The organism is Enterobacter cloacae complex sp. BZL2005, from assembly GCF_049238885.1.
In the GTDB taxonomy this organism is placed as follows: Bacteria; Pseudomonadota; Gammaproteobacteria; order Enterobacterales; family Enterobacteriaceae; genus Enterobacter; species Enterobacter roggenkampii.
The window spans coordinates 1-230686 of record NZ_JBMKGI010000006.1 but is presented as its reverse complement, the minus strand read 5'-3'; the positions used below and the strand labels follow the sequence as shown (position 1 = coordinate 230686).

The following is a 230686-nucleotide window of genomic DNA, read 5'->3' as shown; positions in this document are numbered from 1 at the left end:
GCATCCCCATGTAAAGAACAAACCGACAAAAGAGAAAGCCGCATGTCCGTACAGAATATCGTCAATATCACAGAAGCTAACCTGCAACAGACCCTTGAACAGTCGATGACCAAACCGGTCCTGTTCTACTTCTGGTCTGAACGTAGCCAACACTGTCTGCAGCTGACGCCGGTGCTGGAAAGCCTTGCCGCCCAGTACAACGGTCAGTTCATTCTCGCGAAGCTGGACTGTGACGCCGAGCCGATGGTCGCGTCTCAGTTTGGTCTGCGCGCCATTCCTACCGTCTATCTGTTCCAGAACGGCCAGCCTGTTGATGGCTTCCAGGGGCCGCAGCCGGAAGAGGCTATCCGCGCCCTGCTGGATAAGGTGCTGCCGCGCGAAGAAGAGCTGAAAGCGCAGGAAGGCATGGCGCTGATGCAGGAAGGCAAATACGACGAGGCGCTGCCGCTGCTGAAAGAGGCGTGGCAGCTGTCAAAACAGAACAGCCAGATTGGCCTGCTGCTGGCGGAGACGCAGATCGCCCTGCATCGCTCAGAGGACGCGGAGGCCGTACTTAAGACGGTTCCGCTGCAGGATCAGGACACCCGCTATCAGGGGCTGGTTGCACAGATTGAGCTGCTGAAGCAGGCGGCGGATACCCCGGAAATTCAACAGCTGCAGCAGCAGGTTGCCGACAATCCGGCGGATGCCGCGCTGGCAAGCCAGCTTGCGCTGCAGCTGCATCAGGTGGGGCGTAACGAAGAGGCGCTTGAGCTGCTCTTCAGCCATCTGCAAAAAGATTTAGCCGCCGCAGACGGTCAGGCGCGCAAGATGTTCCAGGAGATCCTGGCCGCGCTGGGCACCGGCGACGCGCTGGCGTCGAAGTATCGTCGTCAGCTTTACGCGCTGTTGTATTGATAAAAAAGCCCGGTGACGGCTTCGCCTTACCGGGCCTACAAAGACGATGTTACCCCGTCTTTTTCAACTGCGTCACCACCAGCTGGTGGCGCGCGTTGTAGAACTTCCGATAGGTCAGGTAGCAGGCAATGATGGTCGACAGGCTTGCCGTGGAAAGCAGCATAAACGTCACCATGATCTGATACTTAATCGCTTTTACCGGATCGATACCGGCAAAAATCAGCCCCGACATCATGCCCGGCAGGCTCACCAGCCCCACCGTTTTGGCGGAATCTACCGTTGGAATCAGCGATGAACGAATGCTCTCGCGAATCAGCCGCGCCGAGGCCACTTTTGGCGTTGCCCCCAGGCTTAGTTTCTCCTGCAGCTGCTGCTGTTCGCTGCTGAAACGCTGGCCGAGGTTGTTATAACAGAGCCCAACGGCCACCATCGCGTTCCCCGCAATCATCCCGGAAATAGGGATGACCTGCATCGGCGTAAACTCAATCGAGCCGGAGAGCACCAGCACCGCCAGCGTGAGCGCCGTTCCGGTGGTAATCGCGATAAACGATGAGACAAACGCCTTATCAATGTATTTACTGCGCTTTTGTGCATTCCACGCCGCGTTAAAGCAGATAAAGAGCACCATCAGCAGCGTCAGCACCGCGTGGTTAACGTTGAAGATATACTTCAGCACATAGCCGACGATGATGAGCTGAATCACCGCGCGGCAGATACTCCACACGATATCTTTTTCCAGCCCCAGCTTTTCCCGGTAGCTGACCACAATCGCAATCAGCACCAGCACCATCGAAAAGGCCAGCGATTCGTTCGTAATGTTATGCTCACCCACGGTTTGCCTCCTGCATTTTCCCGCCGTGCGGCTGGAGCGTGATTACGTCATCCGCATGGGTTATTTCGTTAGCGTCGTGCGTCACCCACAGCACGGCAATGTTCTGCTCCCGGGCGTAACGATGAATAATCTCGTTAACGTTGCGCTTGTTGACGTCATCGAGCGCGCTGGTGATTTCGTCCAGCAACAACACCTTCGGTAAAAACTGCAGATTGCGGATCAGCGAGACCCGCTGCTTTTCTCCGCCCGACAGCGCGTTGATGGATTTGCTCAGCGTCTCCTGCGCCAGGCCAAAGCGGGCCAGATCGTGGATAAACTTTTCCGGCTCCGGCGTTTTATTGCGGATTTGCCACGGAAAAATCAGGTTGTCATAGACCGTATCGCCAAAAAGCACGGGCGTTTGCACGCAGTACGAGACCTGCTGGCGATAGCTTTCCGGAGAAAGCGAGGCGATATCTTCGCCTTCAAACAGAATGGCTCCTTCCGTCGGGCTGAGGAGTGACGCCACAATCTTCAGCAGCGTGCTTTTCCCACAGCCTGAGGGGCCCGTGATTAATTTAAACTCGCCCGGCGACAGGCGAAACCCGACGTGCTGCAGGATCGTGTTTTCCCCGACTCGAAATCCGACATCCCTGAGCAGTAATACGTTTTTTTTATCGTTCATTGCGCTTCCGTTGACCGCTTTTTGTCATAACCGTCTGTAGCATAATCCTTTCGCCCGCGCAGCGCGAATAGCCTCACGCTGAAGCAAGTGTTAAGCTTTTTGTTTGTAAATTGTCACCACCATCACTACAGGAAGTATGCAGCATGGCACATATTTTTTATGAGTTTCCCTCCCTGAAGCCTGGTGTTCCTGATGTCGAAACATTAATGGACGTCATCAAATCGTCGGAACGCACGCGTTTTGTGATGGGTGAAGAGGTGGTCGATTTTGTTAAGAAGGCGCTCATCGTGAACACCACGATCGGCAGCTTCAAAAATTGCTATTTTGCCTTCGACAACGGGACACACTTCCTTGAATTTGACGGTAAAGGCAAATCAAAACGCTTCAATGAGGTGCCGGACTGGTTCGTCTCTCCGGCGGAATTTTCGCGCACCCAGTGGCTTATCAACCACAATCTTGCGGATGTGAAAGCCACACAGTTCATTGACGTCCTGATGTCCTACCCGCTGAAAGCGCGCCGCGCGCACTGCAATTTGCTGTTCGGACTGGAGCTGGAAAAGGTGAACGCGGTTCCGGCCACGGCGTCAGCGGCAGGTAAAATCGGCAATAAAAACGGTAAAACCACCAAGCCCCGCGTCACCGATCTGGGCTCGTTCGAGCTGTTCAGCCAGTTCTTTGCGCGCATGAAAACCGCCGTGCAGGCCGATGAGTTCCCTACTCTGCAGATCCTGACGGGCATGGATAACCTGGCAAAAGCGCCGCATAATTTAAAGCAGGGCATCAGAACCTGGTTTAAAGCCATCGCGGGCGACCTTCCGCCGAATAACAAACGCGTTGAGGCGGGAAATGCCGTTCTGTTCTGCGCCCCCCTTCGCGAACAGATCCAGCGTATCGAAGCGCGGGGGCTGGAGCATTACTACCAGGGATTATCCAAAGCCATTGCCGAAGCGGGTAATGGCTTCATCTCTGACTTTACCTATACTTACGAGCAATAAATACACACTTTCACTCATCACGGCATGCAAAACAGGAGGTTTTTATGCTTATCGTTGTTCCCGTCCTTATTTTCGTTGCGCTGGTTATCGTGGGCGCTGGCGTCAAAATTGTCCCTCAGGGTTATCAGTGGACCGTCGAGCGTTTCGGCCGTTACACCAACACGCTCCAGCCCGGCTTAAGCCTGATTGTCCCGTTCATGGACAGGATAGGCCGCAAGATCAACATGATGGAGCAGGTTCTGGACATTCCGTCCCAGGAAGTGATCTCCAAGGATAACGCCAACGTCACCATCGACGCCGTCTGTTTTATTCAGGTGATTGATGCGCCGAAGGCGGCCTATGAGGTCAGCAACCTGGAGCTGGCGATCGTCAACCTGACGATGACCAACATCCGTACCGTACTCGGCTCGATGGAGCTGGACGAAATGCTTTCCCAGCGTGACAGCATTAACACCCGCCTGCTGCACATTGTCGATGAGGCCACCAACCCGTGGGGGATCAAAGTCACCCGCATCGAGATCCGCGACGTGCGCCCGCCGGCGGAGCTGATTGCCTCCATGAACGCCCAGATGAAAGCCGAGCGAACCAAGCGCGCCTACATTCTGGAAGCCGAAGGGGTACGCCAGGCGGAGATCCTCAAAGCGGAAGGGGAAAAACAGTCGCAGATCCTGAAAGCGGAAGGCGACCGTCAGTCCGCGTTCTTACAGGCGGAAGCGCGTGAACGTTCCGCCGAAGCGGAAGCCCGCGCGACCCAGATGGTGTCCGAGGCGATTGCCGCCGGTGATATTCAGGCCGTGAACTACTTCGTTGCGCAAAAATATACCGATGCGCTGAAAGAGATCGGCTCGGCGAACAACAGCAAAGTGGTGATGATGCCGCTGGATGCCAGCAGCCTGATGGGCTCTATCGCGGGGATCGCCGAACTGATCAAGGACAGCGGAAACGAGCGTAAAAAATGATTGAGCTCATCGTTGCACATCCTCATGCCTTCTGGCTAAGTCTCGGTGGCTTATTGCTGGCAGCGGAGATGCTGGGCGGCAACGGCTACCTGCTCTGGAGCGGTGTTGCCGCCGTCATTACCGGTCTTCTGGTCTGGATCCTTCCCCTGGACTGGGCGTGGCAGGGGGCGCTGTTTGCCGCGCTGACGCTGGTGGCCGCCTGGCTGTGGTGGCGCTGGCTTAACCGGCGGGTTAACGAGCAGAAACCGGTGGACGCCCACCTTAACCAGCGCGGACAGCAGATTGTCGGCAAGCGTTTTACCCTCGACACCGCACTGGTGAACGGACGCGGGCACATGCGCGTAGGCGACAGCTCGTGGCCGGTGGTGGCCGACGATGACCTCAGCGCCGGCACGCGGGTTGAAGTCATTGCGGTGGAAGGCATTACCCTGCGGGTAAAAGCCTGTTAAGCGTGGGTTTTGCGGTGGCAGCAGCCGGCAAGATTATCAATAATCGGGCAGTCGGCGCTGTCATCCCCCGGACAGGAGTCCGCGAGCTGCAGCAGCTGTTCGCGCATCGCCTGCAGTTCGACGATGTGGCGTTCAATTTCGGCCACCTTTTCCAGGGTGCGTTTTTTCACGTCCGCGCTGTGACGCTTAGGATCGTTGAACAGGTTAACCAGCTCGCCGCACTCTTCCAGATTAAACCCGACCTGTCTTGCCTGGCGCAGCAGCGTCAGCTCATCGAGATGCAGCTGCGTGTAGCTGCGGTAGCCGTTTTCACTGCGCAGCGGCGGCGTTACCAGCCCCTTCTCTTCATAAAAGCGGATCGCTTTGCTGGTTAAGCCGGTTTTTTTTGCCACGTCACTGATATTCACATTTCCCCCTTGACCTTCCCCTTGATGGAAGGTTTAACCTTCATAACAGTTAGCGAAAAGCGTTACTCCGGTCAACAACTGACCAATATATTATACGGGAGTTTTGTTATGTCTCACACTATCGACCTGACGCTGGACGGCCTCTCCTGCGGCCACTGCGTCAAACGCGTTAAAGAAAGCCTGGAACAGCGTCCTGACGTTGAAAGCGCTGAAGTGACTATCGACCATGCCGCCGTGACCGGCAGCGCCAGCGCGGACGCGCTGATTGATACCATTAAACAGGCCGGTTACGGGGCGGAGTTAAGCCACCCAAAGGCTAAACCGCTGGCAGAGTCATCATCCCCGTCGGAAGCACTGACAGCGGCCACTCCTGAGCTTCCGGCAGCGGATGATATTGATGACAGCCAACAGCTGCTGATCAACGGCATGAGCTGCGCCAGCTGCGTCTCCCGGGTACAAAACGCCCTGCAGGCGGTCCCGGGCGTCGCGCAGGCACGGGTCAATCTCGCGGAGCGCACTGCGCTGGTAATGGGCAGCGCCTCCGCCGCAGAGCTAGTGCAGGCCGTTGAGAAAGCGGGCTACGGCGCGGAGGCCATCGAAGATGATGCCGAACGCCGCGAGCGCCAGCAGGAAACGGCTATCGCCACCATGAAGCGCTTCCGCTGGCAGGCCATCGTTGCCCTGCTGGTGGGTATTCCGGTGATGGTGTGGGGCATGCTCGGCGACAACATGATGGTCACCGACGACAACCGCACCCTGTGGCTGGTGATTGGTCTGATTACCCTTGCGGTGATGGTGTTTGCAGGCGGGCATTTCTATACCAGCGCCTGGAAGAGCCTGAAAAACCGCACCGCGACGATGGATACCCTGGTCGCCCTCGGGACCGGCGCGGCATGGCTCTATTCCATGAGCGTGAACGTCTGGCCACAGTGGTTCCCGATGGAAGCGCGGCATCTCTATTATGAAGCGAGTGCGATGATTATCGGCCTGATTAACTTAGGCCATATGCTGGAAGCTCGCGCCCGTCAGCGTTCCTCGAAAGCGCTGGAACGATTGCTCGATTTAACCCCGCCGACGGCCCGCGTGGTCACGGACGAGGGGGAAAAGAGCGTCCCGCTGGCCGAGGTTCAGCCCGGCATGACGCTGCGTCTGACCACCGGCGACCGCGTTCCCGTTGACGGCAAGATAACCCAGGGCGAAGCCTGGCTGGATGAAGCGATGCTGACCGGGGAACCGATCCCCCAGCAGAAATCCGACGGCGACGCCGTGCATGCCGGTACGGTCGTGCAGGACGGCAGCGTGCTGTTCACCGCCAGCGCCGTCGGCAGCCACACCACGCTGTCGCGTATTATCCGCATGGTGCGCCAGGCCCAGAGCAGCAAGCCGGAGATTGGCCAGCTTGCTGACAAAATCTCGGCCATTTTTGTGCCGGTGGTGGTCGGCATTGCCCTGCTAAGCGCGGCGATCTGGTACTTCTTCGGCCCCGCGCCGCAGATTGTGTATACCCTGGTGATCGCCACCACGGTGCTGATCATCGCCTGTCCTTGCGCCCTTGGCCTGGCGACGCCGATGTCGATTATCTCCGGCGTAGGGCGCGCGGCCGAATTTGGCGTGCTGGTGCGGGACGCGGACGCGCTGCAGCGGGCCAGCACGCTCGACACGCTGGTGTTTGATAAAACCGGCACGCTGACGGAAGGTAAACCGCAGGTGGTCGCCGTCACGACCGCAGGCATTGCCGAAGAGGAGGCGCTGCGTCTCGCCGCCGCGCTGGAGCAAGGCTCAAGCCATCCGCTGGCGCGCGCTATTCTCGATAAAGCCAATGCGTCTGCCCTGCCGCAGGTGAGCAATTTCCGCACCCTGCGCGGGCTCGGCGTGAGCGGTGAGGCAGAAGGCCATGCGCTGCTGCTGGGCAACCAGGCGTTGCTCAATGAAAACGGTATTGATACCGCCGCGCTGGAAAACGAGCTGAAGGCGCGGGCGTCTCAGGGCGCTACCCCGGTTCTGCTGGCGGTGGACGGCAAAGCTGCCGCGCTGCTGGCCGTGCGCGATCCGCTTCGCCAGGACAGCGTGGATGCCTTACAGCGCCTGCACCGTGCGGGCTACCGTCTGGTGATGCTGACCGGCGATAACCCGACCACCGCCAACGCCATCGCGAAAGAAGCCGGTATTGATGAGGTGATTGCGGGCGTACTGCCGGACGGCAAAGCCGACGCCATTAAAAACCTGCAACGCCAGGGCCGTCAGGTGGCAATGGTCGGCGACGGCATCAACGATGCCCCGGCGCTGGCCCAGGCGGATGTGGGGATCGCGATGGGCGGCGGCAGCGACGTGGCCATCGAAACCGCGGCCATCACGCTGATGCGCCACAGCCTGATGGGCGTGGCCGATGCGCTGGCCATTTCGAAAGCCACGCTGCGCAACATGAAGCAGAACCTGCTGGGGGCGTTCGTCTATAACACCCTCGGGATCCCAATCGCGGCCGGTATTTTGTGGCCGCTGACCGGTACGCTGCTGAACCCGGTGGTCGCGGGCGCGGCGATGGCGCTCTCCTCCATCACCGTGGTCAGCAACGCCAACCGGCTGTTGCGGTTTAAACCGAAGGATTGAACCTTGTACCCGTACGCGCTAGCATGAACCTTTCCGTTTATGGAGCGCGTATGGGTCTGTTTCATCGTATAAAAACATCGTTTCGCGCCCTTTTCCCTCGCCGTTACGCCTGGCCCGGTCTGGATATCTCGCTTCCCGGCGGGCAACACCTGCACCTGGTCGGCAGTATCCATATGGGCACGCAGGGTATGTCACCTCTGCCGCCCGGTCTGATAAAGCGCCTGAAGCGCGCCGACGCGCTGGTCGTCGAGGCGGACATCTCGGGCCATGAGTCACCGTTTGCCGGGCTTGAAAGCGATCTCCCGCTGGCGGAACGTCTGAATGAGGCCCAGCTCGCGGAACTGACGCGCGTCGCCGAGGAAACCGGCGTATCGCTCTCCATGATTGACACCCTGCCGCTGTGGCAAATCGCAATGGTATTACAGGCCACGCAGGCCCAGCGTCTGGGGCTGCGGGGTGATTACGGCATTGATTACCAGCTGCTGAACGTGGCGCGTGCCCGCCGTATGCCGATCATCGAACTGGAAGGTACGGACAGCCAGATTGCGCTTCTGCGACAGCTTCCCGACGACGGTCTGATGCTGCTGGATGATACCCTCACCCACTGGCACACCAACGCACGCCTGCTGCAGACTATGATTGGCTGGTGGCTGGATGCACCGCCCGCGGACGGCAGGCTGGCGCTACCGTCGACGTTCAGTGAATCGCTGTATGATGTGCTGATGAATGCGCGTAACAAAGCCTGGCGAGAGACGCTGCATGCTCTGCCAGCGGGGGAATACGTGGTGGCGGTTGGGGCGTTACATTTATACGGCGAAGGGAATTTGCCGTCGTTGCTGAAATAAAAAAATGGCCAATATCTCTATTGGCCCGTCAAAGAGGAATTTCATCGTTTTTATTATACCGAAGTGACCTTCGGCTGAGCCGATTGTCGCTCAAAGTGACCATCACTGCCAACACTATTGCGCAAGATGGTGCTATTTTTTAGACAAACGTCAGGCGTATGCTGGCTGCATGAATTGTCTGTCGTAAGAAGGATAGCTATGACTCCCGCCGTTAAATTACTCGAAAAAAACAACATTTCTTTCCGGATCCACACCTACGATCACGATCCGAATGAAACCAACTTTGGTGATGAAGTGGTGCGTAAGCTGGGGCTAAACGCGGACCAGGTTTATAAAACGCTGCTGGTGGCGGTGAATGGCGATATGAAGCATCTCGCCGTGGCGGTGACTCCCGTGGCGGGACAGCTGGATCTTAAGAAAGTCGCCAAAGCGCTGGGGGCGAAGAAGGTGGATATGGCGGATCCGATGGTGGCGCAGCGCACCACGGGCTACCTGGTGGGCGGCATCAGCCCGCTCGGGCAGAAAAAACGCCTGCCGACGCTGATCGATGCCCCTTCACAGGAATTTGAGACCATCTATATTTCCGGCGGCAAGCGCGGGCTGGATATTGAGCTGGCCGCGGGCGACCTGGCGAAAATGCTGGACGCGAAGTTTGCGGATATTGCGCGACGGGAGTAAAAAAGCCGGGTGGCGGCTACGCCTTACCCGGCCTACATTTTGCACCCGTAGGCCCGGTAAGCGCAGCGCCACCGGGCAACACAACCGCACTACTGCCAGCTCACCTCGCCTTTCGGCTCATACGCATTCACGTCAATCGGCGAATTCTGCTCGATATACTGCTTCAGCACTTCTGCATCGATAAAGCCGGTGTTCACGTAGCCCGGTTTATTATCAATATGCGGATAGCCGTCGCCGCCGGTGGCGTTAAAGCTTAACGTCGCCAGACGGTACGTTTTCGCCGGGTCAACCGGTTCGCCTTTGATCTTCAGGTCGTTAAGCTTGCCGTCTTTCGCTACGAAGCTCACGTTGGCAAACTGCGGATAGGCCCCGGAATCCGGCTTCATCTGCGCCACGGCGGTCAGGTAGTCAATGACCTCTTTCCCGCTCATGTCGGCATAAACCACCACGTTACCGAACGGCTGCACCTTCAGGACGTCTTTATAGGTGATGTTTCCACCTTCGATGGAATCACGAATGCCGCCGCCGCTCATCACGCCAAAATCAGCCCCGGTGCGCGCCATTTGCGCCGCCAGCACCAGGTGGCCCATGTTGGTCTGCACGAAGCGAACTTTGCTGCGGTCCCCCTCCAGACGACCGTTCAGCGTACCGATTTTCACGTCCAGCTGCGCCTTGCCTTTGTTCTGGAACGGCGTCAGCAGGGAGAGCATCTGCTGGTTTTCTGGAATCTCTGGGGTGTAAAGTACGCGCTCGCTTTTCCCGTCCGGGTAGGTGACCTTCTTCTTCAGGTTGACCGGAATGAGCTGATAGTGCACCAGCTTCATCTCGCCGTTACGGAACTCGAAGTCCGCCCGGCCTACGTATTTGCCCCACTCGTGCGCCTGCACAATCCAGATACCGTTCTGACGGTCTGGCGCACACGGCGTGCCCGGCACGTAGTCCACCTGCTTTTTATTCTCCGACGCCATGCACACCGGATCCTGTGAGTGACCACCCACAATCATCGCCAGCGAGCCCGCCGGCAGGCTGCGCGCCATTTCCACGTCACCGGGCGCGTTAGAGCCGTGCTCACCGTTGTCGTAGTGCCCCATGTGCGTGGTGGCGATAATCACGTCCGGCTTTTCGTTTTGCTGCAGCTCCTGAATCACCAGCTTCGCTTCGTCTGCCGGTTTGCGGAATTCGATATCGGTGAAGAACTCAGGGTTGCCAATTTTCGCCGTATCGTCGGTGGTTAAGCCGATGACCGCGATCTTCAGATCCTGACGCTTAAACAGCGCCCACGGCTTAAACAGGCGTTCGCCGGTGCTTTTCTGGTAAATGTTGGCGGAGAGGAACGGGAATTTGGCCCACTTCTCCTGCTGACGCAGGACGCTCAGCGGATTATCAAACTCATGGTTACCGACGGCCATCGCGTCGTAGCCAATCAGGTTCATGCCGCGAAAGTCGGGCTCGGCGTCCTGTAAATCGGATTCCGGCACGCCGGTATTGATATCGCCTCCCGACAGCAGCAGCACGCTGCCGCCCTGGGCTGCCACCTCTTTACGAATGCCGTCCACCAGCGTTTTTTGCGCCGACAGGCCATATTCGCCGTATTCACTGCGCCAGAAATGACCGTGGTGATCGTTGGTATGCAGAATGGTGATTTTATAGGTTTTGTCTTTTTCATACGCCTGCACGGGCAGGCTTACCAGCCCCCACGCCGCGATGAGCGCCAGCGCGACGCCCCGCTTCATTAACTTCATCTTCTCTCTCCCTGACCAATAGACAAAGGCAGAAATTACAGTGACTAATAAGAATAGACAAATAAGTTTTCAGAATTGCGACTTTCTTCAAATGTCCCGGGCGGGTATGTTAGTCGGATAATAATTACACCCTGCATCGCTAATAACTCAAGACGTGGTAATTCTCTCTATGGCAATCAGTGACTCAACCCAGCCCGTTCCGGGTGCGCCGACGTCGCGCACCTCCTTTAAAGTATTAGGCGCAATCAGTCTCTCGCACCTGCTCAACGACATGATCCAGTCGTTGATTCTGGCTATTTATCCGCTGCTGCAGTCCGAGTTTTCACTCACCTTCGTGCAGATTGGGATGATCACCCTGACCTTCCAGCTGGCTTCCTCGCTGCTGCAGCCGGTGGTGGGCTACTGGACGGACAAATACCCGATGCCGTGGTCGCTGCCCATCGGCATGTGCTTTACCCTAAGCGGGCTGGTGCTGCTGGCCATGGCCGGAAGTTTTGAAGCCGTGCTGATTGCCGCCGCGCTGGTAGGCACCGGCTCGTCCGTTTTCCATCCGGAGTCTTCCCGCGTGGCGCGTATGGCGTCCGGCGGTCGTCATGGCCTGGCGCAGTCCCTGTTCCAGGTGGGCGGTAACTTTGGTAGCTCTCTCGGCCCGCTGCTGGCCGCGGTTATTATTGCCCCTTACGGTAAAGGCAACGTGGCGTGGTTTGTGCTGGCCGCGCTGCTGGCGATTATCGTGCTGGCGCAGATTAGCCGCTGGTACGCCGCACAGCATCGGGTGAATAAAGGAAAACCTAAAGCGAAGGTTATCAATCCCCTGCCGCGCAATAAGGTTATCCTGGCGGTTGCCGTCCTGCTGGTGCTGATTTTCTCGAAATACTTCTATATGGCGAGCATCAGCAGCTATTACACCTTTTATCTGATGCAAAAATTCGGATTATCGGTACAAAACGCGCAGATCCACCTGTTTGCCTTCCTGTTCGCGGTGGCCGCAGGGACGGTAATTGGCGGGCCGGTGGGCGATAAGATTGGCCGTAAATATGTCATTTGGGGCTCTATCCTCGGCGTAGCGCCTTTTACCCTCATTTTGCCGTACGCCAGCCTTGAATGGACGGGGATTTTGACCGTGATTATTGGTTTTATTCTCGCCTCCGCGTTTTCCGCCATTCTGGTCTATGCCCAGGAGCTGCTGCCCGGACGTATCGGTATGGTTTCCGGACTGTTTTTCGGTTTCGCCTTCGGCATGGGCGGGCTGGGTGCAGCGGTGTTAGGGATGGTTGCGGATCACACCAGCATCTTCCTGGTTTATAAAATCTGCGCTTTCCTGCCACTTCTTGGCATGTTGACCATATTCCTGCCTGATAACCGTCATAAAGCGTGAATTACGGGTAGCTAAACTTATGCTTTAGCTACCTGATACCCTTATACCATAAGGGTTTCCTCTTCATCCCCGCGCTGAATTTATCAAAATGCGCTTTTTTACATGCATATTGCTGTTTTATTCAAACTTCAACAATTATTCATAAACATAAGGGTAAAAATTGTCATAAACTATTACCTGGTTTTTTGGTATTCACGCCAAAAATGGAACACTCACCACGAAAGGAGACGGAATGCACCACGCCACACCGCTTATCACCACCATTGTTGGTGGACTTGTGCTCGCTTTTATTCTCGGCATGATTGCCAATAAGCTGCGTATTTCTCCTCTTGTCGGCTATCTGCTGGCAGGTGTGCTGGCGGGACCGTTTACGCCAGGTTTTGTTGCGGATACCAAACTGGCCCCTGAGCTGGCGGAATTGGGCGTGATTCTGCTGATGTTCGGCGTCGGCCTGCACTTCTCCCTGAAGGATTTGATGGCGGTAAAGTCGATTGCCATACCGGGAGCGATCGCCCAGATAGGGGTGGCGACGCTGCTTGGGATGGCGCTTTCGGCCGTGCTGGGCTGGTCGCTGATGACCGGTATCGTATTTGGGCTGTGTCTTTCAACCGCCAGTACCGTGGTGCTGCTGCGCGCGCTTGAGGAGAGACAGCTGATAGACAGCCAGCGCGGGCAGATCGCGATAGGCTGGCTGATTGTGGAAGATCTGGTGATGGTCCTGACGCTGGTGCTGCTGCCCGCCGTCGCCGGCATGATGGAAAAAGACAATATCGGCTTCGCCTCGCTGGCGCTGGATATGAGCATCACCATCGGGAAGGTGGTGGCGTTTATCGCCATCATGATGCTGGTGGGTCGCCGTCTGGTGCCGTGGATCATGTCCCGAAGTGCGGCGACCGGATCCCGCGAGCTGTTTACCCTCTCCGTGCTGGCGCTGGCGCTCGGTATCGCCTTTGGCGCCGTTGAGCTGTTTGATGTCTCCTTCGCGCTGGGCGCGTTCTTCGCCGGGATGGTGCTGAACGAATCCGAGCTCAGCCACCGCGCCGCACACGACACCCTGCCGCTGCGCGACGCCTTTGCCGTGCTGTTCTTCGTCTCCGTCGGGATGCTGTTTGACCCGCTTATTCTGATTCAGCAGCCGCTGGCCGTGCTGGGCACGCTGGCGATCATCATCTTTGGTAAGTCGCTCGCCGCCTTCTTCCTGGTGCGAATGTTCGGCCACTCTCCGCGGACGGCGCTGACCATTGCCTCCAGCCTGGCGCAAATTGGCGAGTTCGCCTTTATTCTGGCAGGTCTGGGTATGGCCCTGAATCTGCTGCCGCAGGCCGGACAAAACTTGGTGCTGGCGGGGGCGATCCTGTCAATTATGCTGAACCCGGTCCTGTTTGCCCTGCTGGAAAAATACCTCGATAAAACCGAAACGCTGGAAGAGCAGACGCTGGAAGAGGCCATCGAAGAAGAGAAGCAGATCCCGGTCGATATTTGCAATCACGCCCTGCTGGTCGGCTTTGGCCGCGTCGGCAGCCTGCTTGGCGAGAAGCTGATGGCGCAGGGCATTCCGCTGGTGGTAATTGAAACGTCACGCACCCGCGTTGACGAGCTGCGCGAGCGCGGTATTCGTGCGGTGCTGGGCAATGCGGCGAACGAAGAGATCATGGAGCTGGCGCATCTGGACTGCGCCCGCTGGCTGCTGCTGACCATTCCCAACGGCTATGAGGCGGGTGAGATTGTCGCCTCCGCGCGCGCGAAGTGTCCAAACATTGAGATTATCGCCCGGGCGCACTACGACGACGAGGTAGATTACATTACCGAGCGCGGTGCGGATAAGGTGGTGATGGGCGAGCGCGAGATTGCGAATACGATGCTGACGCTGCTGGAAAAACCGCCGGTTGAAGAGGCGGTGACGGGGTAAGTTTTGAGCGGCCTGATGCCCTCACCCTGGCCCTCTCCCACAGGGAGAGGGAACAAACACTAAAAACGGCAACCACAGGTTGCCGTTTTGCTTTTACCTGTCCCAGTACGCCTCTTCGAGGCTGTCTTCCCGTTCCGGCAGGCCACGCGTTAAGCGCGGTGAGTGCTGGTTCAGCACCTGATAGCTTACGCGGTTGGCGTACTTGCATACCTGCGCCAGCGACGAATAGGTCAGCCAGCTGAACTTGTGCTTGCTGGAATTTGGCACGTTGGTTTTGTGGTAGGCGTTAGCGGTGATGTCGTGCAGCAGCGCGGCCAGCGCGCCGTCGCCCGCGCCGTTGGTGTTCATGATCTTCTCCGGCCCGCCCATGTAAGGGGCGATGTGCGAGTAGATACGCAGCGGATTAACACAGTCTTTAAAACGCATGCCGCGGCTGAACTCGTACTGGTTGAACTCGGCAATCGCGCCGGGCAGCAGCGGGTGCTGGGTTTTGCGCTTGCTCTCTTCTTCGGTGAAGCCAGCCATGTACAGCCCAACCGGACCCGCGGTGCAGAGTACCAGATCCACCCAGTCCAGCGCTTTGTCAGACGCCAGCAGCGGATCGCTTTCACCGGTCAGCGCTTCGGCCTCCTCTTCGTTCATCGCCAGAATCGAGACGTGCTCTTTCAGGAACGCCTGCCACCATTCCGGGTTATCGGCAATCACGAATTTGGTGCCCAGCGTCAGAACGACCGGCACGTCGTACTTCTTCGCATACTCAATCGCCTTCATGGTCGCTTCCGGCATCGGCTCGCCCGGCTTGCAGCGCACCAGGTAGGAGGTCAGCACCAGCGCCGAGGCGCCCGCGATCACCTCTTCGGGAATGCTGTCCGCGCGCAGCTTGTTCATGTGGCCCGGGCTGATGGCAAAGGTCCGCTCGCCGGATTCACCGATCAGCGTAAAGCAGCGGCCAATCGGGCCGTCGACGCCCTGGAGATAGTTCAGATCGGTACGGCTGGAGGTGTTGCACAGGTAGCGATAGGCGTAGCCACCGATTTCAATGTTGCTGCACATCACGCCGAGCAGGACAGAGCGATCGTCCGCCAGCACGGAGTAGTTGTGCATGGTGTTGCCGATGGTGCCGCCGGCGAACTGATGGGTAATCAGGTTTTCGCGCACCAGCTCCTGGTACAGCGCTTCGGCAACGTCATCTTCAATCACCAGCGAGTGACCGGCGCTCAGACCGTAACGGGCGACAAACGCATCATCCACTTTCGCTTCAATGTCCACCAGCGTCTGGTCGATACCGACGACCCACGCCGCGCTGGTTTCATTTTCTGGCTGGATTTGCTGCAGGAGCGGATCGCGGGCATCCACGGGGAAGTAGTGTTTGGATTTGCGTTTACCGGGAAATTTCATGGTCTGAACTGTACGAAGAATATGGGCCGGGAATGGTAGCACAAACCCGGCCCGGAGTGCGATCAGCGACCGTTCGTTACCAGCGAGACCATCATGTCGATATGCTCAGGGGAGTCGTTAAGCGCCGGAATGTACTCGTACTTTTCGCCGCCAGCCTCCAGGAAAAATTCCCGGTTTTGCACCGCGATCTCCTCCAGCGTCTCCAGACAGTCTGCCGAGAAGCCCGGCGACATCACCTGAATGTGCTTCACGCCCTTCTCACCCAGCATTTTGAGGGTTTCATCGGTGTATGGCGTCAGCCACGGCTCGCGGCCGAAGCGCGACTGGAAGGTCATCATCACCTTCTCCGGCGGCAGGCCGAGGGCGGAAACCAGCTCGCGGGTGGTATCGCGGCAGCGCTGCGGGTAATCATCCCCTTCATTGGCGAAACGCTGCGGGATGCCGTGATAGGAGAGCAGCAGCAGATCCGGCTCGCCGTGTTTTTCAAACGACGCGCGCGCGCTGTTGGCGAGCGCCTTGATGTACAGCTCGTTATCCGCGTAGTCGCGAATAAAGGTCACGCCCGGAATGCGGCGGCGGGTCGCCAGAATGCGCGCCAGCTCGTCCCAGACGGCGGCCACCGTCGAGCAGGAGTACTGCGGGTAGAGCGCCAGCACCACGATATGGTCCACGCCCTGCGCCAGCAGCGAGTCCACCGCGCTTTCCAGTGACGGTTTGCCGTAGCTCATGCCGAGCGCGACGGGCATCTCCGGCAGGCGGGCGGCCAGCGCCTTCTCCTGACGACGGCTGTAGACCATCAGCGGCGAGCCCTCTTCCATCCACACGGACTGATAGAGTTTGGCGACGCGCGGAGAACGGATCGGCAGAATGACGCCACGCAGCAGCGGCCACCACAGCAGTCGCGGAAAATCCACGACGCGCGTGTCGCTTAAAAATTGTCGCAGGTAGCGTTTTACCGCGTCTGATGTAGGTGCTTCTGGAGTGCCCAGATTGGCAAGCAGGATGCCGGTTTTCGCCTGACTCATTCACGCCTCTTAACCATTTGAATGGTTATCAATTGTAGCGGAAATGCGTTTAAACGAAACCCATTGCTGTAATAGGTAAGATGAGAATTTTTCTCACCCGGTGGCCCGGGTGAGAGAGATGCGATTAGCCGAGGATTTTTTCCAGCTCAGCACGCACGTCAGCCACGGCTTTGGTGCCGTCAACTTTGGCGTATTTGGTGTTACCCGCCTGCGCTTCTTTGGTGTAGTAGCCGATCAGCGGCGCAGTCATCTGATGGTATTCCACCAGGCGCTTACGCACGGTCTCTTCCTGATCGTCTTTACGGGTGGTCAGCTCTTCGCCGGTCACGTCGTCTTTGCCTTCAACCTTAGGCGGGTTGAATTTGATGTGGTAAACGCGGCCAGAGGCAGCGTGTACGCGACGGCCAACGATGCGGTCAACGATCAGCTCGTCCGGTACGTCGAACTCCAGAACGTAGTCCACGTTGATGCCCGCTTCCTTCATGGCGTCAGCCTGAGGAATGGTGCGTGGGAAACCGTCCAGCAGGAAACCGTTACGGCAGTCTTCCTGAGCAATGCGCTCTTTGACCAGAGCAATCACCAGCTCGTCGGTCACCAGCTTGCCTGCGTCCATGATGTCTTTCGCCTGTTTACCCAGCTCGGAGCCAGATTTAACAGCGGCGCGCAGCATATCACCGGTGGAGATTTGCGGAATACCGTATTTCTCCATGATGAACTGAGCCTGAGTTCCTTTACCCGCGCCCGGAGCGCCAAGCAGAATAATACGCATTGCGAAAATCCCCTCAAAAGTCGTTTCAATTTTTCAAAAGCGCTAAACAATACCACCAGAACGGGCATCGCTCAAGGAAGGCAGGAAGGCTGAAACGGTTAATGGGGGGAGATAATTTGGGATAGTGCGGTCTGGTGCCCTCACCCTGGCCCTCTCCCTCGGGGAGAGGGAGAAGACCAGGAGAGGCGTGGTCAGTTACGCCAGCAGCAGCGCATTCACACGTTTAATGAAGAGGTTAGGATCTTCCAGCGTGCCGCGTTCGGCCAGCAGGGACTGATCCAGCAGGAGTTCAACCCACTCGGCAAAGCGGGCGTCGTCCTGGGTATCCGCCGCGCGTTTCACCAGCGGGTGATCCGGATTAAGCTCAAAGATATATTTCACTTCCGGTACCGCCTGGCCCGCCGCGGCGAACAGCTTCGCCATCTGGGTGCTCATTTCGTCGGCATCGGTGGTGACAATGGCCGGAGTGTCGGTCAGACGATGCGTGAAGCGCACCTCTTTCACGCGGTCGCCCAGCAGGGTTTTCACGCGCTCAATGAACGGCTCCAGCGCCTTCTCGGCTTCTTTCGCATTTTCATCCACTTCATCTGCCAGCTTGTCGATGGACTCATCGGCTTTGGCAACGGACTGGAACGCCTTACCGTCGAACTCGGTCAGGTAGTTCATCATCCACTCGTCGATGCGGTCGGAAAGCAGCAGCACTTCGATGCCTTTCTTACGCAGCAGCTCCAGGTGCGGGCTGCTCTTCGCCGCGGCGTAGCTGTCGGCGGTGATGTAGTAGATCTTCTCCTGCCCTTCTTTCATGCGGGAGATGTACTCTTCCAGCGACACGGTCTGCGCGGAGGAGTCGGTGTGCGTAGAAGCAAAGCGCAGCAGTTTGGCGATGGTTTCAACGTTCGCCATGTCTTCAGCCGGGCCTTCTTTCAGCACCAGACCGAACTGTTTCCAGAAGGTCTGGTATTTTTCCGCATCGTCTTTCGCCAGTTTTTCCAGCATCTGCAGCGCACGTTTGGTCAGGGCGTTGCGCAGGTTACGGGTGACGGTGCTGTCCTGCAGAATTTCGCGGGAGACGTTCAGCGGCAGATCGTTGGAATCGATCAGGCCGCGCACAAAGCGCAGGTAGTTCGGCATGAACTGCTCGGCGTCGTCCATGATGAACACGCGCTGCACGTACAGCTTCAGGCCATGCTTGTGATCGCGGTTCCACATGTCCCACGGCGCCTGTGCCGGGATGTACAGCAGGCTGGTGTACTCCTGCTTACCTTCCACACGGTTGTGGCTCCAGGTCAGCGGGTCGGTAAAGTCGTGGGCGATGTGCTTGTAGAATTCGTTGTACTCGTCGTCTTTAATCTCAGACTTGTTGCGCGTCCACAGCGCCTGCGCCTTGTTGATTTTCTCCCAGGAAACCACGGTTTCACCGTCTTTCTCTTCCTGTTTTTCAATCTCTACCGGCAGCGCGATGTGATCGGAGTACTTGCTGATGATGGAGCGCACGCGCCAGTCGTTCAGGAAATCATCTTCCCCTTCACGCAGGTGCAGGATGATTTCGGTGCCGCGGTCCGCTTTGGTGATGTCATCAACGGTGTATTCGCCTTCCCCTTTGGATTCCCACAGCACGCCGTTCTCGGCGCTGTCGCCCGCCGCACGGGTGCGCACGGTGACTTTGTCCGCCACGATGAACGCCGAGTAGAAACCGACGCCGAACTGGCCGATCAGCTGGCTGTCTTTCGCCTGGTCAGAGCCCATGGACTCCAGGAACGCCTTGGTGCCGGATTTCGCGATGGTCCCGAGGTGGTCGATCACCTCGTCGCGGTTCATCCCGATGCCGTTATCGGCGATGGTCAGGGTGCGGTTCTCTTTATTAAACGAGACGCGCACGCGCAGCTCGCCGTCGCCTTCGTACAGATCCGGGTTAGACAGCGCGCGGAAGCGCAGCTTGTCCGCCGCATCCGAGGCGTTGGAAATCAGCTCACGCAGGAAAATTTCTTTGTTGGAATACAGGGAATGGATCATCAGGTGCAGAAGCTGTTTTACTTCTGACTGGAAACCACGGGTTTCTTGTCCTTTCATCTATGTCGACCTCAACAATGCCATTTAATGGGGTTTTAAAACGTTGAGGGAGAGATGGGGATACGGGGGGAAATTTTCAAGCGGAGGCGGCGCGCGCAGCCTCCGTTTGGTCAGAAAATAATCTTGTGACGTCCGGCCAGAGAGTGCGACAGCGTGGTGCCGTCGACCATCTCCAGCTCGCCGCCGACCGGCACGCCGTGGGCGATGCGGCTGGCGTCAACGCCATACTGCGAGCACAGTTCGGCGATGTAGTTGGCGGTTGCCTCCCCTTCCACCGTGGGGTTGGTGGCGAGGATCACCTCTTTGATGGTTTCGGACTCGAGACGCTGTTCAAGGCGGTCAAGACCGATATCGTCCGGGCCGATGCCGTCCAGCGGGGACAGATGCCCCATCAGCACGAAGTAGCGCCCGGAAAACTGCCCGGTTTGTTCGATGGCGTAGATGTCCGCCGGACTCTCCACCACGCAAATCTGACCGTTTTCCTGACGACGCGGGTTCGTACAGATGTTACACACGTCCTGCTCGGTAAAGGTGCGGCAATCCGCACAGTGACCAATTTCTGACATGGCGCGGGTCAGAGCCTGCGCCAGGCGCATCCCGCCGCTGCGGTCGCGCTGCAATAGCGTAAACGCCATGCGCTGCGCCGACTTCGGGCCAACGCCCGGCAGGCAGCGCAGTGCTTCCATTAACTGCGTGAGCAGCGGACTGGTTTGCATCAGAACGGCATCTTGAAGCCAGGCGGCAGCTGCATGCCGCTGGAAACGGAGGCCATTTTCTCTTTCTGGGTTTCGTCGATACGGCGAGCGGCATCGTTAAAGGCGGCTGCAACCAGATCTTCCAGCATCTCTTTGTCGTCTTCGAGCAAGCTCGGGTCGATTTCCACGCGACGGCAGTTGTGCGCACCGTTGATGGTCACCTTGACCAGACCGGCACCGGACTCACCCGTGACTTCCAGCTGAGCGATCTCTTCCTGCATCTTCTGCATTTTTTCCTGCATCTGCTGAGCCTGCTTCATCAGGCCACCCAGACCGCCTTTTCCACCAAACATAGGCTTCTCTCTTCTTTCACGTTTAAGGATTACAACCGTAAGTCAGACTCACGATCAAATGGGGCGAATACTCTCTTCATCCAGATCGGCGTCGAAGAACCGGCGCAGGGTCTGAATGTTGTTATCCGCAATTATCGCCTCGCGCGCCTGCGCGAGCTTCTCTTCATAAATGGCCTGGCGCCACTCCAGCGGTGTTTTCACTGCCGGATTATCATCTTCAATGATAGTCAATTCAACCGGCGCCCCCTGTAATGTGGCGAGCGCCTCGGCCAGCGCCTTTTGCGCGCCAGGGGAATTCAGGTGCCGCTGGCCCGGACGCAGGTGCAGACGCACCTGATTGCCGTCCTGCTCTTTCCAGGCGTTCAGCGCGACCTGCTCCACCAGCTTCGGCAGCTGGAGTTTGCTGACCTCTGCGGCCCAGGCGTCGCGCGCAATCGACTCTTCGGCAAGCTTCGCAGCCAGCTCCGGCGTTTTTTCATGCTCCAGCGCCTTTTTCAGCGCTTTCGGCGTTGCAACCTCTTCCTTCACCGTTTCGGTGATAGTGGTTGCCTTCCAGCGGTAAGCCTCTTCTTTCACCGGGGCTTTTTGCTCGAGCGCGGACGGTGCCGGACGCGACTGTACGCGCTCCGTTACCGAGGCCAGTCGTTCAAGCGCGGCGTTGTTCACCGGCCGCGCTCTTCCTGGCGCTGCCGGTTCACTCTTTTTTGGTTTGGTTACTCCCTGCGCACGCTGAAGCTGGCTGCGCGCGGCAAGCACCGAACTGGTGGCATCCGACAGCGGTACGTTCTGCTGCGGTGGCGGCGTCGGCTGCGGCGGCACCTGCTGCGGTGACATCACCGCCGTCGGCGCAACCGGGGCGAAAGACTGTCGGGGCACGTCCGGCTCCGGCAGCGGCATGCGCGGGTGGAACGCCAGCGCACGCAGCAGCGTCATTTCAACGCCCATCCGCGGATCCGGCGCAAACGGTAGCTCTTTGCGACCAATCAGCAGCGTCTGGTAATAAAGCTGCACGTCGGCAGGCGGCACGGTGCGGGCAAGCTCACGCATCCGCTGTTCAATGGCGGCCATATCCGCACCAATGGCGGAGGGAGAAAGCTGCAGCATTGCCACCCGGTGCAGCAGGCTGAGCATCTCAACCAGCAGCCCTTCCCACTCAATACCGCGGGCAGCGGCCGCGTTCACCAGCGACATCACGCGTTCGCCGTTAGCGGCAATCATCGCTTCGATAAGCGACAGCGCCTGATCGTCATCCAGCGTGCCGAGCATGGTGCTGACCGCGTCAGTCGAGAGCTTGCCGTCACCGCTGGCAATCGCCTGGTCGGTGAGGCTTAACGCATCACGCAGGCTGCCGTCCGCGGCGCGGGCCAGCAGCTGCAGGGCGCGCGGTTCGTGGACAATCTTCTCTTCATCGAGAATGTGCTCAAGCTGCGCGCGGATCTGCTCGACGTCCAGCGCCTTCAGGTGGAACTGCAGACAGCGCGATAAAATCGTGACCGGCAGCTTTTGCGAATCGGTGGTCGCCAGCAGGAACTTCACGTGCGCGGGCGGCTCTTCCAGCGTCTTCAGCAGGGCGTTGAAGCTGTGGCGCGAGAGCATGTGCACTTCATCGATCAGGTAGACCTTGAAGCGGCCGCGCGCCGGGGCGTACTGGACGTTGTCCAGCAGGTCGCGGGTATCTTCCACTTTGGTGCGCGAAGCGGCGTCGATCTCGATCAGATCGACAAAACGCCCCTGCTCGATCTCCCGGCAGTTATCACACACGCCGCACGGCGTGGCGGTGATCCCGGTTTCGCAGTTGAGACCTTTTGCCAGCAAACGGGCAATAGAGGTCTTACCGACGCCGCGGGTGCCGGAAAAAAGATAGGCGTGATGGATGCGACCTAGCGACAAGCCGTTCGCCAGGGCCGTCAGCACATGTTCCTGACCGACAACGTCAGCAAAGGTTTGTGGTCGCCATTTACGGGCTAACACCTGATAACTCATGGGCAGGCTCTGCAACGCTGGAAGGTGAATTTATGGAGGGGAATGCTATCACAACCTCACCCATTGAGCGAGGTTGTGAAAACCGGGATTAGTGACCCGGGAAAGGCACCAGGCTGTAGCTGGTAATGCCCTGTTTTTCCAGGCGCTGTTCACCGCCGAGATCGAACAGGTTGATGATGAAGGCCGCGTCGGTCACTTCCCCACCCAGACGGCGGATCAGCTTCACGGTCGCTTCAATGGTGCCGCCGGTTGCCAGCAGATCGTCAACCACCAGCACTTTGTCGCCAGGCTTGATCGCGTCAACGTGGATCTCCAGCTGATCGGTGCCGTACTCCAGCTCGTAGCTTTCTGCGATGGTTTCACGCGGCAGTTTGCGCGGCTTACGCACCGGCACAAAACCCACGCCCATTGCCAGCGCAACCGGTGCGCCAAACAGGAAGCCACGGGCTTCGGTACCTACTACTTTGGTGATCCCGGCGTTTTTGTAACGCTCGACCAGCAGTTCAATGCTGAGTGCGTACGCTTTCGGGTCTTCCAGCAAGCTGGTGACATCACGGAAAAGAATGCCAGGCTTTGGGTAATCCTGGATGCTTTTGATGCTGTTTTTCAGATATTCAAGCTGCTGTGCAGTTGCGGTCATCGGTTTGTGCCTAAATGAAACAGTGTTACTCACAGCGCGCAACGAGTCGGCCAAGGCAACAATTGTTTAACCTTTGACCAGGCGCACCTGTGCTCGAAAACGGTCGAATTTACTGGCTGCGCGTGATAATTGCAACAGCCATGATGAGGCTTCAGTGCTTTTGTTGCTTTTCATCAACCACGGGGATCCGCCACATAAAGATAAGCAGGCAGGAGAGAATGATCAGCAGCAGGATCCGCACCCACATCATTTTCACCAGCCATAATGAAATGGCGAAGGTGATGAGGATCACCGCGATCGCGCGCGGCTTGGCGCCGGGCGGCATGGCACGGTGTTTTTGCCAGTGCCGCAGGTAGCCGCCAAACCATGAGCGGTAGAGCAGCCAGTGGTGAAAACGCGGCGACGAGCGGGCGAAGCACCAGGCCGCCAGCAGGATAAACGGCGTGGTCGGCAGCAGGGGTAATACTACACCCAGCGTGCCCAGCACTACCGCAAGCCAGCCAATGATGATTAAAATAGTACGCTGCATAATGCGAATCGTTATCAAACTGAACGGCTACTTTACCACTGGAGAGCGCCTTGAAAACAGCACTGCTTCTTGAGAGGCTGCAAAATCAGCTGATCGCTCTGCGGGCGCAGGCCACGCCGCTGATGGGGCACGCCACGCTGAAGCCGCGCTTTGACCGGCAGCTTTTTCGTACCCGCAGCACCGTCATTCAGGATTACCTGGCTGAAGCGCAGACGAACCTCGACGAGCTTCGCCATGCGGTTGAGAATGAACAACAGGAACAGGTGGCGTGGCTTGCAGAGCATCTCACCGAGCAGATCACCGCACTGCATCGCGAAATCGCCGCCTGGCCGCTGCGCGCCTGGGACAGCGCCTCGCCGGGGCTCGGCAAATGGCAGCGCAAGCGGCTCGAGAACCAGGAGTTTGAGCGCCGGCTGTTTGAGATGAAGCGTGAACGCGAGGTGCGTCTGAACAACAGCGAAATGCTGGAAGAGCAGCAGCTATTGATGCGCGAGATTAGCGCGCTGGAAGGACGCATCGTCCGCTGCCGTCAGGCGCTGGATGACATTGAACGCGTCATAGAACGTTTGACCCGTTAACAGGAGCCACACCCATGTCACTGGAAAATGCACCCGATGAGGTCAAGCTGGCCGTCGATTTGATTATGCTGCTGGAGAATCATGAGATCCCCGCCGAGACGGTGCTTAAGGCGCTGGAGATTGTGCGGCAGGATTTTGAGGGGAAACTTCCCCCTCACCCTGCCCTCTCCCCAGAGGGGAGAGGGAAAATAGATTAAGCCGGAGTTGGGTCGTCGCCCTTAATGTCGCGCTTCACTTCCGTATGCTCATCACCTTTCTCGTTACGCAGGTGAACCTCAAGCTGGTTAAAGGCGATATTAATATCGTTTTCACGGCACAGACGATCGATAGAGCGGTTAAGCTCATCCACCGTGTAGCTGCGGTCACGCAGTTCACGCACGTATAAACGCAGCTCGTGATCCAGCGTACTCGGCCCAAAGGTGGTGAAGAAGACCGCCGGGGCCGGATCGTGCATCACTTTCGGATGCTCAGACGCCGCCTTCAGCAGCACCTCTTTCACCTTATCCAGATCCGATCCATAGGCCACGCCCAGGCGGATCACCACGCGCGTCACCGTATCGGAAAGCGACCAGTTGATCAGACGCTCGGTCACGAACGCTTTGTTCGGGATGATCACCTCTTTGCGATCGAAGTCGGTGATGGTGGTGGCACGAATGCGGATCTTGCTGACCGTTCCCGAGAACGTGCCGATGGTGACGGTATCGCCGATACGTACCGGACGTTCGAACAGGATGATCAGGCCGGAGACAAAGTTACCGAAGATCTCCTGCAGGCCAAAACCAAGACCGACCGAGAGGGCCGCCGCCAGCCACTGCAGTTTATCCCACGAGACGCCAAGCGAGCCAAAGACCGTCATCGCTCCGACAATGATGATGACGTAGTTGAGGATCGTGGTAATGGCGTAGGACGCCCCCTGGCGAAGATTCAAACGTGACAGGAGCAGCACCTCGAGCAGGCCTGGCAGGTTGCGGATCAGCGCCCAGGCCACCACCGACGACACCAGCGCAAACAGCAGGCTGCCCATGGTCACGCTTTTCATGACCGCCGCGCCGGCTTCGGTTCCGTTGTATTGCCAGAGGGTAATACTGTCGAGATAGGCGAAAACGGTAATAAGATCGGACCAGATCGCCCAGAACATCACCGCAAACAGGGCGATCATCACCAGCATGGTGATGCGCAGCGTCTGCTGGTTAACCTGCTCCAGCGCGATGGTCGGCTCTTCCTGCGGCTCAGCGCCTTCGGCCCCCTCTTTCACCTGATGCTGACGACGCGCGATGGCGCGGCGATAGGCAATGCGGCGCGCCGCCACGCTCAGGCCGCGCAGTACGGTCTGATAGAGCAGGTTCCAGACGATCACCAGATAGACCGTTTCAATCCAGCGCCCGGACAGGCGCAGCGTGGTATAGAAGTAGCCCGTCGCCGTCAGCACCATCAGCGCCAGCGGAATGATCGCCAACACCGTCACGGTGGCCAGACGAATATTGTGGGACTCTTTATCACGCCAGCTGTCGCGACACATCGGCCACATCAGGATCGCAATCAGCAGCAGGTTCAGCAGGATGACCAACTGGCCCAGCACGTCATCCATCAGATGCAGCGGGGAAAGCTCAGAGACAACCGACCAGAAGTGCAGCGGCAGCAGCGCCAGGCTGATGCGCACGATCTGACGACGCCAGTGGCTGGTCAGCTGCGCTGGCATGTTGAAATGACGCACCGCCACGCCGTCTTTTTCCAGTACCTTCCAGCACAGGCCAAACACCAGCCAGAACAGCGCCAGTTTTTTACTGAACGCCCACAGCAGATCGCTGACGTTGAGCTGCATAGTGAGCAGAATCAGACCCACGGCCAGAATAATCAGGCACACCGGCAGGGCGCGAATAAGGTCAATCAGAATCGCTTTTGGCGTATGGAGCTGGCTATCGTTGCGCAGTTGCCCTACTTCGGAGGCCAGCTTCGCCTGGTATTTTTTCAGCCAGCCCAGACGCCAGCGGATAAGACCGGCAATCAGCAGCAGCGGCAAACCGGCCAGGAAAGCAATCATTACCGCAGGCCAGGCTTTCTCCCAGTTTACGGTGATCTTCATGCTCTTAATCTGCGTTTTCAGCGTCTCAGGGAAGGATTTAACCCAGTCCCAGTCCATCGGCTTGTTGCTGTTTACCCAGAAAATCTGCTGGGTCAGGATCTCCTGCAGACTTTTCGAGACGCTCACCAGCTGCTGCTGGTTGATTTGCAGGTTAATGGCCATCATCAGCTGGTTACCCAGCTGTTTATTGAGCTGGTCCAACAGCTCGCGACGCATATCCACGACCTGGAGCAGCGCGTCGTGCACTTCCGGGTTCACGTCTCTGGAATGCCCCTCTTCAATTTTGGCGACAAAGGTATCGCTCTGAAAAAGGGCATCGCGCTGCTGGTTGACGTCAAACTGTTCCAGACGTAAATCCGCAATGCGGTTGGTCATGTCCTCCAGCTCGTCGGCGGACGGAAGCGTCTGCTGCTGCTGGTAGAGAATACGCGACAGCAGGAGGCTGCCCTTCAGGACCGCGATCTGCTCTTTGATGTTGCGTTCCGCCTGCAGGGCGCGATCCAGCCAGTTTTTCACCTTGATATTTTGCTGAACCAGCGAGTTGCCGTTTTCCGTCGCCAGTATCAGGCGCTGACTGAGCAGATGGTTAGCCTCAAGCTCCTGTTTTACCAGCGGGTTGGCCTGAATACGGGCGGTTTCGTCAGGGGATACGGCCTCCTGGGCGGTTTTTTCCGTCAAGGTCAGGCGTTTGCTGTTAACCGCCTCCTGCAATAGCTGAAGCTGATGCTCCAGACGATTAATGTTCGCGGTGACGTAATCACGCTGTTTCTGCAGAGTGTCCTGCAGCACCGTATTCCCTTCCAGGCTTTTACGCTGCTGTTCGATCTGCGCATTGAGCAACGACTGCTGAACCAGCAGCAGGGTTTGCTGCGTCGGGCGCAGCGTGCCTTCGCCCACCGTCGTGCCGTTCAGGCGGTTGCGGATCTGCTGCAGCTGCTGAGATGCGGTATACATCGCATTTTGCACGCGCTCGGGCTGGGTTTGCAGGGAGACAAGCTGGCTGTTGTAGGTCGCGAGATCGGACTGCGCGGTTTGCAGATCGTCGAGCAACTGGGCAACGCGCGATTCCAGCTGGCGTAAGGAGAGCGTGGCGAGCGTTTTGCGCGTTTCGTTGTCGTTATCAACGTCACTCAGGGCATTCAGCGACTCCGTCGCTTTGCGCATGTTTTCAGGGGCCTGTGCCACCTTCTGACGAAGCTGGGCGGTTTCAGCCTTAACGCGTTCAATTTTATCCAGCGTTTCCAGCGTTTCCGTCAGATCCTGCTGCGTCAGTTTTTCCTGAGGAGAGAGTTCTTTTTGTTTGTTCAGCGTGTCGAGCTGCGACTGAACGTCAGCACGCGTGGGAATATCGTTGCTGTTATCGGCGCGGGCCCAGGTCAGCGGCGCCGTGGCGAAGAAAAACAGCATCGCAAAGAGCAATGCAAAAACAGGATGTTGCGAGCGATTGATGGGCAGCATAGTTGTGAATGATGTCAGAAGATGACCGAAAATAGTCCGGCGTGAAGAATATCACGCTCGTCAGATGCAGAATAGCGCGAACGTAAGCCTCTGAGATAAATCCTGGAAAGGGGTCAGGCCGTTAGCGAAGGCGCGTCGCTGCGCAGCGTCGGGCTAAGCTGTAGCATTTCCAGTAAAATCGCCACGTAGCTGCGAGCTTCCGCTTTAAGATCAAACGATTGCGGTGCAAAAAGCCAGTTTTCCATCAGACCAGAAATGTAGCTGCGCATCAGAATCGCCGCCCGACGGGTCAACAGATTGGTCGGTAGCAGTTTTGCCTCCATACAGAGGTTCAGGTTGTGCTCAATACGGTCATAGCTTTCCAGACTGAGGCTTCGTTGCGCCTGCTGCACGACCGCCATCTCGCCCACGAACTCGCATTTATGAAAAATAATCTCCATCATTAATCTGCGACGTTCTTCAACTACCGTTGCTTCAAGGATATATACTAATATTTCTCTCAATACTGAGAGTGGATCGTCTGGGAATTTTGCCCGATACTCACTCTCGAGATCGCTAATGCTGGACTCTGAAAGCTCCCAGATTTCACTGAACAGATCTGACTTGTTTTTAAAATGCCAGTAAATCGCTCCTCGCGTCACACCGGCGGCCTGAGCAATTTGCGCCAGCGAGGTTGCTGAAACACCTTGCTGCGAGAACAAACGTATCGCCACATCCAGAATATGTTGTCGGGTTTCCAGCGCTTGTTGTTTAGTTTTTCGTGCCATAGGTGAGTGAATTTACAGGAGTCAGATTTACATACATTTGTGAATGTATGTACCATAGCATGACGATAATATAAACGCAGCAATGGGTTTTAGACTCAGGACCCTTGATCAATTTGAAATCGGACACTCGAGGTTTACATATGAACAAAAACAGAGGGTTAACGCCTCTGGCGGTCGTTCTGATGCTTTCAGGCAGCTTAGCGCTAACAGGATGTGACGACAAACCGGCTCAACAAGGAGCTCAGCAGGCGCCAGAAGTAGGCGTTGTGACGCTCAAATCTGAACCTCTACAAATCACCACCGAATTACCCGGCCGTACAAATGCTTACCGCATTGCGGAAGTGCGTCCTCAGGTTAGCGGCATTATCCTGAAACGCAACTTCACCGAAGGCGGTGATGTGCAGGCCGGTGAGTCTCTGTATCAGATTGATCCCGCAACCTATCAGGCGTCTTATGAAAGCGCGAAAGGCGATCTGGCTAAAGCACAGGCCGCGGCTAAAATTGCCCAGCTGACGCTGAACCGCTATCAAAAACTGCTCGGTACCAAGTACATCAGTCAGCAGGATTACGATACCGCCCTGGCGGATGCCCAGCAGGCTAACGCCGCCGTGGTGGCAGCCAAAGCGGCCGTCGAAACCGCGCGCATTAACCTGGCCTATACCAAAGTGACCTCCCCTATCAGCGGTCGTATTGGTAAATCTTCCGTCACGGAAGGGGCTCTGGTGCAGAACGGTCAGACCACTGCGCTGGCGACCGTGCAGCAGCTCGATCCGATCTATGTTGACGTCACGCAGTCCAGCAATGATTTCCTGCGCCTGAAACAGGAGCTGGCTAACGGCACCCTGAAACAGGAAAACGGCAAAGCCAAAGTGGAGCTGATTACCAACGACGGTATCAAGTTCCCGCAGGAAGGGACGCTGGAATTCTCTGACGTGACGGTCGACCAGACCACCGGTTCCATCACCTTACGTGCGATTTTCCCGAACCCTGACAAAAATCTGCTGCCAGGTATGTTCGTTCGCGCACGTCTGGAAGAAGGAACGAATCCAACCGCCCTTCTGGTTCCACAGCAGGGTGTGACCCGTACGCCACGCGGCGATGCGAGCGCACTGGTTGTTGGGGCTGATAACAAAGTCGAAATGCGCAATATAACCGCCACCCAGGCGATTGGCGATAAATGGCTGGTGACGGAAGGTCTGAAAGATGGCGATCGCGTGATTGTTACTGGTTTGCAAAAAGTTCGTCCTGGCGCGCAGGTTAAAGCACAGGAAGTGAAATCTGACGATAAACAACAAGCTTCGGCCGCTGGCCAGTCAGAACAAACCAAGTCTTAACTTAAACAGGAGCCGTTAAGACATGCCTAATTTCTTTATCGATCGCCCCATATTTGCGTGGGTGATCGCCATTATCATCATGCTGGCCGGGGGACTTGCGATCCTGAAGCTGCCTGTCGCGCAATATCCAACGATTGCGCCACCGGCGGTGACGATTTCCGCAACCTACCCAGGGGCTGATGCAAAAACGGTGCAGGACACCGTCACTCAGGTTATCGAACAGAACATGAACGGTATCGATAACCTGATGTACATGTCCTCAAACAGTGACTCTACCGGTACAGTTCAGATCACCCTGACCTTCGAGTCAGGTACGGATGCTGACATTGCGCAGGTTCAGGTGCAGAACAAACTGCAGCTGGCGATGCCGCTGCTGCCGCAGGAAGTACAACAGCAGGGCGTGAGCGTCGAGAAATCGTCCAGTAGCTTCCTGATGGTTGTCGGCGTTATCAACACCAACGGCACCATGACGCAGGAGGATATTTCCGACTACGTGGGCGCCAACATGAAGGACGCCATCAGCCGTACGTCCGGTGTGGGTGACGTGCAGCTGTTCGGTTCTCAGTACGCAATGCGTATCTGGATGGATCCGAACAAGCTGAACAACTTCCAGCTGACGCCGGTTGACGTGATTAACGCCATTAAAGCGCAGAACGCCCAGGTGGCAGCCGGTCAGTTAGGCGGTACGCCGCCGGTGAAGGGCCAGCAGCTTAACGCCTCGATCATCGCGCAAACCCGTCTGACCTCCGCGGATGAGTTCAGCAAAATTCTGCTGAAAGTGAATCAGGACGGCTCGCAGGTTCGCCTGCGCGACGTGGCGAAAGTCGAGCTGGGCGGTGAGAACTACGACATCATCGCGAAGTTCAACGGTAAACCGGCTTCCGGTCTGGGTATCAAACTGGCGACAGGCGCGAACGCCCTGGATACCGCCACGGCGATCCGTGCAGAACTGAAGAAAATGGAACCGTACTTCCCGTCAGGCCTGAAGATCGTTTATCCGTACGACACCACGCCATTCGTTAAAATTTCGATTCACGAAGTGGTTAAAACGCTGGCAGAAGCGATCATCCTGGTGTTCCTGGTCATGTATCTGTTCCTGCAAAACTTCCGCGCGACGCTGATCCCAACCATCGCCGTTCCGGTCGTTCTGCTGGGGACCTTTGCTATCCTCGCGGCCTTTGGCTTCTCGATAAACACCCTGACGATGTTCGGGATGGTGCTTGCCATCGGCCTGCTGGTGGATGACGCCATCGTCGTGGTAGAGAACGTCGAGCGCGTGATGGCGGAAGAAGGTCTACCGCCGAAGGAAGCTACCCGTAAATCAATGGGCCAGATCCAGGGCGCGCTGGTTGGTATCGCGATGGTACTGTCTGCGGTATTTATCCCGATGGCCTTCTTCGGCGGCTCTACCGGTGCGATCTACCGTCAGTTCTCGATCACCATCGTTTCCGCGATGGCGCTGTCGGTACTGGTCGCATTGATCCTGACGCCTGCGCTGTGTGCCACCATGCTGAAGCCGATTCAGAAAGGCGGTCATGGCGAGCATAAAGGGTTCTTCGGCTGGTTTAACCGCATGTTTGATAAGAGCACGCACCACTACACCGACAGCGTGGGCAACATCCTGCGCAGCACCGGTCGTTACCTGCTGCTCTATATCATCATCGTGGCGGGGATGGCGATCCTGTTCGTTCGTCTGCCCAGCTCGTTCCTGCCGGATGAAGACCAGGGCGTGTTCCTGACGATGGCACAGCTTCCTGCGGGTGCGTCGCAAGAGCGTACCCAGAAAGTGCTGGACGAAGTGACGGACTACTACCTCACCAAAGAGAAAGACAACGTTGAATCCGTGTTTGCGGTTAACGGCTTTGGCTTTGCGGGTCGTGGTCAGAACACCGGTATCGCCTTCGTTTCTCTGAAAGACTGGTCTGAACGTCCGGGCAAAGAGAACAAGGTTGAAGCCATTACCGGCCGTGCGATGGGCACCTTCTCGCAGATTAAAGATGCGATGGTGTTCGCCTTCAACCTGCCGGCGATTGTTGAACTGGGTACCGCGACCGGCTTCGACTTCCAGCTGATTGACCAGGGCGGTCTGGGTCACGAAAAACTGACGCAGGCGCGTAACCAGCTGTTTGGCGAAGTGGCTAAGCACCCTGACCTGCTGGTCGGCGTGCGTCCAAACGGCCTGGAAGATACGCCGCAGTACAAAATCGACATCGACCAGGAGAAAGCTCAGGCGCTGGGCGTGTCCATCAGTGACATCAATACCACGCTGGGCGCCGCCTGGGGCGGTAGCTACGTTAACGACTTCATCGACCGCGGTCGCGTGAAGAAAGTGTACGTGATGTCCGAGGCGCAGTACCGTATGTTGCCAAACGATATCAACAGCTGGTTCGTGCGCGGCAGCAATGGTCAGATGGTACCGTTCTCGGCATTCTCAACGTCACGCTGGGAATACGGTTCGCCGCGTCTGGAACGCTATAACGGTCTGCCATCAATGGAGATCCTGGGTCAGGCTGCGCCGGGCCGAAGCACCGGTGAAGCCATGAACCTGATGGAAGAGCTGGCGAGCAAACTGCCTTCGGGTGTTGGCTACGACTGGACCGGGATGTCCTATCAGGAACGTCTGTCCGGTAACCAGGCCCCTGCCCTGTACGCGATTTCACTGATCGTCGTCTTCCTGTGTCTGGCAGCGCTGTACGAGAGCTGGTCAATTCCGTTCTCTGTTATGCTGGTGGTACCGCTCGGGGTTATCGGTGCGCTGCTTGCGGCAACGTTCCGTGGACTGACCAACGACGTGTACTTCCAGGTAGGCCTGCTGACAACCATTGGCTTGTCGGCGAAGAACGCGATACTTATCGTTGAATTCGCCAAAGATCTGATGGAGAAAGAAGGCAAAGGTCTTATTGAGGCGACGCTTGAGGCTGTTCGTATGCGTCTGCGCCCAATCCTGATGACGTCACTGGCGTTTATCCTCGGCGTACTGCCGCTGGTTATCAGCTCCGGTGCGGGCTCCGGTGCGCAGAACGCGGTCGGTACGGGCGTTATGGGGGGTATGATCACCGCAACCGTACTCGCTATCTTCTTCGTACCGGTGTTCTTCGTGGTGGTTCGCCGCCGCTTCAGCCGTAAGAATGAAGATGTTGAACACGCGCATTCGGTAGAACCTCACTGATACCGGTTTCACATGATAAAAAGGCCGCATTAGCGGCCTTTTTCATTTTCAGAAAAAATCATAAATTACGCTTATTGTGATCCAATTTATTTTCTGCCATCTTAATTAGACATATCATAATTAACTGATAACTTAATCGGTGAATTCAGGATTTTTTTAATTTCATTTCCCCGCTTAAGCTATTAGGAATATTCCTAATAAGAAGTTCTGACAACGTGAAGTACGAATCTGAACTTTTCTCGCCATTTTTGCTAAGCCAATGAAACGTAAGGAAGCGATAAAACAGCGCGTTAATTTGGATAAAAAAGGGGTGTCCAGGGTGGAACATTGCGTACATGCTCGCAGTCTCCGGTTTTATTTGTAATTTTTCGTAATAGCGCGATGAAATCCAGGAAGGAGTGGCTTATAGTTAGGTTATCAGGAACACAGCACTCATGTAGCTAAGTCAGTTGTATCCATCCCGACAATGATGTTCGGTGAGTAAGAAATCACTCAGAAGGGGATGCGCTATGGACGAGTACTCGCCAAAAAGGCATGATATCGCGCAGTTGAAATTTCTCTGCGAATCCTTGTACCATGACTGCCTTGCCAACCTTGATGAAAGCAACCATGGCTGGGTAAACGACCCAACGTCTGCCATCAATTTACAGTTGAATGAGCTGATAGAGCATATCGCAACCTTCGCACTTAATTATAAAATTAAGTACAATGAAGATAATAAGCTCATTGAGCAAATTGATGAATACCTGGACGACACCTTTATGTTGTTCAGTAGTTACGGCATTAACGCCCAGGATTTGCAAAAATGGCGTAAATCGGGAAACCGGCTATTCCGCTGTTTCGTCAACGTGAGCAGAGCTAACCCGGTTAGCCTTTCCTGTTAAAATTATTACAATTACTAAGGTGAATTTATGTCTGATAAACCACTCACAAAAATCGATTATTTGATGCGCTTACGACGTTGTCAGTCAATTGACACCCTCGAACGCGTGATTGAAAAGAATAAATACGAGCTTTCTGATAATGAACTGGCCGTATTTTATTCAGCCGCTGACCATCGTCTTGCTGAGCTGACCATGAATAAGTTGTATGACAAAATCCCTACTTCTGTATGGAAATTTGTCCGTTAATCTTTGAAGGGTGTCTGTAGAGTTCTACGCCACGTTCTGAGTTTTTTACCTATCCCGTTATGTTCCCTGTGCCCAGGCCAGGTCTCCGTGTAAAACGTGTTCATCAGCAACAATGTTGTGACGACAGTCACATCGGCTTTTCGGGAACGTTCCCCTCTCGACCTGTTCCGATTACCCTGCGGTAATCATTTCCAGAGAGGTTTCCTATGAGCGTAGAAAAACAGAAGATGATTGCCGGTGAACATTATCGCCCCGGCGATGAGACGTTACGGGCCGACCGACTGCGGGCCCGCCATCTGGTTTACCGCTATAACCACACCGCGCCCGATGAAAAGACAGAACGCCAGAACATCCTGGCGGAACTTCTGGGGCAAAGCGAAGGCGCTTATATAGAACCAAGCTTCCGCTGCGACTACGGATACAATATTTATCTGGGCAAAAACTTTTACGCGAACTTCGACTGCGTGATGCTGGATGTCTGCCCTGTTCGCATCGGCGATAACTGCATGCTCGCGCCGGGTGTGCACATTTATACGGCCACCCACCCGCTGGATGCAGAGGAACGGAACAGCGGCGTGGAGTTTGGGAAACCGGTCAACATTGGGAATAATGTCTGGATTGGTGGCCGGGCGGTCATTAACCCTGGCGTCACGATCGGTGATAATGTGGTGGTGGCCTCCGGCGCCGTGGTGACAAAAGACGTCCCGGCTAACGTCGTCGTGGGCGGCAATCCGGCAAAAATCATCAAAACTTTATAAGGGCGCGGGGAGCCAACTGTTATGGTCTTTTAGCGCCTGACTGTTACTTTTTTCAGCCCGATGGCTCCCCTAAAATTGGCAGACACCCTGTATTGTCAACTCTTATGAAGGCAAAAAATGACCGAGATACAGCGCCTGCTTACCGCCACCATCGACGATCTTAACCTCCGCGAAAAGCGCGACAATCGCCCGCGCTTTAGCATTAGCTTTATTCGCAAACATCCTGGACTGTTTGTCGCCATGTATGCCGCCTGGCTGGCGACGCTGATTGTGATGCTGAAGTCCGAAACGCTGGTGGACTCCGTCTGGCTGCTGGTTGTGCTGTTTGTGGTCTTTAACGCCTTTTTCTTTTTCGACGTGAATCCGCGCTACCGTTACGAAGATATCGACGTTCTCGATTTCCGGGTCTGCTACAACGGTGAATGGTATAACACACGTTTCGTGCCCACGGAGCTGATCGACAGCATCATGCACTCTCCGGCCGTTGAAACAGCGCAAAAAGAGAAGCTGCAGAAAATGGTCTCCACCAAAGGCCAGCTCTCTTTCTATGATGTCTTTACCCTTTCGCGCCCTGCTGCTGCGTAATTAACGCCTGCAGACGCCGGATCCCCGGCGCAAACTGCGAAGCAGAGGTGTTGCCGTAACCTAAAACCAGACCGGTTTGCCCCTGCTTCGCCTCCAGGTAATACCCGCTCAGTGCAGCGGGTGCCAGCTGAAACGCCCTCGCCTGCGCCACCAGCGTCTGGTCGTCAATATCGTCTATCGCCAGCGTCAGATGCATCCCGCCTTCACCGGCCAGTATACGGTGCGGCGTGTGAAGCTCTGCCCCCAGCACCTCCCGCAGCTGGCGGTATCGCTTACGATAGAGCCGACGCATGGCGGCAAGATGACGGGCATAGTGGCCTTCTTCAATGAACAGCGCCAGCGTACGCTGTTCGGCACGATGCCCACCCCGCAACAGCGAGCCGATGGCCGGGCGAGCCGCTTTCGCCAGCGCTGGCGGCAAGACCATGAAGCCCATTCTGAGCGACGGAAACAGCGTTTTACTGAACGTTCCCAGATAAACCACGGGCGCGTTGTTGACCATCCCCAGCATCGCCGGAACAGGCTCACCGGCATAACGGAATTCGCTGTCGTAATCGTCTTCTATGATCCACGCGTTCTGCTGCCGGGCCAGTTCCAGCAGCGCCAGACGTCGCCGGGCGCTGAGCACGCTTCCGTAAGGGAACTGGTGTGAAGGTGAGGTAAAAATCAGCGAGGGAGCAGGCGCATCCCGTCCTTCCCAGCACATTCCCTCGTCATCAACAGGGATTCCCGTCATGGTCAGGCCTGTTTTAACAAACGCGCTCTTTGCCCCGCTATAGCCGGGGTTTTCCACCCACGCGACATCGCCAGGCTCACTCAACAGCATGGTGCACAGGTTAACCCCCTCAAGCGCCCCTTCCGTTATCACTATCTGGCTGGCGTCGCAGTCGATACCGCGGGACAGGGCGAGGTGTCGGGCAATCGCTGCCCGCAGCGACGGTTCACCGGCCGGGTCGCCATACCCTAGCAGGGCACTTCCCTCCTCGCGCATCACGCGATCGTACAATCGCCGCCACAGCGGTAGCGGAAAATAGTTGATAGCCGGGGTTCCCGGGGTAAACGCCAGCACCGGCGTGTCCCGGGGCACGGGCGCTGGCAGCAGGCCGACCCGCCGGGCGAGCCTGATGGCAGGGTCCGGCAATGTCCGGGCGACAGAGCGGTGAGCGAGCTGTGCCACCCGCGTTCCCTGGCGGTTACGCTGCAAATACCCTTCCAGCGTGAGCTGGTCCAGCGCCGCATTGACGGTATTGCGGGAAAGGGAGAGCTGCTGAGCCAGCGTTCGCGAACCGGGAAGCTGGCTGCCGGACAGTAGCCTTCCGCACAGTATGGCCTCCCGTAAAGCAAGATAAAGCGCGCGCTGGCGCGTCTCTTCCCCACGTTTTTGCAGGGCAGCATTGAGCAAGGTATAAAATTCATCACCCGGTATATTCATCTCACCTCCTCGTGGCACCATCAAAACATAGCGCAGTGGTTATTTTTAAGGAACCAGCAATTCACTAGTCTGGAACTCTTTTCAACGTCACGGAAATTAAGATGAAGACATTCAATCAGTTCGGACAGCCCGTAGGCGAAGCGCTTAGCGACTGGCAGCCTCGTCAGCACCCGTCCCGGGTCGTGCTTCAGGGACGCTATTGTCGGCTTGAACCGCTGCGCGTGGAGCATGCCAACGCGCTGTTTTCCGCCTATTCCCTGGCTGAAGATACGCGCAGCTGGACGTGGCTACTGCGTGAACCCGATGCCACAGCAGAGGATTTTGCCGAATGGGTGGCGAGCGTAAGCGAGTTATCCGACCCCATACACTTTACCGTTATCGATAACCAGACCCGGTCTCCGGTCGGGACGCTGTCCCTGATGCGGATCGATCCTAAAAATGGGGTCGTGGAGGTGGGGCACGTTCACTTCTCTCCCCTGTTAAGCCGCACGCCCATGTCGACAGAGGCGCAATATCTGCTGATGCGGTATGTGTTCGATACCCTGGGCTACCGGCGTTATGAGTGGAAGTGCAATAGCCTGAACGAACCTTCCCGCAAAGCCGCCCTGCGCCTGGGTTTTCAGTTTGAGGGGCGTTTTCGTCAGGCGCTGGTCATAAAAGGTCATAACCGGGATACCGACTGGTTTTCGATTCTCGACAAAGAGTGGCCGGCGCTGGCAAATGCCTTTGAAAGCTGGCTTGCCACCGACAATTTTACTGCCGATGGCAAACAGAAAAGATCCCTGGAAAGCTGGCGAGAAACGCGCGTTTAGCGTCTTTTTTTACGGCCCTGCACCGCCTTAAAGCGCGGATTGGATTTGCAAATCACGTACAGGCGTCCCTTGCGTTTGACTATCTGGCAATCCGGGTGACGCTGTTTTGCACTGCGCAATGAGTTAAGTACCTGCATGGTTAGCCCCGCTTCGCATTGAGAAAACCGCCAAAACGCTTGCGGAAGCGCGCTGCGCTGCCGTCCGTGGAGAACGTTTTCTGCTTACCGGTATAAAACGGGTGCGATTTTGAAGAAACCTCGATGGTGATGTACGGATACGTTTCACCGTCGAGTTCATTTTCGCGGTCGGTCTTAATGGTTGAGCCGACTTTGAAGTATTCATTCGCGCTGGTGTCGTGGAATACCACGGTGCGATACGCTGGATGGATGTTTGGTTTCATCGTAAATCCTTTGTGTTTTGTTATAACATAACAAAATAATATCCAGGCCAGGTTAAAAAAACAACCCCTTCCTTCTGACGATATTTTCTGGTTTACCTGAGATAAAATGAAAACCACGCCACCCACGTGCTATAACTATATCATTTCGCGGTAAAATCTTTCTCTTCAGGCAGGGAACCAGTGCTCAGGAACGGGTATACGAGGAAGGAAACGACAGCATGAAAACCCGACATCTGGTCAGTCTGGTGACTGGCATACTTATCTTTTCCGTGCTGGTCCCCATTTGCCTGAGCATCTGGCTGGCTCATCGTCAGGCGGAAGATAAATTTGTCGATGCGCTGGATAACTATGCCTCACGCGTGCTGATACGTACCGACAAGGTCGTGGGGCAGGCGAAGGAAGCGCTCAATCATCTGCAGGCCTTTGAGGGTGTGCCGTGCAGCCCCCTGCAGTTAAGGGAGATGCGACGGATCGCTTTCTCGTGGCGATATGTGCAGGAAGTGATTTATATCGACAACCTCAGGCCACTCTGCTCCTCTCTTGAACAAACCAGCCATGCCGCCCCTTTCCCCCCGCCGATGCGCGTTACCGAAGATGGTTACAGCGCATGGCTGACCACGCAAAACGATCTGGGGTTTCATCGCTACATGGCCGTACTGGGGCAAGGTCATTACCTGGTTCTGGTCGATCCGGCCTCGCTTGTGGATGTGATCCCCTTCGGCGAGATAGCGATTGATGCTGCCCTGGTAGGAAATACCACACGCCGCATCTTTGCCAGCAGCAATACGCTCGATCCGCATATCCGTGACACGATCATGGGTCAGGAGATGACCAGCATACAGTACGACGGTTCAATGTACGTTATGAAGCCCGTCCCTGAACTGGGGTTTACCGTCGTTGCATGGGCTACGCTCAAACCGCTGGCTGAAACCTGGCACCGGCAGCTGCTTTTGTGGCTGCCCTTCGGCATCCTGATAAGCCTGCTTGCCGCGCTCTTTGTCCTGCGAATACTGCGTCGCATCCAGTCGCCGCGCAACCGCCTGCTCGACGCCATTAACAGCCGCGATTTTGTGGTTCACTATCAGCCCATCGTGGCGCTCTGTAGCGGAAAAATTGTCGGCGCAGAGGCGCTGACGCGCTGGCCGCAGCCGGACGGAAGCAGCCTCTCACCTGATATTTTTATCCCTCTTGCTGAACAAACCGGGCTTATCTCCCAGCTGACGCAGCTCGTTATCGAAAAGGTGTTCGAGGATATGGGCAGCTGGCTGCATCTTCACCCCGATCAGCATATCTCCATCAACCTCGCGCCCGCCGATTTGACCTCCGGCACGCTGCCGCCGCTGCTGAGTCACTTGCTGAACAAATGGAAGGTCCACCCTGGCCAAATCGCCCTTGAGGTCACCGAGCGCGGCTTTGCCGATCCCAAAATCAGCGCGCCGGCTATCGCCGCATTCCGCCGTTCGGGGCACCCTGTCTATATTGATGATTTTGGTACGGGCTATTCCAGCCTGAGCTATCTGCAGGATCTGGATGTCGACACGCTAAAAATTGATAAATCGTTCGTGGATGCGCTGGAGTATAAAAACGTGACGCCGCACATTATTGAAATGGCGAAGTCGCTGAAGCTGGCGATGGTGGCGGAAGGCGTCGAGACCGCCGGGCAGCTGGCCTGGCTGCACCAGCACGGCGTGCAGTACGGACAGGGCTGGTACTACAGCAAAGCGCTACCAAAGACGGAATTTATTCTTTGGGCAGAAAATAACCTCGGCACGCACGCTACTTAAGGTAGGATTTCATCACCTGCAGCACCACGCCAAGATCGGCTTCACGCTGCGCCTCTTCGGGCTCTTTCACCACGTGATCGGTAAGGTGCCCTTCAATCACCTGCATCATCATGCCGTTGACCGCTCCACGGATCGCCGCCAGCTGCTGTAACACCTCGGCGCATTCGTGTTCGCTGTTGAGCATTTTTTCGAGCGCGGTGCTCTGCCCCTGAATTTTCTTCAGGCGAGTCAGTAACATCTTCTTGTCGCGAACGGTATGTGACATCTCTGTCTCCCTCAGTTTTGGCTTTTAGAGCATATCACGCTCTACTCCCCCTGAGTATTTTTCTACTGGGGGGTAGTATTAAGCTACTGGGGGGGAGTACTATTTGCGCACGCTTCCATTTCGGAAATTTCAATGAACGATTTCGCCTCACTTCTGCAGCAGGGTAATGCCTGGCTGTTTGTTCCCAGCGCTATCCTGCTCGGTGCACTACATGGCCTGGAGCCGGGTCACTCAAAAACCATGATGGCCGCCTTTATCGTGGCTATCCGCGGCACGCTGAAACAGGCGGTCCTGCTCGGCCTGGCAGCCACGCTTTCGCATACGGCAGTAGTCTGGATTATCGCCATGGCGGGTTTATGGTTTGGGCGGGGATGGGATGCGCATACGTCTGAACCCTGGTTCCAGCTGATCTCAGGGGTATTGATCGTTGCGATCGCCCTGTGGATGGCGTGGCGAACCTGGAAAGAGAGCCAGCCACACGATCATCATCACGACCATGATCATCACCACCACCATGACCATCATCATGAACATCACCACCACGAACACCCGCTGGTTGAAGAAGAGTGGCAGGACGCCCACCAGCGCGCGCATGCGCAGGATATTAACCGGCGCTTCAGCGGCCAAAACGTCACCACCGGACAGATCGTGATGTTTGGCCTCACCGGCGGGCTTATCCCCTGCCCGGCGTCCATTACCGTTCTGCTGATCTGCCTGCAGCTGAAGCATTTCGCCCTCGGCGCGACGCTGGTGTTCAGCTTTAGCATTGGTCTGGCGTTAACGCTTGTCGCTTCCGGCGCGATTGCCGCCTTGAGCCTCAAGCACGCGACCAAACGCTGGCCCGGGTTTAGCGAATTCTCCCGTAAAGCACCGTGGATCTCCGCTGCGCTGATTACCGTGGTAGGGATTTATATGAGCCTGCATGGCCTGAGCGGCATTCTGGCGTAAGCCTGCGGCCACACTCTGTGGCCGCATCTCCAGGGTCAGTTAAGGGTTCTGCTGCCAGCTGAAGGTATAGCGAAGCTGGCGTGTCTGCAGGAGGAATTCCGGCGAGACGCTGGGGCTCCAGGAGTCGTCGCCGCCCACGCCCATATGGAACGCATCGAGATTGAGCCAGCATCCCGGCTCTTTGCGCAGCAGATGGTGATGGGTTGTCTCCCGCAGCTGCTGCTGGCCGTAGTGGCTCACCGAGAAATGGAACCGGCCGTTCAGCTGATGCGTTCCCAGCGCCAGCTCCCGCGTATCACAGCGCAAACCATTTTCCGTCGGGAAGATATACGGCGTGTGCATCTCCGCCAGGGGTAATGTCCAGCGCCCCTGCTGTGCCGCCAGCTTTCTGTCCGGATAGTTTTCATGCGGCCCCAGCCCCAGCCAGGACACGTTTTCCGGCGTTTCGGCGAGATGAACGCTTAGGCCAACGCGCGCGGGTTCCGGGATATCAGACGCAATATCCACCTGAATATCGCCGTGGAGTACTCCCCGATCGTCCACCCGCCAGGTTTTACGACTCAGAAACAGCGCGTTGCCGCTATACTCAAGGACGTGCTGGGTTGTGACCACCACCTCGTCTGCGTGCTGCGCTGCCTCACAGTACAGAACGCGCGAGGTGAGATCGTACATGCCCGCCGCTTTCCAGCGCTCAACCCATGCATGCGGATCGATCTTCGTCGCTTCACTCACCCCAATATCATTGTCCAGCGGCGCACGGCTGACGTTATCCGTCAGAGGCGATATCAGCGTTTCCACGCCATTTCGCCACCATTGGGTCAGGTTTCCGGTTGCGCGATCGAATTGCCAGCGCTGTTGGCCATGGGCGATCGCCAGGATGCGGTCGTTTTGCGTCAAAACCGGCGGCTCGCCCGCAGAGGCTGGCGGTGCGACAAACAGCGGAGACGGAAGCAGCCACTGTTCCCACGCGCAGCGATGGTCAGCCGGTGACCACGGTGTTGCCCGCGGCTGGCGCACTTCAACATTCAGCCAGACTTCTCCCGGCTCGGCTTTCAATTCCGGCAGAGCGATCTCCAGACGCTGAACACCTTCAGGGGCTATCGCCAGCGTCACCTCGCCCGAAGCCAGTACCTTCCCATCCCGGGCAACCGTCCAGCTCAGCACTTCGTTATCGGTATGGCGGAACAGGTACCCGCTTTGCACCTCAATCACCAGCGGAGAGGTGCTGACCCGCGTAAAGGTGAAGAACTGCTGCGCGCGCTGCGCCTCGAACAGCGCCGGGTGCGGCGTGCGATCGGGGAAGACCAGGCCGTTGAGGCAGAACTGTCGGTCGTTTGGCTTATCGCCAAAGTCCCCGCCGTATGCCCAGAACGTATTGCCCTCTTCGTCCTGTTTCGTCAGGGCCTGATCGACCCAGTCCCAGACAAATCCCCCCTGCAGGCGAGGATGGCTGCGAAACGCCTGCCAGTATTTCGCGAACCCGCCGAAGCTGTTTCCCATCGCGTGGGCGTATTCGCAGAGGATCAGCGGACGCGTTTCATCCGGCATGCCGATCCATTTCTTGATTGACCACTTAGGCACCGCCGGGAAGGGTTGATCCTGATCGACCCGGGCATACATCGGACAGACAATATCGGTCGCCGCCGTGTTCGCGCCGCCGCCTTCATACTGCACCGGACGCGTCGGATCCGTGGATTTCACCCAGCGGTACAGTGCGTCGTGGTTTGCACCGTGCCCGGACTCATTGCCCAGCGACCAGATGATGATTGAGGGATGATGACGATCGCGCTGCACCATGCGGGTCACGCGCTCGCTCATGGCGGGCAGCCAGCGCGGATCGTCAGCAAGGCGGCTCATCGGCACCATGCCGTGGGTTTCGATATTGGCCTCGTCAACGACGTACAGTCCGTAGCGATCGCAAAGCCGGTACCACAGCGGATGGTTCGGGTAGTGCGAGCAGCGAACGGCGTTGAAGTTGTGCTGCTTCATGATCTCGATATCGCGGCGCATCGTCGCTTCGTCCATCACCTGGCCGTTTTCCGGATGATGCTCGTGCCGGTTAACCCCGCGGATCAGCAGCGGTTTACCGTTGAGCTTCAGCAGGCCGTTGCTGATTTCAATCCGGCGGAAGCCGACATCGCAGGCCTCCGTCTCCAGCACGTTGCCCTGCGCATCCAAAAGCGCGATCGTCAGACGATAGAGTTCCGGGGTTTCTGCGCTCCATAACGCGGGGGCTGTAACCGGGATCGCCGCCGTTAACCGCTCGGCCCAGTTGCCGCGCTCGTCCACAATGGCAGATCCGGGCCGTTGGGTAGTACTGCCACACCGCTCACCGTTGCGCCACAGCGTGATCGCCACCTCGCATTCCGTGTAGTCTGCACCTGCCAGCGCGACGTCGACTTTCAGCACCGCGCGGTCCAGCTCCGCATTCAGATCGGTGACCACGTGATAATCCGCAATGTGCGTCTCCGGCTTATGCAGCAGGGAGACATCGCGGAAAATGCCGCTCATGCGCCACATGTCCTGATCTTCCAGATAGCTGCCGTCGCACCAGCGCAAGACCATGACCGCCAGGCGGTTCTGCCCGGGGCGTAATGCCGCCGAGAGGTCAAACTCGGCGGGCAATCGACTGTCCTGGGAATAGCCTATCCACTGCCCGTTGCACCACAGATGGAACGCCGAGTTCACGCCGTCAAAAATAATTCGGGTTTGCCCGCGCTGAAGCCAGGCGTCATCCACGTAAAATGTGAGCGAGTAACAACCTGTCGGGTTTTCCTGCGGCACAAAAGGCGGGTTAACGGGAATGGGATAGGTGACATTGGTATAGATGGGCGTGTCGAACCCCTGCATCTGCCAGTTCGACGGCACGGGCATCGCGACGGCATCCGCGCAATCTTCGCTGACCCATGCCTGAGGAACCTGCTCGGGTGCAGAAAAGTAGCTAAATCGCCACATCCCGTTAAGAGAGCGCCTGCTGATAGATCCAGCGTCATCTCTGGCGGAAGATTCATTACGCCAGCTGTGCAACGGCGCGTGTGCGGGCAGGCGGTTCCACTGGGTAACGCCGGGGTTTTCCCAGTCCCGACGGGCCAGGATGTCGCTGAGGTTCAGCGAGGATGTGTTGGACATAGTAACCTCTTTGCGAAGCGCTCACAATTTTGGTTAACATGCCCTGGCATTCTGCGACGGTAAAGCATTCAATCGCAGGGTAGCGAGTCCGATCACAAAAGTCTTATTTGCGGACAAGCTGCTCGGCCAGGAGAGCCAGGCTTCTGAGCTGCTTCGCCAGATCCTCGCGTTCGGCCTGCTGCGGCGCACGACGCGCGCTGGAATGGCGGGTAACCAGCGTCACCGGCAGCTGAACCTGCCAGCACGTCTCGCCTTCGGTGGGGGCCAGCAGCCACTCCACGCTGCGCTCGCCCGCCTCGCGAAATGCCTGGCGAATGGTCGTCAGCGGCGGGGAAAACCAGGCGCTGTCAGCCGTATCGTCGAACCCGACCACCGACATCTGACCTGGAATCGCGATCCCCTTTTCCGCGCAGGCGCGCATTACCCCCAGCGCCATTTGATCGTTCGCCACCAGAATGGCATCCGGCAATGCGGTACCCGACAGCAGCACATGTCCTTTCTCATAACCGCTGGCCGCGCTCCAGTCTCCGTAGGCCACCGCAGCGGCGTCATGCCCCGCGCGGGCCAGAGCGGCTTTCCATCCCGCCAGACGCGCCCGAGCAGAGACCGAGCTTTCCGGCCCGCTCAGCAGAGCAATATGCTGATGCCCCAGCGACAGCAGATGCTCAACGCCCAGATGCGCGCCCTGCCCGGCGTTAAATACGAGGCTGTTTACCTGTGCTGAAGGCGAGACATCAAGAAAAAGCACCGGAACGGGCGACGCCAGCGCCCTCAGCTGTTCGGCGTGTTCATCATCAAGCGGAACATTCACCAGCAGCGCGTCCACCCGCTGTGCCAGCAGCGCCTGAAGCGCGGCCTGACACTGCTGCGGTTGCTCCACCATGGAGATAAGGACGCTCGCCCCCTGTTCCGCCGCGCGGGATTTTACCGCCGACACAATTTGCGAGGGCGCATGCAGGGCCAGATCGGTGGTGATGAGTCCCAGCGTGCGGGTGCGTTTACCCGCCAGCTGCTGTGCCCGCAGGTTAGGCACGTAGTGCAGCTCCGCCATCGCCTGCTGCACCTTTTCCCGGGTACGGACAGAGACATGCTCCGCGTCGTTAATGACGCGAGAGACGGTCTGATAAGAAACCCCCGCAAGGAGGGCGACATCATAGAGAGTGATAGCTTTCATGCATTGTGGCATCGCGTGAGTCGGGGCCCATTATTGTGGCACAGCGACGCCGTTAAAACATGTGAGCGCTTCGCAAAATTAAACAACCCGCTCCGGCTGCGCGATTTCAGCAACGCTCGGCTTCTGGCGGAACCAGGGCAGACAGAGCTGGATAAGTGGGCCAATGGTCAGGGCGTACACTACCGTCCCCACCCCAAACGTGCCGCCAAGCACGCACCCAATCAGCAGGACGGACACCTCAATGGAGGTACGCACGCTGCGAATGGACCATCCCAGCCGGGCATGAATGCCGGTCATCAGGCCGTCGCGCGGGCCTGGCCCAAAACCGGCGCCGATGTACATGCTGGTCGCAATCGCGTTCATCACGATGCCCGACACCAGGAAAGCGATGCGCACAGGTAACGAGTCCAGTTCCGGGATCAGCGCCATGCTGGCATCCGCCGCCAGACCGATACAAATCACGTTGCTGATGGTGCCCAGGCCCGGCATCTGGCGCAGGGGGATCCACAGCAGCAGCACCGCAGCACCGGTTAAAATGATCACCGTTCCGATAGTCATCCCCAGCTGTATCCCCACCCCAAGGTGAAAAACATCCCAGGGATCGACACCCAAATCGGAACGAATAAACATCGCGGTGGACAGGCCATACAGTCCTAAACCGACATAGAGTTGTAGCAGACGACGTACCATTTTTATCTTCTCCAGTGAACCAGGCTTTCATCCTGGCCTAAAATGGCACTATGATTAATGTCCAGTTTTCAAATAGTGGACTGCATATGTCGTCACGTCGCTTCGGAAGCCAGTCGCTGGTACGCCTTTTAGGCCACTGGCAGCAAACCTCATCCCGCACGCCGCTCTGGCGGCAGCTGGCCGATGCGCTGCGCCCGTTAATCCTTGACGGACGTCTGGCATTGAATACACGGCTACCGGGGGAGCGCGAGCTGGCCACGGCGCTGGACGTGAGCCGGACCACCATCAGCAGCGCCCTCGCCCATCTGCGCGAGGAGGGATATCTTGAAAGCCGCCACGGCAGCGGGTCACGCGTGATCCTCCCGGATACGCGCGCCGTTCCCACGCTTTCCGCGGCGAGTGCCGCACTGGATCTCTCCACTGCCGCCCTCAATGCCGGGCCGGAAATCCACCAGGCGTATACCCACGCGCTCACGGCCATTACGCAGCACCTCGCGCTGACGGGTTACGATCAGCTAGGGCTCCCGACGCTGCGGGAGGCCATCGCTGCGCGCTACACCGCGCGGGGCCTTCCCACCCGCGCGGACGAAGTGATGGTGGTCAATGGCGCCGTCAGCGGCTTCGCGCTGGTCCTGCGGATGATGACCGGGCCGGGAGATCGCGTCGTGGTCGATCACCCCACCTATCCGCTGGCGATTGCCGCCATTCAGGGCGCGCAGTGTCGGCCCGTGGGGGTGTCGCTGCCGGAAACGGGCTGGGATACGGACGGTTTCGCCGCCACGCTTGCCCAGACCGCGCCGCGCCTGGCGTACCTGATGCCTGATTTTCATAACCCCACCGGGCGCTGCATGGATGTCGCGACCCGTCAGGCCATTACCGATATAGCTGCGCAAACCCGTACGACGCTGGTGGTGGATGAAACGATGGTGGATCTCTGGTTTGACGCCCCTCCTCCGCCCCCGCTGGCCTCCTTTAACCCGCAGGCCACCGTCATCACCTTAGGTTCTGCCGGAAAAAGCTTCTGGGGCGGGCTGCGTCTCGGCTGGATCCGCGCGTCCTCGCGCACGATCGCCACGCTTGCCCAGACGCGCGATACGCTGGATTTAGGCTCGCCGCTGCTGGAACAGCTGGCGGCGCTGTGGCTCATCAACAACAGCGAGACTTTTCTACCCGCACGCCGCAAAATGCTGGCGGAACGACGCGATCGATGCGGTGAACTGCTGCGTGAACATTTCCCGGAGTGGACATTCCATGAAGCAGAGGGCGGGCTCTCATACTGGATTGAGCTCCCCGGTATGCTGGCGACGCAGCTTGCCGCGCGGGCTGAGATTCTGGGGATTAATCTGGGGACCGGTACGCGGTTTGGTTTATCGGGTGCGTTTGACCGCTATTTGCGGATGCCCTTTTCGCTCGAGCCGACAGAGCTTGAACAGGCGCTGCTGAGGATTAAACCGTTATGGCTCGCCCTGAATAAAAACGTGCCAGCCGTTAAACGCAGCGTGATTTAATAGCAAAAAGTTTGAAGCCGATCATAAAAAATAAAAACTGCTGACTGTCATGGATACAGTCAGCAGTTTTCACCAGTCCGGAATTAATGCTGAGCAGGAATAGGAAACCCTTTCAGTGAAATAACGAAGTTTTCACCGTCTTTCTTTATTTTTGCGCCAGTATCACACCAGTCAGACGCAATACGAAAGAACTCATCACTTCCGACATTCCAGCCAAGACGTACATGCTTCACGTAGCCTGAACGCAACAAATCGCAGGCCTCTTTGTAGTCACTGGCAGTAGACAGTTGTTGTTTCATTTTCTCTTCTTCAGAAGTTTACGTAGAGCCTTGATTTCTTTAGGAGTAAATGGAGAAACATTCTCTTCTTCCGTATGCTGATTATCAATATCCTCTTCCGATACTCCCGCCTCTTCTACTGCCTCGAACGCCAGCAGCAGCAGTTTCTCTGTCGTCACGCTTAAATTCTCGTTATTCACTTCCGCATAGTGGCGAAGCCTTTCTTTTAGCGCGTCATCAATCTTAACGTTTAATACCGCTGTAGCCATGTTTATCACTTCCCTTCGGAATAAGTACTTTATTTAATACACGAAGTTAACAATGTTATCCAGATATATATTTTTTTGAGTTATGCCAGAAAATAGACGGCCAACGATAAAATGCCCGACTATTATTACAAGTTTATGACAATAATATTTCAACGCGATGAAATATATATTACATGCTATAGGCATAATCTTATTAGGGAATAACGTCCAGGGAAGAGGAAAAAATCAGGGAAGAACGCAGAGGCTCAGAAATGGGTGGGGGCCCTGCCAGCTACATCCCGGCACACACGTCGTCTGCCCTGGCTGCTTCCTTCCGGACCTGACCTGGTGAACAGAGTAGCGTTGCGGGAGAACCAATAGAGCCCCCATTGAGAGCGTTGATAACCAACGCGCTGGCGCATTATCCCTGTGCGAAGGCCCAATTGCAAGCCGCCAGGAACCGGATGCTGGTTTCTTGCGCAAACAGGCGCAGCTTTCATGGCGATCTTCGTTTACCATGGCTCTCCAGAAACTCCCCGCAGGTGAAGGTATGGACGAGCAGGACTCTTTTCCACAGCGCGTATGGCAAATCGTGGCTTCAATCCCGGAAGGCTATGTCACCACCTATGGTGATGTCGCGCGCCTGGCCGGTTCCCCGCGCGCGGCGCGACAGGTTGGAGGCGTCCTGAAACGGCTGCCGGAAGGCAGTACGTTGCCCTGGCATCGAGTGGTGAACCGTCATGGCGCCATCTCACTCACCGGGCCGGATCTCCAGCGGCAGCGTCAGGCGTTACTTTCAGAAGGGGTGCAGGTGTCAGGGTCGGGTCAGATCGATTTACAGAAGTACCGGTGGGTGTACTGACCCCTCTCCCGAAGGAGAGGGGAATAACCCTATTACATCTGCGTCGGTGGGGTTGGCAGAGACGGCTGATTGGTTTGCGGTGCGACCGGCACTTCGGTCTGCTGTACTGGCACCAGGTTCAGGTCGATTTTGGTTCCACCGTTGTTAATCGCTTCCTGGACCGTATCGGTGATAAACACCAGCTTACCGTTGATGGTGACCGCTGCGCTCAGCAGAATACGGGCATTAGGCTGCACGTCCGACGGGTTATACGGCAACACGAAGCTAAACGGCGCCTGCTTGCCTTCAGTACGGACGGCACGCTGGGCCACGACTTTCGACGGCGCGTCGGCCAGGGAAGCATCAGACAGCGTCACCGTTAATACCGCATCCGGCGGCAACGCAACTTTCTGTTTAATCCAGATGGTACCGGAAACGTTAGGCTGCTGAATGGACTGCTGCGAAAGGGTATTAATCCCGTTCGGGTCAGCTGCTGGCACTGGCACCTGGGCGCTCTTACCGGCACAGGCGGACAACGCCACCGCAATCGCTACACCACTTAGCATAGGCACGAGTTTCATTGAAGTCTCCTTATCATCAATGCACCAGCGGGATCGATCCCATCCGATGTCGTTTCAATCACATAACGTTTTTAAGTGTGGCACAACTCACTGATTAATGCCTGAAATCATCCCGATATTCAGATTATTCTACCCATCGGACCACTTTCATTTCTGCGTTATACTCTGCCTATCTTTCGCTACGGCGTTTATTGAGGACAACTATGAGTCAGGCACTGAACAATCTGCTGACATTACTGAATCTGGAAAAAATTGAGGAAGGACTCTTTCGCGGACAGAGCGAAGATTTAGGCTTACGCCAGGTCTTCGGTGGGCAAGTCGTTGGACAAGCGCTGTACGCTGCAAAGGAGACTGTCCCGGCAGACCGTCTGGTGCATTCATTCCACAGCTACTTTTTACGCCCTGGCGATAGCGCGAAACCCATCGTGTATGACGTTGAAGTTCTGCGAGACGGCAACAGCTTCAGCGCGCGCCGCGTCGCGGCCATCCAGAACGGTAAGCCGATCTTTTACATGACCGCCTCTTTCCAGGCGCCGGAGCCGGGTTATGAGCATCAGAAAGTCATGCCCCCTGCCCCCTCGCCGGACGATCTCAAATCGGAAACGGATATCGCTCGCGCATTGGCGCATCTGCTGCCGCCGCAGGTTAAAGAGAAGTTTCTCTGCGATAAGCCGCTTGAGATCCGCCCCGTCGAGTTCCACAACCCGATGAAGGGCCACACCGCCGAGCCAAAGCGTCAGGTGTGGATCCGCGCCAACGGCAGCGTGCCGGAAGATTTCCGCGTCCATCAGTATCTGCTAGGCTATGCGTCTGACTTCAACTTCCTGCCGGTGGCGCTGCAGCCGCACGGCGTCGGCTTCCTCGAAAAAGGGATGCAGGTCGCGACGATCGATCACTCGATGTGGTTCCACCGTCCCTTCAACATGAACGAGTGGCTGCTCTACAGCGTGGAGAGTACGTCGGCATCCAGCGCCCGCGGGTTTGTACGTGGGGAGTTTTATACTCAGGACGGCGTGCTGGTCGCTTCAACGGTGCAGGAAGGGGTGATGCGTAACAGAGGTTGATGTAAAAAGCCCGGTGGCGCGACGCTTACCGGGCCTACGTTTTGTGCTGTTGTAGGCCGGGTAAGGCGAAGCCGCCACCCGGCAAGACACTCAGATCATGCGTTATACGCATTCTCGCCGTGGCTGTTCACATCCAGACCTTCGCGCTCCTGCTCTTCCGGTACGCGCAGGCCGACCGTCATGTCCGCCAGCTTGTAGCCGATGAAAGCGACGACCGCAGACCACACCACGGTGATAGCGATGCTTTCCAGCTGCACCAGCACCTGATGAACCATAGTGACGCCTTCTGCGTAGCCCACGCCACCGAGCGATTTCGCCGCGAAGATACCGGTCATGATACAGCCGACAATCCCGCACACGCCGTGCACGCCGAACACATCGCAAGGGTCATCCACGCGCAGAACTCGTTTCAGTGCGGTGACGCCCCACAGACCCGCCAGACCCGACACCAGGCCGACCAGCAGCGCACCACCGACACCGACATAACCACACGCAGGGGTGATACCAACCAGACCGGCAATCGCACCTGAACAGGCCCCCAGCAGGGAAGGTTTACCGCGCACCGCCCACTCGCCAAACACCCAGGAGAGGATTGCACCCGCCGTGGCCACAACGGTGTTCACGAAGGCCAGCGCGGCGATTTCGTTGGCCGCACTTGCTGAGCCGGCGTTGAAGCCAAACCAGCCAAAGTAGAGGATCGCAGTACCGGTAAAGACCATCGGCAGGTTGTGCGGTTTGAACGCCTCTTTACCGAAGCCCACGCGTTTGCCAATCAGATAAGCGCCCACCAGACCCGCGACCGCGGCGTTAATGTGGACAACGGTACCGCCCGCGAAGTCCAGCGCGCCGTGCGTGGCCAGCAGACCACCGCCCCAGACCATGTGCGCAATCGGCACATAGGAGAGCGTCAGCCAGACCACCACGAAGATCAGGACCGCAGAGAAACGAATGCGCTCGGCGAGCGCGCCCACAATCAGCCCGACGGTAATGCAGGCGAACGAGCCCTGGAACGCCACGTGAATATACTGATAGAAGCTGCCCATCAGCGCGGTCAGTTCAATGTTTTTCAGCATCACCCAGTCGAAGTTACCAAAGAACGCGTTACCCGTGCCGAACGCCAGAGAGTAACCGTAAACCACCCAAAGCACGCAGACCAGTGCAAACGTCACGGCAACCTGCGTCAGCATGGAGAGAACGTTTTTGCCACGGATCAGACCGCCGTAGAACAGCGCAATGCCCGGAATGGACATAAACAGCACCAGCGCGGTGCTGATCATCATAAAGGCGTTATCGGCTTTGTCGGCCACCGCAGGGGCAGCAGCCAGCGCCAGGCCCGGCAGCAGCGCCAGCGAACCCAGACCCGTTTTAAGTGTTGCTATCTTCATTTTCTCGATCCCTATCACTGTGTGCCAGGCGTTAATTACAGTGCCGCTTCGTCAGATTCGCCGGTACGGATGCGAATGACGCGCTGCAGTTCGGCAACGAAAATTTTGCCGTCGCCAATTTTGCCGGTGTAGGCCGCTTTGCTAATGACATCAATGACTTCATCAAGCTGATCGTCAGCAATCGCGACATCAATTTTTACTTTTGGCAGAAAGTTAACGCTGTATTCCGCCCCGCGATAAAGCTCGGCATGACCCTTCTGACGACCAAAGCCTTTCACTTCGGTGACAGTCAGTCCCTGAATACCCATTGAAGACAATGCTTCACGCACGTCTTCGAGTTTGAATGGTTTGATTACAACCGTAACCAGCTTCATAGATCCCCTCCAGTCAGAATTCGGTAATGGCCGCAGCTTACGCGGAAGGTATTGCAAGGGATGTGCCAGAAATGAAAACGTGAGGGAATCGCGGTGCGATGTGCGTTACACGGTTCTGATAAATGAACCGGTGAAAAAAAACGCACCATGCCGGTGCAGGGTGCGTTTCAGTTTTGCACCAACAGGAATGACTGTTAGCGCGGCGCCTCATTTTAGTGCATCAGGCGCTAAGGGACTCTTCATCACGCACGCTGGCGGCCAGCTCTTCGCCCGCCAGCTGCAGCTGGTACATCTGCCAGTAGCGCCCTTGTGCTTCCAGCAGCTCGCGGTGCGTACCGCGCTCCACGGCCTGTCCGCGATGCAGCACCAGAATCGTGTCCGCGTCGACGATGGTGGAGAGCCGGTGAGCAATCACCACCAGCGTCGTATGGTCGCGTACGGCGGCCAGCGCCTGCTGAATCGCCTGCTCGGTTCCAGAATCTATGCTGGCCGTGGCTTCGTCCAGAATCAGCACCTGCGGCGTTTCAATCAGGACGCGCGCCAGCGCCAGGAGCTGTTTTTGCCCCACGGAGAGGTTGTTGCCCTGCTCGCCCAGCTTGGTGTTGATCCCGTCGCTAAACCCGCGCGCCAGCTCTGCCAGCTGCACCGTTTCCAGTACCGCCCAAACCTGCGCTTCTGAATAGTCCCGTCCCAGGGTTACGTTGGCGTAGAAGGTATCGGCCAGCACGACCGGATCCTGCTGCACCATCGCAACGCCTTTGCGTAACACCGTGTGGCTGAGCGACGCGAGCGGGCGTCCGTCGAGGCGGATTTCGCCTTGCGTGACCGGATAGTAGCCCATCAGCAGGCTGGCGAGCGTGCTTTTACCGCTGCCGGTATGGCCCACCAGCGCGACGAAACCGCGTGACGGCACATCGAGCGTAATGTCCTGCAGCACCAGACGGTCTTCGCGATAGGCAAACGAGACGTTATCAAAGGTGATAGCCCCGCTTTGCAGAGGTCGCTCGTCATTGCCGTAGGCCTGGCGCGGCCTGTCCATCAGCTCAAAGACGCGCTCACCGGCGACAACCGCCTGTTGCAGCATCGATTGCTGCGTAGTGAGTTCGATCAGCGGCTCGTTAAGGCGTCCCAGATAGCTAATGAAAGCGTACAGCACGCCCACTTCAATCGTACCGTTTGCGCTCAGGCCAAAGAGCATCAGCAGCCCGCAAAGCACCAGCGCCGAGAACAGGCTCAGCAGCGGTCTCAGCAGGAAACCGTCCAGGCGCAGCGTCTGCATACGCGCCATATAGTGCGAACGGCTGGCTTCGCCCATGCGCTCGCCAAAGCGCGCCTGCTGGCGGAACTGCTGGATGACGCTCATGCCGTTGATCACTTCGTTGAAGCCATCGTTGATATCGGCCAGATAGGCGCGCACCCGGCGCACAATTGGCGTGCTGTAACGCTGGTAAATCACCATGACGATCAGCACCGCCGGGAAGATGGTGATCGCCACCAGCGCCATGCGCCAGTCGAGGCTGAACATCGCCACCAGCATCGCGCCAATCAGCGCCGCGCTGCGCAGCACGGTTGCCACCACGGTGACATACAGATCGCGGATCACCTCGGTATCGTTGGTCACGCGCGAAATCACCTGCCCGACCGGCTGGGTATCAAATTCGCTGAGCGGCTGGCGAAGCGCCGCGTCCATCACATCGGTACGCAACTGCTGAACCACGCCTACGGCTGCACGGTTAAACAGCAGCGACTGCGCATAGTGCAATCCTGCCGCCGTCAGCTGTAAGCCAACGTAGGCCACGCCTAATCCCGCCACCAGCCCGAGCGGCAGGTAGCTTTTGGCGACCATATTGTCGATGAAGTAGCTGATGAGCAGCGGCCCGCTCACTTCGGCAATCGCCGCAATCCAGAGTAAAAGCACAGCAACGGAGAGCGGTTTACGCCACGGCGAGCCGTAGGCCAGCAGACGTTTGAGCGTCGGCCACATCGTTCCGAGCTTACGCATTGGCGGCCTCCTCATCCTGCTCCGGCGCATCATCCAGCGCCGCCTCAAGCTGCTGATAACGGTACATATCGCGATACCAGCCCGGCTGCTCTGCCAGCGCGTCATGCTGCCCGCGCTGGGCAATATGGCCGTGCTGCAAAACCAGAATTTCGCTGGCTTCGGTGAGCGCTGACAAACGGTGGGCACTGATAATTATCGTGCGTCCGTCGCCCCACTGGCGCAGGTTATGCAGGATCTGATGCTCGGTACGGCCGTCCACGGCGGAGAGCGCATCGTCCAGAATCAGGATCTCGGCATTGAGCAGCAGCGCGCGGGCAATGGAGATACGCTGTTTTTGCCCGCCGGACAGCATGACGCCGCGTTCCCCGACTTCGGTGTCGTAGCCCTGCGGCAGGCGCAAAATATCATCATGTACGCTGGCTAAACGCGCCACATGCTCGATCTCTTCCTGCGTTGCTGCCGGGCAACCAAGCGCGATGTTGTTCGCCACGGTGTCAGAAAAAAGAAACGGCGTCTGGCTGACAACCGCCAGGCGACCACGCCACTCATCCAGCAGCAGGCTGGTGAGCGGAATATCATGGAAGCGAATATCGCCCTCGGTGACGTCAAAGTGGCGCTGGAGCAGCGACAGCACGGTGCTTTTACCGGATCCCGTCGGGCCGCAGATGCCGAGCATCTGGCCCGGCTGAAGGGTAAAACTGACGTTCTCCAGCACCGGATGTTCCGTTTGCGGATAGATAAACTTGCGGACGTCGACTTTCATGACGCCGCGTCCTTCCGGCAACGCTTCGCTGCCGTCATTGACCACCGGCGCTTCGGCCAGCATGGCGCGAATACGGCTGTAGGCGGCGCTGCCGCGCTCCACGATGTTAAACATCCAGGCCAGCGCCAGCATCGGCCAGATCATCAGCCCCAGATACATGGCAAAGCTGGTCAACTGGCCCAGGGTGAGCGTGCCCTGCACCACCATCCAGCTACCGCCGCCAATCGCCAGCATATTTGCCATGCCAATTGCGATATAAATCGTTGGATCAAATCGCGCGTCAATACGCGCGACGCGCATGTTTTTCGCCCCCGTGTCGGCCGCATCGGCGGCAAACAGCGCGGACTGCCGGTCTTCCAGACCAAACGCTTTAATCATGCGGATGCTGGTCATGCTCTCCTGGGTGCGATCGTTCAGCGACGAAAACGCCGCCTGCGCCAGCTTGAAGCGCTCGTGCAGCTGTTCGCCGTAGCGATTGATCGCCAGCGCCATGAGCGGCATCGGCAGCAGCGCCAGCAGGGTCAGCTGCCAGCTGATCTGCGTTGACATGACGATCAGCACCGCGCAGCCCATTACCAGCGAGTCCACCAGCGTCAGCACCCCTTCCCCGGCGGCAAAGACCACGCGATCGACGTCGTTAGTCGCGCGCGCGATAAGATCCCCGGTGCGATGGCGCAGATAAAATTCGGGATGCTGTCGACTCAGCTGGCGATAAAAATCTTCACGCAGCTCAACGGCCAGCTGATAGGACGCACCAAACAGCAGCACGCGCCAGACGTAGCGCAGCAGATAAACAATGACCGCCGTCAGCACCAGCGTGCCAACCCACATCAACACCCGTGCGGTGGTGTAATGCTGTTCGGTGACGCCATCCACGACGTAGCCCACCACTTTCGGCGGGATCAGCTGCAGGATAGCAATGATAATAAGCAGGGCGACTGCACCGAGGTAGCGTTGCCACTCCCGACGAAAGTACCAGCTTAATTGGGCAAATAATCGCACGCGGTTTGTTCCTGAAGGTATTTTACGAAGTTATTCAATGGGTAATGCTGTGGTGTATTTAATCTGTTCCATAGCGAAGCTTGAGGTGACGTCCGATAACCCCGGCACGCTGTTCACCAGCCGCTTGTAGAAGTCATCATAACGCTTCATGTCGGCCACCTGGACGCGCATCAGGTAATCGTACTCGCCGGCCATACGCCAGAAACCGAGCACTTCGGGCATCTCAGACACCTGGGTAACGAAGCGGCAATACCACTCGCTGCTGTGATGCTGGGTTTTTATCAGCACAAATGCCGTCAACCCAAGCCCCAGTTTTTCAGGATCTAACAGCGCGACGCGCCCCAGAAGAATACCGTCATCTTCCAGCTTCTTAAGCCGCTTCCAGCACGGGGTGGTGGTCAGATTAACGGCATCTGCCAGCGCCTGCAAAGAGAGGGTACAGTCACTTTGCAGCAATGAAAGGAGCTTGCGGTCAATTTTATCTAGCATACCCACCTCACAGAGAAAATTTTTCTCCCTTAATTCTATTTTAAAGGCCAGATAGCAACAATTTTTTCTGTGCTTTTCGCTATGCTAGGCACAAAATGACAAACGGATAACGACGATGAATAGCACCTGGGTTAAACATGCGATCAGCGAAATCAATGCCGACTATCAGCGCTCGGCGGATACGCACCTGATTCGCCTTTCCCTGCCGGGATTTGACGGCATTCAGCTCTATCTGAAAGATGAAAGCACTCATCCTACCGGCAGCCTGAAGCATCGCCTGGCGCGCTCGCTGTTTTTATACGGTTTATGTAACGGCTGGATTAAAGAAGGCACCACCATCATTGAATCCTCTTCCGGTTCAACGGCGGTGTCCGAAGCCTATTTCGCCCGCCTGCTGGGCCTGCCGTTTATTGCGGTGATGCCCTCCTGCACCGCAAAACGCAAAATCGAACAGATCGAATTTTACGGCGGTCGCTGCCACTTTGTGGAAAGCGCCTGCGAAATCTACGCCGCCTCTGAAATGCTGGCCCGTGAGCTGAACGGCCACTATATGGACCAGTTCACCTTCGCCGAGCGCGCGACGGACTGGCGCGGGAATAACAACATTGCCGACAGTATCTTCCGCCAGATGACCCACGAACCGCATCCGGTTCCGTCCTACATTGTGATGAGCGCCGGTACCGGCGGCACGTCAGCCACGATCGGACGCTACATCCGCTGTCAGGGTTACGATACCCAGCTGATGGTAGTTGACCCGCAGAACTCCGTGTTCCTCGACTACTGGCAAAACCGCGATGCCGGTCTGCGCAGCCCGGTGGGGAGTAAGATTGAAGGGATTGGCCGTCCGCGCGTTGAGCCCTCTTTCATCCCCGACGTTGTGGACGAGATGATGCGCGTGCCGGATGCCGCCAGCGTGGCAACGGCGCACTGGCTGGAAACGCAGCTGGGCCGCAAAGTGGGCGCCTCGACGGGCACCAATATGTGGGGCGCGCTGCAGCTTGCCGCACGTATGCGCGAAGCGGGACGCACCGGTTCCATCGTCACGCTGCTGTGCGACAGCGGCGAGCGTTATCTCGAGACCTACTACAATGCGGAGTGGGTGCAGGCCAACATCGGTGATATCGCCCCCTGGAAGGCGCAGATTGCTCAACTGCTGAAATAAAAAAAGCCAGACCGAAGCCTGGCTTGCTGGAAGGGTCTCACTATTCGGGGGAATATGTGAGGTTGTTGTTGTCCAGCCAATGCGTCAAAAAATGGGACACTGCTTCATTACGGCAGTGACCGATAACCGGCAGATGGGGAAGTTCTGCTTTCAGCTGCGCCATCGCATTCCCCATGATCAGACCGCGACCTACGCTACCCAGCATTTCGCGGTCGTTCATGGCGTCACCGAACGCCATGCACTCCTGCAGCGTTAATCCCAGGTGGTCGCTCAGCACCGCCAGAGCGGAACCTTTGTTACAGCCCACCGGCAGCACTTCCAGGCAATCCACCGCCGAGAAGGTCAGGTGCGCCCGGTCGCCCAGCGCCTCATTCAGTTGGATCCGTAAGCGACAGAGATCGTCGTGATCGCCGCAGAAGCAGATCTTGGTCACCGCATGGGCGGGGATCCGACGCAGATCGATAAGCTGGTATTTAAAACCGCTATACACATGTGCGTGCAATAATTCCGGGATGTCGCTTCCGGTAAACCAGCCCCGATCGTTAAAGACGTGGATGCTGGCCTGCGTGTCCCAGGTACTGTGCAGCACGATATCCGCCACTTCCGGGTTGAGATCCTGTCGGTACAGCACATCGCCTTCTACAGAGTGAATTCGCGTCCCGTTGCCGGTGATCAGAAAGGCATCGAGGGCAAACGCGCCCAGCAAATGGCGCATTTCCAGAACATGACGCCCGGTGGCAAACGTCAGGGTGACATTACGCTCGTGCAGGCGCTTCAGCGTGTTCAGGGTTTTCTCCCCTAAACGGTGATCCGGCATTAACAGCGTACCGTCCATATCAAATGCAGCGAGCCGAGCCATGATTACTCCCGAAATGTGATGCGGTTAACTTGTGCATCAGTATCGTGTGAGATATACGGAAGTAATAGTGAATAGATGAGAATTATTGTTCCGGGTTTCTTATGCGCCAGCTTAACCGTCTTAACCAGTATCAACGCCTGTGGCAACCTTCCGCTGGCGCGCCGCAGCAGGTAACCGTAAATGAACTTGCCAGCCGCTGCTTTTGTAGCGAGCGACATGTCCGTACTCTGCTGCGTCAGGCCCAGGAGGCGGGCTGGCTGACCTGGCGCGCGCAATCCGGGCGTGGAAGGCGCGGTGCGCTGACGTTTCACGTCACTCCGGAATCACTGCGCAATACGATGATGGAAGAAGCGCTAAAAAGCGGGCAGCAGCATAACGCCCTCGAGCTGGCGCAGCTTGCTCCCGAAGATTTGCGTGCGCTGCTGCACCCGTTTTTGGGTGGGCAGTGGCAAAACGACACGCCGACGCTGCGCATCCCCTACTACCGCTCACTGGAGCCGCTTCAGCCGGGCTTTTTACCGGGTCGGGCAGAGCAGCATCTGGCAGGGCAAGTCTTCTCAGGTTTGACGCGATTTCACGGCAACAGCAGTGAGCCGACGGGCGATCTGGCGCATCACTGGGATGTGTCGGATGATGGACTGCGCTGGCATTTCTACATTCGCTCCACGCTGCACTGGCATAACGGCGATAAAATTGAAACGGCGCATCTCCAGCGGAGCCTGACCGCGCTGTTGACGCTTCCCGCCCTGCGCACCCTGTTCCAGAGCGTCCTCTGTATCGAAACAACGCATCCGCAGTGCCTGACGTTTACGCTACATCATCCGGATTACTGGCTGCCGCACAGGCTGGCGACCTACTGTAGCCGTCTGGCGCATCCCGACCATTCGACGATTGGCAGCGGCCCCTTTCGGCTGGTCGCCTTTGAACCCGACCTGGTTCGTCTGGAAAGCCATGAGCAGTACCACCTGAGCCATCCGCTGCTCAAAGCCATCGAATACTGGATCACACCCCAGCTTTTTGATCACAGATTGGGTACCAGCTGCCGTCACCCGGTGCAAATCGCGATTGGTGAGGCCGACGAGCTGGAAAGTCTGCGGCTGGTAAGCAGCAGCACCAGCCAGGGGTTCTGTTACCTCACGCTAAAACAGAGCGCACGCCTGAGTGAGAACCAGGCAAAGCGGCTGATTAATATCATTCATCACTCCAGGCTTCTCCACACGCTTCCGCTAAACGAAGGGCTCATCACCCCCACCGGGGAACTGCTTCCCGGCTGGACAATCCCCGAATGGACTGATTTAACCGATGTTGCCCTGCCTGAAGCACTGACGCTGGTTTACCATCTTCCCGTTGAGCTTCACACCATGGCCAGCCAGTTGAAGACGTACCTGGCGCTACAGGGTTGTGAGCTGACCGTCATCTTTCATGACGCCAAGACGTGGGACGGATGCCAGCAGCTTGCCGAAGCAGACATCATGATGGGCGACAGGCTGATTGGCGAAGCGCCAGCGTATACGCTTGAGCAGTGGCTGCGCTGCGATACGCTTTGGCCACACGTGTTAAGCGCACCGGCGTACGCCCATTTGCAAGCCACGCTGGATGCGGTACAGACTCAGGCCGAAGCTCGGGATCGGCACGCGGGCCTGAAGGCCATTTTTAGCCGATTAATGGAAAATGCGGTGCTGACGCCGCTCTTTAATTATCAGTATCAGATCAGCGCGCCGCCGGGCGTGAATGGGATTCGCCTCAACACCCGCGGCTGGTTTGATTTTACCGAAGCCTGGCTGCCCGCCCCCAAATCGTGAAGAAGCTGGTCGCCGCCACAGGCAGACGGTAACATAACGTTTTTACCGTAACAGTCGAGATGATTTATGAAACGTGCCGTCGTCGTGTTCAGCGGAGGACAAGACTCTACTACCTGCCTGGTCCAGGCTCTTCATCAGTACGATGAGGTTCACTGTGTCACTTTCGATTATGGTCAGCGACATCGCGCTGAGATCGACGTTGCCCGTGAACTGGCCCTGAAACTGGGGGCACGCGCGCATAAGGTGCTGGACGTTACGCTGTTAAATGAACTGGCCGTGAGTAGCCTCACCCGGGACAGTATTCCCGTCCCGGACTACGAACCCGATGCCAGCGGCATTCCGAATACCTTCGTGCCGGGCCGCAATATTCTGTTCCTCACCCTGACGGCAATTTATGCCTACCAGGTAAAAGCCGAAGCGGTGATCACGGGCGTGTGTGAAACAGACTTCTCCGGCTACCCGGACTGTCGTGATGAGTTCGTGAAGGCGTTAAATCACGCCGTCAATCTGGGGATGGCGAAAGAGACGCGCTTTGAAACCCCGCTGATGTGGCTGGATAAAGCCGAAACCTGGGCGCTGGCCGACTACTGGGGCAAGCTGGACCTGGTTCGCAGCGAAACCCTCACCTGCTACAACGGCATTAAAGGCGACGGTTGCGGCCAGTGCGCCGCCTGTAATCTGCGCGCTAACGGGCTGAACCACTATCTTGCCGATAAAGCCGGCGTGATGGCCGCAATGCAGAAAAAAACCGGGCTTAAATAGAGCGACCTGACCGTGCTGTCGCATAACAGGTGTCGACAGCACGGGTAAGCCTGAACCTGTGTTACACGATCATCAGTTCCAGCTTTTCGCGCAATTCCCCTTCCAGCGGCAGCGCTTTCTGCGTTTTCAGATCGATACAGACAAAGGTGATCAACGCATCAGCCACCACCTGCCCTTCCGGATCGAGCGTAACCACCTGGCTTAACACGCCGCTTTTGCCATTGATCTGCTGCACCTGGCTGGTCACCGTGAGCACATCGCCCAACACGGCAGGGCGACGGTAGTTGATATTAATATTGACGACCACGAACGCGATGTTGTGCGCGGTCATCCACTGAAAGCTTTCGCTGTTTTCCAGCCCGTCCCAGCGCGCTTCCTCAAGAAACTCCAGGTAGCGGGCATTGTTCACATGCTGGTAAACGTCGAGGTGAAAACCGCGTACTTTTATTTTTGTCTGCATAGCGCAATAGCCTTTACTGTTATTGTAGGATGAGAGGTCATAACTGGTATGACCTCTTTATCCTGGCAAAATTTTGCCGCTGTGCAAGTAATTGTGAGATTACAACGTCAGGTGTGCGAGGTTGCGCTCAACCAGCGCGCTCCCCATGCCCGGAACCTGCTTGAGATCGTCGACCGTTTTGAAAGGACCATACTCTTCACGATAGCTTACGATGGCCTGCGCTTTTTTCAGCCCGACGCCATTCATCACGCGGGCCAGCTCTTCCGCAGAGGCCGAATTGATGCTGACTCGCGTACCGTCATCATCCACGTTTTTACCAACGTCAGCCGCTTTGGTTTGCCCCTGCCCCGGCGCTGCGGCGTCGGTCTTACTCTGTACCGCCTGTGGTTTAGCGGCAGGTGTCGCCGCCAGTGCGCCCGCGCTCAGCCCGGTGGTGGCAATAGCCAGCGTAATAAACAGTGCTTTGATTCCACATTTCATGCTGTTATCTCCTTGTTTGTAGACAGCCACGTCACGATAGCCGCCCGATAAAAGAGGCACAAACAGCAGAGTGCAGAAATGGAAAAGGCCGCGAAAGCGGCCTTTAATTATTGCAGAGCGTTGCGAAAATCTGCGAGCAGATACGTAATTATTGCTGCTGAGTAATGATATCGCCCAGCTTAATTTTGGCCTCTTTACGCAAGTTGCTCATCATGGCTTCGAAGGCAATCTGGGCATTGTTCTGGGTAATCCCCTGGACCATCGCCTTCTTCTGCGCGTCTGGCAGAGTGCCGGCTTTCACTTCATCCAGCGCCAGCAGAACGACGTTACCCTGCATATCGGTAGTGGTGCCGAAGCTTGGCTTGTCTTTCGCCGGCAGAGTCAGGCCAAACGCGGCCTGGCTGATAGGGTCCTGACCGGTACGGCTCAGCGTTTTCGCTTCACCGAAGCTCAGGCCAGCCGCTTTCAGCGCGTCCTGTTTACCCGCTTTCAGATCGGCCAGAATCTTCTCAGCATCCAGTTTCGCCTGCTGTTCCGCTTTGTTGTGCTTAACCTGAGCGACGACCTGATCCTTCACTTCCGCCAGCGGTTTGACCGCTTCTGGCTTGTGCTCGCTGACGCGCAACACAAACGCACGATCGCCATCGACGGTAATGATGTCTGAGTTACTGCCCGGCGTGCCGTTCTCACCAACCAGACCACCGTTGAAGATGGCATCAGAAACCGGTTTGAAGTTCAGCTCTTCCGGCAGGTTGTCACGACCAAACCAGCCCGTCTCAACCGCTTTCACCCCAGCCGCCTGCTCGGCACCCGCCAGAGATTCGTTGTCGTTGCTGGCAGCATCACTCACTTTCTGCTGCAGCGCATAGTAGGCATCCAGCGCTTTTTCCTGCTTCACTTTTGCCGCGATATCGTCACGAACCTCAGCCAGCGGCTTGGTTTTCGCCGCGGTGATGTCGTCCAGACGCACGACCAGGAAACCTACGGATGATTTAATGACGCCAGACAGTTGGCCTTTCTCTTTCAGACCGGCATTTTTCAGCTCGTCCGGCGTGGTCGCGTCTTCCAGCCAGCCCATATCGCCGCCGTTTTTCGCAGAGATAATGTCGGTGGATTTCGCTTTCGCGACGGTCGCAAAATCAGCGCCTTTGTTCAGCTCATCCAGTACCGCTTTGGCATCCGCCTCGGTTTTGGTCTGAATCACGCTGTAGCGGTTACGCTGCGGCTGTGTGAACTGATCCTGATGCTGGTCGTAGTAAGACTGGATTTCCGCGTCAGACGCGCTTTCCTGTAGCGCAGCCGCATCCAGCTTGATGTAGCTCACGCGGAACTGTTCTGGAGAAACAAAGGTATTCTTGTTCTGCTCGTACCAGGCGTTAATATCAGCGTCGCTCACCTGCTGTTTCGCCGCCAGGGCGTTAACATCAATGGTCGCTTCACGTACAACGCGCTGCTGCGCCACCAGCGCAGCCAGTTCATCCGTTTCGCCTTTGAGCATGAAATCGGTGCCAACAACGGCATTGATGAGCTGCTGGGTGGTCAGTTGGTTACGCAGCGCCTGCGCGTACTGATCGGCCGTCATCCCCATCTGGTTGACGATGCTGTTGTAACGCGCGTTGTCGAATTTACCGTTAGACTGGAAGGCTTGCGTGGAGAAGATGGCTTTTTTCACCTGCTCATCGCTAATGCCAAGGCCGAGTTTTTTGGCATACTGATCCAGCAGCGCTTCGTCGATAAGACGGTTCAGCGTCTGCTGACGCAGGGTCTTCATATACCCTTCGTTTGCTGCCAGTTCAGAGAATTGGTCGCCCAGCTGTTGCTGCATACGGTTACGTTCACCGGCAAAAGCATTCTCGAACTGGCCGCGGCTGATCTCCTGGCCATTCACTTTTGCGGCATAGTTCGCGCCACCGCCAATAAGGTAACTGCTCACGCCGGTCAATATGAACGACACGATAATGATACCGAAAATAATCTTGAGCACGAGACTGTTAGCAGCCGTGCGTAAGCTGTCCATCATGGTGTAACAACACTCCGCTGTAGGTGACTGGTTACCTGACGCTGACGGAAAATCCTGCCCGTCGCGCGTAAAGTCGTATTGTGACAAGAAAACGGGGCGATTGTCAGCCCACAACTCGCATAAACTCGCACAAATCAGGTCTGGACAAACAAAAAAGGCACATCAAAAGATGCGCCCTTGTACTATCCGGCTTCCCTGAAACGGGAAAGCAATCAGTTTACTGCGTCTTTCAGCGCTTTACCTGCACGGAAACCCGGCACTTTAGCGGCAGCAATGGTGATCTCTTTACCGGTCTGAGGGTTGCGGCCAGTACGGGCAGCACGCTCTTTAACAGCAAAAGTACCGAAGCCTACCAGTGCAACGTCGTCCCCAGCCTGCAGAGATTCAGTAACAGAAGCAATTAATGCATCTAACGCACGTCCAGCTGCAGCTTTAGAAATATCAGCACCAGCAGCAATTTTGTCAATCAGTTGAGATTTATTCACTGTTCTCTTCCTCTCTTTATAATTTATATCGCGCCTGAATCCTTCACAACGCGACCGCGCAGCAGTTATATCAGGCCTGCCATGACCTTACAACACCCGTTGTTGATGGCTGACCTAATCAGCAATCTAAATTAGCTATACAAAAAAAGGCTGGCAAGTGCGAAATGACTTACCAGCCTTGTTTTTATTGACGCTCTTTGCGCGAGGTCACTATTTTGCGGTTACAACCTGCATTCCGGACGGTTCATTCTGCAATGCGAGACTAAGTACTTCCTCAATCCGCTTAACAGGATGGATCTGCAGGTCGGCAATCACGTTGTCCGGAATCTCTTCCAGATCGCGTTTGTTTTCGTAAGGGATCAATACGGTTTTGATCCCACCACGATGCGCCGCCAGCAGTTTTTCTTTTAAGCCACCGATTGGCAGAACCTGACCGCGCAGGGTGATTTCACCGGTCATTGCCACATCAGCACGCACCGGGTTACCTGTCAGGCAAGAAACCAGAGCGGTACACATGGCAATACCCGCGCTTGGACCATCTTTCGGCGTCGCCCCTTCAGGTACGTGTACGTGGATGTCGCGTTTTTCGTAGAAATCCGGGTTGATACCCAGTTTCTCCGCGCGCGCGCGCACCACGGTCAGCGCCGCCTGAATGGACTCCTGCATCACTTCACCCAGCGAGCCGGTATAGGTCAGCTTGCCTTTACCCGGTACACAAGCGGTTTCGATGGTCAGCAAATCGCCGCCCACTTCCGTCCATGCCAGACCGGTCACCTGGCCAACGCGGTTTTCGTTATCCGCGCGACCATAGTCGAAGCGCTGAACGCCGAGATAGGCATGCAGGTTATCACCATTAATCGTGATGTGTTTCAGGCTCTTATCCAGCAGCAGCTGTTTCACCGCCTTACGGCACAGTTTAGAGATTTCACGCTCAAGGCTACGCACGCCCGCTTCACGGGTATAGTAGCGGATGATGCCAATAATCGCGCTGTCCTCGACGGTCAGCTCGTTGGCTTTCAGCGCGTTACGCTCAATCTGTTTCGGCAGCAGGTGCTGTTTCGCGATGTTCAGCTTCTCGTCTTCGGTATAGCCGGAGAGACGGATCACTTCCATACGGTCCAGCAGCGGCGCTGGAATATTCATGGAGTTCGACGTCGCCACGAACATCACGTCGCTCAGGTCGTAGTCCACTTCCAGGTAGTGATCGCTGAACGCCACGTTCTGTTCTGGATCAAGTACTTCCAGCAGCGCAGACGCAGGGTCACCACGCATGTCCGACGACATTTTGTCGATCTCATCGAGCAGGAACAGCGGGTTTTTAACGCCCACTTTCGCCATCTTCTGGATCAGTTTACCCGGCATAGAACCGATGTAGGTACGGCGGTGACCGCGGATTTCCGCTTCATCGCGTACGCCGCCCAGCGCCATACGGATATACTTGCGTCCGGTCGCTTTGGCGATGGACTGACCCAGAGAGGTTTTACCCACCCCCGGCGGTCCTACCAGGCACAGAATCGGGCCTTTAATTTTATTCACACGGCTCTGTACCGCAAGGTACTCAAGAATGCGGTCTTTCACACGTTCCAGGCCGTAGTGGTCGGTATCCAGGATCTCCTGCGCCTGACGCAGGTCTTTTTTGACCTTGCTGCGGGCGTTCCAAGGAACCTGTACCATCCACTCAATGTAGCCGCGAACCACGGTCGCTTCAGCCGACATCGGAGACATCATTTTCAGCTTCTGCAGTTCTGCTTCCGCTTTCTCTTTCGCCTCTTTCGGCATCTTCGCCGCATCGATCTTGCGCTTCAGCGCTTCGTTTTCGTCCGGCGCATCGTCCATCTCGCCCAGCTCTTTCTGAATGGCCTTCATTTGCTCATTCAGATAGTACTCACGCTGAGATTTCTCCATCTGCTTTTTGACGCGGTTGCGAATGCGCTTCTCAACCTGCAGCAGATCGATTTCAGACTCCATCATCGCCATCAGGTATTCCAGACGTTCGTTAACGTCGGACATTTCCAGCACGGACTGTTTGTCAGCCAGCTTCAGCGGCATATGGGCAGCGATGGTGTCCGCCAGACGTGCAGGATCGTCGATACTGTTCAGCGACGTCAGCACTTCTGGTGGGATTTTCTTGTTCAGCTTGATATAGCCTTCAAACTGGCTAATCGCGGTGCGCACCAGCACTTCCTGTTCGCGCTCATCAAGTTCAGGCGAATCAAGGTACTCTGCCTTCGCAGAGAAGTGTTCGCCGTCGTCTGACAGAGTGGTAATACGCGCACGCTGCAGGCCTTCTACCAGCACCTTCACGGTGCCGTCAGGCAGCTTCAGCATCTGCAAAATAGAGGCCACGGTCCCGACGGTGAAAAGATCGTTTACACCCGGCTCATCCGTTGATGCTTCTTTCTGCGCCACCAGCATGATTTTTTTATCATGATCCATAGCGGCTTCGAGGCAACGGATAGATTTTTCCCGCCCTACAAATAAGGGTATGACCATGTGCGGATAAACCACCACATCGCGCAACGGCAATACGGGGATTTCAATGCGTTCAGAACGCTCAGGATTCATAGAGCTCTCTCTTAGTTAGTGTCCGCCAGGTAAGCTGGTCATGTCACTGTGCTTCACATAACCATTAACATGTATCCAGTATATGGGGATGTTTCCCACACATTCAACGCTATGAATACGGAAAAAGTAAAGGGGAGATAAAATCCCCCCTTTTTGATTAACTGCTTGTATGATTTGGTGAATTATTCGCCAGATGCCTGCTGGGCTTCCGGTTTGCCGTAAATCAGCAGCGGTTTGGTTTGACCGCTGATGACCGACTCGTCAATCACCACTTTCTCAACGTCTTCCATCGACGGCAGATCGTACATGGTGTCGAGCAGTGCCGCTTCAACGATAGAACGCAGGCCACGCGCGCCGGTTTTGCGGCTCATTGCTTTTTTGGCAATCGCATCCAGCGCTTCGTCGCGGAATTCCAGATCAACCCCTTCCAGATTGAACAGCGCCTGATACTGCTTGGTCAGCGCATTTTTCGGCTCTTTCAGGATCTGGATCAGCGCCTCTTCACTCAGCTCATTCAGCGTAGCCACAACCGGCAGACGACCGATGAATTCAGGAATCAGACCGAATTTGATCAGATCTTCTGGTTCAACCTGTGCCAGGAGCTCGCCTTCGTTCGGTTTTTCGGATGTGGATTTCACCGTTGCGCCAAAACCAATGCCGGAGCCGGTTTCAACACGGTGGGAGATGACTTTATCCAGACCAGCAAAGGCACCGCCACAGATGAACAGGATCTTGGAGGTATCAACCTGCAGGAACTCCTGCTGCGGATGTTTACGACCACCCTGTGGCGGAACGGCGGCAACCGTACCTTCGATCAGCTTCAGCAGTGCCTGCTGTACGCCTTCACCCGATACGTCACGAGTGATGGACGGGTTGTCGGATTTACGGGAGATCTTGTCGATCTCATCGATGTAAACAATCCCGCGCTGGGCTTTCTGTACGTCGTAATCGCACTTCTGCAGCAGTTTCTGGATGATGTTTTCGACGTCCTCACCCACGTAACCGGCTTCGGTCAGGGTGGTGGCATCCGCCATGGTGAACGGAACATCAAGCAGACGCGCCAGGGTTTCAGCCAGCAGCGTTTTACCGGAACCGGTTGGGCCGATCAGCAGAATGTTACTTTTACCCAGTTCCACGCCATTGCTGGTATCGCCGTTACGCAGGCGTTTGTAGTGGTTATAGACCGCTACCGCCAGCACTTTCTTGGCCTGCTCCTGGCCGATGACGTAGTCGTCAAGGTGATGACGAATTTCATGCGGCGTTGGCAGCGCGCTGCGCTCACGGTGCGGTGCGACTTCTTTAATCTCTTCGCGAATGATGTCGTTACATAAATCGACGCATTCGTCGCAGATATACACGGACGGCCCGGCAATCAGTTTACGCACTTCATGCTGGCTTTTGCCGCAAAAAGAGCAGTACAGCAGTTTGCCCGAACCATCTTTGCGTTTATCTGTCATGAGTCCAAACCTCTTTTTAAGTTCTTTGTGCCGCACATGACGACGCAAATGCCATTCTAAGACGCAAGCTGCATCAAGCAGCGTGCCGCCCTACCTTAGTATAGCGGCACACTCGCGTCGCGGGCATCAATTACGATGGGTCAACACGGAGTCGACTAAGCCGTACTCAACTGCCTCTGAAGCAGAGAGGAAGCGATCGCGCTCGGTATCGCGCTCGATCTGCTCGAGAGGTTGACCCGTATGCTGCGCCATAAGTTCATTCATGCGCGCTTTTACTTTCAGGATTTCGCGGGCGTGGATTTCAATATCCGTCGCCTGGCCCTGGTAACCGCCCAGCGGCTGGTGAATCATCACGCGGGAATTCGGCAAGCAGAAACGCTTACCCTTCGCCCCTGCGGTTAACAGGAACGCGCCCATAGATGCGGCCTGACCCATACAGATCGTGCTGACATCCGGTTTGATGAATTGCATGGTGTCATAAATGGACATCCCTGCGGTAATCACGCCACCCGGGGAGTTAATGTACAGGTAAATGTCTTTTTCCGGGTTTTCCGCTTCCAGAAACAGCATCTGCGCCACGATCAGGTTAGCCATGTGGTCTTCCACCTGGCCGGTCAGAAAGATAACGCGTTCCTTGAGCAGACGGGAATAGATATCAAAAGAACGCTCACCACGTGAGGTCTGTTCAATAACCATTGGCACCAGAGCCATATGGGGTGCAAAGTTATCTCGTTCGCCACTGTATGACATTTCCGTCTCCTGGATCAAAATTGAAAACACCTGCTGTACTGATTGTAACCTTACGGACGGATTATCAGCCAGTCTCATTCATCATGATTACGTACTTATGGGGTTCACAGTGCCCTATTTCAAGCATAACAACCTTTTGTTGTTACGCTAACACCGAAAGGGCGTTTTAGCACTCTTCCTGGGCTCTGGCTGCGATAAAAAAAACCCGCTGCCGCAAGGCAACGGGTTTTCTGTTCAAACTTTAAACCGTTGGGGCGAAATTACGCCTGCTGGTTCATCAGTTCGTTGAAAGAGGTCGCTTTTTCGGTCACTTTCGCTTTCGCCAGTACCGCTTCAACCGCCTGCTCTTCCAGGGCAACGTTGCGCATGTTGTCCATCAGCTCTTTGTTCTTACCGTAGAACTCGATCACTTCTGATGGATCTTCGTATGCAGAAGCCATCTCTTCGATCAGGCCTTTCACACGCTCTTCGTCAGCTTTCAGCTCGTGGGTACGAATCACTTCGCCCAGCAGCAGGCCAACCACAACGCGGCGTTTTGCCTGCTCTTCGAACAGCTCGCGTGGCAGTTCCATCGCTTGCTGCTGGTTGCCACCGAAACGCTGTGCAGCCTGACGGCGCAGAACGTCGATTTCGCTGTCGATCAGTGCAGCAGGAACGTCGATTTCGTTGGCTTTCACCAGGCCTTCGATCGCCTGAGACTTCACGCGGTTACGCACAGCACCGTTCAGCTCGCGCTCCATGTTTTTACGCACTTCGGTACGCAGGCCAGCAACAGAACCGTCTTCCACGCCGAAACGTTTGATGAACTCTTCAGTCAGTTCTGGCAGTTCGCGCTCTTCCACTTTCTTCAGGTTGATGACGAACTTCGCTGCTTTACCTTTCAGGTTTTCAGCGTGGTACTCTTCCGGGAAGGTCACGTCGATGGTGAACTCTTCGCCAGCCTTGTGGCCTTTGATACCGTCTTCGAAGCCTGGGATCATACGACCCTGGCCCATTGCCAGTACGAAGTCAGACGCTTTGCCGCCTTCGAACTCTTCGCCGTCTACAGAACCGGTGAAGTCGATGGTTACGCGGTCTTCCGCGTCAACAGCGCCTTCTTTCTCTTTCCAGTTCGCCTGCTGCTTACGCAGGGTGTCCAGCATGCCGTCAACGTCTTCGTCAGTCACGGAGACAATCGGTTTTTCAACTTCGATAGATTCCAGACCTTTCAGCTCAACTTCCGGATACACTTCAAACTCTACGGTGTATGTGAAGTCTTCGCCCAGTTTGTATTCGCCTGGAACGTAGTTTGGCGCACCGGCCGGATTGATTTTTTCTTTGATGATCGCATCGATAAAGTTGCGGCTCATCAGTTCACCCAGCACATCCTGACGCACGGAAGCGCCATAACGCTGAGCAACAACATTCATTGGTACTTTGCCCTTACGGAAGCCGTCAATACGTACTTTTTTTGCTACGTTGACCAGCTCGCTTTTCACAGCAGTTTCGATGCTGTCAGCAGCGATAGTAATCGTTACACGGCGGCCAAGGCCTTGAGTGGTTTCAACTGAAACTTGCATCTTGTTACCTCAAAAAAATCACAGTGCTCGGTCAACTCTGAATCTGTCTGTTATACCGGGATGCTCTCTTAGTGCAGATTCACATTCCCTGTCGCCAGAATCATCCCGAAGACATTCAATAAGACGCGGCATTATAGCGGCATCACTTAGGTGAGTCGAGAACGGTTGGGGCATGTTGCTGCGGCTTTTTTCACACTTTAAGGCTATTTTTAGCCTTAAAATCGCACCATCCGCTCAAAACTCAGACAAAACAAAACGGCCCGAAGGCCGTTTTGAGGAAATCTGTAAGCAACATACTGGAAAAGCTCCAGCCGTTGCAAATCCGATTTATCAGGCGATAGTGCCTGCACCGCGACAGGGCGGCGATGCGAAAACCGTATCCTGCAAGCCTTCCCATTCCTTAATGGTGTAGGTATGCAGTGCCAGCGCATGCACGGTCGTGGAGAGCTCTTCCGTCAAGGTGCTGTAGATCAAGCGATGTCGGTTCAGGAAACGTTCTCCCGTGAAGCGATCGCTAACCAGAACCACTTTAAAGTGGCTTTCAGAACCTGCCGGTACGTTATGACGATAGCTTTCGTCGACGACTTCGAGGAACACAGGGTTGAACGCTGCCCTTAATTTATCTTCTATATGCTCACGTATCATCATGAAATTACTCCTCCGACAACGCCAGGATGTCACCCATCCCTTTAAATATTAGCCGCTTTTACCGTTTCCATTACACATTGACAACAAATATTTAGCTTTCGTCCGATTTTCTCATTCAAACGAATGAAGTTAACTGTGAGGCTCATACCTTTTATCATCCGTGAAAGGAGAAAATGAGTGAGCTGGTCAGTTTTCAGACAAGACGATGAATTTACATGCGTTGACCACTTCCCCTGACCGTTGGCGATGTTATGATGGCGGCAATTTTTCTCTCTATTATGCTTACGATTCGTGAGAACTTAAAAATGTTAAAAAAACTCTTCTTTCCATTGGTAGCCCTTTTTATGCTGGCAGGCTGTGCTACCCCGCCTACCACCATTGATGTCTCACCAAAAATCACCCTGCCTCAGCAGGACCCAAGCCTGATGGGCGTCACCGTGAGCATTAACGGTGCCGATCAGCGTCAGGATCAGGCGCTGGCAAAAGTGACCCGCGATAACCAGCAGGTGACGCTCACCGCGTCCCGTGACCTGCGCTTCCTGCTGCAGGAAGTGCTGGAGAAACAAATGACCGCTCGCGGCTATATGATCGGCCCAAGCGGTGCGGTTGATCTGCAGATCATCGTTAACAACCTGTACGCTGACGTGTCACAGGGCAACGTGCGCTACAATATCGCCACCAAAGCGGATATCGCCATCATTGCCACCGCGAAGAATGGCAACAAGATGACCAAAAACTACCGCGCGAGCTACTCTGTTGAAGGTGCGTTCCAGGCATCCAACCAGAACATTGCTAACGCCGTTAACAGCGTGCTGACCGATACCATCGCCGATATGGCGCAGGACACCAGCATCCACGACTTTATCAAGCAGAACGCACGTTAATCCTGCTCACTGACCCGGTGTAATACCGGGTCAGTCTTAAAAGAACATGTCCAGCCATTACTTACGCATTTTCCAGCAACCGAAATCAGCGATTCTGCTGATCCTCGGCTTTGCCTCGGGTTTACCCCTCGCGCTCACCTCCGGCACGCTTCAGGCGTGGATGACGGTCGAGAACATCGATCTCAAAACCATTGGTTTCTTCTCGCTTGTCGGTCAGGCCTATGTCTTCAAGTTCCTGTGGTCGCCGGTGATGGATCGCTATACGCCGCCGTTCCTCGGGCGTCGCCGCGGCTGGCTGGTGATGACGCAGGTCCTGCTGCTGCTGGCCATCGCGGCGATGGGGTTTCTTGAGCCCACCACGCAGCTGCGCTGGATGGCCGCGCTTGCGGTGGTGATTGCCTTCTGTTCCGCCTCTCAGGATATCGTGTTCGACGCCTGGAAGACGGACGTGTTACCTGCGGAAGAACGCGGTGCCGGAGCGGCCATCAGCGTGCTGGGCTATCGCCTCGGGATGCTGGTCTCCGGCGGGCTGGCGCTGTGGCTGGCCGACCGTTACCTCGGCTGGCAGGGCATGTACTGGCTGATGGCCGCCCTGCTTATCCCCTGCATTATCGCCACGCTCTTTGCCCCCGAACCGAGCGACGTTATTCCGGTTCCCCGCTCGCTGGAGCAGGCCGTGGCCGAACCGCTGCGCGACTTCTTTGGCCGCAACAACGCCTGGCTGATCCTGCTGCTGATCGTCCTTTATAAGCTTGGCGACGCCTTTGCCATGAGCCTGACCACCACCTTCCTGATCCGCGGTGTCGGTTTTGATGCCGGTGAAGTGGGGGTAGTGAATAAAACGCTGGGGCTGTTTGCGACCATTGTCGGGGCACTTTACGGTGGCGTGCTGATGCAGCGCCTGACGCTGTTCCGCGCACTGCTGATCTTCGGCATTCTTCAGGGCGCCTCTAACGCGGGCTACTGGCTGCTGTCGATTACCGACAAACATATGATCAGCATGGCCGCTGCGGTGTTCTTCGAAAATCTCTGCGGCGGTATGGGGACAGCAGCCTTTGTCGCCCTGCTGATGACCCTGTGCAACAAGTCATTTTCCGCCACGCAGTTCGCGCTGCTCTCGGCGCTCTCTGCCGTTGGCCGCGTTTACGTAGGTCCGATCGCCGGCTGGTTTGTGGAAGCCCACGGTTGGCCAACGTTTTATCTTTTCTCCGTCGTGGCTGCCGTGCCGGGGATTTTATTGTTGCTGGTCTGTCGCCAGACGCTGGAATATACCCAGCGGACCGAACACTTTATGCCACGAACGGAATATCGCCGCGCCTACCGTTTTGCGTTACGTCTGTTAATGATGGGCTGCGTTGCGCTGGCACTCTGGCTTATCGTGCTCATTATTAATGCCAGCACACCACTGGCGCTCCCCTTTGAGGCCCTTCTGCTGGACGCCGGAGCCCTGCTGGCCATCGTTGGGATCCTGACGGGCGGTCTGCTCGATTTCATAGCGTTGCGTAAAACGCAGCTGACCTGAAGAAAAATGCGAAAGGTTATTTCCCGTTGTAATCACCAACCGAAATTATAACGGTGAAATAGCCACCATCGACTAAAAAAAATATTTGTTGTTTTGTGCGGGATAGGATTTGGAAATTATTGGCTCTGGTTCCAAAACGCTATTTTTCATTAAACGATTCAGCATGCGATAGTTTGATTTTTCGTTTTTTAGATGTCTTTTTATTGATAATTAATTGTTAATTTTTTGTTTATTTTTAACAATGGTTATACCAATTGTCCCTTTTAGGGTATGCTTGGGGGTCCTTTCGTTATAAAGCCCATCTCATGCGGCTTCGGTCATAAAAACCGACATAATTTGCAACACTTGTGACACGTGCGGCAGAACCCGGTAACACCTTCCTGACACAGGCCTAATGATGTTTACAGTAATGTAACCTTCCCGTAAAATGCCCGCACACTTTAAACGCCACCAGACTCCCGTGGAATTGAGGTCGTTAAATGAGACTCAGGAAATACAATAAAAGTTTGGGATGGTTGTCATTATTCGCAGGCACTGTATTACTCAGTGGCTGTGATTCTGCACTACTAGACCCCAAAGGACAGATTGGACTGGAACAACGTTCACTGATATTGACGGCTTTTGGCCTGATGTTGATTGTGGTTATTCCAGCCATTTTGATGGCTGTTGGTTTCGCCTGGAAGTATCGTGCGAGCAATAAAGATGCGAAGTATAGCCCGAACTGGTCACACTCCAACAAAGTGGAAGCTGTGGTCTGGACGGTACCTATCCTGATCATCCTGTTCCTTGCCGTACTGACCTGGAAAACCACTCACGCACTTGAGCCAAGCAAGCCGCTGGTTCACGATGAAAAACCGATTACCATTGAAGTGGTCTCCATGGACTGGAAATGGTTCTTCATCTATCCAGAGCAGGGCATTGCTACCGTGAATGAAATCGCCTTCCCGGCGAACACTCCGGTTCAGTTCAAAGTGACCTCCAACTCCGTAATGAACTCCTTCTTCATCCCGCGTCTGGGTAGCCAGATTTACGCGATGGCCGGTATGCAGACTAACCTGCATCTGATCGCGAATGAAGCAGGCACCTACGATGGTATCTCCGCCAGCTATAGCGGCCCGGGCTTCTCAGGTATGAAGTTCAAAGCTATTGCAACGCCAGACCGTGCCGCTTTCGACCAGTGGGTTGAAAAAGCGAAACAGTCTCCAAACACCATGTCTGACATGGCGGCGTTCGAAAAAGTGGCTGCACCTAGCGAATACAACAAGGTGGAGTACTTCTCTAACGTGAAGCCTGATTTGTTCAAAGACGTTATTGGCAAATTTATGGATCACGGCAAGAGCATGGACATGACCCAGCCAAAAGGCGAGCACAGCGCGCACGAAGGTATGGAAGGCATGGACATGAGCCACGCGGAAACCGCTCACTAAGGGGCCGAGGAAGAAAATGTTCGGAAAATTGACACTGGATGCAGTGCCCTACCATGAACCGATTATCATGGTTACGGTGGCTGCAATTATCATCGGTGGCGCGGCCTTAGTTGGCCTGATCACTTACTTCGGTAAGTGGAGCTACCTGTGGAATGAGTGGCTGACTTCGGTTGACCACAAAAAACTCGGTATCATGTACTGCATCGTCGGTATCGTCATGTTAATTCGTGGCTTTGCGGATGCGATCATGATGCGTAGCCAGCAGGCGCTCGCGTCTGCGGGTGAAGCCGGCTTCCTGCCACCGCACCACTACGATCAGATCTTTACCGCCCACGGCGTTATCATGATCTTCTTCGTGGCGATGCCGCTGGTTATCGGTCTGATGAACGTGGTCGTTCCGCTGCAAATCGGCGCGCGCGACGTTGCGTTCCCGTTCCTGAACAACCTGAGCTTCTGGTTCACCGTTGTCGGCGTTATTCTGGTTAACCTGTCACTGGGCGTGGGCGAATTCGCGCAGACCGGCTGGCTGGCTTACCCACCGCTGTCAGGAATTGAGTACAGCCCGGGCGTTGGCGTCGACTACTGGATTTGGGCGCTTCAGCTCTCCGGTGTCGGTACGACCCTGACCGGTATCAACTTCTTCGTGACCATTATCAAGATGCGTGCCCCTGGCATGACCATGTTCAAGATGCCGGTATTTACCTGGGCATCTCTGTGCGCCAACATCCTGATTATTGCGTCCTTCCCAATTCTGACTGTTACCATCGCGCTGCTGACCCTGGACCGCTACCTGGGCACCCATTTCTTCACGAACGATATGGGTGGCAACATGATGATGTACATCAACCTGATTTGGGCATGGGGTCACCCGGAAGTTTACATCCTGGTTCTGCCTGTCTTCGGTGTGTTCTCCGAAATCGCGGCAACCTTCTCGCGTAAACGTCTGTTTGGTTACACCTCTCTGGTGTGGGCAACCGTGTGTATTACCGTTCTGTCGTTCATCGTTTGGCTGCACCACTTCTTCACCATGGGTGCGGGCGCGAACGTAAACGCCTTCTTCGGTATTACCACCATGATTATCGCCATCCCGACCGGGGTGAAGATCTTCAACTGGCTGTTCACCATGTATCAGGGCCGTATCGTGTTCCACTCAGCAATGCTGTGGACCATCGGCTTCATCGTGACCTTCTCCGTAGGTGGGATGACCGGCGTACTGCTGGCGGTACCGGGTGCTGACTTCGTTCTGCACAACAGTCTGTTCCTGATTGCGCACTTCCATAACGTTATCATCGGTGGCGTGGTCTTCGGCTGCTTCGCTGGCGTAACCTACTGGTGGCCAAAAGCGTTCGGCTTCACGCTGAACGAAAAATGGGGTAAACGCGCGTTCTGGTTCTGGATCATCGGCTTCTTCGTAGCATTTATGCCGCTGTACGTGCTGGGCTTCATGGGTATGACCCGTCGTCTGAGCCAGCAGATTGATCCGCAGTTCCACCCAATGCTGATGGTTGCAGCGGGCGGTGCCGTGCTGATTGCCTGTGGTATCGCGTCTCAGCTGATTCAGTTCTACGTGTCTATTCGCGACCGCGACCAGAACCGTGACCTGACCGGTGACCCATGGGGTGGCCGTACGCTGGAGTGGGCGACCTCTTCTCCACCGCCTTTCTATAACTTTGCCATCGTGCCTCAGGTTCATGAACGTGACGCATTCTGGGAAATGAAAGAAAAAGGTGAAGCGTACAAGCAACCTGCTCATTACGAAGAGATCCATATGCCGAAAAACAGCGGTGCGGGCATCGTGATTGCCGCCTTCGCAACGGTATTTGGTTTCGCAATGATCTGGCACATCTGGTGGATGGCGATTGTTGGCTTTGCTGGCATCGTAATCAGCTGGATTGTGAAGAGCTTTGACGAGGACGTGGACTACTACGTACCAGTCCGTGAAGTTGAAAAGCTGGAAAATCAGCATTTCGACGAGATTTCTAAAGCGGGGCTGAAAAATGGCAACTGATACTCTGGCGCACTCAACTGCCCACGCGCATGAACATGCGCACCACGATACAGGACCGACCAAAGTCTTCGGTTTCTGGATCTACCTGATGAGCGACTGCATTCTGTTCTGCTGTCTGTTCGCGACCTATGCCGTTCTGGTGAACGGCACAGCGGGCGGCCCGACCGGCAAGGACATCTTTGAACTGCCGTTCGTTCTGGTTGAAACCGCACTGCTGTTATTCAGCTCCATCACCTACGGCATGGCGGCTATCGCCATGTACAAAAACAACAAGAGCCAGGTTGTCTCCTGGCTGGCGTTGACCTGGCTGTTTGGTGCTGGATTTATCGGGATGGAAATCTATGAATTCCATCACCTGATCATGGAAAGCTTCGGCCCGGATCGCAGTGGCTTCCTGTCCGCGTTCTTCGCGCTGGTCGGCACCCACGGTCTGCACGTGACCTCCGGTCTGATCTGGATGGCAGTCCTGATGTTCCAGATCTCCCGTCGCGGCCTGACCAGTACTAACCGTACCCGTATCCTGTGCCTGAGCCTGTTCTGGCACTTCCTGGACGTGGTGTGGATCTGTGTGTTCTCTGTTGTCTATCTGATGGGGGCGATGTAATGAGTCATTCTAACGATCATGGCGCTTCCCACGGCAGCGTAAAAACCTACATGACAGGTTTCATCCTGTCGATCATCCTGACGGTGATCCCGTTCTGGATGGTGATGAGCGGTTCTGCGTCTAAGCCGGTTATCCTGGGTGCAATCCTGGTGACCGCGGTGATTCAGATTCTGGTGCATCTGGTTTGCTTCCTGCACATGAACACCAAGTCCGATGAAGGCTGGAACATGACCGCCTTTATCTTTACCGTGATTATCATCGCTATCCTGGTAGTCGGTTCCATCTGGATTATGTGGAACCTCAACTACAACATGATGGTTCACTAAGAGCGGCGAGTATGTTTAAGCAATACCTGCAAGTAACGAAACCAGGCATCATCTTTGGCAACCTGATCTCCGTGATCGGAGGGTTCCTGCTGGCCTCTAAGGGCAGCATTGATTACGCCCTCTTTATCTACACGCTGGTCGGTGTGTCACTGGTTGTTGCGTCCGGTTGTGTATTTAACAACTACATCGACATGGATATCGACAAGAAGATGGAAAGGACCAAAAATCGGGTGCTGGTGAAAGGCCTGATCGCCCCTTCCGTCTCGCTGGTGTACGCCACCTTGCTGGGTATTGCTGGCTTTATGCTGCTGTGGTTTGGTGCTAACCCGCTGGCCTGCTGGCTGGGGGTGATGGGGTTCGTGGTGTATGTGGGCATCTATAGCCTGTATATGAAACGTCACTCCGTCTACGGCACGCTGATTGGTTCTCTCTCCGGCGCTGCGCCGCCGGTGATTGGCTACTGCGCGGTTACGAACGAGTTCGATAGCGGTGCGCTGATCCTGCTGGCTATCTTTAGCCTGTGGCAGATGCCGCACTCCTATGCCATCGCGATTTTCCGCTTTAAGGATTATCAGGCAGCGAACATCCCGGTTCTGCCGGTCGTGAAGGGCATCTCCGTTGCCAAGAACCACATCACGCTGTACATCATCGCCTTTGCCGTGGCAACGCTGATGCTCTCTCTGGGTGGTTACGCCGGATACAAATATCTGGCGGTAGCGGCTGCGGTGAGCGTCTGGTGGCTCGGCATGGCGCTGCGCGGTTACAAAGTGGAAGATGACAAAGTCTGGGCGCGCAAGCTGTTTGTGTTCTCGATTGTGGCCATCACCTCGCTGTCCGTGATGATGTCCGTGGATTTCATGGTGCCAGATTCACATAACCTGCTGACTTACGTCTGGTAAGCCACAACAGGTAAATAAAGGGGTGCTTCGGCACCCTTTTTTATTCATAAAATCCATTAATAACGCATGTAATATTTGTTAAATAACCCTTTATTTACCCCGCCCCTTCCCCGCACTACACTATGGCCTGCTTTTGAACTGAGGTGGTAATGAACGATTATAAAATGACGCCAGGCGAGCTACGCGCGACCTGGGGCTTAGGGACTGTCTTCTCGCTACGGATGCTTGGCATGTTTATGGTCCTGCCTGTTCTGACCACATACGGTATGGCGCTGCAGGGGGCCAGCGAGGCGCTGATTGGCCTCGCCATTGGCATTTATGGTCTGGCGCAGGCGGTGTTCCAGATCCCGTTTGGCCTGCTCTCTGACCGGGTGGGCCGCAAACCGCTGATTGTCGGCGGGCTGCTGGTCTTTGTGCTCGGAAGCGTCATTGCCGCCCTCTCCCACTCCATCTGGGGGATTATTCTTGGCCGCGCCCTGCAGGGCTCCGGCGCGATTGCCGCCGCGGTGATGGCGCTGCTGTCAGACTTAACCCGCGAGCAGAACCGCACCAAAGCCATGGCCTTTATCGGCGTCAGCTTTGGCGTGACGTTTGCGATTGCGATGGTGCTGGGCCCGATAATCACCCATGCGCTCGGCCTGCACGCCCTGTTCTGGATGATTGCCGTGCTGGCGACCCTCGGCATTGCCTTAACCCTGTGGGTGGTACCGGACAGCAAAAACCACGTTCTGAACCGTGAATCCGGCATGGTAAAAGGCTGCTTCAGCAAGGTGATTGTCGAGCCGCGCCTGCTTAAGCTGAATTTCGGCATTATGTGCCTGCACATTCTGCTGATGTCGACCTTTGTCGCCCTTCCCGGCCAGCTTGCCGCAGCGGGTTTCCCGGCGGCTGAGCACTGGAAAATCTATCTGGTCACGATGTTGATTTCGTTTGTCTCCGTCGTGCCGTTCATCATCTACGCCGAAGTGAAGCGCAAAATGAAACGCGTCTTCGTGGGCTGCGTGGCGCTCCTGCTGATTGCCGAGATCGTGCTCTGGGGCGCCGGCCCGCACTTCTGGGAACTGATCGCCGGGGTACAGCTGTTCTTCCTGGCGTTTAACCTGATGGAGGCCCTGCTGCCGTCGCTGATCAGCAAAGAGTCCCCCGCCGGTTACAAAGGCACGGCGATGGGTATTTACTCCACCAGCCAGTTCCTCGGCGTGGCAATCGGCGGCTCGCTTGGTGGCTGGGTGGACGGCCTGTTTGATTCGCAAACCGTGTTTCTCGCGGGCGCGCTGCTGGCGACAGTCTGGCTGCTGGTCGCCGGCACCATGAAAGAGCCGCGCTACGTGAGCAGCCTGCGCGTAGAAATCCCGGATGATGTGGAGATTAGCGACGCGCTGAAACAGCGTCTGGAAGCAAAAGAAGGGGTCACGGAAGTGCTGATTGTTCCCGAGGAGCGCAGCGCTTATGTCAAAATTGACAGCAAGGTGACCAACCGCTTTGAGGTCGAGCAGGCGCTGAAAGCGTGAAAAAAGCCCGGGTAAACCGGGCTTTTTATATTAGTCGCGGAAGTTTTTAAACTGGAACGGTTGCCCCAGGTCGCCGCCGCGCACCAGCGCCATCACGGACTGCAGGTCGTCGCGGGACTTACCGGTCACGCGAATTTCTTCGCCCTGGATCTGCGCCTGCACCTTCAGCTTGCTGTCTTTGATGAGCTTAACGATCTTCTTCTGCACCGCGCTCTCGATGCCCTGCTTCAGCTTCGCTTCAACGAACCACGTTTTACCGCTGTGGACGAACTCTTCCGGCACGTCCAGTGAGGTCCCTTCGATGCCGCGTTTAAGCAGCTTGGCGCGCAGAATGTCGAGCAGCTGATTCACCTGGAAATCAGACTCACTCAGCACCTTAATGGTCTTATTTGCGTCGTTCAGCTCAAACGACGCCTCAACGCCACGAAAATCGAAACGTGACTCAACTTCGCGGGTTGCGTTCTCAACGCCGTTGCGAACTTCCTGGATATCAACTTCGGAAACAATATCGAAAGATGGCATCTTTTCTTCTCCCTTCACTTTTGTTGCGTTGCATAATACCCGCTACGAGGCATAACTCAACAGAAGCTTAGCTGTATAATTAAGCTGTAACACCTGGCGCAGTTGCAGGTGAGGAGGAACAATGAAAATTACGGTGCTCGGATGCGGAGCGCTTGGTCAGCTGTGGCTGACCGCACTGTGCAAGCACGGACATGAGGTTCAGGGCTGGCTGCGCGTGCCCCAGCCTTATTGCAGTGTAAACCTGATTGGTGAAGACGGAAGCATCTTTAACGAATCCCTCACCGCGAACGATCCTGATTTCCTGGCGCAAAGCGACCTTTTACTGGTAACGCTTAAAGCGTGGCAGGTCTCAGACGCGGTAAAGACACTGGCCGCCCAGCTTCCCCCCACTTCGCCCATACTGCTGCTGCATAACGGCATGGGGACCCTTGATGAGCTGAAAAGCGTTCCGCAGCCCCTGCTGATGGCAACGACCACCCACGCTGCGCGCCGCGACGGCAACATCATCGTGCATGTCGCCAGCGGCGTGACGCACATCGGGCCTGCCAGAACGCAGGATGGGGACTACAGCTATCTTGCCGATGTGCTGCAGAAGGTGCTCCCGGACGTGGCCTGGCATAACCACATTCGCCCTCAGCTCTGGCGCAAGCTGGCCGTTAACTGTGTGATCAACCCGCTGACGGCGCTGTGGAACTGCCCGAACGGTGAACTGAAAAACCATCCGCAAGAGGTGGCATCCCTGTGTGCAGAAGTCGCGGCGGTCGTTGAGCGGGAAGGGCTGCATACCTCGGCAGACGATTTGCGCTGTTATGTCGAGCAGGTTATTGAGAGTACAGCTGAGAACATCTCCTCGATGCTGCAGGATGTTCGGGCATTACGCCACACGGAGATCGACTACATCACCGGCTATCTGCTAAAACGCGCCCGCGCGCACGGCATCGCGGTGCCGGAAAACGCCCGTCTGTATGACCTGGTTAAACGTAAGGAGAGTGAATATGAGCGCGTCGGCACTAATCTGCCTCGCCCCTGGTAGCGAAGAGATGGAGGCGGTCACCACCATTGATCTGATGGTGCGCGGCGGCATTAAGGTCACCACCGCCAGCGTCGCCAGCGACGGCAGCCTGGCGATTACCTGCTCGCGCGGCGTGAAGCTGCTCGCTGATGCCCCGCTCGTGCAGGTGGCCGACGGGGATTATGACATCATCGTCCTGCCCGGCGGCCTGAAGGGCGCGGAGTATTTTCGCGACAGCCCGCTGCTGGTTGAGACCGTGCGTCAGTTCCATTTATCCGGCCGCATCGTCGCCGCCATTTGTGCCGCCGCCGGCACGGTGCTGGTTCCCCATGACATCTTCCCCATCGGCAATATGACCGGCTTCCCGGGGCTGAAAGACACCATTCCGGAAGATCAATGGGTGGACAAACGCGTCGTCTGGGATCCGCGCGTCAACCTGCTGACCAGCCAGGGCCCCGGCACCGCGATTGATTTTGGCTTAAAGATTATCGACCTGCTGGTCGGGCGCGAGAAGGCGTACGAAGTGGCGTCATCGCTGGTGATGCCAGCGGGGATTTATAATTACTATGAAGAGTAGTGCATAAAAAAGCCGGGTGGCGGCTACGCCTTACCCGGCCTACAAATGCACGGTACCGTAGGCCCGGTAAGCGAAGCGCCGCCGGGCGAGAAACTACGGACGATACACCTTCACATTGGCAAAGCCCTGCTCGCGCAGATACAGCGCCTGCAGGCGACTCATCACCCCGCGCTCACACCACAGCAGGTACGTTTTGCTCTGGTCGAGGTCGCCAAACTTCGTGCTCAGCTTGTAGAACGGCAGAGAAACCACTTCGACGCCGTCAACCTGCAGCGGCTTGTCATCCTGCTCGTCAATGGAGCGGATATCCAGAATCGCGTCGTTGGCGCCGAAACCGCTCACGGTCTCCACTTCTACCACTTCCTGCTCGGTCTGCTGGGCGATTTCGCGGATATCAATGTTGGACGCTTCTTCCACCACTTTATCCAGAATGCTGAAATCGAAGTTCTCTTCTTCCGCTTCGATCTTCGCCTTCACCGCTTTGACGGTCGGGCTTTTTGAGATCACGCCACAGTATTCCGGCATGGTGCGGGCAAAATCTTCGGTGCCGATTTCGCGCGCCAGGTCGATGATGTGCTCTTTGTCGTGGGAGATCAGCGGACGCAGGATCAGGGTATCAGACACGTTGTCGATCAGGCGCAGGTTGGTCAGCGTCTGGCTGGAGACCTGCCCCAGCGCTTCACCGGTGACCAGCGCCTGCACGCCGTAGCGTTCAGCCACTTTGGATGCCGCACGCACCATCATGCGCTTCAGGATGACGCCCATCTGGCCGTCGTCCACTTTCTCCAGAATCTCGCCGACCACCGGTTCGAAATTGATTGCCACGAAACGCACGCGGTGGGAGCTGCCGAAGCGGTTCCACAGGTAATGCGCCACCTGACGAACGCCGATTTCGTGCGCCGCGCCGCCCAGGTTGAAGAAGCAGTAGTGTACGCGGCAGCCGCGGCGCATCAGCATATAGCTGGAGACGCCGGAGTCGAAGCCGCCGGAGATCAGGGACAGAACATCCTCCTGAGTCCCGATCGGGAAGCCACCGATACCTTCATAGCGGCCTTTCACCAACAGCAGGCGATCGTTTTCGATCTCCAGATTAACGGTCACGTCCGGGTTGGTCAGACGCACGCGCGCCGTCTCAACGTGCTGGTTCAAACCGCCGCCAACGTAACGTTCCACTTCAATGGAGCTGAATTCGTGCTTACCGCGACGCTTCACGCGCACGCAAAAGGTTTTGCCTTCGATCTGATCGCGGTACTGAACCAGCGCTTTTTCGAATATGTCGTGCATATCGCTGAACGGGACATCTTCCACTTCCAGAATATGGTGGATCCCTGGAATACGGGTCAGCGCGTCGCGAATATCCTGACGTTTGTTTTCGTCTTTCGCACGGACCTCAACGTGGTCCCAGTGGCGCACCACGGCGAGGGTTTCGTCGTAGTGCTTTAAAACGTTACGAATGTTCCCGGTGAGAATTTTAATAAAGCGCAAACGCACAGATTGGCTTTTGATGGTGATTTCAGGGAACAATTTAATGATAAACTTCATGGCGGCAATGTTTCTTAGGCAAGCGTATTAAGGCTTGTAATGGAAAAGAGTACAGCAGCCCACACCCGTGGCTGCATCCAGGCGCGCAAGTATACCACCATCGCGCCGCTCCTGTGCACATTGCGCGTTATTTGATAATTGCCCTGAGTCCGTTACCATGTCGGGGCTGAGAATATAAGAGTCAATTCACTATGCCGAAGAAGAACGACGCACCGGCCAGTTTCGAAACTGCGCTGAGTGAACTGGAGCAAATCGTTACCCGTCTTGAGAGCGGCGATCTCCCGCTGGAAGAGGCGCTCAACGAATTCGAGCGCGGCGTGCAGCTGGCGCGCCAGGGGCAGGTCAAACTGCAGCAGGCCGAGCAGCGCGTGCAGATCCTGCTTTCCGACAGCGAAGACGCGAAAACTACGCCTTTCACACCGGACGCCGAGTAAATGGATTTTGCCAAAGAGCTTCAGGCGCGTGTCGTGCGTGCCAACGACGCCCTGCGCCGATTTATTGCGCCACAGCCTTTTCAGAACACTCCTCTGGTTGAAGCCATGCACTATGGCGCACTCTTGGGTGGAAAGCGCCTGCGCCCGTTCCTGGTGTACGCCACCGGCAACATGTTTGGCATCAGCGATAACACGCTGGACGCCCCGGCAGCCGCCGTTGAGTGCATCCATGCCTACTCGCTGATCCACGACGATCTCCCGGCGATGGACGACGACGATTTGCGTCGGGGTCAACCCACCTGCCACATCAAGTTTGGCGAGGCGAATGCCATTCTGGCGGGTGATGCCCTGCAGACGCTGGCGTTCTCGATTCTGAGCGACGCGCCAATGGCCGAAGTGGCTGACCGTGACCGTCTGGCAATGATTTCCGAACTGGCCATGGCCAGCGGCGTGGCCGGAATGTGCGGCGGTCAGGCGTTGGATCTTGAAGCGGAAGGACGTCAGGTTAATCTGGAACAGCTGGAGCGTATTCATCGCCATAAAACCGGGGCATTGATTCGTTCCGCCGTTCGCCTGGGCGCGCTGAGCGCGGGTGAGCAAGGGCGCAAAGCCCTGCCGATTCTGGACAGATACGCAGAAAGTATCGGTCTGGCATTCCAGGTTCAGGATGACATTCTGGATGTGGTGGGCGATACTGCAACATTGGGTAAACGTCAGGGTGCGGACCAGCAGCTTGGCAAAAGTACCTACCCCGCCCTGCTGGGTCTTGAGCAAGCCCAACGTAAAGCCCGGGATCTGATTGACGATGCCCGCCAGTCGCTGAATGAACTGGCTGCGCAATCGCTGGATACCTCGGCACTGGAAGCGCTAGCGGACTATATAATCCAGCGTGATAAATAAACTATATATCTCGATGAGCCTTTGATGAGTTTTGATATTGCCAAATACCCGACACTGGCGTTAGTTGACTCCACCCAGGAGTTACGTCTGTTGCCGAAAGAGAGCCTGCCGAAGCTGTGCGACGAGCTGCGTCGCTACCTGCTCGACAGCGTAAGCCGCTCCAGCGGCCATTTCGCCTCCGGGCTTGGCACGGTAGAGCTGACCGTGGCGCTGCACTACGTCTATAACACGCCGTTCGATCAGCTCATCTGGGACGTGGGCCACCAGGCCTATCCGCACAAAATTCTGACCGGACGTCGCGATAAAATTGGCACTATTCGTCAGAAAGGTGGCCTGCATCCGTTCCCGTGGCGCGGTGAGAGCGAGTATGACGTGCTGAGCGTCGGCCATTCCTCCACCTCCATTTCTGCGGGCATCGGTATTGCCGTCGCCGCCGAGAAAGAGAACAAGCAGCGCCGCACCGTCTGCGTGATTGGCGACGGTGCCATCACCGCGGGTATGGCCTTCGAAGCCATGAACCATGCGGGCGACATCAAGCCGGACATGCTGGTTATCCTCAACGATAACGAAATGTCGATCTCCGAGAACGTTGGCGCGCTGAACAACCATCTGGCACAGCTGCTCTCCGGCAAGCTTTACTCCTCGCTGCGTGAAGGCGGTAAAAAAGTCTTCTCCGGCGTACCGCCGATCAAAGAGCTGCTTAAGCGTACCGAAGAGCACATCAAAGGCATGGTCGTGCCGGGTACCCTGTTTGAGGAGCTGGGCTTTAACTATATTGGCCCGGTTGACGGCCACGACGTACTGGGGCTGGTCACCACGCTCAAGAACATGCGCGACCTGAAAGGCCCGCAGTTCCTGCACATCATGACTAAAAAAGGGCGTGGCTACGAGCCGGCGGAAAAAGATCCGATTACCTTCCACGCGGTACCGAAATTTGACCCGTCCAGCGGCTGCCTGCCGAAAAGCAGCGGCGGCATGCCGAGCTATTCAAAAATTTTCGGCGACTGGCTGTGCGAAACGGCCGCAAAAGACAACAAGCTGATGGCGATCACCCCGGCCATGCGCGAAGGCTCCGGCATGGTAGAGTTCTCTAAAAAATACCCTGACCAGTATTTCGACGTGGCCATTGCCGAGCAGCACGCGGTGACATTTGCAGCGGGCCTGGCGATCGGCGGCTACAAACCGGTTGTCGCTATCTATTCCACCTTCCTGCAGCGCGCCTACGATCAGGTGATCCACGACGTGGCGATCCAGAAGCTGCCGGTGCTGTTTGCTATCGATCGTGCGGGCATCGTCGGTGCCGACGGCCAGACGCACCAGGGCGCGTTTGACCTGTCGTTCCTGCGCTGCATTCCGGATATGGTGATCATGACGCCAAGCGACGAGAACGAATGTCGTCAGATGCTGTTTACCGGCTACCACTATCAGGATGGCCCAAGTGCCGTTCGCTATCCGCGCGGCAATGCGGTGGGCGTTGAGCTGCAGCCGCTGGAGAAGCTGGCGATCGGTAAAGGTCTGGTTAAACGTCGCGGTGAGAAAGTGGCGATCCTGAACTTCGGCACGCTGATGCCAGAGGCGGCGAAAGTAGCTGAAACGCTGAATGCTACCCTCGTGGATATGCGCTTTGTGAAGCCGCTCGACGAATCCCTGATCCTGAGTATGGCTGAGGCGCACGACGTGCTGGTCACGCTGGAAGAGAACGCGATTATGGGCGGTGCGGGCAGCGGCGTGAACGAGGTGCTGATGGCAAACCGTAAAGCCGTTCCGGTACTGAACCTCGGCCTGCCGGACTACTTCATCCCGCAAGGTACCCAGGACGAAGCCCGCGCGGCGATTGGCCTGGACGCTGCCGGTATCGAAGCTAAAATCCGCGCCTGGCTGGACTGATCCCTCCCCCCTTTTCTGCTCCTGCTATGCTTAAACGTATTGTTTAAACAGCAGGAGCGGAACCGTGCAATACACAACATTAGGAAAAACGGACCTTAAGGTTTCCCGACTTTGTCTGGGATGTATGACCTTTGGCGAGCCCGATCGGGGGAACCACGCCTGGACGCTGCCGGAAGAGAGCAGCCGTCCGATCATCAAACGCGCCATCGAGGGCGGCATTAACTTCTTTGACACCGCCAACAGCTACTCCGACGGCAGCAGCGAGGAGATTGTCGGCCGCGCCCTGCGCGATTTTGCCCGTCGGGATGACATCGTCGTTGCCACCAAGGTCTACTACCCGGTGGGGGACCTGCCGCAGGGCCTTTCTCGCGCGCAGATCCTGCGTTCCATTGACGACAGCCTCAGGCGCCTGAACATGGATTACGTCGACCTGCTGCAAATTCACCGCTGGGATTACAACACACCGATCGAGGAGACGCTTGAGGCGCTCAACGACGTCGTCAAAGCCGGTAAAGCACGCTACATCGGCGCATCGTCGATGCACGCGTCGCAGTTTGCTCAGGCGCTGGATCTGCAGGCGCAGCACGGCTGGGCGCGCTTTGTCACCATGCAGGATCACTACAATCTGATCTATCGTGAAGAAGAGCGTGAGATGTTGCCGCTGTGCCAGCAGGAGGGCGTGGCGGTCATCCCGTGGAGCCCGCTCGCGCGCGGTCGCCTGACCCGTCCGTGGGGCGAAACTACGGCCCGTCTGGTCTCGGATGAAGTGGGAAAAAATCTCTATGAAGGAACAGAGGCCAGCGATGCACTGATTGCCGAACGCCTGGCCGGGATTGCCGACGATACCGGCGCAACCCGCGCCCAGGTAGCGCTGGCATGGCTGCTGGGTAAACGCGGCGTCGCGGCTCCCATTATCGGCACGTCCCGGGAAGAGCAGTTGGACGAACTGTTAAACGCGGTGGATATCACGCTGACGCCCGAACAGGTTGCCGAGCTGGAGACGCCGTATCAGCAGCATCCGGTGGTGGGGTTTAAATAAGCCCCATCTTTTGTAGGCCGGGTAAGGCGGAGCCGCCACCCGGCATTACAGAGCGTACAAACTCACGCGAAGTGATCGTACCCTTTCCAGTCCAGCGTAACCGGCGCACCGTCTTTCACAAACTTCAGCCCTTCACTCTCCGGCATGATCTGCCCGATACAGGTGAATTTCGCGCCAAGATGCGCTAACGCCACGTCGAGCGTTCCACGGTTCAGCTCCGGAACGGTAAAGCACAGTTCATAATCTTCACCACCGGACAGCGCCCAGCGCAGTGCCTGTTCAGGTTCAACATGACGAAGCAGTTCCTCTGACAGCGGGAACAGATCCAGGTCTACGCGCGCGCCGACACCGCTCGCCTTCAGAATATGGCCAAGATCTGAGATCAGCCCGTCAGAGAGATCGATAGCCGAGCTTGCCCGCTCGCGCAGCGCCTGACCGTGCAGAATACGCGGCGTCGGGCGCAGATGGCGTTTCACCAGATACGCCGCATCGTCAGCGTTCTTCACGGTTAAGCGATCCTGAAGAATCGCCAGGCCCGCGGCGCTGTCGCCCGGTGTACCGGTCACGTAGATCCAGTCACCGGGTTTTGCACCCGAACGCTTCAGCGCGCGACCAAGCGGTACATAACCGTGGATCGCCAGCGTCATCGACAGCGGCCCGGCAGTGGTATCACCGCCAATCAGCTGCATATCGTAGTAGTTAAGCTGCTCAAACAGCGCATCGCTGAATGCTTCAAGCCAGGCTTCGTCTACCTCAGGCAGCGTCAGCGCCAGGGTTAACCACGCGGGATCGGCCCCCATCGCCGCCAGATCGCTGACGTTAACCGCCAGCGCCTTATACGCCAGATCGGCAGGATCGATATCCGGTAAAAAATGACGTCCGCACACTAAGGTGTCGGTGCTGATTGCCAGCGTCTGTTTTTCGGGAATATTGAGAAGTGCACAGTCATCGCCGATGCCGGTTTCAACATCAAGACGAGAGGTTCTGACACGGTCGAAATAACGGGCAATCAGGGAAAATTCGCCGCATGCCATACGTTATGCCTCAGCAAATAAAAGAAAAAACCGGAGCCGCACTGCCCGTCAGGCAATGCAGAACTCCGGTTTGCGGATCACTTTTTGTGGGGACGGATCGCAGGTGCTGCTTTATCAAGTACGCCGTTTACAAACTTGTGGCTGTCTTCAGCGCCGAAGGTTTTCGCCAGTTCGATCGCTTCGTTGATGGCCACTTTGTACGGCACATCATCACGTTTAGACAGCTCAAACAGCGCAATGCGCAACACTGCTTTTTCTACCTGACCCAGCTCTTCGAGCAGACGGGACAGGTAAGGTTTCATCAGACCATCGAGATACGCGCTATTAGTCGCCACTCCCGACAGCAGTTCACGGAAGTACAGAACGTCAACGTCTTTCACGTCCTGTTCTGACAGGAACTGGTATTCAACATCAGCGATGTCGTTCTGGGACAACTGCCAGGAGTAAAGTGCCTGGACGGCACATTCACGGGCGCGGCGACGAGCAGCAGGTTTCACGGAATTCCCCTTACAAAAAAATCAGGCCTTGATGGCTTTCAATACATTGATCATTTCAAGCGCGGTCAGTGCAGCTTCTGCACCTTTGTTACCGGCTTTGGTGCCAGCACGTTCGATGGCTTGTTCAATACTTTCGGTGGTCAGCACGCCGAACGCGACAGGAATTTCAGCATCCTGCGCAACGTGTGCCAGACCGTTGCTTGCACCGCCCGCAACGTATTCGAAGTGCGCAGTGCCGCCACGAATAACGGTACCCAGCGCAATCACCGCGTCATATTTACCGGTTTTCGCCAGCGCGCCCGCCGCCAGTGGCAGTTCGTAAGCGCCTGGAACCCAAACAACGGTAATGTTGTCATCTTTAACCTGGCCGATACGTTTCAGGGCGTCAACCGCACCTTCCAGCAGGCTATCGTTGATGAAGTTGTTGAAACGCGCAATGGTGATGGCGACGCGAGCGTCCGGGGTAGCTACAGCAGCTTCAATAATGTTCATACTCTTCCTTTACGGGTTCATTTGGCCCCGCAGGGGGGCGGATTTTATCATAATACTTTGCGCACTGCTTCCCTATTTCGGGAGCAATTACGCTGTCGTTAAGTGGAGGCAGACATCCGGACCTACCGGACGAATCTCGCTAAATTTGAGTTGTGGTGCATCGGCCAGTTTTTCAAGGCCGGGCAGCACAAACAGGCCGCGCGCGTCACTGCCCAACAGTTTAGGCGCAACGTAGACGAGAAGCTCATCCACCAGCCCCGCCTGAAGCAGCGCGCCGGCAAGCGTCGGGCCCGCTTCGACCCAGATGCTGTTCACCTGCTGCTTGCCGAGTAGCATCATCAGCACCACCAGATCCAGATGCCCGTTATGCTCCGGCACTATGATGCTGCGCACGCCTTCTGGCCATTCACGCGTATCTTCCTTCGTGCGGGCAATCCAGGTTTCCCCTGGCTGCTGGACGATGCGGTGCTCCGGCGTCACGCGGTTCTGGCTATCAATGACAATACGCAGCGGCTGACGCAGATTCTCCTGCGGATACAGAGCCTGGGTATCGGCATTCAGCTCGTCCCAGCGCACGGTCATGGCCGGATCGTCAGCCAGAACGGTTTCACTGCTGGTGAGAATAGCATGGCTTTGCGCGCGCAGACGTTGCACATCGCGCCTTGCCTGCTGCGAGGTGATCCACTGGCTCTCGCCGTTTGCCATCGCCGTACGACCGTCCAGCGAGGCACCCAGCTTAAGCTGGATATACGGGAACCCGGTACGCATGCGCTTCAGGAAACCTTTGTTGAGCGCTTCCGCGTCCTGCATCATCAGGCCATGGCTGACGTCAATGCCTTCCTGCTGCAGACGATACAGACCACGTCCGGCCACCTGCGGATTCGGGTCCTGCATCGATGCAACCACGCGCGACACCCCCGCGGCAATCAGCGCGTCGCAGCACGGTGGCGTACGCCCGTGATGGCTGCAGGGCTCCAGCGTAACGTAGGCCGTCGCACCGCGCGCCTTCTCGCCGGCCATGCGCAGCGCATGAACCTCAGCATGCGGTTCGCCTGCGCGATAGTGAAAGCCCTCCCCCACGATCTCGCCATCTTTAACGATAACGCACCCGACGTTCGGGTTGGGATGGGTCGTAAAACGACCGCGCTGCGCCAGCTTCATGGCTCGCGCCATGTACATCTCATCGTGCATGAGCTTAATCCTGTAAGCGGGCGATCTCTTCGCCAAACTCTTTGATGTCTTCGAAACTGCGGTAGACCGAGGCAAAGCGGATATAGGCGACCTTATCGAGCTTTTTCAGCTGCTCCATTACCAGGTTGCCGATCATCTTGCTGGGCACTTCACGCTCACCCAAACCACGAAGGTAAGATTTTATGTGGTTTAGCGCCATCTCCACGTCGTCCGCGCTGACGGGACGTTTTTCAAGGGCCTTCAGCATTCCGCTGCGCAGTTTCTCTTCGTTAAACGGCTCACGCACGTCGTTACTTTTAACCACGCGCGGCATGACCAGCTCTGCCACCTCAAAGGTCGTGAAACGCTCGTTACACACCAGACACTGCCGACGACGGCGCACTGAAGACCCTTCGCCCACAAGGCGAGAGTCGATGACTTTGGTATCCACAGCGGAGCAGAATGGGCAATGCATACGGTATCCCTGTTATCTGGTTAACTGATTTTCATTTTACCCTGAACTGGCCTGACAACAAAGGAAGAGCTTTTTGAGAAAAAGGATCTATGTCTGACACAATGATGCTGGCTACCATTAGGACGATCCGTTATTTCAAGGAAATAAACGCAATGACAAGACGTTACCTGAAAATATTGCTGGTGGGGAGCCTCTTCACCCTTAGCGCCTGTGCACAGCAAACCGAAGTCCGTCAGATGAAACAGAGCGTCAATTCGCTCAATACGGCGATGGACAAGCTAAACAAAGAAACGGTGAAGATCACCCAGCAAAACGCGCTGAACGCGAAATCTACCAGCGGGGTGTACCTGCTCCCGGGGGCGAATACGCCTGCCCTGCTGAACAGCCAGATTGGCACGCTAAAAATGTCTCTGGTGAATGTGGCGGCGAATGCCGATGGTACTCGCGCAACATTACGCATCAAGGGAGAGTCCAACGATCCGCTTCCGGCCTTCAGCGGCACCGTCGAGTGGGGCCAGATCCAGGGCACCACGGAGAACTACCAGGAGGTGAACGTGAAGAATCAGCTCTTCACCGCCCCGGCCAGTGTTTTAGCACCCAGTGATGTGGATATTCCGCTTCAGTTAAGCGGCCTTACGCCGGAACAGTTAGGCTTTATCCGCATTCACGACATTCAACCCGCCGCGCAGTAATCCTCTCTTTTTTAGCGGAGTGAAATGTCACTCCGCTAACATTTACATTTCGTATGGATTGGCAACATAAATGATTGCCGCTACAATCCCAGCCGTTTAAAGTACGCAAACGTGAACGCAATCGATTACGCGTATGAGAGATATGTGAAACAACACATATTTTTGTGAGCAGGGATTCCTATAATAGGCACCGCAGAAACACGAAATATTTAGAAACGCAATTCGCGCATTTTTCACTCCCGGAAGGGAATTTCAATCAGTGGCATGATTATGAAAAAAACATTACTCGCAGCTGGCGCCGTGCTGGCACTATCCTCTTCTTTCACTGTTAACGCAGCGGAAAACGACAAACCACAATACCTCTCCGACTGGTGGCACCAGAGCGTTAACGTGGTCGGCAGCTACCACACGCGTTTCGGACCTCAGATTCGTAACGATACCTACCTGGAATATGAAGCGTTCGCCAAGAAAGACTGGTTTGATTTCTACGGCTACATGGATGCACCGGTCTTCTTCGGTGGTAACTCTCAGGCTAAAGGTATCTGGAACCACGGCTCCCCTCTGTTCATGGAAATCGAACCACGCTTCTCCATCGACAAGCTGACCGGCACCGATCTGAGCTTCGGCCCGTTCAAAGAGTGGTACTTCGCGAACAACTATATTTACGACATGGGCCGCAACGAGTCCGGTCGTCAGAGCACCTGGTATATGGGTCTGGGTACGGACATCGACACCGGCCTGCCAATGAGCCTGTCTCTGAACGTCTATGCCAAATATCAGTGGCAGAACTATGGCGCTGAAAACCAGAACGAATGGGATGGCTATCGTTTCAAAGTGAAATACTTTGTGCCAATCACCCAGCTGTGGGGCGGTAATCTGAGCTATATCGGCTTCACCAACTTCGACTGGGGTTCAGATCTGGGCGATAAGAGCGGTTACGCAGAGAACGGTATTAAGCAGCGTACCAATGACTCCATCGCCTCCAGCCACATCCTGGCGCTGAACTACGATCACTGGCATTACTCTGTTGTGGCACGTTACTGGCACAACGGCGGCCAGTGGAACGACGACGCTAAACTGGTATGGATGAACGAACACGTCCGTTCTACCGGTTGGGGTGGTTACCTGGTTGTAGGTTACAACTTCTAATCAGTGCGGGTTTCGCCCGGTGGCGCTACGCTTACCGGGCCTACGACCCAAATGTAGGCCGGGTAAGGCGTAGCCGCCACCCGGCTTTTTACTGCTTCACCTTACGCAAAAAATCCGCCAAAGACCTGTCCGCACTTTCGCTAAACCGCCTTTCCGTAGCCACAATATTGAGGCATCTGTCGAGCCGAAAACAGCGATAGTCATCGCGCCGTTCACACCACGCCGCCAGCAGCCAGCGCTCTCCCCAGAAGAACAGCCCCAGCGGCTGAACCTCACGTTTAGACAGCTGTCCTGCTTCATCACGGTAATGCAGCGCCAGCACCTGCTGGGCGGAAATTGCCTGATGGATCCTGTCAAAATCGCTGCGGGAGTGGCTTTGCATGCAAAAATCCGGGGCGTAGATCCGCGTCTGCTCCGCCTTTCGACGGCTCTCCTCGGGCAGAATCGCCAGCACCTTTTCCTGAGCCGACTCCAGCTCGCGCGACAGCGATTCCCCTCCCCAGGTTTTGAGCAGGCGAATGGCGACAATCAGCGCCTCGGACTCCTTATTTGTCAGCATCAGCGGCGGCAGGTCAAAGCCCGACATCAGCCGATATCCGCTCCCCGCCTCGCCTTCCACAGGCACGCCGGAAAGCGACAGGTCGCGGATATCGCGGTAGACCGTGCGCTCGGATACGCCAAGCCGGTCCGCCAGATGCGCTGCCGTTGTCAGACGCCTGCCCCGCAGGATCTGCACAATCTGAAACAAACGGTCAGCGCGTCGGGTCATTTCTTAGTTCGCTCTCAGGCAGGTTGATGGAGGCCGACGCGGTTACCCTCGCTGTCGGTAAACAAGGCGATAGTGCCAATGCCATGCGGCAGTTCCAGCGGGCCAAACACGCACTCGCCGCCCGCAGAGGCGATGCGATCGAGCGTTGCCGCCAGATTGTCAGTATGCAGGTAAATAATAGCGCCCTGCAAAGACGGTGTAACGCCGTCAAATTTTGCCAGTGCGCCTCCGGTGGCGGGATCCTCATGCGGGAAAACCGCCAGCTCCGCACAGTCCATTTTCTCGCGACGCAGCGCAAGCTGCATCACCGGCTCATAAAATTTGATGGCGCGATCCATATCCGAGACCGGAATTTCAAACCAGTTAATGACGCTTTTCATACATCCTCCTGCCTGTTGTTTGGGTTCAGAAGGAGTCTACGACAGGGCTCCTGACAGCATACTGTCAGGAGTGTTTGTCAGGAGCAGATAAAAAAAATCCCGGTCAACAGACCGGGATTTTGATAACGCGCTAAACGTCGTCTTACGGCAGAATGGACGGCTGATCCGCCCCTTCTTTTTCGACTTTCTGCTGGAGCAGGTGCTCGCGCTTCATGCCGAGTTTCAGTGCCAGGGCGGACGCAACGTAGATAGACGACGCCGTACCGATGGTGACACCAATCAACATGGTCAAGGAGAAGCCTTCCAGAACCGGACCACCGAACAGGAACAGCATCAGGATCACCATCAGGGTGGTACCGGAGGTGATCAAGGTACGGTGCAGCGTCTGGGTCAACGACACGTTAAAGATTTCGTACGGCGTACCGCGACGGATCTTACGGAAGTTTTCACGGATACGGTCAGATACCACGATACTGTCGTTCAGTGAGTAACCGATGACGGACATCAGGGATGCCACAATCGTCAGGTCAATCTCAATGTGGAACAGCGACAGTATGCCCATGGTGATCACCACGTCGTGCGCCAGAGCGATAACCACACCGGCCGCCAGTCGCCACTCAAAGCGGAAACCGACGTACACCAGGATGGAGATCAGCGCCACCAGCAGCGCCATCGCACCGGTCTGCGCCAGGTCAGCACCCACGCTTGGGCCGACGAACTCAATACGCTTAACCGCCGCGTTCTGGCTGGTTGTTTCGTTAATCACGCTAACAACCTTACTGCCCAGCTCCTGGCTGCCGTTGGCATCGTGCACCGGCGGCATACGCACCATGATGTCGCGGCTGCTGCCGAAGTTCTGCAGCAGCGGCTCTTCAAAGCCCGCTTTCTGCAGCGATTCGCGCATCTGGTCCATATCGACCGGTTTTTCCAGGGAGATTTCAATTACCGTACCACCGGTAAAATCGAGACCCCAGTTAAAGCCTTTCACGCCCATAATGACGATGGACAGAATCAGCAGGAAACCTGAAATGCCGAAGGCCCAGTAATCCCAGCGCATAAAGTCCCAGACTTTACGGCCGTGGTTCAATTGTTCAACAGTATATTCCTGTGCCACAACGCACTCCTCAGATAGACAGCTTTTTGACGCGCTTGCCGCCGTACAGCAGGTTCACGATGGCACGGGTGCCGACAATAGCGGTAAACATTGACGTTGCGACACCGATACCGGTTGTAATCGCAAAGCCTTTGATCGCGCCAGTACCCACTGCATACAGGATAAGAACCTTAATCAGTGTTGTTACGTTCGCATCGAAGATAGAGCTGAACGCGCCTTTATAACCTTCATCAATCGCCTGCTGAACAGAGCGACCGTTGCTCAACTCTTCTTTGATACGTTCGTTAATCAGTACGTTGGCGTCGACCGCCACCGCAAGGGTCAGAACGATACCCGCAATCCCCGGCATGGTCAGCGTCGCTCCCGGCAGCAGGGACATGATGCCGATAATCAGCACCAGGTTCGCGATCAGCGCGGAGGTCGCAATCAGACCAAACTTCTTATAGAAGAAGATCATGAACAGGATAGAGACCACCAGACCGGCCAGACACGCTTCCAGGCCCTGCTGGATGTTTTGCATACCCAGAGTTGGACCAATGGTACGTTCTTCAACAATCTGAATTGGCGCTATCAGCGCACCGGCACGCAGCAGCAGGGAGAGCTGACGCGCTTCGTTCGGGTTGTTAATACCGGTAATACGGAAGCTGTTACCCAGACGAGACTGGATATTGGCGATGTTAATCACCTCTTCCTCTTTCACCAGCACAGCACGGCCGTTTGCATCTTTCTTACCGCTGTCTTTGTACTCCACGAACAGGGTCGCCATCGGTTTACCGATGTTGTCCTTGGTGAAGTTAGACATGATGTTACCACCCGCGCTATCCAGCGAGATGTTAACCTGCGGCTGGTTGTATTCATCCTGGCTCGACGTGGAGTCGGTGATGTGGTCACCGGTCAGAATCACACGTTTGTACAGCACAACCGGCTGACCTTCGCGGGTCTGTTTCACTTCGGAGTCACCCGGAATACGGCCAGAAGCGGCAGCAGACTGGTCAACGTTGGTATTCACCAGACGGAATTCCAGCGTTGCGGTCGCACCGAGAATCTCTTTCGCACGCGCGGTGTCCTGGATACCTGGCAGTTCAACCACGATACGGTCAGCACCCTGACGCTGTACCAGCGGCTCGGCCACGCCCAGTTGGTTTACACGGTTACGCAGAATGTTGATGTTCTGCTGAACGGCATATTCACGCGCTTCTTTCAGGCGCGCATCGGTCATCACCGCGCGCAGCTGGTTGCTGCCCTGCGAGGAGATCACCAGGTCACGGTGACGTTGGGTCAGGTAATCTACAGCCTGATCGCGCGCCGCGCTGTCGCGGAACGTGATGCTCATGCCGTAGTTATCTTCTTTACGCACGGTGGTGTAAGCGATGCCTTTATCACGCAGATCGCTGCGCAGGCTGTCGATATTCTGTTCCTGCAGCTTGCCGAGCGCGGTATCCATATCCACTTCCATCAGGAAGTGAACGCCACCACGCAGGTCAAGACCGAGTTTCATTGGCTCTGCATTCATCGCAGCCAGCCAACGCGGGGTTGCAGGGGCAAGGTTAAGCGCCACGACGTATTTATCACCCAGCACGCCCATCAGCGCTTCACGTGCGCGGAGCTGCGTGTCGGTGGTGTCGAAGCGAGCAAGAATTGCGCCCTCTTCCAGTGCCACAGACTTAGCGGTAATTTTTTCTTCTTGTAACGTTTTCTGGACCTGGATCAGCGTTTGCTCACTGGCGGCGACACCGCGCGCGCCAGTGATTTGAACAGCCGGATCCTCACCATACAGGTTGGGAAGCGCGTACAGCAGGCCGACGAGAATCACGACGACCAGCATGATGTACTTCCACAAAGGATAACGGTTTAACACGGCAGTTCCCTTTGGGAAAAGTTGGGATTACAGCGCCTTCATGGTGCCTTTCGGCAGAACGGCAGCTACGAAGTCACGTTTGATGACCACTTCAGTGGTGTCGTTCAGGGCGATTGCAATGTAGCCACTTTCAGCCACTTTGGTTACGCGACCGACCAGACCACCGTTGGTCAGCACTTCATCGCCTTTCGCGATGGAGTCCATCAGCTTTTTGTGCTCTTTGGTGCGCTTCTGCTGTGGGCGCAGGATCATGAAATAGAAGATCAGACCGAACACAACCAGCATCAGAATCAGAGACATTGGGCTGCCCTGCGCTGGAGCGCCTGTTGCTGCTACCGCATCAGAAATAAAAAAGCTCATTCAAATTCCCTCATTATTAAAATTAATCAACGTTCAACGGTGGAACATCCCGCCCCTGACGTTGGTAGAAATCGGTCACGAAGCTCTCTAATTTACCCTCTTCGATAGCCTTACGTAAACCAGCCATTAAGCGCTGATAATAACGAAGATTATGAATGGTATTGAGACGCGCGCCCAAAATCTCGTTGCAACGATCGAGATGATGCAGGTACGCACGAGAATAATTGCGACAGGTATAGCAATCGCACTCGGAATCGAGCGGGCTGGTGTCACTCTTATGCTTCGCGTTACGGATTTTCACCACGCCATCGGTAACGAACAGATGGCCGTTACGCGCGTTGCGGGTTGGCATGACGCAGTCGAACATATCAATGCCGCGGCGTACGCCTTCAACCAGATCTTCCGGTTTGCCCACGCCCATCAGGTATCGTGGTTTATCCGCCGGGATTTGCGGGCAGACGTGCTCCAGAATGCGGTGCATGTCTTCCTTCGGCTCACCCACAGCCAAACCGCCGACAGCGTAGCCATCAAAACCTATCTCTACCAGACCTTTAACAGAGATATCGCGTAAATCTTCGTAAACGCTGCCCTGGATAATGCCGAACAGCGCATTTTTGTTCTGCAGGGAGTCAAAACGGTCACGGCTACGCTTCGCCCAGCGCAGAGACATCTCCATGGAACGCTTGGCGTAGTCCCAGTCGGCCGGATACGGCGTGCATTCGTCGAAGATCATCACGATGTCAGAGCCGAGATCGTACTGAATCTCCATTGATTTTTCGGGATCGAGGAAAATCGGATCGCCGTTGATCGGGTTACGGAAGTGAACGCCCTGCTCGGTGATCTTGCGGATATCGCCCAGGCTGAAGACCTGGAAACCGCCGGAGTCGGTCAGGATAGGGCCTTTCCACTGCATGAAGTCGTGCAGGTCGCCGTGGAGCTTCATGATCTCCTGACCCGGACGCAGCCACAGGTGGAAGGTATTGCCGAGGATAATCTGCGCGCCCGTGGCTTCAACTTCTTCCGGCGTCATCCCTTTTACGGTGCCGTACGTGCCCACAGGCATAAACGCGGGGGTTTCCACCACGCCGCGATCAAACACCAGGCGACCGCGGCGCGCGCGACCGTCGGTGGTATCGAGTTTAAATTTCATTTTTTCTCCGACGTCAGAAAAACAGTCCAACGTTGTAAAACGGTGCCGCGGACTTATTCCCCGACACGCTCATTCAAAGCCTGCGGATTGTACGTGATAAACATCGCGTCCCCGTAGCTAAAAAAGCGATATTTTTGTTCTACCGCAGACTTGTAGGCATTCATCGTATGCTGATACCCCGCGAACGCAGAGACCAGCATAATCAGCGTCGATTCAGGCAGATGGAAGTTGGTCACCAGCGCGTCAATCACTTTGTACTGGTAACCCGGGTAGATAAAGATCTGCGTATCGCCAAAGAACGGCTCAATCAACTCGCTTTTCGCGGCCTGCGCGGCGCTCTCCAGCGAGCGCACCGACGTCGTACCGACCGCCACGACGCGGCTACCGCGCGCTTTCGCCGCCAGCACCGCGTCCACGACATCCTGCGGCACTTCAGCATACTCAGAGTGCATGATGTGGTCTTCAATGCTGTCCACGCGCACCGGCTGGAAGGTTCCCGCCCCGACGTGCAGCGTTACAAACGCCATCTCAATGCCTTTCGCGCGCAGTTTTTCCAGCAGCGGTTCATCAAAGTGCAGGCCTGCCGTCGGGGCCGCGACCGCGCCAGGCTTCTGGCTGTAGACGGTCTGGTACAGCTCGCGGTCAGCCTCTTCGTCCGGACGCTCAATGTACGGCGGCAGCGGCATGTGGCCGATGGCGTTCAGGATATCAAGCACCGTGCGCTCGTCGTTGAACTCCACCTCGAACAGCGCGTCGTGGCGCGCGGTCATGGTCGCCTTGATGCTCTCGTCATCGCCCAGCAGCAGCTCCGCGCCCGGCTTTGGCGCTTTGGATGCGCGAATATGTGCCAGAATACGTTTATCATCGAGCATACGTTCGACCAGCACTTCAATCTTGCCGCCGCTGGCCTTACGGCCGAACAGGCGCGCCGGGATCACGCGGGTATTGTTAAAGACCAGCAGATCGCCAGGGTTGAGCTTGTCGAGCAAATCGGTGAAAGTACCGTGCGTCAGCTCGCCCGTTGGCCCATCCAGTGACAGTAAACGACAGCTGCTGCGCTCAGGCATGGGATAGTGAGCAATCAGGGATTCAGGTAGTTCAAAGGAGAAATCGGCGACGCGCATGACGTATACTCGTGACTTAAAAACAGGCGGCATAGTCTAGTGCTCACACCCTTTTGCTGCAACAACTAGCCGCCCCCGGACAAATAAAACGCATGAATTTTCTCGCTCACCTGCATCTCGCTCACCTCGCTGACAGCTCCCTGTCCGGCAATTTGCTGGCCGATTTCGTACGCGGCAACCCCGCGGAAGCGTACGCCCCTGAGGTTGTCGACGGGATTTTTATGCACCGCCGCATCGACGTGCTGACGGATAAGCTGCCGGAAGTGACGGAAGCCAAAGCGTGGTTTCGGCCGGAAACGCGACGCGTCGCGCCGATCACGCTTGATGTGATGTGGGACCATTTCCTGTCGCGCCACTGGGCACAGCTCTCGCCAGAGCTTCCCCTGCCGGAATTTGTGCGTTATGCCCATCAGCAGGTGTCGATCATTCTGCCCGACTCGCCGCCGCGCTTTGTGAATCTGAATAACTACCTGTGGTCAGAGCGCTGGCTGGAGCGCTATCGCGAGATGGATTTCATTCAGAGCGTGCTGAATGGGATGGCGAGCCGTCGCCCGCGCCTGGATGCGCTGCGGGATTCCTGGTATGACCTGGATAAACATTACGATGCGCTGGAGACCCGCTTCTGGCAGTTTTACCCGCGCATGATGGCGCAGGCGAAAAACAAACAGCTCTGACAGAATTCGTATTGATAGGTAAAAGCTGGCGGAACGATTGTCACCACCTCTTTGTCTTATCCATGAACACTCTCTATACTGGCTCGCGTTGCGTTCCAAATAACCTTAGTATCTACAGGAGAATCATATGGTTCTGGTAACTCGTCCGGCTCCGGATTTTACAGCTGCAGCAGTTCTTGGCAACGGTGAAATCGTTGAAAACTTCAACTTCAAACAGCACACCAACGGTAAAGCGACCGTTCTGTTCTTCTGGCCAATGGACTTCACTTTCGTTTGCCCGTCTGAGCTGATCGCGTTCGACAAACGTTATGAAGAATTCCAGAAGCGTGGCGTGGAAGTGGTTGGCGTCTCCTTCGACTCTGAGTTTGTACACAACGCATGGCGTAACACCCCTGTCGACAAAGGCGGCATCGGTGCGGTGAAATACGCAATGGTTGCGGACATCAAACGCGAAATCCAGCAGGCTTACGGTATCGAACATCCGGACGCTGGCGTTGCGCTGCGCGGTTCCTTCCTGATCGACGCAAACGGCATCGTTCGTCACCAGGTCGTGAACGATCTGCCGCTGGGTCGTAACATCGACGAAATGCTGCGCATGGTTGACGCGCTGCAGTTCCACGAAGAGCACGGCGAAGTGTGCCCGGCTCAGTGGGAAAAAGGTAAAGAAGGTATGGCTGCTTCCCCAGACGGCGTAGCTAAATACCTGTCTGAGAACGTATCCAGCCTGTAATCGGCACGGTTTACGAGAAAGGCCCGCTTATGCGGGCCTTTTTTTATGCCTTGCGCTGCGTTTCCCGCCAGATGCGCCAGGCCATGCCCGCCAGCAGGATTACGCCCGCGATCAGCACGCCCCACACCAGCAGGGCGTTCATCCAGCTCGCCCGCTCGCCTGCAGAGGTGGCGTTTAGCCGCCCCTCACCGCCCAACGCGACATTATCCAGAATATCGGCCTGCGGCAGGTTCGCCATATCATAGGTCTTGCGCAGATCGGCTGGGATCAGCATGTCAGGTTCCACCTGTGCAGGCTTTGCGGCGCCGTTGCCCCAGGCGAGCACGTACGGCGCTTTACCCTGCGCGTTGAACACCAGGTCATAGCGGTCGCGATGCCCCGTGACGCTCGGCAGGTATTCTGGCAGACGCGCATTCAGCGTCGTGATTTTCACTGCCTGCACCAGGTCCCCGTTTAGCGAAACCGGTCCGGATGTTTTCCCCTCCAGGCGGTAAATCACCTCTTTTTTCAGGGGATGCCATGTGTCTTTTTCCGTACGCCGCCACGCGATCTCCACGGGAAGGACGCCATCGCCGTTCAGCGAGATGCTAACAGCGCTCAGCGGCTGCGGACGCGTCCAGCGCCACTGCGCTTCGGTTGTCGATAGCTGCTCCCCTTCCCCCTCAAGATTGATCTCTTCCGGGGCCGCCTGCGCAGGTGCGCTGATTGCGTTTACGCCGGTCAACGTTACCCCCTGGCTCTGCGTATTCAGCACCACCATGAGATAGCGATTCGCCTCGGGAGATAAAACCGTGTCGGTATCGATCCGATCGAGCTTAAGGCGATCCTGGCCGCTGGCGACGTCCAGCAGCGGCATATCTTCGCGAAGGGTATACCAGCGCTTAAGATCCTCGCTGTAATAGACCGACGCCGTTCCCTGCCACGGCGTCTGCGGGGTATTCCAGAGCAGCTGCAGCTGGGATATGGCCAGCTCACCCGTCGTCTGCTCCGGCAAGCTCAGCAGGTAATGTTGCCCGGCTGCGGCGGCTTTTTGCCCCTCCAGCACAATCTCAACGCCGTTTCGGGAACGGAGCCGGATCTTATCGCTGTCACCGGCGTCTGAGGCAGCCGCGAGCGGCGAGGCATCCAGCGGAAAGAGGCGCAGCGCCGTGGACTGCACTGTGGCCTGCGGGCGCGTCGCGGCGATCAGGCTAAAGGGAACCGGCTCACCCGACTGGTTAAAGACGCGAACATCATGCAGATCCGCGGATATGCTCTGCTCATAGACGGCAAGCGGCAGCATCACTCGATACCACCGGGAAGGAACGGACGTGTCGAGTGAACGACCAAAGGCGTAGTCCCGTGGCGATTCCGCCGGTACCTCGTCGCAGAACGCCGGGCCGGAAAGCGCCAGCAGCGCGGTACACGCTACCGCTTTCATCCATTTCATTTTTCATCTCCTGTTTTTGGCGGTAGCGGCGAGAAATAGCCCACGATCAGCACCAGTATCGCCACGCCGATAAACGCCACCGCGCGCGCCAGACCGCCTCCGCCCGCGCTGTCCACCAGCATCAGTTTAACCATCACCACACCCAGCAGCGCGGCCCCGCAGAGCCACTCCTGCCGGGAAGCCCGACGGGTGGCATGGATCATGACCACCAGCGCACTCAGCATCCAGAACAGGGCAAAGCTGGTCTGGATAAGCCGCGAATCCCACAGCGATGCCATATTCCAGGCCACGTCGCCGTACCAGGCCAGGGCGCGCATCAGCGCACCGTTCAGCCACCAGAAGCCAAACGCCATGAGCGCGACGGCAGGCCACGGACGCGCTTGCGCAAGCAATGCAGGGTAGTAGCGGTCCACCGCCCGATAAAAGACCACCAGCCCCAGCAACGCGAACGCTGCGCCTTCCTCAAGCGGGTTTACCAGCGGGAGCCAGGTTTGACGATAGACCACGCCGTCCTGGAAATTGGTCACCACCAGCAATACCAGCAGCGCCACGACGGCAGGGATCGGTGCCAGACACGCATAGAGCGCAGGCCATTCCCGGAACGGCCACGCGCGACGCCGTACCGCAGCAGAGAGCGCCATAATCACCCCGCCGCCTGCGGCCATCGCTAATCCGCTACCCCAGGCCGCCATGCCCCACGGCAGAGACCGGGCAAACCAGTAAAGCTCGGCGGCCAGCGCCAGTAAAATCATCCAGCACAGCGACAGGTGTAGCCCCATCGCGATACTCGGCAGAACCCTTTCACCATCGCGCCGCAGCAGCATCAGCGCGGCAGGAAGTGCAACGCACCAGGCCAGGTTTGACCAGCCGGCGGCAACGATCTGCTGATGCCAGATCTGATACCCCACCATCAGCAGCATAACCGGCCACAGCAGCCATTTGCTGGCGTCCAGCTCTCGCCACGCCAGACGAGCGGCCACCTGCCGCCAGCCCCAGACCGACGCCGCCGTCAGCGCCAGCACGCCCGCCAGAATCGGTAATTCTTTCGTAAGTACAAGCTGCGACGCACCCAGCTGCGCTACCAGCCAGAACAGCAGCCCGCCTGCCAGCAGCGCCCAGCTGACCGGCAGAAAAAGAGTCCGCCACAGCCAGGCCGCTGCCAGCCAGCAAAGGCTGAGGATGGCGAAGATAAGGAGCAGGCTCAGCGACGTAACGCCGTCCGTTTGCGCCCACAGCGCGCTGCCGAGGGCCAGCACCAGCAGCGCCGTCCCGCTATAGCTCATGCGCCGCTGGTGCTGCTGCACGCCCAGCCAGAGAATACCCAGCCCCTCCAGCGCCCAGGCCATTGCCGTCCAGCGCGCCGACAGCGCCAGCGGAATGGCGAGCGTGGCAAACCCGCCGCCGATCGCCAGCGCCGCCATGACCAGCGGCCGTCCGAGGGAGGGATAGCGCCGCAGCGCGAGGTACGCGAGGGTGAGATAAAATGCGCCGTATCCCAGCGCGCTCAGCGCCGGGCCATATTCCCAGTGTCGGGTCATGCCGTACTGCATCCCGAAGCCGATCAGCGGCGGGGCAAACAGCAGCACGCCGTCAACGATCTGCTTCCCTTTCTCCTGCGCCCGCAGCGACAGCGCCACGCTCAGCACGCCGAAGATCAGCGTATTGGCAATCAGGAACAGCTGGCAGATCCAATAGTCTTCAGGCTGGTAATCACTCAGCCCCCACAGGCCGCCCACGCCGAACGTGAACAGCAGCCCGAGCAGGTTCAGCTCGCGCCAGTGCTGCCAGATGCTGATGGCAAGAATGCCGATAGACAGCAGGAGATAGAAAGAGAACAGCGCGACAAAGCTGCCGCCCCCGGTAGACAACAGCAGCGGCGCAAGGTAGCCGCCGAGGCTCGCCAGCATGGCCAGGCTCAGCGCCTTCTGCAGCACCGCCAGCCCGACGCTCGCCGCGCAGATCACCACCAGCAGCGCAAAAGCCAGCATCATCGGCAGCATTTGCCAGAGCCGGAAGGCGCCAAACACCGTCAGGTAAAGCACCCCGGTCGCCCCGCCCTGGAGGATCAGCGCATAGACCCGCTGCCTGTGCCGCAGCCGCCACCCAATCGCCAGCAGAACAACGGCAAACAGCGCCGCTGCCACGAGGCGCAGCTCAAGCGGGAACAGGGAATGTTCGACGGTATAGCGCAGCAGGAAAGAGAGGCCAAGGAAGAGCAGCAGAATGCCCAGCTTCGCCAGTGGATTGCCCTGCATGAACCAGCGCGCCAGCGACGTCAGGATGCCGCCAAAGGCTGAAGGCTGTTTTGCCGCAGGGGTCGGGGCCTGGGAAGAAGCGGGTTCTGCCACCGCTGCGGGAATATCGGGTCGCCAGGGGTCGACAGGCGCGGGAGCGTCCTCCACCACTGGCGCGTTCATAGCCTCCGGCGCGGCGGTCTGCACCGGCTCCGGCGCGTTCTCAGGCACGCCGCGCTGCTCAAGCGCCTCTATGCGCTGGCGTAGCCGGGCGATCTCCTGCTGCGCCGCCGTACTGCGATTAAACCCGATAACCGCAAGCACGGGCGCAACCAGCAGCGCAAAAACCAGGAATAAACAGCCAAGGATGTAAAGCTCGTCCATGTTTCCACCTTCACCGTAAACGATCCGTTAAGATTGACACAAATCGTTGCATTTGCGCCATCTTAAAAGGTGGAAACATTAGCGCATTAGCTGCCGAACCAGATCGTCGCGGATACCGCAGGCAGCGCCAGCACGCCGTCCTGTATCGTCGCCTTGCCCTCTTTGCTCTTCCACGCAGCCACCTTCAGCAGCGGTGAATCATCCAGCACCACTTCGCAGGCCTCGCCCCGGTTGATCGCCACCAGCACGCGCTGCTGGTTATAGACGCGAGCAAACACCACCACGTTATCGTGGGCGTACACCACCTGACAGCCGCCGTAGCGCAGGGCGAGACTCTGCTTACGCAGCTTCGCCAGGCGCTGATACAGGCTGAACAGCACCTTGTCCTGTTTCTCCGGCGCCCACGGGAAGGTTTTGCGGCAGAACGGATCGTTGTTGCCGTCCAGCCCCACCTCGTCTCCGTAGTAGATGCACGGCACGCCCGGCCAGGTGAAGAGCCAGGTCACCGCCAGCGGCAGACGCGCGACATCCTTGCCCAGCAGGGATTTAAAACGCGCGGTATCGTGGCTATCGAGCTGGTTAAACATCCGCAGCTGCTGCTGATGCGACAGCCCGGCGCGGTAGTTCTCCATCCACGCCATGCAGGTTTCCGCGTCGATATGATTCGGATCGTAGGAGATATCGGTGTTGGCGAGGAATCCCCACAGCGGGAAGGTAAAGCCGCGATAGTTCATCGCCGCATCTTCCGCATCGTTCTGCAGCCACTGGCGCGCGTCACCAAAGTGCTCGCCAAAAACGAACGCTTCCGGCTGTGCGGCTTTTGCCGAGCGCGTTATGCCGGCGACGTGCTGAAGATTGTTCCGCGCCCCGCCCGCTTCGCCGAGCATATGCACCACGTCCAGACGCCAGCCGTCCATATTCCACGGCGCCTTCAGCCAGTGTCGGACGATGCTGTCTTCGCCGCCGTAGATTTCATTAACGAGCGTTGGCGACTGGAAATCCAGCTTCGGCAGGCTCGGGTAGCCCAGCCAGTCCAGCGCGCGGCCCTCCTCGTTAAAGCTGTACCAGTCGCGCTGCGGCGAATCCGGGTTATGACATGCCCCGCCCATCGACTGGTTATGCCGATCAAACCACGCATGCGAATCGCCGCTGTGGTTGAACACGCCGTCCAGGATCAGGCGCATCCCCTCTTTTTGCGTATTCTTACGCAAGCGCAGCAGCGCCTCGTCGCCGCCAAACTGCTCATCAACGTGGCGATAATCTTCGGTATCGTATTTGTGTACGCTCGGGGCTTTAAACACCGGGTTGAGGTACAGCGCCGTCACGCCCAGTTTTTTCAGGTACGGCAGCTTTTCGCTGATACCGTCGAGATCGCCGCCGTAGAAGGTCGAGCCGCCCGCCTGCGCGGTTAACGGCTCATCCCACGCTTTCAGGATAATGTCGTGGCCCGCGGCATGGTGGTAATAGATCTTATCCTGGTCGGCAGTGCGCTTTTCGCTGCGCGCAAAACGGTCCGGGAAAATCTGGTAAAAGACCTGATCGTTAACCCACTGCGGGCCGTTATCCGGATAATCGACCGCAAACTGCTCCAGCCGTGCAGGCGGGAAACGGCTAAACCCCTGCGGGGTAAACCACAGCTGGCGGTTGTTCCACAAAAGCTTAAAGCTGTAGCGGCGGCGCGGCTGTCCGCTGTTCAGATCGATATTCGCCCGCCAGGCGGTGATCCCCGGCTGCGGCTGGCTGCGCAGCTTGTGCATTTTCAACCCGGTCTCTTCGTTATCGATTTCGGCGCGGAGCGTCACGTGATCGGGCTGGTTTTCCCCCGCCAGCCAGAGCGTAATCACAAGGTTGTCTTTGTTTTGCTTAACAAATGGGGCAACCGGAAGGTGCCAGGCGTTTAACATCACGAATCCCCTCTGATGAAATTGACGTCACCTTGCCACAGGGTGGTTAAGGATAGCTCACCATGATGGGATTTATTGGGGGAGGAGGACGGGGGAGGAGTTTTTTTGGGGGGTAAAAGGGAGTGTAGGCCGGGTAAGCGCAGCGCCACCCGGCATTTTTACCTTACTGCGCTTCCGCCAGCTGACGGTCGCGGCGGCATTTGAACACCCAGCCCACCAGCAGCAGCACGATCCACGCGCAGCCCACGTAGAGCGAAATGCGGGTGTCCGGATGGTAGCCAATCAGGCCAATGATAAACACCAGGAAGATCAGCCCGACGACGGTCGTCGCCACCCCGCCCGGTACTTTGAACTTCAGCGCTTTCGCCTCATCCGGCGACAGGCGACGGCGGAAGGCAATCTGCGACAGCAGGATCATGATCCACACCCACACCGTCGCGAAGGTCGCCAGGGATGCAATCACCAGGAAGACGTTCTCCGGCATGATGTAGTTCAGATAAACCGAGAACAGCAGCGCCACGGTCATCACCACAACGGTCACCCACGGCGTGCCGCGGCGCGAGGTTTTGGCGAACACCTTCGGCGCGCTGCCCTGCTCTGCCATGCCGTGCAGCATACGCCCCACGCCAAAGACGTCACTGTTGATCGCCGAAAGCGACGCGGTCAGCACCACAAAGTTCAGAATGCTAGCCGCAAAGGCAATGCCCATATGCTGGAAGGTCAGGACAAACGGGCTACCGTTGGTACCCACCTGATTCCACGGGTAGATGGACATGATCACAAACAGCGTACCCACATAAAACACCAGAATACGCATCGGCACCGAGTTGATCGCACGCGGAATGGATTTCTCCGGGTCTTTCGCTTCACCGGCAGTGATACCGATAATCTCGATACCGCCGTAGGCGAACATCACCATCTGCAGCGACATCACCATGCCGAGCCAGCCGTTGCTGAAGAAGCCACCGTTGCTCCAGAGGTTATGGATCCCGGTCGGCTGCCCGCCGTTGCCAATCCCCCAGATGATGATCCCGAAACCGGCCACAATCATGATGATAATGGTGGCGACCTTGAAGAAGGAGAACCAGAACTCCAGCTCGCCGAACACCTTCACGCTCATCAGGTTGACGGCGCAAATGATCAGCACCACGCTCAGCACCCAAATCCAGTGCGGCACCGCCGGGAACCAGACGCCCATATAGATGCCAAACGCCGTCACGTCGGCTATTGCCACGATCAGGATTTCGAAGCAGTAGGTCCAGCCGGTGATAAACCCGGCCAGCGGGCCGAGGTTTTCCTGCGCGTAGCGCGAGAAGGAGCTGGCGGAGGGGTTATGAACCGACATTTCGCCGAGGGCGCGCATGATGATATACGCCGCCACGCCGCCGATGATGTACGCCAGCAGCACGCTTGGACCGGCCATTTTGATGGCATCTGCCGAGCCATAAAAAAGACCGGTGCCAATAGCAGAGCCCAGCGCCATAAAGCGGATGTGGCGCGTGCTCAATCCACGTTTAAGTTTGTTAGTGCTTTCCATTTAAATCTTGCCATTCAACACGAAAAAAACAAAAAACCACGGGGCCTTAAGCCCCGTGGTTAAACAGTTTGTTGCCGTTGATTAATGGGCGTTCGATGCGACCTGACGCCCTGCAGCACGATCCCAGATAACCGCCAGAACCAGTGCAACAACGGTAGGCATCAGCCAGGCCAGACCCTGCTCGGACAGCGGCAGACGCTGTGTCCAGGCTGGCAGAATTTCAGCGAACGCTGATGCTTTAATCCCGTCAAGGATACCAAAAATCAGGCTGATAAACATGGCTGGCGCAATAATTCGTGAGGAGTTGTTCCACCACGGGCGGGTGAAGCTCAGCACCACCAGCACGATGCACGGCGGATAGATCGCCGTCAGTACCGGAATAGAGACCTGAATCAGGTGGCTCAGACCGAGGTTGGATACCGCCATGGAGAAGATACCGAGGATAAACACCAAGGTGCGGTAAGAGAGCGGCAGATACTGCGCAAAGAACTCAGCACAGGCACAGGTCAGGCCAACCGCGGTAACCAGGCAGGCCAGGAAGATGAGCGCCGCCAGCAGCATACTGCCCGCACCACCGAAGGTGTGCTGGACGTAGGCGTGCAGGATAGCCGCACCATTCGCATTCTGATCGACCAGCATCGCGCTATCGGAGCCCAGGCGGAACAGCGCCAGATACAGCAGCGTCAGGCCTACACCGGCCATCAGGCCAGCCCAGATGGTGTAGCGGGTCAGCAGACGCGCTTCGGTCACCCCGCGGGAACGCGCGGCGTTAACGATAACGATACCAAACACCATCGCGCCCAGCGTATCCATCGTCAGGTAGCCGTTCACAAAGCCGTTAGAGAACGCGGCGTTTTTATAGGCATCCATCGCGTCGCTAATCGGGCCTGCAGGCCAGACGATAGCCGCCACCGCCAGAACAATCAGCGCCACAATTTTCAGCGGAGCCAGGAAGTTACCCACGGTATCCAGCAGCTTGCCCGGATAGAGGGAAACCAGAATCACGATAGCGAAGTAGATCAGGCTGTAGATGAACAGCGGCATCGCGCCGTCACCGGTCAGCGGAGCAATACCCACTTCGAAGGAAACGGTCGCGGTACGCGGGGTGGCAAACAGCGGACCCACGGCCAGGTAGCAGACGGTAGCCAGCAGAACGCCCGCCACTTTGCCAATCGGGGTGCTGAGGCTATCTACACCGCCGCCGACTTTCGCCAGCGCGATGACGGTCAGCACCGGCAGACCCACGGCAGTAATCAGGAAACCAAACGCGGCGGTCCAGACGTGTTCACCCGCCTGTAAGCCAACCATTGGAGGGAAAATGATGTTGCCTGCGCCAACGAACAGCGCAAATGTCATAAAGCCCAGCGCGATGATGTCACGCGATTTTAAGTGATGGGTCATAAAACCTTACTGCCTGTGGATGTGGTGTTGAAAACATTGAGATTTTCGCTGCCCCTGACGGGACGATACAGCCGAAAATTTGCTCAATTTTAGCGGGATATGCTCCCGTCCTGGCGTGGAGAAGAATAGTTTTTCGATTTACCACGCAAATACAGTCGGTCTGACAGTATCTGGGGGGCAATTTAAACGCTTATAACGTTTAAAGGCAAGGTGGGATCGTAAAACCAGAACAATATGCCAGCATGAAAATACACTCCAGCACAATACGCTAATTATAAGAAAAACCCATGGCTAATCATGCGAACAAAAAACAGCCAGCCGTATAAAATTCACACGCGTTTCGCTTGACTGCAAAGCAAACGGGCCAGCGATGGCTGACCCGTGGAAAGGTAAAATGACACACCTGCCGTCAGGCGATCTTTTTGGCAATTAATCGTTCCGGGATCACGAAGCTGAAGCGGGTTCCTTTACCCAGGGTACTCTGAATATCGAGACGGCTTTCATGGTGATTCACCGCGTGTTTCACAATCGCCAGCCCCAGGCCGCTTCCGCCCGTCTGCCGCGATCGCGCTTTATCCACGCGATAGAAGCGCTCGGTCAGACGCGGAATATGCTCCGGCGCGATCCCCGGCCCGTTGTCCTCCACGCTAAACTCGGCCCCCGTTGGGATATGCTGCCAGCGCACCACGATCTCCGTTCCTTCCGGCGTATGGTTTACCGCGTTATACACCAGGTTTGAGATAGCGCTACGCAGTTCATCTTCGCTGCCCAGCACCTTAAGCGTGTTGTCGACCTCAAAGGTCAGGTGATGCTTTTTGTGGCTTAACGTCTGCGCTTCACGCTCCACGACTCGCAGCATCATCGGCACATCGATGGTGTCATTCAGCGCGAGCGTGGGTGCCGCTTCAATCTTCGAGAGCGTCAGCAGCTGCTTCACCAGGCCTTCCATCCGGTGCGTTTGCTCGCGCATGGTGTGCAGCGCTTTTTCACGCGGCGCACCTTCCAGCGTTTGCTCCTGCATCATCTCCAGGTAGCCTTGAAGCACGGTCAGCGGGGTACGCAATTCGTGACTGACGTTGGCGAAGAAGTTGCGGCGCGCCCCTTCCAACTGGTGCATCTGGGTGACATCGCGCGCCACCATCAGCCACTGCTTATCGCTGTAGGGCATCACGCGGATCTCCAGATGGCGACCGTTATTGAGCTTGAGATTGTGCGGACGGGTAAAATCACGCTTTTTCAGGTACAGCGTAAACTCGGGATAACGCAGAAGGTTGAGGATATTCTGGCCATTATCGTCCGGCCAGCGCAGGCCCAGCAGCTGCTGCGCCAGGCCGTTACACCAGAAGATCGTCCCTTCTTCGGTGGTCAGAATGACCGCATCCGGTAGCGACTCCGCACCGCTGCGAAAACGCTTAATCAGGCTTCCCAGCTCGCGGCGGCGCTTTTTATTTCGCATCTGCATCTGGTGCAGACCGTACAGCAGCGGCTCCCAGCTGCCGCTTCCGGGCGGCGGCGTCATGCTTCGGTCAACCCACAGCCACCAGGAGAGGCGCAGCAGGTTCCAGAAATGCCAGATCAGCAGCCCGGTGACCGACGCCAGCAGAAACCACGGCAGATGTCCAAGAAAGGCCCCCAGAATGAAGGCCGGAATACAGCATAAGATCAGTTCAAAGACGAGCCTTTTCCATGACAGACGTTCCAGCACGCGTCACACTCCTGTCATTGTTCAGAAACGGGTAGAAAAACGATAACCCGTGCCGCGGACCGTCTGCACCATGCGATCGTGGCCGCTCAGTTCCAGCGCTTTTCGCAGGCGGCGGATATGTACGTCAACCGTCCGGTCTTCGACATACACGTTAGTTCCCCAGACGTTATTCAGCAACTGCTCGCGGCTGTACACGCGTTCCGGGTGGGTCATAAAGAAGTGCAGAAGTTTAAATTCGGTAGGCCCCATGTCGAGGGGATTTTCACCGGTCATCACGCGGTGAGAAGTCGGATCAAGGCTCAGCCCCTGCATCTCAATCACCTCTTCCACCGCCATCGGCGAAATACGGCGCATCACGGCTTTAATGCGGGCCACCAGCTCTTTGGGGGAGAACGGTTTGGTAATGTAATCGTCCGCGCCGGTCTCCAGACCGCGCACACGATCCTCTTCTTCTCCGCGCGCCGTAAGCATCACAACCGGGATGTCGCGGGTCAGCGCTTCACGCTTCAGGTGTTTGATAAACTGCAGTCCGGAGCCGCCGGGCAGCATCCAGTCCAGCAGAATCAGATCGGGCCAGGGTTCATTCAGCTGGTTCACTGCGCTGTCATAATCTTCCGCTTCAACCGGCTGGAAGCCGTTTTGCTCGAGCACGAAGCACACCATTTCACGAATTGGAGCTTCATCTTCTACGACCAGAATACGTCTCGCCATACTTTGCCCTGTCTTATCTTATTTACGTTACAAGTTTGTAATTCGGCGCCATTATGCGTCAGATTTATGACAGATTTATGAAAAACAGTACCACTATAAATGGCAAACTGTTGTTTTATTACAGCGGTTATTTTCCCTTCTCTGAACGTTTATAATCCTGCTTTCTCTTTTTTGCCACGGATCAGCTATGCGCATACTTCACACCTCGGACTGGCATCTGGGTCAAAATTTTTACAGCAAAAGCCGTGCGGCTGAACATGAAGCGTTCCTGAACTGGCTGCTGGAAACGGCCCGGACGCATGAGGTGGACGCGATTATCGTGGCGGGAGATATTTTTGATACCGGCTCGCCGCCGAGCTATGCGCGTGAGCTGTACAACCGCTTCGTGGTGAATCTGCAGCAAACCGGCTGTCATCTGGTGATTGTCGCCGGCAACCATGATTCCGTCGCGACGCTTAACGAATCCCGCGACATCCTGGCGTTTCTCAATACCACCGTCGTCGCCAGCGCCGGGCACGCCCCGCAGATCCTGAAAAAGCGCGACGGGTCGCCCGGGGCGGTACTGTGTCCGATTCCCTTTTTGCGTCCGCGCGACATCGTGCAAAGCCAGGCGGGGCTGTCGGGTGCGGAAAAGCAGCAGCATTTGTTACAGGCGATCGCCGATTATTACCGCCAGCAGCACGCCGAAGCCTGTGCCCTGCGCGGTGACCAGCCGATTCCGGTGATTGCGACCGGGCACCTCACCACCGTCGGGGCCAGTAAAAGTGACGCCGTGCGTGACATCTATATCGGCACGCTGGATGCCTTTCCGGCGCAGCACTTCCCGCCAGCCGACTACATTGCGCTCGGACACATCCACCGGGCGCAGATCGTCGGCGGCTGCGAGCACATCCGCTACTGCGGCTCGCCCCTTTCGCTCAGCTTTGACGAAACGGGCAAAGCCAAATCCGTACATCTGGTGACCTTCTCCGACGGAAAACTCAGCGCCGTCGACACGCTGGAGGTGCCCGTAACTCAACCGCTGGCGGTGCTGAAAGGCGATCTCGATGCCATCACCGCCCAGCTGGAGCAGTGGCGCGGCGTCGAGCAAGATCCCCCCATCTGGCTGGACATCGAAATCACCACCGACGACTACCTGCACGATATTCAGCGGAAAATCCAGGCGCTGACCGAAGACCTGCCGGTAGAGGTCTTGCTGGTGCGCCGCAGCCGCGAGCAGCGCGAGAAAATTCTGCTAAGCGCTCAACGCGAAACGCTCAGTGAACTGGGGGTCGAAGAGGTATTTGAACGCAGGCTCTCACAGGAGGAGATTGACGATGCGAAGCGCGCAAGGCTCAGCGAACTGTTCAGCCATACCCTACGTGCGCTCAATGATGAGGAAGAAAACGCGTGAAAATTTTGAGCCTGCGCCTGAAAAATCTCAACTCCCTCAAGGGCGAGTGGAAAATTGACTTTACCGCTGAGCCGTTTGCCAGCAACGGGCTGTTTGCCATCACCGGCGCAACCGGGGCAGGTAAAACCACCCTGCTCGACGCCATCTGTCTGGCGCTTTATCACGAAACGCCGCGCCTGAATAAAGTCTCCCAGGCGCAAAATGACCTGATGACCCGCGACACCGCCGAGTGTCTGGCGGAAGTGGAGTTCGAGGTAAAAGGCACCGCCTATCGCGCCTTCTGGAGCCAGAACCGGGCGCGCAACCAGCCGGACGGTAACCTGCAGGCGCCGCGCGTGGAGCTGGCGCGCTGCGAAGATGGCAAAATCCTGGCCGACAAAGTGACGGATAAACTGGAGCAAACCGCCGCGCTCACCGGGCTGGACTACGGGCGCTTTACCCGCTCGATGCTGCTCTCTCAGGGGCAGTTTGCCGCCTTCCTTAATGCCAAGCCGAGCGATCGCGCCGAGCTGCTGGAAGAGCTGACCGGCACCGAAATCTACGGTCAGATTTCCGCCATGGTGTTTGAGAAACACAAAGCGGCCCGCAGCGTGCTTGAAAAGTGCGAGGCGCAGGCGGCGGGCGTCGTGCTGTTGAGCGAAGAACAACAGCAGCAGTTACAGCAAAGTTTGCAGGCACTTACTGACGCAGAGAAAACCCTGCTGGAACAGCAGCAAAACCAACAGAAACATTTTCAGTGGCTTACGCGCCATGATGAGCTTGCGCGCGAGCAACAGCGCGTCGCCGCAATGCAGCAGCAGGCGCAACAGGCGCTGACGGACGCTGCGCCTGAGCTGGCAAAGCTCCAGCTCGCTCTGCCCGCCGCCCAGCTTCGCCCGCTCTGGGAACATCAGCAGGAGCAAACCGCGCGTCTGGCGCAAACGCAGCAGCGAATTATCGAAGTAAATACTCGCTTACAAGCCAGAACCGCGCTGCGTTCACGTATTCGCAATACCGCCCTGCGTAACCACGAGCTGCTTCAGACCGAACTGACGGCGCTGGCGCAGTGGCTGACGGAGCACGAGCGCTATCGTCTGTTAGGCCAGGAGATTGCAGGCTGGCGCGCCCAGTTCTCTCAGCTTAACCGTGATAAAACGCAGTTAGCCTCGCTTGCTGCGCGGATAGGTGAATTACGCAACAGGCTGGCTGCGATGCCGGAAAGCGCGTTGACGCTGACGGCGGATGAGGTCAGCGCGGCCATGGAGCAGCAGTCCAGGTCCCGCACGCTGCGCCAGCAGCTGACGTCGCTGCATGCCCGCTATCAGCCGCTGCAAAAGCGCCTGCGCCAGAGCGGTGAAAGCGTGCAGAAGGCCCAGGCCGAACAAAATAAACTCAATGAAACGCTGACGCTGCGCCGCCAGCAGTACAAAGAGAAAAACCAGCACTATCTCGATCTAAAAGCCCTGTGCGAAACCGAAGCAACAATTAAGAAGCTGGAGCATTACCGCTCCCGGCTTGAGGCGGGCAAACCCTGTCCGCTGTGCGGTTCCTGCGAACATCCGGCCGTTGAGCAATATCAGTCGCTTGAGCTGACGGATAACCAGCGCCGCCGTGATGCCCTGGAAAAAGAGGTCGCCGCCCTTAAAGAGGAAGGCCTGCTGGTGCTGGGACAGGTCAATGCCCTGACTCAGCAGATCCAGCGCGAGACAGACGACGCGCAGACGCTTTCTCAGGAAGAGCAAGCGCTCACTAAAGAGTGGGTGGCGGCCTGCATGTCCCTGAACATTACCTTGAATATTCAGGACGATATCGCGCCATGGCTGAACGAACAGGAACATTACGAGCGCCAGCTTTATCAGCTCAGTCAGCGTCTCACCCTGCAGAACCAGCTGAGCGAACAGGAAGCGCAGGAGCGGCAGTATCAGCAGCAGCTGGCGGCCACGCGGCAGGCGCTGGAACATGCCCTGCTCGCGCTCTCGCTTAACGCACCTGAAGAGGGTCAGGAAGCCGCCTGGCTTCAGGCCCGCGAAGCGGAATTCACGCAGTGGCAGGAGAAGCAAACGCAGCACGGCGTGCTTCAGGAACGCATAAACGCCCTGAAGCCGCTGCTCGACGCGCTTCCGGCAGCGAACAGCGAAGACGCCGAACCGGTTATTCCTGATAACTGGCGCGCCATCCACGACGAGTGCGTGTCGCTGCAAAGCCAGCTGACCGCGCAACAGCAGCAGGAAGGGCTGGAGCGAGAGCGCCTGCAGCAGTCGCAGACGCAGTTCACCGCGGCGCGCTCGGCGAGCTGCTTTGCCGACCAGGACGCGTTTCTTGCCGCCCTGCTGGATGACGACGCTATTCGCCATCTCGAACAGCTAAAACAATCTCTGGAAAACCAGATCCAGCAGGCCGCGGCGCTGTCCGGGCAAGCGAACCAGCAGCTGCAGTCTCATCTGGCGCTGCGCCCGGAAGGGCTCGACGCCGATGCCGCCACGCTGCAAATCCAGCTGCAGCAGCTGGCGCAACAGCTGCGCGAGAACACCACGCATCAGGGCGAGATCCGCCAGCAGCTTAAGCAGGACAGCGATAACCGGCAGCACCAGCTGGCGTTGATGCTGCAAATTGAAGAGGCCGCGCGCCAGGCAGATGACTGGGGTTACCTGAACGCACTGATCGGCTCCAGCACCGGCGACAAGTTCCGTAAGTTCGCCCAGGGGCTGACGCTGGACAATCTCGTCTGGCTCGCAAACCAGCAGCTTAACCGCCTGCACGGGCGTTATTTATTGCAGCGTAAGGCCAGCGACGCGCTGGAGCTGGAAGTGGTGGATACGTGGCAGGCGGATGCGGTCCGCGATACCCGCACCCTCTCCGGCGGCGAGAGCTTCCTGGTCAGCCTGGCGCTGGCGCTGGCGCTTTCCGATCTGGTGAGTCATAAAACGCGGATCGATTCCCTGTTCCTGGATGAAGGGTTCGGCACGCTCGACAGTGAGACGCTGGATACCGCGCTGGATGCGCTCGACGCGCTGAACGCCACCGGGAAAACCATTGGCGTGATCAGCCACGTCGAGGCGATGAAGGAGCGTATTCCGGTGCAGATCAAAGTGAAGAAGATTAACGGGCTGGGGTACAGCAAGCTGGATAAAGAATTTGCCGTGCAGTAAAGGTCCACTCCACATGTAGGCCGGGTAAGGCGTAGCCGCCACCCGGCTTTTTTATTGTGGCTGCCTGAATTCGCCCGCTGGCGCTTCGCTTACCGGGCTTACAGAGCCGTTTATTCTGGCCACAGCCACGCCGCGCCGCGCACGCCGCTGGAGTCCCCGTGGACGGCTTTGCGGATCGGCGTTTCACACTCGCCGCCGAAGACCCACTGCTTCACCAGGTTCGGCACCGTGGCGTACAGCCGGTCGACGTTGCTCATGCCGCCGCCCAGCACAATTACGTCTGGGTCGAGAATATTCACCACGTGCGCCAGGGATTTCGCCAGCCGCATTTCATAGCGGCTCAGGGCCAGCTCCGCCACCGGATCCTGCGCTTCGACCAGACGCATGATCTCATTTCCCTTGAGCGGCTGGCCGCTCAGGCGGTGGTAATCGGTCGCAAAACCGGTACCGGAGATAAAGGTCTCAATACAGCCCTGTTTTCCGCAGTAGCACGGCACTTCGGTGCGGTATTTGAGTTCGTCTTCATCCATCCACGGCAGCGGGTTGTGCCCCCACTCGCCCGCGGTGCCGTTACCGCCGATATGGGCGCGCCCGCCGAACGCTACGCCCGCACCGCAGCCGGTGCCGACGATCACGGCAAACACGGTCTGGGCACCGGCCGCCGCGCCGTCGATGGCCTCAGAGACCGCCAGGCAGTTGGCGTCGTTGGCCAGACGCACTTCCCGCTTCAGGCGCGCGCTTAAATCTTTATCAAACGGCTGACCGTTGAGCCAGGTGGAGTTGGCATTTTTAACCACGCCGGTATATGGCGAGATCGACCCCGGTATCCCCATCCCGACGCTGCCGGTTTGCCCTGTCGCCTGCTCGGCCATCTCGACCAGCCTGGCAATCGTCTCGATAGTCTGGTGATAATCATCGCGCGGCGTTGGCAGACGATGGCGGAACAGCTGCTCCCCCTGCTCGCTCAGTGCGATGACTTCTGTTTTGGTGCCGCCCAAATCGATCCCAATACGCACAAGACTCTCCTCATTATTTTGATTATCAACAGAGTAGAAGCACGCTTCCCGATTAGCAATGCAAGCGATGCGACAATTCGTTATCATGCCCGCTGATTTAACGACAAGGCCGTGGAAATTATCATGCTGTGGTTCAAAAATTTGATGGTTTACCGTCTCAGCCGCGACGTTTCGCTGCGTGCAGAAGAGATGGAAAAACAGTTAGCCGCTTATACCTTTTCCCCTTGCGGTAGCCAGGATATGGCGAAAACCGGTTGGGTTCCGCCAATGGGTTCACAAAGCGATGCACTGACCCACGCCAGCAGCACGGGTCAAATCATCGTCTGCGCCCGTAAAGAAGAGAAAATACTGCCGACGCCGGTGGTTAAGCAGGCACTCGAAGCGAAAATTCTCAAGCTGGAAGCCGAACAGGGCCGCAAGCTGAAAAAGACCGAAAAAGATTCGCTGAAAGATGAAGTACTGCACTCCCTGCTGCCGCGCGCCTTCAGCCGCTTCAGCCAGACCATGATGTGGATCGACACCGTTAACGGGCTGATCATGGTGGACTGCGCCAGCGCCAAGAAAGCAGAAGATACGCTGGCCCTGCTGCGTAAAAGCATCGGCTCGTTACCGGTCGTTCCGCTGGCGCTGGAAACGCCGATCGAGCTGACGCTGACCGAATGGGTACGCAGCGGTGCTGCGGCTCAGGGTTTCCAGATCCTTGATGAAGCCGAGCTGAAAGCCCTGCTGGAAGATGGCGGCGTGATCCGCGCGAAGAAGCAGGATCTGGTGAGCGACGAAATCGCCGTCCACATCGAAGCGGGTAAAGTGGTCACCAAGCTGGCGCTCGACTGGCAGCAGCGTATTCAGTTTGTGATGTGCGACGACGGCTCCGTGAAGCGTCTGAAGTTCTGCGACGAGCTGCGCGATCAGAACGAAGATATCGACAGGGAAGATTACGCCCAGCGTTTCGACGCGGACTTCATCCTGATGACCGGCGAGCTGGCCGCGTTGATTCAGAATCTGGTGGAAGGTCTCGGCGGCGAAGCGCAGAGATAACGGGCAAACCGTAGGCCGGGTAAGCGTTAGCGCCACCCGGCTAATTTTTTATTTCAGGTAGCGGCACAGATAAGAGGTAGGTTCAGCCACCTGCAGATGGAACTCACTGTGGCCAGGGACGTTGAAAACCTGTCCGGCTGCGTAAACTTTCCATTCCGTTTCACCCGGCAGTAAGACGTTCAGCGCCCCGCTGACGACCGTCATCTCTTCCGCTTCCGCCGTGCCAAAGGTGTATTCCCCTTCCGCCATGACGCCAACGCTGGCGCGGCCAGTGCTGCTGCTGGTAAAACCAATGGATTTCACTTTACCGGAAAAGTATTCGTTACTCTGAAGCATGAACTGGCCCTTATATTTTTAGATAAAAATTCACTATAGGGGCCATGCTCATCACCTGTCACGCAAAATCATTACATGAGCAGTTCCGAGGCCAGGCGAGCCATCAGAACGTTGGATAACAGCACCGGCACATCCAGCGCTTTTTGCAGTAAATCACGATGATGCTGGTGGAACCCCAGGCAGTCCAGAATCAGGACATCGGCCCCTCTTTCCAGCAGTTCCTTCCCGGCCGCAATGAGTTTGGCCTCGCTGTCCCAGAACGGATTGGCCAGCGCGTACAAGGGCACTTTTTCCAGCACGTGCCATTTTGCCTCCTGGTTATCCATGAGCTCCTCGATGGGGACAATCACCCCCACCTGATGACCATCCACGATGGAGGCCACCAGCGGCGGAATGATGCGCATCGGTTCCAGCAAAATCGCATTGCGCGCCGTAAGTCCCTTTATGGGGGCGGTGCTCATCAGCAAAATAACGTCATATCCCTGATTATCGAGCACTTCTATTACGCCCTGCAGCGAGCGCTCGATCTTCTGGCGGGAAACATGCGCCAGTTTACCGTCACTTAATAACGTCGCCAGGGGATCCTCCCCCGCCTCGACAGCGTAGTCTTCCATGACCTCTTCCCGACTCATCTTGCCCAGCAGGCTAAGATGCGTAATCTGTTGTTCAGATACATGCTCGGTTAAGAGCGGTAACACTTCGCTTACAGGGACCACACCAATGGTGAGGATCGCCAACGTTGCCTTCATCTTTATCGCCTTCCATTACTCCAACATCGTGCACACAGGTACAGGCTCACTACGCTGCACAGTTCGTTTTTTCAACAAAACAGCACCAAGCGTAGCAGGTGATCCCGACACCGAAATGTAAAGATCGCCTGCCGATACCAGAGTTACTTGTATTAACTAAATATTAACTCCTGCTTAACTTTTACGATGAGTAAAAAGTGTGATTCAGGCACGATCCTGGAGCGTTTAGGAAACCGCTCAGGTTATGTCGGGATCTTCATAGCGCCGCTTCGCATCCAGCGCTTCCTGTTCCGTCTCGTGTTCACTGATCAGCGAGTCGGGTTTGGGGTGATCGGCACGCAGTTGATACCAGGTCACAGTGTGACCTGTCTGGCCTTTTTCAACGGTCACAATGCGCGCTTCACGCGGATAGGGAGGTCTTGTTGGCATAGCTCATCCTTTTTTTATGTCTGAGCTATAAGTATAGACGCCGCTTAGCTGGCACACGCCAAACGCAGGGCGGTAATAATCTGAATCACAACGTCTTCGGGAGAGGCGGACGCATCCACCACGTGGTGAGCCGCCTCGCGGTATAACGCATCGCGTTCGGCCAGCACTTCACTCACCTCTTCGTTCAGCGGCCTGGAGGTCAGCGCAGGGCGTTGCCCCTCTTCCGGAAAGGCTTCCAGACGCCCAACCAGGGCCGACACCGGCGCGCTGAGGTAAATCACAATCCCCTTTTCGCGCATAAAGTGACGATTACACTCCGCCAGAACAATGCCACCGCCGGTGGCGATCACCGCGGACGGGGTCGTGACCGCTTTCAGCGCGGCCGTTTCGCGTGCGCGAAAGCTCTCCCAGCCTTCCTGCTCAACAATGTCGGCGATGGTTTTTCCGGCCTCGGTTTGCAGCCAGTGGTCGGTATCCACAAACTGGCGATGACACACGCGTGCCAGCTCCAGGCCAACGGTGGTTTTCCCACAGCCGCGGGGGCCAACTAAAAAGATGGGTTGGGTCATAGCTAGGTGTTCCCCTTGATGCCGGAAGGCTGAAGAGTGTAAAGAAATAATTGCAGAAGATGTTGCGATTACTTTACTGCAAAGCGGTACGGGATGACAACCCTGTGGAGGCCACACTGTACCACACATTGACAATAATTATCATTTCGCTGTACGGCGCTTCACTTCCAGCAGCCATTTATCCAGCTCGGCAGCAAACTGCTGGCGATCGCGCTGTGAGAGGCTGTCCGGCCCACCGGTCTGCACGCCGCTGGCCCGCATGGTATCCATAAAATCGCGCATCGTAAGCTTCTCGCGGATGGTCGACGGCGAGTATCGCTCACCGCGCGGATTGAGCGCTGCCGCCCCTTTCTCCAGCACGTCGGCCGCCAGCGGAATATCCGCCGTGATCACCAGATCTTCCGCGCTGCACAGGCGGACAATTTCGTTGTCTGCCACGTCGAATCCGGCAGGCACGCGCAAAGAACGAATGAAGCGCGAAGGCGGCACGCGAATGTTCTGGTTCGCCACCAGCGTCAGCGGCATCTGAACGCGCTCGGCGGCGCGAAATAAAATCTCTTTAATTACGTTCGGACACGCGTCCGCATCAACCCAAATCGCCATATTGTCTCCCCATAATGACTCTGCCGACTATTGTCGCCTGCATTTCGTTGTTAAGCTATCAATCAGAGAAAACAACGCATAATGACGGAGGATCGTGATGGACAAGAAAATCGGGTTTATCGGCTGCGGTAACATGGGCAAAGCCATTCTGGGCGGCCTGATCGCCAGCGGGCAGGTGCTGCCGGGTCAGATTTGGGTCTATACCCCGTCACCGGACAAGGTCGCCGCGCTGCGCGATCAATACGGGATTAACGCCGCCGAAAGCGCGCAGGAAGTGGCCCAGGTCGCCGATATCGTCTTTGGCGCCGTCAAGCCGAACATCATGATCAAAGTGCTGAACGACATCACCTCCAGCCTGAATAAAGAGACGCTGGTGGTGTCGATTGCCGCGGGCGTGACGCTTGACCAGCTGGCGCGCGCGCTGGGCCATGACCGCAAAATTGTTCGCGCAATGCCCAATACCCCCTCGCTGGTTAACGCCGGCATGACCTCCGTCACGCCTAACGCGCTGGTGACCCCGGAAGACGTAGCCGATGTGCTGAACATTTTCCGCTGCTTCGGCGAAGCGGAAGTGATTGCCGAATCGATGATCCATCCGGTGGTGGGCGTGAGTGGTTCTGCGCCTGCGTATGTCTTCATGTTCCTGGAAGCGATGGCCGATGCCGCCGTGCTTGGCGGAATGCCGCGCGCCCAGGCGTATAAGTTCGCCGCGCAGGCCGTCATGGGCTCCGCCAAAATGGTGCTGGAAACCGGCAAACACCCGGGTGAACTGAAAGATATGGTTTGCTCCCCGGGCGGTACCACCATCGAAGCGGTGCGGGTGCTGGAGGAGCGCGGATTCCGCTCGGCCGTCATTGAAGCAATGGCAAAATGCATGGAAAAATCAGAGAAGCTGAGTAAATCCTGATCGTTTCAGTCGGGCGTCAGGCGGCCACTTCGGTGCGGCTGCGCCCGGCATTTTTCGCCCTGTACAGCGCCACGTCAGCCGCCTTTAGCCATTCCCGATAATGTGCAAACTGCGGCCCCCAGGGGGCAACGCCCACGCTGATGCGCAGCGCCTCTTTTGGCGCGCACGGTAGCGACAGCTTTTCCAGCCGCTCATGCACCCGGGACATGACGGCGATGGCGCTTTCCGCTGCGGTCTGCGACATAATCACCGCAAACTCATCCCCGCCAAACCGGCCGATGGCATCACCTGACCGCACCGACATCTGAAGCTGGCGCGTGATGGCAATGATCGCCTCATCCCCCACGGCGTGCCCCCAGGTATCATTGATATTTTTAAAGTGGTCGATATCAATCAGTAAAATCGTGGCGGTGCAGCGATCGCGGCGGCAATGCTCAAATTCATTTCGCAGCAGCATTTCCCAGTGTCGGCGATTATAGACCCCGGTCATGCCGTCGCGGGTGCTCATCATTTCCAGCCGCCGCTTGTGCTCAGCAAGCCTGACGGCGGTGCGGTGGCTGAGCCAGGCAAACAGCATGGGATAAAGCACCAGTACGGGAAGCGTTAAGCTCCACTCCACGAGGTCGGGGTTGAAGACGGCCACGCGCCCAACAATCGGCAGCGTCACCAGCGCGGAGAGAAGAGTCAGCAGGATCCCCGGGATAAACAGACGACAGCCCCCGGAGCCCATCATATTCATCCCGACCATCATCACCAGCGCTGCCGAGGGTAACGCGCTCATCCCCATCACGCCGATCCAGAGCCCGGCAATAATGGCATCGATCTTAAGATTGAACTCTTCCTGCTGATGAGGTGACGCGGCCCGGCAGGATAACTGCCAGGCGAAATGGGGCCAGACGAACGCCCACCCCACCAGTAAAAGCCACCAGCCTCCGGGTAAAAAATGGGTGACCAGCATCCCCGCAACCGGGAAAAACATCGCTGCCAGCCCCACGGCGCGCGCCAGCCGAACGCGCCGGGCAAACTGAATGCCGGCGCGGTGAGGGTCATCCTGAGAAAGGGTTAAATTCCACTCTTCCCGAATGCGCTTTGTGTTGTAATACGTTTCATCATTCATCATTTTTGGGAATATTCTGAAACATTTTCCCAAATTATAGAGAGGGGGTCTGCGGGGAAAGTATGAAATTTCGGGTGAGCCGCCGGAGCCGCTCACCCGTTCGAACTACACTTTTTTCTTCAGGCAGGCACTCATGAACTTGCTGCGGTCATCCCCTTTCAGGGACTGCTCGGTTGCCTTGGCACTACACTCGCGCATCTTTTGCTGCTGAGGCGTCAGGCTTTTTTCAGCTGGCTTTGAAGCGCCGTTTTTGAGGCAGTCGCTCATGTAGGTCTTGCGGGCATCGCCCTTCAGACTCTGAGACGTCGCCTGTTGATTACAGGTGGTCATACGCTGCTGCTGCGGCGTTAATGTTTTCTCTTCCGCGTTCGCCGATGCGACCAGGAACAGGCCGGAGAGCAGAGTAACCAGTAATGTTGTTTTCATTGCACCATCCTTTTGTGAACATTCCCTGTAAGTCTGGTTCGTGACAGGAAAAAAACCACCCGGCAGATGTGATTTCCGCCGGGAATTTATCATTTCAGACCCAGCGCCGCCTTCATGGTGTAGAACAGATCCGTTTGATCGGTCAGGCCTACCACGTTGGCCGCGTGCGGGCCGTAGGCGGCAATGCGCAGCTGGGTGCCGGTGTGCTCCATGGACTCTTCTTCAGAGTTGCCGTAGCTCATCACCATGACGGCGCCATCTTTGGTGTTGAGCGCCTGCGTCAGGCCAGGGGCTTTGGTATCTGGCGGAACGATCTGGCTGGCGTGCGCGTGATCCGCGGTGACGATCACCAGGGTGTTACCGTCTTTTTTCGCGAACGCGAGCGCCTTCTGCACCGCTTCGTCCAGATCGACGGTTTCGCCAATCTGACCGCACGGATTTGCCGCATGATCCTGCTTATCGATCGACGCCCCCTCAACCTGCAGGAAGAACCCTTTTTCGCTCTTGCTCAGCAGATCGATCGCTTTATCGGTCATCGCCGCCAGCGTCGGTACGCTGTCCGTGCGTTTAGGGTTAGGCGTACAGGTCACTGCTGGCTTATCGATATTGCCGTGATATGAGGCTTTTGGACCTTCCCAGCGCACGGGCATGTTGCCGTCAGAGAACAGCCCCAGCAGCGGCTTGTCCTGGTTCGCCTCGGTTATCGCCGCCAGCGAATTTGCGTCACTCACCAGCTGATAGCCGCGCGCCTGCGCCTGCTCGCGCAGCGTTTTGCCCTGCCACTCGCCCGCCGTCGCGGTTTCCGCGAAGGTTTTCGCGCCGCCGCCCAGCGTCACGTCAGGACGCGCATTCAGCAGCTGTTCCGTAATCGAGCCTTTGCCACCTTTTTCCAGCGCGTTCGTTGGGCATTTTTCGCTGGTCACTGACGGGCCGTAGCATTTACGCGAGGTCACGTGTGCCACCAGCGCCGCAGGCGTCGCATCCTGAAGTTCAGCGGTGGAGACGTTACCGGTCGCCAGGCCCGCCGCTTTTGCCATCTCCAGAAGGGTTTGACGATCTTTTTCGTGAATATCCACGCCCAGCGCGCCATTATAGGTTTTCACGCCGGTGGACCACGCCGTGGCCGAGGCCGCAGAGTCCGTTACGTAATCCGGTTTACCGGTTTTTTTATCCAGCGCGTAGTGGGTATATTGTCCGGTCAGCGGTAATGCGTCGATACCTTTAAAAAAGCCGCCCGCCCCCTCGGCATAATTTCGCGCCGCCGTGATTTCGGAATCACCCATTCCATCGCCAATCAGCAGAATAATATTTTTCGCCGTTTTTTCATTAAGCGAAGCGCGAATGGCGGCGGTTTGATCTTCCGACAATCGGCGCGCGCCGCCGGGCTGGGTGATATCCCCTTTTGCCGCACGATTATCCAGGACGCTGGTTTGCGTCGTGTCAGCATAAATGGCAGGGGTAATTAACAGAGGAAGTAATGCGATGAAAAGTGCGCTCTGTTTCAATTTATTTTCTCCATGTAAAAATACATAAAAATAAAAACAGAGCGACTATAGGCATCCTGCATGACAATTCTATGACACGTCGTTACGTCCTGTGACGGTTTAGCTGCGCGGATGCCTTAACAGCTTCTTTACGTACTGGTGGAGCATCTCAGCATCTTCAACCGGTACCTGCGATTCAGGCCTGACGCTCTCCAGCGCGCCTTCCACGCTCTCAATCAACGCCTGCTGATCGGTTTTCGCCATTTGTCGCAGCAGCGCGGTGACCACAATTTCAAGCGCTTCGACCTGGGCCACCAGCTCTTTTGACTCTTCTTCCTTTTGTGCCAGCTTGACCAGCAATTCAGCAATGAGGTTTTTCATCGTGCCAGTTCCTTTTCAGTTTTATCTGACGTTATCACTCTGAATCCATAATGCAAAGAGAAGAAATTAATTATGGTATGCAAAAGTGATACAGAAACGGAAATAAAGAGACCTCGCCGTGAGCGAAACGTTTTTCTATAAAAAACGCCGCATTTTGTTATATAAAAATGCGGCTACCATAAGAATATATAATACATCTGCTAAAGCGTTATCTCGCCGATTTCGCCTCCGCCATTTGTCTGCGGCGTCGCAGCGCAATAGCCAGCTGGATAATATTGATTAAAACGACAATCGCCGTCGCCGCAAAAACCCAACGAAAACCGGCCATCGCGGAAACGGAGGCGCCAATAAGCGGACCGGCAACATTGCCCAGATACATAAATGACTGGTTATATCCAAAAATACGCCCCGTCACCTGGTCGCTGGAATATTTGACCAGCAGGGTCTGTACCGCAGGCAACATGGCGCCATCGGCAAACCCGAGCAGAAATCGCAGTACGCCAAGCTGAAGCGGAGAGGTGACGAACGACATCGCAAAGAAGAGCACCACCGCAAAGATCAGCGTCGCCATCAGGATGCGCGCCGTACCGATCCTGTCACCCAGTTTTCCGAGACGCGGCGCGGAAATCAGGGCGGATACGCCCGGCACGGCGGCAATCATGCCGCTTAAAAAAGCGATGTTCGTGCTCTCCGGCTCCATTGACTTGATAAACAGCGCCAGTATCGGCCCCACCGAACCGTTACAGAGCTGGATCACCATGGTGGTGACAAACAGGCTGATCATCAGCCCCGGATAAGGCAGCGAGGCGAAAACGGCCTTGCCGCTCAGGCGTTCAGATTTACTGATAACCGGGCGGCCTCCCTCTTTAATCAGAAAGAGCGTGACCAGAAAACTGACCACCAGCAGAACCGCAGTGATGATAAATACCGCGCGCAGTCCGACGTGGTCCGCCAGAAAGCCCCCCAGCAGCGGGCCACCGATGACGCCGCTGATCTGCGCCGTGGAGAGCGTGCTCAGCGCCCAGCCGCTCCGCTCGCGCGGCACCTGAGAGGCGACCAGCGCCATGGCGTTTGGAATATACCCGGACGTCAGCCCCATCACCGCCCGCAGGAAGAACAGCTGCCAGACGTTGGTGGCGAAGGCCTGCAGAAGAATGGCTATCGCCATCCCGAGCGAGGCGCGCAGCAGCATCAGTTTACGGCCTTTTCGATCGGCCAGGCTGCCCCACATGGGTGACACAATCGCGGAAACCAGAAAGGTGACGCTGAACGTCAGGCCGGACCACATGGAGAGCGCTTCGTGCGAGGTGACCCCCAGCTGCGAGACGTACAGCGGCAGGAACGGCAAAATCTGGCTGATGGCCAGCCCGGTGAAGAAGCAACCGAACCAGACCGAGATGAGATTAACTTTCCAGGATTCCATACAGAATAGTCTTCATTTTTAGGCGAATTCGCCGTCAGATTAGCAAGTTACGCGTGTTAACGTCGCACCAGAGATGCGGCCTGACCGACTTTGGTGTTTTATCTTCCCAGTCATCATATTTGTGAAATAAGTCACAATTCATCCATTTTCTGGCGGAATATTATGCTTCACCGGCACAGGCCAAAACCGCGCATTCCGAGATGAAAATGGTTGGCATGCGCCGCGTTGTACTCTGGCCCCAGACCGTTCCCGTAGTACCCGCAGCTTGCCGCCAGCATCGCCTTCAGCCAGGGCTGCGTCGTGGCCGCCTTCCAGCCGTTCAGCACCGTGACGCGTTCGCCGTTCGCCAGACGAAAAGCGGCAATATCCAGCGCCTCCGCCGTGGCATGCTCGCTGCGGCGCGCGTCAGGGCGGTGGTAAATATTGCGGCAGGCAAAGCTGCCGAGGTGATCGATACGCGCGAGGTCGCTGCCCGTATAGCGTTTTGTCAGCGGCCGGGCCTGCTGGCTGATAAAGAGGGCTGAACTGAGCGCCAGCGGACAGCTGGCAAGAAAACTGCTGTTGAGGCCGACCGGGCCGAAGCTGCGCACGCGCACGACGTTGCTCAGCGGGCATTCCCCGGCGCTGTCAGCGACCGGCTGGGTGCGGATGAGATCGCGTTGATTAGCCTGCGCAAGCAGGCTTGCGCAGGCCTCGGGCGTTAAGCGCCGAAGCTTATACTGGGTGATTCCGCCTGGCGGATCGTCAAGCTCCAGCGGTATGAAAGGGTTGTAGTAAGGCGGCAACCAGCGGTAACCCACCGTTGCGACGGCGATAAGAATCAAAACGGTCAGCAGCGTTTTTCCTTTCACTCGCCCCCCCTGAACATTCCCCCAAACATTATGGCAGAAGGTCGCGAAACCCGCCGGGCATCGTGGTATGTTATTGGCTTTTCGTCAGACTGGAAGAGAGTGAGATGGCTAAGCAGCGCGTAGGTATTGTCTTTGGGGGAAAATCAGCGGAACACGAAGTGTCATTGCAATCGGCTAAAAATATCGTTGATGCGATCGATAAAAGCCGTTTCGACGTGGTGCTGCTGGGCATTGATAAACAGGGCCAGTGGCACGTTAACGATGCCAGCCAGTATCTGCTGAATGCTCACGATCCGGCCCATATCGCCCTGAATCCTTCAGAAATTAGCGTCGCCACCGTACCCGGCGTCGCGAAGGGGCAGCTTATCGATGCAGGCAATGCACAGGCTCTCGCCCAGATCGACGTGGTCTTCCCTATCGTGCACGGCACGCTGGGGGAAGATGGTTCCCTGCAGGGGATGCTGCGCATGGCCAACCTGCCGTTCGTCGGCTCGGACGTACTCGGCTCCGCCGCGTGCATGGACAAAGACGTCACCAAACGCCTGCTGCGCGACGCCGGGCTGAATATCGCGCCGTTCGTCACGCTCACCCGCGCCAACCGCGACAAGCACAGCTTCGCGCAGATTAGCGCTGAGCTGGGTCTGCCGCTGTTTGTGAAGCCGGCGAACCAGGGCTCCTCCGTGGGCGTCAGCAAAGTGACAAGCGAAGCAGAGTTCACCCAGGCCGTCCGCCTGGCGTTTGAGTTCGACCATAAAGTGGTGGTTGAGCAGGGCATCAAAGGCCGTGAAATTGAGTGCGCCGTGCTGGGCAACGATTTTCCACAGGCGAGCACCTGCGGCGAAGTGGTCTTAAACAGCGACTTCTACTCGTACGACACCAAATACATTGATGATAAAGGCGCGCAGGTTGTCGTGCCTGCGGATCTCGATCCGGCGGTTAATGATAAGATCCGGGCGATCGCCATTCGCGCTTATCAGACGCTCGGCTGCTGCGGCATGGCGCGCGTGGATGTGTTCCTGACGGCGGAAAACGAGGTGGTGATCAATGAAATCAACACGCTGCCGGGGTTCACTAACATCAGCATGTATCCGAAGCTGTGGCAGGCGAGCGGCCTCAGCTACCCGGAACTGATCACCCGCCTGATCGAACTGGCGCTGGAGCGTCACGCTGCCGACAGCGCGCTTAAAAGTTCCGTAAACGGTTAATCGGCGCGCTTCGCCGACGCTGCCTCATCCGCTGTCGTCTCTTCAGGACGGCGGCGGATAATCAACCCCGCCAGCCAGAAACTGATAACCCAGGTCACCAGCCCAACGGCATAGGTTTGCCAGCCTTTTGCCTCAAACCCCAGCAGGCCCACGACACCGTTAAGAATAAAGATCAGCCCGATAGCGAAGGCGTAGTAGTGCCAGTCACGGCGTAGTTTGGACGTGAGCTTCATAACAACTCCGGCAGGAAAAAAAGACATCCTCTCACAGTTTTACGGCCAGGTCTGTGGCAGATACGGAAATTCTGAAACGCGACGCAATTTCACTTAAGTTAATAAATTGTGACGTGCTGCAGAAATCAACAATCCAGGAGGATTCCGGCGCGTAAATTACCACGATTCTGATATTGACAAATGCGATGACCTGTCAAACTCACCCTGTACGAAGCGTATTAACAGAGCGATTTATCCGGAGGTCATCATGGCTGACTTTACATTGTCGAAACCGATTTTTGGCGGAAAACCAAAAACCTCCACGGCGGGTAATATCGCGTATGCCCTGTTTGTTCTGTTCTGCTTCTGGGCTGGCTCGCAGCTGCTCAATATGCTGGTCCATGCGCCTGGCGTTTATGAACATCTCATGCAGGTACAGGATAACGGACGCCCGCGAGTTGAGATTGGCTTTGGCGTCAGCACCCTGTTCGGCCTGATTCCCTTCCTCGCGGGATGTATGATTCTGGGCGTTGTGGCATTAGTGCTGCGCTTTCGCCGCCGCCGTTAAAGCCCCATACAGCGAGCCCGGCGATCGTCCACGCGTTTCGCGAACCACGCGGTGGTCAGGTTACGCGTGATCTTCGGGCTTTCCAGCTGGATCCCCGGCAGGATAGCCCTCGGTAACGTTTTCCCGCTTTTCTTATCGGCAAGCGCAAACACTTTCTTGTAGAGATCCGTTTTCTCAAAGGCCAGGCTGTCGCCTTTCTCAAGCTGACGGCGAATGTCGCTGTTGCTCATATCAAGCGTTGTCGATAATTTCCGGATCGCCCGCTCGGTACTTCCCGCCTCGCTGCTGCCGTAGGCGATAAGATCGCCGTCCAGCGCCAGCTTAACGCCGCTTGCGCGGCTGACCGCACTTTGGAATGCCGCATTACGGCTGGCATACCAGCCGGCGTTAAAGTCGGCAAAGCGGTACAGCGGCTCATCGTAGTTTGCCGGGTAGTTCAGCAGATGATACGTGCCGAACCACAGTCCGCCGCGCAGGGAGAAGACCTCCTGGCGCACCGTACCGTCGATTTTCCACGGATAGCCGTCGGTGTGTTTCTCCGCGAACGCGATGCTTACCTGCATTGGGCCACCGGTGTGGACCGGGTTCAGTGAGCCAAACAGCTTCTGCCCCATCGGCACCATGTTGATGAAATCATCGAAAATAGCGATAAGCTGTTTTTCGGTTTTCACCGTATCCAGCCGTTCGCTGTAGCTTTTGCCGTTCGGCGAGGTGATTTTAAGCGCGGTATGCACGAGGAACACCGGGATATGCATGGACTCCGCGCGGCGGTCGATCTCTTTCCAGGCGATTTTATTCAGCCCCGGCACAGCCGGGTCTGACTGGTACATCGACTCCTGCTGTGCCACCGCCAGCACCGAACAGATGTTCTCCTCGGTCGGCGCAATCTTTTGGCTCTCAAAGGTTTTTGCCAGCGCGTCTGCCCACGCATTGCGATCTTTCACGCTGGCGGGCATTTTCTGCCGCACAACGCTCGCCACATCAACGGGCTTCTCGCCCTTTTTGAGCGGAGCGGCCCCCTTTTCGGCACAGCCTGCCAGCACAAAAGCGGCCAGTATGGTCAATGGTAACGCGCGCGGTACGGCAAAAGGCATAGCAACGTCCTGTATTAGCTCAATGTGTTGGTGACTTCCTGCAGGTCACGATCGTCCAGCTCGCGTTCAAAGCTGCGCAGACGTTTGTAGATGGACATCAGTTCCACCAGCGTGGTCCAGGAGCTGATCAGGTACTGGAACGACCCACGAACCTGACCGAAAACGTTGGTGATCTGCGTCATCAGACCGAGCGTAATCGTACCCGCAACAATGGACGGAAACAGCAGGAACAAACCGAAAACGTTATCCACCTGCAGATACAAAATACGCGCAATGTTGAAATACATATAGTGGAAGTAGAGACGGAAATAGTTACGACGCACGGCGCCAAACAGCTCGCGGACGGTCGGCGGCGAGGCGCGGTTGGCATCGTCTTCACCGTACACCAGCTCTTTACGGTATGCGGCTTCGACGCGTTGATTTTTAAACTCCAGACCCGGCAGTTTAATCCCAACTACCGCCAGCAGGCCCGTGCCCATCAGCGACCAGACAATCGCGGCAATCACCAGACCATACGGAATGTGGCCGACAATCGGCAGATCCGGCACGTGCGCCGAGAGCGTCACCAGCACCGGCAGGAAGGCAATCAGCGTCATGATGGCGTTGATAAAGCTGACGCCCATGTCTTCAAGCGTGGAGGCAAAACGCATGGTGTCTTCCTGCACACGCTGTGCGGCACCTTCGATATGACGCAGGTGCTGCCAGTGCGCCATATAATGTTCGTTCATCGCGGTACGCCAGCGGAAAACGTAGTGGCTAACGAAGAAGTTGTTCATCACGCCGATGATCACCGCAATCAGGGCGATGCCGAGGAAGACGCCGACCTCATGGTAGAACTGATTGATGGTCACCTTGTGTGGCGAGCTCAGCGCGGTCTGGATCAGATCGTAGAACGGCGCATACCAGGCGTTAACCGCTACGCCCACTTCCACCAGGAACCAGGTCACAAAGATAATCAGCGATGTGCCAAGGATCGACCAGTACTGCCAGCGGTGGGGTGAATAGACAAACCAGAACAGGGCAAACAGCCCTACGCACACCATGTAGTAGGCGTAAAACAGCAGGTAGCTCAGCGACCAGAAGCGCGCCGCGCTAATCGGCACCTCGCCTGTCGCCCCCGTGATGCGCGTCAGCCATGCGCCGCCGCCCGCCTGCCAGAAAATGACAGCGATCAGTGCCCAAATAAATGCCGACAGGAAAAAAGGCCCCGGCTTTGGGAAAAAAGACTTAAACATAATGCTTCCTTCTTGTTGTTATGGCTGTTGCTGTGTACAACACGTCACCACACGATAAACCTGCCCGCACCAGACTCCCGGCCCGGGCAAAAAGGTCAGACCCACGGGTTGATTATTAGTTCGCTTTCCAGTTTTCGAGAATTGTTTCGGTGCGTTTCACCGCGAGAGGATTCGCTGGCGCAATGAAGTTACGCCAGACGTCGTTGTGATGGTTAATCAGGATCTGTGCGTCAGCCGCCGGACGGTTGGCGGTGGTATGGGCATCTTCGGCAACGGTGATGTGATAACCCCGGCTAACGCCGTTCTTGATCGTCGCATCGACGCAGTAATCGGTGGCGCAGCCGCAGATGACAAACTCGCGAATGCCCTGCTCCCGCAGCAGCGCCTCAAGCCCGGTGTTGTAGAAGGCATCGCAGGCCGTTTTGGTCACGTAAAGCGCACCAGCAGGCTGATGGAGTTCAGGCAGTAGCGCAACCCCTTCGCTTCCCTCTTCCAGCCCCCCGGCCTCGGTATGCTGTATAAAAATCACCGTATCGGCTGCCTGCGTAAGCTGGTTGATCAGAGACACACACTTTTCGCGCTGATGACGAGGGGTTTCAAACACCCCGTTTTGCATATCGACAACCATAACCACACGCTTCTCAGACATACCGTTCTCCGTAAGATTGAGTGACACTGGTGCCTATCATAAGCCCGATGTCACAAAATGGGAGATGGCTCGCAAGTAAATTGTTCATATTTACCCATGGTTACGTTTTTCTCGCTATCGTTATGCAATTCGGGGCATTGCACGGTACCGATTAGTAGTATAAATACCCATTACTTTCCTCATTCACTTCATGGATGCTTTTCGTTGAAACGTTGTCTGCTCTCTTTTGCCGCGCTGTGTGCGGTGAGCTTTTCTACCGCCCAGGCAGCCCAACCGCTGACGGCTCCCGTTTTAGCTTCAGATATTGCCGATCGCTACGCGAACCTTATCTATTACGGCAGCGGCGCGACCGGTATGGCGATGGTCGTTATCGACGGAAACCAGCGTGTATTTCGCAGCTTTGGCGAAACGCGCCCGGGCAATAACGTTCACCCGCAGCTGGATTCCGTTATCCGCATCGCATCCTTAACCAAGCTGATGACCAGCGAAATGCTGGTGAAACTGCTCGACCAGGGCGTGGTGAAGCTCGACGATCCGCTCAGCAAATACGCGCCGCCAGGCGCCCGGGTCCCCACGTATCAGGGGACGCCGATCCGGCTCGTGAACCTTGCTACCCACACCAGCGCCCTGCCGCGTGAACAGCCAGGCGGCGCGGCGCATCGTGACGTATTCGTCTGGCCAACGCGCGACCAGCGCTGGAGCTACCTGAGTACCGCCACGCTGAAGGCGGCGCCGGGCTCTCAGGCCTCATATTCAAACCTGGCGTTTGACCTGCTGGCGGATGCCCTCTCAACGGCGGCTGGCAAACCCTACACCCAGCTGTTTGAAGAGCAGATCACCCGTCCGCTGGGCATGAAAGACACCACGTTTACCCCGTCCCCAGACCAGTGCCGTCGCCTGATGGTGGCGGAGAAAGGCGCCAGCCCCTGTAATAACACGCTGGCGGCCGTGGGCAGCGGCGGGGTTTACTCCACGCCTGGCGACATGATGCGCTGGATGCAGCAGTTTCTTTCTTCGGATTTCTACTCTCGCAGCAGCCAGGCCGACCGTATGCAGACCCTGATTTATCAGCGTACTCAGCTGCATCGGGTCATCGGGATGGACGTGCCGGGTAAAGCCGATGCGCTCGGCATGGGCTGGGTCTATATGGCACCGAAAAATGGCCGGCCGGGGATTATTCAGAAAACCGGCGGCGGCGGCGGATTCATCACCTATATGGCTATGATTCCGCAGTCGAACGTGGGCGCGTTTGTGGTGGTCACTCGCTCCCCGCATACGCGTTTCGTCAATATGAGTGACGGTGTTAATAACCTGGTGGCGGAATTGAGTGCCAATAAAGCCCAGGTGCTTACCGCATCCAACTGAGATTAATATTCCGTGGGCAAGCGGTTGATGCTGACCAGCTTGCCCCGGCTCATATTGATATAATTTCCCTGTCGCAGAGCGGCCAGAACCTCGGCAACAACAGAACGTGAAATGCGTGTGCTTTGCTGAATATGATTCATCACACCGATTTTTGAACGCAGCGTTTCATCCCACTCGGCCATATTAAGCAGCATCGCGCGGATCTGGTGATAGGAGTTATTGCCAACCAGCTGCTTATCGCGCTTCTCAAGAATGTAATTTATCCAGGATAACCAGCTGAAGGCCTCTTTCCACAGTGAAAATTGCTGGATTTGTTGTCGGGTAGTTTCTGTGGATAAATAAAAACCGGTACAGGCCGTTTTGGCAATCACTCTGTATTCCTGTGAATGATTAATCATCACCGTAGCCAGACCAAAAATAAAGGGGGCGGTCGCAATCCCCACCAGAAGTTCATCAGAAGGGCGATAGATCTCAATAACGCCGGTTTGTAATACGATCGTGCGAGGCTCATTCGATTCGCCCGACGTAATTAATTGTTGGGGTGCACATGTAAAAGGGGTACTGGCTGCTATTAACCCCTGTTCGAGCCGGCGTAATTCAGAAAGTGGTTTCGCATTAACGTTCATGCAGACCTCAAGTCATCCGTATTTGTCGGTTCAATATTATTTTTATTGCTTCGCTAAAAAGCGGAGGAGATAACCCCTCCCCCGCTTTATTCATTACCAGGTATATTTCACACCCAGGTTTGCGCCCCAGTTCTGGTCAACGTCGCCGCCGCCAAGATATGTGGCATCCGTGTAAGCGCTGAAGTTCTTCGTGAAGCTGAACTGGGTGCCCAGCCCAACACGAACAGCCGAACCTTTCACGCCGTTATCAATGCTGTCACCGTTAATATCGGCATTGTTATCGGCGTCGTCATAAACCCAGGCCAGTTTGAAGTAAGGGGTCAGAGCCTGATCGCCGCCATAGTTGAAGGTGTAACCCGTATCAACACCGAGTTCATAACGCAGGCTATCGTATGATTGTCCATCCATGCGCATGTCATTGCTGAGGCGATAATCATCGCCTGACTGGAACAGACCCGATACGGCTGCGTATGGCGTTACGTAGCCAGAGAGGTTTGGTTTCCAGTCATAACCCAGCTTCAGACCAAAGCCAACAGCGTCACTGGTGGTATTGCCGTCAACATACTGACCGTTGCTCATGTTAGCGGAGAGATCGTTGTTGAAGCGGGTGTAGCTCAGGGAGCTGTCGAGGAAAAGATCGTTCATGAACTTCGCTGACGCGTAGATCATCGCCGTCTGGCTATCCTGATCGACCTGACCGGTACGATCGCTGATATCGCCCTTCGCGAAACCTGCCGCACCACCGACGATCCACTTCGCGTTATTACCGTCAATCTGGGTATCCAGACCCACCATAATACCGCTCACGTCCTGATCGTAGCTGATAACGCCGTTGTCACCGTCGAAGTTGCCGCCGAAGTAGCTCACCCACGCCCCGCCGTTATCCGCCAGGCCGTGACGGCTGTTGGTCAGACGCGCACCTAGGGTATCCTGCTGCAGATTCCAGATATTGGTATTAGCAGAAGGGATGCTCAGCGCCATATTGGCATAGTCGGTCAGTTCTTTCTGCTGCAGAACGACGGTGTCACCCTGCTGCTGCGCCTGGTAGGTATAAGCACCTAAATCGGCTTTGTTTGCGGCAGTAAAGCTGGCCGCCGTATCCGCGTTATTGTCATAGACACGGACAATCTCTTTATTTTTGTAATCAGCGACGGAACCTGCTCCGGTCGCGTCGTCGATACGGACTTTATAGTTGCCTGCGACGTCACCGTTCACCGCCAGATGGCCGTCAGAGTGAATGGCCACTACGCCGTAGTCATAATCGGCGCTGCGCTTGTCGTTAGTGATATAGCGTGCGTTGTTCAGATCGCTGTTCAGCACGTAATCGCGGCTGGCAACATTCAGCACGCCGCCATCGGTCAGAACCATAGTGTGCGTATCAACCTGGCCCAGACCCAGCGCCAGCTCTGCACCGTTATCCACGGTGATGGTGTTGGCATACAGCTCGGCCGTTTCTTCCGTCAGTGCCGCACGGCTATCGCTGTCCAGATACAGATGGTCGGTGGCCACGCCGCCGTTGTCGCCGATGTTCAATGAGGAAGTATTGGTCAGAGTGATGGTATCCGCCAGCAGGCCTGAGTTTTCAACATTGACCTGAGACTGGTTGTTTACCGTCAGCGTGTCAATGTTTGACATCTTGCGGGTATCCCACTCGGAGCCGTTATCCAGCGCAATGTTAAACAGACCGCTCTGATACACCGCTTCACCCGCAACATGTGCGTTGCTGTCATAGGTGGAATCCGGCCAAATGCTGTTCGGGGACAGCGTGCGCCAGTCTACGTTGCTGTAGCCCTGGCCATACATCTGCGTCGTGCCGATAGCCTCAACGCTGGACTGCGCAGCACCGACCCATTTGCTGCCGTTGGTAAGCGTCACATCCAGCTTATCGGTGCCGTCCCAGCCGTTGGTGGTAGGGTTATAGACGCCGTCTTCGGTGGTATCGGTTGCCGGATCGCCGTTCGGGTAGAAGTTGTTGTCGAAGGTGCTGGAGAACAGGATGTCGCCCGTAACGGTGGAGTGATCGAACGTGGCAGCGGTCTGCATCGCGTTATCAGACGCGCTGGCGGTAACAATCAGCGCGGCATCATCTGCCCCTGTCGCGTCGGTTTCACTATAGTCGCTCGGCTTCGCGGTCTGACCGTAGAATCCGCTGGTACCTAAATCGCGGTACGCACCGGAAGTCAGTACCGAATCTTTTACCAGTAGCGTGTCGGTAAAGACCTTGCTGCTGTTGGCTACGCCTTCAACGCCGTCGTACGGGGTATTATCCCGTTCCTGATACCCCTGCGTCAGGGTAATCCCCGCGACGTGAGAATTATTCTGGATAACAATATCTGATTCCACATCCAGGGTAATCGCATTACCCATATCATAGGTATCCAGATAGTGTCTTTCCGTATTTTCCCCATTCACAACATCATACGCATAATGTTCATACGTATCGTTAATGGTGGAATTATCAACGGTCAGGCTAAAACGGTCGTATTGAGCATGTTGGGTGCCGTCGGCATCCAGACCATCAGCACAGGTGGCGGTCATACACTGAGAGGTAATCATGCCATTAATGGTGCTGTTGGAAATACTCAACGCATTCGCCCGACCATTGATGCCATCATCGAGATAGTACGTTGAAATAACACCATTCACGGTGGTTTTATTAATCACCGGGTAAATATCACCATCGTGGATGGCATCTGAGAAATCCCAGTCGGCATAGCCATAATACCAGGGAGTGGTCGCTGTATTATCGTATCCGAAGGTATTGTATGTCGTACCGGAAATATCCTTCGCATTGGCCTGAGAAGCGATAGCCAGGGTGCAGGCTAATGCAAGTTGAGATACAACGAGTTTCTTTTTCCATGTTTGCATTGGGTCATCCCTCCTCAGGGACGTAAGCAAGTTTGTCCATCAATGAATTTGCAATATTTAATTGCGGAGGGAATTATGCAGTTTCATTTCGAAAAGGTTCAATGAATGTTTCCATTAAGTCCGCATTCAGACAAAAAACAGATTCAGACCACAACGCACAGGGCGTCATAAAATAAATATTATAAAAACAAAATGTTAATGCACGGGGCAAAGCAATCAGGGAAATATCATAAAAAATAATAAATCATTTTTAATGATACATTCATTTCCATATAGAAATAACACAAATATTTCATTCTTCTCTCAGCGTTATACTGTCCTGCATTATATATTATTGGTAACAAGCAAACTCATCTGCCGCATTTCGCAAAAGCAAAATGCCCACTTTAGTAAAACACCCGTCGCCACTTTGAGGTACACTAGCCCTCTTTGTTCCACAAACATCAGGCATACCATGACCGATTTAATTGCACGTCCCCGCCGTCTGCGTAAGTCACCTGCACTGCGCGCTATGTTTGAAGAGACAACCCTGACCTTAAACGATCTGGTGTTGCCGATTTTTGTTGAAGAAGAGATCGATGACTACAAAGCCATCGAGGCCATGCCGGGCGTCATGCGCATTCCGGAGAAATATCTGGCGCGTGAGATCGAACGTATCGCCAACGCGGGGATCCGCTCGGTGATGACCTTCGGCATCTCCCATCATACCGACGCCACCGGCAGCGACGCGTGGAAGGAAGATGGCCTCGTCGCCCGCATGTCCCGCATCTGCAAAGAGACGGTGCCGGAAATGGTGGTGATGTCCGACACCTGTTTCTGTGAATATACCTCTCACGGCCACTGCGGCGTGCTGTGCGATCACGGCGTGGATAACGATGCCACCCTGCTGAACCTCGGCAAGCAGGCGGTCGTCGCGGCCGCTGCGGGTGCGGACTTCATCGCACCGTCTGCGGCGATGGACGGACAGGTTCAGGCGATTCGTCAGGCGCTGGACGCGGCCGGTTTCACCGACACCGCCATCATGTCCTACTCCACCAAATTTGCCTCCTCCTTCTACGGCCCGTTCCGTGAAGCAGCCGGCACGGCGCTGAAGGGCGATCGTAAAACCTATCAGATGAACCCGCTGAACCGCCGCGAAGCGATTCGTGAATCCCTGCTCGATGAAGCCCAGGGCGCAGACTGCCTGATGGTAAAACCGGCTGGCGCATACCTTGATATCCTGCGCGACATCCGCGAACGCACCGAGCTGCCGCTGGGCGCTTACCAGGTGAGCGGCGAGTACGCAATGATCAAGTTCGCCGCGCTGGCAGGGGCGATCGACGAAGAGAAAGTGATCCTTGAAAGCCTGGGCGCGATCAAACGCGCCGGCGCGGATCTGATCTTCAGCTACTTCGCCCTGGATCTGGCCGAGAAGAAAATTCTGCGTTAATCCGCTTTAGCGCCGGGTGGTGGCTTCGCCTTACCCGGCCTGCTCTCTGCTCAAATCTTCACCCAACTGCAATACAACCGACATCTGCGCCTTCTACTGTCTTCGCAAGACGGCAGGAGGAGTGACCATGTTTAGCCTCGATAGCGTTCTCGACGATCTTTGGCCTCAGGCGAGGCCCGCACCCTGGCAAAAAAGTCTGTTAAAAAGACTGTTCTACGAAGACGAGTTTCAGCAGTTTGCCGCCGCCCACCGCCACCTGAAAGGACTGGATATGGTGGAGCAGGTTCTGGAACACCTGGATATTCTCTGCACCGTTTCCGCCCGCGATCTCGAACAAATCCCCGAACATGGCCCGCTGGTCATCATTGCCAACCACCCGACGGGTACACTGGACGGTCTGGCGTTGCTGTACGCCGTCTCCCGCGTGCGGCGCGACGTTAAAGTCGTGACCAACCGGATGCTGACCCACCTTGAGCCCCTCAGCTCGCTGTTTATTCCGGTGGACAATATGGGCGGCAGGACGGCGAAGTCGTCGCTGGTGCAGATGGAACAGCACCTGCAAAACGCGGGCGTACTGATCTTCTTCCCGGCAGGCGAAGTTTCCCGCCCCACGCGCAAAGGCATTCGCGATAAGAAATGGCACTCTGGCTTTATCAAACTCGCCGGCAAGCTGCGCGTCCCGCTGCTGCCGGTGCATATTCAGGCGCACAACAGCCTGCTCTTTTACGCCAGCACGCTGGTCTCCCCGACGCTGTCGATGCTGCTGCTGATGCAGCAGATGTTCCGCCGCCGCCACAGCCAGCTGCCGATTAAAATCGGCCAGCAGATTGCGTGGCATCACTGGCACAGCGCCACCCTTTCGTCGCGTGAGATGGCCGAGCAGTGCCGTCAGCACGTGATGCGTCTTGGCAAGGGAGTGCCCGGCGTCTTTAAAACCCAGTGCGCGATTGCCCGTCCGGAAGACCGGGCCACTTTGAAGCGCGCGCTGGCGCAGGCCGAATCTCTGGGCAAAACCAGCGACGGGAAAACCATCTATCTTTGGCAGCGCAACGGTCAGGAAGACGCCCCGCTGCTGCGGGAGCTGGGCCGCCTGCGCGAGATTGCCTTTCGCGCGGTGGAGGAAGGGAGCGGCAAACGCCGGGACACCGACAGCTACGACGATGATTATCTGCACCTGATCCTGTGGGATGAGGAGGATCTGGAGATCGTCGGCGCGTATCGCTTTATGCCGACGGCCATGCAGATCGAAAAGCGCGGCGTTGAGGGGTTGTACAGCTATAGCCTGTTCCACTACGACGACAAAATGCAGGACGTGCTGGCACACGGCATTGAGCTGGGGCGCAGCTTTATTCAGCCGCGCTACTGGGGGCGCCGCGGCCTGGACTATTTATGGTCCGGCATTGGGGCGTATCTGGCGCGTTATCCGCACTACCGCTACCTGTTTGGCCCGGTCTCGATTTCCGGCGGCTTACCGCCTGCCGCGCGGGATCTGCTGGTGGCATTTTACCGCCTGTGGTTCCCGGCGACGCATCCGCTCGCCGCCTCGCGCCAGCCGTATCCCGCGTCCCTGCCGGACGTGCTGGCGCAGTTTGGCGGCGTGGATTACGTGGACGATCTGACGAAGCTGAAATCCCTGCTCGGCAATCTTGGCTGCGGCATTCCGCCGCTCTACAAGCAATATTCCGAGCTGTGCGAGCCCGGCGGCGTGCAGTTTATTGATTTTGGCAGCGACCCGGCGTTCAACAACTGCGTTGACGGCCTGGTGCTGGTGGATTTGTGTTACCTGAAGGCGAACCGCTATCAGCGGTATATTGAGGCGCACCTTTAAATGTGCGGTATTTTGTAGGCCGGGTAAGGCGTAGCCGCCACCCGGCAATTGTGCACCGTTTTCGCCGGGTGGCGCTGCGCTTACCCGGCCTACAGGTACTACAGGATCAGGGGCGGTAAAACGGCTTATCGCCCAAAATCGTCGCCCGCTGCATAATCCGGCGCTGCGGCAGATAGTCCGCATTGGCATAATGCTGCGTCACGCGGTTATCCCAGATCGCCAGATCGTTCTCCTGCCAGCGCCAGCGCACCTGGAACTCCGGTTTGGTGATATGCGCGAACAGGAAACCTAACAACGCCTCACTCTCTTTTTCCGTCACGTCCACAATGCGCGTCGTGAAACCTTCGTTCACAAACAGCGCCTGCTTGCCCGTGACCGGATGGGTGCGCACGACCGGGTGCAGCAGCGGAGGATGTTTCGCCACCGCCTCCTGCCAGCGCTGATGCTCCTCTTCCGTTTTACGGTACTTGTACTCCTGGAATGATTTTTTGAAGTCGTGCTCCGCCCGCAGCCCGCTCAGCAGCGTCCGGAACGGCGCGGAGAGCGCCTCATACGCCGCAATGCCGCTGGTCCACAGGGTATCGCCGCCGGTTTCTGGCAGCAGCTTCGCCGCCAGAATCGCCCCGGCGGGCGGCGTCTCGATAAAGGTCACATCGGTGTGCCAGTTATCGTTATCCGGCGGGTTATCGTTGTGGGTGTCGAGGACGATAATCTCCTCCACCCCTTCCGCATGCGGATAGACCGGGTGGATATGCAGATCGCCAAACCGCAGGGCCAGCGCGCGCTGCTGCTGCGGGGTGATCGCCTGTTCGCGCAGGAACACCACCTGATGACGCAGCACCGCGTGGTACAGCTGCTCGAACTGGTTATCGCTCAGCGGACGGGTCACATCCAGGCCCGACACCTGTGCGCCAATGTACGGCCCCAGCGGGGTAATGCTCAGACGTTCACTCATTGTATTTCTCCATGCCAGGGCGTCAGGCGGCGCTGTAACGCGCGCAGCCCCAGTTCTAATCCGAAGGCGATCGCGGCAATGACCGCAATCCCTGCCAGCACCACGTCAGTCGCCAGGAACTCACCCGCCGACTGCACCATAAACCCTAACCCTCGCGTGGCGGCAATCAGCTCAGCCGCCACCAGCGTGGACCAGCCCACGCCGAGGCCGATGCGCAGCCCGGTTAAAATCTCCGGCAGTGCGCCCGGTAAAATCACGAACAGCAGCACCTGCGTACGGCTGGCCCCCAGCGACTGCGCCGCGCGGATCCGCACCTGCTGGGCGCTCTTCACGCCCGCCAGCGCCGACATGGCCACCGGGGCGAAAATCGCCAGATAGATCAGCAGGATTTTTGACGTTTCACCGATGCCGAACCAGATCACCATCAGCGGCAGATAGGCCAGCGGCGGGACCGGGCGGTAAAGCTCAATCAGCGGGTCGAGGATGCCGCGCACCGTCGGGCTCAGCCCCATCGCAATCCCCACGGGAATGCCGATAATCACCGCCGCCAGCAGCGCCACCAGAATACGCGCCAGGCTGGCACCTAAGTGCTGCCAGAGCGTGGCATCCATAAAGCCCTGCGGGCCGGCGATGGTAATGAGTTTGGTCAGCACCTGTCCCGGCGGCGGCAGAAACAGCGGGCTGACCCACTGCAGGGCAGCAACTGCCCACCACACCGCCAGCAGCACCAGTAGCGTGCCGACGCTCAACGTGATTTGACGTGAGAAAGGCCAGCGCAGCGCCAGACGCGTGCGGCGCGTTTTTTCACTGAATACGATGCTCATGAGAAAGCCTCCCGTTGTTCAAACACGCGGCTTAAGACGTATTCACGCTGTTCGATAAACAGCGGGTCGGATTTGATGCTGCGCACGGGTTCTCCCGCGACGTAGCGGCGGGCAAAATCCAGCGGCAAACGCTCCAGCACGCGGCCCGGCCCGGGCGAGAGCAGCACCAGCTCGGTCGCCATAAACACCGCCTCTTCGATATCGTGGGTAATCAGCAGCACCTGCTTGCCCGTCTCATGCCAGAGGCGCAGCAGCAGGGTTTGCATCTGCTCGCGTGTGAAGGCATCCAGCGCCCCGAACGGCTCGTCCAGCAGCAACAGCTGCGGATTCGCGGCCAGCGCGCGGGCAATCCCGACACGCTGCCGTTGGCCGCCGGAAAGCTGCCAGATATAGCGTTTTTCCGCGCCTTCCAGCCCCACTTTTTTCAGCATCGCCCGCGCGGTTTCCAGCCGCTGTTCACGATGGATGCCCGCAAGCTGCAGCCCAAACGCCACGTTTTCCTGCACGTTGCGCCACGGGAGCAGGCCTTCATTCTGGAAGACCACGCCGCGCTCGGCGCCGGGGCCCTCCACCTTTTTGCCTTCCAGTTGAATGGTGCCATGCTGATAAGGGACAAACCCGGCGATGAGATTCAGCAGCGTGGTTTTTCCGCACCCGGACGGGCCCAGCACCACCAGCAGCTCACCGCTGTCCAGCGTCAGGTTGATGTCCTGTAAGGCGGGTTTACCACCGTAATCGGCAGACAGATTTGTAATATTCAGCATGGCGAACTCCTTATTTCACAAAACGATCGGTCACGTACTGGCTGTAATCCGCCGCTACTGCGGGCACTTTGCCCTGCTCCTTCAGGAAGGTGGCGGTATCCACAATCGCTTTGTTAACCGGCCCGGTCAGCTGCTGCACCTGCTGCGCGGGGGTCAGATAGGTATTGCCCTTCACCAGCCCCGGCACGTCCGCTTCCGGCACGCCGCTCAGGCGGGAGAGTTTTTCCAGGTTGGCGGGCTGCTTCAGCCATTCATCCGGGTTACTGATGTACGGCTGCTGGGCGTCAATCGCGCTTTTCGCGAAGGCTTTCACCACCTCAGGATGTTTCTCGGCGAAGTCTTTGCGCACGACCCACACGTCGAGGGTCGGCGCGCCCCACTGGCCCACTTTTTCGGAGTCGGTCAGCACGGTGCCGTCTTTTTCCAGCTCGTTCACCGCAGGCGCCCACACATAGGCCCCGTCAATGTCGCCGCGCTGCCAGGCCGCGATAATCGCCGGCGGCTGGAGGTTGATGATTTGAACCTGGCCCGGCTTGATGCCCCAGTGTTTGAGCGCCGCCAGCAGGCTGTAGTGGGTGGTGGAGATAAACGGCACGGCGATGCGTTTGCCGATCAGGTCTTCCGGTTTGGTGATGTTTTTCTTCACCACCAGCGCTTCAGAGTTACCGAGCTGCGAGGCGAGCAGGAACACCTCAATCGGCACCTGCTGGCTGGCCGCAACCGCCAGCGGGCTGGAACCGATATTGCCGATCTGCACGTCGCCGGAGGCTAACGCACGCACCACGGACGCGCCGCTGTCGAACTTGCGCCAGTCGACCTTCGCGCCGCTCTCTTTGGCAAAGGTGTTATCCGCCTGCGCGACTTTCGCCGGTTCCGCAGAAGTTTGATACGCGACGGTGACGTCCACCGCCTGCGCCTGAAATGCCCACAGCGCCAGCGCGCCGAGTAGTGTGATTCGCGATGAAATTGCCATAGTGCCTGCTCCCCTTGTTGTTATGAGGGCAGTATTTCCAACGCGGGAATTTTGATAAAGGAATAAAAATGAATCGCTCATAACGATTCGTTTTTAGATAAAAAATGGGAAAGGATAGTTGGTTTTGTGCGGTTGTTTTATGCCGGGTGGCGCTGCGCTTACCCGGCCTACACATTGTGCGATCCGTAGGCCGGGTAAGGCGCAGCCGCCACCCGGCAAAAAACTCAGCGCTTCGCGTTAAGCTCAGCAATATCCTTCGGCGTGGTGCGACAGCAGCCACCAATCAGCTTCGCTCCGGCGTCCAGCCACTGGGGCAGATACCCCGCCAGCGTCTCACACGCTTCGCCGTGGTGGTGCCAGGTTTTGGTCACCGCATCATAATGCTCGCCTGAGTTCGGGTAGACCACCAGCGGCAGCGACGTCAGGCTCTGCAGGTGCTTCAGCGCCGCCGTGGTATTTTCCAGCGCGATGCAGTTAATGCCCAGCGCGACGACATGCGGAGAGTCGGCCAGCACGCTGACCACGTCACGCAGCGGCGTGCCGTCGCTCAGGTGCTCGCTGTCCCGCAGGGTAAAGGAGAACCACGCCCGGGCGCGGGGATACCCGGCCAGAAGGGCCGCCAGCGCCTTAATCTCGGCAAAAGACGGCAGCGTTTCGCAGGCCAGCAGGTCAGCGCCCGCATCCAGCAGCGCTTCCACGCGCGGGCGGTGGAAGGCAGTAAACTCCTCAGCGCTGCGCACGTAGTCACCGCGATACTCTGAGCCATCCGCCAGATAGGCACCATACGGCCCAACGGAGCCCGCCACCAGCAGCGTGCCCGCATGCGGGTTTTCGGCCAGATACGCTTCACGCGCCTTTCGCGCCAGCTCCACGCTTCTGCCAATTAGCGTTCGGGACTGCGCCTCGTCCAGGCCGCGCGCCGCAAAGCCCGCAGGCGTGGCCTGGTAACTGGCGGTGATCGCCACCTGCGCGCCCGCGCGGTAGTAATCAAGGTGCACTTCACGGATAAGCTCCGGGTTTTCCATCAGCACTTTGGCAGACCAGAGGCTGTCTGCCAGGTTACAGCCGCGCGCTTCCAGCTCCGTCGCCATCGCGCCATCCAGCACCACAAACGGCTGCTTTTCAAGGAGGGCGGTAAGCGGATTATTCTGCGACATGTTCAGGCTCCTGCGATGTCATATTTCGGGTCAGGTAGTAGGCACCATAACACAGGGCGACAAACGGAATCCCGCAATAAAGGGCAATGCGCTGGCTTGGGTCAAACCACAGGCCGACGCAGGCCACTACGCAGAGGATAAAACCGAGCACCGGCACCAGCGGATACCACGGCGCACGGTACTGCAGCGCAGAGAGCGGCTGGCCGGACTGCAGATGGCGACGACGGAAGACGAAGTGCGACGCACAGATGCTGATCCAGACGGCTACCACCGCAAAGCCAGAAATCGCCGAGAGCGCGACAAATACCGTGTCCGGTGCCACGACGCTTGAGAAGAGCGCCAGCACGCCGCCGAGCATAGAAACCGAGAGCGCCGTCAGCGGCACGCCGTTTTTGTTCACGCGGGCAAAGCAGCGCGGGAGCGTTTTCTCGTTAGAGAGCGACCACAGCATGCGCCCGGAGGCGTACAGCCCGGAGTTCGCCGCCGAAAGGATCGCCGTCAGGATCACGAAGTTAAAAATATCCGCCGCGTAAGGAATACCGACCTTTTCAAACACCAGCACGAACGGGCTCTTTTCCACGCCCGCCTGCTGCATCGGGATCAGCGCCGCCAGCACAAACACGGTGCCGATAAAGAAGATGATCAGGCGCGCAATGGTGGTGCGGATCGCCACCGGGATGACCTTGTGAGGGTTTTCCGTTTCCCCTGCGGCGATACCGATGAGTTCGGTCCCGGAGAAGGCAAAGTTCACCGCCACCATGGTCATCAGGATCGGCAGGCCGCCGTGCGGGAACCAGCCCTCGGCGGTGATGTTGCTTAAGCCCGGCGCGGGGGAACCGTCCTGCATCGGGATAAAGCCAAAGACCGCCGCGCCGCCAAGAATAATAAAGGCGATGATGGTGATGACCTTCACCAGGGAGAACCAGAACTCACCTTCCGCAAAGAAGCGCGTGGAAATGACGTTCAGGCCAAAAATCACCACGCAGAAGACCACGCACCACGCCCAGACGGGCACCTGCGGGAACCAGTACTGCATGCAGAAGCCCGCGGCGGTAAAGCTCGAACCGAGCGCCACCGTCCAGGTGAGCCAGTAGAGCCACGCCACGGTGTAGCCCGTCGCCGGGCCAAGATAACGCGCGGCATAGACGTGGAACGCGCCGGTTTCCGGCATCGCCACGGAGAGTTCGCCCAGACACTGCATCACCAGCCAGACCACCAGCGCACCTATGAGGTACGCCAGCAGCGTGCCCGCCGCCCCGGTCGTGGAAATGATGTAGCCGGTATTGAAGAATAACCCTGTCCCAATCACGCCACCCAGCGAGAGCATGATCAGGTGGCGTGTTTTCATGGTGCGCTTAAGCTGCCCATTTTCTTGTTGTGTTTGCATATTACCTTCTATACGTATGGACATCTAAACATCCAAAGAAGGTGTGTTATACCGCGATTGTTAATAAAAAGCTAGATGACCAGACGCAAACGGGCGCGCCGCGCGCTGAGTCTGGGGTGGGTTGTGAGGATGACATAGAGAATCGGACGCCAGGCCATAAGCACCTCCGCAAGCAGATACTTACAGCATGGTGCGGGAAAAGGCGATCTTCGGTCAGTCGAAAGTGGTATCCGTAAAGCGCGAAGTCATACCGTAACACTGCCCGCAGGACGGGTAAGGCGCAGCCGCCACCCGGTGCAAGGTTGGTAATTCTCACAATCGGTTCTATAGTCGTCACAGTTTCTTAGTAACCAGGACTGACTGATGCGCTTTAACGGACTGACTAAAGGTTTCTTTATTTTCATTCTCGCCCTTGTGACCTGGGCCTTCTTCGACGTGCTGTCGCCCTACTTCTCCGCGATACTGTGGGCCGCCATTCTGACCGTTATCTTCAATCCGGTAAAAAACAAGCTTCGCGCCGCGCTGGGGGATCGCAACGGGCTGGCCTCGCTGTTGACCATCGGTATTATCTGCCTGATCGTCTTTATTCCGCTGATGGTGATCCTCTCCTCGCTCGCCATTGAGCTGAACGTGGTTTACACCAAACTGCAGGAGAACAATACCCAGTTCCCGGAAGTGGTGGCGAGCATCTTCAACCACCTGCCTGACTGGGCCAGCGGCTTCCTGGCGGATCACAACCTGACCAACGCGGCGCAGATCCAGAAAAAACTCTCCGACGTCGCGCTGCAGGGCGGACAGTATCTGGCGGGTAGCGCGTTCCTGATCGGCAAAGGCACCTTTGGCTTTGCGATTAGCTTCGGCATCATGCTGTATCTGCTGTTCTTCCTGCTGAAAGACGGCCCGTATCTGGTACGCCAGATCCTCGACTCCCTGCCCCTGTCCGATTTTGCCAAGCAGCATCTGTTCGCCAAATTCGTCGGCGTGTCACGCGCCACGGTAAAAGGGACGGCGGCGGTGGCCGTGGTTCAGGGCATCCTCGGCGGGATTGCCTTTGCCATTGCCGGTATCGACGGCAGCGTGCTCTGGGGCGCATTGATGGCCTTCCTCTCGCTGGTGCCCGCCATCGGCTCGGCGATTGTCTGGGTGCCCGCCGCTATCTTCCTGTTCGCCACGCACCAGATCTGGCAGGGGCTGTTTATTGTCGGCTTCTTCGTGATCGTCGTCGGGCTGGTGGATAACATCCTGCGCCCGCTGCTGGTGGGGAAAGACACCAAAATGCCGGACTATCTGATTCTGATCTCCACCCTCGGCGGCATGGAGCTGTACGGCATTAACGGCTTTGTGATTGGGCCGCTCATCGCCGCGCTGTTTATCGCCTGCTGGAACCTCTTCTCCGGACGCGATCACGAAGGTAACGCCGAAGAGCTGGACGCGGATTTCATCGAAGAAGGAAAAAATCCTCCAGATTTGTAAGGACGTGACGATAAAGACCACACCAGGCGGCGCCGTGCCGCCTTTTTTTTCGCCTTAAATCAGACGTTTTCTATAATTTGAAGAACGCCATCCTACTCATGTCGTAAAAGGATCATCTGGTGCGAATCGCGACGATAACAAACTGGGCCTATGGGGCCACGGTCTGCCTGACCATCGCCTCCGGCATCATCATGCTGATGGCGTCCAGTGCGGATACCCTCGAGCGTCAGGCCGTTGAACAACGGCAGAAATTTGATCAGCTGACGGAAGATATCGAAACCGATATCTGGGCGCAGTCTGATTTAGCGCGGCTGTACGCCATTAAAAAAGATCCTCAGGTGCTCAAGGAATATAACCAGGCAGAAAACAGCCTGAAGCGCATCGAGCTTCGGCTGGAAAAGCTGCAGGATAACGGCGCATCGGATGAAGAACTGGCCCTGCTGCATGAAGGAATAAAGATCGTCGATGAGCTGCAGGACGAGCAGCAAACCGCCCTCGAAAGCCTGGAACGCGGTGAAGACGCCCAGGCCGTAGCCTTGCTCTATGGTCAGCCCTATGAGCAGGAGCTTGAGCGCGCGCAGAATCAGCTCGATCACTTCCGCCAGATACTCGACAAGCGCGTCATCGCCGCCGTTCAGGAGGCGACAAAAAAATCGAAAGCGCTGCGTACCGCCTCTGAGCTGACGGTCGGCATGACCGCCCTGCTGTTCCTGTTTGTGCTCGGCTTTATATTAAAACGCCGCGTGCTGCGCCCCGTGGTCCGCCTGAGCGACGTGGTGCACCGCCTGGCATCCCAGGATTACGCGGTTGAAACGCCCAATTTCAACCAGATTGATGAGATAGGCGATATGGCTCAGGCCATCAGCATCTTCCGTGAAAACGGCCTGGCGCGGCAGCGTCTGGAAAAAGAGCGTGATGCCGACTGGGCCATCCGCGAGCTGCTGGCGCGCATGACCCAGCGGCTGCAGGGGTGTGAGAACTTTAACGATGTGATTAACGTGGCGGAGCTGTTTGCCCCCAATATCGCGCCGGGGATCGCGGGCCGCCTCTACGTCCTTGACCGCGAGCCGTGGCAGATGCGCTGCGTCGCGCAATGGCTTTCGCCGGTGGGTGAAGAGACGACGTTCCACCCGGACGAGTGCTGGGCCGTGCGTCGCGGGCAGAGTCACCCGCCGGTGAACGGCGAGCCGGATATTGCCTGCTACCATCTTCCGGCATCCCAGGCGGAAAGCGCGCTTTGCGTGCCGCTTATCGCTCAGGGCGAGGCCATTGGCCTGCTCTCCTTCCAGAATATTACAGCGGACAATGCCCCTTCCCGCGCGTATCTGGAGCTGATGGCCGAGGCGCTCGGGCTGGCGTTGGCCAACCAGCGTCTGCGCGACGCGTTGCTGGAAAAAGCGTTGTTTGACCTGCTCACCGGCCTGCGTAACCGTCATCATCTGGAAGATACCCTGCAAACCCAAACGGCACAGGCGATACGCACTGGCGTACCGTTAAGCTGCATGATGATTGATATCGACCACTTCAAGAGCATTAACGATCGCTTCGGCCATGAAGCGGGCGATCTGGTGATCAAAAGCGTGGCGTCAATTGTTCAGCGCGCCGCACATGACAGCGGGCTGGCATTCCGCTACGGGGGCGAGGAGTTTCTGGTGCTGCTTTCCGGTGCCGATGAAGCAGAAGCGTACGCCTGCGCGCAGAAGATTTACACCGGCGTGCATGAGCTGTCGCTTCGCTACGGGCTGACCGAGATTGGGCCGGTGGACGTGTCGATTGGCATTGCCAGCTACCCACAACATGCCCAGACCGACAATCTGCTGCGCGCCGCGGATGTGGCGCTATACCGGGCAAAAGAGCTGGGACGGGCGCGGATTGTGAGTTTTGGGATGCTGGAGGCGGGCTGAGGCTGATTCTCGCGCCCTGACTTTCCCCCGGTTCAGGCGCGCGTGATAGCCCAGAGCACGACAATCCCCAGGGCATTGCTACGCTTTTCCACATACAGGGTGGTATCGGAATAAACGTTACCCTGCGGGTTACAGATGCGGATCTCCTTCTTTAATTCCGGCTCGTAGACTTCCGCACCCGAGCAGCTGTGGCGGGTACTGGACTCATACCGGTAAGGTTTGCTCCAGGCCGAATAGTCCCCCTCCAGCAGCCAGGCCGTTGTAAAGACCGCGAACATGGCAACCGGCAGGCTGCAAATAAAGAAGCCGAGGTAGATTTTTACCGCGTCAGCAAGGCGCTTACCTTTCAGTCTCCCCTTTCTGATGAAATAGACCATCGGCACCAGCGCCAGCAGCAACGCCCCACAGGCAAGGTACTGCTCCCCGCGGATCGAAAGGTATGTCACGCGGTAAATGTTGACTGACCAGACCACAAAAGCCGATATCAGTGCTATCCCGCCCGCGATGAGAGGGATCCAAAAGGAAAAACGCGCTTTTTTCATGGTGGACTCGTCCTTGTCATTCTTGTCGGGTCAGAAGGCCAATCATTGCCCGGGTGGCTGCTGACTGGCGTCGGTGCGGGGCAAACAGCACGGAGAAAGGTCGCGATCGTCCCCGAAGGTGCGGCAGCACCTCAACTAACTGACCGCGCTCTATTCTGTCGCGAACGATAAATTCATAGCTCTGGCAGATCCCCATCCCCTGCTCCGCCAGCGAAACCACGCCGAGTACATCGTCTGATATTTCGATAGTTGAACCCGGCATCCAGTCAATATCGCGCCCTTCGTCATGAAATACCCAGGGGGCGATACGCCCGGTGCGCGGCATGATGAACGGCAGGCACTGATGGCGCTGCAGCTCTTCCAGCGTCTGAGGCTTTCCTCTCCGATGCAGGTAGTCCGGAGAGGCGACCAGAAGCAATGCCGCGTCTTCCAGCTTACGCGCCACAAGTCCACTGTCAGGCAACTGTCCCAGACGGATCGCCAGATCAAACCCCTCTGCGATCAGGTCAACATTGCGATTAGTAATGTTCAGCTCCACCTGTACGCGTGGGTAGCGTTGATTATAGTGCGCCAGCAGCGGCGGCAGGCGGTAGTGGGCATAGGTGGTCGGGACACTCATTCTCACGCGACCGGTCAGATCGCCCTCCTGACCCCGGCCAACGCGTTCGGCGTCATCAAGCAGAGAGAACGCAGAACGCGCCTGCTCAAGATAGACGCGTCCGGCTTCAGTCAGCCCCACCCGGCGGGTCGTGCGCTGTAACAGTTGCCGTCCAAGACGCGCTTCCAGACGGGTGACCGCGCGGCTCAGTACCGAAGGGGTGGTTGAAAGGGCAACCGCTGCGCCCGTAAATGAGCCGTGCTCAACCACAGCAATGAAGACTTCAACGTCGCCGAGGTAATCGAATTTCCGGCTCATTTTGCTCTCTCAGGAACAAATGTTTTTCAATTTGGCTAATTTATCTCCCGTTGAGCGATGAGTAAAGTGGCCAGCATTCATCACCTGAACGTTCCACTGCAGCCTGTCAATGTTCAACCGTCCCCATATTCTGCCCGCCATCGCAATGGCGGCGTTGTTCGCTTTCCCAAGTCTTGTCAACGCGGCGAACCACCCGCCTCTGGAGCGCTGGCGAAGCTACGCCGGTGTGAGCTGGGATACCGCTCAAGACGGAAAGATTCCTGCGACATTTTCCGGTTCGGTCAATGCCCCTATTGCGGGCATCCACTTTGATGCAATGGACCGGGCCTTTGTCAGCACGCCCCGGCTGATTTCCGCCACAGCACCCGCCACGTTAAGCATTCTGGATACGACGGCGCAGTCTGGCCCTGCCCGCCTGACGGCGTTTCCCTCCCGCGAGGGGAATGCGGTGAACACCGATCCCGCTCAGAGCCTGCGCAACGTGCTCGGTTTTTATATTGACCGTAAAAACGGCTGGCTATGGGCGCTGGACATGGGGTTTGTTGCAGGCGAAACAGAGTCCCCCGCGGGGGCGCAGAAACTGGTCGTACTGGATCTCCACTCTGGCCGCACCATCAAACGTATCGCCCTGGACGGCGTAGCGGACCGCAAGGCCAGCTTTCTTAATGATGTGGTGGTCGATGAGAACCGCCGTGTCGCCTATATCTCCGACAGCGGCTCGCGGAGTGCGCCTGAAAACCAGGTGGGACTAATTATCGTCGATTTCGCTACCGGTACGGCCCGGCGCGTGCTCGATCGTCACCCTGCGCTGCAGATTGAGCCAGGCGTTAACGTCGTCTCGCACGGGACTGAAGTCTGGCCTGGTAAACCATTACTGATTGGTATCAATGGCATTGCGCTTTCACCCGATGCGGGCACGCTGTACTGGACAGTGACAACCGGCACGCACGCCTATGCGGTACCGACCGCGATACTGAGGCAGCCTGCGTCAACCAATGCGCAAATTGCCGGGCAGATCCGCGATCTGGGTCGCGTGGGGGGCAACACCGACGGAATGGTGACAGATGTAAAAGGTAACCTCTACATTACCGATGTCACACGCAATGGTATCGTCAGATACGATCCTGAAACCCATTCCATGTCGCTGATTGCGACAAGCGAAGAGGCGCGCTGGCCAGACACGCCGGCAATCCGCCCGAACGGAGACCTGGTATTTACCTCGAGTCGCCTCAATGACCACTTCGCGGGAACCGTTAAACCGGGAGAAGAACGCTATGATTTGTGGCGCTTGCGTCTCGATGCTTTACAAAAATAAGGGCAAGTAAACCAGGAGACCTGCATATATGGGCTCATAATTTCACACGTTCTTATTTCCTTAAAGGCTGAACGTGATGTCTTCCCCCTGCTCAGAAAGAAGTGGTTAACATTGCGCTCCTGGAAATTCCGTGAGGCGCGTTTTACTTCGCGCTTCACCGAAGTAACGCACGTTTGCACAACGTAGACTGGGTCTCCTTTAATCAGAGGATGATAAAATGAAAACCCAGCAGGTCGATTTTGCTTCTTTATATTTTGGTACACCGGTCGCCATTATCTCCAGCCAAAATCCTGACGGTTCAACCAACCTGAGCCCGGTTTCATCATGGTGGATCCTTGACCGGAATATCGTGTTCGGGCTTGGCACCTCCGGAAAATGTTATGAAAATATCACGGGTAACCCCGATATTGTTCTGAACATACCGGACAGCAGGCTCTGGCAGAATATTGAAGCTATCGCAAATAAAACGGGAAAAGCATCGCCACCGGAATGGAAGAAAAAGAGGGGATATGTTTTTGAACAGGACAAATTTAGCTGCGGGAATTTCCATAAGGAAAAAGCGGTGACGATTAACTCGTGGAGAATTAAAGAGTGTCCTGTACAAATAGAGGCTCAGGTTTGCGGGATATCGCCCCTGACCGGTTCGCAGGGGAACCTGGTGTCCGTTGATGCCACGATAACCTGCGTCCACATATCTGAGGCTTTATTAATTCGTACTCAGCGAGGGGTGAAATTTAACGTGGAGAAATGGAACCCCCTCTATTATCTATTTCGCCACTATTTCTCGCTGGGTCACCGACTCGGTCACAACTTCCGACACGATGAGTAACCCGGACTTTTTGACAGCGGAAAGGTTTAAACTTTTCGTGATATTCTTTCTTTACGCCCCTTAGTTCCTATACTCGAGCCATATTCGCCACTGTATTAACGCCTGCCACGCGCAATACGTTGCGCATGACAGGTGAAGATATTTTGTTCTGGAAAAACGTCTATGTCGAAACTGGATTTGAGGTCCAAAAAAACCTGGGGCGCGCTGGCAGCGATCGCCGTTGTCGCCGGTACGCTGGCATCTGCTTTTGCATGGACGGCGGGCTGGCTTGGGTCACGCACGGTCAGCCAGGCACTGGTGGGTGAAACACCGAAACCCTTCCCGCCGGGTTTTCGTCACGCGCATGGAAAAGGCATCTGCTTTGCCGGCACCTTTACGCCAAACGGCTCGGCGGATTCCCTTTCAACCTCCCGCCTCTTCTCGCAGCAGGAAGTGCCCGTGGTGGGCCGATTCTCTATTGGTACTGGCGATCCGCATGCCCCGGATAGTACGACCAAAACCCTGAGCATGGCGCTACTGCTAAAGACAGATGACAGGCAACAATGGCGAATGGCGATGAACAACGAGCCTTTCTTCGCCACGCACAGCCCGGAAGGTTTTCTGGCCTTGCGAAAAGCCACTGCTGTTGATGCAGACACCGGAAAACCGGATCCGCAGCGTCTCAAAGACTTTTTAAAAGCGTACCCGGAGGCGGAGAAATACCTTAAATGGGCGGCACAAAAACCCGCTCCCGGCAGCTTCGCGAGCGCGACGTTTTACAGCATTAACGCCTTTTACCTTGTGAACGCGCAGGGGGAACGTCAAGCCGTTCGCTGGATGATGCGTCCGCACGAGCCTTTCCTGTCGATAAGCGATGAGCAACGGCAGAAAGCCGATGACAACTTCCTGTTCGAAAACCTGCGTCAGCGCCTGGCGCAGAAGCCACTCTACTGGGATTACGTTTTGCAGCTCGCACAGCCGGGCGATCCGGTGGATGACCCTTCCCAGCCATGGCCGGACGATCGCAAAAAGAGGGTGGCCGGTACGCTGGAAGTGACGCGCGTCGAAGCACAATCCACAGGCGCGTGCCGCGACGTTAACTTTGACCCTTCTGTTGTTCCTGCAGGCGTTGCGGTGTCTGACGATCCCATCTTAAACGCCCGCTCCGCTGCCTACTCCCACTCTTTCAGCCGTCATGAGCGGGAAATTGGCTACGGCAAAGCCACCGAAGCCGTGCAAAAGCAGGAGGTAAAATGAGCTCAAATAAAGATAGGCGAGAGCACGCGCCGCAGCATTTCAATACCCTGGCGCGGAGCCTGCACTGGCTGATGGCGGTGATGATCCTGTCCATGCTGTTCATCGGTGCCGCGATGATGACGTCGTTACATCACCGGATTTGGTTAATCGATCTGCACCGGCCGCTGGGTATCGCCATTTTACTGCTGGCACTGGTTCGTCTGGTCAACCGACTTCTGAGCCGGACGCCCCCACTTCCTGCCGATTTGCCCGTCTGGCAGGCGCTTGCCGCAAAGGCATCACACTGGATGCTGTATGGGTTAATGCTGGCAATGCCGCTGCTGGGCTGGGCGCAGCTGTCGGCAGCGGGCCTGCCGATTGTCATGTTTGATGGCGTCAACCTGCCGGCAATTGTCCCGACCAGTCCGGCACTCTTTGCCTGGTGTCACGACGCCCATAGCCTTCTGGCAAAATTGCTTTTTGCCGTGGTGCTGGTCCATCTTTCTGCCGCACTGGTTCACGCGTGGATCTACCGGGACGCAGTGTTTGCCAGCATAGCGAAAGGGGCAAGTCGGCGTAAGCCATCCGGGAGGACCTGAAGTAAGGCAAGTGGTAGGGGACACGCACAGTCGGAATGTTCGTGTCCTCGCTTGTCATCATCCTGAAACAACGGACACTACCGGAGCAGGTATTTGTTCTCCAGATTCGCGCGTCAATACGCCACGAACACCCCACAATTGTCTTAAAAGATAATATCCCTCAATTAAAGCGATTATTTTTTAATCAACAGAGCATTTATGCCGGCAATTTTAGCTTTTATCAAAAAGTTAAGCGTCGCTTGAGTATCAAACACTCTGTTACCCACACCACCTAACTCGTTGATTTAATTGAAATCACATCAATAAAAACGATAAAACCCCTGACTTCCCAACAAAATATATCAACTCGCGTGATATCTAAATTATAATTCTTATACTTCTGTTAAAAGGTGGAGGTCAAAATGCGATTAACCCTACTGCTGTTATGCTGTCTGGTACAGAGTGTAACCTGGGCTGGCGACCTGCCAAAACCAGTTGGTAAACCCATTTTAACGATTTCCGGTAATATAGAAAATACCAATGAAAATGGAAAAGCAGTGTTTGATCTCGCCAGCCTTGAAAAACTGGGTGTCGTGAGTTTCGAGACAACCTCCCCCTGGTATAACGGTCGTACGAAGTTTGAGGGTGTCCCAATGAGCAAGCTCATGGATTATGTGGGTGCAAAAGGTACGAACGTGAATGTTATTGCGCTCAATGATTACTCAACCATCATCCCTCTCAGCGACTTTAAAAAATACAACGCCATCCTTGCCTTAAAGGTCAATGGCGAATATATGCGCATCCGCGATAAAGGCCCATCGTTCATTGTATACCCCTATGACAGTCTTCCTGAGTTGAATAATCAGATTTATTACTCACGATCAGCATGGCAGGTAAGCAAAATGAAGATTGAGTAGTCGTTCAGGAGAACATAATGAACAGGATACTGGTTGGTATCATTTTTTCTCTTTTTATCACGACAGGATATATTGCATACCTTGTTTATGATCGTCAGCAAGAATTGCAAAAACTGACTCAATACACTGAGTCCTGGTCCGTGGCACAACTGGTATCAGAGTATTACCGTTTTGAATCATGGCTTGGTCTATACGCAACCGATACCGATGACGTTACGATAGACCAGGTCCGCATGCGCCTCGAAATTATGCTCAGTCAGGGCGATTTAATGAAGGGGGGCGATTTAGGTCGCTACATTGACAGCGATAAAACGCATCAGGAACTCGCTTTACGCTTAGAAAACATACTGGCCTATCTGGATAGCCATCTTGAAAATATGAGCCACCCGGAGTTAAAAGCATACCTGACAAATATGCATGAACTTGATGCACCGCTAAGCCAGCTTTCTGCCACGGCATTAACAAAAGATATTAACACAGTTAACGAATCCAATAAGAAAATACAGATACTGTATTATATCTACTCGGCACTTTCATTGCTCCTGGTGATTTTAAGCTTTATTCTCGGCTTCTTAATGATCTACCAGAATAAAAACATCCTGAAAGCTCATATGCAGGTTAAAAGCCTGGCTGACGAACTTCAAATTTCAAAAGAAAAGCTGCAAATTCAGAACTCGAAGCTGGAGTATGATGTTTATCATGACTCCCTCACCGGCATGAAAAACCGCCTTTTCTTCTGGGACGATCTCAACAAAATTAATCTTCAGGCAGATAAAAACCACGTCCCCGTCACGGTGATGTTATTTGATTTAGACCGTTTCAAAGAGGTCAACGATACCTATGGCCACGATACGGGAGATTTGCTGTTGAATCAGGTCTCCCGACGGCTGACCTCGATGAGCAGCGCAACGGATACGTTTTACCGTTTGGGCGGCGATGAATTCGCCCTTCTCTCCAGCGGACTCACGGAAACCGCCGCCGTTTCGCGCGCCAAAGAAATCAGCGATCATATCAGCCAGCCCTATACGATTAATAACCAGCTGATAAAAATTGCCACCTGCGTGGGCATCGTTTTATCTGATAATGAACGACGCTCTGATTATCTATACAAATTTGCCGATCTGGCCCTTTACGAAGCGAAAAAAGAAGGTTCGCAGCAGATCAAAGTCTTCCGTCAGTGGATGCTGCAAAGACTGCAGGAAAGCAGAACCCTTGAACATGATATGGCTATGGCGATCGATCACAATGAATTCGTTGTCTATTACCAGCCTATTGTCGATTCATTCAGCAATGAAATTTACGGCTATGAAGCGCTTATTCGCTGGATACACCCGGTAAAAGGGATACTCGCGCCAGATTATTTTATTTCCGTCGCTGAAAAAACGGGGATGATCAATGAGATCGGCAAGTCGGTGCTTGAGATGGCCTGCCGGGAAGCAGTTTCCTGGGCGGTGCCGGCCAGGATCTCGGTGAACGTCTCCCCCGTTCAGCTAGGCACAAAATCGTTTACCACGATGGTGCAGTCCATCCTGAAAGAGACAGGGCTACCGGCCAGCCGACTTGAGCTAGAGGTAACAGAGTCTTCGCTCTTCAGTGACAGCAACATGCCGATCACTATTCTCAAAAAGCTCCGGGCACTGGGTGTCAAAATTTCCATCGATGATTTCGGAACGGGATATTCCTCGCTCTCACGACTGAGTGAACTGAATTTTGATAAAATTAAAATAGATAAATCTTTTGTGAATCCGATATCCACGCAGGATGATGCCCTTAATATCGTTAAATTGATTACCGGCATGGCGAAGAGCCTCAACATGCGGGTCATTGCAGAGGGTGTTGAAACCGAAGCGCAGCTTGAACGGCTTCAGGCGCTTGGCTGCGATCTCGTGCAGGGATACCTGTTCGGAAAGCCACAGGCTGAGATTGACAGGAAGATTAGATACGGTTGAAATGGTTGTCCGGTTGTTTCTGGCCCAAAATCACGTAGACGGTTGATAATCAAAGGTTAAACAATGAAAAAAACAGCCCCGGAGTATACGCCTGTTGATTTATCTCGTTGGCCAAGGAAGGAGCATTTTGAAGTCTTCCAGTCATTCGCTGAATGCACAATTAACCAAACCGTTCTGATCGACATTACCGCGCTGCGAAAACATATCAAAGCGGTGGGCTGGAAGTTTTACCCGACGATCATTTTTCTCCTGTCTAACATCATGAACCGGCATCCTGAGTTCCGCATGGCCATGAAGGACAATGAGCTTGTCATATGGAATGAAGTTCATCCCAGCTACACCATTTTCCACCCCGAAACGGAGACCTTTTCGTCACTGTGGAGCCACTATGACGGCAATATTCATCACTTCCAGAATACGTATGCAGAAGATACGGCCCGCTATGGAAATAGCCTTTCTTACTGGCCTAAGGAAGAGTCCCGGGAAAATGTCTTCTTCGTCTCGTCTATTCCGTGGGTAACGTTTACCAACTTTAATATGAACATTGCGCACATGAAGAACTTCTTTTCGCCTATGTTCACGTTTGGGAAATACTACGAGCAGGATGGAAAAGTGCTGCTGCCGCTCGCGGTGCAGGTCCATCATTCGGTGTGCGATGGCTTCCATGTGGCAAGGATGTTTAATGAGTTGCAGGAGATGTGTGATGGTTTGTCGGAGCTGTCAGAGGGATTAAATGGCTGATACGCCAGAAATGATGGAAACTTCCTTTATAGGGAGTGAGCAGTGAATTACTCACTTTGATGTAGTGGACAGGTAAAAATATAAATGACCGGCTGTTGCCGGTCTTTTATTGGGTATGTCGTTCGGAACAATTTCACGCTTCAGGTTTAACGGAAGGCGATACCCCCTGCTATCACTAAGGGAGATATAACGCTATGACGTCCAGCTGTTCGACACCACTTCCGCCTGCTTCAGGATTAGCTCTACGGCACCTGGCGTTTTATCCGGTGGATATTTGTATTTACGCAGCGTCTGGCGCACCAGAATACGAAGACGCGCGCGAACACTTTCACGAACCTGCCAGTCTACGGTGGTGGATTTACGCAGTTGCCGCGTCACCTCAATAGCCAGCTTTCTAAGCGTCTCGTCGCCCAGTTCACGCACCGCGCTTTCGTTTTCCGCCAGCGCATCGTAGAAGGCTATTTCATCCGGGTTTAGGCCCAGCGCATCATCGCGCGCCATCGCTTCCTGGAACGCTTTCGCCATCTGTATCAGCTCTTCAATCACCTGTGCGGTTTCGATCGCCCGGTTATTGTATTTCAGCAGAACGGCTTTCAAACGGTCAGAATATTTTTTCTGCTGCACCACGTTGTTGCCAGACCTGGCATGAATGCCGTCATTCAGCAGTTTTTCCAGCAGTTCCACCGCCAGATTACGCTGCGGCATTTCTCGCACTTCTTCCAGGAATTCATCTGACAGCAAACCGATGTTTGGTTTATCCAACCCGGCCAGGGCAAAAACATCCTCAACCCCTGTCGCAACAACGGCGTTATCGAGAATCTTGCTCAGTAAAGAGTTCTTTTCTGACTGGCTAAACTTCTCCTTAGGATCCAGCTTGATAAGCCCCACTCTGATCGCCGAAAGGAACGCGAACTCCTCCTGTAAGGGTTCAGCTTCATCAAGGGTGTTACAGAGCGACCAGGCTTTACTCATCGCCAGTGAGACGTCGAGATAGCGTTTTTTACCGTCATCCAGACCCAGAATGTAGTTAACGGCATCGCGTAGAAACGCTAATGGATCGCGAGAAAAGCCTTCGTAGCTAAAGCCTGGTTTTCCTGCTGAGGGCGCGAACATCCCGTGAATGACGTCGATTTTTTCCAACAGAATGGCAAAGGCTTCCCGGGCATCCACGGTGGTCTGCCCTTTCCCTTTTGAGTCGGTATAGGTTTTCAGCGCCTGCTTCAGTTCGTTGGCGATTCCGATGTAATCCACCACCAGCCCGCCGGGCTTATCGCGGAACACGCGGTTAACACGCGCAATGGCCTGCATCAAGTTATGCCCGCGCATCGGCTTGTCGATATACATGGTGTGGCAGCACGGCGCATCAAACCCGGTCAGCCACATATCACGGACGATCACCAGCTTCAGCGGATCGTTCAAATCCTTAAAGCGCGCTTCAAGACGCTTTTTGGTCTGCTTGTTGTAGATGTGCGGCTGGAGATGGTCTTTATCAGATGCCGAGCCGGTCATGATGACTTTGATCGCGCCTTGTTCGACATCCGCGCTGTGCCAGTCCGGGCGGATCTCTGTGATGGCATCGTAAAGCTTCACACAGATATCACGGCTCATAGCGACAATCATCGCTTTACCGTTCATGGCCGCATTGCGCGTTTCAAAGTGCTGAACCAGATCGACAGCAACCTGTTTGATGCGAGGCTCTGAACCTACCAGCTTTTCCAGACGGCTCCAGTCACCTTTGGTTTTCTCCTGCTGGCCCGTCTCTTCATCTTCCACCAGCTCATCCACCTGGTCGGAGAGCGTTTCCAGCTCCTCATGGTTCAGGTCGAGTTTTGCCAGCCGGGATTCGTAATAAATCGGCACCGTCGCGCCATCATCGACTGCATCCTGAATGTCGTAGATAGAGACGTAATCACCGAACACGGCACGGGTATCTTTATCTTCCGAGGCAATCGGCGTGCCGGTAAAGCCCATAAACGATGCGTTCGGCAGCGCATCGCGCATGTGTTTAGCGTAGCCGTATTTGTAGACGCCAGTTTGTCTGTCCAGCGTGGCGCTCAGGCCATACTGGCTACGGTGCGCTTCATCCGAAATCACCACGATATTGCTGCGTTGGTTGAGCGCCGGATGACTCTGCTCACCATCCAGCGGCGCAAACTTCTGCACGGTGGTAAAGATGATGCCGCCGGATTCACGAGCATTAAGCAGCTCGCGCAATTCATCGCGATCGTTGGCCTGTAGTGGCGTCTGCTTCAGCAAATCCTGTGCCTGGCAGAAGGTGGCGTATAACTGCCCGTCGAGATCGTTACGATCCGTCACAACCACAATCGTCGGGTTGTTCATCTCCGCCTGTTGCAGCAGTTTCCCGGCGTAGCAACACATGGAGATACTTTTGCCGGAACCCTGGGTATGCCACACCACACCCGCCTTTTTACTGCCGGGCTGAATATTGCTGTGCAGCGGCAGGTGTTTCCCGGTCGAGGCCACAATCGTTGCCGTCACCGCTTCACGCACTGCATGGAACTGATGATAGGCGGCAATCTTCTTAATCAGCCGTTTGCCGTCGTTCTCAAACAGGACAAAATAGCGGATGTAATCGAGCAATAATTCACGGTTAAAAAAGCCCTGCACGACGGTTTTAAGCTGCCAGTCAAACTGTGGTTTGTCGTTTTCGTTCGCCACGGTTTTCCACGGCAAAAAGCGCTCTTCATCTGCCGTGAGAGAGCCGATGCGAGCATTTTGCCCATCGCTCACCACCAGCGCTTCGTTGCAGATAAACAGGTCGCTGAGTTCGTTTTTATAGGTCTGCAGCTGATTAAACGCAGCCCAGATATCCGCATTGGCATCAATCGGGCTTTTCAGCTCAATCACCGCCACCGGCAGGCCGTTGATATAGCAAATGATATCCGGACGACGAACCTGTTTTATCCCCTGAATAGCCACCTGATTCACGACCATAAAGCGGTTATTGCCGGGATGGTTAAAATCCATCAGCAGCGCTTTATCGTGAACTGTCTTGTCTTCACGCTTGTACTCAACGGGTACGCCGTCGAGCAGCAGATGGTGGAAGGCTTTGTTACTGACGACCAGATCCGGGCTTTCGGGGCGGGTAATACGCAGTATCACCTCTTCCAGCACGGAAACAGGGAGATGGGGGTTGATGGTTTGTAGCTGCTCCAGTATTACCGGGCGCAGAAACACATCATGAAATGAAGCACGCAGCGGGTTGTCGCCATCCGGCGCAATATCGGGCCCGTGCAGCACTTCCCAGTCCTGTTCAGCAAACCATTTCAGGCATTGCTGCTCTAAATCGTCTTCACTCAGCATTACTCTTCCTCTCCCTCGGTGATTATACCGGTCTGTTTCAGCTCAATCGCCAGCTCCAGCAAACTCGGGCGGATCGCCTTTTCCAGACGGTTCATTCTATCCATCATCCAGTCGATAATGGCAGGCCATATCTCTTTATTGCCGCCATCAAACGCCTTTGAACAGACGATCTGGCAGCTTTTTCGCTCTGGCAGTAAACGCCAGTCGAGCGGCTCGCCAAACAGCGATTCAATGTGTGTTTTACGTTCCTGAAGGCGTTCAAATAACCAGGTGTTTTCCAGCGCATCCCCGCGCGAAATATTGAGCTGCACGCGAGCGTCTTTCTGGGAAAAGATCAGTTCAAACGGCACGCCGCTAACACCCGACCCGGCAGCCAGCCAGTGATCGGTTGAGGGTGCCCGGTTGTTAAACAGTGAACAGGGGCTGGAGCGGAATTTTTCCAGTGCCATCGTCCAGAACTCGCGGCGCAGATAATGGCGTTGCTGCAGTTCGCTACTGCTGGAGGTGGACTGTTCTTCCGCCTCTTTCTGCGCCATGCCGATCATGTACGATTCCGCTTCCGGGGTTGGGATAACCTGGCGGATATCGACAAACACGTCTTCACCGAAACGGTACGGCGTTACTTTGAAGCACTGCGCCCGAATACCAAACTGCATCAGCCACAGCGCAGTATTGGTAACCTCTTTGCGAAAGTTAGCCGCGACCATAATGACCCGTTGGGTGCCTTTACGGTTGAGTACCCCTTCTTTCAGGCTTTCCCAGCCCATAAATTCAGAGATGACGTCTGCCGCCTGGCGGTTCTCATTAGGGTCGAACTGATCCAGATAGAGCTGGAAGATCTCAACTACGCTCTCCTGACGCAGGTTGGCGCAGTAACCGGCGTATTTCAGCGCTTGCCACACCACGTCGCGCCCGGAATCATCGAGCTTGTTCTCAATGATGACCAAGTTGCCTTTTTTATCGAGCGCCAGGAGATCGAGGCGCTCTTTGGTGTCGTCAAAGCCGGCGAACTCTTTCTGGATAATCAGCAGTTCGTCTTCTTTGTCGTCTTTTTTGGTCAGCGTCTGCGGATTTTTCGCCAGCCACTCCTGTAAATGATCGCGCTCGCGAAAGCCGAGGCTGCTGAACGACACTTCTTGCAAGGAGTGCAAGCTGTTGGTCGGCGTATCGACTTTATACATTTTCCACCTCGCTTACCGCCTGCTCGGCTTCCGGCAGGGGGATTTCACCGGAGAGGAGTTTGGGGAGAAGGGTGTCTCGGATATTTTGCAAAATTAAATTTTGTTTTCTATTTTGCTCCAATAACCCGAATAAACCCTCACATTTGACGGCAAAGTATTTAGTTAACAACAAACCATTATTTTCATCAGGAATAACAACCTGCTTAACTTTTAGGTCTGACCAATGCCTTTTGTACTCTTGAAACTTCTGCTTACCCTTTAAGGCAAAAAATGTCCAATACGTGTTAAATCCCTTACCTTTCAGAACCAATGTATTTTTAGAAATATCAAATGGCACAGTTGACAGATGCATCACACAAGTGTGATCACCAAAAATAAACATTGGACTTTGCAAGGATGCATTAAACGAAGGTTCTTCATCGTGATAACCCTGATAAATCTTAGCCCCTTGCTCAAGCACTGGATGCTGTCCAAATTGCTTAATACAATCAGCGGGAAAGGTATTTTTTACTTTTAATCTGTTGATAATATTTTCAACATTCTCAGTCCTCCAACCTTCCGGAATCTCCCCCAACTCACTCTCCTGCATCGCAGACGGAAACAGCTCTGCCGTTGCTTTTAACTCAGCATATTGCTCAGGGTGTTCACGCTCAAAAACCGCCAGCGCATCAGCATCTTTCCCGGAAATCGCCGTCATGGCTGCAAGAGTCGCGTCTTCCTGCGAACCGCCCTCTTCCAGCACAGCCATTTTAGTTTTTACCGGTTCAAAATCTACAAACCAGCTCTTGAACAGGGCTTGCGCCATTTGTTCGAGGGTTTGATTTATTTTTTCATTTATTTGAGATTTCAATGCCAGAGAAGTCATGGTTTTTGCAATCCAAGACTCATGTTCCCCCAGTCGAGGGATTTTCAAATCCTTGAGTACAGGAATTCGCACATTACTTACTGTCGTACCTGTTCCCTCATTCCAGGAAATTTGATGTTGTACATAAGGAGACTGCAAGGCCCAAAATAAATAATATGGATCAATTTCACTATTGGCCCTTAATAAAACCTGACGTTGGCCCAGGCAACAATCTATTCCTTCAGGAATTAAGCAAACCTCTCCCATTGGAGCCTCACGAGTAAATACAATATCATTCACTCTTGGTTTTGCTCTCTTAATCCTACTCTTGTACCCATCTTCATCTGTGAAGCTCGGTGCGGAAAGATCCAATACACCATTACGAATATTTTGATTTCGGAGAACAATAAAACCCTTATCCGTCCATTTTGGTGTGGAGTGAGGACAATCAATAACTAACTCACAAAGATCCTCAAGGCGCTGCTCTTTAAAACTCATAACCCAGCCCCCCCAGATTCGCCTTAATCTGCTTCTCCAGCTTCGCACTCTCTTCCAGTTGGTCTTTCAGTTGTATTGTCAGCCGTGCCATCTTCTCGGCAAACGGCTCATCATCTTCATCCTGCTCGGCGGCACCAACGTAACGCCCTGGGGTCAGCACAAAGTCGTTTTTCTGAATATCTTCCAGCGTCGCGGAGAAGCTGAATCCGGCTTCGTCTTCGTAGTCTTTATCCGCCTGCCAGGCGTGGAAGGTGTCAGCAATTTTGGCGATATCCTCACGGGTAAAATCGCGCAGCACGCGGTCTTTCATATAGCCAATCTGGCGCGCGTCGATAAACAGCACTTCGCCTTTGCGGTGTGATTTGCCGTTGCCGCCGGTTTTGTCTTTGGTCAGGAACCAGATACAGGCCGGGATTTGAGTATTGGTAAACAGTTGTCCTGGCAACGCCACCATGCACTCAACGAGATCGGCTTCGATTAGGTTGCGGCGGATCTCGCCTTCGTTGTTGGTGTTGGAACTCATCGAACCGTTGGCCAGCAGCAGTGCCATCGAACCTTTCGGGGCCAGGTGGTGGATCATGTGCTGCATCCACGCGAAGTTGGCATTACCCTGCGGCGGCGTGCCGTACTTCCAGCGCACGTCATTTTCCAGCTTCGCGTTCCACCACTCCTTCATGTTGAACGGCGGGTTAGCCATCACGAAGTCGGCGCGCAGATCTGGGTGCTGATCGTCCAGCAGCGTATCGGCGTTTTTGCTTCCGAAGTTAAAGTCGATCCCGCGGATCGCCATGTTCATCGCCGCCAGTTTCCAGGTGGTCGGGTTGGACTCCTGGCCGTAAACGGAAATTTTCTGCTTCTGCTCGGCGGCGTTGTACTGCTTCTCGCCCGCGTGCTCTTCAATAAAGCGGTCGCTGGAAACAAAGAACCCGCCGGAGCCCATCGCCGGGTCATATACACGGCCGTTGTAAGGCTGGAGCATTTCGACAATCAGGGTCACGATGCTTTTTGGCGTGTAGTACTGGCCGCCCTGCTTACCTTCCGCCAGCGCGAACTGCCCGAGGAAATACTCGTAAACGTGGCCAAGAATATCTTTGCTCTTTAAGTTGAGCTTCTCGCCGTTATATTCCGGGTTGCTGAAGTTGGCATCCGAAAAGGTATTAATCAGCCCGGTTAACACCTCGTTGCCCAGCTGATACTGGCTAATGCGGTTCAGTATACCTTTCAGCTTCGGGTTGGTTTTTTCAATTTCATCTAACGCATTGTCCACCAGCCAGGAAACGGAGCGCAGCTTGACGTCCTGTCCGGTGGTTTCATCTACCCACAGCACCGTGCCTGTCGGCAGCATTGCTTTGTTTTTCAGCGTGTCCCAGCGAGCGGCTTTCGGCACCCAGAAGATGTTCTTTTCGGTGTAGTAATCTTCCACTTCCAGTTCATCGGCAATCGCCTGTGCGTACTCTTCGTCGGACTCATAATCCTCCCGCGACATGGCGTAGATGTTGTCCGGGTTGCCGACATCGCGAAACAGGGTGATGAGCTCCTGCTGACGGGCTTCAAAGGCATCGGAAACATACTTCAGGAAGATGAGCCCCAGCACCACATGCTTGTAGTTGGCGGCATCCATATTGGCGCGCAGCTTGTCGGCGGCCTTCCAGAATTTATTATCCAGCTCGTTCAGGAACTGTTGTTCGGCGTTGTTCATGAAAATCCTCGAGGTCGATCGCAGCGAAAGCGCAAAAATGCCTTATCGCAAATTTAGTTTTGGAATGCAGTTCGCAAAATGATACCCGGAACGTTAATGATTACAAACGAAACAACGTAAAGAAATTTGCTTTTGATCGCTAAATAATAGGAAACTAAACCGCCATTCCATTAAATCTCCCTGCATGTACCGCTCATCCCATGAACGGGTGGGGTTGTTTGCGGATCGCGGCGCGACGATGGCTATCACAACAAAGAAATTTTGATTAAAGGTAATCAGATTGTTGTCGATGGTAATTTAAATGCTGATTAATATATTCAACGGGTAAAAATATGTCCTGGCTTAATTCATTTTTAGTGACGCTTACATCTGTGGAGCCCCATAATGTGCCCTTCAGCGTAATCTGCATCGTGAGCCTGGCCGTTGCCTGCTTTATTTTCTTTTATTTATTCCGGGCCATTAACATTGTTAACAGCCTGAAAAAATACACCCAATCAATTAATAGCATTGAAAGCAATTCCCCAGAGGAACAGCTCGCCCATCTTCAAAATCTCTTTAAGCGCCCTGAACTCAAACACGCGTGGAATGAGTTTGAAGAGTCGTTACACCCGCAGAGTGAGCTGGAAGGTGGGGAAGAAAAAATCGTCCGCATTCGTGCCACGGCGCCAAGCTCGAGCTACTTCTCTGAGCAGCAGTTAGTCGATATTCCACTCAATACGGAATTCTTCAAACACCTGCCCGGTATTCTGACCGGTGTGGGGATTATCGGTACGTTTTACGGCCTGATGATTGGCCTCAACCACTTCGACCCCAGCACGCCGGAGCAGGTTACCAGCAGTGTCAATAATTTGCTGCACGATGTGTTGTACGCATTCCTTGGCTCTGCCGTGGCTATTGCCGCCTCTATTTTCGTCACCTGGCTGGAAAAACTGTCCATCGCCAAGTGTTATAAGTATCTCGAAAAATTTACCGCCGCTATCGACAAGCTCTACGTTAGCGGCGTGGGGGAGGAATACCTCGCCTCGCTGGTGAAATCCAGCAACGAAAGTGCTACCCAGGCGCGTCACCTGAAAGAGAGCCTGGTTACCGATCTTCGTGACATGCTGCTGCATCTCGCCGAAAGCCAGAAAGTTGAAAATGAACGCCTCGCGAATACATTAAGCAACACCTACCGAGAATCTGGCGCACAGTTTGCTGATCAGGTGAGTGGCGCAATCGAAAATAGCCTGAAGTCACCGCTGGATAAAATTGCGGGTGCGGTTCAGACCGCCAGCGGCGATCAAAGCGGTATGGTACAGAACATGCTGCAGGATGTGCTGACCGCATTTATGGCGAAGCTCGATACCACCTTTGGCCAGCAGTTTACGAATCTCAACGAAATGATGGGGCAAACCGTCGGGGCTATCCAGACGATGCAAAGCGGCTTCTCCGCTCTGCTGCAGGATATGCGTCAGGTCAGCGACGATTCCCGCCAGGGTAGCGCGCAGTTAATTGAACAACTCCTCTCTGAAATGAAATCGGGCCAGCAGGCCATGCAGGCAGGCATGAATGACATGCTGACCAATTTACAAGCCTCTGTTGCGAAAATAGGCGCTGAGGGTGAAGGTGCCGGTGAGCGCATGGCACGACAGCTTGAGAAAATGTTTGCCGATAGCGAAGCACGGGAAAAAGCCCAGGCAGAACATATGTCCGCCTTTATTGAAGCTATTCAGAATTCAGTGCAGCAGGGACAAAGCGCAACCATGGAAAAAATGGCGGCCTCTGTCGAAGCACTCGGGGAGCAGTTGGGCAATCTGTTTGGCCAGATAGATAAGGGTCAGCAACAGATATCAGCGAACCAGCAGGCTAACCAGCAGTCTCTGCACGAACAGACGCAGCGTGTGATGAGTGAAGTAGACGATCAGATCAAACAGCTGATTGAAACCGTTGCTAGTCAGCATCAGGGAACCACCGAAACGCTGAACAAACTCGCAGAACAGACCAACCGACAGATTCAGGATATACAAAATGGCGCGGATAAAATGCGTGTTGCCGCCGAGCGTTTTGAACACGCAGGCGATAAGGTGTCGGAAGCGAATCACCTGACGGCTGACGTACTGAATAAAGCGCAATCGGCGGGTTCATCGCTCTCCCTTGCCACCAGCGAACTCACTTCAGTAGTGAGCGATTATCGTAACAATCGAGAAGCCGTCAGCAAATCCATTGCCATGCTCGAATTGCTCGCAGCAAATACCCAGTCTGAACAAACCACCCGTAGTCAGTTCATCACCGATCTTAAGCAGCACGCAGAGCGCTTGCAGAGCTATAACCGTGAAGCCCAGACCTTTATGGAAAATGTCAGCGATGTGCTTGGGAAAGGTTTTGAAGACTTCTCAGAAGGTGTTTCACGCAGTCTCGATAAGACGCTGGGCAAACTGGATGTCGAAATGGCGAAAGCCTCTAATCTGCTTGCGGGCTCTGTTGAACAGATCGGTGAAAGCGTCAGCGAGCTTGATGATGTACTGTCTCGCGTGCGTGCATGAGGGGGTGACAGCTGATGTTTGGTAATGCATTTGGTGTTAAAAAACGTCGCAGTGATGAAGCTGAGAAGCCCTTCTGGATTTCTTACGCCGATCTGATGACCGCCATGATGGTGTTATTCCTGGTGGTGATGGTCGCGTCGCTAAGCTCCGTTACACAACGAATTCAACGCGCGGAGCAAGGGGAAAAAGTCAGAGGGCAGGACATCGCCAGATTATGTGAGCGCCTGGAACTGCATGCCCGCAGTGTAAACAAAACCATCGTGGTGGATTGCCACGATAACCGCATCAGCTTTGGTGAAGCTGGTCGTTTCGACCACAACCGTTTTTTCCTTAATGCTGAAGGGCAAAAAGCATTACAGGATGTCGTTCCGCTGGTGCTGGAGGCATCCGACAGTGACGAAGGCAAAAAGTGGTTTAAGCAAATCGTCATTGAAGGGTTTACCGATACCGATGGCTCGTATCTTTACAACCTGCATCTCTCCCTGCAGCGCTCTGAGTGGGTGATGTGCAGTTTGCTCGATAGCCGTAGCCCTCTGCAAAAAAGCATTTCTGCAGAACAGCAGATCCAAATCCGTAAGCTTTTCCTTGCGGGGGGTGTCTCATTTAATAACGCGAAAGAGAGCAAAGAAGCCAGTCGCCGCGTTGAGTTGCGTATGCAGTTCTTCGGGCTGAAAGATAAGCATGATGCCGCAGACGAGGTGGATTTCCCGCCCGTTGTGAATAAAGAAGTTTGCCAGCTGGTAATGCCGCAATGACGCCCGCGTTGAATTCTCTATCGCAGCGCATCGCAGCAAAGCTCTCTTCCAGCCAGCAGGAGGAGCATTATCTGCGCAATGATTTCCACGCGCTGGCCTCTGCTGGCCGCGAGATGGAAAAACGATTTGATAAAGCAGAGAAAATCCCCACGCCCCCACATGAAATGCGGCTGGCAGCGCTGCGTCGTTTTCGTCTTGCGGAAGAACTGAGTGAACGTGAATGGCGGATGGTGTTTTATGGCCTCGCCGATAGTGACCCACAACATCCAGGCCAACCGGTATTACTCGAAGATGATGCGTTCTTCCCCGAAATAAACAGTGCAATAGAAAAAAGAATAGAAACCAAGACGCTGAAACGTCGGGACTGGGCAGCACTCTGTTCAAGCTATTTTGCCTACAGGCATGAGTCTCCTGAAACAAACCCGCACTGGTGTGTGCTACGCGGGCATATTGCCAAAGGCTACTTCGTGGTGAAAGCGGCTATCCGCAGAGAAAAATCGTGGATGAAAACCATCGAGTTTTATCACGACATTTTTACGCCTCAGGCTGGCGGTGTAATATCCCAACAGTTGCTTTCCGGTGAAAGTAACTCTTTATCATCATTAGAAAAAATAGCGCAAATCCCCGATAGCAGCTGGTTGTGGAAACGTATTTTCACCGTATTGCTGGCGCAGCTTGATACTCTGGACGATCCTCATTTTCTGGAAAAAATCAGTTGGATATTAGGCCTGGCGGCGCAATGGGTGCGTTTTCGTGATGACATTATGACGGCGACACTGACCCGCTATTACCATTCAACCTATCGCGATCAAGCGCATTCCGCCCTGAAACAGGCCGCCCTCGAATACTGGGATAACCCTCAGCTCAAGAGTCAGCAGAATAAGTGGCATCAGTATGTTTCTGAGCCTGTCGCTGCAATGGTGCGTGGCTGGTTAGCAAAACAGGATCTGATGCACTTCTTTGAACTGCTTCGCGGAAACGGCGATGTTGACCAGGCGCGACTGCACTACTGGCTGCGCTTTGCGAATCAGATGGGATTCACCCGTATCGTGATGGGGCCAGATGCCTGGCATGATCGTGGAAGCGATTTTGTGAAATTCCGCGAGGAAAACAAAGGACGGTTGAGCCAGTTACGAGGCGGACGTAATCTGGATAACGCCATGATCATGCAAATCAATGACTATTTGTTCGTTGAGTTTTCCGGAACCGGTAATGCAATGTATGCCTACAGGATCGGCCATGCCCCCTTTAACCCGGAATCACGAACCTTGGACATCAACATACATCTAAAAGATCAGGGACGCTGTGCACTCCGAATGCCACATATGCCACGAGCCGAAGGTTATAACAAAGTCCGCATAACCGGCTGGATGCTGAAATACGATGATGAGCTGCGCAAGCTGGGTATCCGCTGGATGGCTGAAGAACCCGTCAAATTTATAGATAAAAAAGCGCCCTCACCCGCCTCGGTATCTGACATCAAAATCATCAATCCATTGCGGGATACAGCAATACAGCGCCTGGTTGAAAATACCCCATGCATCGTCAGTGATAACCGACAAAAAGGCGGCGTGCTGTCCGTCCAGCTCAAAGCACCTGACGATATAACAGAAAGAGAGTTGCTTCGACTTGGGTTCACCCCTGTGACTAAAGAACCGCATCGCTACTGGATTAAATAATGCTGAAACGTCTGTTAAGTAAACTGACGGGAAACCGTCAGCAGATAGAACGCCACCTGAAGCATCAGTACCAGACTGAAGAAAACGGGCTCAGTTTTCCGCAATCGTTGGTTGATGACCCAGAGCTTTGGGCTCTGGCATCCTGGCTTGAGCAACTGGCTGAAGAAGACTATCTGATATCACTAACAGACCGATGGTTGTTGAGCTGGGAATCTCTGTATCGCCTGCTGGAAGATGAAGAACATGCCAGCAGTCTGCCTTTGATTGGCGTGCCTGAGGTTTTGCCCCTACGTGCAAGTTTGAGTTCGCGAGGAGCTTTAAGCGATAATAATTTCCGCGTCTGGATTGCTGAATGGGCTACGTTTCCCATGCGTCAATCGCTCCGCCTTAGCCGCACCGGGGCTATTTTTATTCATGAAAACCAGCAGTATCTGTTATCACGGGAAAACTGGGCGCTCTTGCAGGCAACCGAGCAGCTAAGCATGCAGCAAACTCAGGCTCCCGGCGAGACCACCAACCAACTGGGATGGGCTGCAATTCGCAAATGCGCGAAACAGGCTGCTGCAAAATTTGATGATTATTTAGAAAAAACGCACGTCATCAAACCCACTTCATTGTCGTTACGCCTGCGTAAGGCGACGGTTGCTGATACTGCCGTTATCGAGATTGAACCCCACTTTGAGGACCAACCCGCTAACTGGCTCGGCAGCTTTGACAAGAACTCACAGGTCCACGATAGCTATCGTATTCCCGGAGAGAACGGCGAGCTCAGCCATGTCATCATCCCACCTGAAGTAAAAGAAGTCCTGAATTCAATACACTCCATTCCCGGTCGCCGGGTTGCCGGTAGTGAAGCGCTTTCCTTTGTACGCAATCCCTATACTTTCCTGGGTGAAGATGCCGCCAGTGTTATTGCCCCCGAGGAACACGAACAGGCATTGGTTGATGCCCATATTTTCTTTCATCACTTCCAGCTTCAACCCCAGATTAATGATGAGAATAAGATAGAGAATATTACGCTGGTGCTGGAGCCGGTCTCACCCCTGCCGCAACCGGAGGTATCATTCCTGTTCTCGGCTCCATGGGAACTGGAAAAATTTGTTCAGGCCGTAGGGATAAGTGTTGCCGCGCAAATGCCAGCAGGTTCCTGGCAGGGTTACGAGCTGGAACTGAGCCAATTCACTGAACAGCAATGGCATGATTGCCAGTCGCTGTTGTCGCGCTGGCAGCAGGAAGTCGAAGGTAAAGAATTTAATGATGTTCTGGATCTGGGTAAATATGGCGATCGCGTCATTGGCATCGGTGAGTTTGAAAAAATATCCTCTCCCTGGCTGACCAAGGCGCAAAGTGAAAACTGGATCCCTGATGGCGACTTCTCCGAATTTTCGGTAGAAATGCTTGATGGTTGGCAACCTGATAACCTGCAGCATTTCGATGAACTGCAGGAAAGAATCACCCAGGCAGAAGCAACTGGCGAAACGCACATCATCTCCCCATGGAATGAGACTGAACTGCCGCTGGATGCAGCTAAAACCTTCAGTAAGAACTGGGAAAAACAGCAAAATGCAGCACATGAGTCAGAGGGCAATGTTGTTGAAAAAACAGCCCGGGCAGTGCTCAAAATTGAACAGAATATTGAAGAAGCTGTTTACATTAAAAAGCGAAGAGACTCACTTCTCAATGCACGCCATGCTGAACCTGAAATTCCACTGAGCCTGAAAGAGCACATCCGGCTTAAAGACCATCAGCGCGAAGGCGTGGCCTGGCTTCAGCAGCTTTTCCTTCGTTCACCTCAGGAAACCGCAGGTTGCCTGTTAGCGGATGATATGGGGCTGGGGAAAACGCTGCAAATCCTGAGCTTCCTGGTTTGGTTCATTGAAAAATTCCCCGACGAGCCACCAAGCCTCATCGTTGCCCCCGTTTCACTTTTGGATAACTGGGAACGTGAACTGGACAATTTCTTCTATACAGCCGGAATTCCTGTGATGAAATTGTATGGTGACACCATTAAAGCGGTGAAATACCCGAAACAGGCTATTCCTGCTCATCTGCAGTCCCAGGGGATCAAAAATTTGCTAAAACCCGGCTGGCAGGGTGAGGCGAAAATCATTCTGACAACCTATGAAACGCTTCGCGATCAGGAGTTTTCACTGGCGCGCCAGCCATGGTCCATCATGGTCTGCGACGAGGCTCAAAAAATAAAGAACCCGGCAGCATTAATCACTCATGCAGCTAATGCGATTCAAGCAAGATTCAAAGTGGCATGCACCGGCACGCCTGTCGAAAACACGCTTGTAGACCTGTGGAGCCTCTTTGATTTCGCCCAGCCGGGCCTGTTAGGTGCCCTTAATGAATTTGGCAAACATTATGTTCGCCCTATCGAGAACGAGGCGGGTCGGGATACAGGGCAGCTTGAAAGTTTACGCGCGTTGATTGAACCACAGACATTACGTCGAACCAAAGAAGAGGTCGCGCGTGATTTACCTCAAAAAATCGAAGTCGTTAGCTGTAAGCAGCTGCCGCTTTCTGGTCCTCAAAAGCAACTATATCTCTCTTCGATAGCAAACTGGCAACAACAGCAGGCACTTAGTGAAGGAATGCAGCAAGCAGGCTCAGGGATGTTGGGGCTATTACATCGTCTTAAACTCATCTGTGCACACCCGGCAGTCGTTAACCCTGAGCCTCGTTATCAGGAAGGGTCACCTAAGCTAAACTGGATGTTGAAAACACTGGATGAAATTAAGCATTCCAGCAAAGACAAAGTGATTATCTTTACTGAGCTACGCGATCTCCAGCGAGAAATTCAGCGTGCTGTTCAGCAGCGATTCGGTTTCCGTCCGGTCATCATCAATGGCGATACCAGCACTAAAAGTCAGAGCCAAAAAAGCCGTCAGCGATTGATTGATGATTTCCAGTCCCAACCCGGCTTTGGCGTGATTATTCTCTCCACCGTCGCAGTTGGATTTGGGGTTAACGTGCAGAAAGCAAACCACGTTATTCATTTCACCCGCTGCTGGAATCCGGCCAAAGAAGATCAGGCAACTGACCGCGCTTACCGTATCGGCCAGACAAAGGATGTGTATGTTTATTATCCAACGGTAATGGACTCTGAAATCACGACGTTTGAAGAAACACTAGACGAGCTCCTTCAGCGTCGTCGGACATTGGCCAGAGATATGTTGTGTTCTACACCGGATCTAACCAGCGCTGATTTTGAGAATATTTTAAAAGGGACATAACTACTCGAATTTCTCACTAAAAAGATACTTAGGTTTATTTCGAAGCCAAAACCTGTTGCTGAACACCTCCACAAGATGTGTTGTACATGCAGAGATAAAAATTGCCACATCAGGTTGAATTTATCATTAATATTCGGAAGATTGAACAATCGGTAATCACAATAGACTATTAGGATCAGCGTTCAACACTATAGCGTGTGACGTATTATACAAGCCGATGTGGCAATGGTTTACCATGGCGGTCAACGATCCGTTCATTAATCAATTGGCCATCGGACAGAACACACGAACAAATTGACACGATTATTGGTCGCAATTTCTCAAATACGGCACAAGAAGAAAACGTCTTTTACTTGAATGTAAGATAAGTATCTGAAAAAGATGGTGCGATAATAGGAACAACACATATAGGTTATAACCTTTGTTTTTGTTGGTTTTTTATTGTTCAGTTTTTATAGATACCCCCAAAAGTACCCCCATATCTTTTTCCGCCCCTGAAATTTGATTGTTATTCATACAGCATATCAGGCGGTAACGCTCTCCCTTTAACCCACTTATTGTATGATAGTGCTATCCCACAATAAGGAATCAGCCAGCCATGAGAATGACCAGCCGTAAAAAAGAGATACTCAGTTATTTTGAGCCGGATAACCTAGAATGGGTGACAGGTGAGATTGGTGCGCCGCCGTTCGATGTGTCGGGCGTGGCCTACCTGCTTCATGGCATGGTGTCGTTCGATAAGCGCCACCAGCTCGAATCAACCCGGCGCACACTGGAAAGCATGGTTGCTGGTGGACTGCTTGAGCGGGTGACAGTGTATGAATCGCGTCAGGTACGGCGCGGCGGTGAGACTAACGCAACGGTCGTGCGCTACGGTTTACCCGGTCACTGCGCTGTTATGCGCGATACTGGCGGCGCTGATAACGCAATATCAGGCGAATACATGCGGGTCAGTTAAGAGCCTGCAATCTGTCGTTAATGTTGTTCAGGTCGTAAACCCGGCGTTCAATATCCAGCATCAGGAAATCGTGGATCTCGGCCTGTTCAGGATTATCAGACTCTCTGGCCTGTAAGAGCAATTCATTGTAACCATGCAAACCACCCGAATTTTCCGCCGGGGTAGTGCCCTTCCCGCGCAAACAGCTAACAGGCTGGATACTGGTATCATGTGTTTGCTTCTCCAGCACAACAAGGCAATCCCACCAGTCGCCAAAGTCATACGTGTAAACCAGCTTGTCACCCTCATTCTGGAGCGCCGCCCATAGTGGCGTGATTGCCGCGTTACCCATGCTTTCATCCTCACCCCATACGCGATACTCGCTACCTGGATCACCTTTACGCCCTTTCTCGAACATATACAGGTGTTCGTCATTCCAGCCAAAAGCTAACTGGATCACGGCATGAAGTTTACTAAAGGGGATTTGCTCTGGAACCAGCACACGCCGCCATATTGGTGGTTTGCTGTCTCGGATGGTTATCTTTATCTGGTACATGCGTCGTGAACCAATAGTGTACGTTTAGGTGGGTATTTTGCTGCTACTGACCAGGATAGAGCTGATGTGCCGGGTCAAGCCAGACAATATGGAATACATTACCGATGAAAAATCCATGTATGCGACCATATTCATTGCGCGATATGGCAAATTGATAAGGTGTATAACTCTGAAACTGTTCATTCAAATGCTGAAATCCCTTAGGTTCAGATGTAGTTTGCCAATCAATCGGATGTGACTTCAACGAACCACCGCGATCGGTGGTGAACTCTCGTTCAGTCATAGTGGAAAGGTCTTTGAGGCGGTCTAACACCTTGCAAAAATAAACAGGATTCTGAGCGCTGAAAGTAAATTTCTCATGCGCCGCATCGATATACCGAAAAGAAAAGTTGATGGTCGTTATGCCTGAACCTGTTCCCCCAGGCACTATTTTTGTTTGCGAGGGTGCAATCTTCGACGCCCTGATTCTTTTCGCCATATTTAGGAAGCCATCGAACGATAAAACTCAGCCGTTACACTTTTATCAATAACATTCTTGCACGGCGCATCTGATGGAACCCCTTCACGGGCCTCCAGCCACGGCTTTTCTTGGTGCGTCATCTGCTCCAGCTCATAAGCTGTATAACCGCCAAATACCTCATAGATTTCCTTTAGATGCTTTGACACATTCGCAGGTAACTCAGGGCAGGCAATCTCTTCGTCTATTGAGCGCCATTTGTAATCTGCAAATCTGGTATACAAATCTCTGGCTACAGGGCCATGTACCCATGCTTCAAACTTGTCAGCAACCAGTTCTTCGCCATCATTCAGCGCCATGAACCAAGCATCAGCATAGAACACCATTTTTTGCAGTTTCAGCGGCGTCATAACATCCCCATGCTCTTGAGCAAAGCAAAGCAGGTAATCCGCTACGCTGTTAAGGGTTGTAACTGCCATTATCCAATCTCCTGCCGTATGTTTTCGTCTATAACTGTCCACTACCGTTAATAATCGCATATAACCACGGGTATTGCCCATCGTAAAATGCCATTTAAAGATTCTGCGTGATGGCTCACCATCCACCGCGCAAGATACCCGGTGCGTTTGGCTGATAATCCGCAATTTGGTTGAAACCGTCCTGGAAACCTCAAGTTTGGAAACCAGCGACTTGCATCGTAGCTTTGCCATTCGGCGGTCATAGTTACTGCTATATCCCTTTATTGGCGAGACCTGCGAGAGGTTTTGTTGTTCGAATATATAAAGGTGAATAAAGGTAATCTACCTGCGCGGCGCAGGCTTCTTCCACTGGTAGGCGGGTGATCGCATCATTTCGCGAAATTTGTCACGCCGGGCTATATTGGCATTAACTGAGCGTTCTATCTCCCGTTGATCTGCCGGGGTTAGCTGGTGGCCTTCGTGCTCCAGTTTGGCGGTGGTCAATAAAGCTATTTCGCGTGGTGTCATACGTCATACCCTCTGGAAGGATGAAACACGCCCGGATTAAATTTTATTTTTCGCGGGTATAAACATTCGATGAGGCGGGCAGTCCGTAAGGCTCAGGGTTGCAGAGATTTGGCCTCCCCCTCCCGGTGATAGTTTATTGCTTGATGTGGACGGCTTGCTATATTGGCGGCGAATGCAAATTGTCGCAGAAGTCTATCCCGTTCCCTGACGCTCCGTGCGGGCGTTTTGCTTTTACAAAGTCATGCCAATGCCTCTGGCTGCTTTCCCCGTCTTACGCTCAATCACGCTCGTGATTCTATCTACTACCGGACTGAATGCCTGCCAGTAAGCCATCTCCATTGCTGACAACTCTGCCCGCTTCCTGTCAAACGTAGCCCAGCGCATCCCCTTTGGTTTCGGGAACATGCGAATGTCATTAAACAGATTATTGGTAAGGTCATTGTTGCCCCAAATCGCGTATCGCTGCTGGCGTATCTTCATGCGCATCCTGTCCAGTCTGTCGGCACTCTGGCTTTTATAGTGAAGTTTCCAGCACGCCCGGCAGCCAATGTCTTTCTTGCCGATATACAGCTTTGCAGCCCGCTTCATACAGTGGGGGCAAGCGTACCATTCCCGGACGCCATACCCGGCCTTCGTGGTTGTGGTGCGAATAGCCCGCGTCACGCCGTTGATTGTCATGGCGTAGCTGTCGGCTTGCCGGAAGGTATACAACGTTCCGCTTTCGGTCTGGGTATAAAGCTGCGTACCCGGTTCAGCATCCGCCAGCCTGCTACGCATGTTCGCAAGGAATGGCAACCCTATACGGGGCAGATCGGTGGTATAGCTGCGCGTTCTGTCTCTCACTGGCTGGCCTCCTGCGAATTACTGCGCATTAACTGCGAACGGTGCGCAAATTGAATACGAAATAATATGCGTATTTTACTGTAAATTGCGCACCAATTTTGCAATTTCACATCAATAAAGCCAGTAACCGCGCGGGGTCGAGGATGGTTTGCGCATTGGTATCCGTTTCGTTTTGCGCAGATTTTTTGTGAACTGCGCAATTCGCAATTTACTGCGCAATATTCGGGTTTCGTATTTGGAGGATTTTTCACTTTGCGTACTGCGTTCGACTGTAGAAACCCAGCGATAATGCGGCTTACACGCTGGTACGCAATTGCGAATCGGTTTCGTATCACGCAATTAAAACTTAGGAAATCTTAGGAATCCTTATCAAAACTTATCATCTCCGTGGTGCTACTAACTGCGAATGGACTACACCAGAGCCAGCAATATCAAGCCTCTCCGCTATTTTGCGAATTCGCATTGCCGCCGCCAGAATTCGTCAGGCGGTACGCGCCTTTAATGCGCAGTTTTGCTGCGTACCTGACTGCGTACTGCGAACCAATGGCGCGAACCAGAATATTTTTGACAACCTAAATCACGTTCTGGCTTCCAGCCCACGGCTGGCGCAGGTTTAGCGCTACTAGGGTTTAAAATCTGTCAAGAACAGTCCAGAATTTACAGCCGTCCTGGTGCGAACCTTACTGCGAACTGTCGCTCCCGCTGGTGGTCTGTCGTTGCTTCTTACCACCATTTAACCGGAAGGCGTTACCGTTCGGTTGCGCTATCCCCATGCGGTGTTGTGTCTCAGTGACTGCTTTATGCAGATCGCCGTAATCATCGGTTTTCACTGGCGGGCGCTTCACGTTCGTCAGACACGTATCACGTCGCTGCTTTACCCATTCCCGATCATCGTCCTCAGCACAAAGCATCATGACTTCCTGCCAGCGCGTCGCAGCCCTACGATACAGCCCCTTTGCCTCCAAAGCCTCGGCTTTGCTGTCGTTTACCATGTTTATCTCCCTCAGAATGGCGCTTCATCGTCGAATGGTGGGCGCTGGTCGTATTCATCACGGGATGGCTGCTGCGCACGTCTGAGCGCGTCCGTCGCCTGTCCCTGCTGTCCCGCCTTCCCGCCGGGACGTACCGTTCTGGCGCTGATCACACTGTCTGCAATCACCTGATACCCGGTCTGTATGCCACCGTCCTGCCCTGTCCACTGGTTCACCTGCATATTGCCAGCCACGCTAACAAGGTCGCCTTTCTGGTGCTTCGCCAGCGCATCGGCCTGCTTACCAAAGGCAATAACACCCAGCCAGAAGGTTGACTCTCCAGCCTCTGCCGCATTGCAGGGAAGCGATACAGCCAGCCGTGCCATAGCCATGTTGCTACCGTTCGTAGTGGTGCGGGTCTGGGGATCTGCCACCAGCCGCCCGTATGCTGAAATTTGTGCTGTCATTGTTACCTCACCGGATTATTAGTTTTGCTAATGACGATTTCTTAACGTGGGACACCTGCCGATTTTTTTCATAGTAAGCAGAAATAGTGTTGTCTCAGTTGTCTTTGTTGTCTCACGGCGCTACAGGCCGCGTCACGTCTGGATTTTGCCGAGACAACATTGATGATTTTGTGTTGTCTCACGCAGGGTAAATGTTGTCTCACTGCCAGCCAGGCAAAAAATCACACTTTCACTATGTTGTCTCAAAACAGCTAAATGTTGTCTCGCTGTTGTCTCAGGAAATGAAATAAAAACCTTATAAATCAATCAAATTTACAAACTGAGACAACAAAGACAACTGAGACAACACTAAAACTACGTATGTGAAAAAAGATCACTCCTCTGGCTGGGTGGTTTCCTCTGCCATGAAGTTGAGCACATAAACGCGGATTTGCCTGCCATCCTCTCGCACACGCCCCTGATAACCTCTGCCGCTGGTCGGCGGGGTGAGCATCCCGACGCGTTTAAGTACCTCGGCAAACTGTTTGGCATTGAATCCCCGCGCTATCTCCTGCTCGAAGGTCGCCGGGAAGGTGTAGAAAATTATCGGGTCGCTGTCGTGATTTCCCTTCTTCCTGTACCCGGCTAAATCGCGGATCGGTAAATCACGGGGGTCATAACCCAGCGGCGCGTAGCGGCTCAGGCCATGAGCATTCAAAAACGCCTCCGTCTGCTCAATTATCTGCTGGTGCTCTTTGTTGCCCGTGCCGAACTCGCGCAGCCAGGCATTGTAGCTGTGCTGTATCGCATCACGGCACGTCTGATCGTCCCATCCGGTAACAACCTCACCCAGCAATAAAGCCGCCTCCAGAATGGCAAAACGTGCGGCCACGCGGTGTACCTGCTCGCCATAGTCAGCAGGAATAAGGCTGCGCCAGCGGGTTTCACAGTCACGAACGGTATCAATGGCCTGCTGCTGGTGGTCTGCCAGCCACCCGATCCACTCCCGCCCGGCAGCGCCGTGATGGTGCTGGTAAGCGTCTTTCAGCGCGTCGGCGTGCTGTTTGCCGTTCTGGTGGTCGTGGAAGCGCACCGCCTTACTCAGCGGGATATTCAGCAGGCGCACCAGTTGCCCGGCTTTGGTCTTGCGTCCGGCGGTGGCGATGAAGGTTTCTAAGTCCATTTCCCCGGTACTGATCGCCACGGTGCGCCAGCGTTTTAAATCCCGGTTTCCCCCTTCCTTCGCCCCCTGCAATTTCCCAACGCCATTAAACAGGGCATAGGCAGACTGAGAAACGCTTATCGGGTCTGCGCCCTGTCCGACTTCATCCAGTGGCATCAGCCCGTCATTGTGTGCGGCGGCTTCGTTCGCCAGCCCCAGCGCCGTGCCGTACCACGTCAGGCGTAGCAAGTCCGGGTTGCCGTACAGACTGCTGGCAACGTTTGCTGTGGTGGTTTTACCCGCGCTCGATTGCTCATAGAAGTGAATGCCGAATCCGTCAGCGCCAGCCAGCCCGATTAACGGTGCTGCAAGTGCGGCGGCAATGCCTGTCATCATCGCGTAGTTACCGTATGCCAGACGCGCAACACTCTTACGCCAGCTCTCTGAGGTTCCCGCCACGGTGTACCCGGCAGCGGCAGAACTGCGGCCACTGAATAAAACGGGTTGTGCAGGTGCGCCGATAATCTCCCCGTCCGGCATGATGTATGCCCCGCACTGCCAGCCAGTAGCGTGAGCAACACGCCACAATTCACGTGAGCCGCTACGCTGTAACCAGTCAGCCAGAATCGCCCGCAAGCTGCTTTTGGTGGTGACGTTAACCCCGCCCGCTTTCAGGGTGCGCCAGCCTTCGCGCTCCCCGATATCAGCCAGGGGGATAGCCGCTGTTGTCGGTATGCCTGCGCCAAAGGCCAGCCAGCGTAATATCAGATACTGATCCTTGTCGTCCCGCCCGGTGCCGATAACGTCCATCGGTGAGGCCAGCCAGCTTTCATTGTTGATAATCTCGCCGCTTTCCTTGTCCACTTTAGGCGTGATCCAGTAAACGCCATCTTTGCGGCTCTCAATGCGGGGTTTTAGCGGGTCTTTCTCTGGCTGGTCAGTTTTACCGCCCTCAATGGCCTGTAGTTGTGGTTTCACGCATTCCCCCTGCGGCTGGTACATCGAATCATTAAACGCAGCCGTAGCGACTTCCAGCCCGTGTTGCTGGTGGTAGTCGTTCCAGTCAGCTTTGCTGTCAGTCGGTGGCAGCGATACCCAGCCAGCCACGGATAAAGCCGCTTTCTCTGCGGCCTCCTTCCCGATGTTGGTGGCTCCGGTTTCGGAGGCTGCTGTAGGGTGGTCGTTATCTGCGGCGATAATAATTTGCGACTGCGGGTGTTTCCGGCGCATTACTCCGGCAACGTGGATCAGGTTCCCGGCGTCAATTGCCGCCACTGTGAGCGCGTCAGGCCGCATCTGGTGAACGGACAGGGCGGTAGCCAGCCCCTCGGCAATTAAAACGCTCTGCGGCGATTCTGGCGCGTTTACGGCATGGTATGCCCCGCGCTTTGCTGAACCTGTCAGAAGGCGCTTTTCTCCCTGTGGGGTGATGGTCTGTGCGGCTGCCACTGCGCCGGACTCATCCACCAGCTCAAGCAGGACTGAACCATCAGGCAATAGCGGGAAAGTGAACCCGTCCAGCCCCTTAGCAATCAGGTATTCAGATTCGCCCTGTGTGACGCTCTGGCGCTTTTCTGCATACAGGCTGGCAAACGTAGCCCGGCGCTGCCCTGCGCTTTCTGCGGCCTGTTTCTTGCGCTCCTGCTCGCGCTGCTGGCGCTCAGACTCCATTTGCTCCCGCCTCTGGCTGGCTGCTGTCGGGTTGGTTTCCGCTGCCCGGTAATCAATACCCAGCACATCAGCGGCAAGCCTCGCCGCCTCCGTGGTGTCGCAGTTGTTAACCCGCTTGATTAAATCCAGCCCGTCGCCCGCGCCGCACTGGTTGCAGATAAAGCTGCCGCGCCCGTTATCATCGAACCGGAAGCGATCCGTACCGCCACATGCAGGGCAGGGGGCATGGCGGCGTGATGAATCAGGCACGTCGATAGACAGGCCAGCCAGCACATAAGGCCAGTTGCCAGCGGCGGCACTGGTCACTTCGCGGATAAAGTCGATATTACGCATTCGTGCTCCTCCCTCAGTGCGCCAGCGGCATTTCAGGCCAGCCATTTTCATCCAGATCAGCAATGAAGTGATCGTGTAGCTCTGCCAGCGTTTCACGTCCGAACGGGGTCAGCTCGCCGCGCTCCGTATCCAGCATGGCCTGATAAAACACAATGGCTTTTTCCGTACCCTGTTCGACGCCGTATCGCTCAATCATTGCGCCCTCGATGTTGCTCGCCATCGCAAGACGTTCCGCGAACGGATAAACCGGAAGTGCCGCTTTGCCATTGGAGTAAATCGCTACCTGCGATGATGTGCCGTCAGACTCAGTAACGGAGGTTGTGCCGTTCTCGCGCTTCATTTCAGCAACGAAACAGGCCGCAATCAGCCAGCGCCACATAGTGACGTTATGCTGCGCGGTAAAGTCGAACCAGCCACGCGCCCCGCCATCAGCAACGGCAAAATGGATGGCGTATCCGATATTTGGCGTATCGTCGTGCTCTCCGGCATCAAGGCGGTTTACCGCGCTCTCGTAGCTGATAAGAGCAACCTGCTCAAATCCCCCGGCATCATTGCGGGTCATGATATTGACGCCGTGCGGTGTGGCTTCTGCGTGGAACAGGTCGGGATTTCCCGGTTTAATGGTCAGTATATTGCTCATGCTTTGCCCTCCCGATATTCACGCATTACATGGTCAGCCAGCTTGCTTTCAGCCTCGCTCATTGCTTCGGGTACACCGTGTAACAGCGTCAGAATGGAACCAATCAGGCGCGGTAAATCGGGATTTGTTTTATTGGTGGTGCTCTCCAGCCACATGGATAAAACAGCCTGTGCCTGTTCAATCTGGCAGGCAGCATCAATCAGTTGTAACTGGCTCATGCGCTGGCCTCCGCATCAATTCTGGCTATATCGATAATCGTCAGGACTTTACTCAACCAGCAATACACGATAGCGGCTTGTTCATCGTCGAGTTGAGTGACTAAATCGGTCATAACGTGAGCCAGTCCATCGCGGGCGCGGGTCATCCGTTCTGCTGTACGGTCTGCAAGCGTAAAATCATCCGGGTAAGCCTGCTCGCGGGATAACATCGCTTCGGCTTCAAGCTCGGACGGATGGCGGTATAAAGCGTTAATGTTCATGCGGCCACCTCCAGACGGATACGGCCTGCAAAGAAACAGACGTGATCCTGCGCCAGAGTGCGGCGGGCTTCGCGCTCAGTTTCAGCAGCAATGTGATGGATTTTGGCGGTAATTGTCGGCATATCGCGGCGAACGGCTGCGATTAACCAGATAAATTGTGGATTTTGGGTAGGGGTAGTAGCCATGATGGCAGCCTCCTTTGTGTATAAGGAGTCACCACCTGAGTTTCCACGCTCTAAAGGGGTGGTGACGTTAACGGGGGTGGAAATACCGGACACAAAGGAAACCGGCCTGCCTTTCGGCAGCCCCGCCAACGCCACCATAGATACATTGCGGGCATTGCCGCTGAATTGGTGTGCGCTATGGCACGACACAAAAAAAGACGCTATTGGCGTCTGTGTCGCCTTTATGTTCAACGGGTTTCCACGCCCGGCACCAGATTTTGCTGGTGCGCTATAACCATAAACCGGGTTGGCGATAGTCGGCAAGCCCTTTTTTATGGACTCCAGAAACTCACTTCCGTGCTTGCGCGTACTGGTGCATAAATTCCCCGCATCTCGTGGTGATGTCAGAAAAATCTTCCCGCCTCGTGTAGTGATGATGGAAAAATCTTCCTCGCGTAGTGACCCCCAATAAATCTTCGTGCGCGTACTGGTCTCGAAACTCTCCTCGTCACCACGACGAGAAAATGAGGAGCTGGCATTAGCTGGCACTGTTATGCCAGCTTTACCCTCATGCGTGTGCGCGATCCCGCGCAAGGTACACATCAGGCCAGCCAGGGGAAAGGCTTTATTCTGGACGGCGGCATTAAGCATGATTAGCCCCCAGATGTTTAGCTAACCAGCGCTGAGAGAGGCGGATTAGCTCGGCTTTACGCAGGTCATATCCCATACCCATATCAATCAGCGTAATGTTGGTACTCTCCAGGTAGGTGAGGTGTTCCAGTTGCCCGGCGTTCATGCTGTCGCGTGGTTCGCCAGTAATGCTATTCGCCTGCGCCCACTGCTTCGCCGTCATGCCACCCAAAACAATGCGGGCGATCATGTTGCTCTCGTTGCTGTAGTGGCGAGCCTGCGTCTGTTTACCCTGTTCTGCGCGGGCGCTTTCCAGTGCTACGCACATCGGTTTAAACAGGTTGGCGGCACCGATACGGGCTTTGAGCTGGCGGCGATACTGAGCGGCAATCTCTGGCACGCTGCGCTGTAGGGCTTCTTCACACTGAATAAAGTAACGGCGAACGGCGCGACCTTGTTCGTTTCGCTCAACCATTGCCAGTTCTTTAGCCATTCCCAGAGAAAGGCCATAATCTTTACTGCGACGGTCGCCGCCACGCTTTGTCACCCATCCGGGGCTACCCTGTTCAAAATTTGAACTTTGATTCCTGAAATCTGAGGAATCAAAAACCACGTAATCAGCATTCAGGCTAAAGCCATATTCATCAATGCGTAGTTTTATCCAGGTTGAAAAGTCGTTACCTACTCCAAGCGCTTTATGCAGTGCCTTAGCACTAACAATACTGGCCTCACGCCCGCCAATTTGACCGGAAATAACGGGAACAATAGCGGCAAAGTCATTAGTGCTATATTCGCCCTGGTTAACGCTGGATTGTGGGGCGGCCTCCGAATTGAATCGGCTTTTTTCGATAGTCATGTTTTCGGCTCCGTTATGCGGCGTTAAATGCGTCCGGGTAGAGGTTCAGAATGTCGGCAATATCCTGCTGAGATAGCCCGTGATGTTCATTAATGGCAGCATTATGGTTCACAAGTTGGATCACCTTGAGAACGTCGCCACGGCAGGAAAAGCGGTAGCGCAGGTGTGCGCCGATACCATCCGGGTTTTTCTCGTCGATACGCTCTAGTTGAATATCAAGCTGGCGCTCCAGTTCAGACGCATAATTACGCCCGGATGAAAGACGGCAGTAGCGCAGGATGTCATTTTCTGTCCATCCCTCTACGCCAGTGCGCAGCATATAGACGCGGGCGCGGTGTTTCTTTGGGGTACGCTTAGGTACTTGTACCGGGCTGGTGGTCGGCGTAATATCAGACGTGCGAATATCTGAGTTAGCCGCCTGCTGTACGGGGCGGTTTTTCTTTTCCATTACGCCACCTCGCCACGCGACTCAGCGATGCGCTGATTAATCCACTCGTCAATTTCACTTTCAATAAAAGCGATAGAGCGGGAACCAATTTTAATTGCTGCGGGGAATCGCTGCTCACTCATAAGACGATATAACCACGCCTTACTGTAGCCTGTGCGTTTCTGTACTTCAGCGAATCTGATTAGTGACTGAGACATATTTACCTCGTGACGTCTATTGGAGTTTACGAGACAAATAATGGCATAGAAATAACATAATTCAGCTTAACATTAGGGCTTATGGTAGGAAGGAGGTAACTACTATCAGGGTAAGGGTATTTATAATTCAAATCACTATCATGGTAAGTATCTTCTTACTCTCAGGGTGAGAGCAAACCCGCAGTAAAGGCTTGCTTTCACTATGAGGGTGAAGAATCACTTCCTTTTTATAGGGCAGGCAACTTTTTCTATTGCACGGGCTTGGGCATCGGGCATTTTTTGATATTGCTGTTTCAGTTGGGCAACCAATGCTTCCTGAGAGGGTATAGATTTGCGATCATCCTCATCATAATTTGACCACTCAGAGTTACGTAACTGAATTGCAATCAAAAGGGGATCATCATCCCTAAAATCTCCTAATTGACAAGGTAACTGGGTCAATAGTTTTTTCACCTCAATTTGTAGACGTTCAATCTCTTTTTCCAACTCATCTCGTGATACCTCTTTTTGACCTTCTTTTGCTCTTTCCTTTGCCAATCTATCTTTTTTAGCTTTTAACAACTTTTCAGCTCGCGAGCGAAATTTTTCTAAACACGGAGGGAGATTTACTCCCGTATCTAGGAAAGATATCGTTATTTCCGTCCCTTTAAAATAGAACTCGCGATACCAACCATTCCCCCCATCAATTCGAGTATATGCACCCTTAACATCAGGGTTTGATTCCTCTGCAAATTCTGCCCCCAGAGCCATATCTCTTAAGAAATTAATCGATTGATTTGAAAAGCTATCATTCTTATTAAACCCGTTAATAACATCATAGTCATATAAATAAAAAGGCTCATTGAATGGTATGCCTTCAAGATGCCAAGAAGCCTCTCTAGCAATTACCGCGCATGCTTCGGCAAAGCTAATATTTTCCTGCTTTGACACCTCAAATAATAAAACTTCAAAATGAACCAGTTCATACTTTTCATTATTAATGGTTTGAAACATACTCATTACGCCACCTCGCGCCCCCTGTTTTTGGCGGCTATGCCAGCCCGCAGAGGTGTACGGGTTTTCGGAGATCAGCCTAGACATAGCCTATTCTTTGTTCGTCTACAGAAGTCTACCCACATCAGCTATCACTGTCTATTCATCCAGTAATGAGGATTTACCAAAACTCCCGTGAACCACGTTTTCATGGTGTTCCAGCGCATCCATATAGTCGGCATACCATTGAAGCATTTCCCGGCGACCATCCAGATACTGAGCATGGTTGTAAGTACCGCGAATAGAGTTTTTATCGACGTGGGCGAGCTGCGTTTCAATCCATGCGGTGTTATAGCCCTGTTCGTGGAGAATGGTACTCATGGTGTGGCGGAAACCGTGGCCTGTTACTCTCCCGGCATACCCGATGCGTTTAAAAACCTGGTTAATGCTGGCTTCACTCATGGTTTTACGCGGATCATTACGCCCAGGGAATATATAGGGATAGCGGCCTGTCATTTCCCGGATACGCATGATTATGGCTTGCGCCTGTAATGACAATGGCACTATGTGTGGGCGGCGCATCTTCATTCGTTCCGCCGGAATCTCCCAAACAGCAGCATCAACGTCGATTTCCTGCCATGTAGCTCCTCGGAGTTCACCTGTTCTTAAACCAGTGATGATCAGCAAACGCGCGGCCAATACCACCAGCTCACTACCTGAGTAACATGATAGCGCCTCAAAAAATGCGGGAAGCTCAGGCGCATTCAGGAAAGGATAGTGGCTGGATTCATGCCCCTGCATAGCACTGGTGAGATCTGGCGCTGGATTGTATTCAGCCCGGCCAGTGACAATGGCATAGCGAAAAACTTCACCGCAGCGCTGCCTAACCTTCTTAGCCTTCTCCGTTGCCCCTCTCCCCTCCATTCGGCGAAGCACATTAAGCAATTCTAGCGGTTTGATTTCCGAGATCGGTTTTTTACCAATGTACGGAAAAACATCCTTATTGAATGCTTCCATAATGTCCGAGGCGTACCCCTCAGACCATTTATAGAGCTTGCTGGAATGCCATTCGCAGGCTATTTCCTGAAATGTATTCCTGACATTTAACTCCCGGGCTATCTTTTCTTCCCGCTTTGCTTCGCTAGGGTCGATGCCCCCGGCGATCCCCCTTTTTGCCTCATCACGTTTAGCCCGCGCATCTGCGAGGGTAACGTCTGGATATACCCCCAGAGCCAGCAGCTTTTCTTTGCCTGCTACACGATACTTAAGCCGCCAGTATCGTGCACCATTTGGGTTAACCAGAAGATAAAGCCCACCACCATCAGCAAGTTTATAGGGTTTATCTTTTGGTTTAGCGGTATCAACCTGGCGGGCGTTGAGCTTCATTGGGGGTATCTCCACAAGACCTAACAGCACATACCCCCGAATGTACCCCCAGAAGCATGTAGATTTTGGGGTATGTCAGTAGACGTAAAAATACTATCAGGAGCGACACAATACAGAGTATAAGGGGTTTGAGTGAACTTTAGTAGACGTTAGAAGATGTTTGAATGGTGCCGATAATAGGAGTCGAACCTACGACCTTCGCATTACGAATGCGCTGCTCTACCAACTGAGCTATATCGGCCCTGAGAGGCCGGTTACGAGTGTAACCACGGGGCAAAAGGTTAGATCTATCCGGGTGATGCGTCAATGCCCTTTTGAATCAAACGGCTATTTTTGCATCACCCGTGATTATTTACGCACGAATCGTATCGTCGCCGAAGCCGATCCACTTGTATGTGGTCAGCGCTTCCAGCCCCATCGGACCGCGCGCGTGCAGTTTCTGCGTGCTGACCGCCACCTCAGCGCCGAGGCCGAACTGGCCGCCGTCGGTGAAGCGGGTGGAGGCATTCACATACACCGCAGAGGAATCCACTTCGTTCACGAAGCGATCGGCATTGCGCAGCGTACGCGTCAGGATGGCGTCAGAATGCTGCGTGCCATGCTCACGGATGTGCGCAATCGCGTCGTCAAGATCGCTCACGATTTTCACGTTCAGATCCAGTGACAGGAACTCGTCGTCGTACTGCTCCGCGTTGACGGGAACGACGTTAGCCGGGCCATCCTGCAGCAGCGAGAGCGCACTGGCGTCAGCGTGCAGCGTCACGCCGCTCTCTGCCATCTGTTTGCTCAGGGCCGGCAGGAAGGTGCTCGCAATGTCCTGATGCACCAGCAGCGTTTCCACGGTGTTACAGGTGCTTGGACGCTGGGTCTTCGCGTTCACGATAATCTTCAGCGCCGGTGCAATCTCAGCGCTGTCGTCTACCATGATATGACACACGCCGATACCGCCGGTGATCACCGGAATCGTCGACTGCTCGCGGCACAGCTTGTGCAGGCCCGCGCCGCCGCGTGGGATCAGCATGTCGATGTATTTGTCCATGCGCAGCATTTCGTTGACCAGCGCGCGGTCCGGGCTCTCAATTGCCTGCACGGCACCCGCCGGTAAGCCACACTCTTCCAGCGCCTGCTGAATGACTTTCACCGTCGCGGCGTTGGTGCGCCAGGTCTCTTTCCCACCGCGCAGAATGGCGGCGTTGCCGGTTTTCAGGCACAGGGAGGCGACATCCACCGTCACGTTTGGACGGGCTTCATAAATAACGCCGATAACGCCGAGCGGCACGCGACGGCGCTCCAGGCGCAAACCGCTGTCCAGCAGCCCACCGTCAATCACCTGCCCTACCGGATCGGCCAGATTGCAGACCTGACGAACATCGTCGGCGATGCCTTTCAGGCGGGCCGGGGTCAATGCCAGGCGGTCGAGCATCGCTTCGCTCAGACCGTTGCGACGCGCTTCCAGTAAATCCTGCTCGTTGGCGAGCAAAATCTCCTGGGACTGAGATTCCAGATAATCAGCGATTTTTTCCAGCACGCGGTTTTTCTCGCGGCTGGAAAGGAGCGCCAGTTTGTAAGAGGCGGCCTTCGCGGCGGCGCCCATTTGTTCCAGCATGTTCTGGCTCCTTAACGAATAATCATGTCATCGCGATGCACGGCAACCGGGCCATATTCATAGCCCAGAATGGCGTCGATCTGCTGCGAATGGTGACCCGCGATGCGGCGCAGGGCATCGCTGTTATAGCGGCTTACGCCGTGGGCGATGTCGCGGCCTTCGAGGTTACGGATGCGGATCACTTCACCACGGGAGAAGTTGCCTGTCACGCTTTTAATTCCTTTAGGAAGTAATGAACTTCCCCGTTCCAGAATCGCGGCGGTCGCCCCTTCATCAACGACGAGTTCGCCCGCAGGCGGCGCGCCAAATATCCAGCGTTTACGGTTTTCCAGCGGAGATTCCTGGGCGTGGAAGCGGGTGCCAACGGAGATGCCTTCCATCACGTCGCCAATCACGCCAGGGCGGCTGCCCGCGGCAATGATGGTGTCGATACCGGCGCGGCACGCCACGTCGGCGGCCTGCAGCTTGGTCCCCATGCCGCCCGTTCCGAGGCCGGACACGCTGTCACCGGCGATGGCGCGCAGCGCATCGTCGATGCCGTGAACGTCGGTAATCAGCTCGGCTTCCGGGTTAGCGCGCGGATCGGCAGTGAACAACCCCTGCTGATCGGTCAGAAGCAGTAATTTATCGGCGCCAGCCAGAATGGCGGCCAGCGCAGAGAGGTTATCGTTATCACCCACTTTGATTTCAGCGGTAGCAACGGCATCGTTCTCATTAATGACCGGAACGATATTATTGTCCAGCAGCGCGCGCAGGGTATCGCGGGCGTTCAGGAAGCGCTCTCTGTCTTCCATATCCGCACGCGTCAGCAGCATCTGTCCGACGTGGATGCCATAGATAGAGAACAGCTGTTCCCAGAGTTGAATGAGTCGGCTTTGTCCCACGGCGGCCAGCAGCTGTTTAGAGGCGATCGTCGCGGGGAGTTCGGGGTAACCCAGGTGTTCACGCCCGGCGGCAATCGCCCCGGAGGTCACAATTACAATACGATGCCCTGCGGCATGTAACTGAGCGCACTGACGTACAAGCTCAACAATGTGGGCGCGATTTAGGCGGCGCGATCCGCCTGTTAAAACACTGGTACCGAGTTTTACCACCAGCGTCTGGCTGTCACTCATGATTCTCTGCCGTTCAACGATAAGGGAAAGTAATGTCGAACGAACGTTTTAGCAGGAGTCAGCCCCGTTGCCAACTGCCTTAGCACATCGCGAAACACTTTGTTGCGCGGGATCAGGAAGCGTAGCGGGAGAATTTGACACTTTTATTACCGAAATAATAAATCACAGTTTTTTAAAATTATTCTTAGTTTGTCATAAAAGTTTCATTCCAGAACGATAAAACCCTTCCTGTTTTTTCACGGGACTTAAGCATGAGCTTATCGTCCAGCGAATTTTTTAGCGCGTTTATAAGACAGGATCGAAAATGAAAAAGAGCACTCTGGCATTAATGGTTATGGGCGTAGTGGCTTCTGCATCCGTTCACGCAGCTGAAGTTTATAATAAAGATGGTAATAAGCTGGACGTGTACGGCAAAGTGAAAGCCATGCACTACATCAGCGATGATGCCACCAAAGATGGCGATCAGACTTACGTTCGTTTCGGTTTTAAAGGCGAAACCCAGATTAACGATCAGCTGACGGGCTATGGTCGTTGGGAATCTGAATTTGCGGGTAACAAAGCCGAGAGCGACTCCTCTCAGAAAACCCGTCTGGCGTTCGCGGGCCTGAAGCTGAAAAACTTTGGCTCTCTGGATTACGGTCGTAACCTGGGTGCGCTGTATGACGTCGAAGCATGGACCGACATGTTCCCTGAGTTCGGCGGCGACTCTTCCGCGCAGACCGATAACTTCATGACCAAGCGTGCGACCGGTCTTGCCACCTACCGCAACACCGACTTCTTCGGCGTGGTTGACGGCCTGGACATGACCCTGCAGTACCAGGGTAAAAACGAAAACCGTGACGCCAAGAAGCAGAACGGTGACGGTTTTGGTACCTCTCTGAGCTATGACTTCGGCGGCAGCGATTTTGCCGTCAGCGGTGCTTACACTAACTCTGACCGCACCAACGCGCAGAACCTGCTGGCGCGTGGTCAGGGGCAGAAAGCCGAAGCCTGGGCTACTGGTCTGAAATATGACGCGAACGATATTTATCTGGCAGCGATGTATTCAGAAACCCGTAATATGACGCCAATTTCTGGCGGATTTGCCAATAAGGCACAGAACTTTGAAGTCGTCGCACAATATCAGTTCGACTTCGGTCTGCGTCCGTCCCTGGGTTATGTCCAGTCTAAAGGCAAAGATATCGAAGGTATTGGTGACGAAGATCTGGTGAAATATATTGACGTTGGCGCGACCTATTACTTCAACAAAAATATGTCCGCGTTTGTTGATTATAAAATTAACCAGATTGACGACGATAATAAACTGGGCGTGAGCAGCGATGATATCGTTGCCCTGGGTATGACCTACCAGTTCTAAGATTATCCGAATAAGAAAATCCCGGCAGATAAGCCGGGATTTTTTTTGCCCGGTGGCGCTGCGCTTACCGGGCCTACGGGATAGTGCATTTTGTAGGCCAGGTAAGGCGAAGCCGCCACCCGGCGCTGTGACGCTATCAGGCGGTCAGCTTCACCGCTTCGCTGGAAAAATCATCCGCTGGCTCGAACTTAAGGTCCAGGGTGGCCAGCAGTGCGCTCGCTTTGTCGTGAAACTCTTTCAGGGTATATTCCAAGCGATCGATCACTTCCTGATCTTTAATGGTGGTGGCCTGCCAGTTACCGTCTTTATTAAACAGGCCAAACTGGTAGCTATACGTAAAGCGTTTTTCCTCTGCTTCCATTTCCATCCACCAGCCCCAGAATTCACGTTTTTCGGGTGCAGGCTTCACGTTGACGCATACAGCCAGGCAGTCGAAAAAAAAGCGATTCTCTTCACACTGCTCTTCTCGAATATACGGGCCAAGAGCCATGAACTTCTTAATCAATCTACTTTTCGGGTGTCCACTCGGTAACGTCATTGCGATCTCCTTTTGTGAAGCCACTGTTTTACCAAACCAGCGAAATTTAGCAATCTATTAACACAATCTCTGAGCGATCCAGCGCGTAATCTCCTTCAGAGCTTTATCAAAATTCTGATAGACCGGGCTGAACGGCACCTCAAGCAATTTGCCATCCGCAGATGACGACGTGATTAAGCGCGACTCTTCTTCCGGACTGAACGGATCGTTTTTCCAGAACCCCGACAGCATCGGCGTCGGGCAGCGACGTCCCAGCAACCCTTGCGTTTTTAACGAGTAGCGATTGAGCTCAACGCGCAGCGCTTCGTCTGATGCATCATGCATGCCAAGACGGCTGGCCAGCACATCAAGGTACATTTCGGGCACGCTCCCCTGGCGTGCGGGATCGCTGAGCAGGGCGTGAACGACCGGTCCAAGGCAGGCGACTGCTTTCAGGCGGGAGGATTCAAGGTAAGCCAGACGCACCGCGACGTTTGCGCCAAAGCGGAAGCCAAATGCCGCCACGCGGGTGTGGTCAACCCACGGAATGTTTTCCAGCGCTTTTAGCGCATGCTGGTGCAGCAGGCTGGAATCCTGAGTCAGTTTCCATTTGGAGGAGAAGCCAATTGAGGGCATATCCAGCGTCAGCATCGCGATCCCTTTTGGTGCGAAGTAGCGCTCATACAGGCTGTAATAGTCAATTTGCAGAGAGTCCAGCCCGCCGCACATCAGCACGGTCGGGAACGGGCCTTCACCTTCGGGCATATGCAGGAACCCGGTAACGGGCGCCCCGCCCGGAACAGCGAACTCAAGCTCGCGCATCTGGCCCGGCAGGCGTTGAGCCGCCTCTTCGTAGGCGCGATTCGCCAGCGCCTGCGCCTGTTCGGCCAGCTCATCGCCTTTTAAATGCGGGTAGGCGGCAATGGCATAGAGGTTGGCCGCATGCAGCCAATGTTTGCCGCTGCGCGTGGCATCCTCTTCCTGGCTGGCTTTTTGCTGCCAGAGCATCGCCTGTTTAGACCACTCGTAGATCCAGTTTCCGCCACGGTAGCCCACCACCGTATCATAGAGTTCGCTGTCGGTACGCTCGGCTTCACTCATCACGATACGTGCCTGCACATCAAGGATTTCACGGGGGTCGATACCGCGCCAGACCCACATCAGGCGGTTAATCATGCGATACCAGTGAGGCACGTTTTTACCGTCTAACGCAGACTGGACGGCAGGCTGAGTACCCGGATTGAAGCGACGCACCAGCGTCGACGTTTCAGGGTGTTTGAAACGGGGTTTGAAGAGAGTCTCGGTGAGATTCGCCTGCGTCATTGCATTGCCTCCATGAATACGTCGTATAGAGACTATTGTAACGCGCGTCAGACTAAAAAAAACAACGCCCGGCATCACCGGGCGTTAAATTAATTGCGGAACGTGATTAACGACCCGAGATTGGCGGTACGAAGACCACGCCCATATCCCATGGTTGTTCAATCCAGGTATCCTGCGGAATATCAATCACGTAATCGTCAACCAGCGGGCGGCCAGCAGGCTTCGCGAAGATAGTGACGAAATGTGCTTTCGGATACATTTCACGGATAGCCACCGCGGTACCGCCGGTATCCACCAGGTCATCAATAACGATGAAGCCTTCACCGTCGCCTTCCGCGCGTTTCAGCACTTTCAGCTCGCGCTGGTTGTCATGGTCATAGCTGGAGATGCAAACGGTATCGACATGACGAATACCCAGCTCACGTGCCAGCAGCGCCCCCGGTACCAGACCGCCACGGCTGACGGCAATAATGCCTTTCCACTGTTCGGAAGGCATCAGACGCGCAGCCAGTTTGCGTGCGTGAATCTGCAACATGTCCCAGGTGACGACGTATTTTTCGCTCATGTGAAGTGTCCCAGCCTGTTTTTATACGGCTTAAAAAGTGTTCGAGGGGGAAATAGGTTGCGCGAGATTATAGAGATCTGACGCACTAAAAACCAGTGTTTAGCGCCCTCTGCCTGAGTTTTTACATGCTTTATGCTACCAGCCAGCAGAGAAAGTGGTATTCTCAGTTTCATCTCGCAAGCCTGACTTGTGGTAACTATTAACCTGCTAACCCTGTGACCTGCAACCCTGTTTGCAGCGCCTCGACAAGGAGACTTATCGTGTCTGAACTGTCTCAACTATCTCCGCAGCCGCTGTGGGATATTTTTGCCAAAATCTGCTCCATTCCACACCCTTCCTACCATGAAGAACAGCTTGCCGAACATATTATGGGTTGGGCGAAGGAAAAAGGTCTGCATGCGGAACGTGACCAGGTTGGCAACATTCTGATCCGCAAACCCGCCACCGCAGGTATGGAAAACCGTAAACCGGTTGTGCTGCAGGCGCACCTGGACATGGTGCCACAGAAGAACAACGACACCGTTCACGACTTCACCAAAGACCCGATTCAGCCGTACATCGACGGCGACTGGGTGAAAGCGCGCGGCACCACCCTGGGTGCGGATAACGGCATCGGTATGGCCTCTGCGCTGGCCGTGCTGGCTGACGACAGCGTTGAGCACGGTCCACTGGAAGTGCTGCTGACCATGACCGAAGAAGCGGGCATGGACGGGGCGTTCGGTCTGCAGGCGAACTGGCTGCAGGCGGATATCCTGATCAACACCGACTCCGAAGAAGAAGGCGAGATCTACATGGGCTGCGCGGGCGGGATTGATTTCATCTCTACCCTGCCGCTGTCACGCGAAGCGATTCCTGACGGTTTCCAGACCTTCAAGCTGACGCTGAAAGGGCTGAAAGGCGGCCACTCCGGCGGTGATATTCATCTGGGTCTGGGTAACGCCAACAAGCTGCTGGCACGCTTCCTGGCAGGCCATGCGGCCGAGCTGGATCTGCGTCTGGTAGACTTCAACGGCGGTACCCTGCGCAACGCGATCCCGCGCGAAGCCTTCGCCACCGTAGCGGTACCAGCGGCAAAAGCCGACGAGCTGAAAAAACTCTCCACCGTGTACCTGGATATCCTGAAAAACGAACTGTCCGCGAAAGAGAAAAACCTGACCGTCGTGCTGGAATCCGTCTCCACGGATAAAGCCGCGCTGACCGTGCAGTCTCGTGACACCTTCGTTCAGCTGCTGAACGCGACGCCAAACGGCGTAATCCGCAACTCTGACGTGGCGAAAGGCGTAGTGGAAACCTCACTGAACGTGGGCGTGGTGACCATGAGCGACGACAGCGCGGAGATCATCTGCCTGATCCGCTCCCTTATCGACAGCGGTAAAGAGTATGTGGTGAGCATGCTGGAATCTCTGGGTACGCTGGCGGGCGCGAAAACGTCTGCAAAAGGCAGCTACCCGGGCTGGCAGCCGGATGCAAGTTCTCCGGTGATGACGCTGGTGCGTGAAACCTATCAGCGTCTGTTCAACAGCACGCCGAACATTCAGGTGATCCACGCCGGTCTGGAATGTGGCCTGTTCAAGAAACCGTATCCGGATATGGATATGGTGTCCATCGGGCCAACCATTACCGGCCCGCACTCGCCGGATGAGCAGGTTCATATCGAAAGCGTCGGTCACTACTGGACGCTGCTGACTGAGCTGCTGAAAGCGATCCCTGCGAAGTAACAGCCTCACCCCGCCCTCTCCCACAGGGAGAGGGTAAAAACGTAGGCCCGGTAAGCGTAGCGCACCGGGCTTTTTTACAATCCCAATACCAGCTGTCGCTCTAACTGCGGATCCAGCAGCGTGACGTGTAATCCCACCAGCCTCACCCCTCGCCCGCCCCGGCGCTCTTCCCATGCCTTTTTTGCCGTCGCGATAAGATCGTCTTTATTCAGACGCGGCCAGACGTGTTCCTGCGTGGTCTGCTGAAAATCGTTGAATTTGAGCTTGATGCCCTGACGGGCAATCAGCAGGTCCGGTTTTACCTTGCTTAAGCGTCGTTCCAGCTCAGGATAAAGCTGTTCCGTGATAATGGTTTCGCATTCGGACCAGTCATGAATATCTTCAATGAGGGTTCGCTCGACGCCGACGGATTTGCGCAGCCGTTCGCTGTTAACATCGCGATCGTCAATCCCCTGGCTGCGCTCCCACAGCACGCGGCCAAACTTCCCGAAGCGCTTGAGCAGCATGGCGAGGTCGCTTCGCTGCACGTCTTCGCAGGTGCGTAACCCCATGGTTTCCAGCTTTGCGGCGGAGACTTTCCCGACGCCGGGGATTTTGCCGAGCGGCAGCGTTTTTAAAAATGCAGGCACCTCTTCCGGCGTAATGACGTACTGGCCGTTGGGCTTATTTAAATCCGAGGCGATTTTGGCAAGGAATTTAACGGGCGCGACCCCCGCCGATGCCGTCAGATTCAGCTCGTTGAAAATCGTCTGGCGGATCTCCTGCGCCATCAGCGTGGCGGAGCCGTGGCAGTGCACGCTGTCGGTTACATCGAGATAGGCTTCGTCCAGCGACAGCGGTTCTATCAAAGAGGTATAGCGGGAGAAGATTTCCCGAATATGAAGGGAAGCCTCTTTATAGGCGTCGAACCGCCCGGGCAGAAGCGTGAGATGAGGGCAAAGCTTTAAGGCCATCGCCGTCGGCATGGCGCTACGCACGCCAAATTTGCGCGCAGGGTAGTTGGCGGTGCTGATAACGCCACGCTGAACGCGGCTGCCGCCAATGGCGATGGGAATATCCCGCAGCGCTGGGTTGTCTCGCATCTCCACTGCGGCAAAAAAGCAGTCCATATCAACATGGATTATTTTGCGCATAATAAGCCCTCACTCATCACTGGATAAGTATACAGTAAACAAATGAGGATTGAGAAGCAGATGTAAGAATGCCGGGTGGCGGCTTTGCCTTACCCGGCCTACAAAAACTTAAATAATGCGCTGCTGCTCGCGCGCCATGCGTTTTTTGCGGGCGTCGCACGGTTCCGGGCAGTCGCAGACCTTCTCCATGCCAATGGAGGAAATACCGCCGCAGCTGCCCTGAATGCTTTTCCGCTTAACGATCCAGCCTAAAGACATGCCAAAGATGACAAGTACAAAAACCACAAAGGTTGCCAGAAACGTCAGCATCATCAGCCTCCAAAGTCATCGAGCATGATGTTCTCATCTTCGACGCCGAGATCTTTCAGCATCTTAATCACGGCGGCGTTCATCATCGGCGGACCACACATATAGAACTCGCAGTCCTCGGGAGCCGGGTGCTGTTTAAGGTAGTTTTCATAAAGCACGTTGTGGATGAACCCCGTATAGCCCGTCCAGTTATCTTCCGGCTGCGGATCGGAGAGCGCCACGTGGAAGGTAAAGTTCGGGTTTTCACGCGCCAGCTGTTCAAACTCATCATCGTAGAACATCTCACGCAGCGAACGCGCCCCGTACCAGAAGCTGATTTTACGCTTGCTGCCGAGCCGCTTGAGCTGGTCAAAGATGTGCGAGCGCATCGGGGCCATGCCGGCACCGCCGCCGATAAAGACCATTTCCGCGTCGGTATCTTTCGCGAAGAACTCACCGAACGGGCCGGAGATGGTCACCTTATCGCCCGGCTTCAGGGACCAGATGTATGATGACATCACGCCCGGCGGCGCATCCGGCACATTCGGTGGCGGCGTGGCGATACGCACGTTGAGCATAATAATACCCTTCTCTTCCGGGTAGTTGGCCATCGAGTAGGCGCGCAGCGTCGGCTCTTTCACCTCAGATACAAAGCGGAAGAGATTGAATTTGTCCCAGTCGGCGCGGTACGCCTGCGGAACGTCAAAGTCCGCATACGCCACGGTATGCTCAGGGCACTCAATCTGAATGTATCCTCCGGCGCGGAACGGGACATCTTCCCCTTCCGGCACCCGCAGCTTCAGCTCTTTGATAAAGGTAGCTTTGTTATCATTAGAGATAACTTCACATTCCCATTTTTTGACGCCGAAAATCTCTTCCGGCAGTTCAATCTTCATGTTCTGACGCACTGCGACCTGACAGGCCAGACGGCAGCCCTCTTTTGCCTCACGCTTTGTGATATGCGACAGCTCGGTGGGCAGAATATCGCCGCCACCCTCTTTTACCGTCACGCGGCACTGTCCGCAGGAGCCGCCGCCGCCGCAGGCCGAGGAGACAAAAATTCCGTTACCGGACAGCGTGTTGAGCAGTTTATCTCCCGCAGGCGTGCGGATCTGATTCTGCGGATCGTCGTTAATATCAATCACCACGTCGCCGGAATTCACCAGCTTCGCCCGCGCCGCCAGAATGAGCCCTGACAGCACCAGTACAATCAGCGTGAACATCACCACGCCAAGAATAATTTCCATCTGTAAGCCCTTATAGCTGCACGCCGGAGAAGGACATAAAGCCCAGTGCCATCAACCCGGTGGTAATAAAGGTGATCCCTAAGCCACGCAGGCCTGCAGGCACGTTGGCATATTTCATTTTTTCGCGGATCCCCGCCATGGTGACAATCGCCAGCATCCAGCCGATGCCGGAGCCGAAACCGTACACCACGGATTCACTGAAGTTGTAATCACGCTGAACCATAAACGAGACGCCGCCGAAGATGGCGCAGTTCACCGCGATCAGCGGCAGGAAGATCCCCAGCGCGTTGTACAGCGACGGGAAGTACTTATCGAGGATCATCTCCAGGATTTGCACCAGCGCGGCAATCACGCCAATAAAGGTGATGAAGTTCAGGAAGCTGAGGTCAACCCCTTCCACCAGCGCGCCGTCCCGCAGCACAAAGTTGTAGACCAGATTGTTAATCGGTACAGATAAGCCAAGCACCACGGTGACCGCGATACCCAGCCCAAATGCCGTCGACACTTTTTTGGACACCGCAAGGAACGTACACATGCCGAGGAAAAACGCGAGCGCCATGTTTTCAACAAACACCGCGCGCACAAACAAACTCAGGTAATGAGCCATCGTCGGTTACTCCTTTTCCTGCTGTTCTGGTCTCAAGGTACGAATCAGCCAGATCAACAAACCGATAATGAAAAATGCGCTGGGAGCCAGCAGGAACAGGCCGTTTGGCAGATACCATCCACCGTTTTGCACCGTGTCCAGCACCGTGATGCCAAACAGCTTACCGCTGCCAATGAGCTCACGCAGGAAGCCAACGGTCAGCAGGATCACACCGTAGCCGAGGCCGTTACCGATACCGTCCATAAAACTCGCCAGCGGCGGCATTTTCATGGCGTAGGCTTCCGCACGCCCCATCACAATACAGTTGGTGATGATCAGCCCGACAAACACCGAGAGCTGTTTGGAGGTTTCATAGGCGAAGGCGCGCAGCAGCTGATCGACCACGATCACCAGCGAGGCGATGATCGCCATCTGCACGATGATCCTCACGCTGTTGGGAATGTGGTGGCGGATCATCGAGATAAACATGCTCGAAAATGCCGTGACCAGCGTGACCGCCAGCGTCATCACCACCGCCGTTTCCAGCTTGGTCGTCACCGCCAGGGCTGAACAGACGCCCAGCACCTGCAGTGTGATCGGGTTATTGGCCAGCAGTGGGCCAATGAGCACCTTTTTGACTTCTTTCAGTTCACCGGTATCAGCCATTGTTCAGCGCTCCTTCACGTACGTTTTTCAGGAAAGGACCAAAACCCAGCTCGCCCATCCAGAAATCAAAACTGTGCTGCACGCCTTTGGAGGTGAGCGTGGCGCCGGACAGCCCGTCGACAGCGTAGTCGTCACCGGGACGTGCCGCCCCTTTCATCACCTTCAGCGCAGGCAGACCGTTATCGTCGAGCACTTTCTTACCGATAAACTGTGCCCGCCAGTTCGGGTTTTCGACTTCGCCACCCAGCCCCGGCGTTTCGCCCTGGTCGTAATACGTAATGCCTTTTACGGTACGGCCATCCGTATCAAGCGCCACAAAGGCATACATCATTGACCACAGGCCGTTGCCGTAGACAGGAAGCACCACTTCCTGAATGCGTTTTTGGGGGTCACGCACCAGATAAATTTCGGCGAGATTGCTGCGGCGCTTAATCCCGGCGGGATCTTGCGATGCCTCGAGCGTCAGGCTCATCTGCGGATCTTTCAGCGCCAGCGCCTGGTTATACTTCGCCGGATCTTTATCCAACAGCTGGCCGGTTTTCAAATCCACCAGACGCGGTGAAATACGCTCCGCAAATACCGCCGAGACGTCGTCTGCACTCATCCCTTCCTGCATCAACCCGGCCACGGCCAGTATGTTGCGCTGTTTATCCAGCGCACGTTGCGCCTGCTGCAGGGGTTTTAACCCCACGGCAGAGCCGGCCACGACAATCGAACAGACCAGACAGAGCACCAGCACCACCAGCAGCGTTTTGCTGATACTGTCGTTATTTTTAACTTCAGCCACGCGCCTTCCTCCGCTTAATGTTGGCCCGCACCACCAGGTAATCGAAGAGTGGCGCAAACAGGTTGGCAAACAGAATGGCCAGCATCATTCCTTCCGGGTACGCCGGGTTGACCACGCGGATCAGGACACACATCGCGCCAATGAGCACGCCATAGCTCCATTTACCTTTGTCCGTAAACGAGGCTGAGACGGGGTCGGTTGCCATGAACATCATGCCAAACGCGAAGCCACCCAGTACCAGATGCCAGTACCAGGGCATGGAGAACATTGGGTTGGTGGTCGAACCGATAACGTTGAACATCGTGGCGGTCAGCACCATGCCGATCATCACGCCCGCCACAATTCGCCAGGAGGCCACGCGCCCAAACAGGATGAGCGCCCCACCAATCAAAATCATCAGCGTTGAAACTTCACCAATGGAACCCGGAATGTTGCCAATAAAGGCATCAAACCAGGTCACAGGCTGACCCGTCGCGTTGTTCACCAGCGTTTCGCCGCCGTGTGCCGCCCACTGTGAAAGCGGCGTCGCGCCGGAAAAACCGTCAGCCGCCGTCCAGACCAGGTCGCCGGAGATTTGCGCCGGATAGGCAAAGAAGAGGAACGCACGCCCCGCCAGCGCCGGGTTAAGGAAGTTCCGCCCGGTGCCGCCGAAGATCTCTTTAGCAATGACCACGCCAAAGCTGATGCCCAGCGCTGCCTGCCAGAGCGGTAGCGTCGGGGGAACAATCAGGGCAAACAGAATAGAGGTCACGAAGAAGCCTTCGTTGATCTCATGTTTACGGATGATGGCAAACAGCACTTCCCAGAAGCCGCCCACGATAAAGACCGTGATGTAAATCGGCAGGAAGAACACCGCCCCCAGCGTCATCATGCTCACCCAGCCCGCGTCTGGCGCAAAGCTCACCCCTAACGACTGGGCCAGACGGTAGTGCCAGTCAGACTGAAGCACCTGCGCCAGCTGCTGCGCATCGTACATGTGGTGCAGCGCCGGAATGGTCTGCAGACCGACGTTGTACATCCCCCAGAACATCGCCGGGAAGACCGCAAACCACACCAGGATCATCATCCGCTTAAGGTCGATGGCGTCACGGACGTGCGCCGCTCCTTTCGTCACCAGCCCCGGCGTGTAGAAAATGGTCGCCGTGGCTTCATACAGCGGGTAGTACTTTTTGAGCTTCCCTTCGGTAAAGTGCGGCTCAATTTTTTCAAAGAGGTGTTTTAAGCCCATCGGTTATCCTTCCTGCTCAATGCGGGTTAACACCTCGCGCAATACCGGTCCATATTCGTATTTTCCCGGACAGACATAGGTACAGAGCGCCAGATCTTCTTCGTCCAGTTCCAGACAGCCCAGCGCCTGCGCGCTGTCGGTATCGCCGGCGAGCAGATCGCGCAACAGCATGGTCGGCAGAATATCCAGCGGCATGACGCGCTCGTAGTTGCCAATCGGGACCATAGCGCGCTCGCCGCCGTGCGTACTGGTCGAGAAGCTAAACAGCTTATTACGCAGGAAGTGCCCCAGCGTGGTACGGGTGACGGAGTATTTTTCCGCACCGGGCAGCACCCAGCCGAACAGCTCTTTCTCGCGGCCTTCCTGCACAATGCTGACCTGCAAATGGAAACGTCCCAGATAGGCGTGCGCCTGCACGGCATGGCGGCCACTGAGGACCGAACCGGAAATCAGCCGGTTTTCGCCTGCTTTGGTTTCTTCGTTCAGCAGTTCATTGATATCCGCGCCAATCAGCGTCTTCACCAGACGCGGGTTTGCAGCCTGCGGCCCACCGATGGCGATGGTGCGTTCCGCGCACAGCTCTCCGGAGGTGAAGAGCGTACCGATGGCGATGACGTCCTGATAATTAAGATGCCAGACCTGTTTCGTCAGGCTCACCGGCTCAAGGAAATGGATGTGCGTCCCGACCAGACCCGCCGGATGCGGGCCAGCAAACTCATTAAACGTGACCTGCCCCTGAGGATGACCGCCAAGCTTGCCGCCACCGGCCTGGCAAACGTGGACTTTTCCCGACGTCAGACGGGTTAAAACGGTAAGCCCGGCATCAAAGGCTTTGCGCTGTGCCAGGATAACCGGCTGCGGATCCACGCTGAGCGGGTTGGTATCCATTGCTGTGACGAAAATCGCGGCCGGTTCCGTGCCGGGAACCGGGGATTTACTGAAGGGACGCGTGCGAAGCGCGGTCCATAAACCGGACGCCAGAAGCTGAGCCTGAACAGCCTCACGGCTCAGCGACGCGAGGTCTGCGGCATCGTAACGGGCGAATTCACGCTGTTCATCGCCTTCAATGCGGATCACCACCGACTGCAGAACGCGCCGTTCGCCACGGTTGATCGCCACAACGGTGCCGCTCGCGGGGGCTGTAAACATCACGCCGGGATTTTTTTTGTCCTCAAAGAGCGCCTGGCCTTTGATCACGCGATCGCCTTCCTGTACCAACATCGAAGGTCGCATTCCCAGGTAGTCGTCGCCCATAATGGCGACATGACGGACACTTGCGCCTGTCGAAACGCGCTGCGCGGGCACGCCTGCAATCGGCAGATCAAGTCCTTTTTTGATTTTAAACATGTGGTTAGCAGGTTTCCATGAACAACAATCCAGTGGCCGCGAAGTGTAACATTTTCCCCTTCTCGCGGGCAGCGAATCCGCCGTCGCGCGCGCCAAATTGCGAGCTAATGCGCAAAGTTCCTGGAGCCATCGCGATTTTGATGGTTTATAAAGTAAAACTAATTTGTAAACTCACCGCCCGGCTCTTGCGAAAATCTATAGCGGTGCTAATGTGAGCGCTCCTAACAGAATAATCTGATTTCGGGTCTCTTTTGCCGTCCTGGCAAGTTGGTCATGGTTTTATCAAGGAACTAGTAGTATGCGTAAAATCGCATTGTTCATTGCGATGCTTCTGATTCCGTGCATGTCGTTTGCCGGACTGCTCAGCAGTAATAGCTCAACGACGCCGATCAGCAAAGAATATAAACAGCAGTTAATGGGATCGCCGGTTTATATTCAGATCTTCAAGGAAGAACGCACTCTCGATCTGTTTGTAAAAATGGGTGAGACGTATCAGCTGCTTGATAGCTACAAAATCTGTAACTACTCCGGTGGATTAGGGCCAAAACAGCGTCAGGGCGATTTCAAAAGTCCGGAAGGGTTCTACAACGTTCAGCGTAGCCAGCTCAAACCAGACAGCCGTTTCTATAAAGCCATCAATATCGGTTTCCCGAATGCCTATGACCGTGCACACGGTTATGAAGGTAAATACCTGATGATCCACGGTGCCTGCGTGTCTATCGGCTGCTACGCGATGACCGATTCCGGCATTGATGAGATTTTCCAGTTTGTCACCGGCGCGTTGGTCTTTGGTCAGCCAAACGTTCAGGTCAGCATCTATCCGTTCCGCATGACGGATGCCAACATGGCGCGTCACAAGTACTCGTACTACGCGGATTTCTGGAAACAGCTGAAACCCGGCTATGACTACTTCGAGCAGACTCACAAGCCGCCTGTTGTCTCGGTTGTGGATGGCCGTTACGTGGTCAGCAAGCCGCTGAGCCACGAAGTTGTCCATCCACAGCTGGCGTCAAATTACACGGTCCCCGAGACAAAATAGCACCCACTCGCCTGGCATAATCTTTTGCCAGGTTTCGTTGCCCGTCAGCGGCTGCGTTGCAATAACAGTGACCACATCGTTCGGTGTGGTCTCCTTCTGAAAGTCTATCTCCACATCCTGATCGAGCAGCGTTGCCACGCCAAACGGCGCACGGCGGGTGATCCAGAACAAATTCGTCGAGCAGAACGCCATCACATAGCGGCCGTCAGAAAGCAGCATGTTGAACACGCCTTTTTCACGTAGTTCGGTGGCCAGCGTTGCGATGTATTTAAACACGGCAGCCATATTGCCTGGCGTACGGGGATAGCGCTCCGTCAGCTTGTGCAGCAGCCAGCAGAAGGCTTTTTCACTGTCGGTTTCGCCTACCGGGCGGAAATTGCCCGTCTCCAGCGACTTATAGCCCGTGAGTTGCCCGTTGTGCGCGTAGGTCCAGTTACGCCCCCACAGCTCACGGGTAAACGGATGGGTATTTTCCAGCGCCACTTCGCCACGGTTAGCCTGGCGAATATGGGCGATCACCGAGCGGGACTTGATAGGATAGTCCTGCACCAGTTTGGCAATCGGTGAGTTAAAGCTGGGCTGTGGATCTTTGAACGTGCGACACCCTTTGCCTTCGTAGAAGGTGATGCCCCAGCCGTCTTTATGCGGCCCGGTTCCTCCACCGCGCTGCACCAGCCCGGTGAAACTAAAGCAGATATCGGTTGGCACATTGGCGCTCATCCCGAGCAGTTCGCACATACATCACCTCCACAACAGCGGGGGGCACCAGCGCCCCCCAGCGAAGTCTTACTTAGCCATCTCTTTTTCGATCAGCTGGATCAGGATGTGGATCACTTTGATGTGAATTTCCTGAATGCGGTCAGCATAACCGAAGTGCGGAACGCGAATTTCAACATCCGCCGTACCGTCCATCTTACCGCCATCTTTGCCCGTCAGGGTGATGACTTTCATCCCTTTTTCACGTGCAGCAGTAATCGCTTTGATCACGTTGCCGGAGTTGCCGGAGGTAGAGATCCCCAGCAGCACATCGCCTTCACGGCCTACCGCTTCAACGTAGCGAGAGAAGATGTGGTCGTAACCGAAGTCGTTGCCTACGCAGGAGATGTGGCTCACGTCGGAAATCGCAATCGCCGGGTAGCCAGGACGGTTTTCGCGATAGCGTCCGGTCAGCTCTTCTGCGAAGTGCATCGCGTCACAGTGAGAGCCGCCGTTACCGCAGGAGAGCACTTTGCCACCCGCTTTGAAGCTGTCGGCCAGCAGGACCGCCGCGCGCTGAATAGCGTGAATATTGGCATCATCTTTCAGAAAGTTCGCCAGCGTTTCCGCCGCTTCGTTCAGTTCGTTACGAATAAGATCCTGGTACATGAGGATAATCCTTCAGTATTGATGAAATAACACAGTGGAGTGTACCGGATAGCGGGAAAAGCGAGAAGCTAAAGCCATGCGAAACGTCCGGCGTTTTGCTTTTTCGTGCCGGGTAAAACGCGAACAATGTGAACCAGGTTGTAATTATTTTGTAAACACATTGCTAAAGGAAATAACATCAACTAGAACCATATCATCACAAGTGGTCAGACCTCCTACAAGCAAGGGAGCTTTTCTTTATGATGATTTTGAGCATTCTCGCAACCGTTGTTCTGCTCGGTGTGTTGTTCTATCACCGCGTAAGTTTATTCCTGAGCAGCCTGATTCTTCTGGCCTGGACGGCTGCGCTTGGCGTCGCAGGTCTCTGGACTATCTGGCTTTTAGTCCCTCTTGCCATCATCCTTCTGCCGTTTAACTTTGCCCCGATGCGTAAATCAATGATTTCTGCACCGGTGTTCAAAGGCTTCCGCAAGGTGATGCCGCCCATGTCGCGTACTGAAAAAGAAGCGATTGATGCGGGCACCACCTGGTGGGAAGGCGACCTGTTCCAGGGTAATCCGGACTGGAAAAAGCTGCATAACTACCCGCAGCCGCGTCTGACCGCGGAAGAACAGGCGTTTATTGACGGCCCGGTAGAAGAAGCCTGCCGTATGGCGAACGACTTTGCCATCACCCATGAAATGGCCGACCTGCCGCCAGAGCTGTGGGCCTACCTGAAAGAGCATCGCTTCTTCGCGATGATCATTAAGAAAGAGTACGGCGGTCTGGAATTCTCCGCTTACGCTCAGGCTCGCGTGCTGCAAAAGCTGGCAGGCGTTTCCGGGATCCTGGCGATCACCGTTGGCGTACCAAACTCCTTAGGCCCGGGCGAGCTGCTGCAGCATTACGGTACGGAAGAGCAGAAAGATCATTACCTGCCGCGTCTGGCTCGCGGTCAGGAAATTCCTTGCTTCGCGCTGACCAGCCCGGAAGCAGGCTCCGATGCGGGCGCGATTCCGGATACCGGCGTGGTCTGCATGGGCGAGTGGCAGGGCGAGCAGGTGCTGGGCATGCGCCTGACCTGGAACAAGCGTTATATCACGCTGGCCCCTATCGCCACCGTGCTGGGTCTGGCCTTTAAGCTCTCTGACCCGGAAAGACTGCTGGGCGGCGAAGAAGATCTGGGCATTACCTGTGCGCTGATCCCAACCTCCACCCCGGGCGTTGAGATTGGTCGTCGTCACTTCCCGCTGAACGTGCCGTTCCAGAACGGTCCAACCCGCGGCCAGGATATCTTTGTGCCGATTGATTACATCATCGGTGGTCCAAAAATGGCCGGTCAGGGCTGGCGTATGCTGGTGGAATGTCTGTCGGTGGGCCGCGGCATTACCCTGCCGTCGAACTCAACCGGCGGTCTGAAGTCGGTGGCGATGGGGATTGGTGCCTACGCGCACATCCGCCGTCAGTTCAAAATCTCCATCGGCAAGATGGAAGGTATCGAAGAGCCGCTGGCGCGTATCGCGGGCAACGCCTACGTAATGGACGCTGCCGCCACGCTGATTACCTACGGCATTATGCTGGGCGAAAAACCGGCCGTACTGTCGGCCATTGTGAAGTACCACTGTACCCACCGCGCGCAGCAGTCAATTATTGACGCGATGGATATCGCGGGCGGTAAAGGCATTATGCTCGGCGAAGGCAACTTCCTGGCGCGCGGCTATCAGGGCGCACCGATTGCCATCACCGTGGAAGGGGCAAACATCCTGACCCGCAGCATGATGATCTTCGGTCAGGGCGCAATTCGCTGCCATCCATACGTGCTGGAAGAGATGGCCGCGGCGCAGAACAACGACGTGGATGCCTTCGATAAGCTGCTGTTCAAACATATCGGTCACGTGGGCAGCAACAAGGTGCGCAGCTTCTGGCTGGGCCTGACGCGCGGTCTTACAAGTTCGACGCCAACCGGCGATGCAACCAAACGTTATTATCAGCATCTGAACCGTCTGAGCGCCAACCTGGCCCTGCTGTCCGACGTTTCCATGGCGGTACTGGGCGGCAGCCTGAAGCGTCGCGAACGTATCTCTGCCCGTCTGGGCGATGTGCTGAGCCAGATCTTCCTGGCCTCTGCGGTCCTGAAACGTTACGACGACGAAGGCCGTCAGGAAGCGGATCTGCCCCTGGTGCACTGGGGCGTGCAGGATGCGTTGTATCAGGCTGAACAGGCGATTGACGATCTGCTGGCGAACTTCCCGAACCGCTTCGTGGCAGGCGCCCTGCGCGTGGTGATCTTCCCGACCGGTCGTCACCATCTGGCACCGTCCGACAGGCTGGACCACAAAGTGGCGAAGATCCTGCAGGTTCCGAGCGCAACCCGTTCCCGTATCGGTCGCGGTCAGTACCTGGCACCGACGCCGCATAACCCGGTGGGTCTGCTGGAAGAGGCGCTGCTGGACGTGATGGCCGCCGATCCGATTCACCAGAAGATCTGTAAACAGCTGGGCAAAAACCTGCCGTTTACCCGTATGGACGAACTGGCAAAACAGGCACTGGCCGGTGGCATTATCAGTAAAGATGAGGCCGCTCTGCTGGTGAAAGCCGAAGAGAGCCGTCTGCGCAGCATTAACGTGGATGATTTCGAACCGGACGAGCTGGCGACGCAGCCGGTAAAGCTGCCGGAGAAGCACCGCAAACCTGAAGCGGCATAACGCGTTTCGCTTATACAAACCCCGCCTCGCGCGGGGTTTTTTATTGCCACATTTTCTCGTTATGTCGTGCTACAGTGTCAAAAAGTGGTCGTTTGAGGAGCCTGTATCGTGCCTGGTCTGAAGATTTCTATTTTGCAGCAACCTTTAGTGTGGATGGATGGCCCCGCCAACCTGCGCCACTTCGATCGTCAACTCGAAGACATTACCGGGCGTGATGTGATTGTCCTGCCGGAAATGTTCACCACCGGCTTCGCCATGGAAGCGGCAAAACAGTCAATGCCGCAGGAGGAGGTGGTCGCCTGGATGCATGCCAAAGCGCAGCAGACCAACGCGCTGATTGCCGGTAGCGCCGCGCTGCAAACGGAGCGCGGCCCGGTGAACCGCTTCCTGCTGGTCGAGCCGGAAGGAAAGGTGCATTTCTACGACAAGCGCCACCTGTTCCGTATGGCGGATGAGCACCATCACTATGAAGCCGGTAACGAACGCGTGGTGTTCGAGTGGCGCGGCTGGCGTATTCTGCCGCTGGTCTGCTACGACCTGCGCTTCCCGGTGTGGTCGCGTAACCGCAACGATTACGACCTGGCGCTGTATGTGGCCAACTGGCCTGCACCGCGCTCCCTGCACTGGCAGTCGCTGCTCGTGGCGCGCGCGATTGAGAACCAGGCGTACGTGGTGGGCTGCAACCGCGTGGGGACGGACGGCAACGGGCATCACTATCGCGGCGACAGCCGGGTGGTGAATCCGCAGGGCGAGATCATCGCCACCGCCGAGCCGCATCAGGCGACGCGTATTGATGCGGAGCTGTCCTTGACGGCGCTGAAGGAGTACCGGGAGAAGTTTCCGGCGTGGCAGGATGCGGATCCTTTTAGCATTGAGTGAAAAAAAAGCCGGGTGGCAGCTACGCCTTACCCGGCCTACCAATGTTGCTCGCTTCTTTTAACTCACCAACGCCTGCCCGTCTTTGCGGCTTTCCGTCGCGGCCACGTAGTGTCCTTCCGGCAGGCGGTAAATCACCTGCGCACCACCGAAGTTGTAATCCTGAAGCGGATCTTCCACCACGATCTGATGCCCGCGCTCGCGCAGCGCGGCAATCGTGTTGCGATCGAACGTCGATTCAACGATCACCTCCCTGCCCTGCACCACGCGCCAGCGCGGCGCATCGATTGCCGCCTGCGGGTTTTGCCCGTGCAGCATGATGCGCAGCGCCATCTGCATGTGCCCCTGCGCCTGCATCGGGCCGCCCATCACGCCGAAGGACATCAGCGGCTTGCCGTTGCCGTCCATCGCAAAGCCCGGAATGATGGTGTGGAACGGGCGCTTGCTCCCCGCCAGCGCGTTCGGGTGCTTCGGATCCAGCACAAATCCGCAGCCCCGGTTTTGCAGGCTGATCCCCGTATCCGGCACCACAATGCCTGAACCGAAGCCCATATAGTTGGACTGAATAAACGAGACCATCATCCCGCTGGCGTCCGCGGTGCTGATGTAGACCGTGCCGCTCTGCGTCGGGGAACCGTAGACAAAATCAGATGCGCTGTCGTGGTTGATCAGCGCCGCGCGCGACTTCAGGTAATGGTCGCTCAGCAGCTCTTTCGCCGCAAACGCCATGTGTGCTTCGTCTGCCACGTAGCGGTCGAGATCCGCCAGCGCCAGCTTCATTGCCTCGATAGAGAGATGCAGAGACTGCACGGAATCCGGATGATGCTTCTCAATGCCGCACTGCTCAAGAATGCCGAGCGCAATCAGCGTGGCGATCCCCTGCCCGTTTGGCGGCAGCTCCTGCACCGAGCCGCCCGCAAAGTCGCGTGACAGTAGTTCTACCCAGTCCACGCGGTGGTTGGCCAGATCCTCGGCCGTCAGGTGCGCGCCATGCTCTCTGGCGAAGGCGGCAATTTTCTGCGCCAGCTCACCGCGGTAAAAGGCTTCGCCGTTGGTGCGGGCAATCAGCTCAAGCGAGCTCGCCTGCGCCGGGTTACGGAAGATCTCCCCCACCCGCGGGGCGCGGCCTTCCGGGGCGAAACAGGCGCTGAAGCCCGGCTGATCTTTCAGCTTGTTATAGCCGCGCTGCCAGAGATGCCCAATCAGCGGGGAGACCGGGAAGCCGTTGCGCGCGTAGTCAATGGCAGGCTGCGCCAGGGTGGTCAACGGCAGCGTTCCGAAGCGTTCCGCCAGGGCGACCCAGCCGGATACCGCCCCCGGCACGGTTACCGCGTCCCAGCCGATTTCGGGCACCGCGTTTTTTCCGGCAAACAGATCCGCGTGCCAGCTCGCAGGCGAACGACCTGAGGCGTTCAGGCCGTGCAGCTTTTCACCGTCCCAGACGATAGCAAAGGCGTCGCTGCCGATCCCGTTGCCGGTCGGCTCGACTACCGTCAGCGCCATCGCGGCGGCAATGGCGGCATCCACGGCATTTCCCCCCAGCTGCAGCATTTTCATTCCCGCCTGCGCCGCCAGCGGCTGAGACGTCGCAACGGCGTTATGGCCCAGCATCGGCGGGCGGCGTGAAGCGTAACCGGACGTAAAATCTAGCGCTTTGGTCATCATGACTCCTTAGTCATGGCGCGGATCGAGCGCATCGCGCAGCCCGTCGCCGAGTAAATTAAAGCCCTGCACGGCAAGGAAAATCGCCACGCCGGGGAAAATGGACATCCACGGGGCCTGCTCAAGAAAACCTTTGGCGGTGTTGAGCATGGAGCCCCAGGACGGATTGGGCGGCTGCTGTCCCAGCCCCAAAAAGGACAGGCTGGCTTCAGCGATTATCGCCGAGGCAATCGCCAGCGTGGCCTGCACCAGAATCGGCGACATCACGTTGGGCAGAACGTATTTGATGATGATCCAGCGATCCGGCAGGCCAATTGCCCGCGCGCCGTCGATGTACTCTTCGTTACGAATGGCGATCACCTGACCGCGCGTCAGGCGGGCGAAGATCGGCATCGCGGAAAGGCCGATGGCGATCATCGCGTTAGTCAGGCTCGGGCCCAAAAACGCCCCCAGCGCGATCGCCATGATCAGGAACGGGCAGGCCAGCAGCGCCTCGATCACGCGCGAGATGACGCCGTCCCAGATCTTTTGGAAGTAACCCGCCACCAGCCCCAGCGGCACGCCGATAACCACGGCAATCACCACAGACATACAGCCCGCCATCAGCGAGGTGCGCGCCCCCCAGATAATGCGGGATAAGATGTCTCGCCCCAGCTCGTCGGTGCCGAACCAGTACATCGCCGACGGCGCTTTGCGCACCGCCAGGAAGTTGGCTTTGACCGGGTCGAACGGGGCGATCCACGGCGCCAGCAGCGCCACCAGCACAAAGAACCCCACCACTGCCGCGCCAATGACCGCGCTTTTATTGGCGAGGAATTTTTTCAATACCCGGTTTTGCGCCCGCGGCAGTGCGGGCGCAACGGTTTGGGTCGTCATTTCCGCCATCGTTAGCCTCGCATTTTCGGGTTGATAAGGACGTAAAGCACGTCGGCCAGCAGGTTGAGCATCAGGAAGCCGATGGCGACGATCAGCACCACGCCCTGCACCACCGCGTAATCACGGTTAAATACCGAATCGACGATCATCTTGCCGAAGCCCGGAATGGTGAACACCTGCTCGGTCAGCACCGCGCCGCCCAGCAGTTCGCCAAACAGCAGCGTGGTGAGGGTGATCACCGGCACCAGCGCGTTGCGAAAGGCGTGCTTTAAGATCACCGCCTTCGGCAGCAGCCCTTTCGCCCGCGCGGTACGGATGTAATCCGCTTTCAGCACGGCAATCATCGAGGCGCGGGTGTGGCGCATCAGCGTCGCCGCCAGGCCGGTTCCGAGCACGGACGCGGGCAGCAGCAGCGTGCGCAGGTTCTGGAGCGGGTCTTCACTGAACGGCACGTAGCCGGACGCAGGGAGCCACTGCAGGTTTACCGAAAAGACCAGAATCAGCAGGATCCCCAGCCAGAAGTGCGGGATCGAGATCCCCGAGATCGCCACGAAGTTCGCCCCGTGATCGACCCAGCTGTTTTTGTTCACCGCCGCGAGGATCCCCATGCTGATGCCAAACACCAGCGCGATAATCATCGCCAGCAGCGACAGCTCAAGCGTCACCGGCAGCTTGCTGGCAATCAGCTGCGTCACCGGCTCGTGCGTGCGTAAGGAGACGCCCAGATCGCCCTGCAGCGCCCGCGTCAGCCAGTGGAAATACTGCACCGGGATCGGGGCATCGAGGTTCAGCTCCGCACGCAGCTGAGCGATGACTGCCGGGTCGCGCTCCTCGCCTGCCATGGCGATCAGCGGGTCGCCGGGCAGCAGCTTTTGCAGCCCAAACACCATCATGCTCACCAGCAACAGCGTCGGGACGGCCAGCAGCAGACGTTTGCAAATCAGTTCCAGCATGGGCTCTCCTCAGGACGTTTATTTCGCCAGCGTTAAGCCAGCCAGACGCACGATGCCGTCCGGGTACGGCTTAAAGCCCTGCACGCTTTTGTTCAGGCCAAAAATACGCGGCTCGAAGTAGAGGTAGGCAATCGGCATGTCGGTTTGCAGCTGCTTCACCACCTTGTCGTACAGCGGCTGGCGCGCGGCCTGGTCGGTACTCTGGCGCGCCTGGGTCAGCCACTCATCGACCTGCGCATTGCTGTAGCGGCCGTCGTTCAGGGTGCCTTTGCTGTTGATAAAGCCGTAGATGCTGCCGTCCGGATCCGGGCGCCCCGACCAGCCGGAGAAGCTCAGCTGATAGTCCCCGCTCTGCTGGCGGTCCAGCAGCGTGGCGAATTCGGTCATCTGCAGGTTCAGGTTAAAGCCCGCCTCGGCGACCATCGCCTGCAGCACCTGCCCCACCTGCTGTGAGGTGGGGTTGTTCGGCACCAGCAGGTTGACGGTCAGCGGCGCGCTGACGCCTGCCGCTTTGAGCAGCGCTTTGGCCTTGTCGACGTCACGCGGCGGGACCGGCAGGTTGACGTGATACGGGCTGACCGTCGAAAACGCCTGGTTGGCTGGCGTATACAGTCCTTCAAAGACCACCTGGTTTAGCGCATCGCGGTCGATAGCCTGCGAGAAGGCCTCGCGCACGCGGGCATCTTTGAACGGGTCGTTGGCCGGCACCTTGCCGTTATTGATGTTGAAGGTGATGCCCTGATAGCCCAGGCCCGTTACCTTCGCCAGCGCCAGCTTGCTGTCGGCCTCGACGGTTTTCACGTCGCTGGCAGCAATCCCTTCGGTCAGATCGAGATCGCCCGCGCGCAGGTTTGCCAGACGCACGGAGGCATCCGGGATCGGCAGATAGATGATTTTGTCGAAGTGGTAGGCGTCTTTGTTCCAGTAGTTTTCGAAGCGGGTCAGCACGATGCGGTCCTGGGACACGCGGCTGTCGAATTTATACGGGCCGGAACAGACCGGATGGGCGGCAAAGTCAGGCTTTTTTGCCGCTTCAGGGGCCATCATCGCGCCCGCGCGGTCGGTGAGCTGCATCAGCAGTGCCGCATCGGGCGTCTTCAGGTGCAGGGCAATCTGCATCGGACCGGTGACCTCGACCGATTCAACGGAGGAGATCTCGCTTTTACGCAGGGAGCCTTTTAAGGTCAGGGCGCGGTCGAGGTTGTATTTTGCCGCGGCGGCATCGAATTTCTCACCGTCGTGGAAGGTCACGCCTTCGCGCAGGTTGAGCGTCAGGGTTTTACCGTCGTCACTCCACGCCCAGTCTTTGGCCAGACCGGGGACGACCTTCAGGTTTTCATCCACATCCACCAGCCTGTCGCACAGGGAGGCAAAGACGAAGCGGCCATAGTAGGTGCGCGCCAGATGCGGGTCGAGCATGTCCGGGTCTGCCCCCAGGCCAATACGCAGCACGCTTTCAGAATGGGCGGGCAGCGCCGCGCCAAGCAACATAACACTTCCCAGTACGGTCAAAAGAGAATTACGCATTGTCATTATCATGAGTTCCTTGAAGGAAGGGACGAGTGGGTGGCCGCGTGTTCAAACAGCGCGCGGCGGCGCAGAAAAGCAGCGGATGGCGGTGCGATCTGGATAACGCTGCGATCGCGGTTGATCTCCTGCCAGCGATGACAGGCAACCTGACGCCCGCCGTCGAGCACCTGATTAATCGGCTTGACCTGACGGCATTCGTCAGTGACGTACGGGCAGCGGGTGTGGAAACGGCAGCCGGACGGCGGACTGGCCGGGTTCGGTAAGTCCCCCTGCAGCAGCGGCGCGTCGCGTTCAGCGCCCGGCTGCATCTGCGGCGCCGAGGCGATCAGCGCCTGGGTATAGGGGTGCAGCGGTGCGTCAAAGATCTCATCGACGCTGGCAAGCTCGACGATTTGCCCGAGGTACATGACCGCCACGCGGTCGCTCATATGGCGAATAACAGCCAGACCGTGGGCGACAATCACCATCGTCAGCCCCAGCTGGTGCTTCAGGCTTTCCAGTAAATTGACCACCTGCGCCTGCACCGACACATCCAGCGCGGATACCGGCTCATCGCCCAGCAGCAGCTTTGGTCCTGAGGCCAGCGCGCGCGCAATGCCGATACGCTGGCGCTGCCCGCCGGAAAACTCGTGCGGGTAGCGCCCGGCCCAGGCGGCGGGCAGGCCCACGGTCTTAAGCAGTTCGGCAACGCGGTACTGCCGGTCCCCTTTCTTCATGTTCTGGTGCAGCCACAGCGGCTCACCGACGATCTGCTCCACCGTCATGCGCGGGTTCAGGGAGGCGAAGGGATCCTGAAAGATGATCTGCAGCTCGCGGCGGAGCTGATTGAGGCGCGCGCCCGAGGCGTGGGTGATCTCTTCCCCCTGATAAAACACGCGCCCTTCGCTGGCGGCCAGCAGGCGCAGCAGCAGGCGGCCAAGCGTGGATTTTCCGGAACCGGACTCGCCGACAATCGCCAGCGTTTCGCCCGGCATGACGGCAAGCGACACGCGATCGACCGCCGTCACAAACCGGGCGGGGGTAAAGAGTTTTTTCGGGCCGGGGAAAAGCTTGCTGAGATCCCGAGCTTCCAGAATGGGCGTGGTCATGCGGTCTCTCCCAGGGCGATGTGGTGTTCGAGCGGCACGCGGAAGCAGGCAACCCGATGGCCCGCGCCGAGCGTGGTGAGCGGCGGTTTTTCATCATGGCAGCGCGACTGCGCAAACGGGCAGCGCGTTGCGAAACGGCAGCCTTGCGGCATGGATTCCGGCAGCGGGACCGATCCGGGAATAGTGGAAAGCGGGCCCTTGCGTGCGCCAAGGGAGGGGATCGAGCCCATCAGGCCGATGGTGTACGGGTGCTGCGGGTCGGCAAATATCGCCTCGACGCTCCCCTGCTCTACCACCTGTCCGGCATACATCACCGCCACCTGCTGCGCCACTTCAGCCACCACGCCTAAATCGTGGGTGATCATCAGCACCGCCGTGCCGGTTTCCTCTTTCAAGGTGTTGAGCAAGGCGAGGATTTGCGCCTGGATGGTGACGTCGAGCGCGGTGGTGGGTTCGTCGGCAATCAGCAGTTTAGGGTGGTTGATCAGCGCCATGGCAATCATCACGCGCTGGCGCATGCCGCCGGAAAGCTGGTGCGGATACGCCTTGAGGCGCATCTCTGCTGCCGGAATCTGCACTTTCTCGAGGATCTGCAGCGCGATCTTCATCGCCTCTGCGCGCGAGACGTCCTGATGACGCATAACCGCCTCGCTCAGCTGATCGCCCAGCGTAAACGCCGGATTGAGCGAGGTCATCGGCTCCTGGAAAATCATCGCCAGCTCGCTACCGCGCAGATCGGCATATTCCCGCGGCGAGAGCTTGCGCAGATCGTGGCGACGAAACTGAATCTCCCCGCTGACGATCCGTGCGCTGGCGGGCAGTAACCCCATCAGCGCCAGGGAGGTGATACTTTTCCCACAGCCGGATTCTCCCACCAGCGCCAGCGTTTCGCCCGCCCTGACGGTCAACGAGATACCGTCAAGCACGCTTACCGGCGAGCCCGCGAACGTAACGTTGAGGTTTTTTACTTGCAATACGGGCGTGGCGTCCTTAAAGGGGATTGTCGTCATGGCGTGAAGTCGTCCTCGAGGTGGATCGCCTGAATCAGGGCGGTTTGCAGGCTGAGCAGGTGTTCGCGCATCGCGGTCGCGGCCTCGTTAGGCTGGCGATGGATAATGGCAGCCATGATCTTGTGGTGGTGGTCGTTATAGCTATCGACACGCTCGGGGGTGCGTGCCAGCTCGCGCAGATGCTGCCAGCCCGGTTCACGCCGCACGGCATCAATGGCATCAAACAGGCCGAGCATCAGGCGGTTGCCCGCCGCTTCCGCAATGGCGCGGTGAAAAGCGCTATCCCACAGTTCGTTGAGATCGCGGTCATCCGGGCTGACTTTGTCGATGCGTTCCAGCATGCGCTGCATGAGCGCAAGGTTTTCCCTGGTGGCACGCAGTGCCGCAAGCCGGGCTAAGCCGGGTTCGAGCTGCAGACGAGCTTCCATCACTTCCAGAAGGTTGGTTTGCTGAACCAATCCCTGAAGGGCCAGCGGTTCAACGGGTGCAGCCGGGCCGATAAAGGTCCCTTTGCCCTGCTTACGCCAGATGCGCCCCTCTTCTTCCAGCACGTCCAGCGCGCGACGCACTTCACGTCGTCCTACGCCGAGTGTGTCCGACAGCTCACGTTCCGTGGGCAGCGGAGTGCCTGGTGTTGACTCGTGCTGGTTGATTAGCCCGCGCAGCTGTTCAAGCGCGGTGCTGGAATTGGCCAGAAACCGTGACGGTTTTTCCATATTGGTTCGCTCGCTTTCATCATTGCTTTATTTTTATTAACGATAAGTTATTGATATGGAATGACGCTTATCGTGCTAATGATTAAGCAATAACCAAACCAATCTGCAATTGGTTCAGTAATTTTTTGCATAGCGGGTTATAAGCAGATGATTCTGTATGAATTCTTTTTTACAGAGAGACACAATCTGACTCGTGCCTGAATAGCCGGCGGTGGAAAAATGCACAACAACAGTGCAAAGAATGCACTAATGATGTGCAATTGTTAATTAATTGCACTATTGATATTAACTTTTTGTTAACTACAAGTCAGAAGAGAGGGAATGGAATCACAGCTGGCTGAAACGACGAAGGCCTGAATCATTTCTGATTCAGGCCTTCTGAATATTGGCGGAACGGACGGGACTCGAACCCGCGACCCCCTGCGTGACAGGCAGGTATTCTAACCGACTGAACTACCGCTCCACTGTTCCCGTTTGGGGAACGAGGCGCATATTACGGTGCGCCTCCGATCTCGTCAACGCTTTTTCTCGCGTTTTGAATCGTTTGCTGCAAAAATCGCCCAAACGATGATTTTACAGGCGTTCCGGCGTTTTTTCAGGCACGCCAGAGACAGCTGCCGCCCTTCTTCTGCACCAGATCAAGACGGGATTCGTGATTAAGCAGCTCTTCATCACTGGCTAAAACAACCCGCAGCCGACTTGCCTGACGGACGACACGCTGAATACCCGCTTCGCCCTGCGTTTGCTGCGACTCATTTTCCATACTGAACTTCATAGACGTCTGCCCACCGGTCATCGTCAGATAGACATCGGCGAGGATCTGGGCATCGAGCAACGCCCCGTGGAGCGTTCGTTTGGTATTATCTATCTCGTAGCGCGAACACAGTGCATCCAGGCTGTTACGCTTGCCGGGGAACATTTTCCTCGCCAGCGCCAGACTGTCTGTCACCTTACAGAAGGTGTTCGTCTTCGGGATATCACGATTAAGCTTGCTGAATTCATAATCCATAAAGCCGATATCGAACGAGGCGTTATGGATAACAAGCTCAGCGCCCCTGATGTATTCCAGGAATTCGTCAGCCACGTCCGCAAAAGTCGGCTTGTCCAGCAAGAACTCATCGGCAATACCGTGAACGCCGAACGCTTCGGGATCCACCAGCCGATCGGGCTTGAGATAGACGTGGAAGTTGTTCCCCGTAAGACGACGGTTCACCACTTCAACGGCGCCGATCTCAATGATCTTATGCCCTTCGTAGTGCGCGCCGATCTGGTTCATACCGGTGGTTTCGGTATCGAGGACGATCTGGCGAGTAATTGCAGTGCTCATAGCGGTCATTTATGTCAGACTTATCGTTTAACTGAACGTTTCAAATACAGGAAGTCTACCAGAGATGCGTAAACAGGTAGAAATTTTCACCGATGGATCTTGTCTCGGCAACCCGGGTCCCGGCGGCTACGGCGCGATTATGCGTTATCGCCAGCATGAAAAAACTTTTAGCCAAGGCTATTTTCTGACCACCAACAACCGGATGGAGCTCATGGCGGCCATTGTGGCGCTGGAGGCACTAAAAGAACATTGTGACGTGGTGTTAAGTACCGACAGCCAGTACGTTCGTCAGGGAATTACCCAGTGGATCCATAACTGGAAAAAACGCGGCTGGAAGACTGCCGATAAGAAACCGGTCAAGAACGTCGATCTCTGGAAACGGCTTGATGCCGCCCTGGGCCAGCACCAGATCAAGTGGGAGTGGGTTAAAGGGCACGCCGGTCATCCGGAAAACGAACGCTGTGACGAACTGGCGCGTGCGGCAGCCGCTAACCCTGCGCATGAGGACGCGGGCTATCAGCCTGAATCCTGATCAGGGCTTTCTGTACTGCCGCGTGGCGCCAACGGTCTGGCGGATCGGCGTTTTCGATTTGCTCTGCTTCATGGGATTAAGCGTAAGGGGAATGGTTCGCTTACGCGCGACGATAAACTGCATGCAGCCTAAGGCAGGCAAATGCGTGCTCAACAAGACGCCCCCCTGCCGCGCCCAGGGCAGCATCTGAAAGCCGCCGTAGCAGAGCACTTCGAAGTTAAGCAGTGACAGCCAGTCGAGCTGGCGCATCATGGTGAACATCCGGCTGTTGTAAGGCGGCGTCCGGCGCAGCACCGGTACCAGCTTTCGCAGGCCCATCAGGCTCAGCGGGTTGAATCCGCTCAGCACCAGCCAGCCGTCATCAATCAGCACGCGATCGGCTTCGCGAAGCAGACGGTGCGGATCGCTGCACCAGGGTAACGTATGTGCGAGCAAACACGCATCAACGGATTTTTCCGCAAACGGCAGATGTAACGGGTCTGCTTTCACCTGAACCGGCGATCCGCCGAGAGAGACGTTCACCTGATGCGAGATAGCGCAGCTTTCGGTATTGATTTCCGCGCTGAGATTGCCAATCTTAAGCAGGTGAAAGCCATACATTTTCGCGAGCCAGGGCTTCAGCTGTTGCTCTAACGCCTCGCGATAGTATTCACCCCAGGGCAGTTCCGCCCAACGTTCCGGTGCTGCGACAGTCTGAGGTATCCTTGCCGGTTTCATCAACACACCCGCCACGCTATAAGAGGTAATGTATGAATCTTATCAGTATTTCTTCTTTTGAGGACAATTACATCTGGGTTTTGGTTGACGATGAACGTCGATGCGTCATTGTCGATCCCGGAGAATCCGCCCCCGTACTGCGCGCAATAGAAGAGAACGGCTGGCAGCCGGAAGCCATTCTGTTGACGCATCACCATAACGATCATACGGGCGGTGTACCTGAACTGCGTACCCATTTTCCGCATGTTGTGGTTTACGGACCGTCAGAGGCACAAGATAAGGGTGTTACGCAAGTAGTCGAAGAAGGCGAAAAAATCCTCATACGCGAGTGGGAGTTTTCCGCATTTGCCACACCGGGTCACACTTTGGGACATCTGTGTTTCTACAGTAAGCCTTATCTTTTTTGCGGTGACACGCTGTTCTCAGGGGGCTGCGGAAGGCTGTTTGAAGGAACACCAGCGCAAATGTATCAGTCTTTACAGAAGATTAACGCATTACCCGATGACACCGTTATCTGTTGCGCGCATGAGTATACATTAGGAAATATGAAGTTTGCCGTCAGCCTGTTGCCTGAGGATCGGGCGATTCAGGATTATTATCACAAAGTGAAGGAGTTACGTGCAAAAAACCAAAACACACTCCCCGTAATTCTGAAAAACGAGCGCCAAATTAATTTATTTTTGCGAACAGATGATATTGATTTAATTAGCAAAATTAACCAAGAAACAAATTTGCAACAACCAGAACAGCGATTTGCATGGTTAAGGTCAAAGAAAGATAACTTCAGATAATTGCTGGTTGCCTTTTCAAAAATTCGCCGTTATCATCGCTCGTCTTTTAAGCAACTATTGACACACACATGAAGGCAAAAGCGATATTACTCGCCTCTGTCCTGCTTGTAGGTTGCCAGTCGCAGAACGGCAGCAACGTACAACAGCACGCACAGAGCCTTTCTGCAGCTGGTCAAGGGGAAGCAGGGAAGTTTACAAGTTCGGCGCGCTGGATGGACGATGGGACATCTTTCGCGCAGGAGCAAGACTTGTGGACCTCTATTGGCGACGAGCTAAAGATGGGAATTCCGGAAAACAGCCGGATTCGCGAACAGAAACAGAAGTATTTAAGTAATAAGAGCTATCTCCACGATGTAACGTTACGGGCAGAGCCGTATATGTACTGGATAGCCGGGCAAGTTAAGAAACGTAACATGCCTATGGAGCTGGTACTCCTACCCATAGTGGAGAGCGCTTTTGACCCACACGCGACGTCTGGCGCCAATGCCGCAGGCATTTGGCAGATCATTCCGAGCACCGGGCGAAACTATGGTCTGAAACAGACCCGCAACTATGATGCGCGTCGCGATGTTGTCGCTTCAACGACAGCCGCTCTCGACATGATGCAACGTCTGAACAAGATGTTTGACGGCGACTGGCTGTTAACGGTCGCAGCGTACAATAGCGGCGAAGGTCGTGTACTGAAGGCAATGAAAGCGAATAAAGCACGGGGTAAATCCACCGATTTTTGGTCGCTCTCACTGCCACAGGAAACAAAGATTTACGTACCGAAAATGCTGGCTTTGAGCGATATTCTCAAGAACAGCAAGCGTTACGGTGTACAACTGCCAACACCAGACGAAAGTCGTGCACTGGCGCGTGTTCGCCTCAGCAATCCTGTTGATATTCAACAGGTTGCTGATATGACGGGTATGTCGGTAAGTAAATTAAAAACCTTTAATGCTGGCGTTAAAGGCTCGACGCTGGGGGCGAGTGGCCCGCAGTATGTAATGGTTCCGCAGAAACATGCTGAGCAGTTACGTGAGTCTTTAGCTTCGGGTGAAATCGCCGCCGTTCAGTCAACGCTGATCGCGGATGCATCATCAGTTAACAGCCGCAGCTATAAGGTTCGTTCAGGTGATACGCTTTCGGGCATTGCGTCACGTCTTGGCGTGAATGCGAAAGATCTGCAGCAGTGGAATAACCTGCGCAGTTCAGGCCTGAAAGTGGGTCAAACTCTGACGGTGGGTGCAGGTAGCAGCGCACAGCGTCTCGCCAGCAACAGCGATAGCATTACCTATCGCGTGCGCAAGGGTGATTCGCTGTCCAGTATCGCAAAACGTCACGGCGTGAACATCAAAGATGTGATGCGCTGGAACAACGATACTGACAATTTGAAACCGGGCGACCAGCTGACGCTGTTTGTGAAGAACAGCGCGACGCCAGACTCCTGATAACACGACCGAAAGATAAAAAGGCACCGATTCCCCTCGGTGCCTTTTTTGTTTATCCCGCTTTTTGCGCTTCCGCCATGATGGTATCGCTGGTAAATGAACCATCGTCCTGCAGTTCAAAGTACGCCTTCACCTCTGCCGACGCACTCTCCTGATACAGCCTGATAGCCTGGCTTAATGCTTCCGGGGTGCGCATACGCGCAATCCACGAGCTAAACTCCAGCGGTAAACGGTCTGTGATTAACGATCGCGCGATCAGCCCCGCTTCCGTGATAAGCGATAACCACTCTCCGCTGGCGTAGTTTTGCACATGGGAGGTGTCGCGCAGCGCTTCCACCGTCTGCAGCCAGATATTACGTACCGGATGCCCAGGTGACATGACATCCATAATAATGAAGATGCCACCCGGCTTCAGAACGCGTTTGGCTTCGCGTAATGCCTGGCCAACATCATGCCAGTGGTGCGCGGAATAACGGCTGATCACCACCTCAAACGAGGCATCATCAAAAGGTAAGGATTCGGCATAGCCCTGGCGCGTATCGATGTTGCCCAGTCCCTTCGCTTTCGCCGCTTCAGCAACCACCTCCAGCATCTGGCTGGATAAGTCATATGCGGTTACGTGCGCCACCTGCTGCGCAGCCGTGAAGCTGGCATGCCCTGCCCCACAGCCTAAATCCAGCACGTGCGCCTGCGGGAATGCCGACAGGCGCTCACCGAGGCGTACCAGATCGCGACCTGAAGCGTGCACGGCGCTGCTCAGATAGGCATTTGCCTGAGAACCAAACTGTTTTTCTACGTTGTCATGATGGGAGTGTGTTGTTGTCATCGTACTGTCCTTTGTGGGTTAAAAATAGAAGGGCAGCACCCGCGCAGGTCTGCCCCACGGCAGACCTGACACACCATTATTTATCAGGTTTGCCGGGACTGAATTCGACTAGTAGAGGGTTATGATCGGAGGCGCGCGTCACCAGCACAGAGGCGTCGTGCACGCTTAAACCACGGTAGAAGACAAAATCGAGAGGACGACCAAAGGCTTTTTTGCGCTGGTCATCGCTAAAACGGACTTCACGCAGCGACATTTCGCGCGCAAAGCGGTACAGCGCATTCATGCGCGGGCGACTCCAGGCATTGAAATCACCGGCCATAATGATCGGCCCACTGTGATGCGCAATCTGATCGCCGATCGGAAGTAACTGCTTACTATATACATCCACGCCCAGGCTGAAGTTTACCGCGTGGATATTCACGACCATCAGCATACGGGTATCCGGCAGTGGATAGACCGTCACTAGTGCCGATTTCGCCAGACGCAGGATAGGCTCGCGTTCGCGCAGTGGACAACAATAGACCGGATGTGCTGCTGAAAGCGTCATCACCCCCGAGGGGTGCTGAGGCAGAACAAAGGCCGGTACCTGGTCGGCGGCAAGATAGTGAGTGGTGGCAAACCGGACCAGCTCAGGGGTGGTTTGCGCCTCCTGGAGCAGAACCAGATGGGCATCTTTGCCAAAATTCTTGAGTACCGATAACCACTCCGCACGCTGCTGCTTAAAGATATTCCACACCAGTACGCGGATTTTTTCATCGCTGCTTAACGGTGTGCCGGCGGGTAATGCCTGACTGATGCTCGCAAACGACCCCGGAGGCAAGATCCTCTCCGCGGGCATTCCGGCAACATAACGCATGGCATAGGTATTTTTTCGCACTTTTGGAAACAGCCTCTGTAACATGAACCAGTCCGGAAAACGGACTGGTTCTAATGTTATAGGGACTTTAGGTCACACTTTCAACGCAATTTCTGAGAAACCGCTTTCCAGTTTTGTAAGCCAGCGCTTACTGATGTTACCCCAGCGCAATGCGGGCTGGCTTATCCAGACGTCCGCTCAGGCCAATCAGCAGGAAGGCGATCAGGACAATCACCGCGCCAATCCACGGGGTCTGGGTCAATCCGAAGTGCTCGACGGTTTGTCCGCCAATAATTGAACCCAGCGCAATACCAATATTAAATGCGGCAATGTTCAGCCCCGATGCCACGTCCACCGCATTTGGCGTATAAAGCTCAGCTTTCTGTACAACGTAGACCTGAAGCCCTGGCACATTACCAAAAGCGAAGATCCCCATGACCAGTACCGTGACCAGCGCGGCGTACTGTATCGAGGCGGTGAACTGGAAAATCATCAGCAGAACAACCAGCGCGGCGAAGATGAATTTCAGCGCCGGCACCGCACCATGCTTATCCGCAAGCTTGCCGCCCCAGATATTGCCAATCGCAACGGAAATACCGTACCCCAGCAAGATCCAGCTCACGGCGTTGGGAGAGAAGCCCGCCAGGTCCTGCATCATCGGTGCCAGGAAGGTAAAAGCAGTGAATACGCCACCATAGCCCAGCGCCGTAACCGCGTAGATGATCAGCAAACGCGGATGCGTAAGTACCTTCAGCTGATCGCTCAAGCTAGCGCTGGCCCGGCCTGGAATATTCGACGGCACCAGCAGCAGGCTGGTCACCAGGGCAATGACGCCCAGTAGGGAGACGGCCAGGAACGTTTCACGCCAGCCGAAGTGTTGTCCGATAAACGTGCCCAACGGTACGCCCGTAACGAGTGCAACGGTCAACCCACCGAACATGATCGCAATGGCGGATGCCGCTTTCTCTTTGGGTACCAGGCTGGTTGCAATAGTAGAACCAATCGAGAAGAACACCCCGTGAGCAAGGCCGGTCAACAGCCGAGCGATGACCAGCGTGGTGTAGTCCGGCGCCTGCCAGGCCACCACGTTGCCGGCAGTGAACAGCACCATCAGTGCAACTAACAGCTGCTTACGTGGGAAACGTCCTGTCAGGGCCGTCAGGACTGGCGCACCGACGGCAACGCCCAGGGCGTAGATAGACACCAGCAATCCGGCGGAGGGCAGCGAGATCGCAAGCTGGTTAGCAATGGTGGGAACCAGTCCCACGATAACAAATTCGGTCGTGCCAATTGCGAAGGCACTGATCGTCAGGGCAAGTAGCGCCAGTGGCATAAAATACTCCGTATCATCAGGATTAAGATGACAGGCAGTATGCGTCAGTGCTTAAATAACAAAAATGGTCAAAATCTCAATAGAATTTTGCGGGTGGTGCAACAATGAAAGCAACGTCAGAAGAGCTGACAATCTTTGTCGCCGTGGTTGAAAGCGGCAGCTTTAGCCGCGCGGCCGAACAGCTGGGACAGGCTAACTCAGCCATCAGCCGCTCGGTAAAAAAGCTGGAGATGAAGCTTGGGGTGAGTCTGCTCAACCGAACGACGCGGCAGCTGAGCCTGACGGAGGAAGGTGAGCGTTATTTTCGCCGCGTGCAGTCGGTACTGCAGGAGATGGCCGCAGCAGAGACCGAGATTATGGAGACCCGCAGCACGCCGCGTGGGTTACTGCGCATTGATGCAGCCACGCCGGTTGTGCTGCACTTTCTGATGCCGCTAATCAAACCTTTCCGTGAACGCTATCCGGAGATGACGCTCTCTCTGGTCTCGTCCGAGACGTTTATTAACCTCATCGAGCGAAAGGTAGATGTGGCGATCCGGGCGGGAACCCTGACGGATTCCAGCCTGCGGGCCCGCCCGCTGTTTGCCAGCTACCGTAAAATTATCGCGTCGCCACAGTATATTGCTGAACATGGCAAACCGGAGACGGTTGAGGAGTTGAAAAAGCATTTGTGCCTGGGCTTTACGGAACCCGTTTCGCTAAATACCTGGCCCGTCGCCTGCCCTGACGGTCAGTTGCATGAGATCACCTGCGGGTTGTCGTCCAACAGCGGGGAGACGCTGAAGCAATTGTGTCTTGAAGGCAACGGTATCGCCTGTTTGTCTGACTATATGATTGATAAGGAGATTGCGCGGGGTGAACTGGTGGAATTGATGGCCGATAAACGCCTGCCAGTCGAAATGCCTTTTAGCGCGGTGTATTACAGCGACAGAGCGGTGAGTACGCGCATTCGTGCCTTTATCGATTTTCTGAGTGAACATATAAAAACAGCTCCCGGAGGAGCTGTGTGAGGGTTCAGGTTACAGAGGGTGGGTCAAACTTAATCCCAGTTTGGTGCTAAGCCTTCCGGGCTGACCAGGCGATCGTTGCACTCCAGGGCTGCGATCGCTTTTTTATCGTCAGCATCCAGATGAAGATCCGTTGCTAACAGGTTGCTCGCCAGGTTTTCACGCTTAGTGGATGATGGGATCACGGCATAACCTTCACCCATTGCCCAAGCCAGTATTACCTGCGCAGCCGTCGCATTATGCTTCTCGGCGATACGGATAATCACCTCATCTTTCAGCGCCTTACCGTAGGCCAGCGTCATGTATGAGGTGATGTGGATCCCATGCTGTTTTGCCCAGTCCACCACTTTGCGGTTTTGCAGATATGGAGAGAGCTCAATCTGGTTGGTCGCAATATTTTCTGCGCCAACAGCAGCAATGGCCTTTTCCATCAGCGGAATCGTGAAGTTGGAGATCCCAATTTCGCGGGTTAAGCCCTGCTTTTTCGCTTCCAGCAGCGCCTGCATGAATTCTTCCACGGAGACGGCATCGTTCGGTGATGGCCAGTGGACCAGCGTCAGATCCACGTAGTCAGTACGCAGTTTTTTCAGGCTTTCTTTCAGGCTTGGGATCAGCTTGTCTTTGCTGAGATTCTCAATCCAGATTTTCGTGGTAATAAACAGCTCATTACGCGGCACACCGCTCTCTTCGAGGGCTTGGCCAACGGCAGCTTCGTTTTCATAGATCTGCGCCGTATCAACAGCACGATAGCCCAGTTCGAGTGCGGTTTTAACTGATGCGATAACAACGTCGTCTTTCAGGCGGAAAGTGCCCAGACCAAATGCAGGGAGAGTCATACTATTCCTCAATCATTATGTTCGTAAACTGAGGACGATTATCGCTGGCGGTGTTATAGAGAAAAAGATCGCAAAATGCAGAGGATTTTTGCTGATTTCGCAATAATTAAACGTCAGATAAGAAAAAAGCCCTGAGCGTTAGCTCAGGGCTTTTAATAAGTGGCGGAACGGACGGGACTCGAACCCGCGACCCCCTGCGTGACAGGCAGGTATTCTAACCGACTGAACTACCGCTCCACCGAAGACTGCTTGTAACCACCGGATTAATGCACCGGCTTACTACTAAATTTGATGCCTGGCAGTTCCCTACTCTCACATGGGGAGACCCCACACGACCATCGGCGCTACGGCGTTTCACTTCTGAGTTCGGCATGGGGTCAGGTGGGACCACCGCGCTAAAGCCGCCAGGCAAATTCTGTTAATCTGTATCAGGCTGAAAATCGTGTCTGTCTCTTCGCCAAAACACCTTCGGCGTTGTAAGGTTAAGCCTCACGGTTCATTAGTATCGGTTAGCTCAACGCATCGCTGCGCTTACACACCCGACCTATCAACGTCGTCGTCTTCAACGTTCCT

Annotated in this window: 211 protein-coding genes, 3 tRNA genes, 2 rRNA genes, 1 other RNA gene, 1 pseudogene and 1 other annotated feature; of the genes and pseudogenes, 76 read left to right on the top strand and 142 right to left on the bottom strand. The window is 55.8% G+C overall.

Features of this window, described 5'->3' with window-relative positions; translation table 11 throughout:
• The first annotated feature begins 42 nt into the window (after window positions 1-42).
• Window positions 43-897 carry a co-chaperone YbbN gene (locus ACOTXI_RS13630; protein WP_023293125.1) on the top strand — a complete coding sequence of 285 codons (855 nt, stop codon included), beginning with the start codon at window positions 43-45 and terminating at the stop codon, window positions 895-897.
• A gap of 49 nt (window positions 898-946) precedes the next feature.
• Here ACOTXI_RS13630 and fetB read toward each other — a convergent pair whose 3' ends face one another.
• Window positions 947-1729: an iron efflux ABC transporter permease subunit FetB gene (gene fetB, locus ACOTXI_RS13625; RefSeq protein ID WP_023293126.1), complete on the bottom strand. Its 783-nt coding sequence runs from the start codon at window positions 1727-1729 to the stop codon at window positions 947-949.
• Complete coding sequence (fetA, locus tag ACOTXI_RS13620; protein WP_058655051.1) at window positions 1722-2393, bottom strand: iron efflux ABC transporter ATP-binding subunit FetA; 672 nt, start codon at window positions 2391-2393, stop codon at window positions 1722-1724. Before fetA ends, fetB begins: the two co-directional genes overlap by 8 nt.
• Before the next feature lie 143 nt (window positions 2394-2536).
• On the opposite strand from fetA, the gene ACOTXI_RS13615 reads away from it, so the two are divergent.
• The 3 genes from ACOTXI_RS13615 to ACOTXI_RS13605 are packed head-to-tail and all read left to right on the top strand — an operon-like array spanning window position 2537 to window position 4796.
• Window positions 2537-3388, top strand: coding sequence for a hypothetical protein (locus ACOTXI_RS13615; protein WP_058655052.1), 852 nt, complete (start codon window positions 2537-2539; stop codon window positions 3386-3388).
• Window positions 3389-3432: 44 nt separating this feature from the next.
• Complete coding sequence (locus ACOTXI_RS13610) at window positions 3433-4347, top strand: SPFH domain-containing protein (protein ID WP_008499312.1); 915 nt, start codon at window positions 3433-3435, stop codon at window positions 4345-4347.
• Complete coding sequence (locus ACOTXI_RS13605; RefSeq protein ID WP_008499311.1) at window positions 4344-4796, top strand: NfeD family protein; 453 nt, start codon at window positions 4344-4346, stop codon at window positions 4794-4796. The genes ACOTXI_RS13610 and ACOTXI_RS13605 overlap by 4 nt, the downstream gene beginning before the upstream one ends.
• Here the strand turns inward: ACOTXI_RS13605 and cueR are convergent.
• Window positions 4793-5203: a Cu(I)-responsive transcriptional regulator gene (gene cueR / locus ACOTXI_RS13600; RefSeq protein WP_021241620.1), complete on the bottom strand. Its 411-nt coding sequence runs from the start codon at window positions 5201-5203 to the stop codon at window positions 4793-4795. The two genes, ACOTXI_RS13605 and cueR, sit on opposite strands and share 4 nt — an antisense overlap.
• 108 nt (window positions 5204-5311) lie before the next feature.
• Between cueR and copA the strand changes: the two genes are divergently transcribed.
• The 3 genes from copA (at window position 5312) to ybaK (ending at window position 9333) form a co-directional block, all read left to right on the top strand.
• Window positions 5312-7810 (top strand): copper-exporting P-type ATPase CopA, encoded by a 2499-nt coding sequence (copA, locus tag ACOTXI_RS13595; RefSeq protein WP_058655053.1) that lies wholly within the window; start codon window positions 5312-5314, stop codon window positions 7808-7810.
• Between the two features lie 50 nt (window positions 7811-7860).
• The gene (locus ACOTXI_RS13590; RefSeq protein ID WP_008499308.1) at window positions 7861-8655 is read left to right on the top strand and encodes a TraB/GumN family protein; all 795 of its coding nucleotides are present in this window, start codon (window positions 7861-7863) and stop codon (window positions 8653-8655) included.
• 198 nt (window positions 8656-8853) lie between these two features.
• Window positions 8854-9333: a Cys-tRNA(Pro)/Cys-tRNA(Cys) deacylase YbaK gene (ybaK, locus tag ACOTXI_RS13585; RefSeq protein ID WP_008499307.1), complete on the top strand. Its 480-nt coding sequence runs from the start codon at window positions 8854-8856 to the stop codon at window positions 9331-9333.
• An 89-nt stretch (window positions 9334-9422) separates the two neighbouring features.
• On the opposite strand, the gene ushA is transcribed toward ybaK, so the two are convergent.
• Window positions 9423-11075, bottom strand: a complete 1653-nt coding sequence (ushA, locus tag ACOTXI_RS13580; RefSeq protein WP_023326816.1) for a bifunctional UDP-sugar hydrolase/5'-nucleotidase UshA — start codon at window positions 11073-11075, stop codon at window positions 9423-9425.
• Window positions 11076-11244: 169 nt separating this feature from the next.
• Between ushA and ACOTXI_RS13575 the strand changes: the two genes are divergently transcribed.
• On the top strand, window positions 11245-12453 hold the full coding sequence (locus ACOTXI_RS13575) for an MFS transporter (protein ID WP_023326815.1): 1209 nt from the start codon (window positions 11245-11247) through the stop codon (window positions 12451-12453).
• A gap of 232 nt (window positions 12454-12685) precedes the next feature.
• Entirely contained in the window at window positions 12686-14362 is a 1677-nt protein-coding gene (gene ybaL, locus ACOTXI_RS13570; protein WP_058655054.1) for a YbaL family putative K(+) efflux transporter, read from the top strand.
• A gap of 93 nt (window positions 14363-14455) precedes the next feature.
• Here the strand turns inward: ybaL and ACOTXI_RS13565 are convergent, their stop codons facing one another.
• The 9 genes from ACOTXI_RS13565 to ACOTXI_RS13525 form a co-directional block, all read right to left on the bottom strand.
• Window positions 14456-15760 carry an inosine/guanosine kinase gene (locus tag ACOTXI_RS13565; RefSeq protein WP_021241626.1) on the bottom strand — a complete coding sequence of 435 codons (1305 nt, stop codon included), beginning with the start codon at window positions 15758-15760 and terminating at the stop codon, window positions 14456-14458.
• Between the two features lie 62 nt (window positions 15761-15822).
• Window positions 15823-16785: a ferrochelatase gene (gene hemH / locus ACOTXI_RS13560; RefSeq protein WP_023343508.1), complete on the bottom strand. Its 963-nt coding sequence runs from the start codon at window positions 16783-16785 to the stop codon at window positions 15823-15825.
• Window positions 16786-16909: 124 nt separating this feature from the next.
• Window positions 16910-17554, bottom strand: a complete 645-nt coding sequence (gene adk, locus ACOTXI_RS13555) for an adenylate kinase (RefSeq protein ID WP_006809841.1) — start codon at window positions 17552-17554, stop codon at window positions 16910-16912.
• Between the two features lie 195 nt (window positions 17555-17749).
• Window positions 17750-19624, bottom strand: a complete 1875-nt coding sequence (htpG, locus tag ACOTXI_RS13550; protein ID WP_058655055.1) for a molecular chaperone HtpG — start codon at window positions 19622-19624, stop codon at window positions 17750-17752.
• A gap of 110 nt (window positions 19625-19734) precedes the next feature.
• Window positions 19735-20340, bottom strand: coding sequence for a recombination mediator RecR (recR, locus tag ACOTXI_RS13545; RefSeq protein ID WP_008499298.1), 606 nt, complete (start codon window positions 20338-20340; stop codon window positions 19735-19737).
• On the bottom strand, window positions 20340-20672 hold the full coding sequence (locus tag ACOTXI_RS13540) for a YbaB/EbfC family nucleoid-associated protein (protein WP_003858972.1): 333 nt from the start codon (window positions 20670-20672) through the stop codon (window positions 20340-20342). The genes recR and ACOTXI_RS13540 overlap by 1 nt, the downstream gene beginning before the upstream one ends.
• A gap of 54 nt (window positions 20673-20726) precedes the next feature.
• Complete coding sequence (gene dnaX, locus ACOTXI_RS13535) at window positions 20727-22655, bottom strand: DNA polymerase III subunit gamma/tau (RefSeq protein WP_058655056.1); 1929 nt, start codon at window positions 22653-22655, stop codon at window positions 20727-20729.
• Window positions 21333-21397: a sequence feature (DnaX frameshifting element), on the bottom strand. It overlaps the preceding gene by 65 nt.
• An 88-nt stretch (window positions 22656-22743) precedes the next feature.
• Window positions 22744-23295, bottom strand: a complete 552-nt coding sequence (gene apt / locus ACOTXI_RS13530) for an adenine phosphoribosyltransferase (RefSeq protein WP_000127359.1) — start codon at window positions 23293-23295, stop codon at window positions 22744-22746.
• 151 nt (window positions 23296-23446) lie between these two features.
• Window positions 23447-23824, bottom strand: a complete 378-nt coding sequence (locus ACOTXI_RS13525) for a DUF454 family protein (protein WP_008499296.1) — start codon at window positions 23822-23824, stop codon at window positions 23447-23449.
• Between the two features lie 50 nt (window positions 23825-23874).
• Here ACOTXI_RS13525 and priC point away from each other — a divergent pair, with 50 nt between their 5' ends.
• Both priC and rsmS read left to right on the top strand, forming a co-directional pair.
• Window positions 23875-24402: a primosomal replication protein N'' gene (gene priC / locus ACOTXI_RS13520; protein ID WP_058655057.1), complete on the top strand. Its 528-nt coding sequence runs from the start codon at window positions 23875-23877 to the stop codon at window positions 24400-24402.
• A 14-nt stretch (window positions 24403-24416) separates the two neighbouring features.
• Entirely contained in the window at window positions 24417-24599 is a 183-nt protein-coding gene (gene rsmS, locus ACOTXI_RS13515; protein WP_058655058.1) for a pleiotropic regulatory protein RsmS, read from the top strand.
• Here the strand turns inward: rsmS and mscK are convergent.
• Both mscK and acrR read right to left on the bottom strand, forming a co-directional pair.
• Window positions 24596-27943, bottom strand: coding sequence for a mechanosensitive channel MscK (gene mscK / locus ACOTXI_RS13510; protein WP_058655059.1), 3348 nt, complete (start codon window positions 27941-27943; stop codon window positions 24596-24598). The genes rsmS and mscK overlap by 4 nt on opposite strands.
• Before the next feature lie 113 nt (window positions 27944-28056).
• Window positions 28057-28710, bottom strand: coding sequence for a multidrug efflux transporter transcriptional repressor AcrR (gene acrR / locus ACOTXI_RS13505; protein ID WP_058655060.1), 654 nt, complete (start codon window positions 28708-28710; stop codon window positions 28057-28059).
• A 140-nt stretch (window positions 28711-28850) separates the two neighbouring features.
• Between acrR and acrA the strand changes: the two genes are divergently transcribed.
• The 6 genes from acrA to ACOTXI_RS13475 all read left to right on the top strand — a co-directional run bounded on the left by acrA (window position 28851) and on the right by ACOTXI_RS13475 (window position 35686).
• On the top strand, window positions 28851-30044 hold the full coding sequence (gene acrA, locus ACOTXI_RS13500; RefSeq protein WP_021241633.1) for a multidrug efflux RND transporter periplasmic adaptor subunit AcrA: 1194 nt from the start codon (window positions 28851-28853) through the stop codon (window positions 30042-30044).
• Between the two features lie 22 nt (window positions 30045-30066).
• Window positions 30067-33213 (top strand): multidrug efflux RND transporter permease subunit AcrB, encoded by a 3147-nt coding sequence (acrB, locus tag ACOTXI_RS13495; protein ID WP_008499289.1) that lies wholly within the window; start codon window positions 30067-30069, stop codon window positions 33211-33213.
• Window positions 33214-33722: 509 nt separating this feature from the next.
• A complete protein-coding gene (gene tomB / locus ACOTXI_RS13490; protein WP_008499288.1) occupies window positions 33723-34097 on the top strand; it encodes an Hha toxicity modulator TomB in 375 nt (124 codons plus the stop codon).
• A gap of 27 nt (window positions 34098-34124) precedes the next feature.
• Window positions 34125-34343 carry an HHA domain-containing protein gene (locus ACOTXI_RS13485; RefSeq protein WP_008499287.1) on the top strand — a complete coding sequence of 73 codons (219 nt, stop codon included), beginning with the start codon at window positions 34125-34127 and terminating at the stop codon, window positions 34341-34343.
• A gap of 206 nt (window positions 34344-34549) precedes the next feature.
• Complete coding sequence (gene maa / locus ACOTXI_RS13480) at window positions 34550-35101, top strand: maltose O-acetyltransferase (protein WP_008499286.1); 552 nt, start codon at window positions 34550-34552, stop codon at window positions 35099-35101.
• Between the two features lie 117 nt (window positions 35102-35218).
• Window positions 35219-35686 carry a YlaC family protein gene (locus tag ACOTXI_RS13475; RefSeq protein ID WP_008499285.1) on the top strand — a complete coding sequence of 156 codons (468 nt, stop codon included), beginning with the start codon at window positions 35219-35221 and terminating at the stop codon, window positions 35684-35686.
• On the opposite strand, the gene ACOTXI_RS13470 is transcribed toward ACOTXI_RS13475, so the two are convergent.
• Window positions 35658-37118, bottom strand: coding sequence for a PLP-dependent aminotransferase family protein (locus tag ACOTXI_RS13470; RefSeq protein ID WP_023343501.1), 1461 nt, complete (start codon window positions 37116-37118; stop codon window positions 35658-35660). The genes ACOTXI_RS13475 and ACOTXI_RS13470 overlap by 29 nt on opposite strands.
• 101 nt (window positions 37119-37219) lie before the next feature.
• On the opposite strand from ACOTXI_RS13470, the gene ACOTXI_RS13465 reads away from it, so the two are divergent.
• A complete protein-coding gene (locus ACOTXI_RS13465) occupies window positions 37220-37930 on the top strand; it encodes a GNAT family N-acetyltransferase (protein WP_058655062.1) in 711 nt (236 codons plus the stop codon).
• On the opposite strand, the gene ykgO is transcribed toward ACOTXI_RS13465, so the two are convergent.
• Together ykgO and ACOTXI_RS13455 are read right to left on the bottom strand one after the other, a co-directional pair.
• Entirely contained in the window at window positions 37927-38067 is a 141-nt protein-coding gene (gene ykgO, locus ACOTXI_RS13460; RefSeq protein WP_003859006.1) for a type B 50S ribosomal protein L36, read from the bottom strand. The two genes, ACOTXI_RS13465 and ykgO, sit on opposite strands and share 4 nt — an antisense overlap.
• Before the next feature lie 2 nt (window positions 38068-38069).
• Window positions 38070-38330 carry a type B 50S ribosomal protein L31 gene (locus ACOTXI_RS13455; protein ID WP_058655063.1) on the bottom strand — a complete coding sequence of 87 codons (261 nt, stop codon included), beginning with the start codon at window positions 38328-38330 and terminating at the stop codon, window positions 38070-38072.
• 218 nt (window positions 38331-38548) lie between these two features.
• Here ACOTXI_RS13455 and ACOTXI_RS13450 point away from each other — a divergent pair, with 218 nt between their 5' ends.
• The gene (locus ACOTXI_RS13450; RefSeq protein WP_058655064.1) at window positions 38549-40114 is read left to right on the top strand and encodes an EAL domain-containing protein; all 1566 of its coding nucleotides are present in this window, start codon (window positions 38549-38551) and stop codon (window positions 40112-40114) included.
• Here ACOTXI_RS13450 and ACOTXI_RS13445 read toward each other — a convergent pair.
• Entirely contained in the window at window positions 40107-40379 is a 273-nt protein-coding gene (locus ACOTXI_RS13445) for a metal-sensing transcriptional repressor (RefSeq protein WP_008499280.1), read from the bottom strand. The two genes, ACOTXI_RS13450 and ACOTXI_RS13445, sit on opposite strands and share 8 nt — an antisense overlap.
• 132 nt (window positions 40380-40511) lie before the next feature.
• Here ACOTXI_RS13445 and ACOTXI_RS13440 point away from each other — a divergent pair, with 132 nt between their 5' ends.
• The gene (locus tag ACOTXI_RS13440) at window positions 40512-41327 is read left to right on the top strand and encodes a nickel/cobalt efflux protein RcnA (RefSeq protein ID WP_044597079.1); all 816 of its coding nucleotides are present in this window, start codon (window positions 40512-40514) and stop codon (window positions 41325-41327) included.
• A 39-nt stretch (window positions 41328-41366) separates the two neighbouring features.
• Here ACOTXI_RS13440 and ACOTXI_RS13435 read toward each other — a convergent pair whose 3' ends face one another.
• The 3 genes from ACOTXI_RS13435 to ACOTXI_RS13425 all read right to left on the bottom strand — a co-directional run bounded on the left by ACOTXI_RS13435 (window position 41367) and on the right by ACOTXI_RS13425 (window position 46320).
• A complete protein-coding gene (locus ACOTXI_RS13435) occupies window positions 41367-44456 on the bottom strand; it encodes a beta-galactosidase (protein ID WP_087855526.1) in 3090 nt (1029 codons plus the stop codon).
• A gap of 103 nt (window positions 44457-44559) precedes the next feature.
• Entirely contained in the window at window positions 44560-45630 is a 1071-nt protein-coding gene (locus ACOTXI_RS13430; protein ID WP_058655065.1) for a LacI family DNA-binding transcriptional regulator, read from the bottom strand.
• Window positions 45631-45708: 78 nt separating this feature from the next.
• Window positions 45709-46320 carry a YczE/YyaS/YitT family protein gene (locus ACOTXI_RS13425; protein ID WP_021241642.1) on the bottom strand — a complete coding sequence of 204 codons (612 nt, stop codon included), beginning with the start codon at window positions 46318-46320 and terminating at the stop codon, window positions 45709-45711.
• A gap of 86 nt (window positions 46321-46406) precedes the next feature.
• Between ACOTXI_RS13425 and ACOTXI_RS13420 the strand changes: the two genes are divergently transcribed.
• Entirely contained in the window at window positions 46407-47828 is a 1422-nt protein-coding gene (locus tag ACOTXI_RS13420; RefSeq protein ID WP_058655066.1) for a PLP-dependent aminotransferase family protein, read from the top strand.
• Window positions 47829-47911: 83 nt separating this feature from the next.
• Here ACOTXI_RS13420 and ACOTXI_RS13415 read toward each other — a convergent pair whose 3' ends face one another.
• The 3 genes from ACOTXI_RS13415 to ffs form a co-directional block, all read right to left on the bottom strand.
• Window positions 47912-48127, bottom strand: coding sequence for a hypothetical protein (locus tag ACOTXI_RS13415; protein WP_008503298.1), 216 nt, complete (start codon window positions 48125-48127; stop codon window positions 47912-47914).
• Window positions 48124-48375, bottom strand: a complete 252-nt coding sequence (locus ACOTXI_RS13410) for a hypothetical protein (RefSeq protein ID WP_021241644.1) — start codon at window positions 48373-48375, stop codon at window positions 48124-48126. The genes ACOTXI_RS13415 and ACOTXI_RS13410 overlap by 4 nt, the downstream gene beginning before the upstream one ends.
• Before the next feature lie 262 nt (window positions 48376-48637).
• Window positions 48638-48734: signal recognition particle sRNA small type (gene ffs, locus ACOTXI_RS13405), an RNA gene on the bottom strand.
• An 84-nt stretch (window positions 48735-48818) separates the two neighbouring features.
• Between ffs and ACOTXI_RS13400 the strand changes: the two are divergent.
• A pseudogene (locus ACOTXI_RS13400) lies at window positions 48819-49216 on the top strand (MGMT family protein).
• A 32-nt stretch (window positions 49217-49248) separates the two neighbouring features.
• Here ACOTXI_RS13400 and ACOTXI_RS13395 read toward each other — a convergent pair.
• Window positions 49249-49776, bottom strand: a complete 528-nt coding sequence (locus tag ACOTXI_RS13395) for a YbaY family lipoprotein (protein WP_008503301.1) — start codon at window positions 49774-49776, stop codon at window positions 49249-49251.
• A gap of 203 nt (window positions 49777-49979) precedes the next feature.
• On the opposite strand from ACOTXI_RS13395, the gene tesB reads away from it, so the two are divergent.
• On the top strand, window positions 49980-50840 hold the full coding sequence (gene tesB / locus ACOTXI_RS13390) for an acyl-CoA thioesterase II (protein WP_008503302.1): 861 nt from the start codon (window positions 49980-49982) through the stop codon (window positions 50838-50840).
• 95 nt (window positions 50841-50935) lie between these two features.
• Here the strand turns inward: tesB and amtB are convergent, their stop codons facing one another.
• From amtB to ACOTXI_RS13365, 5 genes are all read right to left on the bottom strand, one after another.
• Complete coding sequence (amtB, locus tag ACOTXI_RS13385; protein ID WP_008503303.1) at window positions 50936-52225, bottom strand: ammonium transporter AmtB; 1290 nt, start codon at window positions 52223-52225, stop codon at window positions 50936-50938.
• A gap of 35 nt (window positions 52226-52260) precedes the next feature.
• Window positions 52261-52599, bottom strand: a complete 339-nt coding sequence (glnK, locus tag ACOTXI_RS13380) for a P-II family nitrogen regulator (protein ID WP_008503304.1) — start codon at window positions 52597-52599, stop codon at window positions 52261-52263.
• Window positions 52600-52819: 220 nt separating this feature from the next.
• Entirely contained in the window at window positions 52820-54601 is a 1782-nt protein-coding gene (locus ACOTXI_RS13375; protein WP_008503305.1) for a SmdB family multidrug efflux ABC transporter permease/ATP-binding protein, read from the bottom strand.
• Window positions 54594-56366, bottom strand: coding sequence for a SmdA family multidrug ABC transporter permease/ATP-binding protein (locus tag ACOTXI_RS13370; RefSeq protein WP_008503306.1), 1773 nt, complete (start codon window positions 56364-56366; stop codon window positions 54594-54596). The genes ACOTXI_RS13375 and ACOTXI_RS13370 overlap by 8 nt, the downstream gene beginning before the upstream one ends.
• 30 nt (window positions 56367-56396) lie before the next feature.
• A complete protein-coding gene (locus tag ACOTXI_RS13365; protein ID WP_008503307.1) occupies window positions 56397-56855 on the bottom strand; it encodes an Lrp/AsnC family transcriptional regulator in 459 nt (152 codons plus the stop codon).
• Between the two features lie 115 nt (window positions 56856-56970).
• Between ACOTXI_RS13365 and ACOTXI_RS13360 the strand changes: the two genes are divergently transcribed.
• Window positions 56971-58017, top strand: coding sequence for a PLP-dependent cysteine synthase family protein (locus ACOTXI_RS13360; protein WP_008503308.1), 1047 nt, complete (start codon window positions 56971-56973; stop codon window positions 58015-58017).
• Between the two features lie 40 nt (window positions 58018-58057).
• On the opposite strand, the gene cof is transcribed toward ACOTXI_RS13360, so the two are convergent.
• Complete coding sequence (cof, locus tag ACOTXI_RS13355; RefSeq protein ID WP_058655067.1) at window positions 58058-58876, bottom strand: HMP-PP phosphatase; 819 nt, start codon at window positions 58874-58876, stop codon at window positions 58058-58060.
• A gap of 101 nt (window positions 58877-58977) precedes the next feature.
• On the opposite strand from cof, the gene ACOTXI_RS13350 reads away from it, so the two are divergent.
• Window positions 58978-60678, top strand: a complete 1701-nt coding sequence (locus ACOTXI_RS13350; protein ID WP_058655068.1) for an SgrR family transcriptional regulator — start codon at window positions 58978-58980, stop codon at window positions 60676-60678.
• Window positions 60679-60744: 66 nt separating this feature from the next.
• Window positions 60745-61440: a 7-cyano-7-deazaguanine synthase QueC gene (gene queC / locus ACOTXI_RS13345; RefSeq protein ID WP_008503311.1), complete on the top strand. Its 696-nt coding sequence runs from the start codon at window positions 60745-60747 to the stop codon at window positions 61438-61440.
• A gap of 61 nt (window positions 61441-61501) precedes the next feature.
• Here queC and ACOTXI_RS13340 read toward each other — a convergent pair whose 3' ends face one another.
• From ACOTXI_RS13340 to bolA, 9 genes are all read right to left on the bottom strand, one after another.
• Entirely contained in the window at window positions 61502-61900 is a 399-nt protein-coding gene (locus ACOTXI_RS13340; RefSeq protein WP_021241651.1) for a YbgC/FadM family acyl-CoA thioesterase, read from the bottom strand.
• Between the two features lie 99 nt (window positions 61901-61999).
• Entirely contained in the window at window positions 62000-62380 is a 381-nt protein-coding gene (locus ACOTXI_RS13335; protein ID WP_025912626.1) for a helix-hairpin-helix domain-containing protein, read from the bottom strand.
• Between the two features lie 148 nt (window positions 62381-62528).
• Window positions 62529-64400, bottom strand: coding sequence for a peptidylprolyl isomerase (ppiD, locus tag ACOTXI_RS13330; RefSeq protein ID WP_023326792.1), 1872 nt, complete (start codon window positions 64398-64400; stop codon window positions 62529-62531).
• Window positions 64401-64612: 212 nt separating this feature from the next.
• Window positions 64613-64885 carry a nucleoid-associated protein HU-beta gene (hupB, locus tag ACOTXI_RS13325; RefSeq protein WP_002444653.1) on the bottom strand — a complete coding sequence of 91 codons (273 nt, stop codon included), beginning with the start codon at window positions 64883-64885 and terminating at the stop codon, window positions 64613-64615.
• Between the two features lie 210 nt (window positions 64886-65095).
• Window positions 65096-67450 (bottom strand): endopeptidase La, encoded by a 2355-nt coding sequence (lon, locus tag ACOTXI_RS13320; RefSeq protein WP_008503315.1) that lies wholly within the window; start codon window positions 67448-67450, stop codon window positions 65096-65098.
• A 182-nt stretch (window positions 67451-67632) separates the two neighbouring features.
• Window positions 67633-68907 carry an ATP-dependent protease ATP-binding subunit ClpX gene (clpX, locus tag ACOTXI_RS13315; protein ID WP_008503316.1) on the bottom strand — a complete coding sequence of 425 codons (1275 nt, stop codon included), beginning with the start codon at window positions 68905-68907 and terminating at the stop codon, window positions 67633-67635.
• Between the two features lie 126 nt (window positions 68908-69033).
• A complete protein-coding gene (gene clpP, locus ACOTXI_RS13310; protein ID WP_008503317.1) occupies window positions 69034-69657 on the bottom strand; it encodes an ATP-dependent Clp endopeptidase proteolytic subunit ClpP in 624 nt (207 codons plus the stop codon).
• Between the two features lie 260 nt (window positions 69658-69917).
• Complete coding sequence (gene tig / locus ACOTXI_RS13305; RefSeq protein WP_058655069.1) at window positions 69918-71216, bottom strand: trigger factor; 1299 nt, start codon at window positions 71214-71216, stop codon at window positions 69918-69920.
• A gap of 330 nt (window positions 71217-71546) precedes the next feature.
• Complete coding sequence (gene bolA / locus ACOTXI_RS13300; protein ID WP_021241655.1) at window positions 71547-71864, bottom strand: transcriptional regulator BolA; 318 nt, start codon at window positions 71862-71864, stop codon at window positions 71547-71549.
• A gap of 305 nt (window positions 71865-72169) precedes the next feature.
• On the opposite strand from bolA, the gene ACOTXI_RS13295 reads away from it, so the two are divergent.
• The 8 genes from ACOTXI_RS13295 (at window position 72170) to ACOTXI_RS13260 (ending at window position 81045) form a co-directional block, all read left to right on the top strand.
• The gene (locus ACOTXI_RS13295; RefSeq protein ID WP_023310568.1) at window positions 72170-72748 is read left to right on the top strand and encodes a lipoprotein; all 579 of its coding nucleotides are present in this window, start codon (window positions 72170-72172) and stop codon (window positions 72746-72748) included.
• 46 nt (window positions 72749-72794) lie between these two features.
• Window positions 72795-74270 carry a muropeptide MFS transporter AmpG gene (ampG, locus tag ACOTXI_RS13290; protein WP_039023734.1) on the top strand — a complete coding sequence of 492 codons (1476 nt, stop codon included), beginning with the start codon at window positions 72795-72797 and terminating at the stop codon, window positions 74268-74270.
• A 479-nt stretch (window positions 74271-74749) separates the two neighbouring features.
• Window positions 74750-75697, top strand: coding sequence for a cytochrome o ubiquinol oxidase subunit II (gene cyoA, locus ACOTXI_RS13285; protein ID WP_058655070.1), 948 nt, complete (start codon window positions 74750-74752; stop codon window positions 75695-75697).
• Window positions 75698-75713: 16 nt separating this feature from the next.
• Window positions 75714-77705 (top strand): cytochrome o ubiquinol oxidase subunit I, encoded by a 1992-nt coding sequence (gene cyoB, locus ACOTXI_RS13280; protein ID WP_008503323.1) that lies wholly within the window; start codon window positions 75714-75716, stop codon window positions 77703-77705.
• The gene (locus ACOTXI_RS13275) at window positions 77695-78309 is read left to right on the top strand and encodes a cytochrome o ubiquinol oxidase subunit III (protein WP_058655071.1); all 615 of its coding nucleotides are present in this window, start codon (window positions 77695-77697) and stop codon (window positions 78307-78309) included. The genes cyoB and ACOTXI_RS13275 overlap by 11 nt, the downstream gene beginning before the upstream one ends.
• The gene (locus ACOTXI_RS13270; RefSeq protein WP_006176899.1) at window positions 78309-78635 is read left to right on the top strand and encodes a cytochrome o ubiquinol oxidase subunit IV; all 327 of its coding nucleotides are present in this window, start codon (window positions 78309-78311) and stop codon (window positions 78633-78635) included. The genes ACOTXI_RS13275 and ACOTXI_RS13270 overlap by 1 nt, the downstream gene beginning before the upstream one ends.
• A gap of 11 nt (window positions 78636-78646) precedes the next feature.
• Window positions 78647-79534 (top strand): heme o synthase, encoded by an 888-nt coding sequence (cyoE, locus tag ACOTXI_RS13265; protein WP_008503325.1) that lies wholly within the window; start codon window positions 78647-78649, stop codon window positions 79532-79534.
• A 149-nt stretch (window positions 79535-79683) separates the two neighbouring features.
• On the top strand, window positions 79684-81045 hold the full coding sequence (locus tag ACOTXI_RS13260; protein ID WP_008503326.1) for an MFS transporter: 1362 nt from the start codon (window positions 79684-79686) through the stop codon (window positions 81043-81045).
• Window positions 81046-81075: 30 nt separating this feature from the next.
• Here ACOTXI_RS13260 and ACOTXI_RS13255 read toward each other — a convergent pair whose 3' ends face one another.
• Window positions 81076-81567, bottom strand: coding sequence for a YajQ family cyclic di-GMP-binding protein (locus tag ACOTXI_RS13255; RefSeq protein WP_008503327.1), 492 nt, complete (start codon window positions 81565-81567; stop codon window positions 81076-81078).
• Between the two features lie 121 nt (window positions 81568-81688).
• Here ACOTXI_RS13255 and panE point away from each other — a divergent pair, with 121 nt between their 5' ends.
• Both panE and yajL read left to right on the top strand, forming a co-directional pair.
• A complete protein-coding gene (panE, locus tag ACOTXI_RS13250) occupies window positions 81689-82600 on the top strand; it encodes a 2-dehydropantoate 2-reductase (protein WP_058655072.1) in 912 nt (303 codons plus the stop codon).
• On the top strand, window positions 82563-83156 hold the full coding sequence (gene yajL / locus ACOTXI_RS13245; protein WP_058655073.1) for a protein deglycase YajL: 594 nt from the start codon (window positions 82563-82565) through the stop codon (window positions 83154-83156). Before panE ends, yajL begins: the two co-directional genes overlap by 38 nt.
• 93 nt (window positions 83157-83249) lie before the next feature.
• Here the strand turns inward: yajL and thiI are convergent, their stop codons facing one another.
• Window positions 83250-84698, bottom strand: coding sequence for a tRNA uracil 4-sulfurtransferase ThiI (thiI, locus tag ACOTXI_RS13240; protein ID WP_021241661.1), 1449 nt, complete (start codon window positions 84696-84698; stop codon window positions 83250-83252).
• Window positions 84699-84889: 191 nt separating this feature from the next.
• Here thiI and xseB point away from each other — a divergent pair, with 191 nt between their 5' ends.
• From xseB to ACOTXI_RS13220, 4 genes are all read left to right on the top strand, one after another.
• Entirely contained in the window at window positions 84890-85132 is a 243-nt protein-coding gene (gene xseB / locus ACOTXI_RS13235; RefSeq protein WP_008503331.1) for an exodeoxyribonuclease VII small subunit, read from the top strand.
• Window positions 85133-86032: a (2E,6E)-farnesyl diphosphate synthase gene (gene ispA, locus ACOTXI_RS13230; protein ID WP_058655074.1), complete on the top strand. Its 900-nt coding sequence runs from the start codon at window positions 85133-85135 to the stop codon at window positions 86030-86032.
• 24 nt (window positions 86033-86056) lie between these two features.
• A complete protein-coding gene (gene dxs / locus ACOTXI_RS13225) occupies window positions 86057-87919 on the top strand; it encodes a 1-deoxy-D-xylulose-5-phosphate synthase (RefSeq protein WP_008503333.1) in 1863 nt (620 codons plus the stop codon).
• Window positions 87920-87983: 64 nt separating this feature from the next.
• The gene (locus tag ACOTXI_RS13220) at window positions 87984-88958 is read left to right on the top strand and encodes an aldo/keto reductase (protein ID WP_058655075.1); all 975 of its coding nucleotides are present in this window, start codon (window positions 87984-87986) and stop codon (window positions 88956-88958) included.
• 62 nt (window positions 88959-89020) lie between these two features.
• Here the strand turns inward: ACOTXI_RS13220 and thiL are convergent, their stop codons facing one another.
• From thiL to nrdR, 5 genes are all read right to left on the bottom strand, one after another.
• Window positions 89021-89992 carry a thiamine-phosphate kinase gene (thiL, locus tag ACOTXI_RS13215; protein ID WP_021241664.1) on the bottom strand — a complete coding sequence of 324 codons (972 nt, stop codon included), beginning with the start codon at window positions 89990-89992 and terminating at the stop codon, window positions 89021-89023.
• Between the two features lie 77 nt (window positions 89993-90069).
• On the bottom strand, window positions 90070-90489 hold the full coding sequence (gene nusB, locus ACOTXI_RS13210; protein WP_006809908.1) for a transcription antitermination factor NusB: 420 nt from the start codon (window positions 90487-90489) through the stop codon (window positions 90070-90072).
• Window positions 90490-90510: 21 nt separating this feature from the next.
• Window positions 90511-90981, bottom strand: coding sequence for a 6,7-dimethyl-8-ribityllumazine synthase (gene ribE, locus ACOTXI_RS13205; RefSeq protein ID WP_003859098.1), 471 nt, complete (start codon window positions 90979-90981; stop codon window positions 90511-90513).
• 87 nt (window positions 90982-91068) lie between these two features.
• On the bottom strand, window positions 91069-92172 hold the full coding sequence (gene ribD, locus ACOTXI_RS13200; protein WP_039023728.1) for a bifunctional diaminohydroxyphosphoribosylaminopyrimidine deaminase/5-amino-6-(5-phosphoribosylamino)uracil reductase RibD: 1104 nt from the start codon (window positions 92170-92172) through the stop codon (window positions 91069-91071).
• A 4-nt stretch (window positions 92173-92176) separates the two neighbouring features.
• A complete protein-coding gene (gene nrdR / locus ACOTXI_RS13195) occupies window positions 92177-92626 on the bottom strand; it encodes a transcriptional regulator NrdR (RefSeq protein ID WP_008503337.1) in 450 nt (149 codons plus the stop codon).
• A 152-nt stretch (window positions 92627-92778) separates the two neighbouring features.
• Between nrdR and ACOTXI_RS13190 the strand changes: the two genes are divergently transcribed.
• Window positions 92779-93318 (top strand): DUF3251 domain-containing protein, encoded by a 540-nt coding sequence (locus ACOTXI_RS13190; RefSeq protein ID WP_058655076.1) that lies wholly within the window; start codon window positions 92779-92781, stop codon window positions 93316-93318.
• Between the two features lie 270 nt (window positions 93319-93588).
• Window positions 93589-94467 carry a nucleoside-specific channel-forming protein Tsx gene (locus tag ACOTXI_RS13185; protein ID WP_025912622.1) on the top strand — a complete coding sequence of 293 codons (879 nt, stop codon included), beginning with the start codon at window positions 93589-93591 and terminating at the stop codon, window positions 94465-94467.
• Window positions 94468-94555: 88 nt separating this feature from the next.
• On the opposite strand, the gene ACOTXI_RS13180 is transcribed toward ACOTXI_RS13185, so the two are convergent.
• From ACOTXI_RS13180 to queA, 7 genes are all read right to left on the bottom strand, one after another.
• The gene (locus ACOTXI_RS13180) at window positions 94556-95236 is read right to left on the bottom strand and encodes a helix-turn-helix transcriptional regulator (protein WP_058655077.1); all 681 of its coding nucleotides are present in this window, start codon (window positions 95234-95236) and stop codon (window positions 94556-94558) included.
• A 14-nt stretch (window positions 95237-95250) separates the two neighbouring features.
• On the bottom strand, window positions 95251-95616 hold the full coding sequence (locus ACOTXI_RS13175) for a VOC family protein (protein ID WP_008503341.1): 366 nt from the start codon (window positions 95614-95616) through the stop codon (window positions 95251-95253).
• Window positions 95617-95758: 142 nt separating this feature from the next.
• Complete coding sequence (gene secF, locus ACOTXI_RS13170; protein ID WP_008503342.1) at window positions 95759-96730, bottom strand: protein translocase subunit SecF; 972 nt, start codon at window positions 96728-96730, stop codon at window positions 95759-95761.
• A 10-nt stretch (window positions 96731-96740) separates the two neighbouring features.
• A complete protein-coding gene (gene secD, locus ACOTXI_RS13165; protein WP_021241665.1) occupies window positions 96741-98588 on the bottom strand; it encodes a protein translocase subunit SecD in 1848 nt (615 codons plus the stop codon).
• A 27-nt stretch (window positions 98589-98615) separates the two neighbouring features.
• Entirely contained in the window at window positions 98616-98948 is a 333-nt protein-coding gene (yajC, locus tag ACOTXI_RS13160; protein ID WP_000007630.1) for a preprotein translocase subunit YajC, read from the bottom strand.
• 22 nt (window positions 98949-98970) lie between these two features.
• The gene (tgt, locus tag ACOTXI_RS13155) at window positions 98971-100098 is read right to left on the bottom strand and encodes a tRNA guanosine(34) transglycosylase Tgt (RefSeq protein WP_058655078.1); all 1128 of its coding nucleotides are present in this window, start codon (window positions 100096-100098) and stop codon (window positions 98971-98973) included.
• Window positions 100099-100151: 53 nt separating this feature from the next.
• On the bottom strand, window positions 100152-101222 hold the full coding sequence (gene queA / locus ACOTXI_RS13150) for a tRNA preQ1(34) S-adenosylmethionine ribosyltransferase-isomerase QueA (RefSeq protein WP_008503345.1): 1071 nt from the start codon (window positions 101220-101222) through the stop codon (window positions 100152-100154).
• A gap of 92 nt (window positions 101223-101314) precedes the next feature.
• On the opposite strand from queA, the gene acpH reads away from it, so the two are divergent.
• Window positions 101315-101896 carry an ACP phosphodiesterase gene (gene acpH / locus ACOTXI_RS13145; RefSeq protein WP_058655079.1) on the top strand — a complete coding sequence of 194 codons (582 nt, stop codon included), beginning with the start codon at window positions 101315-101317 and terminating at the stop codon, window positions 101894-101896.
• A 127-nt stretch (window positions 101897-102023) separates the two neighbouring features.
• Window positions 102024-102626, top strand: coding sequence for a peroxiredoxin (locus tag ACOTXI_RS13140; RefSeq protein ID WP_008503347.1), 603 nt, complete (start codon window positions 102024-102026; stop codon window positions 102624-102626).
• 43 nt (window positions 102627-102669) lie between these two features.
• Here the strand turns inward: ACOTXI_RS13140 and ACOTXI_RS13135 are convergent, their stop codons facing one another.
• From ACOTXI_RS13135 to phoB, 7 genes are all read right to left on the bottom strand, one after another.
• Window positions 102670-104055, bottom strand: a complete 1386-nt coding sequence (locus ACOTXI_RS13135) for a DUF3999 domain-containing protein (protein WP_058655080.1) — start codon at window positions 104053-104055, stop codon at window positions 102670-102672.
• Window positions 104052-106673, bottom strand: coding sequence for a DUF2339 domain-containing protein (locus ACOTXI_RS13130; protein ID WP_058655081.1), 2622 nt, complete (start codon window positions 106671-106673; stop codon window positions 104052-104054). Before ACOTXI_RS13130 ends, ACOTXI_RS13135 begins: the two co-directional genes overlap by 4 nt.
• Before the next feature lie 86 nt (window positions 106674-106759).
• Entirely contained in the window at window positions 106760-108577 is a 1818-nt protein-coding gene (gene malZ / locus ACOTXI_RS13125) for a maltodextrin glucosidase (RefSeq protein WP_058655082.1), read from the bottom strand.
• 163 nt (window positions 108578-108740) lie between these two features.
• Window positions 108741-110114 (bottom strand): proline-specific permease ProY, encoded by a 1374-nt coding sequence (proY, locus tag ACOTXI_RS13120; RefSeq protein WP_008503261.1) that lies wholly within the window; start codon window positions 110112-110114, stop codon window positions 108741-108743.
• Window positions 110115-110195: 81 nt separating this feature from the next.
• Window positions 110196-111515: a branched-chain amino acid transporter carrier protein BrnQ gene (gene brnQ / locus ACOTXI_RS13115; protein WP_008503262.1), complete on the bottom strand. Its 1320-nt coding sequence runs from the start codon at window positions 111513-111515 to the stop codon at window positions 110196-110198.
• A 409-nt stretch (window positions 111516-111924) separates the two neighbouring features.
• A complete protein-coding gene (phoR, locus tag ACOTXI_RS13110; protein ID WP_045371764.1) occupies window positions 111925-113220 on the bottom strand; it encodes a phosphate regulon sensor histidine kinase PhoR in 1296 nt (431 codons plus the stop codon).
• A gap of 21 nt (window positions 113221-113241) precedes the next feature.
• Window positions 113242-113931, bottom strand: a complete 690-nt coding sequence (phoB, locus tag ACOTXI_RS13105) for a phosphate response regulator transcription factor PhoB (RefSeq protein WP_008503265.1) — start codon at window positions 113929-113931, stop codon at window positions 113242-113244.
• Window positions 113932-114118: 187 nt separating this feature from the next.
• Here phoB and sbcD point away from each other — a divergent pair, with 187 nt between their 5' ends.
• Window positions 114119-115324: an exonuclease subunit SbcD gene (gene sbcD, locus ACOTXI_RS13100; protein ID WP_058655083.1), complete on the top strand. Its 1206-nt coding sequence runs from the start codon at window positions 114119-114121 to the stop codon at window positions 115322-115324.
• Window positions 115321-118452, top strand: coding sequence for an exonuclease subunit SbcC (gene sbcC, locus ACOTXI_RS13095; protein ID WP_058655084.1), 3132 nt, complete (start codon window positions 115321-115323; stop codon window positions 118450-118452). Before sbcD ends, sbcC begins: the two co-directional genes overlap by 4 nt.
• A 110-nt stretch (window positions 118453-118562) precedes the next feature.
• Here sbcC and mak read toward each other — a convergent pair whose 3' ends face one another.
• Window positions 118563-119468 (bottom strand): fructokinase, encoded by a 906-nt coding sequence (gene mak, locus ACOTXI_RS13090; RefSeq protein ID WP_008503268.1) that lies wholly within the window; start codon window positions 119466-119468, stop codon window positions 118563-118565.
• A gap of 123 nt (window positions 119469-119591) precedes the next feature.
• Here mak and rdgC point away from each other — a divergent pair, with 123 nt between their 5' ends.
• On the top strand, window positions 119592-120506 hold the full coding sequence (rdgC, locus tag ACOTXI_RS13085; protein ID WP_008503269.1) for a recombination-associated protein RdgC: 915 nt from the start codon (window positions 119592-119594) through the stop codon (window positions 120504-120506).
• A gap of 48 nt (window positions 120507-120554) precedes the next feature.
• On the opposite strand, the gene ppnP is transcribed toward rdgC, so the two are convergent.
• The 5 genes from ppnP to ACOTXI_RS13060 all read right to left on the bottom strand — a co-directional run bounded on the left by ppnP (window position 120555) and on the right by ACOTXI_RS13060 (window position 123192).
• Window positions 120555-120842 carry a pyrimidine/purine nucleoside phosphorylase gene (gene ppnP, locus ACOTXI_RS13080; RefSeq protein WP_008503270.1) on the bottom strand — a complete coding sequence of 96 codons (288 nt, stop codon included), beginning with the start codon at window positions 120840-120842 and terminating at the stop codon, window positions 120555-120557.
• A 71-nt stretch (window positions 120843-120913) separates the two neighbouring features.
• The gene (locus tag ACOTXI_RS13075) at window positions 120914-121591 is read right to left on the bottom strand and encodes an AroM family protein (protein ID WP_008503271.1); all 678 of its coding nucleotides are present in this window, start codon (window positions 121589-121591) and stop codon (window positions 120914-120916) included.
• A gap of 237 nt (window positions 121592-121828) precedes the next feature.
• A complete protein-coding gene (gene yaiA / locus ACOTXI_RS13070; protein ID WP_008503272.1) occupies window positions 121829-122020 on the bottom strand; it encodes a protein YaiA in 192 nt (63 codons plus the stop codon).
• A gap of 44 nt (window positions 122021-122064) precedes the next feature.
• Window positions 122065-122589, bottom strand: a complete 525-nt coding sequence (gene aroL / locus ACOTXI_RS13065; protein ID WP_008503273.1) for a shikimate kinase AroL — start codon at window positions 122587-122589, stop codon at window positions 122065-122067.
• 141 nt (window positions 122590-122730) lie between these two features.
• Window positions 122731-123192: a YaiI/YqxD family protein gene (locus tag ACOTXI_RS13060; protein ID WP_021241674.1), complete on the bottom strand. Its 462-nt coding sequence runs from the start codon at window positions 123190-123192 to the stop codon at window positions 122731-122733.
• 97 nt (window positions 123193-123289) lie between these two features.
• Between ACOTXI_RS13060 and proC the strand changes: the two genes are divergently transcribed.
• Entirely contained in the window at window positions 123290-124099 is an 810-nt protein-coding gene (gene proC / locus ACOTXI_RS13055) for a pyrroline-5-carboxylate reductase (protein ID WP_058655086.1), read from the top strand.
• A 16-nt stretch (window positions 124100-124115) separates the two neighbouring features.
• On the opposite strand, the gene adrA is transcribed toward proC, so the two are convergent.
• From adrA to ACOTXI_RS13025, 6 genes are all read right to left on the bottom strand, one after another.
• Window positions 124116-125219 carry a diguanylate cyclase AdrA gene (gene adrA, locus ACOTXI_RS13050; protein ID WP_058655087.1) on the bottom strand — a complete coding sequence of 368 codons (1104 nt, stop codon included), beginning with the start codon at window positions 125217-125219 and terminating at the stop codon, window positions 124116-124118.
• 102 nt (window positions 125220-125321) lie between these two features.
• A complete protein-coding gene (gene psiF / locus ACOTXI_RS13045) occupies window positions 125322-125642 on the bottom strand; it encodes a phosphate starvation-inducible protein PsiF (RefSeq protein WP_058655088.1) in 321 nt (106 codons plus the stop codon).
• Between the two features lie 89 nt (window positions 125643-125731).
• Complete coding sequence (gene phoA, locus ACOTXI_RS13040) at window positions 125732-127147, bottom strand: alkaline phosphatase (RefSeq protein WP_058655089.1); 1416 nt, start codon at window positions 127145-127147, stop codon at window positions 125732-125734.
• Window positions 127148-127246: 99 nt separating this feature from the next.
• Complete coding sequence (gene iraP / locus ACOTXI_RS13035) at window positions 127247-127507, bottom strand: anti-adapter protein IraP (RefSeq protein WP_023293178.1); 261 nt, start codon at window positions 127505-127507, stop codon at window positions 127247-127249.
• Between the two features lie 208 nt (window positions 127508-127715).
• A complete protein-coding gene (locus ACOTXI_RS13030; RefSeq protein ID WP_008503282.1) occupies window positions 127716-128930 on the bottom strand; it encodes a multidrug efflux MFS transporter in 1215 nt (404 codons plus the stop codon).
• A gap of 167 nt (window positions 128931-129097) precedes the next feature.
• Complete coding sequence (locus ACOTXI_RS13025) at window positions 129098-129781, bottom strand: extensin family protein (protein ID WP_058655090.1); 684 nt, start codon at window positions 129779-129781, stop codon at window positions 129098-129100.
• Between the two features lie 104 nt (window positions 129782-129885).
• Here ACOTXI_RS13025 and ddlA point away from each other — a divergent pair, with 104 nt between their 5' ends.
• On the top strand, window positions 129886-130986 hold the full coding sequence (gene ddlA, locus ACOTXI_RS13020; protein ID WP_021241680.1) for a D-alanine--D-alanine ligase: 1101 nt from the start codon (window positions 129886-129888) through the stop codon (window positions 130984-130986).
• Here ddlA and ACOTXI_RS13015 read toward each other — a convergent pair.
• Entirely contained in the window at window positions 130983-131219 is a 237-nt protein-coding gene (locus ACOTXI_RS13015; RefSeq protein WP_008503286.1) for a DUF2754 domain-containing protein, read from the bottom strand. The genes ddlA and ACOTXI_RS13015 overlap by 4 nt on opposite strands.
• Before the next feature lie 247 nt (window positions 131220-131466).
• Here ACOTXI_RS13015 and ACOTXI_RS13010 point away from each other — a divergent pair, with 247 nt between their 5' ends.
• Window positions 131467-131766 (top strand): DUF2755 family protein, encoded by a 300-nt coding sequence (locus ACOTXI_RS13010; protein WP_008503287.1) that lies wholly within the window; start codon window positions 131467-131469, stop codon window positions 131764-131766.
• Here ACOTXI_RS13010 and ACOTXI_RS13005 read toward each other — a convergent pair.
• The 3 genes from ACOTXI_RS13005 to ACOTXI_RS12995 all read right to left on the bottom strand — a co-directional run bounded on the left by ACOTXI_RS13005 (window position 131763) and on the right by ACOTXI_RS12995 (window position 134744).
• Window positions 131763-132860 carry a DUF1615 domain-containing protein gene (locus tag ACOTXI_RS13005; protein WP_058655091.1) on the bottom strand — a complete coding sequence of 366 codons (1098 nt, stop codon included), beginning with the start codon at window positions 132858-132860 and terminating at the stop codon, window positions 131763-131765. The genes ACOTXI_RS13010 and ACOTXI_RS13005 overlap by 4 nt on opposite strands.
• Before the next feature lie 14 nt (window positions 132861-132874).
• Complete coding sequence (gene sbmA / locus ACOTXI_RS13000) at window positions 132875-134095, bottom strand: peptide antibiotic transporter SbmA (protein WP_045370344.1); 1221 nt, start codon at window positions 134093-134095, stop codon at window positions 132875-132877.
• Window positions 134096-134210: 115 nt separating this feature from the next.
• Window positions 134211-134744, bottom strand: coding sequence for an isochorismatase family protein (locus ACOTXI_RS12995; protein ID WP_058655092.1), 534 nt, complete (start codon window positions 134742-134744; stop codon window positions 134211-134213).
• Between the two features lie 204 nt (window positions 134745-134948).
• On the opposite strand from ACOTXI_RS12995, the gene ampH reads away from it, so the two are divergent.
• Window positions 134949-136109 (top strand): D-alanyl-D-alanine-carboxypeptidase/endopeptidase AmpH, encoded by a 1161-nt coding sequence (gene ampH, locus ACOTXI_RS12990; RefSeq protein ID WP_008503291.1) that lies wholly within the window; start codon window positions 134949-134951, stop codon window positions 136107-136109.
• A 2-nt stretch (window positions 136110-136111) separates the two neighbouring features.
• Here the strand turns inward: ampH and ACOTXI_RS12985 are convergent, their stop codons facing one another.
• Together ACOTXI_RS12985 and ACOTXI_RS12980 are read right to left on the bottom strand one after the other, a co-directional pair.
• On the bottom strand, window positions 136112-136735 hold the full coding sequence (locus ACOTXI_RS12985; RefSeq protein ID WP_008503292.1) for a helix-turn-helix domain-containing protein: 624 nt from the start codon (window positions 136733-136735) through the stop codon (window positions 136112-136114).
• 93 nt (window positions 136736-136828) lie between these two features.
• Window positions 136829-139603 (bottom strand): autotransporter outer membrane beta-barrel domain-containing protein, encoded by a 2775-nt coding sequence (locus tag ACOTXI_RS12980; RefSeq protein WP_058655093.1) that lies wholly within the window; start codon window positions 139601-139603, stop codon window positions 136829-136831.
• A 454-nt stretch (window positions 139604-140057) separates the two neighbouring features.
• Here ACOTXI_RS12980 and hemB point away from each other — a divergent pair, with 454 nt between their 5' ends.
• Both hemB and ACOTXI_RS12970 read left to right on the top strand, forming a co-directional pair.
• The gene (gene hemB, locus ACOTXI_RS12975) at window positions 140058-141032 is read left to right on the top strand and encodes a porphobilinogen synthase (RefSeq protein WP_021241687.1); all 975 of its coding nucleotides are present in this window, start codon (window positions 140058-140060) and stop codon (window positions 141030-141032) included.
• Between the two features lie 127 nt (window positions 141033-141159).
• On the top strand, window positions 141160-142860 hold the full coding sequence (locus ACOTXI_RS12970) for a lysophospholipid acyltransferase family protein (protein ID WP_049121525.1): 1701 nt from the start codon (window positions 141160-141162) through the stop codon (window positions 142858-142860).
• Between the two features lie 106 nt (window positions 142861-142966).
• Here ACOTXI_RS12970 and tauD read toward each other — a convergent pair whose 3' ends face one another.
• From tauD to mmuP, 6 genes are all read right to left on the bottom strand, one after another.
• The gene (gene tauD, locus ACOTXI_RS12965; RefSeq protein WP_058655094.1) at window positions 142967-143815 is read right to left on the bottom strand and encodes a taurine dioxygenase; all 849 of its coding nucleotides are present in this window, start codon (window positions 143813-143815) and stop codon (window positions 142967-142969) included.
• The gene (tauC, locus tag ACOTXI_RS12960; RefSeq protein WP_008503401.1) at window positions 143812-144639 is read right to left on the bottom strand and encodes a taurine ABC transporter permease TauC; all 828 of its coding nucleotides are present in this window, start codon (window positions 144637-144639) and stop codon (window positions 143812-143814) included. Before tauC ends, tauD begins: the two co-directional genes overlap by 4 nt.
• Complete coding sequence (tauB, locus tag ACOTXI_RS12955; RefSeq protein WP_023343464.1) at window positions 144636-145403, bottom strand: taurine ABC transporter ATP-binding subunit; 768 nt, start codon at window positions 145401-145403, stop codon at window positions 144636-144638. The genes tauC and tauB overlap by 4 nt, the downstream gene beginning before the upstream one ends.
• Before the next feature lie 10 nt (window positions 145404-145413).
• Window positions 145414-146376, bottom strand: a complete 963-nt coding sequence (gene tauA, locus ACOTXI_RS12950; RefSeq protein ID WP_023293188.1) for a taurine ABC transporter substrate-binding protein — start codon at window positions 146374-146376, stop codon at window positions 145414-145416.
• Between the two features lie 224 nt (window positions 146377-146600).
• A complete protein-coding gene (gene mmuM, locus ACOTXI_RS12945) occupies window positions 146601-147533 on the bottom strand; it encodes a homocysteine S-methyltransferase (protein WP_058655095.1) in 933 nt (310 codons plus the stop codon).
• A complete protein-coding gene (gene mmuP, locus ACOTXI_RS12940; protein ID WP_008503244.1) occupies window positions 147520-148920 on the bottom strand; it encodes an S-methylmethionine permease in 1401 nt (466 codons plus the stop codon). Before mmuP ends, mmuM begins: the two co-directional genes overlap by 14 nt.
• Before the next feature lie 363 nt (window positions 148921-149283).
• Here mmuP and ACOTXI_RS12935 point away from each other — a divergent pair, with 363 nt between their 5' ends.
• Window positions 149284-150393, top strand: a complete 1110-nt coding sequence (locus ACOTXI_RS12935) for an AI-2E family transporter (RefSeq protein WP_008503245.1) — start codon at window positions 149284-149286, stop codon at window positions 150391-150393.
• A gap of 119 nt (window positions 150394-150512) precedes the next feature.
• Window positions 150513-152297, top strand: a complete 1785-nt coding sequence (locus ACOTXI_RS12930; RefSeq protein WP_421633928.1) for a diguanylate cyclase — start codon at window positions 150513-150515, stop codon at window positions 152295-152297.
• Window positions 152298-152329: 32 nt separating this feature from the next.
• On the opposite strand, the gene ACOTXI_RS12925 is transcribed toward ACOTXI_RS12930, so the two are convergent.
• Window positions 152330-152839 carry a hypothetical protein gene (locus ACOTXI_RS12925; protein WP_008503248.1) on the bottom strand — a complete coding sequence of 170 codons (510 nt, stop codon included), beginning with the start codon at window positions 152837-152839 and terminating at the stop codon, window positions 152330-152332.
• A gap of 16 nt (window positions 152840-152855) precedes the next feature.
• Window positions 152856-153755 carry a LysR family transcriptional regulator gene (locus ACOTXI_RS12920; RefSeq protein ID WP_008503249.1) on the bottom strand — a complete coding sequence of 300 codons (900 nt, stop codon included), beginning with the start codon at window positions 153753-153755 and terminating at the stop codon, window positions 152856-152858.
• A 109-nt stretch (window positions 153756-153864) separates the two neighbouring features.
• Between ACOTXI_RS12920 and ACOTXI_RS12915 the strand changes: the two genes are divergently transcribed.
• The 7 genes from ACOTXI_RS12915 to catA all read left to right on the top strand — a co-directional run bounded on the left by ACOTXI_RS12915 (window position 153865) and on the right by catA (window position 161299).
• On the top strand, window positions 153865-155070 hold the full coding sequence (locus ACOTXI_RS12915; protein WP_058655096.1) for an L-dopachrome tautomerase-related protein: 1206 nt from the start codon (window positions 153865-153867) through the stop codon (window positions 155068-155070).
• Window positions 155071-155287: 217 nt separating this feature from the next.
• Complete coding sequence (locus tag ACOTXI_RS12910) at window positions 155288-155899, top strand: flavin reductase family protein (protein ID WP_008503252.1); 612 nt, start codon at window positions 155288-155290, stop codon at window positions 155897-155899.
• A 162-nt stretch (window positions 155900-156061) separates the two neighbouring features.
• Window positions 156062-157135, top strand: a complete 1074-nt coding sequence (locus tag ACOTXI_RS12905; RefSeq protein ID WP_058655097.1) for a catalase family peroxidase — start codon at window positions 156062-156064, stop codon at window positions 157133-157135.
• The gene (locus ACOTXI_RS12900; RefSeq protein ID WP_008503254.1) at window positions 157132-157713 is read left to right on the top strand and encodes a cytochrome b; all 582 of its coding nucleotides are present in this window, start codon (window positions 157132-157134) and stop codon (window positions 157711-157713) included. The genes ACOTXI_RS12905 and ACOTXI_RS12900 overlap by 4 nt, the downstream gene beginning before the upstream one ends.
• A 401-nt stretch (window positions 157714-158114) precedes the next feature.
• Window positions 158115-158609 carry a molybdopterin-dependent oxidoreductase gene (locus tag ACOTXI_RS12895; protein ID WP_008503255.1) on the top strand — a complete coding sequence of 165 codons (495 nt, stop codon included), beginning with the start codon at window positions 158115-158117 and terminating at the stop codon, window positions 158607-158609.
• Between the two features lie 17 nt (window positions 158610-158626).
• Window positions 158627-160558: a putative bifunctional diguanylate cyclase/phosphodiesterase gene (locus ACOTXI_RS12890; RefSeq protein WP_008503256.1), complete on the top strand. Its 1932-nt coding sequence runs from the start codon at window positions 158627-158629 to the stop codon at window positions 160556-160558.
• Between the two features lie 63 nt (window positions 160559-160621).
• On the top strand, window positions 160622-161299 hold the full coding sequence (gene catA, locus ACOTXI_RS12885; protein WP_008503257.1) for a type A chloramphenicol O-acetyltransferase: 678 nt from the start codon (window positions 160622-160624) through the stop codon (window positions 161297-161299).
• A 192-nt stretch (window positions 161300-161491) separates the two neighbouring features.
• On the opposite strand, the gene ACOTXI_RS12880 is transcribed toward catA, so the two are convergent.
• From ACOTXI_RS12880 to ACOTXI_RS12865, 4 genes are read right to left on the bottom strand one after another with little or no spacing between them, the layout of a single operon-like run.
• Window positions 161492-164623, bottom strand: coding sequence for a type I restriction endonuclease subunit R (locus ACOTXI_RS12880; RefSeq protein WP_008503258.1), 3132 nt, complete (start codon window positions 164621-164623; stop codon window positions 161492-161494).
• Window positions 164623-165804 (bottom strand): DUF4268 domain-containing protein, encoded by a 1182-nt coding sequence (locus tag ACOTXI_RS12875; protein WP_008503259.1) that lies wholly within the window; start codon window positions 165802-165804, stop codon window positions 164623-164625. The genes ACOTXI_RS12880 and ACOTXI_RS12875 overlap by 1 nt, the downstream gene beginning before the upstream one ends.
• A complete protein-coding gene (locus tag ACOTXI_RS12870; RefSeq protein ID WP_032674224.1) occupies window positions 165797-167146 on the bottom strand; it encodes a restriction endonuclease subunit S in 1350 nt (449 codons plus the stop codon). The genes ACOTXI_RS12875 and ACOTXI_RS12870 overlap by 8 nt, the downstream gene beginning before the upstream one ends.
• Window positions 167136-168845, bottom strand: coding sequence for a type I restriction-modification system subunit M (locus ACOTXI_RS12865; protein ID WP_032674223.1), 1710 nt, complete (start codon window positions 168843-168845; stop codon window positions 167136-167138). Before ACOTXI_RS12865 ends, ACOTXI_RS12870 begins: the two co-directional genes overlap by 11 nt.
• A gap of 332 nt (window positions 168846-169177) precedes the next feature.
• Here ACOTXI_RS12865 and zorA1 point away from each other — a divergent pair, with 332 nt between their 5' ends.
• From zorA1 to ACOTXI_RS12840, 5 genes are all read left to right on the top strand, one after another.
• A complete protein-coding gene (gene zorA1, locus ACOTXI_RS12860) occupies window positions 169178-171367 on the top strand; it encodes a type I Zorya anti-phage system protein ZorA1 (RefSeq protein WP_103786840.1) in 2190 nt (729 codons plus the stop codon).
• A 14-nt stretch (window positions 171368-171381) separates the two neighbouring features.
• Window positions 171382-172122, top strand: coding sequence for a type I Zorya anti-phage system protein ZorB1 (gene zorB1 / locus ACOTXI_RS12855; RefSeq protein ID WP_008501873.1), 741 nt, complete (start codon window positions 171382-171384; stop codon window positions 172120-172122).
• Window positions 172119-173801: a type I Zorya anti-phage system protein ZorC gene (gene zorC / locus ACOTXI_RS12850; protein WP_008501874.1), complete on the top strand. Its 1683-nt coding sequence runs from the start codon at window positions 172119-172121 to the stop codon at window positions 173799-173801. The genes zorB1 and zorC overlap by 4 nt, the downstream gene beginning before the upstream one ends.
• A complete protein-coding gene (gene zorD, locus ACOTXI_RS12845; protein ID WP_008501875.1) occupies window positions 173801-177040 on the top strand; it encodes a type I Zorya anti-phage system protein ZorD in 3240 nt (1079 codons plus the stop codon). Before zorC ends, zorD begins: the two co-directional genes overlap by 1 nt.
• Before the next feature lie 598 nt (window positions 177041-177638).
• Complete coding sequence (locus ACOTXI_RS12840) at window positions 177639-177998, top strand: hypothetical protein (RefSeq protein ID WP_001371750.1); 360 nt, start codon at window positions 177639-177641, stop codon at window positions 177996-177998.
• Here ACOTXI_RS12840 and ACOTXI_RS12835 read toward each other — a convergent pair.
• From ACOTXI_RS12835 to proB, 20 genes are all read right to left on the bottom strand, one after another.
• The gene (locus ACOTXI_RS12835) at window positions 177991-178533 is read right to left on the bottom strand and encodes a plasmid pRiA4b ORF-3 family protein (protein ID WP_001678051.1); all 543 of its coding nucleotides are present in this window, start codon (window positions 178531-178533) and stop codon (window positions 177991-177993) included. The genes ACOTXI_RS12840 and ACOTXI_RS12835 overlap by 8 nt on opposite strands.
• A gap of 43 nt (window positions 178534-178576) precedes the next feature.
• On the bottom strand, window positions 178577-179011 hold the full coding sequence (locus ACOTXI_RS12830) for a hypothetical protein (RefSeq protein WP_032283080.1): 435 nt from the start codon (window positions 179009-179011) through the stop codon (window positions 178577-178579).
• A gap of 2 nt (window positions 179012-179013) precedes the next feature.
• Window positions 179014-179469 (bottom strand): Panacea domain-containing protein, encoded by a 456-nt coding sequence (locus ACOTXI_RS12825; protein ID WP_001371753.1) that lies wholly within the window; start codon window positions 179467-179469, stop codon window positions 179014-179016.
• 321 nt (window positions 179470-179790) lie between these two features.
• Window positions 179791-179976 carry a hypothetical protein gene (locus tag ACOTXI_RS12820; protein ID WP_001371755.1) on the bottom strand — a complete coding sequence of 62 codons (186 nt, stop codon included), beginning with the start codon at window positions 179974-179976 and terminating at the stop codon, window positions 179791-179793.
• Window positions 179977-180207: 231 nt separating this feature from the next.
• The gene (locus ACOTXI_RS12815) at window positions 180208-180819 is read right to left on the bottom strand and encodes a hypothetical protein (protein ID WP_103786841.1); all 612 of its coding nucleotides are present in this window, start codon (window positions 180817-180819) and stop codon (window positions 180208-180210) included.
• Window positions 180820-181499: 680 nt separating this feature from the next.
• Window positions 181500-181811: a PerC family transcriptional regulator gene (locus tag ACOTXI_RS12810; protein WP_047721951.1), complete on the bottom strand. Its 312-nt coding sequence runs from the start codon at window positions 181809-181811 to the stop codon at window positions 181500-181502.
• Between the two features lie 11 nt (window positions 181812-181822).
• Complete coding sequence (locus ACOTXI_RS12805) at window positions 181823-182257, bottom strand: single-stranded DNA-binding protein (RefSeq protein ID WP_103786842.1); 435 nt, start codon at window positions 182255-182257, stop codon at window positions 181823-181825.
• 373 nt (window positions 182258-182630) lie between these two features.
• Window positions 182631-185402, bottom strand: coding sequence for a TOPRIM and DUF927 domain-containing protein (locus ACOTXI_RS12800; RefSeq protein WP_103786843.1), 2772 nt, complete (start codon window positions 185400-185402; stop codon window positions 182631-182633).
• A gap of 13 nt (window positions 185403-185415) precedes the next feature.
• On the bottom strand, window positions 185416-186042 hold the full coding sequence (locus ACOTXI_RS12795) for a hypothetical protein (protein WP_103786844.1): 627 nt from the start codon (window positions 186040-186042) through the stop codon (window positions 185416-185418).
• On the bottom strand, window positions 186039-186260 hold the full coding sequence (locus ACOTXI_RS12790; RefSeq protein ID WP_103786845.1) for a hypothetical protein: 222 nt from the start codon (window positions 186258-186260) through the stop codon (window positions 186039-186041). The genes ACOTXI_RS12795 and ACOTXI_RS12790 overlap by 4 nt, the downstream gene beginning before the upstream one ends.
• Entirely contained in the window at window positions 186257-186520 is a 264-nt protein-coding gene (locus ACOTXI_RS12785; protein ID WP_103786846.1) for a nicotinic acetylcholine receptor subunit beta, read from the bottom strand. Before ACOTXI_RS12785 ends, ACOTXI_RS12790 begins: the two co-directional genes overlap by 4 nt.
• Window positions 186517-187335, bottom strand: a complete 819-nt coding sequence (locus tag ACOTXI_RS12780) for a host cell division inhibitor Icd-like protein (protein WP_103786847.1) — start codon at window positions 187333-187335, stop codon at window positions 186517-186519. Before ACOTXI_RS12780 ends, ACOTXI_RS12785 begins: the two co-directional genes overlap by 4 nt.
• The gene (locus ACOTXI_RS12775) at window positions 187328-188170 is read right to left on the bottom strand and encodes an antA/AntB antirepressor family protein (protein ID WP_103786848.1); all 843 of its coding nucleotides are present in this window, start codon (window positions 188168-188170) and stop codon (window positions 187328-187330) included. Before ACOTXI_RS12775 ends, ACOTXI_RS12780 begins: the two co-directional genes overlap by 8 nt.
• Before the next feature lie 13 nt (window positions 188171-188183).
• Window positions 188184-188618, bottom strand: coding sequence for a hypothetical protein (locus ACOTXI_RS12770; protein WP_033146207.1), 435 nt, complete (start codon window positions 188616-188618; stop codon window positions 188184-188186).
• Complete coding sequence (locus ACOTXI_RS12765) at window positions 188618-188815, bottom strand: helix-turn-helix transcriptional regulator (RefSeq protein ID WP_103786849.1); 198 nt, start codon at window positions 188813-188815, stop codon at window positions 188618-188620. Before ACOTXI_RS12765 ends, ACOTXI_RS12770 begins: the two co-directional genes overlap by 1 nt.
• A 216-nt stretch (window positions 188816-189031) precedes the next feature.
• The gene (locus ACOTXI_RS12760; protein ID WP_255411143.1) at window positions 189032-189814 is read right to left on the bottom strand and encodes a hypothetical protein; all 783 of its coding nucleotides are present in this window, start codon (window positions 189812-189814) and stop codon (window positions 189032-189034) included.
• Window positions 189815-189946: 132 nt separating this feature from the next.
• Window positions 189947-191173: a tyrosine-type recombinase/integrase gene (locus tag ACOTXI_RS12755; RefSeq protein ID WP_103786850.1), complete on the bottom strand. Its 1227-nt coding sequence runs from the start codon at window positions 191171-191173 to the stop codon at window positions 189947-189949.
• Between the two features lie 165 nt (window positions 191174-191338).
• Window positions 191339-191414, bottom strand: a tRNA-Thr gene (locus ACOTXI_RS12750).
• 111 nt (window positions 191415-191525) lie between these two features.
• On the bottom strand, window positions 191526-192779 hold the full coding sequence (proA, locus tag ACOTXI_RS12745; protein WP_058654073.1) for a glutamate-5-semialdehyde dehydrogenase: 1254 nt from the start codon (window positions 192777-192779) through the stop codon (window positions 191526-191528).
• A gap of 11 nt (window positions 192780-192790) precedes the next feature.
• Window positions 192791-193894 (bottom strand): glutamate 5-kinase, encoded by a 1104-nt coding sequence (proB, locus tag ACOTXI_RS12740; RefSeq protein ID WP_021242883.1) that lies wholly within the window; start codon window positions 193892-193894, stop codon window positions 192791-192793.
• Between the two features lie 304 nt (window positions 193895-194198).
• Here proB and phoE point away from each other — a divergent pair, with 304 nt between their 5' ends.
• Entirely contained in the window at window positions 194199-195251 is a 1053-nt protein-coding gene (gene phoE / locus ACOTXI_RS12735; RefSeq protein WP_058654074.1) for a phosphoporin PhoE, read from the top strand.
• A gap of 136 nt (window positions 195252-195387) precedes the next feature.
• Here the strand turns inward: phoE and crl are convergent, their stop codons facing one another.
• The 3 genes from crl to gpt all read right to left on the bottom strand — a co-directional run bounded on the left by crl (window position 195388) and on the right by gpt (window position 197656).
• Window positions 195388-195789: a sigma factor-binding protein Crl gene (gene crl, locus ACOTXI_RS12730; RefSeq protein ID WP_008500249.1), complete on the bottom strand. Its 402-nt coding sequence runs from the start codon at window positions 195787-195789 to the stop codon at window positions 195388-195390.
• A 57-nt stretch (window positions 195790-195846) separates the two neighbouring features.
• The gene (gene frsA / locus ACOTXI_RS12725; protein WP_021242882.1) at window positions 195847-197091 is read right to left on the bottom strand and encodes an esterase FrsA; all 1245 of its coding nucleotides are present in this window, start codon (window positions 197089-197091) and stop codon (window positions 195847-195849) included.
• Window positions 197092-197197: 106 nt separating this feature from the next.
• Window positions 197198-197656, bottom strand: a complete 459-nt coding sequence (gene gpt / locus ACOTXI_RS12720) for a xanthine phosphoribosyltransferase (RefSeq protein ID WP_003863205.1) — start codon at window positions 197654-197656, stop codon at window positions 197198-197200.
• Window positions 197657-197916: 260 nt separating this feature from the next.
• Between gpt and pepD the strand changes: the two genes are divergently transcribed.
• Window positions 197917-199374: a cytosol nonspecific dipeptidase gene (gene pepD, locus ACOTXI_RS12715; RefSeq protein ID WP_058654075.1), complete on the top strand. Its 1458-nt coding sequence runs from the start codon at window positions 197917-197919 to the stop codon at window positions 199372-199374.
• Window positions 199375-199448: 74 nt separating this feature from the next.
• On the opposite strand, the gene dinB is transcribed toward pepD, so the two are convergent.
• The 8 genes from dinB to ACOTXI_RS12675 all read right to left on the bottom strand — a co-directional run bounded on the left by dinB (window position 199449) and on the right by ACOTXI_RS12675 (window position 206656).
• The gene (gene dinB / locus ACOTXI_RS12710) at window positions 199449-200507 is read right to left on the bottom strand and encodes a DNA polymerase IV (protein ID WP_045416794.1); all 1059 of its coding nucleotides are present in this window, start codon (window positions 200505-200507) and stop codon (window positions 199449-199451) included.
• A gap of 108 nt (window positions 200508-200615) precedes the next feature.
• Window positions 200616-200819 carry a (Na+)-NQR maturation NqrM gene (gene nqrM, locus ACOTXI_RS12705; protein WP_023615899.1) on the bottom strand — a complete coding sequence of 68 codons (204 nt, stop codon included), beginning with the start codon at window positions 200817-200819 and terminating at the stop codon, window positions 200616-200618.
• Window positions 200819-202042 (bottom strand): NADH:ubiquinone reductase (Na(+)-transporting) subunit F, encoded by a 1224-nt coding sequence (gene nqrF, locus ACOTXI_RS12700; RefSeq protein ID WP_008500254.1) that lies wholly within the window; start codon window positions 202040-202042, stop codon window positions 200819-200821. The genes nqrM and nqrF overlap by 1 nt, the downstream gene beginning before the upstream one ends.
• Window positions 202043-202052: 10 nt before the next feature.
• On the bottom strand, window positions 202053-202649 hold the full coding sequence (gene nqrE, locus ACOTXI_RS12695; RefSeq protein WP_008500255.1) for an NADH:ubiquinone reductase (Na(+)-transporting) subunit E: 597 nt from the start codon (window positions 202647-202649) through the stop codon (window positions 202053-202055).
• Between the two features lie 6 nt (window positions 202650-202655).
• The gene (locus ACOTXI_RS12690; RefSeq protein ID WP_008500256.1) at window positions 202656-203294 is read right to left on the bottom strand and encodes an NADH:ubiquinone reductase (Na(+)-transporting) subunit D; all 639 of its coding nucleotides are present in this window, start codon (window positions 203292-203294) and stop codon (window positions 202656-202658) included.
• The gene (locus tag ACOTXI_RS12685) at window positions 203287-204081 is read right to left on the bottom strand and encodes a Na(+)-translocating NADH-quinone reductase subunit C (protein ID WP_023293210.1); all 795 of its coding nucleotides are present in this window, start codon (window positions 204079-204081) and stop codon (window positions 203287-203289) included. Before ACOTXI_RS12685 ends, ACOTXI_RS12690 begins: the two co-directional genes overlap by 8 nt.
• Entirely contained in the window at window positions 204074-205309 is a 1236-nt protein-coding gene (locus ACOTXI_RS12680) for an NADH:ubiquinone reductase (Na(+)-transporting) subunit B (RefSeq protein WP_058654076.1), read from the bottom strand. The genes ACOTXI_RS12685 and ACOTXI_RS12680 overlap by 8 nt, the downstream gene beginning before the upstream one ends.
• 3 nt (window positions 205310-205312) lie before the next feature.
• Window positions 205313-206656, bottom strand: coding sequence for a Na(+)-translocating NADH-quinone reductase subunit A (locus ACOTXI_RS12675; protein WP_008500260.1), 1344 nt, complete (start codon window positions 206654-206656; stop codon window positions 205313-205315).
• A gap of 298 nt (window positions 206657-206954) precedes the next feature.
• Between ACOTXI_RS12675 and dpaA the strand changes: the two genes are divergently transcribed.
• Complete coding sequence (gene dpaA, locus ACOTXI_RS12670; RefSeq protein WP_008500261.1) at window positions 206955-207695, top strand: peptidoglycan meso-diaminopimelic acid protein amidase; 741 nt, start codon at window positions 206955-206957, stop codon at window positions 207693-207695.
• Here dpaA and ACOTXI_RS12665 read toward each other — a convergent pair.
• Together ACOTXI_RS12665 and lpcA are read right to left on the bottom strand one after the other, a co-directional pair.
• Window positions 207666-208433: a class II glutamine amidotransferase gene (locus ACOTXI_RS12665; RefSeq protein ID WP_008500262.1), complete on the bottom strand. Its 768-nt coding sequence runs from the start codon at window positions 208431-208433 to the stop codon at window positions 207666-207668. The genes dpaA and ACOTXI_RS12665 overlap by 30 nt on opposite strands.
• Window positions 208434-208481: 48 nt before the next feature.
• Window positions 208482-209060: a D-sedoheptulose 7-phosphate isomerase gene (lpcA, locus tag ACOTXI_RS12660; protein ID WP_008500263.1), complete on the bottom strand. Its 579-nt coding sequence runs from the start codon at window positions 209058-209060 to the stop codon at window positions 208482-208484.
• 239 nt (window positions 209061-209299) lie between these two features.
• On the opposite strand from lpcA, the gene fadE reads away from it, so the two are divergent.
• A complete protein-coding gene (fadE, locus tag ACOTXI_RS12655; RefSeq protein WP_058654077.1) occupies window positions 209300-211744 on the top strand; it encodes an acyl-CoA dehydrogenase FadE in 2445 nt (814 codons plus the stop codon).
• A 108-nt stretch (window positions 211745-211852) separates the two neighbouring features.
• Window positions 211853-212623, top strand: a complete 771-nt coding sequence (locus tag ACOTXI_RS12650) for an amidohydrolase (RefSeq protein WP_008500265.1) — start codon at window positions 211853-211855, stop codon at window positions 212621-212623.
• Window positions 212624-212680: 57 nt separating this feature from the next.
• Here the strand turns inward: ACOTXI_RS12650 and ACOTXI_RS12645 are convergent, their stop codons facing one another.
• The 9 genes from ACOTXI_RS12645 to dnaQ all read right to left on the bottom strand — a co-directional run bounded on the left by ACOTXI_RS12645 (window position 212681) and on the right by dnaQ (window position 221782).
• Window positions 212681-214282, bottom strand: a complete 1602-nt coding sequence (locus ACOTXI_RS12645) for a gamma-glutamyltransferase family protein (RefSeq protein WP_058654078.1) — start codon at window positions 214280-214282, stop codon at window positions 212681-212683.
• Between the two features lie 9 nt (window positions 214283-214291).
• Entirely contained in the window at window positions 214292-215167 is an 876-nt protein-coding gene (locus ACOTXI_RS12640; RefSeq protein ID WP_023343413.1) for an ABC transporter permease, read from the bottom strand.
• Window positions 215168-215169: 2 nt separating this feature from the next.
• Window positions 215170-216111, bottom strand: a complete 942-nt coding sequence (locus ACOTXI_RS12635; RefSeq protein ID WP_008500268.1) for an ABC transporter permease — start codon at window positions 216109-216111, stop codon at window positions 215170-215172.
• A gap of 18 nt (window positions 216112-216129) precedes the next feature.
• The gene (locus ACOTXI_RS12630) at window positions 216130-217644 is read right to left on the bottom strand and encodes an ABC transporter substrate-binding protein (RefSeq protein ID WP_072205852.1); all 1515 of its coding nucleotides are present in this window, start codon (window positions 217642-217644) and stop codon (window positions 216130-216132) included.
• Between the two features lie 2 nt (window positions 217645-217646).
• Entirely contained in the window at window positions 217647-218729 is a 1083-nt protein-coding gene (locus ACOTXI_RS12625) for an ABC transporter ATP-binding protein (protein WP_008500271.1), read from the bottom strand.
• A complete protein-coding gene (locus ACOTXI_RS12620; RefSeq protein ID WP_058654079.1) occupies window positions 218726-219739 on the bottom strand; it encodes an ABC transporter ATP-binding protein in 1014 nt (337 codons plus the stop codon). The genes ACOTXI_RS12625 and ACOTXI_RS12620 overlap by 4 nt, the downstream gene beginning before the upstream one ends.
• Window positions 219736-220455 carry a FadR/GntR family transcriptional regulator gene (locus ACOTXI_RS12615; protein WP_021242871.1) on the bottom strand — a complete coding sequence of 240 codons (720 nt, stop codon included), beginning with the start codon at window positions 220453-220455 and terminating at the stop codon, window positions 219736-219738. Before ACOTXI_RS12615 ends, ACOTXI_RS12620 begins: the two co-directional genes overlap by 4 nt.
• Window positions 220456-220841: 386 nt before the next feature.
• Window positions 220842-220918: transfer RNA gene (locus ACOTXI_RS12610), tRNA-Asp, on the bottom strand.
• A 132-nt stretch (window positions 220919-221050) separates the two neighbouring features.
• Complete coding sequence (dnaQ, locus tag ACOTXI_RS12605; RefSeq protein ID WP_025912581.1) at window positions 221051-221782, bottom strand: DNA polymerase III subunit epsilon; 732 nt, start codon at window positions 221780-221782, stop codon at window positions 221051-221053.
• Between the two features lie 64 nt (window positions 221783-221846).
• Between dnaQ and rnhA the strand changes: the two genes are divergently transcribed.
• The gene (rnhA, locus tag ACOTXI_RS12600; protein ID WP_021242869.1) at window positions 221847-222314 is read left to right on the top strand and encodes a ribonuclease HI; all 468 of its coding nucleotides are present in this window, start codon (window positions 221847-221849) and stop codon (window positions 222312-222314) included.
• Here rnhA and ACOTXI_RS12595 read toward each other — a convergent pair whose 3' ends face one another.
• Window positions 222315-223031: a class I SAM-dependent methyltransferase gene (locus ACOTXI_RS12595; protein ID WP_058654080.1), complete on the bottom strand. Its 717-nt coding sequence runs from the start codon at window positions 223029-223031 to the stop codon at window positions 222315-222317.
• Window positions 223032-223063: 32 nt separating this feature from the next.
• Between ACOTXI_RS12595 and gloB the strand changes: the two genes are divergently transcribed.
• Window positions 223064-223822 carry a hydroxyacylglutathione hydrolase gene (gene gloB / locus ACOTXI_RS12590; RefSeq protein ID WP_103786851.1) on the top strand — a complete coding sequence of 253 codons (759 nt, stop codon included), beginning with the start codon at window positions 223064-223066 and terminating at the stop codon, window positions 223820-223822.
• Between the two features lie 68 nt (window positions 223823-223890).
• Window positions 223891-225255 (top strand): murein transglycosylase D, encoded by a 1365-nt coding sequence (gene mltD / locus ACOTXI_RS12585; protein WP_023293221.1) that lies wholly within the window; start codon window positions 223891-223893, stop codon window positions 225253-225255.
• A gap of 52 nt (window positions 225256-225307) precedes the next feature.
• Here the strand turns inward: mltD and ACOTXI_RS12580 are convergent, their stop codons facing one another.
• The 3 genes from ACOTXI_RS12580 to ACOTXI_RS12570 all read right to left on the bottom strand — a co-directional run bounded on the left by ACOTXI_RS12580 (window position 225308) and on the right by ACOTXI_RS12570 (window position 228270).
• Window positions 225308-226081: a class I SAM-dependent methyltransferase gene (locus ACOTXI_RS12580; protein WP_021242866.1), complete on the bottom strand. Its 774-nt coding sequence runs from the start codon at window positions 226079-226081 to the stop codon at window positions 225308-225310.
• Between the two features lie 76 nt (window positions 226082-226157).
• Window positions 226158-226958: an endonuclease/exonuclease/phosphatase family protein gene (locus tag ACOTXI_RS12575; protein ID WP_025912579.1), complete on the bottom strand. Its 801-nt coding sequence runs from the start codon at window positions 226956-226958 to the stop codon at window positions 226158-226160.
• 136 nt (window positions 226959-227094) lie between these two features.
• Window positions 227095-228270, bottom strand: a complete 1176-nt coding sequence (locus ACOTXI_RS12570) for an MFS transporter (RefSeq protein ID WP_008500282.1) — start codon at window positions 228268-228270, stop codon at window positions 227095-227097.
• Between the two features lie 104 nt (window positions 228271-228374).
• Between ACOTXI_RS12570 and yafC the strand changes: the two genes are divergently transcribed.
• The gene (yafC, locus tag ACOTXI_RS12565) at window positions 228375-229280 is read left to right on the top strand and encodes a DNA-binding transcriptional regulator YafC (protein WP_008500283.1); all 906 of its coding nucleotides are present in this window, start codon (window positions 228375-228377) and stop codon (window positions 229278-229280) included.
• 29 nt (window positions 229281-229309) lie between these two features.
• Here the strand turns inward: yafC and dkgB are convergent, their stop codons facing one another.
• From dkgB to ACOTXI_RS12545, 4 genes are all read right to left on the bottom strand, one after another.
• Window positions 229310-230113, bottom strand: a complete 804-nt coding sequence (gene dkgB / locus ACOTXI_RS12560) for a 2,5-didehydrogluconate reductase DkgB (protein ID WP_008500284.1) — start codon at window positions 230111-230113, stop codon at window positions 229310-229312.
• Window positions 230114-230273: 160 nt separating this feature from the next.
• Window positions 230274-230350, bottom strand: a tRNA-Asp gene (locus ACOTXI_RS12555).
• A 56-nt stretch (window positions 230351-230406) separates the two neighbouring features.
• Window positions 230407-230522, bottom strand: a 5S ribosomal RNA gene (rrf, locus tag ACOTXI_RS12550).
• A gap of 69 nt (window positions 230523-230591) precedes the next feature.
• Window positions 230592-230686, bottom strand: a 23S ribosomal RNA gene (locus ACOTXI_RS12545); the annotation flags it as partial.

Bases quoted from the DNA above. Each gene is read 5' to 3' on its own strand.
- ACOTXI_RS13485 (WP_008499287.1), top strand. From the start codon at position 34,125: ATGTCTGATAAACCACTCACAAAAATCGATTATTTGATGCGCTTACGA.
- ACOTXI_RS13350 (WP_058655068.1), top strand. From the start codon at position 58,978: ATGCGCCAGCTTAACCGTCTTAACCAGTATCAACGCCTGTGGCAACCT.
- ACOTXI_RS13455 (WP_058655063.1), bottom strand. From the start codon at position 38,330: ATGAAACCAAACATCCATCCAGCGTATCGCACCGTGGTATTCCACGAC.
- acpH (WP_058655079.1), top strand. From the start codon at position 101,315: ATGAATTTTCTCGCTCACCTGCATCTCGCTCACCTCGCTGACAGCTCC.
- yajC (WP_000007630.1), bottom strand. From the start codon at position 98,948: ATGAGCTTTTTTATTTCTGATGCGGTAGCAGCAACAGGCGCTCCAGCG.
- ACOTXI_RS13060 (WP_021241674.1), bottom strand. From the start codon at position 123,192: ATGGCGATTTGGGTTGATGCGGACGCGTGTCCGAACGTAATTAAAGAG.
- fadE (WP_058654077.1), top strand. From the start codon at position 209,300: ATGATGATTTTGAGCATTCTCGCAACCGTTGTTCTGCTCGGTGTGTTG.
- tgt (WP_058655078.1), bottom strand. From the start codon at position 100,098: ATGAAATTTAAACTCGATACCACCGACGGTCGCGCGCGCCGCGGTCGC.
- ACOTXI_RS12790 (WP_103786845.1), bottom strand. From the start codon at position 186,260: ATGAGCCAGTTACAACTGATTGATGCTGCCTGCCAGATTGAACAGGCA.
- ACOTXI_RS12985 (WP_008503292.1), bottom strand. From the start codon at position 136,735: ATGAACGTTAATGCGAAACCACTTTCTGAATTACGCCGGCTCGAACAG.
- ACOTXI_RS12665 (WP_008500262.1), bottom strand. From the start codon at position 208,433: ATGTGCGAACTGCTCGGGATGAGCGCCAATGTGCCAACCGATATCTGC.
- ACOTXI_RS12875 (WP_008503259.1), bottom strand. From the start codon at position 165,804: ATGTATAAAGTCGATACGCCGACCAACAGCTTGCACTCCTTGCAAGAA.
- tomB (WP_008499288.1), top strand. From the start codon at position 33,723: ATGGACGAGTACTCGCCAAAAAGGCATGATATCGCGCAGTTGAAATTT.
- zorA1 (WP_103786840.1), top strand. From the start codon at position 169,178: ATGTCCTGGCTTAATTCATTTTTAGTGACGCTTACATCTGTGGAGCCC.
- dkgB (WP_008500284.1), bottom strand. From the start codon at position 230,113: ATGACTCTCCCTGCATTTGGTCTGGGCACTTTCCGCCTGAAAGACGAC.
- ACOTXI_RS12775 (WP_103786848.1), bottom strand. From the start codon at position 188,170: ATGACTATCGAAAAAAGCCGATTCAATTCGGAGGCCGCCCCACAATCC.
- ACOTXI_RS13365 (WP_008503307.1), bottom strand. From the start codon at position 56,855: ATGCTAGATAAAATTGACCGCAAGCTCCTTTCATTGCTGCAAAGTGAC.
- zorC (WP_008501874.1), top strand. From the start codon at position 172,119: ATGACGCCCGCGTTGAATTCTCTATCGCAGCGCATCGCAGCAAAGCTC.
- ACOTXI_RS13430 (WP_058655065.1), bottom strand. From the start codon at position 45,630: ATGAAAGCTATCACTCTCTATGATGTCGCCCTCCTTGCGGGGGTTTCT.
- ACOTXI_RS12635 (WP_008500268.1), bottom strand. From the start codon at position 216,111: ATGCTGGAACTGATTTGCAAACGTCTGCTGCTGGCCGTCCCGACGCTG.
- ACOTXI_RS12925 (WP_008503248.1), bottom strand. From the start codon at position 152,839: ATGAAAAAAGCGCGTTTTTCCTTTTGGATCCCTCTCATCGCGGGCGGG.
- htpG (WP_058655055.1), bottom strand. From the start codon at position 19,624: ATGAAAGGACAAGAAACCCGTGGTTTCCAGTCAGAAGTAAAACAGCTT.
- ACOTXI_RS13565 (WP_021241626.1), bottom strand. From the start codon at position 15,760: ATGAAATTTCCCGGTAAACGCAAATCCAAACACTACTTCCCCGTGGAT.
- ACOTXI_RS13275 (WP_058655071.1), top strand. From the start codon at position 77,695: ATGGCAACTGATACTCTGGCGCACTCAACTGCCCACGCGCATGAACAT.
- catA (WP_008503257.1), top strand. From the start codon at position 160,622: ATGAAAAAAACAGCCCCGGAGTATACGCCTGTTGATTTATCTCGTTGG.
- proC (WP_058655086.1), top strand. From the start codon at position 123,290: ATGGACAAGAAAATCGGGTTTATCGGCTGCGGTAACATGGGCAAAGCC.
- dnaQ (WP_025912581.1), bottom strand. From the start codon at position 221,782: ATGAGCACTGCAATTACTCGCCAGATCGTCCTCGATACCGAAACCACC.
- copA (WP_058655053.1), top strand. From the start codon at position 5,312: ATGTCTCACACTATCGACCTGACGCTGGACGGCCTCTCCTGCGGCCAC.
- ACOTXI_RS12805 (WP_103786842.1), bottom strand. From the start codon at position 182,257: ATGACAGCACAAATTTCAGCATACGGGCGGCTGGTGGCAGATCCCCAG.
- ACOTXI_RS12625 (WP_008500271.1), bottom strand. From the start codon at position 218,729: ATGACCACGCCCATTCTGGAAGCTCGGGATCTCAGCAAGCTTTTCCCC.
- tesB (WP_008503302.1), top strand. From the start codon at position 49,980: ATGAGTCAGGCACTGAACAATCTGCTGACATTACTGAATCTGGAAAAA.
- iraP (WP_023293178.1), bottom strand. From the start codon at position 127,507: ATGAAAAACCTCATTGCTGAATTGCTGGTCAAGCTGGCACAAAAGGAA.
- cof (WP_058655067.1), bottom strand. From the start codon at position 58,876: ATGGCTCGGCTCGCTGCATTTGATATGGACGGTACGCTGTTAATGCCG.
- fetA (WP_058655051.1), bottom strand. From the start codon at position 2,393: ATGAACGATAAAAAAAACGTATTACTGCTCAGGGATGTCGGATTTCGA.
- sbmA (WP_045370344.1), bottom strand. From the start codon at position 134,095: ATGTTTAAGTCTTTTTTCCCAAAGCCGGGGCCTTTTTTCCTGTCGGCA.
- glnK (WP_008503304.1), bottom strand. From the start codon at position 52,599: ATGAAGCTGGTTACGGTTGTAATCAAACCATTCAAACTCGAAGACGTG.
- ACOTXI_RS12915 (WP_058655096.1), top strand. From the start codon at position 153,865: ATGTTCAACCGTCCCCATATTCTGCCCGCCATCGCAATGGCGGCGTTG.
- cyoE (WP_008503325.1), top strand. From the start codon at position 78,647: ATGTTTAAGCAATACCTGCAAGTAACGAAACCAGGCATCATCTTTGGC.
- ACOTXI_RS13075 (WP_008503271.1), bottom strand. From the start codon at position 121,591: ATGAAGGCAACGTTGGCGATCCTCACCATTGGTGTGGTCCCTGTAAGC.
- ACOTXI_RS13440 (WP_044597079.1), top strand. From the start codon at position 40,512: ATGAACGATTTCGCCTCACTTCTGCAGCAGGGTAATGCCTGGCTGTTT.
- ACOTXI_RS12830 (WP_032283080.1), bottom strand. From the start codon at position 179,011: ATGGCGAAAAGAATCAGGGCGTCGAAGATTGCACCCTCGCAAACAAAA.
- clpX (WP_008503316.1), bottom strand. From the start codon at position 68,907: ATGACAGATAAACGCAAAGATGGTTCGGGCAAACTGCTGTACTGCTCT.
- brnQ (WP_008503262.1), bottom strand. From the start codon at position 111,515: ATGACCCATCACTTAAAATCGCGTGACATCATCGCGCTGGGCTTTATG.
- amtB (WP_008503303.1), bottom strand. From the start codon at position 52,225: ATGAAGATAGCAACACTTAAAACGGGTCTGGGTTCGCTGGCGCTGCTG.
- ACOTXI_RS12785 (WP_103786846.1), bottom strand. From the start codon at position 186,520: ATGAACATTAACGCTTTATACCGCCATCCGTCCGAGCTTGAAGCCGAA.
- tauA (WP_023293188.1), bottom strand. From the start codon at position 146,376: ATGGCAATTTCATCGCGAATCACACTACTCGGCGCGCTGGCGCTGTGG.
- nqrM (WP_023615899.1), bottom strand. From the start codon at position 200,819: ATGATGCTGACGTTTCTGGCAACCTTTGTGGTTTTTGTACTTGTCATC.
- ACOTXI_RS13340 (WP_021241651.1), bottom strand. From the start codon at position 61,900: ATGCAGACAAAAATAAAAGTACGCGGTTTTCACCTCGACGTTTACCAG.
- ACOTXI_RS12580 (WP_021242866.1), bottom strand. From the start codon at position 226,081: ATGACAACAACACACTCCCATCATGACAACGTAGAAAAACAGTTTGGT.
- cyoB (WP_008503323.1), top strand. From the start codon at position 75,714: ATGTTCGGAAAATTGACACTGGATGCAGTGCCCTACCATGAACCGATT.
- ACOTXI_RS12810 (WP_047721951.1), bottom strand. From the start codon at position 181,811: ATGGTAAACGACAGCAAAGCCGAGGCTTTGGAGGCAAAGGGGCTGTAT.
- nqrF (WP_008500254.1), bottom strand. From the start codon at position 202,042: ATGGAAATTATTCTTGGCGTGGTGATGTTCACGCTGATTGTACTGGTG.
- ACOTXI_RS12980 (WP_058655093.1), bottom strand. From the start codon at position 139,603: ATGCAAACATGGAAAAAGAAACTCGTTGTATCTCAACTTGCATTAGCC.
- ACOTXI_RS12970 (WP_049121525.1), top strand. From the start codon at position 141,160: ATGTTTAGCCTCGATAGCGTTCTCGACGATCTTTGGCCTCAGGCGAGG.
- ACOTXI_RS13615 (WP_058655052.1), top strand. From the start codon at position 2,537: ATGGCACATATTTTTTATGAGTTTCCCTCCCTGAAGCCTGGTGTTCCT.
- mmuP (WP_008503244.1), bottom strand. From the start codon at position 148,920: ATGCAAACACAACAAGAAAATGGGCAGCTTAAGCGCACCATGAAAACA.
- ACOTXI_RS12630 (WP_072205852.1), bottom strand. From the start codon at position 217,644: ATGACAATGCGTAATTCTCTTTTGACCGTACTGGGAAGTGTTATGTTG.
- ACOTXI_RS13590 (WP_008499308.1), top strand. From the start codon at position 7,861: ATGGGTCTGTTTCATCGTATAAAAACATCGTTTCGCGCCCTTTTCCCT.
- ACOTXI_RS13630 (WP_023293125.1), top strand. From the start codon at position 43: ATGTCCGTACAGAATATCGTCAATATCACAGAAGCTAACCTGCAACAG.
- mscK (WP_058655059.1), bottom strand. From the start codon at position 27,943: ATGCTGCCCATCAATCGCTCGCAACATCCTGTTTTTGCATTGCTCTTT.
- ppiD (WP_023326792.1), bottom strand. From the start codon at position 64,400: ATGATGGACAGCTTACGCACGGCTGCTAACAGTCTCGTGCTCAAGATT.
- ACOTXI_RS12820 (WP_001371755.1), bottom strand. From the start codon at position 179,976: ATGACACCACGCGAAATAGCTTTATTGACCACCGCCAAACTGGAGCAC.
- ybaK (WP_008499307.1), top strand. From the start codon at position 8,854: ATGACTCCCGCCGTTAAATTACTCGAAAAAAACAACATTTCTTTCCGG.
- ddlA (WP_021241680.1), top strand. From the start codon at position 129,886: ATGGCTAAGCAGCGCGTAGGTATTGTCTTTGGGGGAAAATCAGCGGAA.
- rnhA (WP_021242869.1), top strand. From the start codon at position 221,847: ATGCGTAAACAGGTAGAAATTTTCACCGATGGATCTTGTCTCGGCAAC.
- sbcD (WP_058655083.1), top strand. From the start codon at position 114,119: ATGCGCATACTTCACACCTCGGACTGGCATCTGGGTCAAAATTTTTAC.
- hemB (WP_021241687.1), top strand. From the start codon at position 140,058: ATGACCGATTTAATTGCACGTCCCCGCCGTCTGCGTAAGTCACCTGCA.
- ACOTXI_RS13465 (WP_058655062.1), top strand. From the start codon at position 37,220: ATGAAGACATTCAATCAGTTCGGACAGCCCGTAGGCGAAGCGCTTAGC.
- ribD (WP_039023728.1), bottom strand. From the start codon at position 92,172: ATGCACGATGAGATGTACATGGCGCGAGCCATGAAGCTGGCGCAGCGC.
- ACOTXI_RS12910 (WP_008503252.1), top strand. From the start codon at position 155,288: ATGAAAACCCAGCAGGTCGATTTTGCTTCTTTATATTTTGGTACACCG.
- ACOTXI_RS13010 (WP_008503287.1), top strand. From the start codon at position 131,467: ATGGCTGACTTTACATTGTCGAAACCGATTTTTGGCGGAAAACCAAAA.
- yaiA (WP_008503272.1), bottom strand. From the start codon at position 122,020: ATGCCAACAAGACCTCCCTATCCGCGTGAAGCGCGCATTGTGACCGTT.
- acrR (WP_058655060.1), bottom strand. From the start codon at position 28,710: ATGGCACGAAAAACTAAACAACAAGCGCTGGAAACCCGACAACATATT.
- ACOTXI_RS12825 (WP_001371753.1), bottom strand. From the start codon at position 179,469: ATGGCAGTTACAACCCTTAACAGCGTAGCGGATTACCTGCTTTGCTTT.
- ACOTXI_RS12760 (WP_255411143.1), bottom strand. From the start codon at position 189,814: ATGAGTATGTTTCAAACCATTAATAATGAAAAGTATGAACTGGTTCAT.
- acrB (WP_008499289.1), top strand. From the start codon at position 30,067: ATGCCTAATTTCTTTATCGATCGCCCCATATTTGCGTGGGTGATCGCC.
- hemH (WP_023343508.1), bottom strand. From the start codon at position 16,785: ATGAGTCAGGCGAAAACCGGCATCCTGCTTGCCAATCTGGGCACTCCA.
- aroL (WP_008503273.1), bottom strand. From the start codon at position 122,589: ATGACCCAACCCATCTTTTTAGTTGGCCCCCGCGGCTGTGGGAAAACC.
- malZ (WP_058655082.1), bottom strand. From the start codon at position 108,577: ATGTTAAACGCCTGGCACCTTCCGGTTGCCCCATTTGTTAAGCAAAAC.
- ushA (WP_023326816.1), bottom strand. From the start codon at position 11,075: ATGAAGTTAATGAAGCGGGGCGTCGCGCTGGCGCTCATCGCGGCGTGG.
- acrA (WP_021241633.1), top strand. From the start codon at position 28,851: ATGAACAAAAACAGAGGGTTAACGCCTCTGGCGGTCGTTCTGATGCTT.
- ACOTXI_RS12900 (WP_008503254.1), top strand. From the start codon at position 157,132: ATGAGCTCAAATAAAGATAGGCGAGAGCACGCGCCGCAGCATTTCAAT.
- ACOTXI_RS13360 (WP_008503308.1), top strand. From the start codon at position 56,971: ATGAATAGCACCTGGGTTAAACATGCGATCAGCGAAATCAATGCCGAC.
- ACOTXI_RS12800 (WP_103786843.1), bottom strand. From the start codon at position 185,402: ATGCGTAATATCGACTTTATCCGCGAAGTGACCAGTGCCGCCGCTGGC.
- bolA (WP_021241655.1), bottom strand. From the start codon at position 71,864: ATGATGATACGTGAGCATATAGAAGATAAATTAAGGGCAGCGTTCAAC.
- ampG (WP_039023734.1), top strand. From the start codon at position 72,795: ATGTCCAGCCATTACTTACGCATTTTCCAGCAACCGAAATCAGCGATT.
- ACOTXI_RS12840 (WP_001371750.1), top strand. From the start codon at position 177,639: ATGAGAATGACCAGCCGTAAAAAAGAGATACTCAGTTATTTTGAGCCG.
- clpP (WP_008503317.1), bottom strand. From the start codon at position 69,657: ATGTCATACAGTGGCGAACGAGATAACTTTGCACCCCATATGGCTCTG.
- mmuM (WP_058655095.1), bottom strand. From the start codon at position 147,533: ATGTCGCAGAATAATCCGCTTACCGCCCTCCTTGAAAAGCAGCCGTTT.
- ACOTXI_RS12640 (WP_023343413.1), bottom strand. From the start codon at position 215,167: ATGGCGGAAATGACGACCCAAACCGTTGCGCCCGCACTGCCGCGGGCG.
- tauC (WP_008503401.1), bottom strand. From the start codon at position 144,639: ATGAGCATCGTATTCAGTGAAAAAACGCGCCGCACGCGTCTGGCGCTG.
- ACOTXI_RS13255 (WP_008503327.1), bottom strand. From the start codon at position 81,567: ATGCCATCTTTCGATATTGTTTCCGAAGTTGATATCCAGGAAGTTCGC.
- ACOTXI_RS12595 (WP_058654080.1), bottom strand. From the start codon at position 223,031: ATGAAACCGGCAAGGATACCTCAGACTGTCGCAGCACCGGAACGTTGG.
- ACOTXI_RS13175 (WP_008503341.1), bottom strand. From the start codon at position 95,616: ATGAAAAGCGTCATTAACTGGTTTGAAATTCCGGTCTCGGATATGGAT.
- ACOTXI_RS13190 (WP_058655076.1), top strand. From the start codon at position 92,779: ATGACAAGACGTTACCTGAAAATATTGCTGGTGGGGAGCCTCTTCACC.
- ykgO (WP_003859006.1), bottom strand. From the start codon at position 38,067: ATGCAGGTACTTAACTCATTGCGCAGTGCAAAACAGCGTCACCCGGAT.
- tig (WP_058655069.1), bottom strand. From the start codon at position 71,216: ATGCAAGTTTCAGTTGAAACCACTCAAGGCCTTGGCCGCCGTGTAACG.
- ACOTXI_RS13605 (WP_008499311.1), top strand. From the start codon at position 4,344: ATGATTGAGCTCATCGTTGCACATCCTCATGCCTTCTGGCTAAGTCTC.
- ACOTXI_RS13130 (WP_058655081.1), bottom strand. From the start codon at position 106,673: ATGGACGAGCTTTACATCCTTGGCTGTTTATTCCTGGTTTTTGCGCTG.
- zorB1 (WP_008501873.1), top strand. From the start codon at position 171,382: ATGTTTGGTAATGCATTTGGTGTTAAAAAACGTCGCAGTGATGAAGCT.
- dpaA (WP_008500261.1), top strand. From the start codon at position 206,955: ATGCGTAAAATCGCATTGTTCATTGCGATGCTTCTGATTCCGTGCATG.
- ACOTXI_RS13015 (WP_008503286.1), bottom strand. From the start codon at position 131,219: ATGAAGCTCACGTCCAAACTACGCCGTGACTGGCACTACTACGCCTTC.
- ACOTXI_RS12615 (WP_021242871.1), bottom strand. From the start codon at position 220,455: ATGGAAAAACCGTCACGGTTTCTGGCCAATTCCAGCACCGCGCTTGAA.
- ACOTXI_RS12770 (WP_033146207.1), bottom strand. From the start codon at position 188,618: ATGGAAAAGAAAAACCGCCCCGTACAGCAGGCGGCTAACTCAGATATT.
- ACOTXI_RS12765 (WP_103786849.1), bottom strand. From the start codon at position 188,815: ATGTCTCAGTCACTAATCAGATTCGCTGAAGTACAGAAACGCACAGGC.
- adk (WP_006809841.1), bottom strand. From the start codon at position 17,554: ATGCGTATTATTCTGCTTGGCGCTCCGGGCGCGGGTAAAGGAACTCAG.
- ACOTXI_RS13425 (WP_021241642.1), bottom strand. From the start codon at position 46,320: ATGGTACGTCGTCTGCTACAACTCTATGTCGGTTTAGGACTGTATGGC.
- ACOTXI_RS13575 (WP_023326815.1), top strand. From the start codon at position 11,245: ATGGCAATCAGTGACTCAACCCAGCCCGTTCCGGGTGCGCCGACGTCG.
- mltD (WP_023293221.1), top strand. From the start codon at position 223,891: ATGAAGGCAAAAGCGATATTACTCGCCTCTGTCCTGCTTGTAGGTTGC.
- ACOTXI_RS13450 (WP_058655064.1), top strand. From the start codon at position 38,549: ATGAAAACCCGACATCTGGTCAGTCTGGTGACTGGCATACTTATCTTT.
- ACOTXI_RS12835 (WP_001678051.1), bottom strand. From the start codon at position 178,533: ATGTACCAGATAAAGATAACCATCCGAGACAGCAAACCACCAATATGG.
- thiL (WP_021241664.1), bottom strand. From the start codon at position 89,992: ATGGCATGCGGCGAATTTTCCCTGATTGCCCGTTATTTCGACCGTGTC.
- ACOTXI_RS13445 (WP_008499280.1), bottom strand. From the start codon at position 40,379: ATGTCACATACCGTTCGCGACAAGAAGATGTTACTGACTCGCCTGAAG.
- ACOTXI_RS12895 (WP_008503255.1), top strand. From the start codon at position 158,115: ATGCGATTAACCCTACTGCTGTTATGCTGTCTGGTACAGAGTGTAACC.
- ispA (WP_058655074.1), top strand. From the start codon at position 85,133: ATGGATTTTGCCAAAGAGCTTCAGGCGCGTGTCGTGCGTGCCAACGAC.
- ACOTXI_RS13335 (WP_025912626.1), bottom strand. From the start codon at position 62,380: ATGAAATGTGGAATCAAAGCACTGTTTATTACGCTGGCTATTGCCACC.
- ACOTXI_RS12995 (WP_058655092.1), bottom strand. From the start codon at position 134,744: ATGTCTGAGAAGCGTGTGGTTATGGTTGTCGATATGCAAAACGGGGTG.
- ACOTXI_RS13005 (WP_058655091.1), bottom strand. From the start codon at position 132,860: ATGCCTTTTGCCGTACCGCGCGCGTTACCATTGACCATACTGGCCGCT.
- ACOTXI_RS13475 (WP_008499285.1), top strand. From the start codon at position 35,219: ATGACCGAGATACAGCGCCTGCTTACCGCCACCATCGACGATCTTAAC.
- queA (WP_008503345.1), bottom strand. From the start codon at position 101,222: ATGCGCGTCGCCGATTTCTCCTTTGAACTACCTGAATCCCTGATTGCT.
- ACOTXI_RS13270 (WP_006176899.1), top strand. From the start codon at position 78,309: ATGAGTCATTCTAACGATCATGGCGCTTCCCACGGCAGCGTAAAAACC.
- zorD (WP_008501875.1), top strand. From the start codon at position 173,801: ATGCTGAAACGTCTGTTAAGTAAACTGACGGGAAACCGTCAGCAGATA.
- cyoA (WP_058655070.1), top strand. From the start codon at position 74,750: ATGAGACTCAGGAAATACAATAAAAGTTTGGGATGGTTGTCATTATTC.
- phoE (WP_058654074.1), top strand. From the start codon at position 194,199: ATGAAAAAGAGCACTCTGGCATTAATGGTTATGGGCGTAGTGGCTTCT.
- ACOTXI_RS13610 (WP_008499312.1), top strand. From the start codon at position 3,433: ATGCTTATCGTTGTTCCCGTCCTTATTTTCGTTGCGCTGGTTATCGTG.
- ACOTXI_RS12905 (WP_058655097.1), top strand. From the start codon at position 156,062: ATGTCGAAACTGGATTTGAGGTCCAAAAAAACCTGGGGCGCGCTGGCA.
- ACOTXI_RS13140 (WP_008503347.1), top strand. From the start codon at position 102,024: ATGGTTCTGGTAACTCGTCCGGCTCCGGATTTTACAGCTGCAGCAGTT.
- ACOTXI_RS13395 (WP_008503301.1), bottom strand. From the start codon at position 49,776: ATGAAACTCGTGCCTATGCTAAGTGGTGTAGCGATTGCGGTGGCGTTG.
- ACOTXI_RS13540 (WP_003858972.1), bottom strand. From the start codon at position 20,672: ATGTTTGGTGGAAAAGGCGGTCTGGGTGGCCTGATGAAGCAGGCTCAG.
- ACOTXI_RS12880 (WP_008503258.1), bottom strand. From the start codon at position 164,623: ATGCTGAGTGAAGACGATTTAGAGCAGCAATGCCTGAAATGGTTTGCT.
- yajL (WP_058655073.1), top strand. From the start codon at position 82,563: ATGAGCGCGTCGGCACTAATCTGCCTCGCCCCTGGTAGCGAAGAGATG.
- ACOTXI_RS12865 (WP_032674223.1), bottom strand. From the start codon at position 168,845: ATGAACAACGCCGAACAACAGTTCCTGAACGAGCTGGATAATAAATTC.
- ACOTXI_RS12620 (WP_058654079.1), bottom strand. From the start codon at position 219,739: ATGACGACAATCCCCTTTAAGGACGCCACGCCCGTATTGCAAGTAAAA.
- ACOTXI_RS13435 (WP_087855526.1), bottom strand. From the start codon at position 44,456: ATGTCCAACACATCCTCGCTGAACCTCAGCGACATCCTGGCCCGTCGG.
- ACOTXI_RS13295 (WP_023310568.1), top strand. From the start codon at position 72,170: ATGTTAAAAAAACTCTTCTTTCCATTGGTAGCCCTTTTTATGCTGGCA.
- lon (WP_008503315.1), bottom strand. From the start codon at position 67,450: ATGAATCCTGAGCGTTCTGAACGCATTGAAATCCCCGTATTGCCGTTG.
- ACOTXI_RS12755 (WP_103786850.1), bottom strand. From the start codon at position 191,173: ATGAAGCTCAACGCCCGCCAGGTTGATACCGCTAAACCAAAAGATAAA.
- tauB (WP_023343464.1), bottom strand. From the start codon at position 145,403: ATGCTGAATATTACAAATCTGTCTGCCGATTACGGTGGTAAACCCGCC.
- ACOTXI_RS13410 (WP_021241644.1), bottom strand. From the start codon at position 48,375: ATGGCTACAGCGGTATTAAACGTTAAGATTGATGACGCGCTAAAAGAA.
- ACOTXI_RS12675 (WP_008500260.1), bottom strand. From the start codon at position 206,656: ATGTTTAAAATCAAAAAAGGACTTGATCTGCCGATTGCAGGCGTGCCC.
- rsmS (WP_058655058.1), top strand. From the start codon at position 24,417: ATGTCACTGGAAAATGCACCCGATGAGGTCAAGCTGGCCGTCGATTTG.
- ACOTXI_RS13030 (WP_008503282.1), bottom strand. From the start codon at position 128,930: ATGGAATCCTGGAAAGTTAATCTCATCTCGGTCTGGTTCGGTTGCTTC.
- ACOTXI_RS13470 (WP_023343501.1), bottom strand. From the start codon at position 37,118: ATGAATATACCGGGTGATGAATTTTATACCTTGCTCAATGCTGCCCTG.
- ACOTXI_RS13375 (WP_008503305.1), bottom strand. From the start codon at position 54,601: ATGCGTAAGCTCGGAACGATGTGGCCGACGCTCAAACGTCTGCTGGCC.
- ACOTXI_RS13185 (WP_025912622.1), top strand. From the start codon at position 93,589: ATGAAAAAAACATTACTCGCAGCTGGCGCCGTGCTGGCACTATCCTCT.
- proA (WP_058654073.1), bottom strand. From the start codon at position 192,779: ATGCTGGAACAAATGGGCGCCGCCGCGAAGGCCGCCTCTTACAAACTG.
- xseB (WP_008503331.1), top strand. From the start codon at position 84,890: ATGCCGAAGAAGAACGACGCACCGGCCAGTTTCGAAACTGCGCTGAGT.
- ACOTXI_RS13415 (WP_008503298.1), bottom strand. From the start codon at position 48,127: ATGAAACAACAACTGTCTACTGCCAGTGACTACAAAGAGGCCTGCGAT.
- adrA (WP_058655087.1), bottom strand. From the start codon at position 125,219: ATGATGAATGATGAAACGTATTACAACACAAAGCGCATTCGGGAAGAG.
- tauD (WP_058655094.1), bottom strand. From the start codon at position 143,815: ATGAGTGAACGTCTGAGCATTACCCCGCTGGGGCCGTACATTGGCGCA.
- dnaX (WP_058655056.1), bottom strand. From the start codon at position 22,655: ATGAGTTATCAGGTGTTAGCCCGTAAATGGCGACCACAAACCTTTGCT.
- maa (WP_008499286.1), top strand. From the start codon at position 34,550: ATGAGCGTAGAAAAACAGAAGATGATTGCCGGTGAACATTATCGCCCC.
- panE (WP_058655072.1), top strand. From the start codon at position 81,689: ATGAAAATTACGGTGCTCGGATGCGGAGCGCTTGGTCAGCTGTGGCTG.
- queC (WP_008503311.1), top strand. From the start codon at position 60,745: ATGAAACGTGCCGTCGTCGTGTTCAGCGGAGGACAAGACTCTACTACC.
- lpcA (WP_008500263.1), bottom strand. From the start codon at position 209,060: ATGTACCAGGATCTTATTCGTAACGAACTGAACGAAGCGGCGGAAACG.
- ACOTXI_RS13525 (WP_008499296.1), bottom strand. From the start codon at position 23,824: ATGCAGCGTACTATTTTAATCATCATTGGCTGGCTTGCGGTAGTGCTG.
- yafC (WP_008500283.1), top strand. From the start codon at position 228,375: ATGAAAGCAACGTCAGAAGAGCTGACAATCTTTGTCGCCGTGGTTGAA.
- ACOTXI_RS12680 (WP_058654076.1), bottom strand. From the start codon at position 205,309: ATGGGCTTAAAACACCTCTTTGAAAAAATTGAGCCGCACTTTACCGAA.
- crl (WP_008500249.1), bottom strand. From the start codon at position 195,789: ATGACGTTACCGAGTGGACACCCGAAAAGTAGATTGATTAAGAAGTTC.
- ACOTXI_RS12920 (WP_008503249.1), bottom strand. From the start codon at position 153,755: ATGAGCCGGAAATTCGATTACCTCGGCGACGTTGAAGTCTTCATTGCT.
- nqrE (WP_008500255.1), bottom strand. From the start codon at position 202,649: ATGGCTCATTACCTGAGTTTGTTTGTGCGCGCGGTGTTTGTTGAAAAC.
- proY (WP_008503261.1), bottom strand. From the start codon at position 110,114: ATGGAAAGCACTAACAAACTTAAACGTGGATTGAGCACGCGCCACATC.
- ACOTXI_RS12780 (WP_103786847.1), bottom strand. From the start codon at position 187,335: ATGCTTAATGCCGCCGTCCAGAATAAAGCCTTTCCCCTGGCTGGCCTG.
- ACOTXI_RS13135 (WP_058655080.1), bottom strand. From the start codon at position 104,055: ATGAAATGGATGAAAGCGGTAGCGTGTACCGCGCTGCTGGCGCTTTCC.
- ACOTXI_RS12690 (WP_008500256.1), bottom strand. From the start codon at position 203,294: ATGGCTGATACCGGTGAACTGAAAGAAGTCAAAAAGGTGCTCATTGGC.
- ACOTXI_RS13420 (WP_058655066.1), top strand. From the start codon at position 46,407: ATGTCGTCACGTCGCTTCGGAAGCCAGTCGCTGGTACGCCTTTTAGGC.
- gpt (WP_003863205.1), bottom strand. From the start codon at position 197,656: ATGAGCGAAAAATACGTCGTCACCTGGGACATGTTGCAGATTCACGCA.
- ACOTXI_RS12645 (WP_058654078.1), bottom strand. From the start codon at position 214,282: ATGACCAAAGCGCTAGATTTTACGTCCGGTTACGCTTCACGCCGCCCG.
- proB (WP_021242883.1), bottom strand. From the start codon at position 193,894: ATGAGTGACAGCCAGACGCTGGTGGTAAAACTCGGTACCAGTGTTTTA.
- nrdR (WP_008503337.1), bottom strand. From the start codon at position 92,626: ATGCATTGCCCATTCTGCTCCGCTGTGGATACCAAAGTCATCGACTCT.
- ACOTXI_RS12935 (WP_008503245.1), top strand. From the start codon at position 149,284: ATGCGCTTTAACGGACTGACTAAAGGTTTCTTTATTTTCATTCTCGCC.
- psiF (WP_058655088.1), bottom strand. From the start codon at position 125,642: ATGAAAACAACATTACTGGTTACTCTGCTCTCCGGCCTGTTCCTGGTC.
- dinB (WP_045416794.1), bottom strand. From the start codon at position 200,507: ATGCGCAAAATAATCCATGTTGATATGGACTGCTTTTTTGCCGCAGTG.
- ACOTXI_RS12890 (WP_008503256.1), top strand. From the start codon at position 158,627: ATGAACAGGATACTGGTTGGTATCATTTTTTCTCTTTTTATCACGACA.
- ACOTXI_RS12795 (WP_103786844.1), bottom strand. From the start codon at position 186,042: ATGAGCAATATACTGACCATTAAACCGGGAAATCCCGACCTGTTCCAC.
- frsA (WP_021242882.1), bottom strand. From the start codon at position 197,091: ATGACGCAGGCGAATCTCACCGAGACTCTCTTCAAACCCCGTTTCAAA.
- dxs (WP_008503333.1), top strand. From the start codon at position 86,057: ATGAGTTTTGATATTGCCAAATACCCGACACTGGCGTTAGTTGACTCC.
- ppnP (WP_008503270.1), bottom strand. From the start codon at position 120,842: ATGCTTCAGAGTAACGAATACTTTTCCGGTAAAGTGAAATCCATTGGT.
- ACOTXI_RS12570 (WP_008500282.1), bottom strand. From the start codon at position 228,270: ATGCCACTGGCGCTACTTGCCCTGACGATCAGTGCCTTCGCAATTGGC.
- rdgC (WP_008503269.1), top strand. From the start codon at position 119,592: ATGCTGTGGTTCAAAAATTTGATGGTTTACCGTCTCAGCCGCGACGTT.
- ACOTXI_RS13260 (WP_008503326.1), top strand. From the start codon at position 79,684: ATGAACGATTATAAAATGACGCCAGGCGAGCTACGCGCGACCTGGGGC.
- ACOTXI_RS13180 (WP_058655077.1), bottom strand. From the start codon at position 95,236: ATGACCCGACGCGCTGACCGTTTGTTTCAGATTGTGCAGATCCTGCGG.
- thiI (WP_021241661.1), bottom strand. From the start codon at position 84,698: ATGAAGTTTATCATTAAATTGTTCCCTGAAATCACCATCAAAAGCCAA.
- recR (WP_008499298.1), bottom strand. From the start codon at position 20,340: ATGCAAACCAGTCCGCTGCTCACGCAGTTAATGGAAGCACTGCGCTGC.
- apt (WP_000127359.1), bottom strand. From the start codon at position 23,295: ATGACCGCAACTGCACAGCAGCTTGAATATCTGAAAAACAGCATCAAA.
- phoB (WP_008503265.1), bottom strand. From the start codon at position 113,931: ATGGCGAGACGTATTCTGGTCGTAGAAGATGAAGCTCCAATTCGTGAA.
- ribE (WP_003859098.1), bottom strand. From the start codon at position 90,981: ATGAACATTATTGAAGCTGCTGTAGCTACCCCGGACGCTCGCGTCGCC.
- gloB (WP_103786851.1), top strand. From the start codon at position 223,064: ATGAATCTTATCAGTATTTCTTCTTTTGAGGACAATTACATCTGGGTT.
- ybaL (WP_058655054.1), top strand. From the start codon at position 12,686: ATGCACCACGCCACACCGCTTATCACCACCATTGTTGGTGGACTTGTG.
- ACOTXI_RS12870 (WP_032674224.1), bottom strand. From the start codon at position 167,146: ATGAGTTTTAAAGAGCAGCGCCTTGAGGATCTTTGTGAGTTAGTTATT.